Here is a 223,541-nt window from a genome sequence, read left to right on the forward strand (position 1 = left end):
CCGCGACCGCGATGGCGCGCAGCAGCGAGGTCTTGCCGGAACCGTTGCGCCCGGCCAGGACCACCCAGCCGGGGCCGGGCAGCCGGAGGTCGACGGCACGGGCGCCGCTGAAGCCGCGGATGTTCTCCAGCCGGACCCGCTCGATGTACATGGAGAAAGCTTAATGCCTGTTGGCGGAGCTGAGATGTGTCCGGAAAGGGACCATATGCGTGAACCCACCCGGCCGAAGGCCCGCTATCGCGGTGGCAGGGCGCCCTGTCGACGTCGATCGCGGTCGCGGGTTCGCGCGGGCGTCACCTCGGCCCCCGAAAGTGGGTCGCCATCACGAGCTCCATCACGGCGTGCGCCTTGGCGACCTCCACCGCCGGGAGCGCCCTGGACCGCGGCCATTCGTCGATCCCCCGCTCCCGCTGCGACGAGATCAGCAGCCGGACATGCCCGCGCGAGCCGAGATTCCCGAACGGCGAGACGTACATGAGGAAATCGCTCTCATCCTTGTTGCGAAGGGTGACTCCCGGGTTCCCGCTGAACGAGTGCCGGCGATGGTCTTTGAAGGTGCCGTTCGGGTCGGCGTGCCACTCACCGGGGGCGCCGCCGTTCGCGGTGGCCCCCGCCTCGATCTGCACCCGATGGCGTGGTTCGACGAAGTAGCAGGCGCCCGGCGTGGCGATCGGCTCGAACTCCGGCCCGAAGGTCTTCTCGACCGCTTTCCGGAACACCGCGCATTCGACGTTCGGATCGACGGCGCCGGCGGCCAGGATCGCGTCGGCACCCGCGGGGACCTGCGCCTCGACCGCCGGATCGCAGGTCTCGCCCTTGCTGGTGGAGACCCAGTTCGCGCAGGCGCCGACCCGGGCGCTGTCCTGGGCGTCCGGCGGGTAGACGAGGTCGCGGGGCAGCTTCGCGGCCCCGGCGGTGGCGAAGTCGCGGAGGAGCCCGCAGTCCTTGCTCCGGCTCTGGAGCCCCAACTCGAACTTGACCGCGCGCTGGAAGCTGACCGGGACGGTGATCGCGCAGCCGTCGACCGAGCCTTCGCGGCGGGATTCGACCTGGTAGGCCTTCACCCCGGCGAGGTCGATGACGGCTCCGTCGTTCCGGAGCGCCGCGTGGCCCGGGTCCACGTCCTGGACGTAAAGCACTTCGGTGTCACCGCGGACGAGCGCACAGCGTTTACGGCCGGCCTTGACTTCCGAACGAGTGGTCGCCAACGCGGCGTCGAGCGGCTGATGCAGCGCGTAGGTGACACGATCGATCAGGGCACAGAAGTCGGTCGTGGCGAGAGCACGGTCGACGGCCTGTTCGTCACGGTCCGCAGGCCGCGGTTGCTTCGGCTGCCATTTCGGAAACTGCGGTGGCGACGGGGCCGTATCCACGGAATCCGTACAAGCTGCGAGCAGCCCGAGGAGCACTGCGCCAAGAATCACTCTTCGAAACTTCATTACGCAGAGTGTGCGAATTCACCGGGTCGCCCACCAGGTGGAACCCGGTTTTCCAGGGCAGGTTCACACGATTGATTTTCACGGATAGTCACCATGTTCGCCGAGGCTATTCAGCAGGGAGCGGGACTTTATGCAGCCGGGTTCACCGCCCCGGGAACCCTGGTAATCTTCCCGGCGTCGGATTACGCAGGGTGCATCGGGGAGACGCGCCTTGTAGCCACGGGAGGGGCAGATGACGACGGTGACTTCGGGGCGGCTTCGGCTATTCAGCGGGGAACGGTTCGGCGCTATGGGGGTGCATGGCCGTGCCTGAGGGTTCGCCGACCTATGAGCCGGGGTTGCGCTGGAGCGAGGTCGACCGGTTCCGGCCCAGCGGGGGTTCCTACGGGACGCCTGTCGCGCAGGGCGCGGGGTTCAAGTACGACGAGGCGACCCTCCACGAGCTGGTGAAAGAGTGGTCTGACCTGGCCCAGGAATACCAAGACGACATCGAGGACGCACGCAACATCGCTGTGGCCAATCCCCCGGGACGTGAGTTCGCGAGCGGGGACAATGCCGACATAACCCGCCAGTCGGGCAGTGCGCTCCTCGAAGCCCTCGACCAGCGTGTCGCATACTGCAAGAACATGGCTGCCAAGTACGTAGCCGCTCTCGGCAAGTACGCAACTGCCGACGAACAAGCCAAAATTGCCATCAACCAGCAACCGGAGGGCATCGCCTGATGCGACGCGCCACCCTGTTCTTCAGCGCAGCCGCTCTCGCTGCTCTCTCCGCCTGCTCCACACCGACTGTCAACGGCAGCCCCACACCCACCAATAGCGGACCAGGCTCGAGCGCCTCGAACTCAGCTGGCCTGCCGCCCGGTGTCCCCAAGGTCGAGCACCCGATTGATCTGGCCCGGTTCAAGCAAGACCCCTGTACCGCCCTCACCAAAACCCAGATCACAGAACTTCTCGGGCCCAACACCGAAACCCTGCCTCGTCCGGACGGCTCGGCGGGACCGGCATGCAGGTGGTCCATTCCCTCCACCACAGAACCGCGAATTCACGTGATCTTCAGCAATTTCGGAGACAGCGGTACCGCCAAGTTTTACGCGGCCAAAGGGACGACCTACCAACTACTCGAGCCGCTCGAACCGGTTGACGGCTACCCAGTCACCGCTTACGGCGACAAAGACAAGCGCGCCGAGGGCGAGTGTTCGGTCGCCCTGGGGACGAGTGACACCCAAACTGTCAGCATCAACTTGGTGCAGTCCGCCGCGAACGTCGGCAGGAAAGACCCCTGTGAAGCCGCCCGTGAAGGCGCTGTCAGGGTGTTGGCCACCATCCGAGGGGGCAACTGATGCCGGCAGGCCCGATCACCGCTGCCCAGATCTACGAACAGATCACCAAAGGTGAAGGCACCGGTTCGCTCTCCGAGGCTCAGCGTGCCGCCTTCAACCTGACCCAGCGGCACCACGAGCGTGCGCAGAAGCTCTCCGCGCTCACCCAGAAGACCATGGCAGGCTGGCAAGGTGGCGCCAGCGACGCAGCAGCCGACGCGACAAAGCCTGTCGTGGAGGCCGCGTACGACGACGCGATGCATCTGGCCGTCGCCCAGTCGGCGATCAGCGCCCAGATGGACGCGTTCGGCACGGCCAAGAACTCGGTCAAGCCGGTTCCGCCCGAGCAGCCCGCGCCGACTGCCGAGGACGTCAAGTCCGCCATGAGCGGCGGCCTGGTCAGCTACTGGAGCAAGGTCCAGGGGTACCAGGCCGACAGCCAGCACAACATCGACACCTTCGCGAGTTACCACTCCGCCAGCACCGCCAACGGTGACGAGCTGCCCGCCCAGTACGCGCAGCTCACCGACCCCGGTGGCAGCGTCGCCTTGGCCGAAGGCGGCGGGCAGCCGCCCGTGAGGGGTTTCGGCGACGGCTCCGACGGACGCGAAGACCGTGTCGGCGAGCCCTACCGAGGTCCGAGCGGGCCCAGCGGGACCGGCGGGCCGAGTGGCCCCAACGGCCCGGGCACGGGTGTCACCGCGCCCCAGCCTGGGCAAGGGCCCCAGCCAGGTCAGCACCACCCCGGCTTCCAGCAGCCGGACGACGGAACCCGCGCGAATTCGTACACACCGCCTCAGACCACTCCGGTCGTGCCGCCGGCGGCGAACCTCGACTTCGGGCCGAACGGCAAGCCGAATCCCACGTACAACACGCCCGGCGCCTTCCCACCCGGGTACGGCCCGGGAACGAGCGGCCCCGGGGTCCCGGGGTCGGGTGTCAGGTCACCAGGTGGGCCGGGCGGCGGTGGTTTCCGCGGACCAGGCGGGACAGGTGGAGTAGGCGGGCCCGGACAGCAGCCCGGTATGGGTGGCCGAAGCGGCGCGGGGATGCCCGGTGAGGGCGTGGCCGGCCGTGGTGCGGCGGGGACGACAGGCGCCGCCGGTCGTGGCGGGGCGAACGGGATGCCGATGGCGCCCGGAGCGGCCCGCGGGAAGGGCGAGGAGGACAAGGAGAAAAAGGCTCCGGCGTACCTCCAGAACCCGGACCCCGACGAGACCTTCGGCGGCTACATCGAAAAGCCGATGCCGCCGGTGATCGGCGAGAAGAAGAAGTAGCACCACAGTCCCAGGGGAGGGAGGCACGTGGTGCTCGCGCGCCCGGTCGAGATCACGCTCGACACCTTGTTGACCGCGTTCCGTCACGCCGGCTGCGGCGATCCGCATCTGATCTTCGCGGGCGGGCTGCGCTACATCCCGCCGTCGTCGCGAAACGGCGAGGACAGGGCGGCGTTCGAGGAGCTCGGCGAGCTCGGGTTCACCGAGGGCAAGCGGCTGACCAGCGACTTCGAGGACGTCCTGCACATACTCGACCGGCCGAACACCGAGTACTACGCGACGTTGCGGACGGAGACGGAGCTGTACAACGTGCTCGTCGCCGTACGCGGCCGTGCCGCGGTGACCGCGATCTGCGAGGGGAACCGTGTGTGGCTGAAAGGCGTGCGGACCGCCGATCGCGCGGCGGCGCTCGTGATGAACCTGCCCGAGTACCCGCCCGCGCGGTTCGCCCCGTTCTCCTTGCCCCAGGACGACTTCAACGGCAGCGGCGGAGACGGTCTCTACGATGAGCCTGAGGCCCGGAGCCGCGAAGCGCGGCAGCTGGACGAGGTTTTCGAGCAGCCCTATTTCGGTGTCGGTTTCTTCGCCGCGGCCATGCGTCCCGATGGGGGGAAACGCACCGAGGCCACGGACGGTCTGTCCTATCTGGACCTCGACTCCGGACGGGTGGCCATGCACGTGAGCGGTTCTCCCCGGAACCGGTACATCACCGTCCTGCCCGGCGAACCCACGTTACTTGCTCAGAAGGTCGCCGCGTTGCGGGCGAGCCTCGATCACTGACTCGATCAGGCGCACCGACCGCGCCGGATCCAGCGCGACGGCGTCCACAGTGGACCGGAGGTAGGGCTCGACATCGCAGGGCCGGTGCAGAAACAGCCCGCATCGCCGATGTTCCAGGTGCACCACCGGCGATGCGTCGCCGAACTCCAGCAAAACGTAGGCATCGCCCGCATGTGCTCCGCCGGCGAACGGGATGACCCGGAGTTCGACGGTGGGCCGCTCGGCCATCGAGACGAGATGCCGAAGGTGATTCGCCATCACCAGTGGCCCACCGGCCTGACGGTGCAGCGCCGCTTCGTCGATATAGGCGACGAATCTCTTCTCGCCCAGCGCTGCGGTGGAAGAGTTCGCAGCCCTCGCGTAGGCAGGCGTCCGAAGCGGACCGGGCAGGAGCGTCGCCCCGATGACAACGATCTTGGTGGCCTCCTTTTCGTACTGTGCGAGCGTGTTCATTTGGAGGGAAGCGTCGGCGAACCACCACGGCCCGCTGTCGCGAGACAGCGAGAGCAGCGCCTCTCGCCGCTCCCCGGTGACCTGATACACCGCGAGCAGCGCCGACACCTCTTCCGCGGACGCCGCGCGCATGCCGGTTTCGATCCGGCTGGGACCACGCCAGTTTGTCGGCCACCTCGGTCGCGGCCAATCTGACGGCCTTCCGCGCGGCACGCAGTCCGTCGGCGAGGGCTCTCGCCTGGGGTTTGGGCTTCGGCATCCGGAGTACCCTGCCCGGTGCGGCGGAGCAAGTCATTCGCCGAGCCGGGCGACCTCGCGAACGGCTTCGGAAATGGCCGGGAAGTCCTTGCGCAGCAAGGCTCCGTGGTTGCTCTCGACCTTCGCGCTCACCTTGATGTTCGGGTTGCGCACGGTCACCGCGTCGAGCCCGGTCCGGATCTGCTCCTGCTCGTCCGCCTTGCTGCCGAAGGAGGTTCCCGAGGCGAGCACGTATCGCGTCGGCACGGTGATGCCGTCGAGCACCGGGCCCAGCTCGGCCTCCCGCGAGAGCTTGCCGAGTTCGATGTTGCTTTCCGCTTGCTGGGCCGCGGTCATCCGCGGGGCAAGGCCGGTCGGGCGCAGCAGCGGCATGATCAGGTTGAGGCGCTTGAACATCTTCCGGATCCGCTGCTCCATGGCGTCGTCGAGCCAGTCGTACGGGAAGGCGCCGTCGACCAGGACCGCGCCGATGGTGCGCTCCGGATTCCGGGCGGCCCAGTGCGCCGCGACGACCGCGCCGTAGGACCAGCCCACCACCAGCGCGCGCTCCACTCCCCTGGCGGCGAGGACGGCGTCGACGTCGCGGACGGCGGCTTCGAAGGAGTAGTCGGCCGAACGCCGCGACTTGCCGCGGGCACGCTCGTCGTAGGTGATGTGGCGGAACTCCGAGCCCAGGTCGGCGAGGACCCGCCGCCAGTAGCCCTGGGTCGCGAACTGGCCGTTCATGTAGACGACGGGGATGCCGGGGCCACCGGTGTCGGTGACGGCGAGCGCGGTGTCGTCGACCGGCACCATTCCGGTCCAGGGGGCGGTGATCGTGGCAGTGCTGTTCTTGGTCATGAGGTAACTATCGAGGTGCGGCCTGACATCGCTCTGACGTCGCACTGACACGAAAAAGCCCCCTCACGTCAGCGAGGGGGCCTTTCGCGAACCGGGACTACTTGAGGGCGAAACCGCCGGAGCCCGCCCAGTCGAGGGCGAACGCCGGGAGCAGCCCGAGCACCAGCGTGACGATGACGCCGAGCGTGATCGCCGTGGTGGTGAACGCGCCGGGCACGGTGACGGTCGGGCCGTCGGGAGCCGGCTCGGAGAAGTACATCAGCACGATCACCCGCAGGTAGAAGAACGCGGCGACGGCGCTGAAGATCAGGGCGACGACGACCAGCGGTGCCATCCCGTCGGACAGTGCCGCCGAGAACACCACGAACTTGCCGACGAAGCCACTGGTCAGCGGGATACCGGCCAGCGCGAGCAGCAGGAAGGTGAACACCCCGGCCAGCACTGGAGACCGCTTCGCCAGCCCTGCCCAGGCGGACAGGTGCGTCGCCTCGCCGTTCGCGTCACGCACCAGCGAAACGACACCGAACGCGGCGAGCGTGGTGAAGCCGTAGGCCAGCAGGTAGAACAGCGTGCTCGACAGGCCGTCCTCGGTCATCGCGATGGCGCCGACCAGCAGGAACCCTGCGTGCGCGATGGACGAGTAGGCGATCATGCGCTTCACGTCGGTCTGTGTGAGACCCAGCACCGCGCCGATCAGCATCGAGATGATCGCGACGCCCCAGAGCACGCCGCGCCATTCCCAGCTGGTCGACTCGAACGCCACCTGGAACACCCGCAGGATCCCGCCGAACGCGGCGACCTTGGTGCAGGCACCCATGAACGCGGTGACCGGGGTCGGCGCGCCCTGGTAGACGTCCGGGGTCCAGGTGTGGAACGGACCGACCGAACCCTTGAACAGCAGGCCCACCGCGAGCAGCCCGAGCCCGGCGAACAGCAGCGTGTCCGACCGGTCCGAACCGGCGGCGGCGTTGGCGATGTCCGACAGCTTCACGGAGTTCGCGTAGCCGTAGAGCAGCGCGAGACCGTAGAGGAAGAACGCCGACGAGAACGCGCCGAGCAGGAAGTACTTGACCGCGGATTCCTGCGAGAGCAGGCGGCGACGGCGGGCGAGACCGCACATCAGGTACAGCGGCAGACTCAGCACTTCGAGCGCGATGAACATGGTGAGCAGGTCGTTGGCCGCGACGAAGGCCATCATGCCGCCGAGCGCGAACAGCGTCAGCGGGAAGACCTCGGTCTGCATCCCGGTGGTGCCGACCTGCGCGCGGTCCTGGACCGTGCCCGGCCGGATACCGGCCTGCGCGACGAACGCGCCACCCGGCTCGACCGAGCGGTCCGCGATCAGCAGCAGCGCGCCCAGCGCCAGCGCCAGCAGCGTGCCCCAGAGGAACAGCGACGGCCGGTCGACGGCGATGGCGCCGCTGAAGGTCGTGATGCCGTTCTTCGGCGCGGACGAACTGGCGTACCAGACCAGGAAGACGCCCGCCGCCCCGATCCCGACCAGGGACAGGAAGACCTGCGAAGGCCACCGCATGTGCTTGGGCAGGAAGGCTTCGAACAGCACGCTGACACACGCGGCCCCGAGGATGATCAGGATCGGCGTGACGGCGAAGTAGTCGATCGACGGCAGCTGCACCGCCGGCGTCTGAGTCAAGAAGAGCACTGTTACTTGCCTCCCTGTACGGACGACATCGTCGCCTGCACCGACGGGGTGATCGTGTCGAGCACCGGCTTGGGATAGAACCCGAGCGCGATGATCAGCACGACCATCGGCGCCAGGATCGCGATCTCCTTGCCGCCGAGGTCCTTGATGGCTTTGGTCGCCCCGAGTTCGGGGGCGATGGCCGTACCGGGGCCACCACCCGCGGCCATCAGGGCGTCACCGCGGACGGGTCCCTGCATGACGCGCTGGTAGAGCCAGAGCACGTACGCCGCGGCCAGCACCATGCCGACCGTCGCGATGATCGTGTACACCGGGTAGTCCACAAAGGACCCCAGCAGCACCAGGAACTCACTGATGAAGGAGTTCGTGCCGGGCAGGGACAAAGTGGACAGACCGGCGATGAGCAGCATCCCGCCGAGCAGCGGGGTCACCTTCGCCATACCGCCGTAGTCGGAGATCCGCGTGGACCCGCCGCGCATCACGATCAGGCCGACGACCACGATCAGCATGCCGGTGGCGAGGCTGTGGTTCAGCATGTACGACACCGAGCCGACCATCGCCTGCTCGTTGAAGGTGAAGATGCCCAGCGCGATGAAGCCGAAGTGGGCGATCGACACGTAGGCGATGAAGCGCTTCATGTCACGCTGCCCGGCCGCGAGGATCGATCCATAAAGGACACCCGCGACGGCGAGCACCAGCACCCACGGCGCGAGTTCCTTGCTGGCGTCGGGGAACATCGGGAGGCAGTAACGCAGGAACCCGAACGTGCCGACCTTGTCCAGCACGCCGACCAGTAGGACCGCGACGCCGATGGGCGCCTGGCCCGCGGCGTCCGGCAGCCAGGTGTGGAACGGCACCAAAGGGGCCTTGATCGCGAACGCGAGGAAGAACCCGATGAACAGCCAGATCTGCGTGCCCAGCGGAGCGTCGCGGACGACCGTGACGAGCGTTTCCCAGTCGAAGGTGCCCTTGCCCAGTTCGTCCGACGCCAGCGAGTACGCCCCGATCGCCGAGGCCAGCATGATCAGGCCGCCGAGGAAGGAGTACAGGAAGAACTTGACCGCCGCGTACTGCCGGTTCGCGCCGCCGTAGCCGCCGATCAGGAAGTACATCGGGATCAGCATGATCTCGAACAGCACGTAGAACAGGAAGACGTCGGTCGCGGCGAACACCGCGATGGTCAGCGCCTCCTGCACCAGGATCAGCGACAGGAACCCGCCCGCCGAGCGCCCGGCCGGGAGCTTGTCGGTCAGGCCCAGCGCGCCGACCACGATCGGCACCAGCAGGCCGATGACCGCGATCATCACCAGCGCGATGCCGTCGATGCCGAACGAGATGTGGATGCCGAAGTTCGGGATCCAGTCCATCGAGGACTTCTGCTGGATCCGGTCCCCCGAAGGCGAATAGCTCGCCCACATCGGGATCACCAGCAGGAACGTCAGGAGCGACACCACGAGCGCGGTGAGCGTCGCCAGCCTGTCGTTCTTCTTCATCCCCGCGACGACCGCGGCGCCGGCGAGCGGCAGCAGGATGGATGCGAGTACCCAGGTCATCAGGAGAACCTCACCAGCAGGAGTGCCGCCAGAAGCAGGAATGTGCCGCCCAGCATGGACAGTGCGTACGAGCGGACGAAGCCGGTCTGCAGGCGGCGCAGGCGCCCGGATCCGCCACCGAGCCCGGCGGCGAGGCCGTTGACCGCGCCGTCGACCCCGCGGTTGTCCACGTAGACCAGCGCGCGGGCGAGCCAGGTGCCCGGGCGGGCGACCAGCGTCTCGTTCAGGGTGTTGCCGTACAGGTCGTTGCGCGCGGCCTTGACCACGGCGGAGACCCGCTCTGGGCGTTCCACCGGAACGTCCTTACGGCCGACGAAGAGCCACGCCGCCGCCGCGCCGAGCACGGACAGCGCCACGGTGAGGATCGGGACCAGCGCGTGCGGGATGACGCTGTGGCCGCCCTCTTCGAGCGGGCCGACCACCGGCGAAAGCCATTCGGCGAACCGGTCGCCGAGGGCGAAGAACGCGCCGGCGCCGATCGAGCCGATCGCCAGGATGATCATCGGCCACTTCATGATCGCCGGAGACTCGTGCGGGTGGAAGTCGCGGCCGTCGCTGGACTTGATCTCCTTCCAGCGTTCCTTGCCGAAGAAGGTCATCACCATCAGGCGCGTCATGTAGAACGCGGTGAGCCCGGCGCCGAGGAGTGCCGCGCCGCCCATCACCCAGCCGCGCCAGCCACCCTGGCTCAGCGCCGCCTCGATGATCGCGTCCTTGGTGAAGAAGCCCGAGAGCGGCGGGATGCCGATCAGCGCCAGGTAGCCGAGCGCGAAGGTCCAGAAGGTGACCGGCAGGTGCTTGCGCAGCCCGCCGAACTTCCGCATGTCGACCTCGTCGTTCATGGCGTGCATGACCGAACCGGCCCCGAGGAACAGCCCGGCCTTGAAGAAACCGTGCGCCACCAGGTGCATGATGCCGAGCGCGTAGGCGATCGGGCCGAGGCCGACGGCCAGCATCATGTAACCGATCTGGCTGACCGTGGAGTACGCCAGGACCTTCTTGATGTCGTCGTAGGCGCAGCCGATGATGCACCCGATCAGCAGCGTGACCGTACCGACGAGGGTGACGATCAGGCGGCCGTCCGCGGTGGCGTTGAAGATCTCGTGCGCGCGGGCGACCAGGTAGACGCCGGCGGTGACCATCGTCGCCGCGTGGATGAGGGCCGAGACCGGGGTCGGACCCTCCATCGCGTCCGGAAGCCACGCCTGGAGCGGGAACTGGCCGGACTTACCGCAGGCACCCAGCAGGAGCAGGATCGCGATGGCGGTGACCGCGCCGGTCGGGATCTGGCCGACGGCGCCGAAGACCTCGGCGTAGCCGGTGCTCCCGACGTACTTGAACATCAGGAAGATCGCCAGCGCGAGCCCGACGTCGCCGACGCGGTTCATCAGGAACGCCTTCTTCGCCGCGGTGGCCGCGGACGGGCGGTCCTGGTACCAGCCGATGAGCAGGTACGACGCGAGACCCACGCCCTCCCAGCCGAGGTACAGCGTCACGAAGCTGTTGCCCAGCACCAGGATCAGCATCGAGGCGACGAACAGGTTGAGGTACGCGAAGAACCTCGACCGGTCGCGGTCCTCGGCCATGTAGCCGATCGAGTAGAAGTGGATCAGCATGCCGACGCCGGTGATCAGCAGCACGAACGTCAGCGACAGCGCGTCGATCCGGAGCCCGAAGTCGACCTGCAGCGCCGAAACCGGGATCCACGAGAACAGCTTGACGTCCGCGGTGGCCTTCGTGTCGGCAGTGAAGAAGAGGATCAGGCCGTAGACGAAGGACAGTGAGACGGTCGCACTGCCGAGGAGGTGTCCCCAGCCCCTGGCCCGCTTGCCCGCCAGCAGGAGAATAAGGGCGCCGAGGGCCGGAAAAGCCACCAGCAGCCACGATGATGCGGTCAACTCGGTGCTCCTAGTACTTCAGCAGGTTGGTGTCGTCGACCGAGGCCGAGCGCCGGGTGCGGAAGATCGCCATGATGATCGCGAGCCCCACCACGACCTCCGCGGCGGCCACGACCATCACGAAGAACGCCATCACCTGGCCGTCCAGCGACCCGTTGATCCGGGCGAACGTGACCAGGGACAGGTTCGCCGCGTTCAGCATCAGCTCGATGCACATGAACACGACGATCGCGTTGCGGCGCACCAGCACCCCGACCGCGCCGATGGCGAACAGCAGCGCGGACAGGAGCAGGTAGTACGTCGGGGTCATTCCTCGTCCCCTTCTTTCTTACCTACGAGCGCGTGGGCGTCCGGACCGTCGGACGTTCCGGCGACCTGCTTGCGCTCGGTTTCCAGCTGCGCGGCCGAAGTCGACTCGATGATCTCCGAGAGCGACTCCCTGGCGATCGAGCCGTCGGGCAGCAGCGCCGGGGTGGCGACCGAGTTGGCCGTGGCGAAGACACCAGGGCCGGGCAGCGGCGAAGGCCGGTCGTGCTTGCCGGTGAACCGGTCGACGACGAGTTCCTTCTGGTTCTTCTTGCCGCCCTTGGCGTGCCGGTCGGTGAACGCGAGCACCATCGCGCCGAGCGCGGCGGTGATCAGCAGCGCCGAGGTGAGCTCGAACGGGAACAGGTACTTCGTGAAGATCAGCCGTCCCAGCCCGCCGGGGCCGCCGCCGTCGACGTTCGCCGGATCGGCCGGCAGGGCCGGGGTCACGTTGGCCATCGCGCGGGCGAGGCCCGCGGCGAGCAGTCCGCCGACGCCGATGCCGAGCAGGGTCGCCATGACCCGCTGTCCGCGCAGCACTTCGACGACCGAGTCGGAACTCTCCCGGCCGACCAGCATCAGCACGAACAGGAACAGCATCATGATCGCGCCGGTGTAGACGATGATCTGCGTGAAGCCGAGGAACGGCGCCTGCTGGATCATGTACAGCGCGCCGAGGCACAGCATCGTGAGCACCAGCCACAGCGCCGAGTGCACGGCGTTGCGGGAGAAGATCATGCCGAGCCCGCCGAGCAGCGCGAGCGGGCCGAGCACCCAGAACGCGATCGTCTCGCCGGTGGTGATCCCGGCCGAAACGTCCGTCTGCGCGAGGAAAGCCGTGATCACTGGACCGGCTCCTTCGGCTCAGCGGGCTTCCGTGCGAGTTCCGGGCCGTTGACGTAGTAGTCCTGCTCGTTCTCGCCGAGCCGCATCGGGTGCGGCGGCTGCTCCATACCGGGCAGCAGCGGCGCGAGGAGGTCTTCCTTGGTGTAGATCAACCGCTGCCGGTCGTCGTCGGCCAGCTCGTAGAAGTTGATCATTGTCAGGGACCGGGTCGGGCAGGCCTCGACGCACAACCCGCAGCCGATGCAGCGCAGGTAGTTGATCTGGTAGTCGGCGCCGTACCGCTCACCGGGCGAGTACCGCGCCTCTTCGGTGTTGTCGCCGCCTTCGACGAAGATCGCGTCCGCCGGGCAGGCCCACGCGCACAGCTCGCAGCCGACGCATTTCTCCAGCCCGTCCGGATGCCGGTTGAGCTGGTGCCTGCCGTGGTAGCGCGGAGCGGCGGGGGCGCCCGCCTCCGGGTACTCCTCGGTGGCGACCTTCTTGAACATCATGCCGAAGGTGACACCGAAACCCTTGATGGGATCAAACATCCCCATCGCCGGCCTCCCTTCCACTGGAAACCGCCGCGGGCTTGCGCTTGGCAGCCCGGGCTTCGGCCTTCGCGATGGCCTTCTGACGCGGGGTCTTCTCCGGGACCTGCAGGTCGAGCGGCGGCACCGGGAACCCGCCACCGGTCACCGGGACGTAGTCGTCGTCCGGGACCTTCTTGTCCGGCAGCAGCAGGCTCAGGATGACGACGACGAGGATGAGCGCGCCGCCGCCGATGAGGATCTGCGGGGTGGACAGGCCACCCGAGTTCTTGATCGCGCGGACCGTGACGATCACGACGATCCAGACCAGGTTGACCGGAACCAGGACCTTCCAGCCCAGCCGCATGAACTGGTCGTACCGCAGCCGCGGCAGCGTGCCGCGCAGCCAGATGAAGCCGAACAGCAGGATGAACAGCTTGGCGGAGAACCAGATCAGCGGGAGCCAGCCCTGGTTCAGCGCGTGGTCGGCGCCGACGAACGGGAACTTCCAGCCACCGAGGAACAACGTCGTCGCGAACGCCGAGACGATCACCATGTTGACGTACTCGGCGAGGAAGAACATCGCGAACTTCATCGAGCTGTACTCGGTGTGGAAACCGCCGACCAGCTCGGATTCGGCCTCGGGGAGGTCGAACGGCGCGCGGTTGGTCTCGCCGACCATGGAGATCAGGTAGATCACGAAGCTCGGCAGCAGCAGGTAGAAGTACCAGCCGGTCTGCTGCGACTCGACGATCTGCGAGGTCGACATCGAACCCGCGTAGAGGATGACGCCGACGATGGAGAGACCCATCGCGATCTCGTACGAGATCACCTGAGCCGCGCTTCGCAGCCCACCGAGCAGCGGATACGGCGAGCCGGAGGACCAACCCGCCAGCACCAGTCCGTACACGCCGATCGAGGAGCAGGCCAGGATCACCAGCACGCCGACCGGCAGGTCGACCAGCTGGAGCGTGGTGCGCTCACCGAAGATCGAGACCACCGGCCCGAACGGGATCGCGGCCAGCGCGATCAGCGCCGGCACCGCGGAGATCACCGGCGCGAGGAAGTACACCTTGCGGTCGGCCGTGTCCGGGATGATCTGTTCCTTGAACGGCAGCTTGATCGCGTCCGCGAGGGACTGCAGGTAGCCGCCGGGGCCGACCCGGTTGGGGCCGGGACGGTTCTGCATCCGGCCGACGGCTTTCCGCTCCCAGACGATCAGGAAGATCGTCAGGATCGGGCCGATCAGCAGGATGACGACCGTCTTGATCAGGATCAGCCACAACGGGTCGTCGGCCAGCAGCGCCGCCCGCTCGGCGGCGTCCGGCATCTGGCTGAGCAACGGAGTCACTTCTCACCTCCGGTGAGGGTGACGGCCGAACCGTGACCCGCGCCGAGAGAGGCGCGGACGGCCGAGCCGTCGGAGTTGCCCGGGAGCCACACGACGCCGTCCGGCAGGTCCGCGACCTCGATCGGCAACGTGATGGAACCGCGTTCGGTGGAGACCTTCACGGTCTTGCCCAAGCCTTCGGCGGTCTTCGCCGAGAGCTTGGCGACGACCTCGCGCTGCGTGCCCTTGAGATGCGGCTCGCCGTCCTGCAGCGAACCGTTGTCGATCAGCTGGCGCCAGGTGGCGAGGAGGACCTTGCCGTTCCCCGCGCTCGCGGCGGCGGCCGCCACCGGTTCGAAGGTCGCGGGCTCGGTCCTAACGGGCAGCTTTGCCAGATCAGCGGCGGAAGCGGCCGGGGTCTGCGTGAAGATGTCCGCGTCCATCTCGACGGCGAGCGTGTCGAGCACCCGGCAGTCCGGCAGGGCGCCGGTGCCTTCGAGGGTGACGTCGAACTCGCGGCGGCGGCCTTCCCAGTTCAGGTAGCTGCCCGCCTTCTCGACCGCCGGGGCGATCGGGAGGACGACGTTCGCGTGCTCGGTGACCGTGCTGTGCCGCAGCTCCAGGCTCACCACGAACTTCGCGTTCACGAGTGCCCGCAACGCCAGGCCCGGATCCGGCAGGTCGTCCGGGTCGACGCCGCCGACCAGCAGGCCGTCGAGTCCGTTCTCGGCGGCCGCCTTGAGGATGGCGGTGGTGTCGCGGCCTTCCGTGGCCGGAAGCGTGACGCCCCAAGCCTTTTCGACCTCGGCGCGAGCCGCGGCGTCGGTGACCGAGCGGCCACCGGGGAGCAGCGTCGGCGCCGCGCCCGCCGCCAGGGCACCGCGTTCACCCGCGCGACGCGGGATCCACGCGAGCCGGGCGCCGGTGCGCTCCACCAGCCGGTGCAGGGCCGAGAAGAGGCCGGGAACCTCGGCGGCACGCTCGCCGACGAGGATCACAGCGCCTTCCGAGGCCAGCGCCTGGTCGACGTCCTGCGCGTGCTGCGCGATGCCGTCGATCGCGGCGGCCTCGGCGCCCGGCGCGCAGGCCAGCAGCTCGCCGAAGGTCTTGCGGACCGAGGAGGTGGTCCACTGTCCCAAGTGGACGACACGGGTGCGGTTCTTGCGGGCCGCCTTGCGCAGCCGCAGGAACACGATCGGCGCCTCGTCCTCCGGCTCGATCGCGACGCACAGCACCGTGCGTGCCCGCTCGATCTCGCGGAAGGTGACGCCGCCTTCCGGCGTCGTGCCGACCACGTGCGACGCGAGGAAGCCCAGCTCCTCCGCCGAGTGCGGGCGGGCTCGGAAGTCGATGTCGTTGGTGCCCAGGGCGATCCGCGCGAACTTCGAGTACGCGTAGGCGTCCTCGACGGTCAGGCGGCCACCGGTCAGCACCGCGGCGCCCTTGCCGTCCCGCGCCTCGGCGAGCCCGGCGGCGGCCGCGCGCAGCGCGTCGGTCCAGGAGGCCTCTTCCAGCACGCCGTCGGCGTTGCGGACCAGCGGACGGCGGATGCGGTCGTCGGCCGTGGCGTAGCGGAAGGCGAACCGGCCCTTGTCGCAGATCCACTCTTCGTTGACCTCGGGGTCGTCGCCCGCGAGCTTCCGCATGACCTTGCCGCGGCGGAAGTCGGTCCGCTCGGCGCAGCCGGACGAGCAGTGCTCGCACACGCTCGGCGAGGACACCAGGTCGAACGGCCGCGAACGGAACCGGTACGCGGCCGACGTCAGCGCGCCGACCGGGCAGATCTGGATGACGTTGCCGGAGAAGTACGACTGGAACGGCTGGCCCGACGTCGTCCGCGAAGCCAGGTCCAGCACGTCCGCGGTCTCCGCGGTGCCGATCTGCTGGTGGGCACCGCGTTCGAGCAGCTCGATGAACGGGTCGCCGGCGATCTCGCGGGAGAACCGGGTGCAGCGCTGGCAGAGCACGCAACGCTCGCGGTCCAGCAGCACCTGCGAGGAGATCGGCAGCGGCTTCGGGAACGTCCGCTTCGTGTCGACGAAACGGGAGTCCGCGCGGCCGTGCGCGAGCGCCTGGTTCTGCAGCGGGCATTCGCCGCCCTTGTCGCAGATCGGGCAGTCCAGCGGGTGGTTGATGAGCAGCAGCTCCATCACACCCTGCTGGGCCTTGTCCGCGACGGCCGAGGTCAGCTGGGTCTTCACGACCATGCCGTCGGCGACCGTCATGGTGCACGAGGCCTGCGGCTTCGGCATCGGGCGGCCGCCCATTTCGACCTCGACCAGGCACTGGCGGCAGGCGCCCGCCGGGTCGAGCAGCGGGTGGTCGCAGAAGCGCGGGATGACCGTGCCGAGCCGTTCGGCGGTGCGGATCAGCAGCTCGCCCTTGGGCGCGATGACCTCTTCACCGTCGATGACCAGCTTGACGTGGCCTTCGGGGACCGGAGTGTCCTCTGTGGACGTTCCCGGCTTGTCGGGTGCGATCGTCATGCCTGCGCCCCCACCAGTTCGCGCTTGTTGGTTTCACACAGTGCGAGGAATTCCTCGCGGAAGTACTTGATCCCGCTCTGGATCGGCGAGACCGCGCCGTCGCCGAGCGCGCAGAACGAGCGGCCGAGGATGTTGTCGCAGACGTCGAGCAGGGTGTCGATGTCCTCCTCGGTGCCGTGGCCTTCGACCATGCGCTCCAGGATCTGCGCCAGCCAGTACGTGCCCTCGCGGCACGGCGTGCACTTGCCGCAGGACTCGTGCTCGTAGAACTGCGTCCACTTCATCACGGCCCACGGCACGGAAACGGTCTCGTTGAAGACCTGCACGGCCGTCGTGCCCAGCATCGACCCGGCTTCCGCCGCGCCCTCGAAGTCCAGCGGAACATCGAGGTGCTCGGCGGTGAACATCGGCGTGGACGAACCACCCGGCGTCCAGAACTTCAGCGGGATGCCGTCCTTCATGCCGCCCGCCATGTCCAGCAGCTCGCGCAGCGTGGTGCCGAGCGGGCATTCGTACTGGCCGGGCTTCTCGACGTGGCCGGAGATCGAGTAGATCTTCGGGCCGGGCGACTTCTCGCGGCCCATCTGGCGGAACCAGTCGGAACCGCCGTTGACGATGTACGGCGCGCTGGCGATGGTCTCGACGTTGTTCACCGTGGTCGGCGCGGCGTAGAGACCGGCGGCGGCCGGGAACGGCGGCTTGAGCCGCGGCTGGCCGCGGCGGCCTTCCAGCGAGTCCAGCAGCGCCGTCTCCTCGCCGCAGATGTACGCCCCGGCGCCCGCGTGCACGGTGATGTCGAGGTCGAATCCGGAGTCGAGGATGTTCTTGCCGAGGTAGCCCGCTTCGTACGCCTCGCGCACGGCCGCGTTGAGACGGCGGATGCAGTGCAGCGCCTCGCCGCGGACGTAGATGAAGCAGTGGTGCGAGCGCATCGCGTACGAGGCGATGATGCAGCCCTCGATCAGCGAGTGCGGATCCGCCATCATCAGCGGGATGTCCTTGCAGGTGCCCGGCTCACCCTCGTCGGCGTTGATGACGAGGTAGTGCGGCTTGTCCTCGTTCGGCGGCATGAAGGACCACTTGATGCCGGCCGGGAAGCCCGCGCCGCCACGGCCGCGGAGGCCGGAGTCCTTGACCAGCTGGACGATCTGCTCGGGAGTGGCCTTGAGCGCCTTGCGGATCGCGGTGTAGCCCTCGAGGGCTTCGTAGGACTGGATCGTCCAGGAGTTGGGCGAAAGCCAGCGCTTCGTGAGGACCGGAGTGATGGGATCGGCCATTACTTCTTCTCCACTTCGGGCAGCGGAACGTCCTTCATCGCGGGCGCGGTCCAGCCGCGGTCCTGCGCGACCTGCGCTCCCCGCAGGGTCTCGACGGCCTGTGAAGGACCGTCGACGTCCGTGCGGTACTGCTGCGCGTCCTCCGGGAAGAACCCGGCGAGCTGCAGTTCGGCGCCCTTGAAGTTCGTCAGCGGCGCGCCGCGCGTCGGGGCCGGCTTCTTGCCCGCCTGCAACGCGTCGACCAGCGCGACGGCCTTTTCCTCGGTCTGGTTGTCGAAGTACTCGTAGTTGACCTGGATGACCGGAGCGAGGTCACAGGCCGCGAGGCATTCGGCGTGTTCGAGGGTGATCGAGCCGGGCTCGTTCGGCGTGCCCGCGGTCTCGTTGTGCCCCAACGGCTTCTCCTCGGAACCGAGGTGCGTCTGGAGCTTCTTGTAGATCGCGTCGCCGCCCATGGCCGCGCACAGCGTGTTCGTGCAGACGCTCACCAGGTGCTCGCCGCACGGGCGGCGCTTGTACATGGTGTAGAACGTCGCGACCGCGCTGACCTCGGCGTCGGACAGGTCCAGGTTCTGCGCGCAGAAGGCGATGCCCTCCTGGCTCACGTAACCCTGCACCGACTGCACCAGGTGCAGCATCGGCAGCAGCGCCGACCGCGACTGCGGGTACCGCGCGATCAGGTTCCGCGCCTTGGCGTAGGTGTCGGCGTCGAAGATGTCTTCGAGCTTCGCGTTCTCCAGGATCCCCTCCGCCTCGGCGGGATCCGGCGCGATCGCGATCACGTCGACGTCACCACCGGCGGCGATATGGGTCTGCTCGGCCAGGCTGGTGCCGGGCTCGGGCGTCGGTGTCGTTCCGGGCTGGGTGCTCAACGGTCCACTCCCCCCATGACGGGGTCGATCGAGGCGATGGCGGCGATCACGTCCGCCACCAGGCCGCCTTCGGCCATCGCGGGCATCGACTGCAGGTTCACGAAACTCGGTTCGCGCACGTGGACCCGCAGCGGCCTGGTGCCGCCGTCGGAGACCAGGTGCACCCCGAGTTCGCCGCGCGGCGATTCCACCGACGTGTAGGTCTGGCCCGGCGGGACCTTGAAGCCCTCGGTGACCAGCTTGAAGTGATGGATCAGCGATTCCATCGACTGGCCCATGATCTTGCGGACGTGCTCGAGCGAGTTGCCCATGCCGTCGCTGCCGATCGAGAGCTGCGCCGGCCAGGCGACCTTCTTGTCCTCGACCATGACCGGGCCCGGCTCGAGCTTCTTCAGGCACTGCTTGATGATCCGCAGGCTCTGGTGCATCTCCTCGACACGCAGCAGGTAGCGCGCCCAGCAGTCCGCCTCGGTCGAGGTCGGGATGTCGAACTCGAACTCGTCGTAGCGGGAGTACGGCTCCGTCTTGCGCATGTCCCACGGAAGACCGGCGCTGCGCAGCACCGGGCCGGTGACGCCGAGCGCGAGGCAAGCGTCGACCGGCAGGTATCCGACGCCCTTGAGCCGGTTGCGCCAGATCGGCTGACCGGTGAAGAGCTTGTCGTACAGGGGAAGCCGCTCGTCCATCGTCTTGACGAACGCGCTGACCACCTCTTGGTAGTCGTCCGGCATGTCCTGCGCGAGGCCGCCGGGACGGATGAACGCGTGGTTCATCCGGAGACCGGTGAGGTGCTCCAGCAGGTGCAGGACCTCTTCGCGCTCACGGAAACCGAGCGTCATCGCCGTGGTGGCACCGAGTTCCATGCCGCCGGTGGCGATGTAGACCAGGTGCGAGCCGATGCGGTTGATCTCCAGCAGCATCACGCGCAGCAGCTCGGCGCGGCGCGGGGCCTGGATGCCGAGCAGCTTCTCGACGCCGAGGCAGTACGCCATCTCGGTCGACAGCGGGGCGAGGTAGTCCATACGCGTCACGAAGGTGACGCCCTGGGTCCACGTGCGGTATTCGCAGTTCTTCTCGATCCCGGTGTGCAGGTAGCCGATGACCGAGCGGAGCTGGGTGACGGTCTCGCCCTCCATCTCCAGCACGAGCCGGAGCACGCCGTGCGTCGACGGGTGCTGCGGGCCCATGTTGATGACCATGCGCTCGTCGTGGCGGGAGTCCTCGATGAGGTCTTCCCAGTCACCGCCGGAGACGGTGTAGACGCGGCCTTCGGTGGTGTCGCGGGAGTCGGCGTAGTTGACGTCGTCGGTGCTGTCGGCGCCTCGGGGTCCGGTGGCGGTGCCTGTCGTGACGTCGGAGAGGTTTTCGGTGCTCACGAGTACGACCTCCGCTGGTCCGGCGGCGGGATCTCCGCGCCCTTGTATTCGACCGGGATCCCGCCGAGCGGGTAGTCCTTGCGCTGGGGGTGGCCGTCCCAGTCGTCCGGCATGAGGATGCGGGTCAGCGCCGGGTGACCGTCGTAGACGATGCCGAACATGTCCCAGGCTTCCCGCTCCTGCCAGTCGGCGGTCGGGTAGACCCCGACCAGCGACGGGACGTGCGGGTCTTCGATGTCGAGCGTGACCTCCAGCCGGATGCGGCGGCGGTACGTCATCGAAGTGAAGTGGTAGACCGAGTGCAGCCGCTGCGGGACGTCGACGCCGTAGTCCACGCCCGAGACCGAGCTGAGCAGCTCGAAGCGGAGACCGGCGTCGTCGCGCAGGACCTTGGCGATCTCGACGAGGTGGTCGCGGGAGACGTAGAAGGTGATCTCGCCGCGGTCGACCGTGGTCTGCAGGATCGCGTTCGCCGGGATCTTGTTGTCCGCCAAGGCCGCGTAGAACTCGTCGGCGAACTCGTTGAACCAGCCGCCGTACGGGCGCTCCGCCGGGGGCGGGCTGTACGCGGGGAGGCGGACGCCGCCGTAGCCGGAGGTGTCACCGGTGCCGCGCACACCGAACATGCCTTGGCGCTCTTTACCGGTGACGACCGGCTCGGCCGGACGGGTGCCCTGCGGCTCGAGGCCGCCTGCGGGCCGTTCGGCGCTGGACTGCTCGCCGCCGGTTTCCGGGGTTTCGGGGGAGTTTTCTTCGGGCACGTCGCTCACTTCTTCGCGTACTTGATCGAGGAGGCGATCAGCTCGGTGCGCTCACCGCTGGCGGCGCGGATCGCGGCCCGGCGGGCGTTGATCGGCTCGTCCTGGATCTTGGCGTGCAGCTTCAGGATCGCGTCGAGCAGCATCTCGGGGCGCGGCGGGCAGCCGGGGAGGTACATGTCGACCGGGACGATGTGGTCGACGCCCTGCACCACGGCGTAGTTGTTGAACATCCCGCCGGACGAGGCGCAGACGCCCATCGCCAGCACCCACTTGGGCTCGGCCATCTGGTCGTAGATCTGGCGGAGCACCGGCGCCATCTTCTGCGTGACACGGCCGGCGACGATCATCAGATCCGCCTGGCGCGGCGTCGCGCTGAAGCGCTCCATGCCGAAACGCGCGATGTCGTAACGGGAACCGCCGACGGTCATCATCTCGATCGCGCAGCAGGCGAGACCGAAGGTGGCGGGCCACATCGAGTTCTTGCGCGCCCAGTTGACCAGGCCTTCAAGGCTGGCGAGCAGGATGCCGTTGGGGAGTTTTTCTTCGAGGCCCATGCTTCTCTAGTTCCAATCCAGGCCGCCGCGACGCCACACGTAGGCGTACGCGAAACCGACCGTCGCGATGAACAGCACGATCTCCACCAGGCCGAACATGCCCAGCGCGTCCGCGGAGACCGCGAACGGGTAGAGGAAGACCATCTCGATGTCGAACAGGATGAACAGCATCGCGGTGATGTAGTACGCGACCGGCATCCGGCCGCCGCCGACGACCGGCTGCGGCGACGGTTCGATACCGCATTCGTAGGCCGCGAGCTTCGCCTTGTTGGCGCGGCTCGGGCCGACGAGCGGGCCGAGCAGCACCGACAGCACCGCGAACGCGAGAGCGAGGACGAACAAGAGGACCAGGGGGAGGTACATGTCGAGATTGGGCACTGTCGGCACCGGAGGGGTGTCGGCCTGGGCCAGCACGGGCAACATCAGCACGGGGTTTTCGCCATCCTTTCCGCGCCGCTGCGGTTTTCGAGTCGGGGTTCACCGCTTCCCTCGGTCGGCACCCTAAGTCACCTGGGTCACACCGCCGGGGGTAAGGCAACCCTTACGGGCCGTGCATGACGGCCCCCTTGCTTGTGAAATAGTTCACAAGCCTCCCGTCGAGGATGTGAAGCGATTCACAAAGCATGGGGCGAGTGTAGGACGTGACTCACATTCTTGTCCCTAGGCCCCGTGCTATAAGGCTGCCCTAACTTGACCGCACGGCCAGTACGGTTACTTCCGGCGTGCGGTACCGATGACCTGCGACGTCGTTCCCAAGATCGGCTTCCGCGGTCCGTTTGACCACATTTGTCCTGTGACCGATACCACTGCCCGGAGTACCCGTGACTGGTCCAGACGTGTGGTGGCGAGCCATGGCGCACAGCATTTCGTCCTCTGAATGCGGTGGTTCGGAGGGCGAACTACCGCATTCAGAGGACGAAATGCGTGGCGGCAGCGTGGGGTCAGCGCGGAGAGGGGGTGGCGCGCGCCAGAGCGGCGATCAGACGGTCGACGCCGTCCCCGCCCTTGGCGTCGTAGCAGCCCGAAAGTCCCTTGTACACCAACGGAAGGATCGAGTTGACGCGCAGCCCGTACTTCGTCGCGGCGTGCATGATCTTCGGCTTCCCGATCAGCTTCGCGAACACGTTGCCGAGCCGGTAGTAGCCGCCCATGAGCTCCGCGACGGCGCGCGGGTAGCCCTCAAGCGCACGCTCACGCGAAGGGCCTTCGCGACGCGCCAGCGCCTGCACGACGAACTCCGACGCCAGCTGCGCGGACTCCATCGCGGCCGAGATGCCCTCGCCGTTGAACGGGCTGACCATGCCGCCCGCGTCGCCGAGCAGCAGCAGGCCGTCGCGGTAGTGCGGGGTGCGGTTGAAGCCCATCGGGAGACCGGCGCCGCCGACCTTGCCGATGGCGTTCTCCTCGCGGTAGCCCCATTCCTCGGGCGTCCCGTCGAGCCACTGGCGCAGCAGCGCGCGGTAGTCGGTGCTGCGGAACGCGGCCGACGTCGACAGCATGCCGAGGCCGACGTTCACCGTGCCGTCGCCCAGCGGGAACGCCCAGCCGTAGCCGGGCAGCAGCTTCGGGTCGCGCGGGTCCGAGCGGTCCCACAGCTCCAGGTGGCCCTCGATGAACGGGTCGTCGTGGCGCGGGCTCTTGTAGTACTGCCGCACCGCGACGCCCATCGGGCGCTTCTCGTTCTTCTGGATGCCGACGCTCAGCGCGAGCCGCGCGGAGACGCCGTCGCAGGCCAGTACCAGCGGAGCGCGGTAGCTCACCGGCGTCTTCTCCGGGCCGACCTTCGCCTCGACGCCGATCACGCGGCCGGTGGGGCTGGTGATGGCGCCGGTGACGGTGGTGCGCTCGTAGAGCCGCGCGCCCGCCTTGACCGCGGTCTTCGCGAGCAGGTCGTCGAAGTCCTGACGGGTCCGCGAAACGCCGTACGGCGGGTAACTGGTCAGGTCCGGCCAGTCGAGCTCCAGCGTGAGCTCGCCGGTGAGGATCCGCAGGCCGCGGCTGTGCACCCAGCCCGCGTCCTCGCTGGTGTCGATCCCCAGGTCGATGAGCTGCTTGACGCCGCGCGGGGTCAGACCGTCGCCGCACACCTTCTCGCGCGGGAACTCGGTCTTCTCCAGCAGCAGCACGTCGACGCCCGCGCGGGCGAGGTACGTGGCGGCGGTGGAGCCGGCCGGTCCGGCACCGACGACGATGACTTCGGCGTCGTGGTCTGCGTTGCGACGGGTCATGCTTACGAATCTACAGTCGAGCGACGCTCGTCCGTTGAGGGTGGCGGCGGGGAGGAAGGCGGAGCTACAGAGGGCTTCTTCGCGCGGTGGATGGCGACGACGCCGAACGTGAGGTTCAGCCACTCCACCTCGGTCCACCCGGCGCTCGCGATGATCTCGCCCAGGGTCCGCTGATCCGGCCACGCCAGCATGGATTCGGCCAGGTAGGAGTAGGCCTCGGGGTTCGACGAGGTCCTGGCGCCGACCCAGGTGAGCAACTTCGCGATGAACTTCCGGTGCAGGAAGCGGATCGGCGGGAATGTGGGCGTCGACACCTCGCAGATCACCAGACGGCCGCCCGGTTTGACCACGCGCGCGATCTCGGTGAGCGCGGCCTTGGTGTCGACGAAGTTCCGCAGCGCGAGCGAGATGGTCACCGCGTCGAAGCTCTCGTCGGCGAACGGCAGCTTCATCGCGTCCGCGGCGACCATCGGGACGCCGCGGTGCTTGCCCGCCTTGAGCATGCCGACCGAGAAGTCCGCCGCGAGGCACCACGCGCCGTTGCGCGCGTACTCGACCGTGGACACGCCGGTGCCCGCCGCGAGGTCCAGCACCTTCTCGCCGCGTTTGGCGTCCAGCACCCGGCCGGTGATGGTGCGCCAGCGGCGGTCGAAGCCGAAGGTCATGAACGAATTCGCGCGGTCGTAGCCGTCCGCGACGTCGTCGAACATGGCGGCGACTTCGTGCGGATCCTTGTCAAGACTCGCTCGGGACATACCTCGAACCCTAACCCCGGAGTTCTGAGACAGGTCACCCAAGCGGGAGCAAAGCGACGCGCCGTAGGTTCACCTGGCCCGGTGAAGCAACGCCGGGGCACGGTGCGCACCGGCCCCCGCGACCTCGCCGGCGAGGATCCTCCGCTCCAGCAACCGCAGTTCCGGCCCGGGTTCGAGGCCGAGCTGATCGACCGAGACCCGGCGTGCACGCCGGTACGCCGCCAGCGCGTCGGACGTGCGCCCGGCTCGCCAAAGAGCGTCCATCAGGAGGTACTGGGCACGCTGCCGCAACGGGTTCCGCCGCACCAGATCCGCCAGCTCGACGGCCGCGCTCGCGTGCCGCCCGAGGTCCAGTTCGGCCTGGTAGAGCTCTTCCAGCAGGACCAGCCGGTGTTCCGAGAGACGCATCGTCTCGTCCGAAAGCAGCGGGACGTCGAGGCCTTCGTAGGGCGCGCCGTGCCAGTGCGTGAGGGCCTGCCGGATCAGCGAAGCGCGCTGCGCGGGGTCGGCGGCCTTCAACGCTTGGCCCGCCAGCGTCTCGAAGGTCTCGACGTCGAGTTCGCCGGGGTGGACCTCCAGCCGGTAGCCGCCGTTGTCGAAGGTGAGCCGGTCGCCTTCGGGCAGGGCCTGCCGCAGCTTGTGGACGTGCCAGTGCAGCTTCGGCACCGCCCGCGGCTCCCATTTGCTGTCCCACAGCGCCTCGGTGAGCACGTTCACCGGGACGAAGGTGTTCGCGCGGACCAGCAGCACGCCGAGGAGCGTTCTCCTCATCCGGCCGTGCAGCGGGACCGACCGCGATCCGGAAGAGATGCTGAACGTGCCCAGTACTTCGAACCTCACGTGCCGTCCTCTCGCTCGATGGCGTGAGGGGACGATGAATGCCGGTTGTACAAAATGGATACAAAGTGATCAAGCGAGTGCGGAGAGCATTCCCTGTACCGATCTCGGCCAGGCGAATTCCTCCGCTCGCGCCCGCGCCGCCGCCCGCCGCGCGTCCTCGGGGCTCTCCAGGAGGCCGGTGACGGCGCCCGCGAAGGCGGGGGCCAGATCGTCGACGGCCTCGCCGCAGCCGGGCCGCACGATCTCCCGCAGCGCCGACGACGCCGAGACCACCACCGGAGTGCCGGAAGCGAGCGCCTCCAGCGCGGCCAGCCCGAACGTCTCGTGTGGACCGGGGGCGAGGGAGACGTCGGCGCTGGCCAGCAGCCGCGCGACGTCGCCGCGTCCGGAGAGGAAGCCGAGGAAGGTCACCGGAAGCCCGCGCGCCCGCCGTTCCAGCGCACGCCGCCGGGGGCCGTCACCGGCGATCGCCAGCCGCACGCGGTGCCCTGATTCGGTCAGCGCGGCGACGGTGTCCACGCTGCGCTCGACGTGCTTTTCCGGCGACAGACGTCCACAGTGGACGATCAGCGCGTCGGCGTCCCCGGTCAGCGTGTGCCGCCAGCCGTCGTCGCGCCGGGCCGGGGCGAACGTCGTGAGGTCGACGCCGAGCGGCACACGGCGCACGTTCGGCGCGGCGATCCGGTCGAATTCGGCGCGGGCGAACGCCGTCGTGCAGACGACCGTGTCGTAACGCCGCGCCATCCGCCGGTTCGCGACGTCGGCGACGCGCCGCGCGACGGGTTCCGGCATGAGGAACTGCTCCAGGAGCCGGTCCAGCCGCTCGTGCGAGATCACCATGCTGGGCACGCCGTTGCGCCGCGCCCACACGCCCATGCCGCGCAGGGTCAGCCTGTCGGACACTTCCAGTCTGTCCGGCTCCAGACGTTCCAGCACCGCGCGCACGCGATGCGGATCGACCGCGCGATAGCCGCCGGTGCCCGGGATCTGCGGTGCGGGAAGGGAAAACCGGCGGACGCCCGAGGGCAGCGTCTCGTCCGCGTAGCGCCGCCCTGGCACCACGAGGGTCACCTGATGGCCGCTCGCCACGTACCCGGCGCCGAGGTGGTGCAGGGCCGTGCGGAGCCCGCCCGAGCGTGGTCCGTAGAAGTTGGCCAGCTGGACGATATGCATTCCAGTCCACCTCGTGCCCGATCTCTTCCCGGCCGGTCCATTTCAGGCCGCGCGCGCGACTTTGCCCTGGACGGCCTCGTAGTGGCCGACCAGTTCGTGGCAGACGGCGGGCCAGGTCCGGCCCAGCACGACCTTGCGTGCCTTCTCCCCTAGCCGGGCCCGGAGTGCTTCGTCGCGCAGGTCGTTGACCTTGTCCACCAGCGCCGTCGCGAACCCGCCCCGGTCGGCGGGCAACAGGTACCCGGTGCGGCCGGGCAGGACCAGATCCTTCGGGCCGCCCGCGTTCGGCGCCAGCACCGGCAGCCCGGACGCCATCGCCTCCTGGATGGCCTGGCAGAACGTCTCGTGCGGTCCTGTGTGGACGAACACGTCGAGGCTCGCGTACGCGGCGGAGAGCTCTTCGCCGTAGCGGGCGCCGAGGAACGCCGCACCCGGGATCCGTTCGCGCAGCATCGGCAGTTCCGGCCCGTCACCGACGACGACCACGCGGATCCCGTCGACCCCGGCGAGCGCGGTCAGCCGCTCGACCTCCTTCTCGGGCGCGAGCCTGCCGACGAAACCGACCAGCAGTTCGCCGTTCGGCGCCAGCCCGGCCCGCAACGCGGGATCGGCGTGGACGGGGGAGAACCGCTCGATGTCGACGCCGCGCGCCCAGCGGTGCACCCGCGGGATCCCGTGCAGTTTCAGCTGATCCACCGAGTCCGTCGACGGAGCGAGCGTGCGGTCGGCCCGCGAGTGCAGGCGGCGCACCCAGCGCCAGGCCGCGCGGGCGGCGATACCGAAGCCGTACGCGGCGGCGAAACCGGCGATGTCGGTCTGGTACACCGCGACACACGGCACCCGCAGCCGCCGGGCCGCGGCGAGCCCGCGGGCGCCGACCACGAACGGCGACGCCAGATGCACCACGTCCGGACCGAAATCGGCCAGTGCGGTGAGCACCGTCCTGGTCGGCACGCCGACCGGGAGGGAGTTCACGCCGGGGAAATCGAGGGCGGGAATGCGCACGACCGGGGCGCCGAGGTACTCCACGGGACCCGGTCCGGGGGCGATGATCAGCACGTCGTGCGCGCGGGCGCGGAGGTGTTCCACGACGCGGAGCACGGAGTTGGTCACGCCGTTCACCTGGGGCAGGAAACTTTCGGTGACTATCGCGACTCGCACGCGATCACTGTCGCATCCGGTTGTGACACCCACGCCAACAAAAACGGAACAGACGACATGTCATCTCAAGGTCGTGTTCCGTAAACCAGGCTCGGCCACACTAGTCAGGCATGACCCTCCTGTCGTCTAGGCCGCCTCAGCCCGTCGAGCCCGGGCTGGTGTCGAGGGCCCTCGAAGTGGCCGGGCGGCTGGCCAACGACGCGACCGACGTGATCACCGCGACCGCGGGCCGGGGCGCCCAGCCCGATCCGAAGGACTCACCCTTCGACTGGGTCACCGACACCGACCGCATCCTCGAACGCCACACCCGCCGGGTGCTGACGGCGGAATTCCCCGGCATCCCCGTCGTCGGCGGTGAATTCGGTGCCGACCACGGTGCCGACGTCGCGGAATACCGCTGGGTGGTCGACCCGGTCGACGGCACCGCGAACTACGTCGCCGGTGTCCCCTGGTGCGCGTACAGCCTCGCCCTGATCGACGCTTCGGGCCCGGTGGTCGGCGTGGTCGCGGACCCGTACCGCGCCCAGATCTACGCCGCCGCGCGCGGCCGCGGCGCCCGGGCGAACGGCAAGCCGATCACGCTCACCGACCGGTGCGGGACCGCCGGCGCGATCGTCTGCACGGAACTCACGCGCAAGGGCGTCTGGCCGGGGATGGGCCAGTTCATCGAACGGGCCGCCGCCGCGCACGCCGGCGTCCGGGTGCTCGGCTCGGCGGCGCTGGCGATCGCGCAGGTCGCGCTGGGACACGCGGCCGCGGCGGTGCTGCACAGCTACCGCGAATGGGACGTCGCCGGATCGGTCGCGCTGGCCATCGAGGCGGGTGCCGTGGTCCTGGACCGGCACGGGGAAGGCGCGGCCCTGCCGGTCGACGCGCTCCTGGTCGCGGCCCCCGGTGTGGCCGACGAGGTCCTGGGCTGGTGGCAGGAGTCGGTGGGCTGAGTTCGCCCCCCGATCACGCGAGTTACGCCCCCAAGCACGCGAGTTGCGCCTTTGATCACGCGAGTTGCGCCTTTGATCACGCGTGTCGTCCGTCTGATCACGTGAGTGCGCCGGTTCCGCACGGCAAGCTCGCGCGACTGAGCACGGGACTCGCGTGATTGGAGGCGTAACTCGCGTGATTGAGCGCGAGATTCGCGTGATTGGAGGCGTAACTCGCGTGATCAGCGGGACGACACGCGTGATTGAGCGGACGACACGCGTGATCAGGCGGACGACTCGGCGAGCGAGCGCCGGTAGGCCAGCCGTTGCCGCCGGATCCACCACAGCAGCGGGCCGGCGATCAGCCAGGTGAAGAAGATCATGCTGCCCAGCGGCAGCAGCGTGTTCGCCGCCGAGCGCCCGGCCACCCGCGCGAGTTCCGGGTCGCCGACGTCGTACTCGATGTTCACCAGCTGCCCGGCGGCCAGCCCGGAGGGGTAGAGCACGCCGTTGGCCGGGCTGTGCATGATCCCGTCGGGGGTCGCGTAGTTGATGATCGTGCGGTCGAAGGCCACCGACTCGACCTGCGCGGTCGCCTGCCCGAGCTCCGCTTCGATCGCGCTGTCGTTCCGGATGGCGGCGAACAGCAGCGAGACGCCGAGCACGGTGACGAGTGAGGCGACAACGAGGGCGGCATACCACCCGATGCGCCTCACCCGCTCCGCTTTGGCCGTCACGCCGCGAGCGTATCGCTACCCGTCAGTGGGCGTGTCGCTCGGCGAGGAATTCATGGGTCGCCTTGATCTGCGGGTACGACTTCGGTGCGACCGGGGCCACAGCGGCCCGCGATGCCGCCTGCGCACCGTTCGGGCCCACGGCGGGCTTGCCCTTGGTGTACAGCCACGTCTGGAACAGGTCGTACAGCGGCTTGCCCGAGATCCGCTCCGCGAGCGCGATGAACTCCGGGATCACCGCCGACTTGGCCTTCTTCACCTGCTGCCAGGTCTGCAGGATCCGGAAGAACGTGTCGTCACCCACGGCCTTGCGCAACGCGTGCACCGCGAGCGCGCCGCGGTCGTAGACGGCCGCGTCGAACTGGTTGTCCGCACCCGGGTCGGCGGGCAGTACTTGCCAGAACGGGTCCTCGGCCGGAATCGAGTCGTAGATGTACTGGGCGAGTTCGTCGGCCGTGCCCTCGCCGCTCTCCTCCGACCACAGGAACTCGCCGTAGGAGGCGAAGCCCTCGTTCAGCCAGATCTCGCTCCACTTGCCGAGCGTGACGCTGTCGCCGAACCACTGGTGCGCCTGCTCGTGCGCCACGATCGAGGTGTTGGAGCCGCTCCGGAAGGCCCGGGCGCCATACACCGGCCGCGTCTGGTTCTCCAGCGCGAAGGTGATGCCGGTGGTGACGACGCCGCCCTGCGCCTCGAACGGGTAGGGCCCGAACTTCGAGGCGAGGAATTCGGTGATCTCCGGCGTCCGCTCGATGCTGGCCTTGGCCGCGCCGAGCGATTCGCCGAGGTCGGCGCCGTAGGCGGTGATGAACGGCTTGCCGTCCGGCGTGGTCTGCTCGTTCACCTCGAACTTGCCGACCTCCAGCGACGTGAGATACGTCGCCTGCGGTTTGGTGCTGCGCCAGTTCCAGCGCGTCCAGCCGGGCCGCTGCACCGTCTTGCGGACGAGCGTGCCGTTCGACAGCGCGGCGACGTCGTTCGGGACCTCGACCGAAACGTCGTAGGTGGCCAGGTCGGTGGGGTGGTCGTTGGACGGGAACCACCAGGCCGCGCTCTGCGGCTCGTCGACGGCCAGCGCGCCGTCCGGGGTCTTCTTCCAGGCGGTGAAGCCGTCGATCTTCACCTTCGACGGCGTGTCCGCGTAGGCGACGACAACGGTCGCCGTCTGCCCTTTCTTCAGCGGCGAGGCCGGCGTGACGGTGAGTTCGCCGGTGCCGTCGGTCGACGTCGCGAACTTCGCGGGCCGGTTGTTGACGCGGACGCTCGAAACCTTCAGCCCGAAGTCGAGGTTGAACGCCGAGAGGTCCTGCGTCGCGGTGAGCAGGATCGTCGTGGCGCCGGACAGCAGGTCGGTCGCTGGCTGGTAGGTGAGCCGGAGGTCGTAGTGACCGACGTCGTAGCCGCCGTTCCCGGCGTGCGGGTAGTACGGGTCGCCGATGCCGATCGAGCCGGGCGCGGGTGCGGCGGCCGCGCTGCCGGCGAGCAGCACCGAGACGACGCCCGCGGTCAATCCGGCGAAGCCGGCGCGAGTCTTCAAGCGCATTGCGAATCCTCCCAGGATTTGTCAGCGCGCTCGAACGTAGCCAGACGATCGACGCGGAGACACGTCCGAAGGAGGGGTTCCTACCCTCTGGAATACGGTTAGACAGCACGCACGGCGGAGGACACCGCCGTACGGAGGCGCGCGTGCAGTTCGCGGTGGCGCGTTCGGTCCACGCGGACCTCCACCACGCGCAGCCCCGGTGCGGGCTTGAGCGCCGCACGGAATTCGGTGAGCGTCTCGGCGACGACGTGCGGCACGCGGTATCCGGCGCACAGGGCACCGAGGTCGGCGCCGTGCGGCGTGCCGAAGACCCGCTCGAAGCTGGCGTTGTGCTCGGGCGCGCCCTGCTCCAGCAGAGAGAAGATGCCGCCGCCGTCGTCGTTGAGCACCACGATCGTCAGGTCGGGGCGCTGTTCGGCGGGCCCGGTCAGCAGGCCGCTCGCGTCGTGCAGGAACGTCAGGTCGCCGAGCAGGGCGTACGAATGTCCCCTGTGGACGGTCGCGGCGCCGATCGCGGTCGACACCATGCCGTCGATGCCGGCGACGCCGCGGTTGCGGTGCACGAGGACGTCGGGCCGCAGCCGTCCGGCGAGGGCGACGTCGCGGGTCGGGTTGGACGAGCCGACGACCAGCAGCGACCCCTCCGGGACCGCGTCGACCAGCTCGGTCGCCAGGCGCAGCCCGCTCGGCCACGGCTCGTCGGCCAGCGCTTCGGTGACCGCCCCCGCCGCCGCCTTGTCCGCGCGCTGCCAGCTCGCGAGCCACTCCGGATCGGCCGGTTTGGTCGGCTCGTCGAACCACTGGCCGACCTGGCGGACGTTGTGCGCGGGCGCGGGCCAGTCCGAATCGGGCCGGACCAGCAGCACCTCGACGTCCGGATCGGACAGCACCCGCTGGACCTGCCGGAACACCGTCGGACGCCCGATGCAGAGGACCTGTTCGGGTTTATGCCGCGAGATGAACTCCTCGACACCGAGCAGCCACGCGCCGGACGAGATCGCCGTCGCGCCAGCCATCCCGATCCCGCCGGTCTCGGAGACGACCGGCCAGCCGTGCAGCTCGGCCCACTCGCTGGCCGCCTGCACGCCGGTGTCGCACGCGATGACCAGGCCGTGACGGGCCGAGGGCACCACGAAAGAGGGAAGCGCGCCGAAGTCCGGGAGCTCTGTCCAGCGAGCGCCGTCGGGACGCCCTTCGAGTGACTCGTACCACTCTCCGTCATCATCGATATCGGGCACGAGCGGCTCCCGGAACGGGATGTTCAGGTGCACCGGCCCGCAGCGCCATTCGCCGTACGCGGCGTTCCAAGCGCGGCAGATCTGGCCGCGCCAGTACGAGTTCTGCCCGGCGCGGCGTTCTGCGACGGCGAGCTCGTCGAAGTAGCGGATGGCGTTGCCGTAGAGCTGGTGCTGGTCGATGACCTGGCTCGCGCCGGCGGCCCGCATCTCGGGCGGCCGGTCGGCGGTCAGCACGATCAGCGGGACCCCGGCGCGGTCGGCCTCCAGCACGGCGGGGTGGAAGTTCGCGGCCGCGGTGCCCGAGGTGCACAGCACCGCCACGGGGCGGCCGGTGCGCGCGGCGATGCCGAGGGCGAGGAAGCCGGCGCCGCGTTCGTCGATGCGGACGTGCAGCTGGAGGCGTCCGGCGGCCGCCGCGTCGTACAGCGCGATCGACAGCGGGGCGTTGCGTGAGCCCGGGCAGAGGACGACGTGCGAGACGGTGTTGCGGACGAGTTCGTCGACGATGACCCTGGCCTGCGCGGTGGAAGGATTCACCGGCAGACCTCGGGTTTCACACTACGACTCACGGCCACACGTCCTATTCTCCCAAACGTGGATGACGCCCAGGTTTCCGAGCTGTTCGACCCCGCCTTGTGGACCGAGGTCGAAGGTTTCGACTTCACCGACATCACCTATCACCGCTCCTCTGAGAGCCGCTCAGGCAAACGTGTCGTACGTGTCGCGTTCGACCGTCCCGAGGTCCGCAACGCCTTCCGCCCGCACACCGTCGACGAGCTCTACCGCGCGCTCGACCACGCGCGGATGAGCTCGGACGTCGGGTGCGTCCTGCTCACCGGCAACGGCCCTTCGCCGAAGGACGGCGGCTGGGCGTTTTGTTCCGGTGGTGACCAGCGTATTCGCGGACGCTCCGGGTATCAGTACGCGGAAGGGGAGACCTCCGACACGATCGATCCCGCCAGGGCCGGACGGCTGCACATCCTCGAGGTCCAGCGGCTGATCAGGTTCATGCCGAAGGTGGTCATCGCCGTGGTCCCCGGCTGGGCGGCGGGCGGCGGGCACTCGCTGCACGTGGTGTGCGACCTCACGCTCGCCTCGGCCGAGCACGCGCGCTTCAAGCAGACCGACGCCGACGTCGGCTCCTTCGACGGCGGCTACGGCTCGGCGTACCTGGCCAAGCAGGTCGGGCAGAAGTTCGCCCGGGAGATCTTCTTCCTCGGCCGCGAGTACACCGCCGAGCAGATGCAGGCGATGGGCGCGGTCAACTCCGCCGTCCCGCACGCGAAGCTCGAGGCCGAGGCGCTGGACTGGGCGTGGGCGATCAACGGCAAGTCGCCGACGGCGCAGCGGATGCTCAAGTACGCGTTCAACCTCACCGACGACGGTCTGGTCGGCCAGCAGCTCTTCGCCGGCGAAACCACCCGGTTGGCGTACATGCAGGACGAAGCCGTCGAAGGCCGCGACTCCTTCCTGGAGAAGCGCTCCCCCGACTGGTCGGCCTTCCCGTACTACTACTGACCTGCGTTTAGCGGGCTGAACGCGATCCGCGGGCGGACGTAGGGTGGAGCGATGCGCGCGGTAGGGGTGGACGGAAGTCCGGAGTCGATCGTCGAGCTGACCGCGGCACTGGCCGAGGCGCTCGACTGCGGCCCCGCCGTCCTCCCCTACTCGTCGGAGCCCCTGCGCGACGCGATGGAGCCGACCCGCCCGGCCGAACCCGGGACGGCGGTGATCATCGCCACCTCCGGCTCCACCGGTGAGCCGAAGGGGGTCCTGCTGTCGGCCTCGGCGCTCACCGCGTCGGCTCACGCGACCCACAAGAGGCTCGGCGGGCCGGGCCACTGGCTGCTCGCGACCCCGGCGCACTACATCGGCGGGCTCCAGGTGCTGGTGCGCTCGCTGCTGGCCGGGACGACGCCGTCCGTGCTGCACGCCTCCGGTTTCCGGCCGGACGACTTCGCCGAGGCCGCCGCACCGCTGCTGTCCCTGGACGGGCCGCGCTACACCGCGCTCGTGCCGACCCAGCTCGGGCGGCTGCTCGACGCGGGCGGCCCCGGCCTGGCGGCGGCGCGCGCGTTCGACGCGATCATCGTCGGCGCCGCGGCGACGACAGCGGATCTCCGCGAGCGCGCCGCCGAAGCGGGCGTGAAGATCGTGCCCGCGTACGGCATGAGCGAGACCGCGAGCGGCTGCGTCTACGACGGCGTACCGCTGGACGGAGTACGCGTCGAACTCGAGGACGAGCGGGTCTATATCACGGGTAACGTCCTCACGCACGGCTACCGGCTGCGACCCGATCTGACCGCGGAGGCCTTCGAGGACGGCCGGTTCCGCACTTCCGACCGTGGCCGGTGGACGGCCGACGGGCGGCTGGAGATCCTGGGGCGGATCGACGACATGATCAACACTGGCGGGGTGAAGGTGGCCGCCGCGACCGTCGAGCGGATCTTGTCCGCACAGCCCGGAATCCGGGACGCGTGCGTGGTCGGGGTGCCCGACCCGGAGTGGGGCGAAGCCGTCGTCGCGCTCGTCGTCGGCGCTGGTTGCGACGCCGATTCGCTGCGTGCCGCGTGCCGCGAAGAGGCCGGCGCGGCCGCCGCTCCGAAGCGGGTCGAATTCGCCGAAGAGCTCCCTCTGCGGGGCCCCGGGAAGGTCGACAGGGCGGCCGTCAGGAATCTCCTACGAAGGTCGTGAATTCCCCACCGATTACCGGGACGTTGTTGACACAGTCATTACCCGCGGGTTTACGTCTACATATGACGCGCTGGACACGCACAGTATTGGCCTGCACCGCCGTCACGATGGGACTGGTCGCTTTGGCCGGGCCCGCGCTGGCGGACGAACCGGAGACCGCCGTTCCGAACAGCGGCACGCTCACCTGGACCCTGGAAGACACGATCGACGACCTCAAGTAGCGCGACTCGTCACCTGCTCGCGAGGGCGCGGGCAGGTGACGAGCCCCGCATACCGGCCGGTAGTGGCCAGGGCCAGAATGGCGGCATGGCGACTGCTGGTGAATGGATCGAAGGGGCGCGCCCGCGGACGCTGCCCAACGCGGTGGCGCCGGTGGTCGCCGGAGTCGGCGCGGCGATCGCGCTCGACGGCTTCTCCTGGATCCGCTCGATTCTCGCGCTGCTCGTCTCGCTGGCGCTGATCGTCGGCGTCAACTACGCCAACGACTACTCCGACGGCATCCGCGGCACCGACGAGAACCGCGTCGGCCCGCTGCGGCTGGTCGGCTCCGGAGTCGCGAAGCCGAAGGCCGTCCTGGCGGCCGCACTCGTGGCCCTCGGGCTCGCCGGAGTCCTCGGGCTCGTGCTCGTCGCGATCAGCGGGCTGTGGTGGCTGCTGGCGATGGGCGCGGTCTGCATCCTCGGCGCCTGGTTCTATACCGGCGGCAAAAAGCCTTACGGCTACTACGGTTTCGGCGAGATCGCGGTCTTCGTCTTCTTCGGGCTGGCCGGCGTGCTCGGCACCGTGTATGTCCAAGCAGGACAGGTCAGCTGGACCGCGCTCGGCTGCGCGGTCGCCGTCGGCTCGTTCTCGACCGGGGTGCTGACCGCCAACAACCTCCGCGACATCCCGACCGACATCGAGTCCGGCAAGCGCACGCTCGCCACCCGGCTCGGTGATGGCGGGACCCGCCGGCTTTACCTGGTGCTGGTCGCGGTGCCGTACGTCGTGAGCGTGCTGCTCGCCTTCGTGACGCCGTGGGCGCTGCTGGGCCTGCTGACCGCGCCGCTGCTGCTGAAGTCGGTCAAGGCCGTCGGCGGCGGGGCGCAGGGGCGGGCGCTGATCCCGGCGCTGCGGGACACCGGGTTCGCGATGCTGGGGTGGGCGGTCCTGACCGCGGTCGCGCTGGCGCTGTGAGCCTGGCGCTGTGAGGCGTCACCGGACCTTTGATGCTGGACTGTGTGGATTTCGGGGCGTTGGATGACCCGAAATCCACACAGTGCGGCGCGAAAGGTCCGGTCACGCGTCTTCCGTGCTTGCACGGGCACCACCTGGTGTCGCGAAAGCCACTTTCGGGACACCAGACGTCGCGAAAGTGGCTTTCGCGACGCCACCCGAAGCCCTCAGGCCTCCGGGGCCAGCTTCCCGCTCACCAAGAACTCCCGGTACTTCTCCAGGTAAGGCGCGATGTCGATGTTCTTCTGTGCGAGCCAAGCGTCGTCGTAGTACGTGTTGGCGTACCGCTCCCCGCCGTCGCACAGCAGCGTGACGACACTGCCCGCCTGACCTTCCGAGACCATCCGCGAGATCAGCGTGAAAGCGCCGAAGAGGTTCGTCCCGGTCGAGCCGCCGGCCCAGTGCCCGGTCCGCTCGCGCAGCACGCGGATGGCCGCCAGCGAAGCGGCGTCGGGGACCTGGAACATCTCGTCGATCACGCCGGGCACGAACGACGGCTCGACGCGTGGCCGCCCGATTCCTTCGATCCGCGAAGGCATGCCGGTGCTGTAGTCGAGTGCCCCGGTCTGCCAGGCGCCGAAGAACGAAGAGTTCTCCGGGTCGACGACGGCGATCTTCGTGGTGTGCCGCTTGTAGCGCACGTAGCGGCCGAAGGTCGCGCTCGTGCCGCCGGTCCCGGCGCCGACGACGATCCACGCCGGCACGGGGTGCCGCTCGGACTGCATCTGCGCGTACACCGATTCGGCGATGTTGTTGTTCCCGCGCCAGTCCGTCGCGCGCTCCGCGTAGGTGAACTGGTCGAGGTAGTGGCCGTTGCACTCCGAAGCGAGCCGCTCGGCCTCGGGGTACATGTCCGGCGCGCGGTCGACGTAGTGGCATTCGCCGCCGTAGAACTCGATGAGCGCGATCTTCTCCGGCGAAGTACTGCGCGGCACCACGGTGATGAAGCGCAGCCCGAGCATCCGCGCGAAGTACGCCTCCGAAACCGCCGTCGAGCCGCTGGACGCCTCGACCAGCACGGTGTCCGGCCCGATCTGGCCGTTCACCAGACCGTAAAGGAACAGCGAACGCGCGAGCCGGTGCTTGAGCGAGCCGGTCGGATGGACGGACTCGTCCTTCAGGTACAGGTCCACGCCCCATTCCGGGGGCAGCGGGAAGACGTGGAGGTGCGTGTCGGCGCTGCGGTTCGCGTCGGCCTCGATGATGCGGACGGCTTCGCGGACCCAGCTGCGGCTGTGCAGGAGGCTCACGCGGCACCGTCCACCCGGTCGCCGCGCAGCTGCGAGCGCAGCTCGGCACGGGCGCGGGCGCGTTTTTCGTTACGGCGGGCGAGCCCGGCGGTCACGCGCGCGTTCAGCGGGCGGAACAGCAGCAGGCCCAGCGGCAGCCCCACGACCAGGCCGATCACCAACGCGACCAGCAGCGGGACGTTGGCCAGCAGTAACCCGCCTGCGATGACCCCGACCAGGACGAACCTGGCCAGCACGTACAGCGTCAGGTCACGGGGCAGGTGATTATCGCTCACACCAACGCAGGCTACGCGTTGCCGTCGCGGCCGTCGTCCAGGCCCGCGTTGTTGGGCCGTCCTTCGAAGCGGGTGGAGAGGACGACGGTCGTGTTCGTGCGGCCGACGCCGGGGATCCGCCGCAGCCTGCCGAGGGTCCGCTCCAGATCGTCGACGGTCGCCACCCGCACCTTGACGACGAAGGCCTCGTCGCCCGCGACGGCATAGCAGCTTTCGACCTCGTCCAGCGCCCCGAGCGCCTCCGCGACGTCGTCCTCGGTCGCGGTGTCGGTGGGGTGGATGCCGACCAGCGCCGTCACCCCGAGTCCGACCGTGCTCGGGTCGACCATGGCGTGGTAGCCGGTGATCACGCCGGCGGCCTCGAGTTTGCCGACCCGCTCGTGCACTGATGAAGCCGAGAGCCCGACAGACCGGCCGAGGTCGGCGTAGGTAGCCCGGCCGTTCTCCCGTAATGCCGCGATGATCTTCCGATCCACCTGGTCCACCGCTACACCTTAGGTGCCACGGCCCGATTCGCGTGATCAGGGCGCGTTTTCATACATCCGTGACAAGACCGAGGGGCCGGAACGCGTATGTCGCGGTTGTCGGTTTTGACCTTTAAGGGCTCTTTACCTATGGACAACCGTTCGAGTACCTGACGGGTGAGATGCAACGATTGCCGTGTTGGCTACCCGGCACGACGGGCACAGGGCCCGCCTCCGGTTTAGCACTGGAACCGTGAAGGAGGCGGAAAATGACCGCGACCATGGGCGGCAGGTTGCTCACCCCCGGCGAAGTGGCGGCTCTGTTCCGGGTCGACCCCAAGACCGTGACCCGCTGGGCGACCGCGGGCCGGATCGGCTCGATCCGCACTCCCGGCGGGCACCGCCGGTTCCGCGAGGCCGAGGTGAACGAACTCCTGGCCGAGCTCACCACCGACGCCAGCGAGCCCGCCCGCAAGCTCTGAGCAGGCATTTCCCTCAAATAGGACTCCAGTGACGAAGGGCTCGTAACCGCCCTTCGTCACATTGGGGTATCCATGAGTCCCCCCACGCGCGGCAAAGAGGCTAGCCTCGTGGGACTGAGGAACGTCCTCCACGCGGAAGGGACCGAGCATGATCTATCTGCTCGCGGCCATCGGAGCGCTCACCGTCGCCGTTGTCTTGTGGCGCGCCTTCGGGATCGAGCGTGTCGGGGTGCCCTCGTCGCGACCGACACTGGCCCCGGACGACGACCCCGACTTCCTGCGCAAGCTCGGTGAGCAACAGCGCAAAGGTAAAGACGAGGACAAGGACTAGGCCTGGATCGGCTGGTACGGCTGGCCACCGAAGCCGTCGGCGACGGTGGCCGCCAGTTCCAGCAGCGCCAGCCTGGTGTCCGCGTCGAGCCGGTCCAGCTCGATCTCCGCGCCCTCTTCCAGGTGCGGGTCGAACGGGATCCGGCACACCGAACGGACACGCGCGCCGAAGTGCGCGGACAGCTTGTCGAGATCGACGGAGCCGCCCTTCGGCCGCACCGAGTTGATCACCGCGACGGACCGTTTGACCAGGTCACCGTAGCCGTGTGCTTCCAGCCAGTCGAGCGTGGCCGACGCACTGCGCGCCCCGTCGACGGAGCCGGAGGAGACCACCACCAGCGCGTCCGCGACGTCCAAGACACCCTTCATCGCCGAGTGCATCAAACCGGTCCCGCAGTCGGTGAGCACGATGTTGTAGAAGTGCTCCAGCAGGTTGACCGTGCGCCGGTAGTCGTCCTCGGAGAAGGCCTCCGAAACCGCCGGGTCCTGCTCGCTGGCGAGGATCTCCAGGCGGCTTCCGCCCTGTGAGGTGTACGAACGGACGTCGCTGTACCTGGTGATCTTGTCCGCGTCCCGCAGCAGGTGCCGCACGGTCGCGGTGGTCTCGATGGGGATCTTCTGCGACAGCGTCCCGCGGTCCGGGTTCGCGTCGACGGCGACGACGCGGTCACCGCGCAGCGACGCGAACGTCGAGCCCAGGGTGGTCGTCGTGGTGGTCTTGCCGACGCCGCCCTTGAGGCTCAGCATCGCGATCTTGTAGCACCCGCGCAGCGGCTGGTTGATCTGCGCGATCAGCTCCCGCTTACGCGTGTCCTTGGGGCTCTCGCCCGGGTTGACCAGCTTGCCGGTGCCCACGTAAAGCGCCTTGCGCCAGCCCGACTGCGGCTTGCGCTTCTGCGGCTTCACCAGGCTCGCGGTGGCGAGTTCGTCCGGGAGCGCGTGCCTGCCCTGCGGCTGCGGAAGCCCCGGCACCGCCTGCTGCGGCTGCGCGTACTGCTGCTGGGGCGGGTACGGGGCGGCCTGCTGTGGCGGCGCCTGCTGGGGCTGCTGAGGCTGCAGCGGCGGCAGGTTCTGGTCGTAGGGCTGCTGATACTGCCCTTGCGACGGCTGCGGCAGCGGCTGCTGCTGCTGGGGAGCGGGCTGCTGTTGCGGATACTGGGCCTGCTGCGGCGGATACTGCGGCTGCACGACCTGGGTCGGCTCGGCCTCGAAACCGCCCGCGGTCGGATGCGGCGCCGAATCCGTCCGGTCCTCGAAGAACAACTCCGAGGGCTGGACGCTCTCGGTCGGTTCGGGGTGGCCAGGAGCCGATTCTTCGCTGGGTCCGGTCACCGCTGAATTCCTCCTCCGCGCACGTCTACCCCCATACCTCAGTATTGACGGTAGTCGTCGCGCGCGCAGAGGCGGCGGTCAGCCCCCGGCGTAGGAGTGCAGACCCGACGTCACCAGGTTCACGAAGAACATGTTGAAGATCGTCGCGGAGAACCCGACGATGTTGATGATCGCGGCCCGCTTCCCGCGCCAGCCCGCGGTGGCACGGGAGTGGAGATACGCCGCGTAGACGACCCACGCCACGAAGGCGACGGTCTCCTTGGGGTCCCAGCCCCAGAACCGGCCCCACGCCGCCTCCGCCCACACCGCGCCGCAGAGCACGCCGAAGGTGAAGATCGGGAAGGCGAAGATGGTGGTGCGGTAGGCGATGCGGTCGAGCACGTCCGCGGCGGGCAGCTTCGGGCCGAACTTGGCGAACTTCGCCGGGTTGTCGTCGTGGGCGGCGCGGAACAGGTAAAGGACGCTCGCGACACCCGGCACCAGGAAGACACCCGAGCCGATGATCGCCGCGGAAACGTGGATGATCAGCCAGTACGACTGGAGCGCGGGCTGCACCGGCGCGGCCGTCGTGTACAGCATCGTGCCGTTGACGAACATCAGGATCACGACCGGCAGCAGCAGGAAGCCGGTGAGGTGGCGGACCGGGAACTTCCGCATGATGACGAGCCAGGTCACGACGGCGATGAAGGTCGTGGCCATGCCGTATTCGTAGAGGTTGCCCCACGGCGCGCGGTGCACGGCGAGCCCGCGCAGCACGATCGCGGCCAGGTGCAGCAGCGCGGCCAGCACCAGCAGCGCGGCGCCCATGCGGCCGATGCGCTCGGGGCGGCCGACCTCGCGCGGGGACTCGACCGGCGTCCCGTAAGCCGGTGGGCCACCCGCGCCGACCAGTTCGCGGGAGCGCTGCATGCTGCGTTCCGCCGCGAGCCTGCCCTTCGCGCCGAAGCCCTGCTCGATGAGGGCGAACATCAGCGCGAGGACGTAGATCGCCGCCGCGGTGGTGTAGGAGTAGTCGCTGTACTGGGACAGCGTCTCGTTGATCGGCATGACCTCTAGTTGCCTCTCTGCCCCTGGACCAGCTTGCCGCTGATCCGCTGGAACTCTTCGCCGTAGCCCGCCTGATCGGTGCGCGCCAGCCCGGCGACCTCGATCACGGTACCCGGCTCACCTTCGCGCGCCGGGGTCACCCGGACCCACACCCGGCGCCGTTTGACCAGCAGCGATCCCGCCAGCCCGATCAGCATCGCGACCGCGCAGACCAGCACCCAGCCCTGCACCGGATCGTGCGAGACCTGGATGGCGACCCATTCCTGGACGCCGTCGAAGCGGACCTTCGTGCCGTCGTCCAGCACGGTCTCCTGACCCTGGTCCAGGTTCTGCCGCGTGAGCTTCTTGAGCCTGCCGTCCGCGACGAGCGACTGGTCGATCTGGAAGATCGACTGCCCCCGGCCGGCGTCGAGGCCGAGGTCGCCGCGGTAGATGTCGACGGCCACGGCCGGTTTGTTCGCCTCGGGCCGCGACGACGTCAGCACGTTGCCGTGCATGAACGCGGTCGGCGCGAGCAGGCCGGTGATCGCGAGCTGGCGGGTGCGGCGTTCGATCGGGTCGGTGATGCCGGGCTGGTCGATCTTCGTCGCGCCTTCGGAGAGCTTCGTCGGCTCGTCGGCGGGACGCCACGGAGTGATGTTGGTCCGCACGGTGCCGTCGGGGAAGGTCACCGTGAACTTCGGGGAGTAGCCGAAGTTCAGCAGGTAGACGCGGTCGCCCGCGGTGCGCAGCGGCGAGTTGACCTCGAGTCCGTACGGCTTCCACGCGCCGGTCTGCAGGTCCTCGCCGGACTGGTACTCCATGTTGGAGTGGTAGTAGTTCGCCTGGCCGGACTCGGTGTAGCGAGCCTCGAAGTCCTTGAGGCGGATGCAGAACGCGTTGAGGTCGGTGCCGTCGACGCGCAGCCCGGCGTTGAAGGTGTCGTAGCCGAGGATCCCGGAGTTGCACCACGGGCTGCCGTCGGCCTGGACGATGACCTGGCCTTCGTAACCGAACAGCTTGCCCAGCGCGAAGAAGATGATCAGGCCGAGCATGCCGAAGTGGAAGACGAGGTTGCCGGTCTCGCGGAGGTACCCGCGTTCGGCGGAGATGCTCCGGCTTCCGTCGGCCTCTTCGCGCTCGACACGGCGCCAGCCCTTGAGCAGCGTGTGCGTGTCCTTCAGGACTGTCTCGGGAGTCCGGTCGGTCGTGCTGAGCACAGTGGACACGTGATGCGGCATCCGCGAGAGCTTGCGCGGCGTGAGCACCGGCTTCGCGCGCATCGCCTTCGCGTACTCGAAGCTGCGCGGCGCGAGGCAGCCGATGAGCGAGACCATCAGCAGGATGTAGATCGCCGAGAACCAGACGCTGCCGTAGACCTCGAAGAACTGCAGGCGGTCGAGCAGTTCGCCCCACCAGCCGTGCGCGGCGATGTACTCGTCGGTCTTGGCGACGTTGAGGTTCCGCTGCGGCAGCAGGGCGCCGGGCATCGCGGCGAGCGCGAGCAGGAACAGCAGCACCAGCGCGGTGCGCATCGACGTCAGTCCGCGCCAGGTGTTGCGCAGGAAGGCGAAGGCGCGCTTGAGCGGCGTCGGGCGGTATCGAGTGGTCACAAGGGCAGCCTGATGTCGTTCACGAGGGTGTTCCGGATCCAGCCGGTCAGGTCGCCCCACAGTCCGGTCACCAGCAGGACGCCGACGACCAGCAGCAGGACACCGCCGAAGACCTGCACCTGGCGGCCGTGGCGGCGCAGCCAGTCGGTGGCGCGGACGGCCCAGCGGGCGCCGAACGCGATGATGAGGAACGGCAGACCGAGGCCGAGGCAATAGACCAGGATCAGCACGTATCCGCGCGCCGCCGCCCCGCCGGTGGCGCTGGCCATCGACATGACCGCGGACAGCGTCGGGCCGATGCACGGCGTCCAGCCGAGCCCGAAGACCGCGCCGAGCACCGGCGCGCCCCAGAGCCCGCCGCGCGGAACGTGGTGTGAGCGGAACTCGCGCTGCAGGCCCGGTATCCAGCCGAGAAAGACCAGTGCCATCGCGATGGTCAGCACGCCGCCGAGGCGCTGGAGGAGATCCATGTTGAGCTGGACGACGTCGGCGATCCACACCAGCGTCCCCAGCGTCACCACGAAGACGACGGTGAACCCGAGCACGAACAACGCGGCCGCGCCGACGACGGCGTAGCGGCCCTTCTTGCGCCCCTCGCCGGGGCTGACCGCGGGGGCGTCCGCGCCGACCAGCGCCGCCAGGTACGCGAGATACCCGGGCACCAGCGGCACGACGCACGGCGACGCGAAGGAGATCGTCCCGGCCAGCAGCGCCACGCCCGCCGCGAGCAGCAGCGGCCCTGAGAGCGCCAGCTCGGTAACACCGTTCACGCAAAGGAGCGTAGGCAGTGTGGTCCAGGTGAAAACGCCGGGGCTGGCCCAACGGGACCTACGTCGCACCCGGTCAGGACCTTGGTCCCGGTCGGCGGATCGCGTTCAGCGGGCTAAACGCGATCCGGGCGTGGGTCAGGCGGGTTCGGCGGCCAGGCGCTGGACGACGGGCAGCAGGTCCGACGCCAGCAGTTCCCGCAGGAACACCGCCGCGACGCGGTGCTGTTTGTCCAGCACGATCGTCGACGGGATGATGTTGCGCGGGTAGCCCGAAAGCTGCAGCAGCGTCCGCCCCGACGGGTCGTAGATCGACGGGTACGTCAGCTTCCGGTCCCGCATGAAGTCCTGCGGCGGCTTCCGGTCGTTGTCACGCAGATCGATGCCGATCACCTCGACGCCGGACGCCTTGGTCTGGTCGTAGACCTTCTGCATCTCCGGCGCCTCGACGCGGCACGGCCCGCACCACTGGCCCCACAGGTTCAGCACGATGACCTTGCCGGGGAAGTCCGCGATCGAAAGCTGCTTGCCCTCGTTCATCAGGTCGTCACCGGAAAGCGTCGGCGACGGCTGGCGGTCCGCGACGTCGTAGGTGATGTCGACCTTCCCGCCCGGCGAAACGAAGTTGAACGAACCGCCGGTGACGACGGCGTCCTTGCCGGTGGTGCAACCGGTGACGACGAGCGCCAGCCCGATGACGGCCGCCACGAGTCGCTTCATGCGCCGGTCACCTTCGGGTCGGTCGTGCCGGCGGGCTCGCTGTAGACGATCCGCATGAGCTCTTCGCCCTCGAAGATCAGGCTGGTCAGCGACGCGAGCGAGCACTGCCGGTTGCGCGGGTCGTGCCAGAGCCGCTTCGCCTCCAGGAAGCGCCGCACGGTCCAGATCGGCAGCTGGTGCGAGACGCACAGCGCCTCGTGGCCCTCGGCCGCTCGCCGCGCGCGATGGATGGCGCCGAGCATGCGGTGCGCGATCTCGACGTACGGCTCACCCCAGGACGGCCGGAACGGGTTGACCAGCTTCGGCCAGTGCTTCGGCTGGCGAAGGGCGCCATCACCGACGGCGACCCGCTCGCCTTCGAACTGGTTGTCCGCCTCGATGAGCCGATCGTCGGTGTCGACGTCGAGGCGGTGCGCGGCCGCGATCGGCGCCGCGGTCTCCTGCGCGCGCTGAAGCGGCGAAGCGACCACGTGCGTGATGTCGTGCGTCGCGACGGCTTCGGCGACCGTCAGCGCCTGACGCTGTCCGCGGTCGGAGAGCTTGAAGCCGGGCAGGCGGCCGTACAGGATCCCGTCCGGGTTGTGCACCTCGCCGTGGCGGAGCAGGTGCACGATCGTCGTCGCGCTCACGCCTGGACCGCCTCGGCGGCGGCGCGGGCGGCGACGCGCAACGCGGACTCGATGATCTCGAACTCCGCGTCGCCCATGGCCGCGTTGACGAACCACGCCTCGTACGCGCTCGGCGGCGCGTACACGCCGTTGTCCAGCAGCGCGTGGAAGAACGCCGGGAACCGCCAGGTCTCCGAGGCCTGCGCGCCCGGGTAGTTCGTCACCGGGTTCTCGCTGAAGAACACGCTGACCAGGTTGCCCGCGTACTGCACGGTGTGCGTGACGCCCGCCTCGGCGAGCGACCGGCCGAACAGGTCGCCGAGCCGCTTCGCGTTGGCGTCGAGGGCCGCGTACACGGCGTCGTCGGCCGCGCGCAGCGTCGCGAGCCCGGCGGCGACGGCGACGGGGTTCCCCGACAGCGTCCCCGCCTGGTACACCGGCCCACCAGGGGCCAGCTTCGCCATCACGTCGGCGCGTCCGCCGAAGGCCGCCGCGGGCAGCCCACCCGACATCACCTTGCCGAACGTGTACAGGTCACCGGCGACGCCTTCGAGGCCGAACCAGCCCGCCTTCGAGACGCGGAACCCGGTCATCACCTCGTCCATGATCAGCAGCGCGCCGTGCTCGCGCGCGATCTCCTTGAGGCCGGCGTTGAACCCGTCGACCGGGGCGACGGCGCCCATGTTGCCGGCGGCGGCTTCGGTGATGATCGCGGCGATCGCGCCCGGGTTGTCCACAAAGGACTTCCGGACCGCGTCGAGATCGTTGTAGGGCAAGACGATCGTGTCGGCCGCCTGCGCGCCGGTGACCCCGGGCGACGTCGGGAGGCCGAGGGTCGCGACGCCGGAGCCCGCTTCGGCGAGCAACGCGTCGACGTGACCGTGGTAGCAGCCCGCGAACTTGATGATCTTCGCCCGGCCGGTGAACCCCCTGGCCAGCCGGATCGCGCTCATCGTCGCCTCGGTGCCGGAGTTGACCAGGCGCACCTGCTCCACCGGCTCGACGCGGCCGATGATCTCCTCGGCGAGCTCGACCTCACCGCGCGTCGGCGTGCCGAACGACAGGCCGTCGACAGCGGCTTCGCGGGCGGCGGAGACGACGTCCGGATGCGCGTGCCCGAGGATCATCGGGCCCCACGAGGAGACCAGATCGACGTAACGGTTGCCGTCGGCGTCCCAGAGGTACGGACCCTCACCGCGCACCATGAACCGCGGGGTGCCGCCGACGGAGTTGAAGGCCCGCACCGGGGAGTTCACCCCGCCCGGGACCACGGCCTTCGCTCGTTCGAACCATGCCTTGGACTGATCGACTCCGGTAGTCACGTCCCCAGTCTCGCAAATCGCCGGGGACACCCGCCGCCGAGTCCTCGCCGTTCCGGGCATGGCGTGACCAGGCCCACTAGGGTGGGAGCACTCCCGCCGAAACCCTCGCGGAGGAATTCACGTGTCCACGGTGCCGTCACCACCGACCCACCACCGTCGCCTGCGCTGGCAGGCCTTGGCGGGATTCATCGCCATGGCGGCGATCGTGGGGATCGTGGCCGGGCTGGCGGTCGCCAGCCGCACCGAGACGCACAACGCGCTGGCCCGTCCGTCGTGGGCGCCGCCGGGCTGGCTCTACGGCCCGATGTGGTCGGTCCTGCTGCTCCTGGTCGCCTTCGCGGGCTGGTTCTACTGGCGCACTGACGGTGAAACGCGCGGCTTCGCCCTCTACGGCGTCTGCCTGCTGCTGACCCTGCTGTGGACGCCGCTGTTCTTCGCCGGCGGCGCGCACGTCCTCGCGCTGGCCGACGTCCTCGTGCTGGACTTCGTCGTGCCCATCACGATGGCGGAGTTCGGCCGCCGGTCGAAACTCGCGGCCTGGCTGCTCGCGCCGTATCTGCTGTGGCTGCTGTTCTCGACCGCGGTCAACGCCGCGGTCGTGTGGCTCAACTGAGCTTCGGTTCCTTGGGCTTGCGGCCCTTGGCCCGGACGGCGAGCAGGAACTGGCGGATCGCGTCCACCACCAGGATCGCGGCCAGCACGCCCAGCCCGATGGCGCCGGCGAGCGGGCCACCGAAGTAGCGCTGCGATTCGAGCGTCGTTTCGTCGTAGGAGATCACGACCGGGACGACACCGGCCTTCCAGCACGCGAAGGAACCCCACACGGCGAGCGCGGCGAGGATCAGTTCGACCGCCCCCACCACGGCGCGCAGGGGTTTGTGCAGCCGGGCGTCGCGCCGGGAGTCCTCCGGTGGCCACAGATCGGCGCCGGTCGGCTGGGGAAGGTCGATCACGGTGAGCAGTTTCTCATGACTCTGTGGTGCGGGCACGCACCAAATCCCCGAGAGCCGCACGGAGGGCGTCCGGATCCTTGGCCCAGGCGCGCACGAAAACGCCGTCTTCGAGTTTCAACCCGACTTCGCCGTGCTTCTTGGGGATCGTCCAGCCTCCGCCGAGGACCCGCGAGCCGACCGGGGCCTCGTCTTCGAGCACCTCGGCGATCCGGGCCGCCTCGAGCGTTTCCCGGCCTTGGCGGTAGCCGTCCGCGGTGACTTCGAGCGAGAGATACCGGCGGCGCGCGTACACCCAGGGCACGGTGATCGCCACCAGCCCGGCCGCGACCAGTATCCAGGCGAGCCAGTGGACCGGGCCGCCCGTCGCCAGTTCCGCGAGCAGCCCGGCGAGGGCGAACAACGGCGCCCAGAGCAAAGCCGTCCAGCCCACGCCGGGTTCGTCGTAGAGGGACGGCTCGGCGGTCATGGCAGCGTGCGCCCGACCTTCGGGAAATGGTCCGCGACGCTGGGCAGGTACATGAGCACCAGCGCGATCGCCACCAGCAGGGTGGACACCAGCAGGAACACGTTGAGCGAACCGCGCAGGATCAGCAGTTCCACCAGGACCAGGAAGACCGCGCCCACGGTGAGGACCGTCCTGGCCGACCGCGTTCCCTCACGGGCCTTGTACGCGAACAGCGCGAACAGCACCGCGAAGGTGAGCGCGCCGCCGAACAGCATCCAGAGGAGCGTGTTAACGCCGGAGGCGACCTGCGCCGGATCGGCGGGCTGGCCGGGAACCGGGTTCTCCCTGATCTGCTTGAGGATGCCCTCGGTCAGCTCGTCCTTCAGCACCAGCAGGGCGATCTGCCCGGCCACGAGGACGACGCCGGCGAGGATCCACAGCCAGAACGAGATCGCGACCGGCTTCGGCACCGTGATCTTCGGCGGCTTCTGGCCGGGCAGGATCGGGTCCGGTGACATCCCCCGCTTGCGGCGCTCGTCGTCCGTTTCGTCGGCTCTGCTGTCGCTCACGCGAGGCAGCCTAGTCCAGCCAAGCAGCGGCTTCGGCGGCCCAGTAGGTCAGGATCATGTCCGCGCCGGCGCGGCGGATCGAGGTCAGCACCTCGAGGATCGTGCGTTCGCGGTCGAGCCAGCCGTTCGCCGCGGCGGCCTCGACCATCGCGTACTCCCCCGAGATGTTGTACGCCGCGACGGGAACCGTCGACGTCTCGGCGGCGGCCCTGATGACGTCCAGATAGGACAGCGCGGGCTTGACCATGACCATGTCGGCGCCCTCGGCGATGTCCAGTTCGATCTCGCGCAGTGCCTCACGCACGTTGCCCGGATCCTGCTGGTACGTCTTCCGGTCGCCCTTCAGCTGCGAATCGACGGCCTCGCGGAAGGGGCCGTAGAACGCGCTGGCGAACTTCGCCGAGTACGCGAGGATGCCGGTGTCCGTGCGGCCGGCGCGGTCGAGCGCGGCGCGGATGACGCCGACCTGGCCGTCCATCATTCCGCTGGGGCCTAGCAGGTGCGCGCCTGCTTCCGCCTGCGCCAGACCCATCTCCGCGTACACGCGCAGGGTCGCGTCGTTGTCGACACCGCCGTCGGCGTCGAGGACGCCGCAGTGGCCGTGGTCGGTGAACTCGTCGAGGCACGTGTCCGCCATCAGGACCGTCGCGTCGCCGAGCTCGGACCTCAGGTCGCGCAGGGCGACGTTGAGGATGCCGTCCGGGTCGATCGCGCCGGAACCCTCGGCGTCACGCGTCTTCGGGATGCCGAACAGCATCAGGCCGCCGACCCCGGCGTTGACCGCGTCGACGGCGGCTTTGCGCAGCGTGTCGCGGGTGTGCTGGACGACGCCGGGCATGCTGGAGATCGGGCGGGGCGCGTCGGCGCCCTCGGCCACGAACATCGGGAGGATCAGCTGGCGTGGGCGCAGCGTCGTCTCACCGACCAGCCTGCGCATCGCCGGAGTGGTACGGAGCCTGCGGGGACGATGTTCGGGGAACACCCCTACGACGGTACTCCCGCCCGCTTGAGAGGCGGTGAACGGCCGAACCTTTCCTAAGGAACGGTAAAGAGTCGCCTTTGTCCGATTCCCGTGCGGTGTGACGTGGGTTACCTTCCCCTGCATGTCGAGCTCAACGGTGACCGACCAACTGGAAGAACCGCCCGTCGGCTGGCGCGCACGGCTGCGCCAGGTCGGGCCAGGGATCATGGCCGCGGCGACCGGGGTCGGCGCGGGCGACCTCGTCGCGACGATGGTGGCCGGATCGCGCTTCGGGTACACGCTGCTGTGGGCGGTGCTCGTCGGCACGATCTTCAAACTCGCGCTGGCCGAAGCCGTCGGCCGCTGGCATCTGACCTCGGGCCGGACGATCCTGTCCGGCTGGCGGACGCTGGGGATCTGGGCGCTGATCTACTTCGGGATCTACGCGGTGATCTGGGGCTTCGTCTACGGCGCGACCGCGATGTCCGCGTCGGGCCTGCCGCTGAACGCGCTCTTCCCCGCTCTTTCGGTGCGGTACTGGGCGATGATCTGCGGCCTGCTCGGCTTCGCGCTGGTGTGGTTCGGGCGCTACGCGATCATCGAAAAACTGATGACCGTCCTGGTCGGCGTCATGTTCGTGACCGTGGTCGGCACCGCGATCCTCGTCGTGCCGAACTTCGCCGAACTGTTCAAGGGCGCCGTCCCGACCCTGCCCGACGGCTCGCTCGTCTACGTCCTCGGCCTGGTCGGTGGCGTCGGCGGCACGATCACCATGGCGGCGTACGGCTACTGGACGCTCGCGAAGGGCTGGCGCTCGTCGAAGTGGCTCCCGATGATGCGCACCGACAACGCCGTCGGATACGTCATGACCGGGATCTTCGTGATCGCCATGCTGATCGTCGGCGCGGAACTGCTGATGGGCCAGAAGATCATCTCGGGCGACAAGGGCCTGCTGTTCCTCGGCGACACCCTCGCCGCGGACTACGGGCAATGGGCGCGGATCCCGTTCCTCATCGGCTTCTTCGCCGTTTCGTTCACGTCGGTGATCGGCGTCTGGCACGGCGTGAGCCTGCTCTTCGCGGACTGGTGGCGCATCCTGCGGCTGCCCAAGGACGCGACGGAAAGCGTTGAGACGTATGAGAAGAAGGCCGGCGAGCGCAGTGCCGCGTACCGGGGATACGTGCTGTGGCTGACGTTCCCGCCGATGGCGTTGCTGTTCCTGGACCAGCCCTTCCAGCTCACCGTGATCTACGGCGTGCTGGGCGCGTTGTTCATGCCGTTCCTGGCGGCGACCCTGCTGGTGCTGCTGAACACTTCGCGGGTGCCGCGGGAAGGACGCTCGCGGTGGCTTTCGAACGGGCTGCTGGGCGTGTGCCTCGCGATGTTCGCGTACCTGGCGTACACGGAGGTCGTGAAGTTCTTCTCGTGAGTGGCGATCACCGAAGTCCGTGAAGGCCTCCTTGCCTACCCTGAAGGTAGGGAAGGAGGCCTTCACGGACCGGGCCTTACAGCGGAATGGACTTGCTGTCGCAGCCTCCGGCACCGCAGGCCTTCACGCCGTCGTCGACGACGACGCGCACCTCACACCCTGCGGGGACACGGCGAACCTGGCGATGAGCGCCGAGACCGGGGAACGATCGGCACCCGGCCGGAGTGCAGACCTCGAAGGGGGAGGCGGCGCCCGCCGTACCCGGAAATCCGAGGCCACGGCACCCATGGCGGCGACGGCGAGAACGAGAGATTTCATGATCGCTCCCCAGCGAGTGCCGGAATCACCGACGCTATGACCGGCCGCTACCCACCCGGCGAAGTTCCACTAAGTACGTGAAGGCCCCCTTCGCTGCGTCTAGCGCAGTGAAGGGGGCCTTCACGTACTTCAAGCGACCGTCAGGAGCGGCGGGCCCGCTTCGCCTTGCGCGGCGGCGGAAGCGCGCCTTCGGCACGGAGCCGGGCGGCGTGCTCGGCGAGCGCGTCGACCAGGTGCGGGACGTCGGCCTTCTCGGGCTGGACGTCGACCCGCAGCCCGAACTCCACGGCGGTCTCCGCGGTCTTCGGGCCGATGCACGCGACCAGCGTGCGGGTGTGCGGCTTGCCGGCGATGCCGACGAGGTTCCGCACGGTCGAGGACGAGGTGAAGCAGACCGCGTCGAAACCGCCGGTCTTGATCATCTCGCGGGTCTCGGCGGGCGGCGGCGCGGCCCGGACGGTGCGGTACGCGGTCACGTCGTCGATCTCCCAGCCGCGTTCGCGCAGGCCGGCCGAAAGGGTCTCGGTGGCGATGTCCGCCCGCGGCAGCAGCACGCGGTCGACCGGGTCGAGGACGTCGTCGTACGGCGGGAACTCGGCGAGGAGGCCCTCCGAGGACTGCTCGCCCTCCGGGATCAGCTCGGGGATGATGCCGAAGGAGCGCACCTTCGCGGCGGTCGATTCGCCGACGCAGGCGATCTTCACGCCGGAGAACGCGCGGGCGTCGAGACCGAACTCCTCGAACTTCTCCCACACCGCGCGGACGGCGTTGGTCGAGGTGAAGACGATCCACTGGTAGCGGCCGTCGACGAGACCCTTGACCGAACGCTCCATCTGCGCGGGGCTGCGCGGCGGCTCGACCGAGATGGTCGGGACCTCGTGCGAGGTGGCGCCGTGGCCGCGAAGCCGCTCCGCCATCTCACCGGCCTGCTCCTTGGTGCGCGGCACCAGGACCTTCCAGCCGTACAGCGCGCGCGACTCCCACCACGACAGCTTCGAGCGCTGGCCGACGGCCTGGCCGATGGTCACGATGAGCGGCCCGACGAGCTCGCCCGCCTCGTTCGCGACGGTGGCCAGCGTGGTGTCCAGGGTGCGCTGGGTGTTGATGGTGCCGTTGGACGTCACCGCGACCGGGGTGGTCGGCGCCAGTCCGTGCTCGGTCAGCGCGGACGCGGCCTCGGCCAGGTGCGCCGACGTCGCGTGCAGCACGATCGGGCCGGGGGTGGCGGCCAGGGCGGCCCATTCGACGTCGCCGCGGACGTCGACCTCGGTGTGCGTGCCACCGAGAGCGACACCGGCGTACGCCGGGACGGCCGCGCCGGGCGAGACGCCCGGGATGATGTCGAACACGGCGCTGGTCCGGGAAACGGCCTGCACCTCGGCGACGACGGCGGGCTGGGTCAGCGGGTCACCGGCGATGAGCCGGAGCACCAGCCGTCCGGCCTTGGCCTCGTTCACCAGGTCCTTGGCGACCTCGGTGGCCTCGCCGACGGCGGGGCGCACTTCGGCGCCTTCGGCGGCGAAGGCCAGGACGCCGGCAGGGACGTCCGGATCGGTCACCACGACCTCGGCCTTGGCGAGCAGCTCCTGAGCGCGGACGGTCAGCAGACCGGCGTCACCGGGGCCCGAGCCCACGAAGGCGACACGCCCGGTGGTCTTACGCGCGGGGGTCATCTGTGCGTTCTCCTCTTGAGCGGCCGCAGTCGAGCGCGGCCCTACCTTCAACGTTCTGACTCACTGGGCGGGGCCGGACAGCGCGCCGGCCCCCAGGTCGAGCAGCTCGGCGGCCAGTGTCCGGCCGAGTTGTTCGGCTTCATGCTTGTCGGCGAGCGCGGAAGCGCGCACCATGTCGACCGCGTCCCCGTCCCCTTCGACGGCGGCGGTGCCCCGCAACGAGATCCGCTCGACGACCCGCCCTTCGGCGTCCAGGTCCTCGACGATCTCCGCCAGCGCTCCGACCGGTGCGCTGCACCCGGCTTCCAGCGCCGCGAGCAACGCCCGTTCGGCGGTCGCCACGGCACGGGTGCCTTCATCGTCCACTGTGGACCCGAGCAGGTGCTCGATGTCCACGTCACCGGTCCGGCACTCCACCGCCAGCGCGCCCTGTGCGGGCGCGGGCAGCATCTGGATCGGGTCGAGGGTCTCGGTGATCTCCTCCGCCCGGCCGATCCTGGCCAGTCCGGCACGCGCCAGGACGACGGCGTCCAGCTCTCCGTCGCTCACCTTGCGCATGCGGGTGTCGATATTGCCTCGGATCGGCACGATTTCCAAACCGAGACCGAGCGCGCGCAGCTGGGCGGTCCGCCGCGGCGAGCCGGTGCCGACGGTCGAACCGGGCGGGAGCTCGCCGAGGGTCAGCCCGTCACGGGCGATCAGCGCGTCGCGCGGGTCCTCGCGAGGCGGCACGGCGGCGAGCGTGATGCCCGGCTCCGGCTTCGTCGGCAGGTCCTTGTACGAGTGCACGATGACGTCCACTTCCTCGCGCAGCAAGGCTTCGCGCAGCGCGGAAGTGAAGACGCCGACCCCGATCGTCGGGATCGGCGCGGACGATTTGTCGCCAGGGGTCGTCACGGTGACGAGCTCGACCTCGGCCCCGGTGGCGCGCAGGGCGTCGGCGACGGTGCCGGTCTGCGCGAGGGCGAGTTTGCTGCCGCGCGTCCCGATGCGGATGACTCTGCTCACTGATGATCACTGTCCTTTTTCGCGGTGCGGCGCGCGACCGCGATCGCGCCGCCAGGGCGCCCGTGCACTTGGAACTCGCTTGTCATTACTCGGCGCCCCGCCGTCGCGATAGCGGGGCCTCCGGCCGGAGCGCGCGCGACGGGTCGTTTCCCGAGGCCGGGATCGGGCCGCGCTCACCGCCGGCACCCTTCGGCGCGGTGGGACTCGCCACCGCGGCGGGCGCCTGCGGGTCGAGACAGAAGAGCTCGCGCAGCGCGTTGGCGTAATCGGTGTCGGCCGTCTCGGCGGCCAGCTGCTTGACCCGCACCGTCGGCGCGTGGAGCAGCTTGTCGACCACGCGGCGGACCGTGCGGCCGACCTCCTCGCGGACCCCGGGTTCGAGGTCCGGCAGGCGGTTGTCCAGCCGCAGCAGCTCGGCGTCGACCACCTCGGCCGCCCGGCGCCGCAGCGCCGTCACCGTCGGGGTGACCTCGGCGCTGCGCTGGCCGGCGAGGTACTCGCGCACCTCGTCGAGCACGATGCCGGTGGCCTTCGCGGTCTGCCGTTCGGTGGTCGGGGTGCCCGCATCCCGCATGCGGCGCTGGATGGTCTCGAGATCGACCACGGTGACGTCGGCCAGCTCGGCGACGTCGTGGTCGACGTCGCGCGGGAGGCCCAGATCGCAGACGACCAGCGGGCGCCCGGCGCGGGCCGGGACGTGCGCGGCGGTGAAGACCGCGGCCTGCGCGCCGGTGCAGCAGACGACGACGTCCGCCTCGGCGACCGCGTCCGCGATCCCGCTCATCTGGACGGCCTTGGCTGGCACTCCCTGCTCGACGCTCGCGGCGGCGAGGCGGGCGGCCCTCGCCTCGGTGCGGTTGGCGATGGTGATCTCGCCGATCCCGGATTTCCGCAGCTGGGACGCGGTCAGCGCGCCCATCGACCCGGCGCCGACGATCAGCGCGTGCTTGCCGGCGATGTCGCCCGCGGCGGCCAGCGCCTCGGAGACCACCGACGCGCCCAGCTGGTCGAGGCCGGTCTCGGTGTGGACGCGTTTGCCGACGCGCAGCGTGGTCTGGATCAGCTCGTGCAGCGTGCGGCCGACGGTGCCCGCCTCACGCGCGGTGGCGTACGAGGACCGGATCTGGCCGAGGATCTGCGTCTCGCCGACGACCATCGAGTCCAGCCCGGAGGTGACCGAGAACAGGTGCTCGATCGCGGCGCCCGCGTAGTGCACGTACAGCGAGTCGTAAAGGTCCGCGGGCTGCATCCCGGCCTGGCGGGCGAGCACGTCGGAGACGTCGTTCAGACCGCCGTGGAAGGTCTCGACGACGGCGTAGACCTCGATGCGGTTGCAGGTCGAGACGAGGATCGCCTCGCTGACGTGCTCGGCCTGCTGCAGTTCGTGGAGCACCTTGGTCACGTCGGTCGCGGGGACCGCGACGCGTTCCAGGGTGCTCAGCTCGGCACTGCGGTGCGAGAGCCCGACCGCCAACACGCTCATTTCAGCGCACCACCATTCCGTTGCCGTGGCCGTTCACGCTGCCATTGTCGGCGCCCCCGGGGCCACTGTCTGCTCCGCCGTTGCCGTTAGCGGCCAGATCGGCGCGGCGAGCGACGTGGAACGACAGGATCTGCAGCTCGACCGCGAGATCGACCTTGCGCACCTCGATATGTGCCGGAACCTGCAGCACCACCGGGGCGAAATTCAGGATGCACTGCACGCCACCTGCGACGAGCCGGTCGCAGACCGACTGCGCGGCGGTGGGCGGCGTGGCGATGACGCCGATGGAGATCTGCCGTTCGGCGCAGACTTTGGGGATCTCGTCGAGATGCGAGACCGGGAGGCCGCCGACCGGGACGCCGACCAGGTCGGGGTCGAGGTCGAACAGCGCCTCGACCGGGAACCCGCGGCCGGGGAACCCGCCGTAGTTGGCCAGCGCGTGCCCGAGGTTACCGATACCGACCACGGCGACCTTGTGCTTGCGGGTCAGGCCGAGGATCCGCTCGATCTGGCTGACCAGGACCTGGACGTCGTAGCCGACGCCACGGGTGCCGTAGGAGCCGAGGTAGGACAAATCCTTGCGCAGTTTCGCGGAGTTGACGCCCGCGGCCTGGGAAAGCTCCTCGCTGGAGATCGTCGTCGCGCCCTGCTCGGCGAGCCCGGAGAGGACACGGAGGTACACGGCGAGGCGGGCGACGGCGGCTTCGGGGATCGACTTCGCGCGGACCGCTTCCGGTTCGGCGGTGGCCTCGACGGCCGGCATCTCCGCGGTGGGCGCGTTGTCGGCGTCCGGTGTCACCCGGGTGCGCCGGCCTCGTTGCGACACCACGCTTGTCCGCTCCCTCTGGTCCCTGCTGACGACATGAATCGCCCGAACCTGGAAATCGGCTCTTGACCCGCGGCGCTGAGTCCGGTTCGATGCCGGGCGCTTTCGGAGGCGACGTATCTACGGTAGCCACTTGTGAACGCAGGCACAAAGTCACAGGTGAGCGCTGTGGTCAGTCTCTCTAGCGCGCGTTGACCGTCACCTTGTGCCAGCCCGTGGCGCCGTCGGGGACGGTACCGGCGATCTCTTGCGTCTGCGTGTAACCCGACTTGTCCGTCGCCCGGACGGCGATCTCGTGCTGACCAGGGGCGATCTGGACTTCGGTCCACCACATCCGCCAGGTGTCCTTCGACGTCTCCGCCGACAGCACGGCTTCCTGCCACGGCCCCTGATCGACCCGGACCTCGACCTTCGCGACGCCGGTGTGCTGCGCCCACGCGGTCCCGGACACCACGACCTTGCCCGCGTTCACCGCCGAGCCGGGCGCGTCGATCCGCGACTGCGTCTTCACCGGCGCTTCCCTGGCCCAGCCGCGGCCGAGCCAGTACGCCTGGCGCTCCTCCCAGGTGGTGATCTCCAGTTCGGTGACCCATTTCGTGGCGGACACGTAGCCGTAGAGCCCAGGGATCACGATCCGCGCGGGGAAGCCGTGCTCGATCGGGAGCGGTTCGCCGTCCATGCCGAGGGCGAGCATCGCGCCGCGACGCGGGTCCAGGGCGGCTTCGACCGGGGTTCCGCAGGTCCAGCCGTCGACGCTGGTGGCGAACATCTGCTCGGCGCCCGGTTTCACGCCCGCCTCGTTCAGCAGGTCGCGCAGGTCGATGCCGATCCAGCGGGCGTTGGAGATGTACGGGCCGCCGACCTCGTTGGACACGCAGCACAGGGTGACGTCGCGTTCGATCAGCGGCCGCGAACGCAGATCTTCATACCGATAGGTGACCTCGCGGTCGACCATCCCGCGGATCTGCAGGCTCCAGTCCTCGGTGCGGACCTGCGGGACCACCAGCGCCGTGTCGATCCGATAGAAATCCTTCGAAGGAGTGAGGTACGGCGGGGTGCCGAGCTTCGCGAAGTCCGCGTCGGGCGGGATGGGCGGCGCGGTCCTCGTCGCGACGAGCCTGCCCACGGCGGCCCGCGACTCCTCGGCGTTCTTCCTGGTTCCGACGATCTGGCCGGTCAGCGCGGCGACGCCGGCCCCCGCCGCGACGGAAGCGCCGGTGATCAGCACCTTCCGCCGGTCCGGCCCTTCACCTTCGCGGTCGTCGAAGAACACCTTCGGGCGGAAGAACGAATGCAGCCGGGTGAACACGACGAGCGCGACGACGGTGGCGATCACCGGTGCCAGCAGCGCGATCTGCCCGAGGTCGGTGCGCACGAAGACGGCGGCGACGCCCGCCGCGCCGAGCAAGCCGACGATCACCTGGCCCGGCAGCGGATTGCGGCGCGAGAGCTGCCCGGCGAGCAGCGCGAACAGCACCAGCACGACGGCGAGGCCGATCTTGAGGACGAACTTGTCCCAGGTCTCCAGCGTCTGCTCGGCCCACGCGACCACCGCGTGCGGGCTGTGGTCGATGACGAAGTTCGCGACGGCGACGAACGGCGAGGCCGTGTACCCCACGAAGCCCGCGACGAGGTGCCCCACGCCGAGGGCGGCCACCAGGGACAGGAGCCCGGTCAGCGCGGCTTGGGGAGAGGTGAGCCTGCGATCGTCCACGACTCCATCTTCGGAGCGAATGGGCCTTCAGGTCGCCCGATCGCCCCTTACGAGTGTGTTACGCCAGCGCCTTCCGGAGCCTGTCCTCTTCCACACGCCAATAACCGTGCTCGGCGTCGTCGACGAGGATCACCGGCACGCGGTCGCCGTATTCGGCACGCCATTCGGGGTCGCTGTCGACGTCCTCCGCCGACCAGGCGACGCCCAGTTCGCCGCAGATCCGCTCGATGTCCTGTTCCGCGACCTCGCACAGATGGCAGCCCGTGCGGGTCATGACGGTCACGTGGTGCGCCATGCGTTCAATCCTTACCTGAGGCGCATTCTGCGCAGCTTCCCGGTGGCCGAATGCGGGAGCGACTCGGCGAACTCGACGGTGTGCGGCACCTTGTACCCGGCCAGGTGTTCCGCGCAGTGCTCGACGACCTGCTGCTCCGAAAGCGAAGCGCCCGGCGCGGGGACGACCACGGCCTTCACCGCTTCGCCGGTCCGCTCGTCGACGACGCCGACGACGCCCGCCTCGACGACCTCGTCCAGCATCGAGATCACGTTCTCGACCTCGTGCGGGAAGACGTTGAAACCGTTGACGATGATCAGGTCGTTGGCGCGGTCCACCAGGTGCAGGTCGCCGTCGGTGTCGAGGTAGCCGACGTCGCCGGTGCGGAACCAGCCGTCCTCGTCGGGCCCGTGCGAGCCGTCGGGCCAGTAGCCGGAGAACAGGTTCGCGCCGCGGATCGACACCAGGCCGGTGCCGCCGTCCTCGTCGAAGGCGTCGCCGAGGTCGTCCGGGTCCAGCGGGACGGGTTCGGCGTCGCCGTCGCTGTCGACCAGCCGGAGCTCGACGCCGGGCAGCGGCCGCCCGACCGAACCCGGCTTCGGGTAGCCGGTGACCAGCGTCGTGGTGACCACCGGCGCGCATTCGGTGAGGCCGTAGCCCTCGTAGACGTCGAGGCCGGTGGCGCCGCGGAGCGCGGTGAGGATCTTGGGGTGCAGCGGCGCCGCGCCCGAGGTCATCCGCCGGACGGTGGACAGGCCCCGGCCGAGTTCTTCGGGATCCATCGCGGCGAATTCGGCGTACATCGCGGGCACGCCGGCGATCGACGTCACGCGGTACTCGGCGCAGTCGGCGAGCGTGCGCTCGGCGCGGAACCGTTCGGAGAGGATCGCCGTCGCGCCGACCGCCGTGGTCTGCAGCAGGCCCGGGCCCAGGCCGTAGACGTGGAACAACGGGATGGTGATGAGCACGCGGTCGCCGTGCACGAGCGGTGTGGGGACGATCCGGCTCAGCTGGTCGAGGTTCGCCAGCAGCGCCCGGTGCGACAGCATCACGCCGCGCGGTGGGCCGGTCGTGCCGGAGGTGTACGAGATGACCGCTATGTCCTCGCCTGCGCCGGACGCGTCGACCGGCTCGACTGCTCCATCAGAGGTAACCGGCGGTGAGAGGCTTGTCACTCCTTCGGGGAGATCCTCGGTGACTTCGCGTTCGAGGACGAGCCGTGTGCCGCTGTGCTCCAGCAGCCCGTTCAGCTCCGCCGCCGGGCCCTGCGGCGAGATCGGCACGACCACCGCGCCCGCCCGGAGCGCCCCGAACAGCGAGACGGCGAACGCGGCCGACGTCGGCAGCCGCAACGCCACCCGGTCGCCCCGCTCGATTCCCGCGTCGAGCAGGGCGCGGGCAAGGGCGTGGGCGGCGTTGTCGAGCTCCGACCAGGTCAGCGCGACCCCGCCGCCGGTCTCCTGGACGGCCGCCTTGCCGGGCCACTGACGGGCGGCCTCGGCGAGCAAGGTGGGCACGCTTCCTTCGGCAACCTGCTCCGCGCTCAACTGCGAACCTCTTCCCTAGGTGAAACGGCGTTGTCAGTTTGTCATCTCGGCCACCGTCATGGGTGTCACTCGCTTTCGTCGCAGTTCCGTAACCCCGGCACCGCTACCTACTTCGCGGTAACTACACGTATGCTGCTGATCGTCGTCGAGTGGTGTTGATCACTCGATGGTGAGAAAGGGAGTCCGGACGTGCAGATCTTGCAGGCCCACGCGGCGGTGGGACATGCGGGCCGGTCCTCCCTGTCCGGAACGGGAGGTGGACCGTGACTCTTCCCGCACCGAACCCCGTCTCGATGCTGGCGGGCCACATCCTCCGCCGCGGCGGTTTCCCCGCGGCGCCCGCGGCCCGGCCCAAGGTGGAAGAAGGCTCAGACGCCGCAGAAGCCGCGAAGGCCGAAGCGTGGGAACTGGTCAGCGCCGCGCAGGGCGGCGACACCTCCGCCTTCGGACGGCTCTACGACCGCTACGTCGACGTCGTCTACCGCTACGTCCTGTTCCGCCTCGGCGACCGGGATCTCGCCGAGGACGTCACCAGCGAGACGTTCCTCCGCGCGCTTCGCCGCATCACGTCGGTGAGCTACCAGGGCCGTGACGTCGGCGCCTGGTTCGTCACCATCGCGCGCAACATCATCCTCGACCACGTGAAGTCGAGCCGGTTCCGCCTCGAAGTGGTCACCGACGAGGTCGCCGAGCCCAACGGCGCGCCGATCGGGAACGTCGGCGTGCAGGCGGTCGCGGGGCCCGAACAGCAGGCCATCAGCCGCGCCACCCGGGCCGAACTGCTGCGTTGCGTCGCCGAACTCGGCGAGGATCAGCGCGAGTGCATCGTGCTGCGGTTCATGCAGGGGCTCTCGGTCGCCGAGACCGCGGCGATCATGAAGCGCAACGAAGGCGCCATCAAGGCCCTTCAGCACCGCGCGGTACGCCGTTTGGCACAACTTCTGCCCACCGGATTGCGTTAAGGTCCCATATTTATGCCTCACCCGGCCTTGCCGTAACCCTTGGGCGTCCCCGCTCGTTTTCACAGCCAGACCGGTGTCAGGACCGGGCTGAGCAGATGGAGACTTCGCCGTGGGCGTGCCGGGATGGTTCGCGCGGGAGCGGGCGGACGGTGACCGCTTCGCCGACCTTGTCGACGGCACCGAATCCCCGGACGACGACGAGTTCGCGCTCGAACTCGCGCTCGTCGGCGGCCTGCGCGAACTGGGCGCCGGCGGCGCCCCCGACGCGGAAACACGGCAACGCATCCGTGACGAGATCGCCGGACGGCTCGCCGAAGCCGAAGCCGCGCCCAAGCGCCGCGGTCACCTTGTCGCCAACCTCGCCGCGGCGGCCGTCGCGCTCGTGCTGGCGCTGGGCGGCATCACCCTGCTGCTGTCCAAGGACGCGCTGCCGGGCGATCCGCTGTACGGCATCAAACGAGCGGGTGAGTCGGCCGCGCTCGGGCTCACCTTCGACGAGCAGGACAAGGCACAGAAGCATCTGGAGTTCGCCGCGAGCCGGGTCGGCGAGCTCGACGAACTGACGCGGCAGGGCGCGCCCACCGACGCTTACTTCACCGGCCTCACCGATTTCGAGACGGATCTGCGCGCCGGTGTCTCGCGGCTGACCGCGCTCGTCACCGATCAGGGTGGCCAGACCCGGCTCGCCGAACTCCGCACCTGGGCGCGGAACCAGTCCGACCGGCTCGGTCTCCAGGTCGAGCACGCGCCCGCCGAGGCGCGCGACAAGTTCTCCGCGGCCCGTGCCCTGCTCGACAAGGTCCAGGAGCGCACGACGGATCTCGGCTCGCGGCTGGTCTGCTACACGATCACCACGGGCTCTTCCGACGAACTGGGCGCGGTCCCGGCCGCCGGTGACTGCGTCCGCGACCCCGATTCCCCTCAAGCGGTCCTGCCGCCGGTGACGTCTTCCCCGCCGTCGTCGGCACCGACCGGGTCGCCGGCGCCGGTGTCCTCCGCGCCGCCGTCGTCCGCCGTGGACACCGCGGCCCCGACCGGACCGATCGCGCCGCCGACCGGAGGCACGCCGCCGCCCGTGGTACCCGTCCCCGGCCCCACGAACCTGCCGCCGCTGCCGACGGCCACCACCACGCCGAAGCCGCCGCTGATTTCGATTCCGCCGCTGATTCCGGGATTACCGCCGATAACCATCGGCTGACTCGGTGTCACGTGAGGCAGGCACCACACCCGGGACACCGTGCTCGGCCGCTCGCTACGCTGTGCACAGGCACCTGGGATTCCGGAGGCGGTGTGCGTGTCAGTTTGGCGGGGCAAGGATAAGAGTCAAGAGCTCGAACGGCTGGCCGAGCTGGCGGGCGAGGCGTCGGCCGAGGCCGCCATGGCGACCGCGTCCGCCGAAGCACTCGAACCGCCCGCGCCGCCCGCTCCGCCGGACCTGACCGCGGCCGCGTTCTTCGACGTCGACAACACCATGATGATGGGCGCGTCGATCTTCTACTTCGCCCGCGGCCTGGCCGCGCGCAAGTTCTTCACCTCCGCCGATCTGGCCGGATTCGTCTGGCAGCAGGTGAAATTCCGGCTCGGCGGCCGGGAGAACAAAGAGGACATCAAGACCCACCGCGAGCGCGCACTGTCCTTTGTGGCCGGCCGCACCGTGCAGGAACTGACCGACATCAGCGAAGAGATCTACGACGAGCTGATGGCGGACAAGATCTGGTCCGGCACCAGGGCGCTCGCGCAGATGCACCTCGACGCCGGCCAGCGTGTCTGGCTCGTCACCGCCACCCCGATCGAGCTCGCGGCCATCATCTCGCGGCGCCTCGGCCTCACCGGCGCGCTGGGCACCGTCGCGGAGACCAAGGACGGCGTCTACACCGGCCGTCTCGTCGGCGACCTGCTGCACGGCCGGGCGAAGGCCCACGCCGTCCGGGCGCTGGCGTCACGCGAAGGGCTGAATCTCAAGCGCTGCACGGCGTATTCGGACTCGCAGAACGACGTCCCGATGCTGTCGGTGGTCGGGACCGCGGTCGCGGTGAACCCGGACGGCGGCCTTCGCGACGTCGCACGCGCGCGCGGCTGGGAGATCCGCGACTTCCGGACCGGGCGCAAGGCGGCGAAGATCGGCGTGCCCTCGGTGCTCGGCGTCGGTGCCGTGGCCGGCGCCGTCGCGGCCGGGATGGCGTACCGGAAGCGCTGAGCCCACGCATTCAGTCCTCTGGATGCGATCCGGGCCTTCGGCGACGTTGCGAAAGTGGCTTTCGCAACCCGTAACTCGCGTGCTCAAGACCGAAACTCGCGTGTCTGAAGCCGTCATTCGCGTGATTGGGGCCGTAACTCGTGAGTTACGGCCCCAATCACGCGAGTTACGGGTCTGATCACGCGAGTGACGCGGTTCTAGCCCTTGAACACGCTCTTCCGCTGCGAAAGGCGTTTGTACAGCGACTGCTGGATCGACTCCCGCACCTGGTCGGTCAGCGTGAAGACCAGCATCGGGTCGTCGACGGCGTCCGCGTCGTAGGTGTCCGTGCGGATCGGCTCGCCGAACTCGATGCTCCACTTCGTCGGCAGCGGGATCGCGCCGAGCGGGCCGAGCAGCGGGAAGAACGGCGTCACCGGGAAGTACGGCAGGCCGAGCACGCGCGCGAGGAGCTTGATGTCCCCGATCTTCGGGTAGATCTCCTCCGCGCCGATGACCGACACGGGGATGATCGGCACGCCCGTCCGCAGCGCGGCCGAAACGAAACCACCGCGGCCGAACCGCTGCAGTTTGTACCGCGACGAGAACGGTTTCCCGATCCCCTTGAACCCCTCCGGCCAGACGCCGACGAGTTCTCCCTTGCGCAGCAAGCGTTCCGCGTCGGCGTTGCAGGCGAGGGTCTGCCCGGACTTACGGGCGAAGGAGCCCACCAGCGGCACCTGGAACACCAGATCCGCGCCGAGACCGCGCAGATGCCTGCCGCCGGGGACGTGGTCGTGCACGGCGACGGCGGTCATCAGCGCGTCGAGCGGCAACGTGCCGGAGTGGTTCGACACCAGCAGCGCGCCGCCGTCGGCCGGCAGGTTCTCGACGCCGAAGGTGTCGACGCGGAACCACTTCTCGTACAGCGCGCGCAGCGGCGGCAACAGCAGGGTCTCGGTGAGCTCGGCGTCGAAGCCGAACTCGTCGACGGTGTAGTCACCGGTCAACCGGTCGCGCAGGAAGCCCAGCGCCGTCCTGAGGGAGGCCGGGAGGAGATCCGCGTCGGACGGACGAGTCCTGGCCGGGGCGACGCGCGCAGCCCCGGGGAAGTCGACGACGGGCGCGTCCGCCCGGCGCTCCCGCTCCAGATGTTCTTGCGCTTCTTCCGACTCGCGAAGATCCCGTTCCGCCTGGACGGCCGGGTCCGGCTTCTCTCTGCCGGGGCCGTGCAACGGGATGACCTGCGCTTCAGCGCCGCTCACGTTTTCCGCCTCGCCTTCGTGAGAGTTCTCGTGCGGTCTGCTCATCGGTGGGTCGCCTGTCCGGTCGCCGCGGCCACCAGCACCTTGCCCGCGAAACCGGCCAGCCTGCCGCCGTCCACCACGGGCCGGAGCCCGCGGCCGGTGATGTAGTCGTCGAACGCTTCCCGCGTCGTCCAGCGCGGGGTGTAGCCGAAGTCGTTCTTGAGCTTCGTGATGTCCACGACGCGGCCGAAGTTCAGGAGCCGCACCTGATCGGCGGAGAAGTCGACGACCCTCGCTCCGCGCAGCACCTTGCCGACCGACGGCACGACACCGCTGGGCATCGGCAGTCCGACGCGGCCTGCCCGCCGGATCGCCTGAGAAAGGGTGAGTACCCCTTCCGAGCCGACGTTGAACACGCCGGGCTTGTCGTTCAACGTCGCCTGCTCGAACACGGACAGCGCGTCCGAAGCGTGCAGCAGCTGGATCCGCGCGTCGTAGCCGAAGACGGTGGGGACGACCGGCAGCGCGAAGTAGCGCGAGAGCACGGTGTCGATCTCCGGGCTGATGATGTTGGCGAAGCGGAACAGGGTCGTCGTGATATCGGGACGGCGGCGCAGGAGACCGCGGACGTATCCCTCCATCTCGACGGCGTCCTTCACGTAACCGCTGGTCGAGGTGGGGATGAGTTCGGAATCCTCGGTGAAGACGGCCTGGGAGCGCGCTCCGGCGCCGTACACCGCGGCCGTCGACTTCACCACGAGCTTGCGCACGAGCGGCGAGCGCTGGCAGGCCGCCAGCAGCCGCATCGTGCCGATGACGTTGACCTCTTTGATCGCCGTGCGGCGAGCGGGGCCCGCCGGATGCGCGGTGCACGACGCGTGCACGACGGTGTCGACCTTGGCCGTGCTGATCACCTTGGCGATCAGCGGGTTGCGGATGTCGGCACGGACGTACTCGGCGTGCCCCATCCGCTGCAGGACCGCCTTGCGCGGGGGCGTGGTGTCCACGCCGATCACCCGCTCGAACTCCGGATTGTTGCCGAGTCTGGCGAGCAGCTTCCCGCCAAGGTCTCCCCCGACCCCGGTCACGAGCACGATGTTCGACGGCATAGGACTCCCTGCGGCTTTTTGGGCGGTTCTCGGACGTCGATCACGGGGTCCTGATGACCTTGAGCGCTGGTCCGTCGACCGTGTGTGCGCGTACCTGCACTCACTGGAAGCATCGCGCGGCTGCCCTTGAGATGTTACCGCTCATTAGGGGTAGTCGAGCCAGCGCTTACATGCTATTAACCCGCTGCTCGCAGAGGGGATGCACGTCTCACTCGAATGGGCGGAAACCGCCCACGAAATGGGAGTGGCCCGTCCAGAAACTGGACGGGCCACTCACCGGCTGTGTCTTACTTGCCGGCCTTCCTACGCTGAACGCGCGTCCGGCGCAGCAACTTGCGGTGCTTCTTCTTCGACATGCGCTTACGGCGCTTCTTGATCACAGAGCCCATCGTGAGCGCTCCTTCCTTCGTCGTCGGTCACGCTGCCCGGCGCAGCGTCCAACGGGTGGAGCGCACAGGCACGAGCGGTCTTCCAGGGTACTCGCGCCCCGGAAGACGCCCTCGGGCGGGCACGTCGTACTCCGCGAAACGGGCCTCAGCCCACGTCGAAGTACGCGCCCTGCAGATATTCGTGAACGGCCTTTTCGGGCACTCTGAACGACTTCCCGACGCGCACCGCGGGCAACTCGCCCGAGTGAACGAGGCGGTAGACGGTCATCTTGGAGACCCGCATCAGCGTGGCCACCTCGGCGACCGTCAGGAACTGGACCTGGCCCACTGAAGGCAGGTCATCCTTCTTGTTCGGCGGCATGATTCACCGTGTCCTTCGACACGTGTCGCGCCACGAGGCTTCCCCACCTGTGGTATCGACACGCACGTGCTCTCCTGAGAGTAGCGGGACACGTGTGGCTAAAGCGACGCGAGTCACCGAGATGGGCCCGTCCGACTACGCATTTCGTCCTCTGGATGCGGTGATTCGCCGTCGAACCACCGCATCCAGAGGACTAAGTGCGAGGGTCGTGGGCGGCGCCCAGCTCGGTCGAGCGATCCTTCGCGGCCTCGATGGCGGCCAGCAGCGCCGCGCGGACGCCGTGCTTCTCCAGCTCGCGGATGGCGTTGATGGTCGTCCCGGCGGGCGAGGTGACGGCTTCGCGCAGCAGCACCGGGTGCTCGTCGGACTCGGCGAGCATCTTCGCCGCCCCGACCGCCGACTGGATGATCAGCTGCCCCGCGAGCGCGCGCGGCAGGCCGAGCAGAATGCCGGCGTCGATCATGGCCTCGACCAGGTAGAAGAAGTACGCGGGCCCGGAGCCGGACAGCGCCGTGACGGCGTCCTGCTGCGACTCGGGCACCTCGACGACCTGTCCGACATGCGACAGCAGGTCCTTCACCACCGCGATGTGCTCGGCGGTCGCGTGCGCCCCCGCGGAGACCGCGCTCATCGCCTCTCCGACGAGCATCGGCGTGTTCGGCATGACCCGCACCACCGGGACGCCCTCGGCCAGCCTGCGCTCGTACAGGGCGGTCGGCAGGCCCGCGCACAGCGAGACCACCAGCGACTCCTTGCCGAGCAGCGGCGCGAGCTCGTCCAGCACCGGTTCGATGTCCTGCGGTTTGACCGCGACGACCAGCACGTCGGCCCGGCGGGCGGCGTCGGCGACGCTGACCCCGTGCACGCCGTAGCGCTCGGTCAGCTCGGCCGCGCGCGCCGGGTACCGCTCGGTGAACAGCAGGTCGCCGGGGCTGTGCCCGCCGTGCAGCAGGCCCGAGAGCAGGGCCTCCCCGATCTTCCCGGCACCCAGAACCGCGATCACACTCATGTCATTCAGCGTGCCAAACAGCCGTCAGCCACCGGGCGCCGGGGCAAGCGCCAGCTGCCGCGCCTGGCAGACGAGCCTGCCCTGTGAGTCGACCACGAGCGCGTCCGAGTCGAACCACGCCTCGTGCACCGACTGGCTCTGGACGAGCACCCGGAGCCAGCCCGGCGCCGGGCGCGTGCGCAGCAACGCGGTCAGCTGCACGGTCGGCGCCCAGCCGACCCGCCCGAGGTTGTAGACCACCGGCGGGTTCACGTCACTCGCGAGAAGGGCGAAGAACGGATCCGCGAGCCCGTGCCTCGGCCGGACCCACAGCCGGATCCTCGGCGGGTCGCCGATCCGGCCGTGCAGGTAGCCGACGCTCGCGGGATCGAGCCGGACCTCGCAGCCCTTCGCGAGGTTGAACAGGCCTTCGGAGGTCTCACCGGTCATGGGTACCGCGCCGGGCGGCGGCTCCGCGGGCATGGCGGGGACGTCGGTCCACTCCGGACGCCGCATCGGCAGCCGCCCGGTGGTCACCCTGGCCTCGACGCAACTGCGGCCCCGCTGCTCCAGCGTGACCGCGACGACCGAGGCGCGCCTTCCGACCTTCCGGACGTCCATGCGCAGCAGCACCGGCCCCACCGCCGGCGGATGCAGGAACTCCGCGCTGATCGCCAGCGGCTCGGACGGCGGCTCGCCGCGTTCGTGGAGGAAGGTCAGGGCGGCCCGTGCCATCAGTGCCATCAGGAAGCCGCCGTGGGGGTGTCCACCGATCGACCATTCGGTCCGCAGGACCGCCGTGAAAGTGCCGTCACCCAGCGATCTCGTCGCGCACGCCGCGTCGAAGGAGGTGCTCGTGTCGTCGGCCGCGCTCACCGAGCACTGACCCAGGCCACGAGCCGATCCATCGGGGTGCGGGAGATCAACAAGCGCAGCTGGTTCACGGTCGGAACTTTACGTGTACCAGCGCCTCGGGCGCAGTGAGGAATGAATCTCCGCACCCGGAGACGATCTTTGTCACTGACCGAGGTGAAGCCTCGCGAACAGGAGTGACTCCGCGAGGTCCCGCGACCGCCGCGCCGCGCTCGGCGAGCGCCGGGTGTTGATCTCCAGCACGACCTGTCCGGAGAAGTCGCTGTTCACGAGCTTTTCGAGCAGTTCGGCGCAGGGTTCGATCCCGCGTCCGGGCACCAGGTGCTCGTCCTTCGGCAGGCCCGTGCCGTCGGCCAGATGGACGTGCGCGAGCCCGGACCCCATCCGTTCGGCGAGCGCGAGGGCGTCCATCCCGGCTGCCGCTGTATGGGACAGGTCGAGCGTGTAGTGGCGAAACCCTACGTCCGTAGGGTCGATCGATGGCCGGAACGCCGACACGCGGGACGTCCGCGAGCCGCCGGGCGGGCGGACCTTGAACATGTTCTCGACCGCGATCTCGATCCCGCTCGCCTCTTCGAGCTCGTCGACGAGGTCACCGAACGCGTCGCCGTAGCGGCGCTGCCACCGGAACGGCGGATGCACCACGACCGTGCGCGCGCCGAGCTCCTGCGCCGCGTCCACGGACATCCGCAGACGGACCTCGGGATCCGGCGACCACACGCGCTGGGTGATCAGCAGCGAGGGCGAGTGGATCGACAGCACCGGCACACCGGTGCGGCGCGACCAGCGGCGCAGCGCGGAGACGTCCTGGCTGACCGGGTCCGCCCAGACCATCACCTCGACACCGTCATAGCCGAGGTCGGCGGCCAGCTCGAACGCCGTGCCCGCCCGCAACGGCCAGACGGACGCCGTCGAGAGACCTACCGGAATCTGCTGAACCATTCCGGCATCCTTCCCGAGGCCGCTAACGCGCGACCAGCAGGAGTGCGGCCGGTGAGACCGTCACCACCAGTCCGACCAGTACCGCGAGCACCAGGGTCTGGAGATCCTCCGCCTTGCGGATCTTCCGGACGATCCACACCAGCGCGACGATCACCAGCAACGCGGCGACCAGCGCGGCGGCGGGGATGTTCACCCACAGCCAGTTGAAGCCCAGCCAGACCCCGGCGCCGCCGACGACGCCGAGGGCGAGCTGTCCGGCCAGCGCCAGCCACTGCTTGCCCGGCGAAACCTTCTCGGCGGGCGCCGCGGGCTCGTCGTCCTCGACGACATCGTCGACGTTGTCGTCGTAGTCGTCCTCGTAGTCGTCGGCGCGGTAGCCGTAGTCGTCGCGGCCGAAGTCCGGGCCGCCGTCCGGGTACGCCGGGCCGGCGAACTCGCGCTCGTACTCGTCGAGGTTGTCCTGCCGGTCGCGGTCGTCGAGCGAATGCGGCGGCACGAAGGGCATCGGCGCGGGATGCCCCATGGTCGGAGGACCGGCGTCGAACGGATCCGGCTCGGGGTCGGCATCCGGTTCGACGGGCGCGACCGGGGGCGGCACCGGCGGGATCCCGCCGATCTCGGTGTCCTCGGACTGCACCTTCTGCCTGCGCTTGCGCCAACCGGCGAGACCGGCGGGCGGCGCCGGAGGTTCCACCGGTGCGGGTGCCTCGGGTTCGGCCGGAGCTTCGTCGCCGACCGCGGCGAACTGTTCGGTGTTCGGCTCGGCCTTCGGCTGAGGCGGACGCGCCGCGGGACGGCGGCGCCGCGCCGGCTGGGCGGGCGGCGTCGCGAACGCGCCGCTGGCCATCGGACCCGGCTGGTCCTGCACGTCTTCGGCCGAGGTGTCGAGGCCGCCGTCGAGCCTCGCCGACAGCCCGGAGGATGGAGGTCCGGCGGGCGGCTCGGGGCGGCGGCGGACCGGCGGCACCGCGCCACGGGTCTCCTCCGGGCGGGGACGGCCACGCGGCGGCAGCCCCTCGGAGTCCGGCGGACGCTGCTGGTAGCCGGACTGTTCCTGCGGCGGCGTCGGCCGCGCGAACTGACCGGATTGCTGAGGCGGCTGCGGCGGACGCTGCTGGTAACCGCTCTGCTCCTGCGGCGGCGCCGGCCGCGCGAACTGACCCGACTGCTGCGGCGGACGCTGCTGATAGCCGCTCTGCTCCTGCGGCGGGCGCACCGGCGGCGTCTGCCGGGTCGGGGTGGACGCGACGTCCGGCGGCACCGGCAGCGGCGCGGAATCCTGCTGCGGAAGCGGACGCGGACCGGAGTCCTGCTGCGGCTGCGGAAGCGGACGCGGTGCGGAGTCCTGCGGGCGCGCGCGGCGCGGCGGACGGTTGAGCGGCGGCGGGGTGTCGCCGGACACCCTGTCGATGATCGCCTGGGGCGCGGTGTCGCTCGGGGACGGCGCGCGCCGTCCGCGGGCGGGCTCGGGAGCCTCGTCGTCGTCGGCCGCGCGGCGTCGCCTGCGGCGCCCGCCCTCGGGCTGGGCTCCGTGCTGCGCGAGCAGCTCCGCCACGGTCTTCTGTGGCTGGCCGCTCTCTGTCTCGTCCGTCATACCGTGCAGTCCAATGCGCGCTCCGGCCGTTGCGAACCGGCACGCGACGGGGCATGGGCGGCGTCGCGCGCGCTATCCACCGTCATCCGCATTTCCGTCACCTCTTCACCGTGCCCGTTCTCCGTCGACTAAGTCCAGTCGGGCGCTGCCGCCCACAGTCTCGTCCGCACCGTTCGAATGGTCCAGCCGTCGAAGGATGACACCTTCTCGCAGCGCCCACGGACAGATCTCCAGTTCTTCCAGGGAAAGCGCCCGCATGGTGGCTTGTGCGACGAGCGCTCCCGCCACCAGCTGATGCGCCCTGCTCGCGCTGACCCCCTCGAGTTGTGCCAGGTCATGGGCGGTCATCCGGGAGATGAACGCGATGAGCTGGCGCAACGCGGTGTCGGTCAGGGTACGGCGCACATGCGGCCCGCTGGCCGACGGCGCCGCTCCGGTCAGCCGGGCGAGCGACCGGAACGTCTTCGACGTCGCCACGACACGATCGGGTTCACCCAATTTGGCGACCTTCTTCGCGAGCGGGGCGAGTTGTTCTTCGAGCCACGCCGAAGTCGCGATGAGCTCCGACCGGGTGGGCGGGTCGTGCTGGAACCGCGTCCGGGTGGTCCGGCCCGCACCCAAGGGCAGCGATTCGGCCAGGTCCGGCTCCTCGTCGCGGCCCATCGCGACCTCCAGTGAGCCGCCGCCGATGTCGAGCACCAGCAGTTTCCCCGCCGACCAGCCGAACCAGCGGCGGACGGCGAGGAAGGTGAGCCGGGATTCGTCGATCCCGGAAAGCACCCGGAGCTCGACGCCTGTCTGTTCCTGGACCTTCGCCAGCACCTTCGGGGCGTTCTTGGCTTCGCGGACCGCGGAGGTGGCGAACGCCATGACCTCTTCGCAGCCGAGCCGGGCCGCGGCCGCCTTCGCCGATTCGACCGCGCGCACGAGGCTGTCCGCGCCCGCGCGGCTCAGGTCGCCGTTGCGGGTGATCTGCTCCGCGAGGCGGAGGACGGCCTTTTCGGAATGCATCGGGGTCGGGTGGGCGCCACGGTGGGCGTCGACCACGAGCAGGTGGACGGTGTTGGAACCGACGTCGAGTACCCCTAGGCGCACGAGCGTCTACGGTACCCGCCCCCACGTCAGGTCACGAAACCGTAACCGTGATCTGTATCGCAGGGGGCGGGTACCGACCTGTCACGTCTCGAACTTGTAGCCAAGGCCACGGACGGTGACCAGGTGCCGGGGCGAGCCCGGGTCCGGTTCGATCTTCGACCGCAGCCGCTTCACGTGGACGTCCAGCGTCTTGGTGTCGCCGACGTAGTCCGCGCCCCACACCCGGTCGATCAGCTGCCCGCGGGTCAGCACGCGGCCCACGTTGCGCAGCAGGTACTCGAGCAGGTCGAACTCCTTCAGCGGCAAGGAGACCTCCTGGCCGTCGACGGTCACCACGTGCCGCTCGACGTCCATCCGCACCGGCCCGGCGGCCAGCACCAGCGGCGCCAGATCACCTTCGGAGCCCGGCTCACCACCGCGGCGCAGCACCGCCCGCACCCGCGCGATGAGCTCGCGGGCCGAATACGGCTTGGTGACGTAGTCGTCGGCGCCGAGTTCCAGGCCGACGACCTTGTCGATCTCGCTGTCGCGCGCGGTCACCATGATCACCGGCACGGCGGAACGCTGCCTGAGCTGCTTGCAGACGTCGGTGCCGCTCATCCCGGGGAGCATGAGATCGAGCAGGACGATGTCGGCGCCGTTGCGGTCGAACTCCTCGAGTGCCTGCTGCCCCGTCACGGCGACGGCGGCGGTGAAGCCCTCTTTGCGGAGCAAGAACGCGAGCGGGTCGGCGAACGACTCTTCGTCCTCGACGATGAGAACCCTCGTCACAGGTTTCCTCCATGGTCGGGGCTTTCTTGCCCTGTTGCCACGAGACGGGGTGTCCGCTCGGGGGTCTTCTCCGGCCGGGACGCCGGCGGAGCCTGTTTCGCGGGCGCGGCCGGTTCGGCGGGGATGTGCGCGGGGATCCGCAGGGTGAAGGTCGACCCGGTGCCGGGGCGGCTCCACAGGCCGACCGAACCGCCGTGGTTGGCGGCCACGTGCTTGACGATCGCCAGCCCCAGGCCGGTGCCGCCGGTCGCCCGCGACCGTGCCTTGTCCGCGCGGTAGAACCGCTCGAAGACACGCTGCTGCTCGTCCTCGGCGATACCGATACCGCGGTCGGTCACCGCGATCTCGACCTTCCCGTCGACCAGCCGCCTGCTGATCGACACCGGGCTGCCGGGCTGCGAGTACGCGACGGCGTTCTCCAGCAGGTTCGACAGCGCGGTGACCATCAGCGTCCGGTCGCCCTCGATGAGGAGCCCGCTGGCCGCGTCGGTGGTGATGGTGATCTCGGCGGATTCCGCCGAAAGCGTCGTCCTGCCGAGCGCCTCGCGGACGACGGCGTCGACCTCGACGACGTTCAGATCGGGCAGCCGCTCGGCGCCCTGGAGCCGCGACAGCGCGATCAGTTCGGTGACGAGCTGGCCGAGCCGCGTCGATTCGCGGAGGATCTTGCCGCCGAAGCGGCGGACCTCCTCGGTGTCCTCCGCGGCGTCGAGGACGGCCTCGGTGAGCAGCGCGATCGCGCCCACCGGCGTCTTCAGTTCGTGGCTGACGTTCGCGACGAAGTCACGCCGGACGGCTTCGAGGCGGATCGCCTCGGAGTGGTCGACGGCCTCGACCACGGTGAACCCGTCGCCGAGCGGGCGGACCTCGCCGAGGACGGCCTCGGGCTGGCGTCCCCTCGCCTCCAGCGGGGAGAGGTCGATCTCCATCGGTTCGTCGGTCTCGACCACCTGCTCGGCGGCCTTGCGGGCCCGGGGATCGGCCTGGTTGACCTTCACCAGCCCGAGTTCGTAGGCACGCGGGTTGTGCAGGACCATGTCGCCGAACTTGTTGAGGACGACGACGCCGTTGTTGCTGGACCGCACGAGGCGTTCGAGCAGTTCGGCCACGGTGGGACCGGTCGGCCGCCGCTCCTCGCGGCGGGTGCGGCCCCTCGCGATCAGGAAGCCGAAAACCACACCGACGATCAGTCCGCCGACGGCCAGGGCGAGTGCAACAGGCGTGGTCACAGGGGAATCGTAAGCGTGCGGGTAGCCTTTTGGCCTAGTCCCGGCCGCGTACTCGTGATGCCTATGACACCTGGGGACACCCTGTTCGCCTGCAGGTCAGGCCTCGTTCACGTGGCCGAGACCTCCTGGGTGAGGCGGGTCACCCGAAACGGGGACACCGGTACCGTCTCGTGCCCGGATTCCGACTTTCGTCGTGACCTTCCGAACCCGCTCACCGGTGAATAGCGATGTTCCCGTCACGGGTGCCGGGGAATGTTGGAAGACTGTCGCCGTGGAACTCGTCAGTGACATCTCCCTGATTCGCGGAGAAGAAGAGCTGTTCGACCGGACGGCTCATCTGTTCGTCGCGGCGACCGACATCGCGTGCGCGGCCGACGACCTCTACACCTGGGCGCTTTCCCGCCCGTCGCTCACGCGGCAGGGTGAACGGCTGGTCCGCGACAAGCGGATCCGCAAGCTGTACCGCCCCGGTGTCCTGCTGAACGAGCAGACCGCCGAGCACCTGCACCACCTGTCCGGCCTCGGCGCGCAGATCCGGATCGGCACCGAGGAGATCAACGAGACGATCCTGCTCGACGAGCGGGTCGCGATCATGGCGGGCGACGAGGGCAAGGCGGTGCGCTCCTACAGCGTCATCTCGCGCCCAGAGCTGGTGCAGGGCATCCTGTCGCTGTTCGAAACCGCCTGGCTGGCGTCCACCACCCTGGAGACGTTCGACGCGCGGTTCGCCGACATCCGGATGGAGGCACCGCAGATCCTCGAGTTCCTGACCACCGGCTGCAAGGACGAGAAGGCCGCGAAGAGTCTCGGCATGGGCGTACGCACTTATCAGCGTCGTGTCTCCGAGCTACTGGTCGCGCTCGGCGTGACGTCGCGGCTCCAGGTCGACGCGCGGGCGCGGGAACTCGGGCTGCTGTGAAACGCTGGACGGGACTCGCCTTGCTGCTCGCGCTCGCGGGCTGCACCACCGCGGTCTCCGGGACCGCCCGGCCCGAGCCGGAAACCCCGCCGTCGAACCTCGCGCTGGTCGACCCGGCGCGGACGGCCTCGGTGCTCACGGCGGTGAAAACGGCCGCCGAAGCGGTGTTCTCCTACGACAGCACCGCCGTGCCCGCCTACGAGAAGGCGCTCGCCGACAACTCGACGCCGAGCGCGCGCGACGAGCTGGCGAAGCTGTTCGCCGAGGTCCGGAAATCGGTCGAACCGATCAAACTCGTGACGAGGGTGATCGTCTCGGCCGCGGCCGAGGAGACGCCGGACAAGGCGCGGGTGCTGACGGTGCTCGACCAGAGCAGCACCAGGGCGGGTGCGACCAGCAAGGGCATCGCGTCGGTGCTGCTCGCGACCGTTCGCGAAGGCGACCGCTGGCGGATCGACAAGGTCGAGGTGAATCCGGCGCCGCCGCCGCCCGCGGCGGAGAAACCGGGCGCCGGCGACCGGGTGTTCGCGAGGGTGCGGGATTCCGCCCGCGACGGCGCGCTCCGCGTCGCGGAAGCCCTGCTGAACGTGGACCCGGCCGACCCCGAAGGCACGTACGCCCGCTACGAATCCGTGTCGACGGGGCAGTTGCTGACCCAGTTCCGGCAGGACAAGGCGGCGCGGCTGGACCAGATCCGGTCCGGGAACGCGAAGGCGTCGCTGGCGCCGAATCCGGCCGCCGCGGTCATGGAGGTCGTGGACGACAAGGCGAGCGTGCTGCTCTTCGCGACGACGGACGTCAAGGACGCGGCCGGGCAGACGACGAAGCGATACCTGCCGATCGTCCTGCGCCTCCAGCGGCTGCCCGAGGGCTGGAAGGCCGCGGGGGTCGAATCGGTCCAGCCCCTCCCCTGACGCAATTCGTCCTCTGAATGCGGTGGTTCGAGAGCGAACTACCGCATCCAGAGGACGAAATGCGTGGGTTCAGCGGCCCTGGTTGGCGACGGCGGCCGCGGCTTCCTTGGCGGCCTCCGGGTCCAGGTAGGTCCCGCCGGCGGTGACCGGCTTGAGGTCCTCGGTGAGGTCGTAGCGCAGCGGGATGCCAGTCGGGATGTTGAGCCCGGCGATCGCGTCGTCGGAGATGCCGTCGAGGTGCTTCACCAGCGCGCGCAGCGAGTTGCCGTGCGCGGCGACCAGCACGGTCTTCCCCGCGCGCAGATCCGGCACGATCGCGGACTCCCAGTACGGCAGCAGGCGCGCGACGACGTCCTTGAGGCATTCGGTCAGCGGGGCGGCGTCACCGAGGTCTGCGTAGCGCGCGTCGCCGACCTGGCTGAACTCGTCGGCCGGGTCGATCGGGGGCGGCGGGGTGTCGTAGGAGCGGCGCCAGAGCATGAACTGCTCCTCGCCGAACTCGTCGAGGGTCTGCTTCTTGTTCTTGCCCTGCAGCGCGCCGTAGTGCCGCTCGTTGAGGCGCCAGTCGCGCTTCACCGGGATCCAGTGCCGGTCGGCGGCGTCGAGCGCCAGGTTGGCGGTCGAGATCGCCCGGCGCATCAGCGACGTGTGCACGACGTCCGGCAGCAGACCGGACTCCGCGAGGAGCTGCCCGCCCTTGCGGGCCTCCTGCTCGCCCTGCTCGGACAGCGGCACGTCCACCCAGCCGGTGAACAGGTTTTCGGCGTTCCACGTGCTCTGCCCGTGACGCAGCAGCACCAGAGTCCCAAGCTCAGCCATGGGGTTCAGCCTGCCAGAGCGAGCGGAAGCGCCGGTCAGAGGGCCGCGCTTCGCTTTGTTTCTACGGAGAGTGCGTTACCCGCGAGTAACACCTTCACCCGTCCAGAAGACGGGTTGCCAACAAGTCCAGTTCCCCGGAAATCAGGCTGCACTCCGTTATCCCCATTTCCCAAGTTCACTCGAACGGAGTAACCGGTAGTCTTGTGATTACAGGTGGAGATCTGACAGGTTGACTACGTCCCGCGCGGCCGGATTCCACGCACTCCCCGGTTCGACGCGGGTGACGACCGCGACTCGTCTCCCCCCTGCCGAGTCGCGGCGCCCGCCGGCCCCGTTGGCATCCCCCTCGTCACCGGGTCCACCTTGGCGGGAACTTCAGCGGGGCGGCTCGAGATCGCGACTCCCCCCTCCCTCGAGCCGTCCCGCCTGTTCTCTTCTCGGGCCGCAGCCCCGAACACGCGTGCTTGAAGCCGTAACTCACGTGCTTGAAGGCGTAACTCACGCACCTCGAGACTTCCGCCCCGAGACACGCGAGTTACGGCCCCGATCACGCGAGTTACGGCTTCAAGCACGCGTGTTACGGCTCTCAGTCCAGTGGGGGCGCGGACGGCAGATCCGAAGCGGTCGCCATCGCGGGCTCCGCCGGACGGCGCCGCTTGCGCAGCCACCACACCAGCGCGGCCACGGGGACACCGAAGACCAGCAGGAACGGCACCATCGCGCCGAGCACGGTCAGCAGGCCGCCGCCGAAGGTCAGGAACGCGTCCCAGCCGTCGCCCAGCCCGCCGAGGAACCCGCTGCGGGATTCCTCCGCCGCCGCGACGGTCTCCGCCTTCACCTGCAGGGAGATGGTCGACATGGCGACACTTCCCGCCAGGCTTTCCCGCCGCTTCTGCAGCGACTCGAGCTCGGCCTCCCGGCTCGTCAGCTCACTCTCGACCGAGGCGATCTCCGAGACCGACGTCGCCCTCGCGAGCAGCGCGCGGATGCGCTCGACGCTCGCCCGCTGGGTGGCCAGCCGCGAATCGACGTCGACCATCTGCTCGGTCACGTCCGTCGCGGTGACCTCGCGTCTGATCTGCTTCCCGAGCTTCCCCAGCTGGTCCAGCACGCCGTCGAGACGCTCGGCGGGCACGATGACGTTGACCGACGCCCGCTTCTCCTGAGTGCTCTCCTGCCCCGTGTAGCCGGCGGCGCCCTGGGTGATGACGCGCACCTGCGAAATCACGTCGGCGACGTTCGGCGCGGTGAGCTCCAGGCTCGCCGTGCGCACCAGCTTGCGGTCGGCGATACCCGGCTGTCCCGCCGGCACCGGGGCCTTGCCCGGACCCGCCTTGCTGTCGGGCGCCTCCTTGTTGGCCGGCCCTTGGTTCGGCACGGCCTGCTTGGTGTCGGCCGACATCGGCATCCCGGCGGATTCACTGCTGCCGCCGGAATCGTTCGCCGAACAGCCCGCCAGTGCCAGCACGATGCCGGCGACGGCGACCCATCTCATTCGCTTGCGCATCAAGACCGTCTCCCTCCAGTGTCGCGGAAAGAGACGGAGCCGGGCTCAAACCCGTTGCACCATTCGGGTCACGAGTCGGTCAAGGCTCCGGGTTCGTGTCCGTTCGATGGCTCGACGAGATGTTTGAACGCCTGAAGGTTCGCGAGCGACTCGCCACGGGAAACGCGCCAATCCCATTCGCGTTTGATCGATTCCGCGAAACCGAGCTCCAGCAACGTGTTGAAATCGCCGTCGGCGGCTTCCAGCACCTGCCCGAGGATCTTGTCCAGCTCGGACTCGGTGACGGTGTCCAGGCCGAACCGGCCGACCAGGTAGATGTCGCCCATCGCGTCCACGGTGTAGTGCACGCCGTACAGCTTCGCGTTGCGGCGCAACAGGAACCGGTAAACGTCCTCATGGGACTCATCGGGACGGCGGCAGACGAAGGCTTCGACGGCGAAGGCGTGGTCCCCGGCGACCAGCCAGCAGTTGGTCTGCAGCTTCTTCGTACCGGGCAAGGTGACGAAGTACTTCCCCTCGCCACGCCTTTCGTATTCCAGGCCCGCATTGTCCAAAGAGGACCGCAAGGTTTCGTCGAGCGTCAAACCGCCACCTCCGCGCGCTGTTCGAGGGCACGCCGGAACGCGCCGGTCGCCTGAGCGTACGTGTCCAGCAGCCGGTCCGTCGTACGGCGCCACGAGAAGCGCCGCGCGTGGACGATGGCGTTGGCCGAAAGCTCGGCACGCCAGCCGGGCCGCAGCGCGACGTTCGCGAGCGCGCCCGCCCAGTCCTTCGGGTCGTGCGAAGGCACGAGCAGCCCGGAAACCCCGTGCGGCACCGCGACCGGCAGCCCGCCGACCTCGGCCGCGATCACCGGCGTCCCGCAGGCCTGCGCTTCGAGCGCGACCAGCCCGAACGACTCGTTGTAGCTCGGCACGGCGACGATGTCGGCCGCGCGATAGACGTCGACCAGTGACTGGCCGGGCTGCGGCGGCATGAACCGGGTCTGCTCCCCGATTCCGAGGGTGACGGCCAGTTCGCGCAGGGCCTGCGGCTGCTCCAGCCCGGTCCCGGAGGGGCCGCCGACGATCAGCACCACCAGCCGCGACGCCAGCTCCGGCCGCTCGCGCAGCATTTCGGCCGCGGCGAGCAGGAGGACGTCCGGCGCCTTCAATGGCTGGATGCGGCCCGCGAAGGCCAGCACGATCGCGTCCTGCGGCAGCCCGAGCGCCCGGCGCGCGGCGGGCCGGGATCCGGGGGTGAACCGGTCGAGGTCGACGCCTGGCGGGATGGCGTGCACGGAATGCGGGTCGGCGTCGTACAGCTCGATCAGCTCGCGGGCCTCGACGCGGGTGTTCGCGACCAGGCAGTCCGCCTCCTCGACGACCTGCTCCTCGCCGATCACGCGGGTGCGCGGCTCCGGGGTGTCGCCGTCGGCGAGCGCGGCGTTCTTGACCTTGGCCAGGGTGTGCGCGGTGTGCACCAGCGGCACGCCCCAGCGGTCGCGGGCGAGCCAGCCCGCCTGGCCGGAAAGCCAGTAGTGCGAATGGATGAGGTCGTAGTAGCCCGGCTCGTGGAACGCCTCGGCCCGCAGCATCCCGGCGGTGAACGCGCACAGCTGCGCGGGCAGCTCGTCGCGTCCCAGCGGCTCGAACGGCCCGGCCGGGATGTGCCGGACCAGCACGCCGGGCGCCAGTTCGGCGATCGGGGGCTGATCCGAGGACGTCGCCCGCGTGAACACCTCGACCTCGACGCCCCGGCGGGCCATCTCGGTGGCCGTCTGGCTCACGTAGACGTTCATGCCGCCGGCGTCGCCGGTGCCCGGCTGCTCCAGCGGAGAGGTGTGCAACGACAGCACCGCGACGCGCCTGGGCGCGGCGTCGAACCCGTGCAGGGGGATCGTCACCTGGTCAACACTCCCGAAGTCCTACTGATCGGCGAACCGGCGCAGTAGATCACCGAACTCGTCCGCCGCTTCGGCGAACGGCAGATGCCCCACCTCAGGTAGCCAACGCACGACAGCCCCCTGAATCTTCCCCGCCGCGTATTCCGCCGACGTCGGATCGATCACAGCGTCCGCGAGACCATGGATGATAAGTGCCGGTTTGTCCAGATCGCGAAGTACGTCCTCGCTCCCGATGTCGCGCCGGAACAGCGCGGAGCGCACCGCGGGCGGGGTCGAAAGACAGGCTCCGAGCAACGACTGGGCGAGCGTGCCGGACACCGGGGCGGCCGTCATCCGCTCGCTGAACTGCACCAACGCGGGAATCGCGACCGACGGATCGTCCGAAAGCACCGCCGGGATGGCGTCGCGCATGGCGGGCCCGACCTTGCCGCCGGGCCGGTTCTTGCCGATTTCTGTGATGGCGCCCACAAAAACGACACCGCCGAGCCTCGACGAGCCGTGCACGCGGAGGTAGTCGGTGATCACCAGACCGCCATAGGACCAGCCGACGACGATCGCGTCCTCACCGGCGAAGTCGAGGACCGAGGCGAGGTCTTCGGCCCAGACGCGCGGATCGTCGTATCCGGCGGAGGGCACCTCGGAGTCGCCGTGACCTCGCAGATCCATCGCCACCAGGCGGAATCGCTCGCTGAGCGCGGGATCCGCCAGCTGCGGTGCCCAGGCCTTGGCGGACTGGGCCCAGCCGTGCACGAACACGATCGGACGGGTGTTCTCGGCGCCCTCGACCCACAAGCCGATGCGGGTCCCGCCGTAGCCGACTACCTCGGTCTTCATGCCCGCACTTTATGAGGTCGGCCGGGGTGGTCGTGAGCGCGATTCGGGTTCGCTCGGCCTGCCGGTGTCGCGAAAGCCACTTTCAGGACGTCTGATGTCCCGAAAGTGGCTTTCGCGACATGCGGATGCCGATCGGCCTCAGTGGCACGGCCCGCGCGCAAAGGGCCTACTTGATCGCGGACAGGGCCTTCCAGGACTTCCAGTCGTAGAACCAGTCCTTGACGTCCGATTTGGTCGGGCTGCCCAGTTTCGAGCCGGTGATCTCGACCGGGTCGCCGATCATCGCCGTGTCGAAGTACTTCTTCGCGTCCGCGTCGAGCAGGTTCACGCAGCCGTGCGAGGTGTTGGCCTTGCCGATGTTCGCCGCGTTGTCCTGGTTCTCGTGGATGTACTCGCCGTTGTTCGAGATCCGGCAGGCCCACTTCTTGTTGACGTTGGTGTAGCCGTAGCGCGCGTTGTCGAACCGCGCCGTCGGCTCCTTCGTCATCACGATGAACGTGCCGTTCGGGGTGTTGCGCTGGACGTCGGAGTCGAGGCCGTTCGAGCACGGGTAGCTCGCCGATTCCGCGCCGCCCCGGTAGACCTTCATCACGTGGTCCGGGGTGTTGATCTTGACCACCTGATTGCGGCCGATCTTGAACTCGGTGGTCACGTCGGCCTTGCCGTACGCGCCGCCGCCGAGCGCGACGCCGTAGAGCTTCGCCTCGACGCTGACCTTGATGTTCGCGGGCCAGTACTCCTTGGGCCGCCAGTCGACCTGCGTGTCCGACAGCCAGCCCCAGGAGCCCTCGACGTTCTTGTCGGTCTTCACCGTGAGCGCCTTTTCGGCGGCCGCCTTGTCCTTGACCGGGGACGCGAACTTCACGCTGATCGGCATCGCGACGCCGACCTCGGCGTCGTCGGTCGGGTTCAGCGTGGCGCGAACCTCCTTGGCGGGTTTGACCGTGCTGAACGAGCCCTTGAACTCGGCGGGCTTGTTGTCGCTGCCGGTGGCCTTCGCGGCGTACGTGTACGTCTTGCCGTAGCCGAGGACCTCGGTGCTGGTCCAGGTGAGCCCGTCGGGGGATAGCTCGCCCTTGACGTCCTTGCCGCCCTCCCCGGTGACCTTGACCTCGGTGAGCTTGCCGTCGGCGACCTTCACCACGACCGGCGTCACCACGGAGGCGTCCTTGGCGTCGGCGGCGGGTTCGGCGGTGATCTTGGCGACCGGGGCGGCGTTCTGCTCCCCGCCGCTGCCTTCCGGCTTGGCGTTCCCGTCTTCTCCGCTGGAGCAGGCAGCGGCCAGCATGGCCGCCCCCGCGGCGAGCGCGGCCTTGAACACCGTGCGCCGTTCGATCACCTTGTACCTCCCATGAAGATCCCCGTTTCCCCGCGAGCCCCTACCCGCTCAGCGCCGGGAACCTCTCCGACGTTACCCGCGGCGACGGAAGTCACCCGCGCCCCTCACGGGGATAGACGCACAGGACCGGCACGGGGTTGTTCACCCTCCCGCATTTCGTCCTCTGAATGCGATCTTTGCGCGTGCAAGTACCGCATTCAGAGGACGAAATGCGGGCGGAGGCTAAAGCGCGCAGTTGATCAAAAGGGGTTCAGGATGCAGCGAAACGCCGAAGCGAGCTTCGACGCCGTCGCGCACTTCGCGCGCCAAAGCGAGAAGGTCCTCTGTCGAGGCCTTGCCCCGGTTCGTGAGCGCGAGCGTGTGCTTCGTCGACAGCGAGACCCTGCCGCCGGGCCCTTCGTGCCCCTTCGCGAACCCGGCCCGCTCGATCAGCCACGCGGCGGACAGCTTCGTGCCGCCGGGCGCCGGGTACCGCGGCACGCGCACGTCCTCGCCGACGACCTCCACGATCCCCGCCAGCACCTTCGCCAGCCGCGCTTCGCCGATGATCGGGTTGGTGAAGAACGAGCCCGCGCTCCACGTGTCGTGGTCGTCGGCGTCCAAGACCATGCCCTTGCCGCGACGCAGCCCGAGGACGGCTTCGCGTGCTTCGGCCGCAGGGACCCGGTCACCGATCTCGACACCGAGCGTGCGAGCGAGTTCGGCGTAGCGGATCGGGGCGGAGAGGCCGTCTTCGGTGACCTTGAAACGCACGGTGAGCACGACGCCCGCGTCGGTCCCCTTCAGGATCGACGTGCGGTAGCCGAAGCCGAGCTCTTCGGCGCTCAGCGTGCGGATCTCGCGGGTGGCGCGGTCGTAGAGGTCGACCGAGACCAGCGACTCGGCCACCTCGCAGCCGTACGCGCCGACGTTCTGGATCGGTGTCGCACCGACCGAACCGGGGATCCCGGACAGGCATTCGAGACCGCCGACGCCCTTCGCGACCAGATCCTCGACGAAACCGTCCCAGTTCTCCCCCGCCGCGACCTCGACGAGATCCCCGTCACGTGTCCAGCCGGTGGTGCCGACCTTCAGCACTGTGCCGTCGAAGCCGTCGTCGGCGACGACGAGGTTCGAGCCGCCGCCGAGCAGCAGCACGGGCTCACCGGCGTCGTCGGCCTCGCGGACCGCGTCGACCAGGGCCTCCACGGTCTTCGCCTCGGCATAACGCCGTGCCGGACCGCCGAGGCGCAACGTGGTGTGGTCGGCGAGGGTGGGAGTTTCGGCAGTGCTCACGCCCGTGAACGGTACTGTCTGGCGCCATGGCCTCCCGTATCGAGCACCGATCGACGTTCTCCGCAGACCTCGCGACCACGTTCGACGCGGTCGCCGGCGAGGCGGCGCTGCGGGCGAGGCTGGAGCAGATCGGCGGCGACGACGCGGAACTGCTGGAGTACGCCCCGGCCGGGGACGGCGTGCGGTACAAGCTGCGCCAGGGAATCAGCTCGGACAAGCTCCCGTCGGCCGTGCGGACGCTGCACCGGGGCGATCTGATCGTCGAGCGGGAGCAGACCTGGAAGGCCGCCGGATCCGGCTACACCGGCACCGCGACGGCGTCGGTCTCGGGCGTGCCGGGCGAGATCACCGCCAAGACGTCGCTGACCGGCGAAGGCGAGCGGACGACGCTGGTCAACAGCGGCGAGGTCAAGGTGCGGATCCCGTTCGTCGGCGGGAAGCTGGAAGGCGTGATCGCCGAGCAGGTCACCAAGCTGCTGGAACGCGAGGCCGAATTCGTCGCGAAGTGGCTGGCCGAGCGCTGAAACCGGTCGGGGCACCGACACGGGGCACGACCAACCCCAACCGGCTCCGCCGCGTCGACCGCTGGCTGGCGAGCGACCCTGGCGTGACCGGGCTGCTGCATCGCGCGGACGAACCGCTCGTGGTGGACCTCGGCTACGGCGCCTCGCCCGTGACCACGGTCGAGATGGCGCGCCGGCTGCGCACCGTCCGGCGCGACGTCCGGGTCCTTGGCCTGGAGCTGGACGCCGAACGGGTCGCCGTCGCGCAAACCGCCGTCGACCGGCCGTGGCTGGACTTCCGGCGCGGCGGCTTCGAACTCGCCGGGACGCGGCCGGTGCTGGTGCGCGCGTTCAACGTGCTGCGCCAGTACGACGAGGCCGAGGTCCCGGGCGCCTGGTCGCTGATGCTGGACGCGATGGCGCCGGGCGGACTGCTCGTCGAAGGCACCTGCGACGAGATCGGCCGGCTCAGCACCTGGGTCGCGGTCGGCTCCGGCGGGCCACGCAGCCTGACCCTGTCCGTCCATCTCGCCAGCCTGGAACGTCCGTCCACAGTGGCCGAACGACTGCCCAAGATCCTCATCCACCGCAACGTTCCCGGCGAACGAGTCCACGAACTACTGTCCATTTTGGACATCTGCTGGGCGACGGCGGCGCCGCACCAGAACTTCGGCGTCCGCGCCCGCTGGGCGCATACCGTCCATCTGCTCACCGCCCGGGGCTGGCCGGTGCTGAACCGGCCGTCGCGGTGGCGGCTGGGTGAACTCACCGTGCCGTGGTCGTCGGTGGCCCCGGACTAGGAATTCACCGGTCGAACCCCGCTCCGTCACCCCAAAGCGACCTGCGGTGATCACCATGGAACCGTGGAACTGCTGGAGTACGTCACCGGGCTGCTCGAGGGCACGCTCGGATCGCCCTGGCTGTGGGTGATCGTGTTCCTCGTGTCCGGGTTGGACGCGCTCCTGCCGTTCATGCCGAGCGAGACCACCGTCATCACCGTCGCCGTCCTGATCGGCACGGACTTCCCCCAGCTGGCGCTGCTCGCGCTGATCGCCGCGCTCGGGGCCTGGCTGGGCGACTGCCTCGGCTACACCGTCGGCGCGGCCGCGGGGCCGCGAGCGCTCGCCCGCCTGCAGCGCGGCCCGGACGGGGTCCGGCGCTACGAATGGGCGAAGATCCAGGTGCGGCGCAACGCCGTCCTGCTGATCCTCGCCGCCCGCTACCTGCCCGGCGGCCGGGTCGCGAGCGGGCTCGCCAACGGCAGCCTCGGCTACCCGCCGCGCAAGTTCGTCCCGCTCGACGCCCTCGGCGCGAGCATCTGGGCGGTGTACAGCGTCCTCATCGGCCTCGTCGGCGGAGCGGCCTTCGCGGACGAGCCGGAGAAGGGCCTTCTGCTGTCCTTCGCGCTCGGCCTGCTGCTGGTCGCGGCGATCGAGGTCGGGCGGCGGGTCCGCGTCCGGATACTGACCCGGCGCCGCGCGGCGGCCGAGACCAGCGACAATGGAGTCCGTGTCGAACCCTGAACGTCGCTATGTGATCTCCTTCGGCTGCCCTGACCGCACCGGCATCATCGCCCGTATCTCGGGTTTCCTCGCCGAACACGGCGGTTGGATCGTCGAGGCGGCGTATCACACGGACCCCGACACCGGCTGGTTCTTCACGCGCCAGGTCGTGCGCGCCGACTCGCTCCCGTTCGACGCCGCCGGACTGCGCACCCGCTTCGCCGACGTCGCGAAGTCGCTTTCGGCCGAGTCGAGCTGGCAGGTCAGCGACACCGGTGAGCGGCGTCGTGCCGTGATCCTCGTCTCCAAGGCCGGGCACTGCCTCTACGACCTCCTCGGCCGCGTCGCCTCGGGCGAACTGGACGTCGACGTCGCCGCCGTCATCGGCAACCACGCTTCGCTGGGCGACATCACGCGCGCCCACGGCATCCCGTTCCATCACGTCCCGTTCCCCGCCGGTGACGCCGAGGCCAAGGCGTCCGCCTTCGCCGAAGTGCGGAAACTGGTCGACGAGCACGACCCGCACGCCGTCGTCCTCGCCCGGTTCATGCAGGTCCTGCCGCCGGAACTGTGCGAAGCCTGGGCCGGGCGGGCGCTCAACATCCACCACAGCTTCCTGCCGTCGTTCGTCGGCGCGCGGCCGTACCACCAGGCCCACGCGCGCGGGGTGAAGCTCATCGGCGCGACCTGCCACTACGTCACCGCGGACCTCGACGCGGGCCCGATCGTCGACCAGGACGTCATCCGGGTCGACCACGGCGACTCCGTCGAGGACATGGTCCGCAAGGGTCGCGACATCGAGAAGGTGACGCTCGCGCGCGGGCTGCGGTGGCACCTCGAAGGCCGCGTACTGGTGCACGGGAACCGGACTGTCGTGTTCTAGGCGCTGTCCCGTGGGTCTGTTCGATGGGCTTCGTGTTCCAGGTGGTTCCTGGCGGTGCGGGCGGGTCGGCCTCGTACCGGGTCGTACTCGGCCGCGCCCGCCCGTGCCGTCAGGGAGCACCTGGGCGCGAAGACCGCGGACAGACCCACAGGACAGCGCCTAGTGGTTCACTGGGGTCATGGGGACCTCAGAGATCAAGGTGATCGAGACGCGCGAAGCGCTGCGTGAGCACCTCGGCCACCCGGCCGAGCGCACCAAGGGGAAGATCATCCCCTTCCTCGATCCGCACGCGCGCACGCTGATCGAGCACTCGCCGTTCTACCTGCTGGCGACGGCGTCGTCGGACGGGACCTGTGACGTCTCGCCGCGGGGCGACCCGGCCGGTTCGGTGAAGGTGCTCGACGACAAGACGCTGGTGCTGGCGGACCGCCCGGGCAACAAGCTGCTCGACAGCCAGACCAACATCCTCGAGAACCCGCACGCCGGGCTGCTGTTCGTGATCCCGGGGATGAACGAGACGCTGCGGATCAACGGCCGCGCGAAACTGGTCGCGGACGCGCCGTTCTTCGACGACCTCGTGGTCAAGGGGAAGCGGCCCGCGCTGGCGATCATGGTCGAGGTCGAAGAGCTGTACATGCACTGCGCCAAGGCTTTCCTGCGGTCGTCGCTGTGGAAGCCGGAAACCTGGCCGGAGCGGTCCAGCCTGCCGACCGCCGGCCAGATCTTCCGCGACCAGATGAAGCTGGACATGTCGGCGGAGGCGCTGGACGCCGCGCTGACGGAAGGCGCGCTCACGACGCAGTACTGAGCCGAAGGACGCCTTCCTCGCATGAGATGCGGGGAAAGCGTCCTTCGCTTCAGGGTCAGACGCGGACCAGCATCTTGCCGGTGTTCGCCCCGCCCAGCAGGTCCAGGAAGGCCTGCGGCGCGTTGCGGATACCGTCCACAATGGTCTCCGAGTACTTGAGCTCACCGGAGGCGACCAGCGGCGCGACCTCCTTGACGAACTGCGGCTGCAGCGCGAAGTGGTCGCCGACCAGCATGCCGCGCATGGTGAACCGCTTCGCGATGATCGACGCGAGGTTGCGCGGCGCCGCGGCCGGTTCGGTGTTGTTGTAGACCGAGATCATCCCGCAGATCGCCATCCGGCCGTGCAGGTTGATCGAGTCGATCGCGGCTTCGAGGTGCTCGCCGCCGACGTTGTCGAAGTACACGTCGATACCTTCGGGCGCCGCCGCGCGCAGCTGCTCGACGACCGGGGCGTCCTTGTAGTTGAACGCCGCGTCGAAGCCCAGTTCGTCGGTCAGCCACTTGACCTTTTCGTCGGTGCCCGCGCTGCCGATGACCCGCTTCGCGCCCTTCAGCTTCGCGAGCTGGCCGACGACGGACCCGACGGCGCCCGCCGCGCCGGACACGAAGACGGTGTCGCCCTCCTTGAACTCCGCGACGTCGAGCAGTCCGGCGTACGCGGTGAGCCCGGTCATGCCGAGGACACCGAGGTACGCGGTGACCGGCGCGGCTTCGGGGTCGACCTTCACCGCGTGCTTCGCGGCGACGACGGCGTGCGAACGCCAGCCGAGGCCGTGCAACACGATGTCGCCGGGCTTGAAATCGTCCACGGTGGACTCGAGCACTTCACCGACGGCGCCGCCGTGCATGACCTTGCCGACCTCGTACGGTTCGGCGTAGGACTTCGCGCTGCTCATCCGGCCGCGCATGTACGGGTCGACGCTCAGCACCTGGTTGCGGACCAGGATCTCCCCTTCGCCCGGCACCGGGATCTCGACGTCGGCGATCTCGAAGTTCTCGAGCGTGGGGACGCCGTGCGGACGGGAGGCGAGCCGGATCTCGGTTGCGTTCACGAGGTAACTCCAAGTCTGTCGCTCAAGCGGGGCGATCGCCCCGTATTCACGCCGGGTACAACGAGCGAACCGGGGCGACCATTCCGGTTGTGGCGAGCACTACACGACCTCGGCGAGTTTGCCGAGCACTCCCTCGTAGATCCGCTTGAGCCCGCCGGGCGCGAAGGTCTTCTCGAAGAAGCCGCCGATGCCGCCCGCGCCGTCCCAGGTCGTCTCGATGCGGACGACGCTGCCGTCCGGCACCTCGCGGACGGTCCAGGTGGTGACCATGCTGGAGTTCGCGTCGGTCTCGACGATCGTGCCTTCGGACGGCTCGGTCACCGTCGCCGCGACGTCACGCACGCGCTTCGACGTGGCCTGCAGCTTCCAGCGCGCCTTCGTGCCCGCGCCGGCCCCGCCTTCGGTGACCTCGTAGTCGCGGTAGTGCTCGGTGAGCAGCTTCGGCCGGGTTTCGGCGTAGTCCGCGACGAGCGCCCTGACCTTGTCCGCCGGCGCCTCGATGGTGCGCTCCGCGATGGCCGTGACCTTTCCCATCCCACTCCCTTTCACCCGTGTTGCAACGACAGCGTCCACGATTCCACCGGTGCTCGCAGCCGGAGCGGGCGCCCCCTCGGCGCAAGTACGTGAAGGCCCCCTTCACTGCGTCTAGCGCAGTGAAGGGGGCCTTCACGTACTTCATCCCTAGATGAGGGACTTCTCCTTCAGCCAGTCCTTCGCGACGTCGGCCGGCTTCTCACCGTCCGAGTCGACGCGCTTGTTCAGCTCACGCAGCTGCACGGTGTCGAGGGCCTTGCTCACCGCGTTGACCGCGGCCACGAAGTCGGCGCCGCGCTCGTCGAGGACCTTCTTGCTCACGGCGGGCACGACGTTCTCGGTCGGCACGATGCCGAGGTCGTCCTCCAGCGCCACGAACTGCGGGTCGCCGACGAGCGGGCTCACCGAGTCGACCGGGATGACGGTGACCTTGCCGGACCGCAGCTGCTCGACGCGCGGGCCCGCCTCCTGCACGGTCTGGAACGTGGCCTTCAGCTTGTAGACGTCCGTGAAGCCCTTGAAGCACGGAAGCCGCTCCGCGCACTCCGGCCCGCCCGCGACGATGACGTTGTCGACCTTGGACAGGTCGCTGATCTTCGTGAGGCCCTTCTCCTTGGCCAGGTCGGCCTTCACGATGTAGGTGTTCTTGTTCTCCGCCGGCGAGTAGTCCAGCAGACCGATGCCGTCGGGCTCGAACAGCTTCTTGAGCTGCTCGTGTTCGGCCTGCGCGTCCTTCGCGGCCTCCTTGCCGTATCCGGTGCTGATGGCGGCGCCCTGGTATTCCGGGATGAACTGGAGTTCGCCGGATTTCAGCGCCGGGTAGATCAGCTCGCGCGTAGCGAGGTTCAGCTTGCGGGTGATCGGGAAACCCTCGGCCTCCAACGCGTTCGCGTACAGCTCGGCGAGGATCACGCTGTCGGTGAAGTTGAAGGAAGCCACCACGATCGGTGCCCCGCCCTTGGTCGGCGCGGCCGGGGCCGGCGCGTCGTCTCCGCCCCCACAGGCGGTCATACCGAGGATCGCGGCGGCGAGCACCGCGCCCACTCGAACATTCCGTGTCCAGCGCACGTGCACACACTCCTATGACTCGTTCAGAGGAATGAACCGTATCCCCGGGTCACGACAGAATCCACATTTTGAGAGTTGCGCCCCCTCCGCTCCCAGACAGCGGAATCGGGCCGCCCGATCGGGGTAAGGTCGGCCGGTGCGAGCATCCTCCGTGTTCCCCGTTCCCACCCAAGGCGGACGGCCGCTCTTCGAGTGGCGGTGGGTGGACCGCAACCTCGACGAGATCTTCGAGCGGCTCGGCGAGCACATCACGCTGACCGCGGCGGCGCTCGCCATCGGGCTGGTGGTGTCGATCGGTGTTTCCGTGGTTTCGCTGCGTCGCAAGTGGTTCTACGTCATCGCGCTGGGCACGGCGGGTTCGCTGTACGTCATCCCGAGCCTCGGCGCCTTCGCCGTGCTGGTGCCCTTCACCGGGCTGACGTCCTTCACCACCGCGGTGATCCCCTTGGCCACGTACACGTTGCTGATCCTCATCCGCAACATCGTCACCGGTGTCGAACAGGTGCCCAAGGAAGTCCGCGAAGCCGCGATAGGCATGGGTTTCACGCGTGCGCGGCTGCTGTGGCAGGTCGAACTCCCGCTCGCGCTGCCGGTGGTGATGGCGGGCCTGCGGGTCGCGGCGGTGACCACGATCGGGCTCGTGACGGTGACCTCCATGCTCGGCAAGGGCGGCCTGGGGTACTTCATCCGCAACGGCATCCAGACCGCGACGCCGAATCCGACGTCGATCATCGTCGGTGTCGGGCTTTCCGTGGCCCTGGCCGTGGTGGTCGATCTGCTGCTGTGGCTCGGTGGGCGCGCGCTGGCGCCGTGGTCGCGGAAGGCGGCGTCGCGATGAGCATCATCGACCAGACCATCGAGTGGTTCGGCGAACCGAACCGCTGGAGCTGGACCGATCCGGCGGGCGTGCCGTACCGGACGGTCGAGCATCTGCAGTTCTCCTTGCTGGCGCTGGCGATCTCGGCCGTGCTGACGATCCCGCCCGCGCTGTGGCTGGCGCACTACCGCCGCGCGCAGTTCCTCGCCACGAGCGCGGTGAACATCGGCCGCGCGATCCCCAGCTTCGGGCTGGTGATCCTGTTCTGGTTCCTGGCCGCCCGGCTCGAAGCGGACACGAGCTTCTGGCCGTTGATGCTCGCGCTGGTGGCCTTGGCGCTGCCGCCGCTGTTCACGAACACCTACGCGGGCGTCATCCAGCTGGAGCAGGAAATCGTCGACGCCGCGCGCGGAACCGGCCACCGCGAGTGGCAGATCATGCTGCGCCTGGAGTTGCCGCTGGCGTCCCCGGTCATCCTCGCGGGTGCCCGCGTCGCTTTCCTGCAACTGGTGGCGACGGTCGCGATCGGCGCGATCGTCAACGACGGCGGCGGGCTCGGACGGTACATTGTGGACGGTTTCGCCCTCGGCGAACCCGGCCACGGCGAGATCCTGGCGGGTGGCATCGCGGTCGTCGTGCTGGCTTTGGTGTGCGAAGGCGTTTTCGCGCTCGTCACGCGCTGGGTGACCCCGCGCGGGCTGGTGATCCAGTCCCGCGCGGATGCCCGCACCTGAGCGCTGCGACCAAAGCCGCCACCTCCGGCCCCAAGGCCCGATCCTCTTCGACAGGCGGCACCAGCCCACTCAGCCACTCGTAAGCGGCACGAAGCCGGGGCGAGCCGTCACCGGCGGCCAGCCACCTCGCCTGCGAACCCGTGATCAGCTCGCAGGCGGTGATGGCGAACATCCGCGCACAAGCGTCACGGAGCTGATTCCCCGCCGCCCAGGCGAACGCCTGCACGTCCTCCTGTCCGCCGGAAGTATCGACGGAGCCCAGGGTCGCGGGCGTGGCCAGCCGCCGCAGGGCATGCAGCTCCCCCACCGCGCGTTTGTGCAACGGGATCAGCCCCGCCCGCGGCCCCGGCTCCACCGCGAGCTGCGCGGGCAGGCCGCTGAACCGCTCGTCGAGCAACCGGTGCGTCCGCTGCACGCTCACCTCGCCGACATGCACCAGCGCCGCCGTCACCGCGTCCATCCGCAGCCCGAGTTCGACGGCATGGAATCCCGTCGTGGACACGAATTCGCCGTCGAGGAAGGCGGGCGAGTCCGTCGGCGCCGAACGCCGCAGGACCTCGCCCAGCTCACCGTTCACCCGCGTCAGATGGGCGATCGCCCGCGGCGCGACACGCACCGAAACCGGCGCCTGGACGACTCCCTGGCGCTCCGTGGCACCGTCGAGCAAGCCGCCGATCCCGGACAGCACCGACTCCAGCACCTGATCGTCTCCCGCCAACGCGGGGCGATAGACCGCTTGCGGCGCACCGAGAACGTCGATCGCGATCGCGGCGGCCAGTATCTGGAGATTCGCCACCTGCTGGACCTCGGTCCGCGCGAAGGCGGCGAGCGTCTCCGCCAGCGGCGAGCCCTGGATGAGGGTCGCGGCCTCCTTGAGACCCGGCTCGTACGGCTCCGCCAGGATCTCCGCCGCGGGCGTCTCGACCCCGTCCACCAGTACGGTCCCGACGCCGAGGAACGTCTGGAAGGCGTGCGCCAGCGGGATGATCTCGCCGGCGCTGCCCAGCCCCGTCCGCGGCACGGCGGGGGTGAACCCCTCGTTCAGCCGGTCGACGAGGAACGTCACCAGCTCCGGGCTCGCGCCCGCCTCCGGCGCGAGCAGATCCCGCAGGCGCACCAGCAGCAGCCACCGCACTTCGTCGGCCGAGAGCCACGGCGGACCGCCGACGGCACGGCCGATCAGCAGGTTCCGCTGGTGCGCGCTCGACGCGGGCGCGGCGATCCCAGCGAGCCGCCCCATCCCGGTGTTCACGCCGTAGACGGGGCGGTCGGTCAGCGCGGCGAGGACACGGGCACGGTTCTCGCCGAGCTTCGCCAGCAACGCGGGATCGATCTCCAGTGACCCGGCCTCGAAGGCCGAGGCCAGCGAGAAGTCCTTTGTGGACAGCCTCACTCGACGGGGCGCGCGAGCCCGTCGATCACCTCGGCACCCGGCAGGGACGCGAGGACCGGGCCAGGGATCAGCAGCTTGCCGCCGCGGATACCGCTGCCGATGACCAGTTCGGGTTCGTCGGCGACGCGCTGGTCGATCAGGATCGGCCATTCCGCGGGCAGCCCGACCGGCGTGATGCCGCCGTACTCCATTCCGGTGAGCGAGACGGCCTCGTCCATCGGGGCGAAGGACGCCTTGCGCACGTCGAGACGGCGTTTGATCACGCCGTTCACGTCGGCGCGGGTGGTGGCGAGGATCATCGCGGCGGCGAAGCGGACCTCACCGGCGCGTTTACCGGCGACGACGACGCAGTTCGCGGACGCGGAAAGCGGGGAGCCGTACGCCTCGCAGAAGGCGGCGGTGTCGGCGAGCTCGGCGTCGATCTCGACGACGCCGACGGCGTCCGGATCGGGCAGGGCGGCGAGCGCCTTGGCGACGGGTTCGGCGAGCAGGTCCGTGCGGGAGAGGGCGGGGACGACGGTGAGGCTTCCGGCGATGGTCCAGGTGGTCACAGGCCCACCCTAATCACCAGTTACGGCCGCCGCGTTGCACCTCGATGAGCTTGGGGCGGACGTCCACGAGGTAGACCAGGACCGCCACCAGCGCGGGCAGCCACAGGATCATGCCGCCGCCGTAGAACTGGAAGAAGGTCAGCACCACGGTGGATCCGCCGGTGATGAGCATCCAGATGGGCTTGGTCTTCCGATCGGCGGCCGAATACGCGTCCGCACGCTGCAACAGCGCATGCACGAAAGCGAACAGCCCCGTCAGCGCGCCGCCCCAATGGATGGCGATGAGGATCCAGGTGGCAACGAACACGGAATCAGCTTACGTCAAACCGGGCGAATGACCCGGGCCCCCGGCACCGAAGGCGGTGCCGGGGGCCCCGGAGTTCACGCGGACCTTACTTCTCGGTGGTCTTCGGCGCGGTGGCCGGCTTCTTGGCGGCCGGGCTGGTGGTGGTGCGGCGCGCGGTGGCCGTGGTCTTCGGCGCGGTCTTGTTGGCGACCTTGCGCGAAGCCGAGCGGGTCTCGTGCGCGAGGTCGTCGCCGATCTCCTCGACCTCGTCGGCGATCTCGCCGGCGACCTCGGTCACCTTGCGGGCGGTCTTCTCGCCGACGGAACGGGTGCCCTTGGTGACCTTGCCGAGCACGGTGTCGATGCGCTCGCGGGCGTCGGTGGTGGCACCCTCGACGCGGTCCTGCGCGGTGCTGATCGCGTCCTCGAGCTGCTCGATGGCCTTCTTGACCTGCGGCTGCGCGGCGATCTTGTCCCACGCCTGCTCACCGGACTCGGCCAGCTTGTTGTACAGCTTCAGCGCGGCTTCGGTGTACTCGTCGATGACCTTGCGCAGCTCGGCCGGGTCCAGCTTCTCGCGGAGACCCTCGACGTCGTGCGGGAGCTCCTCGATGTTCTTGCGGGCGCTCTCGCTGCCCTCGACGACCTTCTCCTTGGCCTTGGCGACGGCGTCGACGACGGCCTGGCCCGCCAGGTTGCCGGCGCCCAGCGCGGCCAGCAGCGGCGTGCGGACCTGGTCGAGGGCGGTGTGCTTGCGGTCGTTCTTCGTGGCGGTGGTCATGCTGACTCCTTGGATTCGGTGGCTTGTTCTGGGGTTGACGCCACCGGCTCTGGCTTCGCGGCGGCGTTCTCTCGGCGGAACGATTCGTAGACGTCGAGCAGGACCTGCTTCTGCCGTTCGGTCAGCTCGGTGTCGGCGCGGATCGCGTCGCCGACCGGGCCGCCCATCGGCAGATCGAGGATTCCCGCTTGCACGTAGAGCGCCTCGGCCGAGATACGCAGGCCCTTGGCGATCTGCTGCAGGATCTCCGCGCTGGGCTTGCGGACCCCGCGCTCGATCTGGCTCAGGTACGGATTGGACACGCCGGCGAGTTTCGACAGCTGCCGCAAGGAGATCTTCGCGTTGCTGCGCTGCTGGCGGATGTACTCACCGATGTCGGAAGCGATGTCCGCGACCTTCTCCATCGGCCCACCCGATGGGGGCTGATCCCGGTCGTTGCCTGACATCGGTCACCTCCTCGCGACGCCTTCAACGCTACGCCCGGGTGCTAGCAATTGCAAGCACTCTGCTTGCAACCATCGGGTGTGTTGGTGCTCACCCCGCTACCGTGGAGGGATGTCGAACGCGACGCGGCTGCGGCGGCGCCTCGTCGAGCATCTGCTCGCCGAGGGCGTGCTGCACGACGCGCGCTGGATGACCGCGTTCCGCTCCGTGCCCAGACACGTCTTCCTGCCGCGGTTCTTCGTCCCGGCGGCGAACGGCTGGGCCGCGGTCGAAAGCGGCGACGACGAGTGGCTCCGGCGCGTCTACTCCCCCGATGTGCTGGTCGTCCAGCTCGACGACGACTCCGGGCTCTGGGAACGGGCGCGCTATCTCGGCGCCCAGCCGGGTACGCCCACGAGTTCGTCCAGCCAGCCGTCGATCATGGCGATCATGCTCGAAGAGCTCCGGGTCGCCGACGGGCATCGCGTCCTGGAGATCGGCACGGGCACCGGCTACAACACCGCCCTGCTGTGCCATCGGCTCGGCTCCGGGCTCGTGTACACAGTGGACATCGATCCGGAACTGGTCGACGCCGCGCGCAAACGTCTGGCGGAGATCGGCTACGCGCCATCGTGCGCGGCGGCCGACGGCGCCGAGGGATTCCCGGCCGGCGTGCTCTACGACCGGGTCCTGTGCACCTGCTCGGTTTCGTCGATCCCGCCCGCTTGGCTGGAGCAGACGATGCCGGGCGGGCTGATCGTCACCACGCTGAACCGGCCGATCGGCGGCGGGCTCGTCCGGATCGTCGCGGGCGAAGGGGCGACGGGACACGGGCGGGTGCTCCCCCGCGACGGTCGCTTCATGCCGCTGCGCGCGCACCGCTTCAAGCCGTCGAAGGCGCTCGAAGGCGACGTCTCGTGGCGGCCGACCCGGCTGCCGATGGGGGTGCTCACCGAAGTCCGCAGCCGTTTCGAGTTCTTCGCCGGGCTTCACCTTCCGGGCGTGACGGCCGCACGGACCGGCCAGAGCACCACGCTGGTCCATCCGGACGGCTCATGGATGCGGCATCGGCAGCGGGGCGGCGAGTTCGAGGTGGCCGAAGGCGGCCCACGGCGGCTCTGGGAGATCGTCGAGGCGGCCCACGAGGACTGGCTCGCCCTCGGCGAGCCGGGGCGCGACCGGTTCGGGCTCAGCCTCGACGGCGAAGACCAGGTGATCTGGCTGGATTCACCCGACGGGCGCGTTTGGCCGCTGCGTCCCTGAAAGCAGGCCTCGCACCCACTTCTCGACGTGATCGACGGCGTCGTCCACCGGGATGTGGGTGGTGTCGAACAACTCGACCGGCGGATCCATCGAGGGCGCTTCCGCTTGCAGCCACTCGTTGAACTCCAGCATCTCCTCGACGCGCTCCTCGTCCCACTCGCGCCAGGCCGGCCGCGCGAGCAAACGCTTGCGCAGCGCTTCGGGCTCGCTGACGAGCGCCAGGTAGTGGATGTCGGAGAAGAAGACGCGCTCGGGCAAACGCTCGAATTCGGGCGGCGCGACGGTGCCGCAGAGCACGACCGGCCGCCCGTTCTGGTGCAGCATCGCCGCCATCCGCAGCCAGGTCGAGCGGAACGCGGGATGGCCGGGGACGTCGTCCCGCAGCGCCCCGGTCCACAACACGTCCTGTTCGACCACGAGCGCGAGATCGCCGAGGCGTTCCGCGAGCCGCGGCCCGACCGTCGACTTGCCGGCACCGCTCGGGCCGGTCAGCGCGAAGAGCGGAAGGCGCCGGAACGGCCACTGGTGCGCGCACACGGCGCACACCAGCAGCCCGCTCTCGACTCGTGGCCGTTCGGCGCGATCACCGCAGGCCGGGCAGATCTTGAGATCGAGGACCACGGTCAGTCGAAGAGGCCCTCGAGGAAGCCACCCTTGCGACGCTTGTGGCCGTAACCGTGCGGCGAGTCCGCGTAACCGCCGCGGTGCCCCCTGGGCGAGTCGGCGTAACCGCCCCGGTAGCCCTTCGGCGAGTCCGCGTAGCCGCCGCGATGCGGCCGCGGGGAGTCCGGCCGTCCGTAGTGCGGCGCCGGCGCGTGTCCACCTCCCTGGTACGGCGGGGGCGGCTGGTGCCCTCCGCCGTAGTACGAGTTCTCGGCACCGGCGATGGCTTCCAGCTCACCCCGGTCCAGGAAGATGCCGCGGCATCCCTGGCACTGGTCGATGTGGATGCCGTTCTTGTCGACGGTCTTCATGGCGTTCTGGCACTTCGGACAAATCACGTATCAGAGATTACGCATTTTTCTCGCCCGAGGTCAGCAGGCGCACAGACAAAACGGGTGCCCGGCCGGATCCGCGTAGACGCGGAAGGTCTCCGGCGAGTCGTCGAGCAGCTTCGCGCCGATGGCCAGCGCGCGTTCGTGCGCGGCCTCCAGGTCGGTGACGTCGAGGTCGACGTGGGCCTGCTGCGGGTTCTCGGCGGACGGCCACGCGGGCGGCCGGTGGTCGGGCACGCGCTGGAACGAGAACCGCGCGCCGCCCTCGGGGTTCCGCAAGGTCACCCAATGGCCGTCTTCGGCGACTTCGGCCGGCTGCCAGTCGAGCAGCTCGCGGTAGAACTCCGCCAGCGCGACCGGGTCCGGGCAGTCGAGGGCCACCGCGCCGAAGGTCGGTACCGCACCCATGGTTCAGCCTCCAGAATGATCGAGTAACCAGTGAAACGAGTATGAGGGTTATCGGAGCCGATGACAACCGGTGTCGCCCGTACACTGGGCGAGGTGAACACCGACGCGTCCCTGGTGGTCGAGTTTCTGAACACGGTGAACGTCGAACGCGGCACCGACCTCCTGGACGATCTGGAGTCCTGGCAACACTGGGCCCGGGATCATCGGCTTCGCGCGGATACCCCCGCGGCCGCGCGCGAAACCCGGGACGCGCTGCGGGCCGCGATCGGCGACCCCCGGCTGCCCCGGCTCGGCCTGCGCGCGCCGGCGGAGATCGTCCTCGGCCCGGAAGGCCCGCTGCTGGTCTCGGAAACGGTCTGCGAGGCGGTGATGGCGGCGTCGACGCGGCTGACCGTGCTCGGCGAATGGATCCGGCTCAAGATCTGCCCGGCGGACGACTGTCTTTGGGCGTTCTACGACGAGTCGCGGAACCGGTCGAGGACGTGGTGCTCGATGCGGGCCTGCGGGAACCGGGAGAAGGCGCGGGCCTGGCGGGCGCGGACGGCGGACATCTCGACCTGAGCCCACGACGACGTCGCGAAAGCCACTTTCGGGACATCAGAGGTCGCGAAAGTGGCTTTCGCGACACCGGCCGCGAGCTAGGCGGCGGCCTGCCTCAGGAGTCGAGCACCCGCCGCATACCCACGGTCCCGGGCGCCGTCTCGACGAACCCGTGCCGTTTGNGTCGCGAAAGCCACTTTCGGGACATCAGAGGTCGCGAAAGTGGCTTTCGCGACGCGACTTTGGCGAGGCGGAGGGCAGGACGGCACTCCGGGCACCAGAGAGGTTGCGAAAGCCACTTTCGCAACCCCCGGCGCCGCCCCACCCCGGGAACCCGAGGCACCCGAACGACCACAACTTCTGGTGTCACCCACCCCCGAGTTACCCCCAGGGGTTGTGCACACCGTTAGGCCAAAAACGTGAAAAGCTGTGGATAACCCTGGGGATGACTCCACTTCCTGTGGACAACTCCCGGTAAGCCCTCCGGAGTGTGGTATACGCGCGGCCACTCAGAAGAGCAGCTGCGCGACCGTGTAGATGACCAGCCCGGCGAGCGCGCCGACCACCGTGCCGTTGATCCGGATGAACTGCAGATCCCGGCCGACCTGGAGCTCGATCTTGCGCGAGGTCTCCTCGGCGTCCCAGCGCTCCACGGTGTCGGTGATGATCGTGGTGATCTCCTTGGAGTAGTGCGTGACCACGTAGGCCGCCGCGCCCTCCACCCAGGTGTCCACTTTGGACCGGATGTGATCGTCGGAGACCAGCCGCCCGCCGAGGGTCTCCAGGCCGGTGCGCACGCGGCGCCGCAGCTCGCTCGACGGGTCCTCGGCGGCGTTGAGGAGCATCTCCTTCGCCGTCGCCCAGGCCGAGCCGATCAGCTTCTGCACCTCGTCGTGCCCCAGCATCTGGGATTTGACCTGCTCGGCGCGCGCCATCACCTCGGGGTCGGTCTGCAGATCCTGGGCGAACTCGCCGAGGAACTTGTCCAGCGCCAGCCGCATGGGGTGGTTGACGTCGGTCTTCACCGCCCAGACGAACGACAGCACCTCGCCGTAGACCTTGTCCGCGAGCATCTCGTCGACGAATTTCGGCGACCAGCTCGGCGCCCGGTCCGAGACCACGCGCAGCATCGTCGTGTGGTTGTCCCGCACCCATTCGTAGGCGCGGTCGCACATCAGGTCCACCAGCTTGTGGTGCGCGCCGTCGGCGAACACGCCTTCGAGGATCTTGCCCAGCGGCGGGCCCCACGGTTTGTCCACGATCCGCTTGACCACGGCCTGTTCCATGATCGCCTGGACGTCTTCGTCGCGGAGCACCTTGACCGCCGCCCGCACGACGGTGGCCAGTTCCGACGTCACCCGCTCCGCGTTGGCGGGCTGCGCGAGCCAGCCGCCGAGTCGTTTCGAGACCTCGACCCGGCTCAGTTTCTCGCGGACGACGGTCTCGGAAAGGAAGTTCGAGCCGACGAAGTCACCGAGGCTGCTGCCCAGCGCGTCCTTCTTGTTCGGGATGATCGCGGTATGCGGGATCTTGATCCGCAGCGGATGCCGGAACAGCGCCGTCACCGCGAACCAGTCGGCGAGCGCGCCGACCATCCCGGCTTCGGCGGCGGCACGGACGTAGCCCACCCAGGCCGGCCAGCCGGCGGCTTCGGCCCAACTGGTCAGCAGGAAGATCACCGTCGCGCCGAGCAGGAACGACAGCGCGACCATCTTCATCTTGCGCAGGCCGCGGCGCTTCTCCTCGTCGGCGGCGCTTCCACCGGGCGGATCGGCTGGGGTCACCTTGGCGGGCGTCAGTTGCTCCACACGGCCATTGTCCGTGAGGATGGCTGATCGTGCGCGAACCTGTCCTCGTACCCCGCCTCCAGCCCTTCACGTCGACCATCTTCGCGGAGATGACGGCACTGGCCGTCCGCCACGAAGCCGTCAACCTCGGCCAGGGCTTCCCCGACACCGACGGGCCCGCCGGAATGCTCGACGCCGCCAAGAACGCGCTGTTCGGGGGCGCGAACCAGTATCCGCCGGGTCCGGGGCGGCCGGAGCTGCGCGCGGCGATCGCGCGGCACCGGCTCCGTTACGGCGTCGAGTACGACCCCGGCACCGAGATCCTGGTCACCGCCGGCGCCACCGAGGCCATCGCGGCGTCGCTGATCGCGCTGACCCAGGCGGGCGACGAGGTGATCGTCATCGAGCCGTACTACGACTCGTACGCGGCCGCGGTCGCCATGGCGGGCGCGGAGCGGCGTGTCGTCGGCCTGGTCGAACGCGACGGCCGGTTCGCGCTGGACGTCGCGGGCCTGCGCGCCGCGGTGACCGAGCGGACCAGGGCGATCCTGATCAACTCGCCGCACAACCCGACCGGCACGGTGTTCACGCGCGCCGAACTGGAAGCCGTCGCCGCGCTCTGCGTGGAGCACGACCTGATCGCGATCACCGACGAGGTGTACGAGCACCTGGTCTTCGACGACGCCGAGCATCTGCCGCTCGCGACCTTTCCCGGCATGCGTGACCGGACCGTCTCGATCTCCAGCGCGGGCAAGACGTTCAACTGCACCGGCTGGAAGATCGGCTGGGTCTGCGCGAGCCCAGAGCTGGTCGCGGCGGTGAAGGCGGCGAAGCAGTTCATCACCTTCGTCTCGGGCGGCCCGTTCCAGCCCGCCGTCGCCCACGCGCTGGACCACGAACTGCCGTGGGCCGAAAACCTGCGCACGAGCCTTCAGGGCAAACGGGACCGCCTCGCGGCGGGTCTCGCGGAGGCCGGGTTCGCGGTCCGGCCGACCGCCGGGACGTACTTCGTCTGCGTCGACGTCCGGCCGCTCGGTTTCGACGACGCCGCGGAACTGGCCTGGGAACTCCCCGAACGGGTGGGCGTGGCGGCCGTGCCCGTAAAGGTGTTCACCGATCACCCGGAAGAGTGGAAACACCTCCTGCGCTTCGCTTTCTGCAAACGCAACGAGGTCATCGATGAAGCGGTCACCCGATTGCGCAAACTTCGGTGACTCGTCCGATGTTCACGGCACTGTTCATGCCCAGCCGCCTCTTTCGAGTGTTCGCCTGAGCCGGTCCAGACACCGTCTTCGCAGCCTGCCCACGCTGGCCGGACTGATGCCCAGCTCTCCCGCGAGCTGGGCGTAGGACAGCTCCGGCCGGTACGCGAGGAGCCGCATCATCCGCCGATGCGAGTCCGGCAGGCGATCGACCGCCGCCCAGAGCGCGCGGTCGCGTTCGGCGCGGACGACCTCGGCCTCCGGGGTCGGCTCCGCGCCGGGCAGCGGACGCGGAGTTTCGCGCCTGTTCCTGGTGATCATCCGGAGCGCGCGGCGCCGCGCGGTGGTCGTCAGCCAAGCAGCGAGCTTCGCTTCGTCGCGTAGTGCGCCGGGCGCGCGAAGGAGTTCCAGCCACGCGTCCTGACAGACGTCCCTGGCGTCGGCTTCGCTCAGCCGGTACGCCTTCAGCGTCTTGAGTACCGCCGCCGACAGCGCGTTCACGTCCCACATCCCGGACCTTCCCTCCCCGGCGGCTCGCGTCCGCCGCGCCGATCACCGAACGCGACTTCGACGGCACACACCGCAGCGAGGATCCGGAAAAGGTCAGGTCACCGAGGATTTGAGTAGTTCCACCTCTCCCCGGATGGCCGCCGGGCACATACCGAGAGTGATCAACTTCGGTACTCCAGGCACCGGAGCCGGTTGCGTCGTTCCGCCTAACGGGCTGGATCGGCGGCGGCTGAAGTGAAACACTCCCCTCCGGTGCTAAAACTGGTGCAGCCCCGGGGGAACTGCGACCTGGCCGGAAGAGACCCCAAGCAAGATCGAACTCACGCGGGAAACGTGGGTTTCAGGCGCGGACGGTGGTGATTGCTGTGAGTGGTACGGCAGTCGTGCGCCGTGGCGGCCTCACCGCCCCGAAGCGAATTCTTTTCGCGGGCGGACTCGTGCTCACCGGCTGGCTCCTCGGCGCCGTGCTGAGCACGACGGCTTCGGCCGACGAAGAGCCACCCGCGACGCCGGAGACCTCCGTCGTGCAGCCCGCGGACGAAACCGGATCCGGGAAAACGACTACTCCCGAGAAGCCCGCTGAGTCCAATTCGGACTCCAACGCGACCGAAACCGCGAAACCCGTTGAGCCCACCGAATCCGCCGCAGAAGAGCCCGCTCCCGTTGCGCACGAGGAGCCTGAGGCCACTGTGGAGGAAGCGGCGGTTTCGAGCGCGAGTTCCGTCGAGAAGACTTCTGCTCCGGAACCGGCCACGAAGACCGCGACGCCCCAAGCGTCCAACGGCTTGCTGGGCGGCCTCATCGGCGGCGTGCTGAATGTCGTCACGACCACGGTCGGCGGTGTCGTCCAGACCGTCGGCGGGGTCGTAGACGGAATCGGCGACCAGGTCGTCACGCCGATCCTCATGCCGGATCCGTGCTGCGGCGCGGGTGCCCCGGTGATCCTGCCGGGCACCGGCGACATGCTCGACCCCGTCTTCGGCGGCGGCTCCGGCGAGTCGGCGGGCGGCTCGGTCACCATCACCGTCCCGGCCAAGGCCGTCACGGAGTACGCCCCCGCGCCTGCCGCTCCGGCCCCGCGTCCTGCCGTCCCCGCCGAGAGCCCCGCTCCGGTGACGGCGAGCCAGCACCACCGCGTCACGCTGCCCGTCCGGGTCAAGACCGACGCCCAGCCCGCTCCGGCCGCGCCCGCCGAATCCGACACGCACGCGTCCCCGGACGGCGGCGGCTCGGGCGGCGGCGGTGGCCTGCCGAGCACCCCGGTGGCCCCGATCGCGCCAACGACGACCGCCCAGCCGGGCCACGACAACACCGGCGGCGGCCGTGGGCCGCTCGCCGTGCTCGACGCCGGAATGCCCGCCACGCAGCTGAAACTCATCGGAACCGGCTGCGACCACGAAGGCGAGCGCACCGGCAGGGAAGCCGCGCTTCCCGCCACCTCCCCCGACTGACCTGACCGGGTCGCCGGGGAGAACCACGTCCAAACCAAGATCAACTTCGGGTTTCGACGTCTGCTGATCCCACGGCACAAGCCGCTTTCGCCTGCCCCTCTGTCAGGCATCCCCTTTGTCTTTCCGAACGGCCGACCGCGCCCGGCCGGTTCGGATCCCGGCCCCGGCGCCGCGCTGCCCCTGCGGCGCCGGGACCAGCACCGGGTGGACTTCGGGGGCTTCTGCTCACCGCGCCGAGCAGGAGCCGGCCAAGCTCGAAGCCCGCCTGAACCGCGGGCGGTTCCCGGCACGTCGAGGGGCTGTGCCGGGTAACCGCCGCGGTGCCCGTCCCGAGATTCCGGTCTCGGGGCGGGCCGGATAGCCGGTGCGCTGGTCGCGCGGCGCCGATGCCCTCCCTGGAGCATCGAGCGCCCCGCCGGCGCACCGGCTATTTCCGTTTCCAGCTCCCGCGTTTCGTCCTCTGGATGCGGTAGTTGCGCGTGCAAGTACCGCATCCAGAGGACTAAATGCGGGTCAGGTGACCTGGACGGTGGCCGGGGCGGCCACGGCGGGGGTCCCCGCCATCGAAGCCGCGGCCGCGCCAAGCCTCCGCACGGCCTCGAAAAGCCGGTCGGCCGGAAGCGCGTACGGCAGCCGCAGCCAGCGCTCCAGTCCACCGTGGACACCGAACCGCGAACCCGGCGCCACCTGCACGCCGTGTCCAGCCGCCGCGATGGCCAGCCGCGTGCTCATCGGCTCCGGCAGACGGCACCACACCGAAAGCCCGCCGGACGGCACGGTGAACGTCCACTCCGGGCAGTACCAGTTCAGCGCCCCGGTCAGCGCGTCACGCAGCGCCAGCGTCTCCTGACGGCGGTGCGCCAACGCGACCCCGCCGTCGTCGAGCAGTTCGGCGAGGACGAGCTGCTCGAAGACCGGCGATCCCAGGTCGACGGCGAACCGGGCCGCGATCAGCCTGCCGATGACGTCCTCGGAAGCGCGGATCCAGCCGAGCCGCAGGCCCGCCCAATGCGATTTGGCCGACGAGCCGATCGTGATGCCGAGGTCGCCCAGGTACGCGCCCAGCGGCGGCGGCCCGTCGGCTGGATCGCCTTCGTGGTCCAGTTCGACCAGCGTCTCGTCGACGATCGCAGGGGTGCGAGCACGGCTCAGCGCGGCCCCGAGGCGCTGACGGCTGTCGGCGTCCATGCGCAGGCCGGTCGGGTTCTGGAAGTCCGCGACGAAATACGCGAGCTTCGGCGCGGATTGCCGCAGCGCGGCCTCGATCCCGACGATGTCCCAGCCGGCGGCCGGATCGAGCGGTACCGGCACCGGGATGGCGTGCGCGGCGCCGACCGCCTCCAGCGAGTTCGGGTACGTCGGCTGCTCGACCAGCACCCGGTCGCCCGGACCGGCCAGCATCCGCAGGGCCAGCACGAACGCGTGATGCGCGCCGTTGGTGACCATCACCTGATCGGCGTTGGTCGGCAGCCCTCGTTCGGTGTAGCGGCGGGCGATCCGCTCACGCAGGATCCGCAGGCCGCGTACCTGGTAGGCGTTCTCACCGAGATGGTCGACCAGCGCCTTGCGCGCGGCGTCCACGGCCGGGACCAGGCCCGCGACGGCGGGCGGGGAAGCCTGGGCGAGGTCGATGAGGTCCTCGCCGGTCGGCAGGACCGTCTCCCGGCCCCGGCCACCGGGCGACGCGATCCACGAACCCGCCCCGCGGCGGCTGGCGACCAGCCCGTCGGCCCGCAGCTTGTCCAGCGCGGCACCGATCAGCGTGCGGCTGACCTCCAGCGCGTCGGCGAGCTCGCGTTCGGCCGGGAGTTTCGTGCCGAGCGGGAGCCTGCCGTCGAGGACCAGCAGCTCGACGGCGGCCGCCAGGTCCGCGGCACCGTGTCGAGAACCACTCTTCCGCCAGTTCCCCAGCAAAATGGCCAATTTCGAGCCCGAAACGCGTCCAGTCAGCGGGATCAGCGGTTCCATAAGGCCAATTGTTCCAGATTGGTCATGGTCAAGGTAGCCACTTACCCCTGATGGTGGACACGTGGCACTAAAACTCGACCTCCGACCCGTCGGCATCTCCCAGGACACCGCCCGCCGGTCGGTCCAGCTCGTCGCCGGGCTCGTCCTCTACGGCGGCAGCATGGCCATGCTGACCAGGTCCGGGCTCGGCCTCGACCCGTGGGACGTGTTCCACGAAGGGCTGATGAAGATCACCGGGCTCTCGTTCGGCACGGTCACCGCGATCGCGTCGGTGCTGGTGCTCCTGCTGTGGATCCCGCTACGGCAACGACCGGGGATCGGCACCGTCGCCAACATCGTGGTCATCTCGCTCACCGTCGACTTCGTGCGGATCTTCCTGCCCGACCAGCACGTGCTCGGCTGGCAGATCCTCAACCTGGTCGCCGGCGTGGTGCTCAACGGTCTCGGCGCCGCGATCTACGTCGGCGCGCGGCTCGGCCCCGGTCCGCGCGACGGGCTGATGACCGGCCTTTCGGCGCGGACGGGCAAGTCGATCCGTCTCGTCCGGACGCTCATCGAGCTCACCGTCCTGGCCGCCGGCTGGCTGCTCGGCGGCACCGTCGGTGTCGGCACGGTCCTCTACGCGCTCGCGATCGGACCGCTGACGCAGGCTTTCCTGCCGTACGTCATCTGGCGGGAGCGCGCCCGCCCGTGATCGGAGGCGTAACTCGCGTGATTGGAGACGTAACTCGCGTGATCAGAGGCGTAACTCGCGTGTGCGGCGTCCAAGCACGCGAGTTACGCCTTCGATCACGTGAGTTACGCGTCTGATCACGTGAGTTTCGCGAAGCGGGATGTCAGCTCGCCTCCCGCTGTTCGAGCAGGCGCCGGACGGCGAGGTAATCGATGCCCCGCTGCGCGAGCACGTCGGCCGCGGCACCGGGGACGGCGGTCATCGCGAGCAGCAGGTGCTCGCCTTCGATGCGCTTGCTGCCGACGTCGATGGCTTCGCGAAGGCTCTTCTCCAGCACCTTCTTCGCCTCCGGCGTGAACGGCCGATGACCGCGCCCCGCACGACGGCCGCCGGTCAGCGCGCCGGGGCCGTGGGTCTGCTCGACCCGCTCGACGATGTGCTCGACGTCGATGCCGAACCCGCTCAGGGCTTCGACGTCGGCGTCGCTCATCCCGCCGCGCCGCCGGACGCGCCGGAGGTCGTCGGCCAGTTCGTCCGCCGGGCAGCCCAGCGCGGCGAGCACGCCGGTGTGCCGGGCGAGGGACGTCAGCAAGTGCAGCGCGTCGACGTTCCCGGATCCCTCGTCCGACGCGACGCGCTGAGCCCCGACGACGACATCGCGGGCTTCGGTGGTGAAGCGTTCGAACATCAGTGCCTCCCGTACTTCTTGTGCACCGCTTGCCTGCTGACCCCCAGCTCGGCCGCGATCTCCTGCCAGGACCAGCCGTGCACCCGCGCGCTGCGGACCTGCACGGCCTCGAGTTGTTCCAACAGCCGGCGCAAGGCGGCGACGGCGCGCAATCCCACCCGGGGATCACGGTCGCCGGCTCGCGCGGCCAGATCTGTCGCTTCGGTCATGACGTCAACCTACGTTGACATCTCGCCCGCGTCAACCTCGGTTGACAGTTAGGGTCGGGTCATGGTCGAAATCGCAGTGGCGGAAAGGGACGGAGTAGGCGCGGACGGAGCGACGCGCCCGACCGAAGACCACGTCGCCGTACTCGGCAACGCCGTGGTGGTGCTCGACGGGGCGACCGCGCCGCGGCCGGATCTGCCGTCCGGCGGCTGGTACGCGAGCTTGCTCGTGCACAGCCTGTCGCGGGCGTTGAGCGCGGAACCCCAAGCGGATCTCGGGGTGCTGCTGGCCGAGTCGATCGCCGACGTCGCCCGCCGCGAAGGCCTCGAACCGGGACGATCGCCGTCGAGCACGGTCGCGATCGCGCGCTGGACGGACGACACCGTCGACGGGCTGGTGCTCGCCGACAGCCCGATCGTCGCCTTCGGCCCGTCCGGCGCCGATCCGCTCACCGACGACAGGCTGGTCTCGCTGCGCGAAGGCGGCCAGCTCCGCACCGGCGCCGACGTCCGCGCGAAACGCAACGCGCCGGACGGCTTCTGGGTCGCCGAGGCGGAACCGAGGGCCGCCGCCGAGGCCGTCCGCCGCAGTTGGCCGCGTTCGGAGGTCGACGCCCTGCTGCTGGCGACCGACGGCGTCTCGATCGGTGTCGACGAGTACGACCTGTTCGACTGGCCGGAGGTGCTCGCGATCAGCCGGGAGCGTGGTCCGGACGCCGTCCTCGACGCGGTCCGCACGGCGGAGAAACAGGACCCGGACGGCGAGCGCTGGCCCCGCGCGAAAAGGCACGATGACCAGCTACTGGTACTGGTCGACTTCGGGGTAGCCCCAGGGTAAAACCGGGGGCTTCCCGGATCGGAAATCCCCGCCCGCGCGAGCACGCTGGACGCATGACGTTCACTGGGGAGAGATCGCGGGCCAAGCCCTGGCTGATCGCGTCGGCCGCGGCCATCGGCTGGGCACTGTTCACCATGGTCGTGCTCCACCTGATCAGCTCACGCGATCCGGTGTTCGACACGCTGTCCAGCTACGCCTACGTCGACCGCGGCACGGGCATGCTCGGCGCCAGCGTGCTCTCCCTGTCCATCGGCTCGCTCACCGCGCTCGGCGCGCTGGCGGCGGCCGGAGTCCCGCTCAGCCGCACCACGAAACTGCTGTTCGTGCTGTGGTCGCTCGGGCTGGCGGCGGCCGCGATCTTCCCGGCGAGCTACCCCGAGTTCCCGGATCCGGTCAGCGGCGAGATCCACCTGTACGCCTGCCTCATCGCGTTCCTCAGCCTGCCCGCCGCCGGTTTCACCCTGCGCGACAACCTGCGCGGCACGCCGGCGGCCAAGCTGGTCGGCCGCCTGGCGTGGGGCAGCACGGCCGGCTTGATCGTCTTCGGGCTCAGCTTCATCTTCGTGCGCCTGTCCGACATCCCGTTCTTCATGACGCTGACCGACATCGCGCCGGTCGGCGTCATGCAGCGGATTTCGCTGGTGGCGCACGTGATCCTGATCGCCGGGATGCTGAAGGTCGCGTCAGCGGCGCACCGCGTCGGCGAATTCGGGGGCGTAGCCGTAGAGGCCGGGCAGCCCGCCCGTGTGCAGGAAGACAACGTGCTCGTCGGCCGCGAAATGGCCTTCGGCGGCCCACTCGATCAGCGCGGCGCCCACTTTGCCGGTGTACACGGGGTCGAGCGCGATCCCTTCCGTACGGCCGAAAAGCCGCACCGCGTCCCACGTCCCGGCGGTCGGGATCCCGTAGCCGGGGCCGATCGTGCGGTCGTCGATGTGCAGACCTTCGAGTGACGGCGGTTCGCTCCCCAGCAGTACCGAGGCCGCGATCGTGAGGTCGGCCAGGTTGTCGAGGGCCTCGTCGACCGGATGGCTGACGCAGGCGATGTCCAGCGTCAGCCAGTCGAGGTCCGCGGTCCCGACGACGAGCCCCGCGGACGTCCCGCCGCTGGCGTGCGGGGCGACCAGCCGCGCCTTGGTGATGCCCAGCTCGCCGAGCTGCCCGGCGAGCTCCCGCGCGGCCGCGACGTACCCGAGCGCGCCGACGCCGTCGGAACCGCCGACCGGGAACGTGGCCACCTCGCGGCCCTCGGCCGCGGCCTCGGTGATCAGCCGCTCGTAGGTCCTGCCGGTCTCCTCGCCGTCGCGGCAGATGTGCACGTTCGCCCCGAAGAGGTGATCGAGGGAGACGTTGCCGGACCGTTCGTACGCGTCACCTTCGCGGGGGACCTTCGCCGTCAGCACGAGCTCGCACCGCAATCCGAGCTTCGCGCAGGCCGCGGCGGTCTGGCGGCCGTGGTTGGTCTGCAGCGCGCCGAAGGTGATCACCGTGTCGGCGCCGTTTTCGATCGCCGCGCCGAGCAGGAACTCGAGTTTGCGCAGTTTGTTCCCGCCGACGCCGAGTGGATGGACGTCGTCCCGTTTGAGCAGCAGGTTCGGCAGGCCGAGGGCCTCACCCAGCCGGGGTGCCGGATGCAGCGGCGTGGGATAGCCGCCGAGGTCGACGCGGGGGAAGCGATCGAGGTTCATGCGCGTCACGCTACCCGGTGGTATCGTTCGTTTGAACGAACGAGACGTGCAGGGGGATCCCATGACCACCTCGAAGGCGGACCTCGCGTTCACCGGCCTTGCCGAACAGGCCTCGATGCTCGCCACCGGAGCCACGACGTCGGTCGAGCTCACGCGCTTGGCGCTCGAAAAGGCCGAGGCCAGCCAGCCCGTTCTCAACGCCTTCAAATGCCTTCGTGCCGAAGAGGCCCTTCGCGAGGCGGAGGAGGCCGACCGGAGGCTCGCCGCCGGCGAGACCGCTCCCCTGCTCGGCGTCCCCACCGCTATCAAGGACGACCTCGACGTCACCGGGCTGCCGACGGCGTTCGGCTGCGAAGGCGACTTCTCCGTCGCGACCGCGGACTCCCCGCCCGTCGCCGCGCTTCGCCGGGCGGGCGCGGTGCTCATCGGCAAGACCAACACCCCCGAACTCGGCCAGTGGCCGTTCACCGAAGGCCCGGCGTTCGGCGCGACCCGCAATCCGTGGGACACCGAGCGCACCCCGGGCGGTTCCTCCGGCGGCGCGGCGGCGGCCATCGCGTCGGGGGTGATCGCCGCCGCGCTGGGTTCCGACGGGGCCGGGTCGATCCGGATCCCCGCCGCGTGGACCGATCTGGTCGGGATCAAACCGCAGCGCGGCCGCGTCCCGACCGAACGCGAACTCTTCCACGGCCTGACCGTGGTCGGCCCGCTCGCGCGCACGGTCGCCGACGCGGCCCTGTTGCTCGACGTCGCCGCCGGCACCGGCACCGCGTTCCAGGCGGCCGCCCGCCGCGAACCGGGCCGGATGCGGATCGGGCTGTCCACCAGGATCCCTTTCACCGCGACGAAAACGCGGCTCGATCCGCAGGCGCACGCGGCCGTCGTCCGGCTCGCGGAGCGGTTCGCCGAACTCGGCCACGAGATCGTCGAGATCGAACCCGACTACCGGCTGATCGGTCTCACCTTCCTGCCGCGTTCGCTCGTCGGCGTGCGCGACTGGTCCCGCCGCGTCCCGGACCAGGCGCGGCTCGACCCGCGCACGCGCGCCAACGCCCGGCAGGGTTCGGCCTTGGCCGGGCCGGCGCTGCGGCTCGCCCGCGCCACGGAACCGTTGCTGCAACGCCAGATCGGCTCGGTGTTCGGCCGGGTGGACGTCGTCCTCACGCCGACCACGGCCACGCCGCCACCCCGGATCGGCACTTTCGACAAGCTCACCGGCTGGCAGACCGACCAGGCCATGATCGCCGCGTGCCCCTACGCTTGGCCGTGGAACGTGCTGGGCTGGCCGGGGGTCAACGTCCCCGCCGGGCTGAGCCCGGACGGCCTGCCGCTCGGCGGGCAGCTGCTCGGCCCCTCGCACGCCGAGGAACGGCTGATCTCGCTGGCCGCGCAACTGGAAGAGGTCGAACGGTGGCAGGACCGCAAACCCGAGACCGCTTGGTGAACACCCGCGAAGCCATTCTCCACGCCGCGCTCAAGGTGGTCGGGGAACAGGGCGTCGGCGGGCTGACCAACCGCCGGATCGCGGGTCAGGCCGGAGTCTCGCTCGGCACGCTGACCTACCACTTCCCCAGCCAGACCGCGTTGCTGCGCGAGGCGATGCTGCTGTTCGTCGAGGAAGAGACCACGAAGCTGACCGGCTTCGTCGACGCGTACCGCGAGCAGGGCTTGAGCGTCGAGGAGGCCGCGTCGGTGGTCGAGCAGGTCATCGCGCAGCTGCCCTTCGGCACCGACGAACTCGGCGCGCACGAGCTGTACCTGCAAGCCGCGCGCGACCCCGGGCTCCAGGACGCGGCCGCCCGCTGTTTCGCCGCCTACGACGAACTCGCGCTGGTGATCCTGAAAACGCTCGGTGTGCCTTCCCCGGAACGGCTGACCGGCCCCGTCGTCGCGCTGATCGCCGGGCTCCAGTTGCGCAGGCTGGCCACGGGTGACGACGGCGTCGGGGTGGCGCAGTCGTTGATGATGCTCGTCCGCGGCGCGTCATGAGCGGTCCGCCGATCGTCAAGGGGACGGCGGCGTGGAAGTACTTCGGCGACTTCCGGGCCGGGCTGCTGGCGGGCCAGGTGCTGGTGCTGCAGGTCGCGCATCCGGTGGTCGCGGCCGGGGTGCGGGATCATTCCGACTACGTCGAAGATCCGTGGACCCGGCTCATGCGCACGGCCGCGTCGCTGTCCATCTACATCTACGGCGGCCCGGAGGGCGCGCGCTACGAAGCGGACCGGCTGCGCGCGCTGCACCGCTCGTTCACCGGCGTCGACGACGGCCGCCGGTACAGCGCGCTGAACCCGCACGCCTACGCTTGGGTGCACGCGACGCTAGTCATGGTTCCCGTTGACACACAACGGTTCTACGGAACGCCGATGACACCGTCCGAATTGGACGAGTACTACGCGCAGATGTGCGACGTCGGACATCTTCTCGGCCTCCGCGAACAGGACATGCCGCCGACGTGGCCGGAATTCGAGCGGTACTACGCGGAGATGATCGACGGCTTCGGCCCGAACGAGACGATCTCGACGTTGTTCGAAACGATCCGCACGGTGAAGAAGCCGTGGCGATGGCTGCCCGACGAACGGTGGGTGCGGCTCCAGCGGTGGCAGCATCGGGGCCAGATGTTCGTCATCCGCGCCACGCTGCCGCCCGCGTTCCGTGACCGCCTCGGTCTACAGTGGACAGATCGGGACCAGCGGCGGTTCGACCGGTTCCGCGCGGCGGTGCGGCTGGTCGGCGGGCTCGTGCCGGTGACGTTGCGATCCGCGCTCGTACGCCGGATCGGCAGGCTCAACGTCTGGTTCCGGGCGCATCCGCGCGCGTATCGCTTCCTCGGCGGAACCACCGGCCCCGGAAGTGCCCGCCTTTAGTGCGGGGCGGACAAAGGTGGCGGGTCGCGAAAGCCACTTTCGCGACGTCTGATGTCCCGAAAGTGGCTTTCGCAACGTCAGCGGGGGCGAGAGATCGGCCCAGTCGGTAGTGAAGGCCTCCTTCCTTACCCTGAAGGTAGGGAAGGAGGCCTTCACTACGCGTTAACTGCCCACCGCACCCGACACCTTTGCTCTACCCCTCGGTTAGTCCGCTAATCGCGCTTCCGGGTGCGGGCGTAGTGGGCGCGGGCCTTCGCCCGGTTGCCACAGCGCGCCATCGAACACCACTGGCGGGACCGCCTCGGCGAGGCGTCGCAGAACCGCAGGCCACAGTCGTCGGCGGCGCAGATCCGGACCGCGACGTCCTCGGTCGCGAGGTCGATCGCGTCGGCCGCGACCGCGCCGAGCGCGGCGACGACCGACACCGGCCTCAGTTCCTTCACCGGCTTGCCGTCGTCGTAACGAAGCCACGGCGAAGGCGCGCCGGACGCCATCTCGTTGACCAGAAGGACGTCCGCGCTCCGCGGCTCACCCAATAGCACTTTGTCGACGGCTTCCCGCAGCGCCCGCGCGGCCGACAGTTCGCCCGCGCTCGCCTCAGTGATGGCGAAACCCATGAGCCGCAGCCATTCCGCGAGGGCGGCGGGGTCGGTGAGCAGCTCCCGGCCGTCCTCGTGCCGCTCGCGCACGGTGTTCACGAGGTCGAGACACGGTCGCCCGCCGTCGAAGACCCACTCCATCCGCGGATTCTAACCCTTGCCATCGGTTAGGACGTCGGTCTACCTTCTAACCCCATGAACCGGTTAGAAAGCGAGACCGCTTCGGTCAACGGCATCCGCCTGCACTACCTGCGTGCCGGAACGGGCCCCGCGCTCTTCCTCCTGCACGGTTGGCCGCAGACGTCCTTCTGCTGGCACGAGATCATCGGCGAACTGGCCGAAACCCATACCGTCATCGCCCCTGACCTGCGCGGTTACGGCAAATCGGACAAGCCCCGCGACGGCTACGACAAACGCACGATGGCGGCGGACGTCGCCGCCCTCGCCACCCACCTGGGTTTCGAGCGGGTGTCCGTCGTCGGGCACGACCGCGGCGGCCGGGTCGCCCACCGCTGGGCATTGGACCGGCCCGAACAGGTCGACCGGCTCGCCGTCCTCGACATCATCCCCACCAGGGAACTCTGGAAACGCCTCGATACCGAGATCGGCCGCGCCTACTGGCACTGGCTGTTCCATCTTCAGCCGGATCTGCCGGAACTGCTCGCCGGCCGGGACATCGCCGCCTACCTCGGCTACTTCTTCGAACGCTGGACGCATCAGCGGCAGGGGCTGAGCCGGGAGGCCGTCGACGAATACGTCCGCGCGTTCTCGGCGCCGGGCGCCCTGCGGGCCGGCTTCGACGACTACCGCGCCTCGTTCCCGCACGACGCGGAAGCCGACGACGCCGATTTCGACGCGGGTCGCCGCCTCGAACTCCCCGTGCTGGCGCTGTGGGGAGCGAGCGGTCTCCTGGGAAAGCTGCCGACACTGGAGATCTGGAAGGACTACGCGAACGACGTCTCCGGTACGGCGATCGAAGAATGCGGCCATTTCCTCGCCGAAGAACGTCCTCGCGCCTTGCTGGAAACCCTGAAACCGTTTCTTCTCCGCTGAGACCCCCACCCGCGTTAAGGGCCGCCGTCCCCTTTACGGGGGACCCCGGTTCACCCCGCGCCGTGACGCTTTCGGAGACCATCGTCGTTAACTTCGGCCGGGATGGGGAATTCACCGAGGGGGCGGCGCACGACGCCGTTGGTCATCGCCCGCGTACTCGTGCTCTGCGCGCTGGCGTCCGTTCTGCTGTCCGGCACCGCTCAGGCGGACGGCGTGTCGAGCGGGGCGGACGTCCAAGTCGCGCAGACGCTCGGCACCCGGGACCTCACGGTCATCCTGCGCCGGATGGACACCGCGCCCGGGCCGCTGCACGTCGACGTCGTCACGCACACCGGAAGCCCGCCGGGGACGCTGAAACTGCGCGCGTCGACCGCCGGGACGACGTTTTCCGAGACCACCGTGCCGCTGGACGGCAAACCCGGCGCGCATTCCGCGCGGCTCCAGGTCGACCAGCCGGGACCGTGGGAGCTCGGCCTCGACGACGGGACGGACACCGCTTCGATCCCGTTCATCGTCCCGGCCAGGGTCATCCCGCCGTGGGAGAAGGCCACCTTCGGCGGCTTCGTCGCCGCCGGGGTGTTCCTGGTGCTAGGTCTCGTCATCGCGATGCGCGTGCGCCGTCCGCAGTTCGCGCTGATCCCCGCCGGCGGGATGGTCGCCGCGCTCGCGGTCGCGATCACCGGCGCGATGCTCTCCGCGTCCACCCCGCCGCCGCCCGCGCCCGGGGCGGAGCTGGACCCGACGATCGACAACATCCGCGACCCGTACGCGAACGCGCAGATGTCCACTGTGGACTTCTCCCGGCCGCCGGTGAATCTGGCCGTGCACTCGCCGAACGCGCGATCGGGCGGCCTCGCCGAGGTCCGGATCGCCATCGCCGACGGTGCGACCGGCCGCCCCGTCGACGACCTTTTGGTGCACGACAACGCCTTGATCCACCTGGTCGTCATCTCACCGACCGGCAGGCTGTGGCATCTGCATCCGGTGCGGGTCGGCCCCGGTGACTACCGGGTGAAGTTCACGCCACCCGAGGCCGGGACCTACGCCGTCGCCGCGGAACTCGCCCGGCGGGGCGGCGGCGTGCAGCTGGCCCGCACCACGCTGAGCGTCGCGACCGGAACGGACGCCCCCGCCGAACCCGTTCCCGCCGGAGCGGGAAAGCGAGTCGTGCAAGGGAACCCGGTCGATGTCGAGATCCGGCAGGGGAAGCCCACCACGATCACCGCGCGGTTCGGGAAGGCGGATCTCCAACCCTGGCTGGGCATGCTCGGCCATCTGATCGTCGTCGGCCCGATCACCGGCGACAGCCGGGTCGGCGCGGATGCCGCTGCCGCGCCGACCTGGGCCCATGTGCACTCGATGATCCCGCAATCGCCTGGGATGCCGGGAAAACCGGATGAGACCGTCGCCGCGTACGGCCCCGACGTCCCGTTCACCTACACCTTCTCCGCACCCGGCAAGTACCGGATCTGGTTGCAGGCCGAACGCGATTACACGGTGCTGACCGTGCCCATGCAGATCGAGGTCCCGGCGGAAGGGGCACCGCAATGAGCTCCACAGTGGACAGACGTAAGCCCGTCCTGCTGATCTCCGTGGTCGCGGTGCTCGCGGCGGCGATCGTGGCCTGGCTGGTGTGGCCGAGCAGTGGCGGGGAGCAGGTGCAGCGCTCGACGCAGGGCCCGTACACGGTGCAGCTGTCGGTCGAAGACCCGCACCAGGGCGGGAACGTCTTCGCCCTGACCGTCACGGGCGCCACGCCGGACGTCGTCACCCTCGAACCCGTGATGCCGCAGATGGGGCACGCGCTCGCGCCGTCGCCCGCGATCGCGGAAGGGCCGGGGAAGTTCCGCACCGGCGACGTCCTGCTGCCCATGTCGGGGCAATGGGAGATCACCGTTTCACTGCGCGGGCCGTCCGGCGCCACGCAGCACGTTTTTCCTTTGCTGGTCAAGTAAAGAGAGGGAGGTCGGGGGGTATGGATCTCACCGCGGGAGGAGCGAGGGCCGTCTCGGTGGCACGAAGTGAACGCACCGGTCTCGTACCGGCGGGCACGGTGCTGGCCGGATCGGTGATCTCGCTGATCGGGCTGACCTGGGACATCCAGTGGCACGGCGACGTCGGCCCGGACACGTTCTTCACGATGCCGCACCTGTTCCTGTATTCGGGCAGCGCGATCTCCGGGCTCGCGAGCCTCGTGGTCGTGCTGATGACCACGGCCGCGCGCCGGGCGGGCCGCCCGATCGACGCGCGCGTCGGCGGCCGGGCGATCAACGTCTTCGGCAAGGTCTTCGCCGCACCGGCCGGCTATCTGGTGACCGGCACGGGCGCGGCGATGTTCCTGCTGTACGGCCTGTGGGACCAGTGGTGGCACGGTCTTTACGGCTTCGACGCGGTGATCGACTCGCCGCCGCATATCGGGCTGCTGCTGTCGATCACGCTGAGCATCATCGGCACGGTCATGGTCTTCGCGGCCGCGCGGGAACACCGGTGGGGCACCGTCGGCGTGGTCGGCAGCCTCGGTGTGCTGATCGCGTTCAGCACGGTGACCGTGCTGGGGCTGCAGCAGATCGACGTCGACGGGCTCGACGTCGTCTCCGTCGGCATCGCACTGCTTTCGGTGCTACTGGTGTCGGCGGGCGCGGGATTCTGGGCGCGGCCCGGCGGAGCGGTCCGGGTCGCCGCGGCGCTGGCGGTCATCCAGGCGATCACCTGGTGGTTCTCGCCGTGGGCCGCCGAGGCGTACGCGGGCGCCGTCGGCCTGCCGATGCGCGACTACATCGACGGCGTTCCCGCGATGCCCTCGATGATGCCGATGGCGCTGCTGCCCATCGCGGCCGTACTCGAAGCGGTCTACCTGCTTTCCCGGCGCGGCTGGTCCGCGGGCCGCGTTTCGGTGCTGGCAGGCGGGATCGGCGGGCTCCTGGTCGGCGCGAGCATGCCGATCCAGAACGCGATCGTCTACGGCGCGGACCGGATGCCGTGGGCGGTCGTGTTCGCGACGGGCGCCGCCGGCGCGGTGATCGGGCTGCTCGGCGGGTTCGCCGGCTGGCGTTTCGGCGGGATGCTGGGGCTGCTGGCCCCGGCGAAGGGGGACAACGCGCATGCGTAAGACACTGCTGGCACTGGCGGCGGCGATCGGTCTGCTGTTCGCGACCACGCCCGCGGCGAACGCCTACGAACCGGTGAACATCGTCCACACCGAACGGGTCCAGGTCGGTCCGTACGGGATGACGGTCGGCTTCAGCACCTGGCCGTTGCGCGCCATGCAATCGCTGGACTTCACGTTCATCCCGGACGACGGGATCGCCGGGAAGTCGGGGACGCTCGCGTTCCTCAATCCGGAGACCGGGCGGCTGGGCCGTCCCCAGCCGCTGGCGAAGCATCCGCGGAAGCTGGAGGTGTGGGGACTGGACATCCGCGCCCTGCAGACAGAGGGCTCGTGGACGTTCCGGTTCGAGATCGAGGGACCCGCGGGCAAGGGCACGGGTGAACTGCGGGATCTGGCGGTGCTCGAACAGCCGGGACCGCCGATGGCGGTGAGCTGGTCGATCAGCCTGATCCCGCTGATCGTCCTCGCCGTGCTGATCGCCGTCGCCTGGCGCAGGACGAAATCCAGGCTGCGCGGGAACGGGCTCCCCGCCACGGTGTGACTCGAAGTGACCGAAGATCGGATGGCTCGCGTGTCCCGATGGGCACGCGAGCCGTTCGTCATGGGCTCAAATCGAACTGACCGGCCTTGACCGCCACGAGGAAGGCGTTCCACTCACCGGCATCGAAGACGAAGACGGGACTTTGGGCCAGCTTGGTGTCACGGACCCCCACCAGGCCTTCTTTGCCGAGGTTGACCTCGACGCAGTTCCCCCCGTTGGGCTCACTCGCGAAGGACTTCTCCCACGCGGAGTCGTCGAACAGCGACACGGCCGTGGTCGGATCGTAATCCGCCGCCGATGGATAATCGGCCATTGGTCGTACCTCCGAACGTCGGTCGGGGGTGCGGGCCGCGACCTGCGCGAACCGTCACCGTCCCGGCTTCTCCCTGCCTCAACGGGACTATCCCGCACGGCCAAGTGGGTGATCAACTCCGCCCACCCTCGACATGAAGATTATTCCAGGAGTAGGATTAATCGCAGCGGCCGGGGCTCGGTTGTTGGTGATTCGCTCGCAGCACGCGGACACCCCGGCGACGGCGTCACCGGGTGCGTCAGCAGGGAGTTTCGCCGTTCCGGCAGGACACCGACGGCAGGTGACCGGCAGGAACACCCACCCCGCGGCGCATGACCACCCACCGCCGACCTCGTGGGGGAGGATCAGCGTGATCATTCAGGACACCATGCCGTCGACGGTACTGGCCGTCGGCAGGCTCATGGCCGGGACGGCGGGCGAAAGCCGCCGCTCCGCACATCTCTTCGACTTGCACACCGGGGGTTCGCACCCCGAGTTCCTGCACGCCCGCTGCGGCGCGGCGATGCCGTACGACCACCTGGAATGGGTCCCCGTCGGTTCGGGGATGCCCTGTGAACGTTGCCTCGGCCTCGCCGGTTCGGCCGACCAGGCGCGGTTGCCGCGTCCGAGCCGGGGGGTGTGACCGCCATGGCCGTCCGTCTCACCACGCTGCTGTTCCGCCGTGAGGACGAACGCCTGGCCTCGGCGAAGCATCACCACCGCACCATCGGGCTCGAACTGCGTCAGCGGTTCGGGTTCAGCCTCATCCAGGCGCCGCTGCGCAAACAGCCGCCGTGGAACTCGGAGATCGACGCGCCCGGCGCGCACCGGGACCCGATCAGGACCGGCCGGCCGCTCGAAGGTCGGTTCGACCTGACACCCATGGTCGGGCATCTGACCGGCCGGGCCTGATCGCTCAGGGCTTGCGGCCCAGCCCGCCGAGCCCGCCGGTGAAGGTCGGGTCGTCCGCGAACCGGTCGCTAGCCCGGGAATCCGCTTCGTCGAGATGCCAGGTGGCCATCCAGTCGATACCCGGCTCCACCATCTCCAGGCCGTCGAAGAACGCGGCGAACTCCGCGCGGGACCGCAGATGGAACGGCGCGCTCGTCTTCTTGTACAGCTCCTGGACGTTCTCCCGGTTGTCGCCTTCCTTGCGGGTGACGCCGTCCTCGGTCAGATGCGAGGACAGGAAGTACGAACCCGACGGCAGGAAATCGAGATATCGCTGGACCATCTCGTGCACGGGCTCCTCCGGGCCGAGGAAGTACAGCAGGCCGACCAGGACCAGCCCGATCGGCTGCCGCGGGTCGAGCACTCCGGTCTCGAGGGCGCGTTTCCAGATGTCGTCGGGATCCCGTACGTCGCCCTGCAGGACCGCGTGCCGCCCGAGCAGTCCCTCCCTTTCCAGCAGCAGCTGGGAATGCGCGACGGCGACCGGCTCGATGTCGACGTACACGACCCGGCTGTCGGGATTGATCGCGCTCGCGACCTGGTGGACGTTGCCGACGGTGGGCACGCCGGAGCCGATGTCGAGGAACTGCGTGATCCCCTGGCGGGCAAGGTAACCCACGCCGCGGCCGAGGAAGTCGCGGCCGACGCGGGCGAACGTCTTGACCTCCGGGAACTGCTTCAGCACCTGCGAGCCGAACTCGCGGTCGATGGCCCAGTTGGCCGAACCGCCGAGGAACCAGTCGTACACCCTGGCCACGTTGGGTCGCTCGAGATCGACACCCTCGGGGGCCACCGGGTCGCTGGGATCCTGCTGCGTAGTCATACCGTCACACCTCGTCAGAAACCGGGTTTGCGGGCGACCCCGCCGATGGCGCAGTTAAGCGCAGGCGAGTGGGGGTCGTCCAGCCGCCATGCGCCGACCGGGACGAGACCCGGTGCCACGAGCTCGAAATCGCCGAAGAAACCGAGGATCTCTTCCTTGTCGCGGAAGGACACGGGCGTGCTCGACTGTTCGTACTGCTTCACGACGCGCTGCACCTGTCCCAGCTCCTCACCCTCCACGTCGGACATCGTGACGTGGGACAGGACGTAGAAGGAACCCTCGGGCAGCAGCCTCCGGTAGCGCGCGACGACGGCGGCGAGCTCGGGGCCCGGCACGAAATGCAGGACCGCGACGGTGAGCAGGGCGACCGGTTTCGCCGGATCGAGGACGCCGGTGTCGATGGCCCGTTCCCAGATGTCGTCCGCGTCGCGCAGGTCGCCGCCGAGCACCGCGTGCCTGGCGGGATCCCCGTTCCTCTCCAGCAGGATCCTGGCGTGCGCCACGGCGACCGGTTCGTTGTCGACGTACACGCACCGGCTGTCGCCGTCGGCGTCGTCGGCGATCTCGTGGACGTTGCCGACCGTCGGCACGCCGGAACCGAGGTCGAGGAACTGGTTCACGCCGTGCTCGGCGCAGTACCGCACCGAACGGCCGAGGAAGGCCCGGTTGGCCCTGGCGAGGGCGCGGACGAGCGGGAACGCCTTGACCAGCTGTTCGCCGAATTCCCGGTCCACCGCCCAGTTCGCGGTTCCGCCGAGCGCCCAGTCGTAGATCCGGGCGGCGTTGGGCCGCTCGAGATCCACGCCGTCGGGCAGGAACCGCGGGTCCATCTCAGGATTGCATCTGGGTTCTGTACAGCTCGGCGAGTTCCTTGAGGAACTGCCGGGTCTCCTGGCGTTCCAGCGCGGCACCGCGCAGCCTGTCCCAGGAGTCGACGAAGATGTTGAAGTCCTTGACGTCGTCGAGGTACAACCCGCCCGCGGAATGTTCGATGTAGACGAAATCCCTGGTGCGATCGGGAAACCGCATGATGGTGAAGTCGTTGGGCACCGCGGCGAGGCGCGCGCCGAACGGCAGCACGTGCACGTACACGCGCGGATGCTTGTCCAGCGCCAGCAGATGCTCGACCTGGTCCAGCATCACCGCCGGGGCGGAGCCGCCCGGAGCGCGGCGCAAGGCGCCTTCGCTGATGATGAACCGGTAGTAGGGCGGCTGCTGCTGTTCGAAGACGGCCTTGCGGTCCAGCCGGTTGCGGACCAGCGAGGTGACGTCCGTGGCGCCCGCTTCGGTGAACTGCTTGAGCATGTAGTGCTCGGACTGCAACGGGCCGGGGATGCGCTCGCCGTGCCAGGTGAGGATCTCCGCGGCCGCGGGTTCGAGGTCGGTGAAGGTGCGAAACCAGTGCGGCACCACGGATCGGTAGCCGGACCAGTGGCCGCGCTGCCCGGCCGCGGCGCGGGCCAGGTTCATCAACGTGTCGGCCTCGTCGCCGTTGATCCCGAACGCGTTCAGCATGGATCGCACATCCCCGAGCTTGACCCCGACGGCACCGGACTCGATCTTGTTGACCTTGCCCTGGGTGCAGCCGAGAACCTCGGCGACCTGCTGCTGTGTCATCCGCGCGGCGTTGCGGGCATGCCGGAGCTCGTTCCCGAGCTGCTTCCGGCGCGAGGTGACGGTGCTGGCCATCGCCTTGCTCTCCCGGACCACATAACCAGGACCGCGGCTGCCCGCGGTCCTGCGCGCGAATACTCGAACCCACCCAGGGTACTTCACCTTGAGGGGTTCGATGATGACATTGCGCAGCGTTCCAGGAAACGGCCGAAAACACCAGTCACCTGGTACGTCACCCTGGTGGCGGAGCGATCTCGTCACATTTCGGGCACGCCGCTCGGGCATAGTGACCGAGTGGACCAATCCCCCTTCGCCAGCCAGGTCACCGATGGTGTCTTCGGCTACGTTCAGCCGGACGGCTCGTGGTGGATCAACAATTGCAGCTTCGTCGCCGCGGGCGATCACACGGTGCTGATCGACACTTGTTCGACCGAACGGCGTACCAGGGCACTGCTGGCGACGGCGGAGTCGGCAGGCGGGGCGCCGGTGACCACCGTGGTCAACACGCATCACCACGGCGACCACACGAACGGCAACTACCTGGCGGCGGGCGCGACGATCATCGGGCACCGGAAGACGCGCGAGGTGATGGTCGCGACCGGGATCAACACCTACGAGAACTCGTTCACCGGCAACGACTGGGGCCATCTGGAACTGCGGCCGCCCGAGGTGCTGTTCGACGACCGGCTGACCGTGCACGCCGGCGACGTCCGGCTGGAGCTGATCCACCCCGGACACGCGGCGCACACCACCAACGACGTACTGGTCTGGCTGCCGGAACGGCGGGTGCTGTTCGTCGGCGACCTGATCTTCAACGGCGGCAGCCCCTTCGCGCTGATGGGCTCGCCCGCCGGCTGGCGGAAGGCGCTGGACCTGGTCCGCGAACTGGAGCCGGAGACGATCGTGCCGGGCCACGGGCCGGTTTGCGGCCCCGAAGCGATCGACGTCGTCGACGGATATCTGGGTTTCCTGCAGAAACTCGCTTCACACGGGCAGGCCGCCGGGCTGACGCCGCTTCAGGCCGCTCGCGAAGCGGATCTCGGGCCCTACGCGGCACTGTCCGAACAGGAACGGCTTCCGGCGAACCTGCACCGGGCCTACGCCGAACTGGACGGACTGGCGTGGGGTGCGCCGATCGATCTGGGGGCCGCGCTGGCGGACATGGTCACCTTCAACGGCGCGCCGATCCGCTGCTTCTCCTGACGGCCTCGCACCTCCGCGCCCGCCGCGTGTTGCGAAAGCCACTTTCGCGACGTTGAAGGTTGCGAAAGTGGCTTTCGCAACCCACCCCAGGCCNCACACGTACCGCCGCGTCGACCGCGAGGGTTCGTTCCACACCGCTTGGGCGGCCGACGGGCGTCCCGAGTCCTCCGCCTGACAGGGCTGACAGGGCTGACAGGCCGCGTGATGGCCCCCGCTTACCAGGGGGCCATCACGCGGCCAACAGGACAAGGGCGACGAACACGAGGACGGTGAGCGCGACCCGCGTCATGTCCCGCGCGCCGCGACGATCTCCGTCAGCGCCTGCAGGATCAGCTTCTCGGTCTTCTCCTTCGTGAGCCCGAGCCCGGTCAGGAGGTCGTCGCCGAGCTCGAACAGGGCCAGCAGGATGTGCTCGGTGCCGATGTAGTTGTGCCCGAGCCGCAGCGACTCCCGCATGGTCAGTTCCAGCGCCTTCTTGGCTTGCGCGCCGAACGCCATCTTCGCCGCCTCCACCGGTTCGCCGGCGGGGTCCGGCAGCCTCGCCTCAGCGGCCTCGCGGACGGCTTCGAGAGTCACCTGCTGCGCCACGATCGCCCCGGCGGCGAGCGCGGCCGGTTCCGAGAGCAGGCCGAGGACCAGGTGCACGGGTTCGATCTGCGGGCTCTTCGCCGTGACAGCCGCGTCCCGTGACGCGACGACGACGTGCCGCGCGCGATCGGTGTAGCGGCTGAACACCTTCACCAGATCTTCGAGCGAAGAGCCACTGGAGTCGACAAAGCGCTTCTGGGCGGCCTGTTTGGACACCCCCATGTTCTTGCCGATTTCGGTCCAGGACGCGCCGGATCGGCGCGCCTGGTCGACGAAGTGACCGATCAGATGGTCGGCCACTTCGCCGAGGTGCTCACCGAGGAAGACCGCGTCGGACAGCTGGCCGAGCACGTCACCGTCGGGATGCTGCTGCTTGATGTGCGAGATGAGGTCGTCTAGTCGGACTGGATTCGTCATGCCGTCAACTTTAGGTTGACGGAGCCGCGATCGTCAACCTCGGGTTGACGCCAAGGTGGCCTTGAGGTCGAAGCCGTTGGCCTCCAGCGTCTCGAACCGTGGTTCCGGATCCGCGGCGAACAGGCGGCGCGCGGCGATGTGGTCCGGCGGCCGGTTCACCGACTCCACTCCGACGAGCACGCCTTCGCGGAACGACAGCACCGAGAACTTCCCGCCCTCCCGGTCCCCGGTCACGACGGTCTTGTCCGCCCCGGTCAGCAGCCCGGCGATCTGCAGTTTCGCGCCGAGCTGGTCGGTCCAGAACCACGGCAGGCTCTCGTAGGGCGCGGGTTCACCGGCGATGACGGCCGCGACGGCCCGCGCCTGGTCGACGGCGTTCTGCACCGACTCCAGCCGGGTCGCCGTACCCGCTTGGACACACGGGAAGTTCGCGCAGTCCCCCACCGCCGAGATCTTCGGGTCGCTCGTGCGCAGATGCTCGTCGACGACGACACCGTTCGCCACGGCGAGCCCCGCCTCTTCGGCGAGCCGTGTCCGCGGCACCACCCCGACCCCGACCAGCACCAGGTCGGCGAGCAGCCGGCTGCCGTCGCTCAGTTCCACCTCGGACACCCGGCCGTCACCGTGCAACGCGGCGACGCCGGTGCCGAGCAGGATCGTGTGCCCGGCCCCCTCATGCAGAGCCGCGAAGTACGCCGAGACCTCGGGAGTCGCGACACGGGCCATCAGCCTGTCCTGCGCCTCCACGATCGTCACGGGCCGCCCGGCGTGCGCGGCGAATTCGAGCCCGATGAACCCGCCCCCGATCACCACCACGTTCGCCGCGCTTTCCAGCGCGGCACGCAAAACGTCGGCGTCGTCCTTGGTGCGCAGGGTGAACACGCCGTCCAAAGTGGACCCAGGAACCGGCAGGACACGGTTGTCCGAGCCCGTCGCGAGGACGAGGTGGTCGTACTGGTGGGCGCTTCCGTCCTCGAGTACGACCTGCGAGGCGTCGCGATCCACCGTCGCGACACGGCCGGGGATCAGCTCGATGTCCTTCTCCGCGAAGAAGTCCTCGGGCCGCAGACGCAACTGGGCGTCGCCCGCGGTCCCGGCGAGGTAGCCCTTCGAAAGCGGCGGCCGCTGATACGGCAGGCCGGGTTCGTCACCGATCAGCACCACCCGGCCGTCGAACCCCTTGTCCCGCAGCGAGGTCGCCACTCCGAACCCGCTCTGCCCGGCCCCTACGACGAGGACGGTCTCCATCGGCGCTCCTTCCGTTGTACCCCGATGTCCATTCAACACCGCCCCGTCGCACCATGATCCTCACGCGGCGACGCGCTACGGTCGGTTCCATGAGCAGGCCCGAGGTCCACCCGGTCGACGCCCGGCCGCCGCTGCCGAAGCTGACCTTGCTCGGCCTGCAGCACATGACGATCATGTACGCGGGCTCGGTTGCGGTCCCGCTCGTCGTGGGCAGCGCGCTGAAGCTGGACGCCGCGACGATCGCACTGCTGGTCAACGCGGATCTGCTGGTCGCGGGCATCGCGACGCTGATACAGGCGGTCGGGATCGGGAAGATCTTCGGTATCCGGCTGCCGGTGGTGGCCGGTGCGACGTTCACCGTGGTCAACCCGATGATCATGATCGCGTCCCAGTACGGCATGCAGGCCGTCTACGGCGCGATGATCGCGTCGGGTGTCTTCGGCCTGCTCATCGCGAAGCCGTTCGCGAAGATGATCCGGTTCTTCCCGCCGCTGGTTTCGGGCACGCTGCTCATGGTCATCGGCATTTCGCTCATCGGCCCGGGCGTCGGCCTCATCGCCGGACACGACACCGGATCACCGGATTACGCGAGGCCGGCCAACATCGCGCTCGCGTTCGGCGTGATCGCGGTGATCGTGCTGTTCACCCGGGTCCTGCGCGGGTTCGCGAGCCAGATCGGCCCGCTGCTGGCGCTGCTGATCGGGCTGGTCGCGGCCATCCCGATGGGTCTGGTGAGCTTCAAGGGCATCGCCGACGCCGGCTGGTTCGGCCTCGCGTCACCGTTCCACTTCGGACCGCCGACCTTCCCGATCGCGGCCGTGCTTTCGATGTGCGTCGTGATGCTGGTGACCTACACCGAATCCACCGCGGACCTGGTCGCCGTCGGTGAGATCACCGGACGGCCCGCGACGGATTCCGACCTCGCGCGCGGTCTCGCCACCGACGGCCTTTCGGCCATCCTCGGCGGTGCGATGAACTCGTTCCCGGACACGGCTTTCGCGCAGAACGTCGGCCTCGTGCAGATGACCGGGGTACGCAGCCGATGGGTGGTCGCGATGGCGGGCGGCCTGCTCGTGTTGATGGGCCTGGTGCCGAAGGTCGGCGCGTTCGTCGCGGCCGTACCCGAGCCGGTGATCGGCGCGGTCGCGGTGGTCATGTTCGCGATGGTCGCCGCGGTCGGCGTGCAGAACCTGAAGAAGGTGGAGTTCTCCGGCAACCACAACACCTTCATCGTCGCGGTGTCGGTGGGGGTCGGACTGTTGCCCGCGTTCGCCACGAACCGGTTCGGGAATTCGATCTTCTTCCAGCATTTCCCGGCGTGGCTACAGACCATCTGCGGCAGCCCGATCACGGTCGCCGCGATCGTCGCCTTCACCCTCAACCTGCTGTTCAACCACCTCGGCAAACGCCGGGACGCGGATCTACTGCAGGCGCCCTAACAGAAGAGCCACTTCGGCCACAGCTTGCACTCTTCGGTCGGCGTCGTCGAAGGCGGCGGCGGAGTCGGGTTGGGCGGCTGCGGAACGACGGTCGACCCGGTCGTCCGCGGGGGATCGGCGGGGGCGTTCGACGACGTCGGCGCGGTGGTGGGGTCCGGGGAGTCGGACGTCTGTACAGCCGAACTCGACGTGCGACGGCTGGACGTCGTGCGGCTGGTTCGCGACGAAGGCTCCCCCTCGCCGGTTACGACGGTCTCGGTGGACGGGATCGGCGACGTCGCGCCCGCTCCCCCGTTGTCCGAAGGCCGCTTCGGCATCTCGATGACGCTCATCTGGTTCGGCGCCGCATTCGGTTCGGGCTCCGAATCGAATCCGACGAGGACAGCGGCCGCACCGCAGGCGACGACCACGGCGATCACCACCGCGATAACTCTCCAGCGTGACTTCGCCCGTGACTCCTCGTGGTCGTCCCAGCCCTCGCGAATAAGCAGGTCGGCGACCGAAACGTCGTCGTCATCCACCAGCTGAAACCTTTCGCACCGGGAACGAGCGAAGAGTAGTTTTACCGCAACTCACCGCCGAATGGGTGAAGTTAACCAAAAATTATTCACCCGATGGAACACGCCAGCGTAGGCCAGTCACACAGCGTGTATTCATCCGCTCCCGCGCATATCGGCGGTGACCGACCTTCGGTTCGCGTATACAGCGCCCCCGGCGGGTGGTGTAATCGACGGTGCCAGCACCGGAAGAGGGGGTTCGGACGGATCATGGAGGCTGACGCCCTCGCCGTGCCCGGAGCCGGTAATTCCCGTCGCCCGGCAGAAGCCCCGTTCGGTAACGGGCAGGTCGGCGATCTCGGCCTCGCGGGCGACCACGCCGCCATCTGGTCGTACGACTTCGAGCACGAGACCCTGTCCTGGCTGCCCGGACTGGAGAACCTGCTGGGTGGAGGCGTCCTCACCGAAGCCGAGATCGAGTCGAGGCTCGCCGATCTGGTGGCCCCGCTGACCTCCGGCACCCGCACTTCCCCGCCGTGGCGCGAGTTCGAACTCGAGCAGTCGTTCCGGAACCCGGCGGGCGAGGTCCGCTGGATCCGGCTGCGCGCCCGCACCATCGGCGACGACAACGGCTCGACGGGACTGCTCGGCATCGCCACCGACGTCACCGACGTCCGCGAGAACCGGCAAGCCCTCGAAGATCTCACTGACCGTTACCGGCTTTTGGTGGAACTCAGTCCCGACGCGGTCTGTGTCCACGAAGCCGGCGTTGTCACCTACGTCAACCGAGCGGCCGTCACCGCGCTCGGTGCTTCTTCGACCGCCGAGCTGATCGGGCGGCCGATCATGGATTTCGTCGCCGACGAATCACTCCCGGCCCTGCTGGACAGGATCGCGTCGCTCCACCGCCAAGGCGCGTCGACCGACCCCGCCGACACCGTCATGCTCCGGCTCGACGGCACGAAGTACCTGGTCCAGAGCATTTCGGTGCGTACGACCTGGGAAGGAAGGCCCGCGTTCCAGGTCATCATGCGCGACATCAGCGCGCAGAAGGCCGCCGAAGCGACCCTGCGCTACCAGGCCGCGCTGATCAGCCACGTCAGCGACGCGATCATCGCGACCAGCGGCACCGGCGTGGTGACCAGCTGGAACCCCGCCGCCGAGAACGTCTACGGCTGGACGGCGGGCGAGGCGATCGGCCGCACGGTCAGCGACCTCGTCGGCGCCGCGCTCGATCCGGAAACGGTGCTGCGCCGGGGCGGCGTCATGCAGACGACGCACCGCCATCGCAACGGTTCGACCCTGGCCATCCGCGTCTCGGCCGCGGAGATGAACGACGGCTTCGTCCTGGTCTGCGCCGACGAAACGGCCCGGCGCCGCGCCGAACAGCACTACAGCACGGTGGTCGCGTCCCTCGACGAAGGCGTGGTCGTGATCGGCCCCGGCGGGCTCATCGAATCGGCCAATCCCGCGGCGTGCCGGATCATCGGCGTCGGCCATGACGACATCATCGGCGTCCCGTGCGTGACGCTGGAGCTGTACGACGAACAGGGCCGGATCCCGCCGGGCCGGATGCCGTCGGTGATCACCCGCCGCACCGGTGTCACACTGACCGGTCTCGTACTGCGGTTGCGCAGGCCCGCCGGCGACGACGTCTGGATCTCGCTGACCTCGCGATTGCTGACCCCGGAAGACCCGTCGGCCCTGGCGGTGGTCGCCTCGTTCACCGACATCACCGAACGTCGCGCCATCGGCGAACGGCTCGCCCACGAGGCCACGCACGACCCGCTCACCGAACTCGCGAACCGGACGCTCGTGCTGGACAGCCTCGCCGAGGCGCTTTCCGGCGCCGGCCGCGCCGAGCTGACCACGCTGCTGTTCATCGATCTCGACAAGTTCAAGGTGATCAACGATTCCCTCGGGCATTCGGTCGGTGACAAGGTGCTCCGCATCGCGGCCGAACGGCTGCGCCGTGGAATCGGCGAGAACGATCTCGTCGGCAGGCTGGGCGGCGACGAATTCGTCGTCGTGACCGCGGAGATCACCGAGCCGCACGAGATCAAGGCGCTGGCCGAACATCTGCGCGAAGCGCTGACCGAGCCGATCACCGTCAACGGCAGGCAGCTGCACATCGACGCCAGCATCGGCATCGTCACCGCGGCCAACGACGACACCCGGACCGCCGAAGACCTGTTGCGCGACGCGGATGTCGCTATGTACCAAGCGAAAACGCTCGGCCGGGCGCGCTACGAGTTCTTCGACGTCGAGCTGCGCGAGCGGATGCAGCGGCGCCTCCGGATGGAACAGGACCTCCGCGACGCGCTGCAGAACGAGGAGCTCTGGACGGCGTACCAGCCGGTCGTGGACATCGAATCCGGCGAGATGGTCGCCGTGGAGGCGTTGCTGCGCTGGAAACATCCGGCGCACGGCACGATCTCGCCCGCCGAGTTCATCCCGCTGGCCGAGGAAAGCGACCTGATCAACCTGATCGGCAAGTACGTCCTGCGCACCACCACCCGCGAGATCGCCAGGCGGCGCGAGCAGCTCGGCATCGACCTCAACCTCAAGGTGAACCTCTCGGCCCGGCAGCTGGACGATCCGCATCTGGTCGCCGGGGTGCAGGACGCGCTGAAGACCACCGGGCTCCCGCCGCACGCGCTGACCCTGGAGGTCACCGAGAGCGCGCTGATGCGGGACCAGGCCGCGGCCGCCGAAGTCTTGACGTCGTTGCGCGATCTCGGTGTCTCACTGGCGATCGACGACTTCGGCACCGGCTACTCGTCGCTCGCCCAGCTGCAACGGCTCCCCTTGGATACGCTCAAGATCGACCGCACCTTCGTCACCGGCATCGCGGAATCACGCGACGCGGCGGCGATCGTCAAGAGCATCATCGCGATGGCGCACGCGGTCGACCTGATCGTCGTCGCCGAAGGCGTCGAAGACGAACAGCAGCTCGCGATCCTGCGCGAGCTGCGTTGTGACCAGGCGCAGGGCTTCCATCTCGGTCGCCCCGCGCCGCCGGACGAACTTTTCGGAGCCTTGGGATGAGTGTCGAGATCAAAGCCGGAAAAGACCGCTACGACATCGTGGTGGACGGGAAAGTCGCCGGGTTCCTGGATACCCGCACCCGCCCGGACGCGATCCTGTTCCTGCACACCGAGATCTCGGACGATTTCGCGGGACAGGGCCTGGCGGGCAAGCTCGTGACCGCGGCGCTCGACGACGTCCGGGCGCAGGGCAGGTCCGTCCTGCCCTACTGCCCGTACGTGCGCTCGTTCATCGCGAAGCACCGCGAGTACGAGGATCTCGTCCCCGAGGACAAGCGCGCCGAATTCGAACTCTGAGCGCTCAGCCCGGATAGATCGCCAGCAGCTTCGCGAGCTCGTCCTCGGTGAGGACGACGTCCAGCTCGCGCAGTGTCGCGTCGAGCCGCTCGGGCGTGATCGTGGTGGTCTCCTTGGTCCCGTCCGGGCGTTCGACGATGAACTCTTCGCCGACCAGTTTGCGGCTGAGCCCTTCCTCCAGCCGCATGACCACCAGCTGCCCGGTGAACGGCGACCGCGGATGCGTCGACGTGTAGTGGTGGTAGACCTCGTAGTCGATCAGGTGCATCGGCGTGAGCGTGAAGGCGTGCAGGTCGGTCCAGCCGTCGCCTTCCTGTTTCTGCAGACGCCACCAGTCGCCGTCGGCGACCAGCCGGTGCGGCCAGCCCGCCTGGTCCACGACGGCGCCGTCGACCAGCGGCATCGGCACCAGCATCCCGGCGCCGAAGCCGACGTCGACCAGGTGCGGGACGCCGTCCGCCTCGACCACGAGCGTCATATGCGTGTACGGCCCGTTCTTCTGCGGCTGCACCCGCGCGACCAGGCGGCGCACGGGGTAGCCGAGTTGCTCGGCGGCCGCGGCGAAAAGGCTTCCGTGCTCGTAACAGTAGCCGCCGCGATGACGGCGGACGAGTTTGCCGATCACGTCTTCGAGCGCGATTCCCTTGTGTTGCCCCAAAACGACGTCGACGTTCTCGAACGGGACGGCGAGGACGTGAGCCTTCGCCAGCTCACGCAGCGCGGCGGCGGAAGGTTTCGCGCGGTCCTGCCCGATCCGGCCGAGGTACTCGTCGAGGTCGAGGGTGCCGACGGTCCATTCGTCGACCTGCTCAGGTGCGATTGTCATACTGCGAGATTGACACCTCCACCTAACTGGAGGTCAAGGTTCGCCAACTGGTAACTGGCAACGGCCACCGACTTTCGTCACTTCCACGGACGAGTGACGATTGGCCACCCTTCCGGAGTGAGCCGGTGAAACACACCGGTGTGGAAGGAGAAAGCAGATGAGGACTCGTTCCCTCGTCGCCGGTCTGCTGACCGGAGCGGCCGCCGTACTCGGGTTGGCGATGCCGGCTTCCGCCGCCGAACCGCCCTCGGGCGTTCAGCCGCTGATCGTGGGTGGTGTGGACGCGACCGAGACCTACACCTTCATGGCGTCCATGCAGACCAAGAGCGGCGACCACAACTGCGGCGCGTCGCTGATCGCGCCGGAGTGGCTGGTGACCGCCGCGCACTGCGTCGAGGGCGAGCAGCCGTCGAACTGGCAGTACCGCCTCAACACCACCGACCACACCAAGGGCGGCGAGGTCGCCGAAGTGGACAAGTTCGTGGTCCACGAGAAGTACGACGGCTCCGGCCCGTACGACATCGCCCTGGTGCACCTGAGCAAGCCAGCGGAGGCGGCGCCGATCGAGATCGGCCAGTCGCCGGCGGCGGGCACCGACGTGCGCGAGATCGGCTGGGGGCTGACCTGTCCGACGCGCGGCTGCGGTGAAGCACCGGTGGTTCTCCAGCAGCTCGACACCAAGGTCGCCGAAGACTCCGGATGTTCCGGCTCCGGGGCCTACGACGCGCAGACCGAGCTGTGCATGGACAACCAGGGCGGCAAGGCGAGCGCCTGCTACGGCGACTCGGGCGGCCCCGCCGTGGTGAAGTCGGGCGACAAGTGGACGCTGGTCGGCGCCACGAGCCGCGGGCAGACCGCCAGCTGCCCGGAGATGCCGGGCATCTACACCGACGTGACCGCGTTCGGCGACTGGATCAAGCAGCAGACCGGTAAGTAGACGCCAGGTCCCGCTCCGCGCGGTGGCGCCCGATGCACCTGCGACATCGGCCGCCACCGCGCTTTGGCGTGAACCTTTCCCAGGCATGAAAAAACCGCCTCGATGTCCATCGAGGCGGTTCGTCGAGCGGTGGCCAGGGCCGGGGTCGAACCGGCGACCTTCCGCTTTTCAGGCACAGACGTTTCCGCTGGTCACGAGGGTTGCGGGTCGGCTGCGTGCGTCACACGTGCAACATCGTGCTTGTCTGGCCCTTCGACAACCGGCCGTGCCTTGGATTCATCCTCAAGCTCCGTCTTGAACCCTCCCCACCGGTCCTGTACTCGGAGCTTCAACCGCTGAGCCGACCATCCGGGATGCCGGACCCACCCGCAGAGCGGATACACCCACCCGCGATGCTCGCCATCTAAGTCGCTCTTCATCCGCTTCAAGACGACAGCGGCCATGTCGGACAGATCCGTCTCTAGCGCCTTCACTTCCGCGTCAGAGAGGGCCTGATCAGATGTCAGCGACCCCGCCTTAACAGCAAGCTTCGCAGCGGCCCAATCCACAGATCGCGAGGCCACGATGCTGAGGGGGAAGTACTTGCGCACGACGGCCTGCCCAGATGCACCAAACTTGTCTCGGCGCGCGTGCTCGACGTTGTCGACCAACTTGACGACAGACTGGTAAAACTCGGCGTAGGTCTCCGTCCTAGCTAGCTTCCGCTGCTCTCGACGGCCGAGGGCGTCCCGGCGGGACGTCAACCACTGGCCCGCCAGGACGCCCAGGAAGCCGACAGCAGGAACCAGCAGAGCTACCCACAACGGCACGTCCGACTTCATGCCTTCCAAGTCGGCCCGACTATTGAACCTGTTTGCAAAGTCGCCAAAACGACACCGGGAATTGATCTTCAAGAGACTGTTCGCCCTCAGTGCTTCACGATGATTGTCTTGGGCAGCTTGGCAGCGTTCCCGTGTGCGGCGAGCTTGCTCAACTGGTCGGCTACCTCCTTGTCCCGCCCTTCGACCGCGTGGAGATACCGGAGGGACGCAGCCGCCGACGCGTGCCCGAGCCGCTTCTTAAGATCAGCCAGCGTCGCACCCGCACTCGCCGCGAGCGTCTGCCCCGTGTGCCGCAGGTCGTGATAGCTCACCTCGACGCCGACCTTCACCCGCGCCCGGACGAACGCCTGATAGACCGCGTTCCCTCGCATCGGCTGCCCGTCCCTGCCGACGAAGAACCGATCCCGCCCCGCCCACTCCTTCATGTGATCCCGCAGGTACGGCATGACGTGCGGAGGGACCGACACCGGCCGACGCCCCGCGTCCGTCTTGGGGTCCTTGTCGTACTTCTTCGGACTCTCCAGAAGCTCCACCCGGTTCTTCCGGACCCACACGACACCGTCCACCAGGTCCACGTCAGCCGTCCGCAGGCCGCAGACCTCACCGCGACGAAGGCCGCACCAGGCCGCCAGCAGCACAGCCGCCCGGTAGCGAGGAGTGATCGCCTCGACGAGGTCGACGATCTGCCCAGGGGTGGCGATGCCCCGCTCTTTGGCCTTGTCCGAGCCCGCGCCGGGAATCTGGCAGGGGTTGATCACGATCGCCCCGTCCCTCTTGGCCGAGTTCATCACGGCACGGAGGAAGCGGTACGACTGCCCGATCGACGTCTTCCCGCCCTCTCCGAGCAGGGCCTTCGCGTACCAGCTCCGCACCACCGGCGGGGTGATCGCGATCAGCGGGAGGTCCAGCAGCTCAGTCATGTGAAGGCGCATGTTCCGCCGACACGTCTCCTCCCACCTGTCACCGATGTTCGGACTGTCGCGAAGGTAAGCACCCGCGTAGTTGCCGAACGTTTCTCGTCCTAGCTTGTCGTCCAGCCAAGCACCCTTGTTGATATCCGCCTCTACGCCGACCAGCCATCGATCAGCGTCGGTCCTGGTCCGGAACGTGTCCGGCGCGTACTGGCGCACTCCGTTCGGACCGAGGAACGACGCCTGAAACCGGCCGGAGGGCAGCTTCCGAACCGATCCGAACCGCCTCCGCTTCTTCGCCATCACGCCACCGCCCGACCAGCGGACCAGCTCACCCGTACCGGCTCGACGCGCCCCGCCATCACGAACGCGTCCAGATCAGCGACCGCCAGCCGAACGTGAACGCCGACCTTGTGGAAGGCAATCCGCCGTTCCGCGATCAGCCGCCGCACGAACCGGACACCCGTGTTCAGGTACTCAGCCGCTTCATCGACTGTCAGATAGTTCTTCTCCACGTCTCCCCCTTCCTAGGCCGCTTGCCGAGTTGCCGAAGTTTCCGGACGTTCACCGGGTGGCCCCTGTGCGGCGAGTAGTGCTCGGTCGTACTCGGCCTTCCAGGTGATCCGTTCGGAGATGGCGCGCATCACCAGGTGGTCCCGTGGTGGGCAGTGGGTGTCGCCGGGTTCGACCTTGCGCCAGACGAACCGGTCCGGTTCGGGTTGTTCCTTGGTGATGCCGACAGCGGCCAGCGCGTCCAGGACGAAGCCCTTCCGGTCCGCCTTGTGGTCAGCCACGGTCTTGCCCGACCACTTCCGGGACACCAGCACCCGCCGCCCAGGAAGTCCGAGTGTCGTTCGACGGTGAGCGCGTCCCTTGCAGTGTCCGGGAACAGTCTTTCCGTTGGCTCCCTTGGGGTTGATGCCGTACAGCAGCCACACAGCGCACCGAGGCGAACACGGGGTCACCGCCAGCTCAGCGTGAAGACGGTCGTGGTGATCCCGCTGCGCGACGGTGTCCGCGTCGACCACCTCACCTGTGGATTTCGTCAGGTACTTGGTGAGGTAGCCGATGTGACGCCCGGATTCCTCGGTACCACCCAAGATCCCCTTGGAGTGCACCTGACGGCCGAACGTGACCACATGCGCCGGTTCCTCCACCGCCTCCACGGCCTCATCCCACGACGGCAGCGGCTTCCGAGTGTCCGGATCCACAAACGTCCGGGAACGCATGTCCCACAACGGTTCCCGGTCCGTGTAGATGATCTCGTCATGGTTGGGCCACCACACCTGGTGATAGGTGGCCTCCGTGACCATCCGGATGACCTCGTGCGAGATGGAGCCACGTAGGGCGGTGTGCAGGTGCGGAGCCGCCCGCCGTTGGGGTTCCACGGTGGCGAAGTACTGCACGTCCCAGCCGACCACCCGCCGCAGGTTCTGCCACCACCTGTCCACCAGCGCCGAGAAGTGCACCGCGTCCCGGGCAGCCCGCCGGTAGTCATACGTCGACGGGTTCACCGGCGAACCATCGGAGCGGACCGGGCCGTAGGTGTCGCAGGTGAGCGTGACGAACATCGACGGCCGGAACTTCCCCGCGAACTCACGGCCCACGGTGGTCTTGGCGACCTTGCGGCGTGGCAAGTTCGGCGCGTCCTGCCGCCGTTTGGTCGACCGCTTCACTGGACGCTTCTCCGGGACGTCGAGAGCGGGCAGGCGACCCGTCATCCCCGACGCCCGTAGCTCCTCGTCCACCGTCGCGAACTCTGCCCGCAGTTCCTCCGCTTCGACCTCCTCCCCGGCTTCGATCGCGTCCCGGTAGTGCGCCGCCAGATCAGCCCGGAACGTCAGCAGCTCCGTTTGGGTCTCCGAGGGGGTTTCCCGTTCGATGACGGGTTCCTCGGTCATGTGCCAGCCCTCACGACACTGCGCCTGACGAAGCGCCTTTGCCTTGCGAGCACACGGAAGGCACACCGATTCGACCGTCGACCCGCACGGCACGGGCACGTACCGGATCTCGCCGGTTTCGGTGTCCCCGACCTCCATCGTGAAGGGCCGGACGCACACGCCGTGCTTTTCCGCGGTGGCCTTCACGACCTCTGTCGACAAGGCACCGCGGATTCGTCCATTCGTGGCCGGCGGGCTTGCCGCAGTGTCCTCGATCTGGGGATCTGTGGTTGTGCTGGTCATGCCGTCCCCCTCTCGCCGCGCCGGTCTGACAGGTGGATGACCGAGGCACCGCCGTTGGTGACGTAGTGCTCCAGGTGCTTGATGGTCTGGTCCGGAACCCACCCGGCCCGCACGCGCAGCGGTTCGCGGATGCCTTCGCCCCAGACGTAGCCGACACCGGCCGCCGACTCCGGAATCCGGTTCGCCCACGCCCCACGCTCATAGGCGCCGTCCCCGAGGACCATCGGGACCTGACTCTTCGCGGTCACCCGCAGGCAGATACGACGGGTGAACAGCTCCCGCACCGGAACGGTTTCCTTGGTCGGCTCCTGGACATAGCCCCGGACCGCGAACCCGAGCGCCCGCCCCTGAGTGGTCAGGATCGCGACCCGTTCCACGATCGCGTCACGGGTCTTGCGGTCGGTGTAGCGAGTCAGAGCGCCGACCTCGTCGAACTCCAGCAGCTCCACCGGATACTCCGTCGAGACCGGGACCTGACGAGTGTTCCCGGCGAAGACGCGCTTCCGGTTCTCCAGCTCCTCCATCAGCGCGTCGAGGACATCCAGCGCTTCCTTGCCGGACACCCCGTAGCGAGCGAAGATCCCGCGACCGTAAGCAAGTTCGACCGCCTTCGGGTCGATCCCGGACACACGGACGAGACCGGCGCGGATCGGTGCCGCAGCCGACACCAGCGGAGCCCACAGGACCGAGCCCTTCCCCGACCCCGACGCACCAGCCACGAGCGTGTGCGCGCCACCACCGACCAGCGGCAGCGTCCACGGCGTGCCGTACTCGGTCGAACCCGCGTACACCGCCCGCAGGTCTACGCCCGAGCCGTCCACGGAGACCATCTCCGGGACCGGCAAGCACGTCACCGCCGAGTCCAACAGGTCGCGGCGCATGAAGTCGATGGACACCACATCCGGCTCAAGCTCCCGCACCTGACACCGCGCGACCTTGCGCGCCACCGCCAGCTCTCGCGCGACCTCATCGAAGTCTTCCGGCTTCTGCCCAGGGACCAGCCGGACCCGGACCTCATCCCACGACGGACCGGAGCGGACCGACAGCAGTTTCGGCACCGCCACCCCGGACGCCTGACGCGCCTTCGCGACCGCCTCACGCTTGCGCCGACGGGACACCAGATTCACCGTCACATCAACGGGAATCGCGTCATCCCGGACAGTCAGCCCGCAGGCGTGCAACCATCCGGCGAGCTTGCGACCGTAGAGCGCCCAGCGCAGCCAGCACGCCCGCAGCCACCGCCCGCACCACAGGTCGTAGCCCACCTCGTCCAACCGCCACCACATCAGCAGCACCGCCGCCAACACGCCGACCGTGACAACGAGGGACACCCAGCCCAGCACCGTGCACCAGGCCCACAACCCCAGCAGCGCCAGGCAGGTACGCCAGTGCCCGACGAGTTGCCGAACAACCCAGCCGACCGCCCGCAGCAGACCCCACAACGCCACGCCGAGCACCGCCAACGCGGCCAGCGCCTCGAACACACTCGCCAGCACACGGCCGACCTTGGCCAGCACCCACAACACGACCGCCAGGCCCCCGCCGACCGCAAGGGTGGTCATGATCTCCTGCGTGTTCATCACCGACCACCCCGCAGACCAGCAGCGGGAACCACGATCGGCAGCGGCAGCATCCCCAGGCACGGGGAGCACTTCTCCTCACCCGGCAGCAGCCGAGCGAACTTCTTACATTCCGGACAGCGCGTTCGGGTGACCCCCGTTGACTCGCACTGTGTGCCGTCATTTATCTTCGTCATTGTTCACTGCTCCAGTGGACAGGCGCAGAACCGGAACAGGTTGGTAGCCAAGGGCCGGTTCTGCGTTTTAAGGGACACTTTTAGCCACGTGAGGACGCGTTTATCCGTCACACGTCCCCACGTGCGAAAATTTCGATATTCAATTCTTGCCTATCTGGTCAGTCCTGTGACCGTGCACGCTCCTTACGTTCGAACTCCCGAAGCGCGACCAACCACACGTGCTCCCGCGCGATATCCAGGCCGTCCGCCAGGCGGACCGCTGTAGTCACCGTGGTCAAAGGCCGTTCGCCCCGCTCCAGTTAGCCGAGGTGCCGAGGGCTGACACCGGATCGCTCGGCCAGTTGAGCTTGAGTCAGCCGCCGAAACCGACGTGCCCGCCGCAACCACTGCGCCGCCGTCTTGCCGTCCAGCATCGAACCGTCGCCGTTGCCTCCCCATTCCTGCACGCGTCTAACTGGCATCCGATTTCTCCGCCCGAATCCTCGCGGCCAGTTCTTCTGCCTTGCCGTCCTCGTGCGCGACCCAGTACCGAATCTCGTGGTGATGAAAACGGTCCACATCGGACACCGCGCGATACATTTTGGCGTTGGCCTGCCGCCACTTCAGCCACGTCGACAGGCTTGCCCCTGGCAGCGGGCGAGTCGCTGCCGCGACGTCGTGCGCATCCTTGAGTGTTTGCGGCTCATTCCTGCCCGGAGTCGTCATCACAGGCCCCGGTCCGTGCGCGGCTTTCGAGCAGTGCCGCCAGTTCGTCCGCGCAATCGCGGAGTCGGCGAAGGAAGACGGCCCGGCTCAGCCAGTCGCCCCGATGTTCGGGAGGACGGATCGTCAGCGATCCCGCTGTGCCCGACAGCACCAGCGCCGGGGGCGACCCCGGACCCGAACCAGTTTCCTCCACCGTCACCTCGTCCCACGGGCTGATCACCCACGTTGGGCCGAACCCCTCCCGCATACTCGTCACCTCCCGCCTTGCGTTCCCACTGCCGTGCCTGGTCCTCGAAGGCTTGCGCGGCGGACCCCACGGCGGCGACCACCCACCACGGCAGGTCGGGATCACTACCCAGCGCTCGCCATGCCTGAGCGACCAACCGCGACGCCGCCGCCATCTCTCGCGCAACATCCGGATTCGCGCCCCGCGACCGTGCATCCACGTCCGCCGCGTCCCGATAGACGCGGTACGCCGACTCCCACGCGGACACCTGCTTTTTCGACGTCACGACACCACTTCCCTCTAGAAGTCAGTGCCGTCACGCGGCCTTGGCCGAGGACTCACCCGCCGTCGACCGTGATGCCTTCCCGCCCGCGCCACTTCCCGCCGCCTTGAATCCGGTAGCGCGGAACACGTAGGACAGGTACTTGTACTCACCCTGCCCGGTCACCTTGGGTTCAGCGGTCAGCCCGTCCAGCTCCACCGGGCGCATTCCCGGCATCACCTCGGCCGTCGTCGGCACCGGCTGCACATCGGCCAGCAGCGTGATCTCGAACGAAGCCCGCTTCGCCTTCGTCTCACCGGGGTCGGTCGCCATGAACTTCCACTGCCGCTTCCCCGTCACCTCGTCCACCCGCTGCCTCGTCGGCCGCCCCTGCGCCCTCTCCTCACGCGACTGATATTCGTTGTCCGGCGACACTTCGCCCACCATCACAAGACCCTGCGGAAACGCGTCATCGTGGTCAACGCTGAATCGGATACCCTTTTCGATCGCCATGTCGTAGTGAACCTTCCCGCTTGTCGGATACGCCTTTACCGGCGTACCTACAACAATCGGCCAACTGAGTGTCCCGTCACGACACCGTCTCGGTCTCGCCTCACAGCGTCTCGCACTCACCTTGTCTCGTCTTGTCTCGTCTCCCGTGCTACGTTGGTCTCATGAGCCCCGACACCACAGCTCAGGAAGCCCGGCCGATCGTCCTCAAAGTCCTGCTCAGAGGACGACACTTGCAGAGCTACCGCGCGTTCTGCCGCGAGTACGACAAGGTGGCCGAGAAGGTCGACAAGAGCCTGAGGGGCAGCTTTCCCAGCAAAGCGCAGTTCTACCGATGGCTATCCGGCGAACTCGTCGGCCTGCCCTACGCCGACCACTGCCGAATCCTTGAAGCAATGCTTCCCGGCTGGCAAGCCGAACAACTCTTCGAGTTTCACGACGGTGGAATCGAGTTCGTCCCCGAACCGACTGCGTCGCCGACGAGCCAGGCCATTAATCCGCCAAGCTCCGCGATGGAACCGCGCGGCAACCCGGAAGTCGTCGAAGTCTTCTCGCACCGGAGCGCGATCCCTGCCGACCTGTGGACTCGGCTGCTGGATGACAGCGGGGAACGCATCGACATTCTTTGCCTGGCCGCCCTGTTCCTCGTTGAACGACCGACGTTTGCGAAGCAGATCAAGCAGAAAGCCAGCAATGGGGCCAAAATTCGACTTCTGTTCGGCGATCCCGACGCGGACGAGGCCACCAAGCGCAGCGAAGAGGAACAGCTCGACGCACGCACCGTTTCCGCTCGCATCCGCAACGCACTAGCGTTCCTGCGCCCGCTCAATGGCGTACCCGGCGTAGAGGCACGGCTGCACACCACCACGCTGTACAACTCGGTGTTCCGGTTCGACGACGAGATGGTCATCAACACCCATGTGTACGGCCTTCCGGGAGCACACGCCCCCGCTCTGCACCTCCGGCAGACGCCGAAGGGCGACATGTTCGAGACGTACATGGAGAGCTTCGAGACCGTCTGGACTGCCACCAAGCCGCTGACCTGGTAGGCAAGGAGCTATGGCACGCCGAGACCACTACCACGAACCGAACGCGCCGGAGGCGAACTCACTGCGGGTCGCCGTCAGCGCGTTCATCCTGGACGAGGCTGGCCGGCTGCTGATGATCCGGCGCACCGACAACGACCGGTACGCCATCCCTGGCGGCGGCCAGGAGTTCGGCGAGTCAGTGGCACAGGCCGTGGTCCGCGAGGTCGAGGAAGAGACAGGCCTGACCGTCGACGTCACAGGCTTCATCGGGATCTTCTCCGACCCCGACTACGTCATCGAGTACGACGACGGCGAGGTTCGCCAGGAGTTCTCGCTCTGCTTCCGCGCCCGCCCTCTGTCCGGTGACCTGCGCACGAGCAGCGAGAGCAAAGAGGTTCTGTGGGTCGAACCAGCCAGGCTGGACGGCCTCAATATCCATCCCGCCATCCGGCTCAGGATCGCCCGCGGCTTCGAGGATGCTGACCAGCCGTTCTACACATAGTTGATGCCAGCCGCCCGCAACCGGGCTTCCGTCCGCTCGACAGCACCCGCCAACTCCGGCCGCGCTACCTGGATGAACGTCGACACGACGTCGTCCGGTCCGTACCGCTCCTGAATCTCCTTCGCGCGCTCCTCGAAGGTCACGACGTCGCCATCCGGCGAGGTGGTCATGTCGGCCCACCACAGAGCATCCCTCAGCGGCGTCCGCTCGTCAGCCCACTCGGCGAGTTCATCGGCCAGACCCCGTAGCTCTGCCTCCAGGTGTGCCGCCGAATGATGCGCCACCAACGCGCACAACCGCTCCGGAGCCTCAACCTCCCGGAGGTGCCGCGCGCCGTCCAATGCGTGCAGCCCTGTGGCTACCAACTCCGGTGCATACCCGATGTCGTGCACAAGGCCAGCCGCAGCAAGTAAGTCCGCGTCGTCCACGGAAAACAGCGGTGCAACCAGACCCAGGCGCTTGAAGACTCCACGGACATGAATCAATCGACGCGACGACCCCTGCCCAGTCCACTTGTCCGCCAGCTCCCCGGCCCATGCCGTCAACTTCACTCATTCACGGTATCGACGGCATCAAACCCAGCCAACCAGCAGTACAGCAGTCGCTAGCTGCCTTCGCTAAGAGCAACCACTACCTGAGCTGACTCCACGTCAACGGGATTCGTTGCAAAAGCAGCGTGCCATGAAGGGTCGCTTTGGCCATCGACACTGACACTCCACCGATACTTCCTGTCACCGTCTAGCGGTAGCGGGCCAGTCTGAATCACAATCGGCGCAACAATCGGTCCGTCCGCAGCAGCTCCATCTGGCTTGCGATCGATCGCTACCTTGAATCCGACCGGCGGAACTCCGAACTGCGACAGATCCACCCGCTCGCCTTGCTCATCAACTAGGACGATGGTTGCAGAGTGCGATCGATTCACCTCTTGGGCGTCACCAAGCTCCAAGAGGACTACAACAGCCATTGGCCCAGTCGGTGCGGTAGTGCGGGTCCAGCCCAGGCCCAACACATGCACCTTGCCGCCAGCATCGACCTGAGCGGCATCGCCAAGGAGAACGTTGACCTTCAACGCACCGCCACCTCGAAGGGAGGCGCGATGTAGTGCCTGGGAACGAAGGCTTGCACCGGGCGCGCCGTGACGTGGCCTGGGGGTTTCCGCTCGCCCGATATCACGATCGAGACTCGGACCTCAGCGCCAATGGCTTCTGCGTAGCGGAGGACCGTCGAGACCTTTGGGTCGCCCCCGGCACGCTCGAAGTTGGACACAGATGACTGCGTCGTGTCCATCTTGCCCGCAACGTCCTTCTGAGTCAGATTGAGCTTGTCGCGGAGGTGAACCAGCGTCTCGATCAGCCGAGCAATGAACGCACCATGCCTCCTACCTGCTAAAACCTGCGGATCGTCCGCGTCGTAGCCGAGCACATCAAGCAGTTCGTTCGCCATGTCTTCACTCCCTCCCGGATGCCCAGTATCGCTTGCAGACGATATCCATGCTAGTTCCGATCGAGTTACGGTGGCATACGCCGTCTGTTACCGACGCCACTCCCGGAGCCGCTGGACCGCCAGATCAACCGCTTGACGATCGTTCTGCTTCTTCTTGCTGATGAAGTGCAGCGCCAGTAGTACGAGACCACCCTCGACCTCGGCGTACATCAGCCGAAATGTCCGGTTGTGCCCGTCTACGAGTACCTCTGACACACCATCGCGGAGCGGCTTGAAGTCGAGTTTCGGGCGAGCTGTTCCCGCAGCAACCCGATCCATCATCTCCTGGACCCGACCAGCTTCCCACTTAGTGAGTCCAGCCTTGCGAAGATCCTTTCGGACTGGGTCACCACCGCCGGGCGCGGTGTAGAAATCCCACCTGCGCTCCAAACTGCCTCCCCTCATGCGACCCCGATTGGCAGATCGTGTCTCGCGCAAGGTCGGTTACAGCACATGCTGCACCTGAGCCGATTCCGTTACTAACAGGACACGCTGGACAGGCTCGCGGTGTCGGCTGCTGATTGCCGAATTTGGCTCTATGGGATCAAGGCGCCGCCGTTGGCGGCGCGCGGGTCACCACCCGTCCGGCGGGCTACGCCCAAGAGGCGACGCCGGCCTCCCGCTCCGCTCCGGCAGGCGCCGCCGGGCGAGCCCGCCGCAGGGCAGCACCCCGCAGCGCGCCGCCAACGACGACGGAGATTCAGGAGCCACACGGCGAGATCACCCGACCCACCCAGCCGACGCGGAGTGGTCACCAGGTGATCCCTCGCTTCTCAGCGTCTAACACCGGCCCGCCCGCATCAAGGCGGGAAAGCGTGCCTTGACGCGACCGAACCGACGCTAGAGATGGCAGGGGCGAGGGAAGGGAAGAACAGAGGCAGTAGGGGAGTGCCGTCCCGCGCTACTTCTGGCGACGTTGCCTCAGCCGAGCCGTAAGTCGATACCGCACGCTTCCGATCGCTCGTCGGCCCGACTCCCGCAACGTCCGTAGCGAACGCCTGAACTTCGGGGCACGATCGATCTGTAGTTCCTTACGCACGGCGTCGACTAGCTCCGTCCGAAGCTGCTCAAGTCCAGCATCGTGCTGCCAGTAGTAGTCCGTTCGCTGTTCTGCTCCACCAGCAGGCCTGAGGAGGTGTTGCAAGCCCTCGAACCGCATGTCAAACGCTTTCGCACATTCGACGACCTTGCTGCCAGCCACTAGTTCGACCTCGGCCACAGCTAGGCGAAACGCCTTCTCAGCCTTACCAACTTCGATACGGGCGTTGCGCACCTCGCGTTCGACAAATGGGTCCAACTCACCAGCTCTCTCTGCGTCGGCGTTAGGTCCAATGATGTTCCACAGGCCCCGGACGACATGGAGCTGAGTCAAGATGCGGGCGATCATCTCCCGCTCGTCCTGTCTCCGCCACCGCCGCAGCTCAGTCCTGCTTGCGGATCTGGCGGCAATCACGACGCTCACCAAGGACGCTGCTGCTGCGACTACCGCCGCAAGCAGTGTGAGTTGCGCGTTCGTCACGGTCACCCCGCTTTTGTAGGAACAGTGACGAGCGCCACCGGAGGCATCAGCATGCGCGTGTCCAAAACAAGGCCGCGTCAGACACCGACACCACGATCAGAGGTCGCTGCGATGAGCTTGACCGTTAACCCACTCACGCCAGAGGAGATGAGCCAGAAGGGCCGAGCACCGTGCAACCCACGTGCAACAAGCGGCGGCCAAAGCGGGTCAACCACGGTCAACAGTGGACAGACTCAAGATCGACCCCAGGCATGAAAAAACCGCCTTGACCTGGATCAAGGCGGTTCTGAGAGCGGTGGCCAGGGCCGGGGTCGAACCGGCGACCTTCCGCTTTTCAGGCGGACGCTCGTACCAACTGAGCTACCTGGCCGGGAACGCCGGCGAGGAGCCGAACGATCTTGCGACCCTGACGGGACTCGAACCCGCGACCTTCGCCGTGACAGGGCGACGCGCTAACCAACTGCGCCACAGGGCCTTGCATACTGCTTTGTAACTGTACTGCGTACTCCCAACGGGATTCGAACCCGCGTTGCCGCCTTGAAAGGGCGGAGTCCTAGGCCGCTGGACGATGGGAGCCCGGTTCGGTTTCGGCGAACCGACCGACCCGCGCTCTCCGGTGTCCCCGGGAGCGAACATAACTATAGGACACACCCGTTTTCGACTTCGCACAGGGGGTCCCCTAGTTGTTCACAGGGCTGGGACCTGCGAGAACGCGGTGACTTCAGGATATCAGGCCCCAGCGGCCGCCCGGGCCTAGAACGGAGCCCGGGCGCGCGGCACACCCCGCGCGACCGGGCTCCGTGAACGAACTCAGCGCTGAACGGGCGCCTGCCCGTCCTCGTCCAGCGTCAACCCCAGCATGTCCAGCAACTGGACACAGTCATCGACACCCAACGCCCCGTTGGCCACCGCCAGCCGGGCACGGCGCACCTGGTCGTCGGAAACGCGTTGCGCGTCCCCCTGACCCGTGCGCTGCGCCGGCAGACCACCGGCCAACGTCGTCGAGCTTCCCCCATCGGCACCTTCGTACCGAAGGAGGAACTGTCGAACTTCCACAGACCCACCCATGGTTCCTCCAGACGGCCAACGAACAGCTTGGCCGCGAGGCTAACCAGAGCCGGCCGCGGCACACAGCCCCCCGGAGAGTGAACCTGTCGCCACGCTCCGCACAACGCAGAGCGATCACGCGTACGCCCGCGCCACATGAACCCCAGGCGAACCAGAGGTGGCGCCCTGACCGGAATTCTGCCCGCGCCCACTCGCCCTTCTCAGCAAACCGTGCAACAATCGATTTGCTGACACACCCCCGGTCAGCGCCTGTGGAGATCCCCTCCGACCCCCGCGTTCCTCCCCCTGGCGCGGGGGTCGCTCCGTTTTCTGGGGGCCACCCCCAGACTCCAGGTTCCCGGCGGCGGCGGTTGGCAGCCCCGGGTCGGTCCCGTTGCTTTTTCCTCTTCCGGTCGCGGTTCGTGATCACGGGAAAAGGTTTTCCTGTCGGGATTGGGCCATTCGAGACAAAAGAATCGGTGTGTCGTGGCTCACTGTGGTTGGTTTGCCGAGACCGAACCGTTATCGTGGCCCGGTGCCCCTTCCTTCCCTGAGCCGTCGTAGCGGCAGCCGCACGAACCTGAAGCCGGTCAACCCCGGTCGTCACCGCAACTCCGCCTCCAAGGAGGCCGAAGCGGTCGTCGAAGACACGGAGCTCACCAGCTACCTTCGTGCCCTCGCCCCCGAGAACGACCCGGAGAGCACCGGCACCGGCAAGCGCTTCGGTGAAGCGCAGGTGTTCCAGCTGCGGATGAACCTCATCGCCTGCGAACAGCTCAAAGACGCCGCCGCCGAGCGCAACCTGTCGCCGCAGGCGCTGGCGCAGGAATGGATCCTCGAGCGCCTCTCGTGGGAATCGCAGGCCAACTCGGCCCAGCAGCGCCGCCACGAAGAAGCCCACACCGACGAATTCCACTTCGACGCCAACGCGTGGGAGCAGCCCGTCCCCCGCTGATCCCCGTCACCCGGAACGGAACAGCACAACAGAAGAAGTTTCACGGCAAGAGAAAAGCCCCCGGCGAGATCGCCGGGGGCTTTTCTGATCAGTCTGAGCAACGCCTGAAGGGCGGACTCAGATCGCGCGGACCTTCTGGGCCTGCGGGCCCTTCTGGCCCTGACCGACCTCGAACTCCACTCGCTGGTTCTCCTCGAGCGTGCGGAACCCGCGACCCTCGATCTCCGAGTAGTGAACGAAGACGTCGCCCTCGCCGCCATCCTGCGCGATGAAGCCGAAGCCCTTCTCCGCGTTGAACCACTTCACAGTGCCTTGCGCCACCGCTGTACTCCTCGTTGCACATCCGCTTCGAGTGCCTCCGAAGCGACACCCAGACCGTCCCGGGCGGTTCCAACGAGTCGAGCGAAGAGCGCGTCACCGGCTCATGGCTCGCGTCAGAAGTTCCGCGAGTGTGAAGCCACGAACACGCAAAACGACGGCCTGATGGCAGAGTACCGGGATCTGGCCATATTTGAAGCCCGTGATCGGACTCTGGGCACCCCCAAGTACCAAGGTCACCGGAACGTCGTACGCCGATCCGGGTTCTGTCGGACCCCGTCGCTACCCTGTCGCCGCACGCCGACCTCAGGTCATCGCCGGACACGGACCGAAGTCGGTCGTGCCCCGATCGTGAACCACGGCCCACCCGATTGTGACTCGCATCACTCTCCGTGGGGTCAACTTAAGGGGCGGTCCGGACGTCATGGTCGGTGTACAGGGGAGCAAAGGGGAAGCTTTGAGGTTTTCGGAAACCGCGCGCCGCCGGGCGGCGTTCGCGGCACTGGGGTTGGTGGCCGTTCTGACGCTGGGGGCGTGCAGCAGCGAGCCGACCGTGTCGGCCAGCGGGCCGGACGGCGGCGGACCGGTCAGCAGTGACACCGGCGGGAAGGCGCCCGCGCCCGCCAAACTGACGTACGAGCCCGCGGCGGGCGCGCAGGACGTCGCGCCGGGGCAGCCCATCAAGGTCACCGTCGCCGACGGCACGCTCGACCAGGTCGTGCTGACCAACCCGGACGGCAAGCAGGTCGCCGGCCAGCCGTCCGAGGACAAGAAGAGCTGGTCCACCACCGAACAGCTCGGCTATGGCAAGTCCTACACGTGGTCCGGCAAGGCCACCGGCACCGACGGCAAGCCCGTCGAGATCGGCGGGAACTTCACCACCGTCAAGCCGCGCAAGCAGGTGGGCGCGAACATCAACGTCTTCGACGGGCAGACGTACGGCGTCGCCATGCCGATCACCCTGACGTTCCCGAGCAAGGTCACCGACAAGGCGTCGGTCGAGAAGGCGCTGTCGGTCGAGACCACGCCGAAGACCGAGGGATCGTGGGCCTGGGTCCACGACGACACCTCGGTGCACTGGCGGCCGAAGGCCTACTGGCAGCCCGGCACCACGGTGAAGTTCAACGCCAAGATCTACGGCGTCAAGATCGGCGAAGGTGTGTACGGCAAGGAAGACCGCTCGGCGAGCTTCACGATCGGCCGCTCGCAGATCGTCAAGGGCAACACCCAGACCCACCGGCTCGTGGTGATCCGCGACGGGCAGCAGATCGCGGACTACCCGGCCAGCTACGGCCTCGACGCCGACCCGGGCCGCGTCACGCCGAGCGGCACGCACGTGGTGATGTCCAAGCACGACACGTACTCGATGACCAACGAGCGCTACGACTACGAGAACATCGTCGTCCCGTCCGCGGTGCGGTTCTCGACCAACGGCGAGTTCATCCACGGCTACGCGCCCTCGATCTGGGCGCAGGGCAAGAAGAACATCTCGCACGGCTGTGTGAACCTGGCGCCGGCGAACGCCAAGGCGTACATGGACGGCGCCCTGGTCGGCGACCCCGTCGAGATCGAGGGCAGCACGGTGAAGATCAACCGGGCGCGCGACTACAGCGACTGGACCTACTCCTGGGACGAGTGGACCAAGCTGTCCGCTCTCGCGAGCTGAACGACTTCCATGGAACCGGGCGGCCGGAGACCTTCGTGGTCTCCGGCCGTTCGTGTCGGTGGCCGTGCGCTGACTCATGTCGCGAAACTTTCGAAAAGTCACTGCAACCATCCGCGGGGCGGGACGCATGTCTAACGACGTAAGGCGCCGCGGCCAATGAGCGGCGCCCGGATCGAGGAGACACTCTTGCGTACTCGTATCGCTCTTTCCCTCGGCGCGCTGCTGCTGGCGGGCGGCGCCGCCTTCGCGACCACGTCGCTGGCGTCGGCCGACCAGAGCGCGCCGTCGCCGACGGCCACTCAGGCGCCCACCGCGGCACCGGGCGAGCCGACCCGCGCCACCACCGCCCCGGCGCGTCCGGAGCCCGCCCCGCAGACGACCCGCCCCGGCGTCGTGAAGCCGGGCGAGCACCGCGTGCCCAAGGCCGTTCCCGCCGGGCCGACCGGGGATCTGCACCTCCCCGCCATCGTCGAAGGAGCCGGTAACTAGGTGTCGCCGAGCCGCTCGTCGAAGACCGGGACGGGCTCGCCGTGGGACGGCGAGTTCGCCCGGTACTTCGACGAGCGCGCGCACAGCCTGCGTGCCACCGCGTACCTCCTGTGCGGCGACTGGCACCAGGCCGAGGACATCACCCAGGCCGCGCTGCTGAAGCTGTACCTGGCTTGGCCGAGGCTCTCCCGGCACGACGCGCTCGACGGCTACGCGCGCAAGATCGTGCTGCGGACCTTCCTCTCCGAGCATCGGCGCGTGTGGCGCAAACGGGAGAAGCTCACCGACGCCCTTCCCGACGTCCCGGGCGAGTCGGGTGGCACGGAACAGGAGATGCTGGTCAGGCACGCCCTGTCCGGTATCGCCCCGAAGCAGCGGGCCGTGCTGGTGCTGCGCTACTTCGAAGATCTCGGCGTCGAAGAGACGGCCGCGGCACTGGGCTGCAGCACCGGGAACGTGAAGAGCCAGGCCGCGCGGGGTCTGGCGACCCTGCGCAAGCGGCTCGGACCGCATTTCAGCGAACTGGCCTTGAGCGGAGCGCACGACGATGGGAGGTGAGGAGATGGACGAGGACATCAAAGGCGTGCTGTCGCACGGGGCGAGCGGTCCCCCGCTGGGTATCCGGGCGGCGGACATCATCGAGCGGGGTGGCCGGATCCGGCGTCGCCGCAAACGGCTGGCGGTGGCGGGGAGTTCGCTGGCGACGGTCGCGGTGATCGTGTTCGGCGCGTTCGCCGTCGGCGGTCGCGGCGGTGAGGGGTCCGCACCGGTTCAGCCCGCGGGTCCCGGCCTGTCGACCATCGCCCCGGCACCGGTCTCGCCCGCGCCTTCCGAGACTCCCCGGCCGGAGGTCGCTCCGCAGGAACCGCCCGCTTCGGAGACGGCGCCGAAACCCGGGCAGACCCGTTCGGTTCCCCGGACGGTCCAGCCGGGCCGTACGACGACGGCCGTCCCACCTGGGCCCACTCCGACGAAGCAGCCGAGCGAACCGCCGTCGGCGGTCACGACCCGCTGACCTCCTGCCCGGAACGTTCCGATTCGCAGGATGTGACCCAAAGTAATCGGAAATTCTCCGACATCTGGTTTACCTGGTGCTTCGTCACCGATTCGGGGGAACGGCGTTCGATCGACCGATCCAAAGCGCTGAACCCGGACGTTTGAACGCCTACGGTCGGGGGAACAAACCCTCGACGATGGGTAAGTAAACGGGTGGGTCGGGAGGTCAAACCCATGGCCGAAGAGGCGCTGAGCGCGTCACATCAGGAAAAAGGGGAACCGGCGGAGGCCCCACCTGAGCAGATCAGAAAGGCCGTCGCCGGGGCGGCGATGGGTAACTGCATCGAGTGGTACGACTTCGGTGTTTTCGGCTTCATGCCCGCCATCCTGGGGCAGGTCTTCTTCAACGCTTCGAGCACTTCGGAAGGTGCGCTGGCGACCTTCGCGGTCCTCGCGATCACCTTCATCGTGCGGCCGTTCGGCAGCTTCGTCTTCGGTCCGCTGGGGGACAAGATCGGGCGCCAGAAGGTGCTCGCGCTGACGATCATCCTGATGTCCGGGTCGACGTTCATCATCGGCCTGTTGCCGTCCTACGCCACGATCGGCCCGGCCGCCGCGGTCCTGCTGATCCTGTTGCGCACCATCCAAGGCTTCTCGGCGGGCGGTGAGTACGGCGGCGCGGCGACGTTCATCGCGGAGTACGCGCCCGCCCGGCGCCGGGGATTCTGGGGCAGCTGGCTGGAGTTCGGCACACTCGTCGGGTTCGCGATGGGCGCCGGCTTCGTCACCATCTTCACCGTCGTCCTCGGCGACGAGGCCATGCGCGAATGGGGCTGGCGCCTGCCGTTCCTGATCGCGGGCCCGCTCGGCATCATCGGTCTCTACCTGCGGAACAAGCTGGAGGACACTCCGCTTTTCCAGGAGATCGAGAAGAAGAACCAGGTCGAGAAGTCGCCGCTGAAGGCGCTGCTCAAGAAGCACTGGACGTCGATCCTGCACCTGATCGGCATCGTGGTGATGCTGAACGTCGCCGACTACATCGTGATCACGTACCTGGAGACCTATCTCAAGGACGTGGTCGGGTTCAGCGGGCACGCGCCGTTGCTGATCATCCTGGCGACCATCGCGCTGATGCTGATCTTGATCGTGCCGGTCGGCATCCTGTCCGACAAGATCGGGCGAAAACCCATCCTGATCGCGAGTTGTGCGAGCTTCCTGGTGTTCCCGATCCCGGCGTTCTCGCTGATGGGCGCGGCCGCGGACGACCAGAACGCCTGGCAGCTCATGCTCGGCCTGGTGATGATCGCGGTACCGCTCGTGCTGATCCTTGCCGTGCTGGCGGCGACGCTGCCGGCGATGTTCCCGACTCAGGAGCGCTACGGCGGTTTCTCCATCGGGTACAGCGTTTCCACCGCCGCGTTCGGCGGCACGGCGTCGTACATCATCGGCAGCCTGGTGAAGTCCACCGGCGACAACCTGTGGCCCGCGTACTACCTGATGGGCGCGGCGGCCATCGCGGCCATCCCGATCCTGCTGCTGCCGGAAACGGCGGGGGTGTCGCTGCGCCGCATCGTGAGTTCGCGGATCATCCGGCGCCGGAAGCCGGAACCGGCCACTCCCGGCGGCGCCTCGGAGCTACCGGCGAGTTAACGTCTTTCCATGAGCCGTATCTCGCAGCCGTGGCCGCCGGTCGAAGTCGAACCGGCGACCGTCCACCCGAAAGCCCCGCAGCCGGGCAGTCACCTCGGCATCCACTTCGGTGAGTGTTTCGGGTGCGGCGACGAGATCGAGGCCGGGCTCCACCTGCATTCGACGGTGGGCGAAGGGACGACGGTGTACTCCAAGTTCACCGTCACCTCCGCCCACCAAGGTGCGCCCGGCCTCGCCCATGGCGGCCTGCTCGCTTGCGCCTTCGACGAGGCGCTCGGCGCGACCGTCGGCAATCTGCTGCGCCGCCCCGCCGTCACCGGGAAGCTGGAGACGGATTTCCTCCGGCCGGTTCCTGTCGGCTCGACCCTGTACATCGCCACGAAACTGGACGGCGTCGCCGGCCGGAAGATCTACGTGAGCGCCGACGGACGGCTCGACGCCGAAGACGGCCCCGTCGCGGTGCGCGCGCGGGCGCTGTTCGTGCGGGTCGAATTCGAGCACTTCAGCACCCACGGGGACCCCGAGGCGCTGCAGAAGCTCGCCGCCGCGCACGAGAAGGCCAAGCGCGAACGCGAGTGGGACATCAACCCCTGAGCATTTCGTCCTCTGGATGCGGTGGTTCGTAGCCCGAACTACCGCATCCAGAGGACGAAACGCGCGCTAGGTGAGGGTCCTCGGCCGGATCGCGTTCGCCTTGTCGACCAGTTCGACCCGCTGGTCGACCGATCCGGCCAACCTGGCCAACGTCCGATAGCAGCGCTCGAGCCCGAACCTCAGGTCTCGTTCTTCCAGGGCACAGCCCAGCACCTTCGCCCCCGGCGTCGGCCGGTTCTGCGAGTTGAGCCAGCCGTACGCCGCTTCGAGGACCTCCGCCGACAAACGCGTGCGACGTTCGGCGTCGAGCTGCAGCCGCTCCAGCCTGGTCGAGGCGTCGACGAGATCCCGCTCGGACACCATCACCGGGTCCTTGCCGCCGCCGTTGATCCTGGTCTTGATCTTGATCGCGGCCACCTGCGCGGCGACGTGGTGCGACGACGACGCGGGGACGGCTTCGAGCACCTCGATGGCGCTCGCCCTGGCACCCTGCGCGAGGTACACGCGAGCGAGACCGAAGGCGGCGCTGACGTACGACCGGTCCGTTCGCCACACCAGCTCGTAGTAGCGCGCGGCGCCGAAGTAGTCGCCGACCCCCTCCGCGCTGACGGCCAAGGCCAGCTTGGGCGCGATCTCGCCGGGCAGGTCGTCGTACACCGCTCCGAACGCGACGTGCGCGACCCGGGACCGGCCGCCCGCGAGCTCGATTAGCCCGCGGTACCAGTCGATCCGCCAGTCGTGCGGGAAACCGGCCTTGATCGCGAGGTACTGCGCGGCCTGCAACTGCCGCTGGGCCTCGACCAGCTCACCGAGCTCGATCCGGGCGCGGACGATGCGCAGCCGGACCTCGATCGACTCGCGCGGCGCCCCGGCCAGCGACTCGATCGCGCCCTTGGGATCGAGCGCGACCGTCGACGCGAGCACACCCGCCGCCGGGTCGTCCGTGTCCACCTGCGGGATCGGCAGACCCGCGACCACCTCGCCGGCATCCGGCAGCGGCACGCTCCCGCCGTGCTCCGGGACGACCATGTCCACGCCGAACGTGCGGGTCTCCGGGCCGAACACGGTCGAAGCGCCGGGACGCGGCTTCCCGGTACCCAGCGCCATGATCTCGCGGAGCACACCGGTCAGCTGGTCGGCCATCTCCTCGGCCGCGATGAACCGGCGATCCGGGTCCGTATGCGTCGCACGCTTCAGGAACCGGTAGTACGAACCGAAGAGCGCGAACAGCGGGACGACGTCCGGGCCGGGCAGGGTCGTCTTGTACTTGGTGGTGTAGCCGGAGAATTCGAAACTGAGGACGGCGAGCGTGCGGCCGACCGTGTAGAGATCCGACGCCACCGAAGCGCCGTGTGTCGCCAATTCGGGCGCGCTGTAGCCGGTGGTGAAGAACAGCGGGCTCTCGTAGTCGTCGATGCGGCGGACCGCGCCGAGGTCGATCAGCTTGAGCTGTTCGTGCGTCTGGATGACGTTGTCGGGCTTGAGATCGCAGTACAGCAGGTTCTGGCCGTGCAGGTAGCCCAAGGCGGGCAGGATCTCGAGCCCGTAGGCGATCACCTGGCCGATCGGCAGCGGCTCCGGGCGCTTCGTCTCGCGGTGGTGCGCGAGCGCGAGCTGGCGCAGCGACTGGCCGCCGACGTACTCCATGACGATGTAGCCGACCGAGTTGCCGGTGTCGCCGTCCGGATGCTGCACGAAGTTGTGGATCTTGACGATGTTGGGATGCTCGACCTCGGCGAGGAACCGCTGCTCGTTGGCGGCGGCCGCCATCGCGGTGGCGTCACCGGTGTCGATCAAGCCCTTGAGGACGACCCAGCGGTCGCTGACGTTGTGGTCCTGCGCGAGATAGATCCAGCCGAGGCCGCCGTACGCGAGCGCGCCGAGGACCTCGTACTGGCCGCCGACGATCTCGTTCGGCCGCAGCTTCGGGACGAAGGAGAACGGGTTCCCGCACTTCTCGCAGTTGCCCTCGGGCGGACCCGGCTTGCCGTCCTTCCCACGGCCGACCTTGGCGCTGCAACTACCGCAGAAGCGCTTCTCCTCCGACACCATCGGGTTCTCGAGGACCGCTGACGCCGGGTCGCGGTACGGCACCTGCGGCACGTCGACGAGCCCGGCGCCGAGACGGCCACGGCGCGACGTGCGGGAAGACGTCCGGCGCGCGGTGCCGGGGAACGAGCCGGTTCCGGTGCCGGTACCGGTGCCCCGGCTGCCCGAGCCGGTGCCCGTCCCGGTTCCGCGGCTCTCGCTGGAGCGTTCGGGAAGGACGCTTTCCGTGCCCGGGTCCGGAAGCGGCCCGGGTCCGCTGTCGACGCGCGGCGTCGGCGGCATGATGCTCTGCGTCTCCGGCGCCGGCGAGGCGAGGACGCTGGTCGGCTGCGGCGCGTCGGCGGGGGCCTGCCAGTCGGGGCGGACGACCTGCGTCTTCGGGCTCACCGGGGCCATGTCGCCCGGCGGGCGCGTCGGGTCCTCGGCGCCGGGGATCGGCCGCTGCTGACCGCGCGGCGGAGTCCCCGGACGCTGGACGGGCGCGTGAATGGCCGTGCGCTCGGCGTCCTTCTCCGGCTGCGGCTCCTGCTTGGGCCGCGACGGCTCGGACAGGTCGAGCCTGCCGGAAATGGACGGCTCGGGCGTTTCCCAGCGGACCGGCGCCGGCGGCGTCCAGGAGGCGGATTCCGCCTCACGATCCGGCGTGGCGTCGTCCGGCGCTGCGTGCCGAGGACGGCGCGGCTCTTCCGACACTGGTACCTCCCGAAATCCCCGCGACGGCGTCGTCCCCGATCCTAGTGGTGAGCAGGCAGGTCGTGCCCGCGCCGGGTCGAACCCGCTACGGTGCGGTGGAGAACCGATTCAGCAGGTGATGAGGGGGAGGGACCGGTGCCTGCGTCATTTTCGATGTCGATGGCCCAGCTCGACGTCGTACTCGAAGATCTCGGGCTCGGCAGATTCGTGCTGCCCTTCGAGATCCCGACCGTCGGAACCACCCTCTCCGAACGCGAGCGGCACTGCGCGGAGATCTGGGCCGGACTGGCCGATCGAGGCTTCGCGCGCGACCGCGAGCTGCTGCGCGACTACGAACAGACCCTCCGGCTCTGGGCCACCGGGGACTTCGTCGTCACCATGGAGGCGCACGAGGTCGAGCAGGACGCCGAGTACCTCTACCGGGGCGCTTGGAACAGCGGACTGGGCGTCGTGAGCCAGCAACGCGGGTTCGACATCCTCTTCGAACCGGTCTACCCCGAACAGGTGGTCGCGACCTTGCTCGGTTATCTGCCGTCACTGCAGCCGTTCCCCGGACGGGTGACGACGTCCAGCACACTCCCCCCGTCCAAACGACCGGACGACCCGTTCGACGAAGACCCGGACAACCTGCGCCTGGGCGCCGCCGCCCACTTCTTCGAACACCCGCTCGCGCGACTGGGCACGGTCAGCGTCACCCTGCGCGACGACAGGGGCAAACCGCAGCAGAAGAGCGTCCAGTGGTTCGACAGCCTCAAAGGCCGCTTCATGCTCGCCACGGACCGCTTCCCCGACGGCGAAGTCCGCCGCACGTTCACCCCGACGAGTGGCTCTCACCTGGCACGATGGGTCCACGACCTGGTCGAAGCCGCCCGCGTCGGCAGCGCGTGATCCTCGCCGGAAGGCGGGCTTCGAGGCCGTTTCCGCTGATATCGTGACCTGACGAGCGCAACGAGTAACCGGGACTTGGTGCAGGGGAGAGACCATGACTGACGGCGCCGGCGGACCACCGGGCAACTTCTCGAACATCCTGGGCGACTTCTCGGCGCAGGCCGATCGGATGGTGACGGCGGCGAAGGAAGGACAGTTCGCGGTCAGCGAGGAAGCAGGGGAGGCGCTGAAGCAGGCGATCAACGACTATGTCTACGACTGGAACAGCAACAAGCGCTGGTTCCAACGCCTTGCGGAAAAGCCGAAACTGGGCACCAGTCCGTACGCGCAGCAAGTTGGCGACCATGCGGTTCTCGTCGCAGATGGTGATGATTTGTCCGCGAAGAAGCAGTTAGACATGTTGAGAGACATCGTACTCCGAGCCCATGAAGCCATTGACTTGGCAAAGACCAAGTACAAGCAGCAAGACGAACATGGCGCTGACGCATTCAAGAATCTGAAACAGGGCTGACTACCTTCTTATGAAACTTTATCTCCGCCACCGCTTCGTACCGGCCCTGATGGTCGTGTTGCTCACCGCAACGGCTTGTTCGTCGGAGAAACCTGGAACAGCGACGCCAGCACCGACGTCACCCAATCCTTCCAGCGCGCCCACTTCCGGCACTGATCCTGCAGATATCTTCGGTACTCTGAAAGCTTGCGACCTGTTGGAGCCGACGACCGCGGCGAAGGGCTTCGAGTCTCCAAAGGTTGAGACCTATGAAAGCGACAACGGATGCGGTACCGCGAAACGTGGCTACGCCTCCGTCAGCATCTACCTCGTCCCGGAGGCCGGGATCGACAAGCTGTCGCCTGGGCAAGGCACCAAAGTTCCCTCGAACGTGAACGGCCGAGAGGCGGTCGAGATCCCCGGTGACGCGGGAACCGACGCGTGCACAGTCGCAGTCGCCGTCGGTCCCAACGCACGAATGACGGCGTCGACCACTCTGGAACGGACAGCAACCAACGAGGAAGCCTGTGCACTCTCCAGGGAAATCGCGACGGCCGCGGAACCGAAACTGCCCAAGGGAAGCTGATGGTCTCTCGTCGACGCCTTGGTTCACTGACCGCGGCACTGGCGATGGCAGTGAGTGGTTGCTCGTCCGAGCTTCCAGGGAGCGCCGTCGCATCCGTGTCAAACGCGGCACCGGTGCAATCGACCAGCCGGCCAGGCGATGTGTTCGGGAGCCTGAAGGCCTGCGATCTTCTGGAGCCGACGAACTCCCCAAAGGGCTTCGACCCTCCAGCAGTGGAGCAAGCCGAGAGCGACAATGGTTGCGCAACGCGTAAGAAGCGCTACGGCTCCGCACGGCTCTATCTCATCGCGGAGGCGGGAATAGATCAGTTGTCCGCAGGGCAGGGGACAAAGAACCCGACGAAGATCGGCACGCGGGACGCTGTCGAGATCCCCGGTGACGCGGGCACTCAATCCTGCACTGTGGCTATCGCGGTTACTCAGAGCTCCCGATTGACGGCTTCCACCGGACTGACCGAGGGTACGAACGAAGAGGCGTGTGCGCTTTCCCGGGAAATCGCCACGGCTGCTGAACCGAAACTGCCCAGAGGCAACTGACTACGGAACGGGAGGGGCCATGGTCAACGTCGGCCAAGACGACTTCGACAGCAAGTTCTCGGCGATGGGCAACACCGGCCGGACGTACGAGGCCAAGCGGTACTCCGACACGTACGAAGAGGTCAATGCCGGTCCCGGAGGCAACTCTGTCACGGCGAGACTGACGGCTGAAGCGAAGGCGGGGCAGTACTCGGCCGACCAGGCCGCCGCGCTCGCACAAGGCCAGCAGTTCCGCGCCGGCCTCAACCCGTCGGAACAGCGCTACGAAGCCGTCTCGCACGGCGAGCTGAAGAACATGGTCACACAGGATCTCGATCCGAAAGACATCGACGAAAAGGGCGAGCTCTGGAACAACCAGGGCAACTCCCTGAACACCTTCAGTAACGCCGTCCGCGACGCGATCAGCAAAGAAGGCGAGCACTGGCAGGGCGACGGTGCCAAGTCGGTCACCGATTTCTTCGCCAACATCAGCAAGTGGGCCGACACCGCGGGCGACGGCGCGTATCTCGCGTCCAACCGGTTCTCCCAGTCCGCCGCCGCGGCCACCACCGCGAAGAACTCCATGCCCGAAGAGGTCCCCTTCGATCGCAACGCCGAGTACAAGAACGCCCTCAACCAGCTCGCGACGGGGAATTTCGCGGGTGCGGTGGACACGGTCGGCAACATTTCGGCCAAGCAGGAGCAGTCGTTCCAGGCGCATCAGCAGGCCGCGCAGGTGATGCACACCTACGACCAGTCGCTCTTCGACGTCAACTCCAAGCAGCCCACCTTCGCCCCACCGCCGGAAATGGGCGAGTCGACGACGGCGTCCGGGTTCTCCGGGGGTACGGAGGCCAGGGGCTTCAGCGGCGGGCCGGGTCCCCACAGCGGGCCTGGGCCGGGGATGCCCGGAACGGGTGGTCCGAACGCGCCGGCGCCGGGGATCACCACGGGTGGCGGGCATACCGGGGTGCCGGCGCCGGGTCAGCCGGTCGGCGGGCAGCCGTCGACGTTCCGGCCTGGGCCGACGCCGGGGTTGGCGGCGCTCAACACGCCTGGTCCCAGCGGTCTCGGACGGCTGGGTAGCGAGCAGTATCGCGGCAAGCCGGGCCGGACGACGAGCGGACCGGGCGGTAGCGCGGCGAGCCGGTTGACCAGTGGTGGTGGAGGCGGCGGGTTCGGGCGCAACGGCGGCTCGGGCAACGTGGCCGAGCGGCTCGCGGGCGGCAAGGTTTCCGCCGGTGAAGCCGAGAAGCTCGCGGGCAAGGGCGGCGGGTCCGGGGCGGGCAAGTTGCCGGAGGAGCGGATCACCCGGGGTGGCGCGGCCGCCGCGGGCAAGACCGGCGGGCCTGGTGCGATGGGGGCCGGTGGCGCTCCCGGTGGCCGCGGCCAGAAGGAAGAGGACAAGGAAAAGAAGGCCCCGAACTACCTGCAGGAGGAAGACGCCGACGTGTTGTTCGGCGGCTACGACGGCGAAACGAAGCCGGTGCCGCCGGTGATCGGCGAGAAGTCCCCCTGAGCCGAAGCGAGCCGTTCGGGAGCGAATCCCGAACGGCCCGTTCTCACTTGTACACGGGTGCGGGCGGCGTCCCGCCCTCGAGTTTGCTCCCGATCCATTTCGCGTAGCTCGTCTGCCACGCGCCACCGCGCACGTTCTCCAGCACGGCGTTCACGAACCGCACCATGTCCTCGTTCTCCTTCGGGACACCGATGCCGTAGTTCTCCTGGGTGAACCGTTCTCCCACGATCTTCAGCGTCGGGTCCTGCGCGAGCATCCCGGCGAGGATGACGTCGTCCGTCGACACGGCTTCGACCTGCTTCTGCTGCAGCATCACCAGGCAGTCCGACCAGTTGTCCACCGAGACCGGCACCGGCTTCGACGGATCCGCCGCGATCTTCGTCAGCGAGGTCGACGTCTTGGTCGCGCACACGCGCCGCCCGCCGAGGTCCGACAGGTTCGCGACCTTCGAGCCGGATTCGACCAGGATCCGTTGCCCCGCCTGGTAATACGCGGTGGAGAAGTTGACCTTCTTCAGCCGGCTGCAGGTGATGCTGTAGGTCCGCACCACGATGTCGACCTGCTTCTTCTCGAGCACTTCTTCCCGCAGCTTCGACGGGATCGCGCGGAACTGCACGCGTCCTTCCGCGCTGCCGAAGATCGCCTTCGCGATCTCGTTGACCATGTCGATGTCGAAGCCTTCGAGCTGGCCCGAGGTCGGATTCCGGAAGCCGAACAGGAACGTCGTCTGGTCGACGCCCGCGACGAGTTTGCCCTTCTCCTTGATCTTCGCCATCGTCGAACCACTGGTGATCGACGTGCCGCTGGTCGGCCGCAGGCTGGCCAGCGGGTTGCAGCTCGTGTCGGTCGTTCCGCCGCCGCCGGCGTTGTCGGCGCCGCCGACGTTCGCGGGAAGCGGCGGCGCGACCTCGCCGACGGGGGCCGGATCGACCGGCGTCCCCGCGCTGCCACAAGCCGTCGCCAGCACCAAGACCGCGCCGAGCACGGCCGTTCGCAGACCGTTCCGCATCACCGGTACTCCCTCAGCCGTTCACGGATTCCCAACGCGGCCCCTGCCGCCGCGACCAGCGCCAGTACCGCGATACCCGGCGCGAGCAGGGTCAGCGCGCGGTCGGCGCCGCGGGTGTCGTCGAGGAATTCCTGTCGTCCCACGTTGATCGCGGCCACCAGGTTCTCGTCGAGCCGCAGGAACGCCACGGCGGCGCCGTCCTTCAGGTCGTCACGGATGGCGGTGTCGACGGCGTCCTGATAGGAGCCGTCGTCGTCCTGCTTCCGCACCTGACCGTGTGCCTTGAACCAGGCCGAGGCCGCTTGGATGGCCGCGTCCACCTTGTCCGCGGCCGCGCCACCCGCGGCGAGACCGCGGGCCTCACCCAGCAGGCCGCCCTGGCCGTCCGTCCCGCCGAGTTGCCCGGCGAGATCGATGAAGTCCTTTTCGTACGCCGCGCCGTCACCCCGGGCGACGAGGGTCAGTGTTTCGTTGGCCCGGGCCTGCAATGCCGCGATCCGGGCGCGGACGAGGACGTCCACCTGGTGCGAGCCGTCGTCCTCGCCGCTGCCGACGAGGGAGCTCTGCACGATCAGCGCGGCCGCGCCCCACAGCAGGGCCACCACCACCGACACGGTCGCGACGACCAGCCCGACGTTCAGCAGCCGGTTGGTCTTCCGGGTCAGGTGCACCTGGGTGACGATCAGCGCGGCGAGCAGGGCGAGCACCAAAGCCGTTGCCAGCCAAGGGAATCCGGTCGCGTCGTCCTGCTCGGCGGCGAGCCGGTCGGTGTCGGTCCGGTAGAGCTCCTGTGCTGCGGGAAGGATTTTCGACCGCATCAGCTCCGACGCCTCACGGAGATACGAGGCGCCGACGGGGAAACCCTGCCGGTTGTAGGTGCGCGCGGTCTCGATCAGTCCTGTGTAGACGGGGATCTCGCGGCCGAGGATGTTGATCTGCTCGGCGGCCTCACCGACGCCGGAGGAGTCCGATGCCGCCTTCGCCAGCGCCGCCCCGGCCTCCGCGATGTCGCGTTCGTACCGCTGGCGCATCGGGAGCGGCTCGGTGCCGATGGAGAGGAACGAACTGGCCGCTGTCGCGTCGGCGTCCGAAAGCGCGCGGTAGACCTGCTGCGCGGCGGCGGCGAGCGGTTCGCGGTGGTCGATCAGGCCGTTGATCGTGTCCTTCTTGTCCTGCGCGGCCAGCGTGCCGAACAGGCCGGCGACCAGCGACAGCAGGACGAGCCCGATCGCGATCACCGACAGCCTGCCCGGTGTGGTCGCCGCGGACCGGACGATCGCGCGGATCCCGTTGCCCGGCAGTTCGAGCAGCCCGGCGATCCCTCCGCGACCTCCCGGCGCAGGGGGTGGCTCGGGGCTCCCCGGCGGCCCCGGCCGGGTCACTGTGCTCGTCATCGCCGATCCTCCCCATTGGCTCTACCCGCACAGAAGGTATCCGAGTCGGGATCGGCGCAGCCAGCGACACCGGTGTGTGTCATCGGCACGTGATCTCCGCACTCAGGCGCGGACGGCGGGCGCGACCGAATGCGGGAGCACCTCACCGTCGGACGGCCGTTCGACCACGACCTCGACGTCGTCGCCGAACCGGTACGGCCTGGCCAGCAGGAACCCGCCGAAATGCCGCCTCATCCTGGACATCTCCGCGCGGACGGTGACGGTGCGGCCGGCGTCGCCGAAGAGGTCGCGCGACAGTTCCGACGCAGACCTGCCTTCGCGATGCCGCGCGAGGACGTACAGCATCTCCGCGTGCCGTGGGCTCAGCCGATGCGACCAGGTTCCCGCCGCGCCCGAGACGCGCAGCGTGCTTTCCCGCGAAGACCTCAGATCGAGCACGACCCGCGTCGGCGGCGCGTCCTCCCCCTCGGTGAACCGGACGAGCCAGCCGCCAGGCAGCGGCTCCAGCAGGCATTCGCCGTAGGCAGGCAGCCAGGTGCGGCCGGGAGCGGCGTCGTTCGGCAGCGCGATCCGGCCGACCGGGACGAGACCGGCCGAGGCCGCGATCCAGCCGTGCGGGTCGGCGATGACCGCGCGGCCCTTCACCTTGGCGAGCAGCGGTGTGGCCAGGCCGCGCAACCGTTCGAGCTCGGAGAGATGAGTGGTCCGCAGATTCGCTTCGGCGAGCCTCGCGACCGTATCGACCAGTGCGAGGGTCGTCGGGTGCACGGTGGAGGCCGGTCCGGAGAGGTCGACGACGCCGAGCAGCCTGCCGTCCCTCGGATCGTGCAGCGGCGCCGCGGCGCAGGTCCAATCGTGCTGGTTGCTGACGTAATGCTCGGCCGAGTAGACCTGGACCGGATGCCTGGCGACCAGTGCCGTGCCGATCGCGTTGGTGCCCGCGGCGCGCTCATGCCAGTCGACGCCTTCGACGAAGCCGAGCCCGTCTGCGCGGCGGCGGACCGCGGTGCTGCCGTCGCGCCAGAGGACACGGCCGTCGGCGTCGACGACGGCCATGATGTGCGCGGCCTGCTCGGCGAGGCTGATCAGGCCGCCGCGCAGAACGGGGAGGACGGCCGCGAGACAGCTTTCGCGGCGGCGGGCTTCCAGCTGGTCCGGAGTGAGCGCGGACGACGGCGAGCCGCGATCCGGGTCGAGGCCGAGACGCCGCATCCGCTGCCACGACGCGCCGATGACCGCTCGCGGAGCACTCGGAAGCGTGGTCCCGGCGAGCACCGCCTCGCGCACCTCGGCGAGGGCGCGTGCGTGCCGCCGGGGGTCCGCACCGACCGGCAGCGCCGCCTCCAGCTGCACCTGGCCCACTCCTTTGCTCTGTTCAGGCCAGTGTGCCCGGCCGTCCCGGGGAGCGGAAGGTCTCTGTGACCTGGGCGCGGCTTACCCGGGGAAGGGTGCGTCCACGAGGCGGGGCCTTGGCAGGACCTCCGCGGGCTTCCGGCCCAGCAGCAGCCCGGTCCGGGTGGCCTCGGCCATCACGGCGCGGACGTCGACGCACCAGGGACCATCGGGCTTCAACTCCACGAAAGCGCTCTCTCCCGGCTTGAGCACGAAATGCGGTTGGCCGTCGAGTGCGATGGAGCCGCCGGCGGCGGCGAGGTCGACACGGACGCCCGCGTGCAGCACGCTCCAGCCGCGGACACCCACCGCCCGGACCTCGCCGGGCGCGATCGGCGCCTGGACGACGTACGGCGTCTCGTCGACCGGCCCGAGCGAGACCGCGACACCGTCCACAGTGGACTTCGGGCTGGGGCACAGCCGCCCGGGGATACTCGACAGCCCGACTCCGTCCGGGACGGCGAACGTGCAGTACAGCTCGGTCAGCGACGCGGGATCCCACCGGCTCTCCGAGCACACGCTGACGTCGGTCAGCGCGATCTCGCGGCGGGCCTTCGTGACGACCTCGAGCACGGTCGCGCGGTTCGTGACCAGGTCCGTGTCCACCTGATGGGTGGCCACCAGCCCGGCGGCGAGCCCGGCGACGGCGGACTCGTCGGCGCCTCCGGCAGGCAGCATCAGCAGCGGCACGTCACCACAGGCGGCCGCGGCCGCGCGCAGCATGGTCGCGTTGCCGAGACAGATGATCACGCTCGCGCCCGCGTCCACCATCCGGCGGACGGTGCCGATGATCTTCCCCGCGTCGGTCCACACCATCACGCGGCCGACGCCGGCCACCCTCAGTGCCGAACGCAGGCTCTGGATGTCACGCTCCGAAGCAGGGTTCGCCACGATCCCCGCAACCGCTTCGCCCACATGTCCTCCGCTGCCGCGCCAAGTCACTACAAGGAAACGTCGTCCGGGCCGCGAAAGAAAGAGTTGCACGAGGTTGCATCGCAAAGCCACCACGGCGGGTGAGGGCGACCAGCAGCGCGAGTTCGAGGATCAGCAGGACCCGTTCGGCCAATCCGCTCACCGCGCGGGCGTCGACCAGGAACGTCGCGACGAAGACCACCAGGGCGGCCAAGGTGGCGTAGGACAGCCGCTTGGCCGTCCCGAGGACCAGTCCTGCCAGCGGTAACGCGGCGAAAGCGACGAGCGCGGCGTGCCGGTGGATCGCGCCGTGCCAGGTCAGCGGCTGGTCCATCGGCTCCTGCGGGAACACCGCGAGCACGCACAGCGCGACACCGGACAAGGCGACGAGCCTGGCCGCCCACACCGTGCCGGACAGGCGGACGCCGCCCGCGATGGTCAGCGCGCCGAAGCCGACGGCCAGCATGGCGACCCCGACGAGCCGCGTGCCCTGGCCGACGTGGACGTACTCGCTGAAGGTGGCGGCGAGCGGATCGACCGCGCCGGCGTTGACGATCTCGACGTAGACCGCGATGACCAACCCCGCCGCCAGCCAGGCGTACGCGGACAGCCTGATCAGCACTCTGATGTCGTTCATGGACCGAGCCTGACCGCGGGGCGCCGTCCGGCACATCCCGCCCGGGCGAGCAGTGCGCGTCACCTCGTGGGGGACTCCCGGTGTCCCCCACGAGGGGATGTGCCCGGTCCGCGGCGTCGTTAGCGTCGAGCCATGGATTCGTACGGCGGTTCACTGGGGTGGGCGCTCCTCACCGGACGCGACGCCGATCTGGAACCGCCGTCGGCCTGGTGGCGCGGCCCGGTCTGGGTGAAGACGCTCTTCGCCGGATCCGCGCTCGTGGTGCTGGTGGGCCTGACCTACGGCACCTGGGCGCGTTACCTCGGCGGTAACAGCGCGCCGCTGGTCTTCTTCCTGCTGGCCCTGCAGATCGTGCCGCCGTTGCTGGTCGTCAAACGCCCGCTGACCGCCGTCCGGGTGGCGGCGGCGGGGATGGTCTGCGCGATCATCGCGGTCCTCTTCCCCGCCGGTCCCACGCTGTTCGGCCCGAGCCTGTCGGACTGGCCGTTGCAGGTCCACGTCCTGCCGTATCTCCCGGTGCTCGCGATGACGCTCGCCCGCACGAAACCCGGACAGGGCAAAGGGATCTCGATCATCGCCGTGACGCTGGCCGTCGGGGTCGGCGTCGCGCAGCTACCGCGCGCGGGCACGAAGACCCTGGTGTGGTCGTTGATCGTGGTCGCCGCGACCATCGCGGCCGGATACGGGATGCAGCAACGCCGCCGCGCGCTGGAGCAGGTCGACGCGGCCGAGCGCACGACGGTCGAGGAGCGGGCGAAACGGGCTTCGCTGCAGGAACGCGCGTTGATCGCCAGGGAACTGCACGACATCATCGGCCATCACCTCTCCCTGATCGCGCTGCGGACCGACAGTGCGCGCTACCGCGTCCCGGACGTGTCCGAGGCCGCGGAGGAGGAGTTCCGTGCCATCGGGGTCGCGGCGCGGGAAGCGCTCGACGAGGCCCGGCGGCTGGTCGGCGTACTGCGTGACACGGAGGCCGAGCCCGAGCACGAACCGCAGCCGGGGCTCGCGGAGGTGCCGTCGCTGATCGACGGCTGCCGGGCCTCCGGGATCGGCATCCGCGCGGAGATCTCCGCTTGCGATGACGTTCCCGCCCTGATCGAACTCGCCGCGTACCGGATTCTCCAGGAGGCGCTGAGCAACGCGGCACGGCACAGCCCGGGGGCGGAAGTGGACGTCGAGGTGCGGCGAGGACCCGACGGGCTCGAAATCCTCGTCGAGAACGGGCCGCCCACGAGGCCTGCCGCACCTTCGGCCGGTGACGGCACCGGCCTCGCCGGGATCGCCGAACGCGTTACCCTGATCGGCGGTTCCCACGAGGCGGGACCGCGGACCGACGGCGGTTTCCGCGTGGCCGTCAAGCTGGATCTCCCGGGGGTGGGCGACGCGTGACGACCGTTTTCATCGTCGACGACCAGGCCCTGGTGCGGGAGAGCTTCGCCGGCCTGCTGAACGCGCAACCGGGTCTGGACGTGGTGGGCCAGGCAGGCGACGGGGTCGCGGCGCTCGCGAACCTCGCCGCGCTGGCCACGCCACCGGACGTCGTCCTGATGGACATCCGGATGCCGGTGATGGACGGGCTCGAAGCGACCAGGCGGCTGCTCGAAGGTGACGGCGAGAAGCCGAAAGTGCTCGTCCTGACGACGTTCCATCTGGACGATTACGTCTACGAGGCACTGCGGGCGGGCGCGAGCGGATTCCTGCTGAAGGACGCGCCGTCGGCCGAACTGATCAACGCCATCGAAGTGGTCGCCGCCGGTGACGCGTTGCTCTCCCCCGCCGTCACGAAGCGGCTCATCGCGAACTTCGTGGCGAGCGCACCGGCTCCGCGGCCGTCCCCGGCCAGGTTCGACGTGCTCACCGAACGCGAACGGGAAGTGCTGCGGTTGATCGCCAAAGGACGGTCCAATCCGGAGATCGCCGCGGATCTGGTGCTCTCGGCACAGACCATCAAGACGTATGTCGGCCGGATACTGGCGAAACTCGGGTTACGGGACCGGGCACAGGCGATCGTGCTCGCCTACGAGGCGGGGCTCGTCTCCCCCGCCTGACGGTCGGCGGGCCTCGTCAGGACGCGGACGCCGAGCGGGACTAGCGCCAGGCCGAGGGCGACCGCGGTGAAGACGCTCAGGAGCTCGCTTTCCTTCAGTACTCCCATCCAGAGCGTGCACGGCCAGAGGAACAGCAGCGCCCGCACGATGCCGAAGGTGCCCGCCCGGAACGCCCCGATGGCCAGCAGCAGCCCGCCGGCGTATTGGCCGACCGACGCGGTGACCGGGATCCGCCACAACCCGTAGGACAGGTCGACGTAGTCGTCCATCACCAGCTTCGTCGCGTGGTCCAGACCGAGCTTGTCGACGAGCTCGAACGCCGTCAGCTCGACGCCGGCGAAGTAGACCCGTGCGAACAAACCGAACGCGAGCAGCAGGAATCCCCACGCGGCCAACGCCGGCGCCTTCGCCGCGACGATTTTCGCCAGCATCAGGAAAGCCGGCAGCAGGAGGACCGCTCCGAGCAGGAAGAGCGAGTACGCGGCCGTCACGAAGCCCGGGTTCGCGGCGTAGGCGGCCAGCTGTCCAGGCGCGGCGAAGGGCTGCTGGTCGAACCACGCGACTTGCTCCGGCGTGAAGTCCTTGAGCACCAGATGCCGCAGCAACAGGCCCGCGCACCACACGAGCGGGGCGAGAATCAGTGCCACTCCGCCGATCCATCGGCCGGTTTTCCCGTTCATGGCGAAAGCGTCGCCGATGGGAACGGCACGGGGCAGCGGGCGAAGGTCAGGCGGAAGCCTCGACTTTCGTCAGGATCAGACCACGAGGACGGTCAGGGCCGACCGTGAGTACATGATGGCCTCCTTCCTTGCGCCTGGCGCAAGGAAGGAGGCCATCATGTACTGCCCGTGGTCGTGCTGGTGCTGGGCCGGGGTCCGCGAAAGGCCTGGTGACCGTGTCGCGAAAGCCACTTTCGGGACACCAGATGTCTCGAGAGTGGCTTTCGCGACCCCCGGCCAGAACCCAGGACCCGAGATCAACGGCGGCCGGGAGCCAGTGGGTACCCAAGACACCCTTGGCTGGAACCGTCACGAGCCCGGAAAAGCAGCAGGGCCGCCTCCCCGAGGGGAGGCGGCCCTGCTTGGAAAGCTTGGATCAGATCACGGTGACCGAGGTGGCCTGCGGACCCTTCGCGCCCTGCCCGATCTCGAACTCCACGCGGGCGTTCTCCTCGAGGGTACGGAAGCCGTTGCCCTTGATCTCGCTGTAGTGCACGAAGACGTCGCCGCCGCCGTTGTCGGGAGTGATGAAGCCGAACCCCTTCTCGGAGTTGAACCACTTCACAGTGCCCTGAGTCATAAAATCTCCATATGCAACACAAACAAACAGGAAGCCACGTCGGCAGCCCGGGTCTTGACCAGACGGTTTGCTTCCCCGGAAACACGAGGAGACACTACGCCCGCTGAGTTCTGCGAGCGTGAACCAACACGAACACAAAAAACGAGACCTGAATCAGTAAAGCACACCTCACGCAGGCCGACAAGCGTCTTCACCCTGGTGTGCGCAGCCGCACTGTACCTCTCCCGGCGAGGCCTCCGCCGACCGGGCTATTCGCCGCTGGCGGCGCGCAGGGGCACCTCGGTGCCGAACGGCGAACGGCGCAACGCCTCCCGGTTCGTGGCCACGACGGCGATGTCGTGGGTCTCGGCGTCCGCGCTGAACTGCACCGGCACCACGCCGGAAACGGACTTGTCCTGTGGCTTCGTTTCGTCAGCCATGTTTTCTCCCAGTGTCAACACAACGCTCTAAGTACTGCGTGCCAACAACTTCACCGGTGATCGCTCCGGTCCATATCGGACCCTCGGTGTTGCGGCGATTGTGCCACGGCCGACCGACAAAATCCGGTCTCCGCGACCGAAAGTCGGCCGAGTCGTCACCGGTTTCCCACCCTTTGGAGCAGGTGAAGGCGGCTCCACAAGGGTTTCTGTGTATCCCCTGAGAAAAAGTACCGCCCGGGCGTCCGGCGCGGCGGCCCCTACTGGCCGCCTTGCTGCGGCCTCGCGGCGCCCAGCAGGCTCGTCAGGCGGATGTCCGGGGTCACCACGTCCGGATCCGTCCTGATGTCGATCACGCACGGCCGTTGCCGCACCAGCGCGCTCGCGATGATCGGCTCCAGCTCTTCCCGGTCGTCGACGGTGTACCCGGCGGCGCCGAGCCCGCGTGCCCACGACGCGAAGTCGGTGATGGGGACGGTGACGCCCGAAAGCCGCCCGTGCTTACGCGCCTGATGCACGGCGAGCGGGCCGTGCACTCCGTTCTGGAACACCAGGACGGTCACCGGAACGCGGTAGCGGACGGCGGTCTCGATCTCCTGCCCGGTCATGAGCGCGCCGCCGTCGCCCGCCATCGCGATCACCGTCCGGCGTGGTTCGGCGAGTTTCGCCGCGACCGCCGCGGGGACCGCGTACCCCATGGCCGCGTTGCTCGGGCCGAGCTGGCTGCGCGGCGCGGTGAAACACCAGTAGCGGTGCATGAACTGGGCGAAGTTGCCCGCGTCGCTGGTCACGATCGCGTCCTCGGGCGCGAGTTTGCGCACCGCCCGGATGACGTCGGCGGGGTGGACACGGGTGGCGCCGCTCGTGTCGGGCGGTGTCATGAAGGTGTGCACGGCGGCGTTCGCTGCCGACGCGCGCCGCTGCCGTGGCGAGGCGACATTGCGCAGTTCACGCAGGAAAGGCTCGACCTCGGAGTCGACCCGGAACGTCAGCCCACCGCGGCGGGCGGGCTCGATCCCCGTGCCGACCAGCACCAGCGTCTGCGACGGCGTCGGGTAGCGGAAGGACTGGGTGGTGACCTCGTCGAGCTGCGTGCCCAGCGCGAGCACGAGGTCCGCGCGCTCCAGCGCGTCGAGCTGCCGCGCGGGGATGCCGATGCCGAGGTGGCCGGCGTAGCGCGCGTGGTTCTCGGGGAAGGCGTCCTGGCGGCGGAACGCGTTGTACACCGGCAACGCGAGCTCGTCGGCGACGGCGATCAGCTCGTCCCGCGCGGCGCGGGCCCGGCCGCCGACGATCACCACCGGGTAGCGGGCCTCGTCGACCAGCTGCGCGACCGCCTCGGCGGTCCGGCCGAGCGCGCCGGTGGCGGGCGGGCGCACGGCGGCCACCGGTTTGGCCGAATCGAACGGGACCCCCCAGAAGTCGGCGGGGACGGCGACGACGGTGGGCCCCGGCCGCCCTTCCCGGCAGCGGGTCAGCGCCTCGACCAGCAGGCCGGGGACCTCGTCCGGCGATTCCGCGCGGCCCGTCCACTTCGAGATCGGCTCGAACATCGCGGTGAGGTCGGCGGTGGGCAGCTCGCTCGTCGGCCCGGGATCCTGCGGCGGGTTCTCCAGGAGGACGACCATCGGGCTCTCGTCCTGGTACGCCGTGGAGACGCCGATCGCGAGGTTCGCCGCGCTCGGGCCGCGGCCGGCCAGCAGCACCGCGGGGTGCTCGGTCAGCTTGCCTTCGGCCTCGGCCATGAAGGCCGCGCCGGAGTCGTGCCTCGCCGAGACGAAGGTGATCGAACGCTCGCGTTGCAGCGCGTCGAGCAGATCCAGGAAGGACTCACCCACCACCGCGTACACGCGGTGGATCTGCGCCTCGGTCAGGATCCGCACGGCCGTCTGGGCGACGGACGCTCCCGGTTGGTATCTAATGAGAAGAGCTTAGGCGGGCGGTGATCGGTGCCGTCAAGCGATCTTCCGATTCCGGCAACCCCGGAGCGGCGGAATGTCCGATATTCGGAACGTGTTCGAGCAAGGGAGCACGAAAACGTGACCTCAGCCACCGCCGGACGTGAAACTGTTTTCACTTACGGGGCGCCGGCCTTGAAGTACGGCACCGGGTCGAGCGACGAGATCGGCTACGACCTCACCCAGTACGGCGCGCGCCGCGTGCTCGTCCTGACCGACGCGGGCGTCGCCGCGACGGGCTGGCCACAACGGATCGCCGAAGGTATCGGGACCTATGGCATCGAAGCCGTCGTCTTCGACGGCGTGCACGTCGAGCCGACCGACGTCAGCATGCGGAAGGCCGTCGACTTCGCCCGCGGGCAGGGCGAGTGGGACGCCTTCGTCGCCGTGGGTGGCGGGTCGGCCATCGACACCGCCAAGGCGGTGAACCTGTTGACCAGCAACGACGGCGACCTGATGGACTACGTCAACGCGCCGGTCGGCGGCGGCCGCGCGCCGAGCGCGCCGCTGAAACCGCTGGTCGCGGTGCCGACCACCACCGGGACGGGTTCGGAGAGCACCACGGTCTGCGTGCTGGACGTGTTGTCACTGCGCGTGAAGAGCGGCATCAGCCATCTCCGGATGCGGCCGAGCCTCGCCGTGGTCGACCCGCGGCTGACGGTCTCGCAGCCGCCGGAGGTGACCGCCGCGAGCGGGATGGACATCCTCTGCCACGCCGCGGAGAGCTACACGGCCAAGCCGTACACCGAGTTCGACCGGAAGCGCCCGGAGGACCGGGTCCCTTACTGTGGCTCGAATCCGCTGGCCGACATGTTCGCCGAGCAGTCGCTGCGGCTGCTGTCGTGGGCGCTGCCCGCCGCCGTGCGGGACGGCTCCGACATGAAGGCGCGCGAGGCGATGGCGCTCGCGGCGACGTTCGCCGGGCTCGGCTTCGGCAACGCCGGCGTGCATATCCCGCACGCCAACGCGTATCCGATCGCCGGGCAGGTCCGGGACTTCCATCCGTCCGGGTATCCGGGCGACGAAGCGATGGTGCCGCACGGGATGGCCGTCTCGCTGACGGCGCCGGCGGCGTTCCGGTTCACCTTCGACGCCGCGCCGGACCGGCACATCCGGGTGGCCCGGCTGCTCGCGCCGGACTACGAATGGCCGGGCGATCTGCGGGAGCACCTGCCCGCGGTGCTGGGGCAGATCATGCGGGAGATCGGGATCCCCAACGGGATCGGCGCCGTCGGATACAGCGAGTCCGATGTGGACTCACTGGTTTCCGGCACGGTGAAACAACAACGGCTGCTGGCGACGGCGCCGCGCGAGGCGTCCGAAGCGGATCTCGCCGTCATCCTGCGGGAATCGGTGACGCTGTGGTGAACGCCGAGTACCCGCACTGGCAGACGGTTCCGTTGCGGTGGAAGGACAACGACGTCTACGGGCACGTCAACAACGTCGTCCACTACTCGGTGATGGACACCGTGATCAACACGTGGCTGATCGAACGCGGCGGCCTGGACATCGAGACCGGTGAGGTCATCGGGTTGTGCGTGGAATCGCAGTGCAAGTACCACGCTTCGGTGTCGTTCCCGGGGGAACTCGAGGTCGGCCTGCGGGTCGGCCACCTCGGCCGGTCCAGCGTCCGCTACGAGGTCGGGATGTACTCGAAGGAGACGGTGATCGCGGAAGGCCATTTCGTGCACGTCTTCGTCGATCGCGAGTCCAGGCGGCCGGTTCCCGTCGAAGGTCTACTCCGGAGCGCGCTGGAAGAACTGCGCACTGGGCTGGGGTAGCCGCGGCGACCACGCGTGCATGAGCTGGGCGTAGCGCGTGGACCGGTCCATGAGTTCGAGATGGGTGCCGAGGGCGGTCTCCTTGCCGTCCATCACCAGGACCCGGTCCGCGCGCAACGCCGACGACAGCCGGTGCGCGATCACCACCAGCACCCCGCCCCGCTCGGCGAACGCCCGTTCCGCGCGGGCTTCGGCGGGCGGGTCGAGGTGCGACGTCGCCTCGTCGAGGATGACGACGCCCGCTTCGCTCGCGTAGACGCGCGCGAGCGCGATCAGCTGCGCCTCTCCGGCGGACAGCGTGCCGTGCCCGATCTCGCCGTCGAGCCCGCCCAGCCGCGTGACCAGCGGTTCCGCCCCGACGGCCGCCACCGCCGCCAGGAGTTCGCGGTCCATCGCGGTCTGCGCGAACAGGCCGACGTTGTCCCGCACCGACCCCGCGAAGACGTAGGCCTCCTGCGGGATCAGCGCGATCATCCGGTGCCGCAGCGCCGACGGCACCTCCCGGACCGGCACGCCGCCGAGCAGCACCCGGCCACCCTGCGGTTCGAGCATGCCGGTCAGGAGACCGGCCAAGGTCGACTTGCCGATACCGCTCGGCCCCACGACCGCGAGCCGTTCGCCGGGCCGCAGGTGCAGGTCGAGCCCACGCACCACCGGCTGCGCCGCCGCGCCCCAGCTGAAGGTCAGGTCGCGCACGTAGATCGCGGTCCCGTCGGGTTCGGCCGTGCCGTCGGGTTCCGGTTCGGCCTGCGCGGTCTCCGCCAGCCGCCGCAGCGCGACGATCAACCGCAGCACCACGGTGCTCGCGGTCGCGGCCAGCCCGCGCAACGCCGGCTGCATCGTCGTCGCGAGGTAGACGAGCGCGCCGAGCGCGGCGCCGGCGGTGAGCACCCCGTCCCTGACCATGCCCGGCGCCACCAGCAACGCCAGGAGCAGCGGCACGAACCCGCCGGTCGCGATCACCACCGTCCTGGCCGCCCCGGACCGCGCCACCCGCACGGCCGCCGCGGCCTGCGTGTCGATGGCGTCGTAGAGCTCCAGTGCGGCAAGCGGTTCCGCGCCGCAGGCGACGACGTCGCGCATCCCGGACAGCGACGCGCCCGCGACCTCGGCGGTCCGCTCGTCGGCCAGCGCCAGCGCGCGCTGACGGCGAGCGAGTGACGGGAGCAGGCAGGCGAACACCGCGACCGCGACCACCACCGGGATCGCGACGATCAGCGCGAGCGAACCGGCGACGGTGAACAGCCCGGCCAGCGCCGCCACCGTCGTCACGATCATCCCGCGCGCTTGCACCAGCAGCCCTGCCGTGGCGTCGCGGACGACTTCGACGTGCTGGGTGATGCGGGCGACGCCGCTGGCGTCCGGCTGGTTCCGCGGCGGCGCGGGGTCGTGCAGGACCCCGCGGACGACGGCCGTCACCAGCGCGTCGCGCAGCGGCTCGACGACCTTGCCGAGCTGATGCCACACCAGCCGTGAACCGAACGCGCCGATCACGGCGACCAGCCCGAAGATCGCGAGCCAACGCAGTCCGGTGCCTGGCCGACCCGCGGCAAACCCCTCGTCAACCGCGAGTTCGACCAGGCGACCGGACAAGAACGCGGGCGCGCTTTCCAATACGGAGCAGGCCAGCAGGACCAGCCCGCCGCGCCACTGCCCGGCCAGCGCCGAGCGGTAGAGCCCCCAGACGCTCATTGCGCGCCCTCGGTGAAAACCGCCTGATAAGCCGGATCCCGCCACAGCTCGTCGTGCGCGCCGACCGCGCGGACGCGGCCGTCTTCCAGCCACACCACCGTGTCCGCCCGCGACGCGGTGGCCGCGCGATGCGTCACCACCACCCGGGTCCGGCCGGGGAGCGTGCGTTCGATCGCCTCTTCGACCGCGGCTTCGGTGACCGTGTCGAGGCTGGCGGTGGCGTCGTCGAGGATGAGCACCCGCGGCGCGTGCGCGATCGCGCGCGCCAGCCCGATCCGCTGCGCCTCCCCGCCGGACAGCGGTGTCTCCGAAAGCGGCGTCCGGTAGCCGTCCGCCAGCCGGACGATCAGGTCGTCGACCTGGGCGGACCGGCAGGCGGCGCGCACGGCGGCCTCGCCTGCCCACGAGCCGTAGCCGACGGCGTCACCGATGGTCGCCCCGAGCAGCGCGGGCCGTTCGAAGGCGAACCCGACCACCGCGCGGAGCTCGTTCGGCCGCAGCCGCTCCAGCGGGCGGCCGTCGAGCAACGCCGCTCCTTCGTCCGGGCTGAGCAGTCCGCCGAGGACGTTGACCAGCGCGGACTTCCCCGCCCCGGAGCGCCCGACGACCGCGGTGAACCGGCCGCCCGGCACGAGCAGGTCGACGTCGGCCAACGCGCCTTCGACGGTGACGCCGCGCAGTTCGAGCGTGCCCCGGCCGGGGACGACACCGAGGTCGCCCGGTTCGGGGACCGGCGAGTCCAGCACCTCGTTGATCCGCCGCGCGCACGACCGCGCGCGGGAAAGTGTGGTGAGCAACGGTATCTGGGTGATCAGCCCCATGCCAAGCGCGACGTAGCCGAGCGCCGCGAGGACCTGGCCGACGGTCAGCCTGCCTTCCAGCACACCGAAACCGGCGGCGGCGAGCACCGCGATTTCCACCGCGGGCAACAGCAGCCCGGAGCGCCACACCATCCTGGCCTGCGTCCGCCACATCCCGCGGCCGGCGAGGCTCATTTTCGGCAGGGGCCGCAGCACCCGTTCGGCCTCGCGGTCGGCGGTGCCCGACGCGGCGATCGTGCGGAGGCCGGCGACCGCGTCGACCATCCTGGCCGCGAGTTCGCCGGACACCTCTTGATAGGTCAGGACGTCGTCGGCGGTGTTCCTCAGATGGGTGCGCGCGAGCATCAGGGCGAACGGGATGCTGCCGAGGAAGACGAGCGCGAGCCGCCAGTCCATCAGCGCGAGCAGGACGACCGCTCCGCCGGAGATCAGGGTGGTCGACCCGAGCTGGACGACGACCGAGGCGACCATGCCCGCTCCGGTGCAGTCACCGGTGAGCCTGCTGATCGCGTCGCCGTCGGCGAAGGCCGATCGGGTGCCGAGTGCGAGATAACGGTCGGCGAGTTTCCGGCGCAGCCAGGCGGTCGCGGCCGCGGTCATCCGGGCGGTGAGGATGCCGCCGATCAGGCCGACGGCGATTTCGGTGACACCGAGGACGATCAGCCAGGAGACCTCGGGAAGGCTGGGCCGCCCGGCCACCACGGCGTCCACCGCGGCGGCGAGCGCGCCGGGCAGCAGCAGTCCCGCCGCCGTCCCGGCGAGCGCGCTGAGGATCAGCCCGATCAGGCGGGGGCGATCGAGCAGGGTCACGGTGACCAGCAGACGATCGGCGGAACCCGCCATCCCACTCCTTACAACGTGATCCCAACGAGACGAACCGGAAGGCAGAATAAAGGCGCGGGAGCGGCGCACTTGGCCTGTGCCGCTCCCGCGCCGTCAGTGCTCAGCCGTGACTCAGTGGCAGGTCAGCAGGCTGACGGTGCTGTTGGCGCAGGAGGCCAGCAGGCTGAGGTTGCTCGCGCCGCCGTGGCTGCCACCGCCGCCGCCTTCGAGGACCTCGGGGGTTTCCAGAGCCTGCAGGTCGAGAACCAGTTCCATGGTGTTCCCTTTCACTAGTTATCTCTTGGTCCGCCGTCCTCACTGGACAGCAGTTCGGGAGGACAGGAAGGGCAGCGCGGCCTTCCCGTCCAGGGTGGCGGCCAGTGCGAGCAGGACGCCCGCGCCGCCGGTGACGACGTCCATCGACAGCCGCAGCAGCTGGTTGCCGGGGAACGCCAGGCCGCCCTTGTACGGCACCGCGTACCAGGCGAGCCGGGAAAGATGCAGGTCGATGGCGTCGCGGACCCGCTGGTCCGGTTCGGCGCCCATGGCCAGCGCGGTCATCAGCCCACCTCGGCCGAACAGCAGACCCGGATGGATGACGAACTCGCCGCGGCACGCTTCACGCAGGCCGGGAAGGCTCTTCAACGCCTTCGCGTCGGGACGGTGCTTCGCCAGTTCCTCGGCGACCATGAGGATCCCGGCGCTGCCGACACCCACGTAGGGCAACGTCCGGGTCTCGCCGTCGCGGACCTGCAGCGAGCCGTCGTCGGACTCGACGCACTCCTCGATGTCCCGCTCCAGCGCCTGGTCGGCGAAGGACAACCAGCCCTCTTCGCGGGTGCGCTCGAACAGCCGCACGAACAGCAGCGCCGGACCGGACCAGCCGTTGAGCAGCCCGGCCCTGCCGAAGTCGCCGGGCGGGGCGGCGGTTTCGAGCGCTTCGGCGAGCCGGACGGCGGTGGCGAGCGCCTGCCTGCCGAACTCGTTGTCCTTGCGGGCCACCGCGAAGTGCAGCTGGGTGAGCCCGATACCGGACAGGCCGCCTTCCAGGCCGTGGTCGGTGGTCTGCTCGACCAGCGTCGCCGACGCCGACAGCAGTTTGGTGGCCTCGTCCCGGTACCCGAGTTCTTCGAGGACGTACGCGATCCCGTACGAGCCGTCGTAGAACCCCGGACGTCCCGGGGGTTCGCGGCGGATCGAGTCCAGCAGCCAGCGCTCGTGCTCCCGGTGACGCTCGCCGCTGGTCGTTTTCAGTGCGTAGAGGACGCCGGCCGCGCCGTAGCCGAAGCACGCTCCGCCGACGCGGAACTGCTCGATGTCGCCGGGGAAGAGCCGGTCGGTGCGCTCGGGGGTCGCGCTGGCGAGGATCGCCTCGGTGATCTGCTTGCGCACCAGCGCCCAGTCCGGCTTGTCCTGGTCCAGCTCGGTCGCGCTCGCCAGCGGCGGCACGTCCCGGGGCGCGAGCTCGGCGACGATCGAGTCGGCGTAGCCCTCCGGCACGTCGAAACGCTGCTGGACGAAGTCCGCGAGCCCGCGCAGCTTCGCCGGGGCGAGTTCGAGGAGCGTGGTGAGCGGCAGGAAGATCCACAGTTTCAGGACGGCGAGCGCGTACTCGTCGACCTCGAAGCCGTTCCGGTCCCGCGGGGCGCGGAAACCGGGCGCGCCGAGGGCGGGCCGTTTGCCGCTTTCGACGTCGGCCGCCATCTCGAAGTCGATCAGGGAGACCGTGTCTTCGGTGCCTTCGGTGCCTTCGTCGACCAGGATGTTCAGCGAGTGCAGGTCGCCGAAGACGATCCCGCGGCCGTGCACCTCGCCGACCATCGCCTCCACCCGCCGGACCAGCGCCAGCGCGCGTTCGGTGTACGCGGCGATGTCGGCCTCGGTGGTATCGCGCCTGGTGAGCGGGTAGTTGCGGGCGAGCCAGTTGCCCAGCGAGACGCCGGGCATGAACTCCATCGCCAGGAAGTGGTGCTCCCAGACGGTGAAGCGGTCGTAGGTGGCGGGGATGCCGTCGATGCCCTTCAACCGCTCCAGCACCTCGTGCTCACGGCGGAGGCGTTCGACGGCGTCGACCTCGTCGCGGTCGAGGCCGGCGAACGGCCGCGCCTCCTTGAGGACCACCCGTTCGCCGTCGGTCTTCCGGTCGGCGAGGTACACGCCGCCGCCGTTGGAGAAGTGCAGCGAGCTCTTCACCTGATAGGGGAACTGATCCGCGCCGCCGCTCTTGCGAGCTGCGAGATGAGGCGCGAGGAACTCCGGAATCGTCACCCAGTCGGGGACGGAGAAGGTCGGCTCGCGTTTGTCCGGGACCAGCGTCCCGTCCGGTTTGCGCACCGCGAGGACCCGCTTGCCGTCGAGTTCGACCCATTGCTCGGCGAATCCGCCGTAGCGGACGTAGAGCGGCCCGGCACCATACCGAAGATCACTGAGAATGTAAGCCCCCGGCTCACCGTCGAGCTTCGCCGACAACTCGGTGAGAACGCGCTCGAGCTCGTTGTTGTCAGCTGGATAAAGAGTCAGTAACTTACCGCTCCCATCACGCGGAGCGTATTTCGAATTCCTCGCGAGGAGGGTGCTCCGCGAGCGGAGATGCTTGTAGGACACGTCGTGCTCGACACAATGCTCGTGCACCTTCACGAGCACCCGCTCGGCGTTGCCCAAAACTGCCGAAACGTGGATTTTCCAGCCCTGCAAGGGAAGGTTTCGAGCAACAGGGTGCAACAGCCGCCACACTCCGCGCACTCCGGTGCGCCAGCCCGCTTCGGGAGCGGGAAGCAGGGAGGCGAAATCGTCGGCGGCGTCCCCGGTTTCCCGCTGCTCATCGAAGAACAGTGGATCGGCGAAGCAATACGCTTCGTACCGGACGTCCATCGAGCGCCCCCTCCTTGGCACCAATCGGATGGGCCATGTGCACCATCGCGATGGAGAATATTCCACCCGCCGGACCCCCTATGGCCAATCCGCCATATCGGGGGTTCGGATGGGCTGTTCAGGGACGTGAATTCGAAATCTACCGAATGGTAGGGGTACCCAGCGTGAGATCAACTCGTATTTCAACCACCCGGTCGGTGTGTAACAGGAACGAACCGGCGAGGTAATCCCTGGTCCAGGTGGCCAACGCAAAAACGCGCGACCGAATTGGCGGTGCGCCAACCGGGCGCGCTTCGTGATCTATTCACCCGAGGTCTGGACCAGTGCGCTGCCGTGGCGCCCGCCACGCACCCTGCCGGTCGCCCGTCGGCGGTGATCCGCCCGGAGGTACGTTGTCGCCGGTGGAGCAGGTAAGGAGGCCGACGTGATCACAGGCTTCGCGGTGACCGTCGCGATCTGCGCGACGCTGGTCGCGGCGTGGAGTTTCGTCCAGGCCGCACGCAAGAAACTGCCCGACAACGCCCTGCTCGCCGGCCTCGCCGTGGTCGAACTCCTGCTGGTGGCCCAGCTCGTGATCGGGGTCGTGCTGCTGATCGGCGGCGGCAACCCCGGCAGCATGGCCACCTATCTCGCCTACCTGATCGGCTGCCTCGTCGTGCTCCCGCTCGGGACGGTCTGGGCACTGGCCGAGCGCACCCGGTCGAGCACCGTGATCCTCGGCATCGCCTGTCTCGCGATCCCGGTGATGGTCCTGCGGCTGCACGAGGTCTGGGCGGGCGCCAGTGCGTGAGGAAACCGAGGAGAAGACGGTGGACAAGGCCTCCGGCCCGGGACGGATCCTGGTCGCCGTGTACGCGATCTTCGCACTGGCGGCGACCTCACGCGCCGCCGTGCAGATCAGCACCAAGTTCCACGAAGCGCCGCTGGCCTACGCCCTCTCCGCGTTCGCGGCCGTCGTCTATCTCCTGGCCACCGTCGCGCTGGCCCGCCGCGGCGCGGGCTGGTGGCGGATCGCGCTGGTCGCCTGCGCCGTCGAACTGCTCGGCGTGCTGATCATCGGCACCTTCAGCCTCTTCGACCGCGAGGCCTTCCCGCACGCCACCGTGTGGTCGGTCTACGGGCAGGGATACCTCTTCATCCCGCTGGTGCTCCCGGTGATCGGGTTGTACTGGTTGCGGCGGACGAAGCCCTGACACGGAACTCGCGTGATCAGAGGCGTATCTCGCGTGATTGAAGGCGTAACTCGTGTGTTCCGCCTCTGATCACGCGAGTTACGGCTCCAATCACGCGAGATACGCCTTCCATCACGAGTCGAAACAGCCCTTTTCGTTCAGCGGCCCGAACGTGGGCAGGACCAGCCCGCACAGGTAGCCGTCGATCCAGCGCCCGTTGCCCGCGACGTTGGTGAGCACCCGGATCGCCGGTGCGAACGCCGCGATCCCCTTGGCCAGCGAATCCTGATTGCGCTGGAGCATCGACGTCAGCCGGTCGAGTTGTTCGAGCACTGGGCCGAGCTGGCCGTCGTTGTCGGCGATGATGCCGTCGAGCGCGGTCGCGAGCCGTTTCGATCCGTCGAGCAGATCCTTGATCGCCTGCTGCCGGGTGGAGATCGCGCGCAGCAGCGCGTCGCCGTCCTGGATCAGCCGCTGGACCTCGGTGTCGCGGTCGACGAGGGTCTGCGACACCTGCCGGGTGTTCGCGAGCAGCGTCCGGAGCTGCCGGTCGCGGGAGGCGATGGTGCCGGAGAGCTTTGAGATCCCGTCCAGCGCCGAGCGGACGTCGGCGGGCGTATCGGCGAAGGTCGCCGAAATCGTGTCGAAGCTTTTCGCGAGCTGGCCGACATCGATGGCGTCGACGGTTTTCGACAAATCCCGAAACGCTTCAAGAACGTCATACGGCGCGGTGGTCCGACGCAGCGGAATGGGATCTCCGGGATCGAGGACCGCTTCGCCGTGCGGATCGAGCGCCAAGTACTTCTGCCCCAGCACGTTCTTGATCCGAATGGACGCGCTCGTGGCGTCACCGACCCAGGCGTCCTTCACCCGGAAGGACACGAGCACGCGGTCGCCTTCGAGGTCGATCTCGGACACCTTGCCGACCTTGACCCCGGCGATCCGGACGTCGTTGTCCGCGCGCAGCCCGCCCGCGTCGGAGAATTCGGCGGAATAGGTGGTGCCGCCGCCGATCACCGGCAGCGCGTCGGCGTTGAGCGCCGCCGCCATCCCGAGGGCCATCGTGGTGAGCCCGGCGAGCGCGAGCTTGATCGGATCCACCGCGCCGAAGGACCTCATCGTCTCACCTCGCAGGTCACAAGCGGCAAAGCTTAAGGGCCGCTCACGCCCATCGCCAGGCGAAACGTTGCACCGATCGGGTGGCAACGTCTGTCCATTGTGGACTTTAATCGAGCCGGACCTCGTAATGGAGCGTTTTGTACTTCTTCAGCCGGTGTACAAGCGGAACGAAGAACCCGTGCAGGAGCCGATGCTTCCCGGCCAGGAGGGCGGCCGCGTGCCGAGCCTCCTCACCTTCGAGCAGACGGGCCCGCCCGCGCACCGGCTCTCCGGTCGGAGTGCCGCGAAACGTCGACGGGGCGATTTCGATCCGCGGATCGTTTCCCAAGCGCTTGGCCTTCCACGCCGCGTCATACGTACGGATGTACGCGTGATCCCCTTCGACGGCGATGTTGACCGGCGTCCCGATGGGCGTCCCGTCCCGCTTGAAAGTCTTCAGCAGGATCGTCTTCTGGTCCGTGAACCTGGCGAGTTTCGTGGTCATAGTCCTGTGACGAGACCGCCGCGCGAAACGTGACGGCTAGCGCCAGAGCCCGTCCGCCGTCCCGCGCGCGACATGCTCCTCGTAGATCTCGACCTTCCGGCTGATCAACTCCAGGCAATCGGCCAGTTCGGCGATCCGGTTCCGGACGGTCTTCTGATGGTCCCGCAGCAGCTCCAGCCGCTTTTCCTCGTTTCCCGGCCCCTGCCGGACGAGGCCGGCGAATTCGCGGATGGTGGCGAGCGGCATCCCGGACGCCCGGAACTTCGTGCAGTTCACCAGCCAATCGACGTCCTGCTCGGTGTACACGCGGCGGCCGCCCGCGTCCCGTTTCACCGGCGCCGCGAGCAGCCCTTCCTTCTCGTAGAAGCGAAGCGCGTGCACGCTGAGGCCCGTCCGGGCGGTGACCTGGCCGATCGCGAGTTCCGTCACCACACCGACGATAGCGGTGTTGACCTAGAGCGCCCTCTAGCTCCTAGCGTCCGCCCCATGACCAACGCACAACACAAGATCGGCTCCGGTTTCGGCGCGCGCAGCACCGCCGCGGAAGTACTGGACGGGATCGACCTCTCCGGCAAGCTCGCCGTCGTCACCGGCGGCTATTCGGGGCTGGGCCTGGAAACCACGCGCGCGCTGGCGGACGCGGGCGCGCACGTGGTCGTCCCCGCGCGCCGCCCGGCCGACGCCGAGACGGCGCTCGCCGGGATCTCCGGCACCGAGGTCGGCGAGCTCGACCTCGCCGATCTGGCGAGCGTCGAGGGCTTCGCTCGCCGGTTCCTCGCCACCGACCGGCCGGTCGACCTGCTGATCGCGAACGCCGGGATCATGGCCGCGCCCGAGCGGCGGGCCGGTCCCGGCTGGGAGTCGCATTTCGCGATCTGCCACCTCGGCCACCACGCCCTGGTGAGCCGGCTCTGGCCCGCGCTGAAGGCGGCAGGCGGTGCCCGCGTCGTCTCGGTGTCCTCCGCCGGTCACCATTCCTCGCCGATGCGCTGGGACGACGTCCAGTTCGAGCGCGGCTACGACCGCTGGCTCGCGTACGGTCAGGCCAAGACCGCCAACGCGCTGTTCGCGGTGTGGCTGGACACGCTCGGCGCCGAACACGGGATCCGCGCGTTCAGCCTGCATCCGGGCGCCATCCTCACTCCCCTGCAGCGGCATCTGCGGCCGGAGGAGATGGTCGAGCGCGGCTGGATCGACGAGCACGGGAACCAGGCCGACCCGGACTTCAAAACGCCGGAGCAGGGCGCGGCCACCCAGGTCTGGGCGGCGACGTCACCGATGCTCGACGGGATGGGCGGGCTCTACTGCGAGGATTGCGACGTCGCCGAGCTCGCCCCCGAAGAGGGCGAGTGGGTCGGCGTGCGCCCGTACGCGATCGATCCCGGCGAGGCCGCGCGACTCTGGAAGCTCTCCGAGAACCTCACCGGGACCGTCCTCGCCTAGTTCCAGAACTTGATCTCGGGGTTGCCCGGCACCGGCCCGTCCAGCAGCGGCTGATGCCCGCCGCGCAGGTTCTTGTCGAAGAACGCGGACACGTACGCCCTGGTCAGCGCCATTCCTCGCTCGCCGCCGAGCAGCTCGGGCTTGCCGAGCCCGAGCTGTTCACCGAGGACGCCGACGTCGGTGAAGGACGCGTGCCCGGCCGCCGCGACGCTGATCCAGCGCTTCCAGCCGGTGAGGTTCGGCCAGCTGCCCGCCCACGTCGTGTCCGGGCCGGCCGGGGTGTACTCGCTTTCGCGGCCGAGCAACAGGAACGGCCGGTCGATCCCGGACGCGGGGATCGGCGACCACAGCCTGCCGTCCAGGTCGGCACCCGCGCGGATCCGGGGGTCGTCGACCATCGCGGCCGGTGTGCTGTATCCGCCGATGGAATGCCCCGCCATCCCGATACGCGTCCGGTCGATCAGCCGGGACCAGGGCGACGAAGGCCTGGTCAGCGTGTCGAGGACGAACGAGACGTCCGCGGAACGGACCGGCGGAATGAGTGTCGAGTCGGATCCGCACGCGGCGCATTCGGTGACGCGCCCGTCGGGGAAGGCGGTGCCGTGGGACTCGTGGTTGTGGCCGATCAGCGCGACGACGAACCCCTTGCTCGCCAGCTCTTCCGCGAGCCCGGTGAGCGTCGTGCGCGGTTTGCCGAATCCCGGCGACAGGACGACGAGCGCGCGCTTCCCCGGCAGGCGCGGGGCGTCGACCCTGGCGCCGGTCCGGAGCCCGGCGAGCAGGCCGGGGTCGACGTCGGGGAGGCCCGATTCGGTCAGGAACACCTTGGCCTCGGCCAAGGTGAGGTACGGCCGTTTCGGGCCGATCGGCGCCGGCGCGGGGTAGAACATCGACACCATCAGCTCGCGCGGCCCGGACGGCACCCAAGGGTCCTGGCGCGAGCTGTCGACGAGGTGGAGGTCGGTGGAGCCGACGGGATACGAGCCGGTCGGCGGCGGCAGCGTCAGGCGCGGGGCCGCGGTGGTGGGGCTCGCCAACGACACCATGCCGGCGAGGGCGGCCAGCGCGACGAGAAGCCTTCTCATGAGGTTTCCGTTTCTGTCGAGGATCTTCCTGCGACCAGGCTGGAGCCCGGCGGCGTGTTCGCGCGTCTGCCGCAGGTCGTATCCCGAGGTCTGCCGCGAGAGGGATTCGCGCCGCCCGGCCCGGGATTACGCTCGGCTGGTGCTGTCCATCCTCAGAAGTCACCCGAAGGCCGTGGACCTCGGGCTGACCGTGTTCGTCGGACTGTCCACTGTGGTCTCGGCCGACGACCCGGAGGGCTTCGAGTGGTGGCTGACCTCCTTGGTGGCCTTGGCTTCCCTACTCGTCCGGCACCGGAATCCCACGATCACTTTCGCGGCCGGGGGCACCGTCTCGCTGCTGCATCTGGTCATGGGCAACGACCTCAGGCCCGTCGACGTCGTGGCGTTGATCGGCCTCTTCTCCGTCGCGGCCTGGGGGTCGCGACGACGTTCCGTCGCTTTGCTGGCGGCCGGCCTGGTGATCGCCGGGGCGTGGTCGTTCCATGCCGCCGAATCGAATTCGCGGCAGCCTGCTCCGGCGCTGCCGCGCATCATCGTCATCGATCCGCTGGCGCCTCCCGCACCCGACGACGACGATCAGGTACAGGACTGGGGCGGTTTCCCCGCCATCGGCCTCTCGCTCGCGGTGGCGTGGCTCGCCGGGCTGAACACGCGGCAGCGCCGGATCCGCCTGTCGGTGCTGGAACAGCGGGCCGCCGACCTCGAACGCGAGCGCGACACCCAGGCCGCGCTGGCCGTGGCCGCCGAACGCGGCCGCATCAGCCGCGAACTGCACGACGTCGTCGCGCACGCGCTTTCCGTGGTGGTCTTGCAGGCGCAGGGCGCGCAAGCGGAGCTGGAACGGCGACCCGAGCGGTCGCGGGAGGCACTGGACGCCATCGTCGACACCGGGCGCACCGCGTTGAGCGAGATCCGGCGGCTGCTCGGCGCGCTCGGCCAGGACGAGCCGGACTGGGAGCCCCGGCCCGGTGCGGAACGCCTGCCGCGGCTGGCCGCCGACATCCGGTCGGCGGGCACGCCGGTCGAGTTCCGTGTCGAAGGGGAACCCCGGCCCCTTCCGTCCACAGTGGACCTGGCGGCCTACCGGATCGTGCAGGAGGCGCTGACGAACGTGCTGAAACACGCCGGTCCGGACGCGTCGGTGACTATCGTGATGCGCTATGGCCCCGGCACGCTGGAGATCGAGGTGACGGACGACGGCGTCGCGGCCGAACCGCCGTCCGGCACCGGGCACGGCCTCGAAGGGATGCGGGAACGGGTGAACGTACTGGGCGGCACCTTCGACGCGGGACCGCGGCCGGAGCGCGGCTTCGCCGTCCGCGCGACCCTGCCGTCATGACGATCCGGGTGGTCATCGCCGACGACCAGGCGCTCGTGCGCACCGGACTGCGGATGATCCTGGACAACGCGGACGACATCGACGTCGTCGGCGAGGCGGGCGACGGCGCGGAGGCCGTCGCCCTGGTGGCGGACCTCGATCCCGACGTCGTGCTCATGGACATCCGGATGCCGGAGATGGACGGCGTCGAGGCCACCGCCGCGATCGCCGCGGCCCATCGCGCCCGCGTCCTGGTGCTGACCACGTTCGACCTGGACGAATACGTCTACGCCGCGCTTCATGCGGGGGCCAGCGGCTTCCTGCTCAAGGACGCGCTGGCGCCGGATCTGCTCGCCGGTGTCCGGGTGGTCGCCTCCGGCGAGGCGACCCTCGCGCCCACCGTCACCCGGCGGCTGCTCGACCGGGTCGTCACCGGCCTGCCCGCGTCGCCGCCGGACGACCGGCTCGCCCTGCTCACCGGCCGCGAACACGAGGTGCTCCAGCAGCTGGCCCGAGGCCTGTCCAACGCCGAGATCGCCGAGCTGCTGTTCCTCTCGCCTGGCACGGTGAAGACCCACGTCGGCCGCATCCTCACGAAGCTCGGCCTTCGCGACCGCGTCCAGGCCGTCGTCTTCGCCTACGAATCCGGGATGATCAGCCGCTGATCGCGGCGGGCGTGCGCCAGTGCTTGCCGCGCCGGGGCCGCCGGTGCTGGCCACGCCTGCCGAGGTCGGCGAGGCTGTCCACGGGACGCGCGGCGAACTCTTCGGCGGTGATGCCCATCCGCACGAGGTACTTGATCTCGCCGCGCACCACCTCGGTGTCGCGCAGCCTGCCTTCCTCGCGGAAGCCGAGACCGCCGTGCAGCGAAAGCGACGCCAGGTTGCCGCCGTACACGGTGACCTCGCATTTGCGGAAGCCGCGTTGCCCGAACATATGCGCCAGGAGCACGGTGATGGCGTCCGTGGCGTACCCGCAGCGCTGGTGGCGCGGGGCGATCCCGATGCCGTAGCCGAACCGGCCGGTCACCGGGTCGGCGCCGATGGTGCAGACCGACCCGACCAGCATCCGGCCGCGGACCGTCTCGATGCCGAAGTGGATGTCGTCGCCGGAGGACCCCGAGCGGTGCGAGGCCCAGTGCCGGTGCCCGCCGCCGATCAGCGGCGTCGCCTCGCGGGCCATGTCACGGTCGAAGCCCATCAGGACCCGGCGATCCCCCAGCCCGACCTCGCGCAACCGCACCTTCCGCCCGACCTGCTCCGGCTCCAGGGCGGAGCGGCTCACCGCGTCCGGCCGCACGGGTGCTCACGAACGATCACAAGCATGCATCGACGATATCGGGTCCCGAAACGCCCGAAGGCCCCCACCCGGTACGGATGGAGGCCTTCGGCGTGAAGAAAGTCAGATGGCGACGACGCGCTGGGCCTGCGGGCCCTTCTGACCTTGGCCGATCTCGAACTCGACGCGCTGCCCTTCGTCCAGGGACTTGAAACCGCTGCCCTGGATCTCCGAGTAGTGCACGAAAACGTCCGGTCCGCCGTCGTCCTGAGCGATGAAGCCGAAGCCCTTTTCGCCGTTGAACCACTTAACGCTGCCCTGAGCCATACTTTTTCTACCTGCTCTTCATAGCGAGTCTGAGCTCATTCGATGCCCCGATCTCGTGGACCATTCTCGCAGGTCTTGCCCGGTAACACACGTCGCCGTCTCAAATTCGTGCAGATCGCCAGGTCAAGGCCACCCTCGGCGGGTCACCCGGAGGGGGTGGAGCGCCGATTTCCGGGGTCCTGGAACCCCCCGTGGCGAGCCTGGCCGACGCCGAGCGGCCGGGACCCGATGAGGCTTCGGGTCGGGTGTCCCGAATGTGCCCTCGGGGACGTTGAGCGTCGCGAAGGGCACCTTCGGGACACCCGATCGAGCGATCGACGCAGGTGCCCCCGCCGCGTCAGTGCTCTTCCGGCTCGGAACCGATCCGGTAGGGCACCGGCCTGCCGTCCCCGTCGCGCACCTGGACCGGCTTGCCCTCGGCGTCCACGATCTTGCCGTCGACGATCCTGTCGCCGTCCTTGAGCCGCGAGAAGGCCTTGAGGTCGGAGTAGTCGATCACCCTGGTCGCGGTCGCGAACACCGACGGGTCACTGCCCGCCTTGGCCGGTTTCAGGTGGTTGAACAGCAGGTTCAGCACGACGGCCATGAGCGCGGCCGAGCTGATCCCCGAGTGGAAGATCGTGCCGACCCACGCCGGGAAGTGGTGGTAGAACTCCGGCGCCGCGATCGGGACCATGCCCAGCCCGACCGACGCCGCGACGATCACCAGGTTCATGTTCCCGTTGTAGTCCACTTTGGACAGGGTCTTGATACCGGACGCCGCCACCGTGCCGAACAGCACGAGCCCGGCGCCGCCCAGCACCGGGTACGGGATCGCGGCGACCACCCGGCCGAGCACCGGGAGCATGCCCAGTACCAGCAGGATCACGCCGCCGGCGGTCACCACGAACCGGCTCCGGACCCCGGTGATCGCGACCAGCCCGACGTTCTGGGCGAACGCGCTCTGCATGAACCCGTTAAAGACCGGCGCGACCGCCGAGGACGCCATGTCGGCGCGCAGCCCGTCGCCGATCCGGCGTTTGCCGACCCGCGTGCCGACGATCTCCCCCACCGCGAGCATGTCGGCCGTGGTCTCGGTGAGGGTCACCAGCACGACGATGAACATCGACACGATCGCGGCGACGTCGAAGGTCGGCGCGCCGAAGCCGAACGGGGTCGGTACCGCGAAGATCGGGCCGTCCCAGACCTGCGAGAAGTCGGCCTTGCCGAGCACGGCGGCCAGTACGGTGCCGACCACGATCGACAGGAGGATCGAGAGCCGGGAGATGGCCGGGACGGCGACCTTGCTGAGCAGCAGCACGATCGCCAGCGTCATCGCGGCAAGGCCGATGTTGGAGACCGAGCCGAATTCCGGCGACTTGGTGTTGTTGCCCATCGCCCACTGGGCCGCGACCGGCATCAGGCTGAGCCCGATCACCGTGATCACCGTCCCGGTGACCACCGGCGGGAAGTACTTCACCAGCCGGGAGAACACCGGCGTGATGAGCAAGCCGAGCACCGCGGACGCGATCACCGAGCCGAACACGGCGGGCAGCCCACCGTCGGCCACGATCGCGGTCATCGTCGCCACGCCCGCGAACGAGGTGCCCTGGACCAGCGGCAGCCGGGAGCCGAAGAAGGGGATGCCGAACGACTGCAGGATCGTCGCCAGACCGCCGATGAACAGGCACGACGCGACGAGCAGCCCGATCTCGGCCGTCGAGACGCCCGCGGCGCCGCCGATGATCAGGGGCGGCGCGATGATCCCGCCGTACATCGTCAGGACGTGCTGGACGCCGTAAGTGAAACTCTTGCCGATCCCGAGCCGTTCGTCCTCGGGCCTGCCGCTCGCGGCCGCTTCGGCCCGCGTCCTCTTCACCTTGGATCCGCCTCTCGATAGAAGCGAGCGATGCCGGGCAATTTCAATCTGCGGAGGTTAACTTCCACATAGCAGAACTTGCAAGACCCTGCCCGTAGGGGTCGTCCTTGCGGCGGCCGGACAAAGATCCGTTCCGCACGGGGAGGCCCCGGCGCGGCGATGGTAGAAATCGGCTGCCCAGTCGGTGAGGATCCCGAGGCAGGAAAGACGGCATACATGGCGAATCCGCTGGTCGCTGAGCGCCAGGACTCCACGAAGGCGCACTCCGGTGTCCCGTTGCTGGAATCCGCGATCGACCTCAAGGAAGGCATCGAGAAGGGCGACTGGGCCGCGGTCGCGATGGGTGCCGTCGGGACGGCTCTCGACGCGCTGTCGATGGCCATGGACCCCTTCGGTTCGATCCTCGCCGCGGGCGTCGGCTGGCTGCTCGAACACGTCGGCCCGCTCTCCGACGCGCTCGACGCCCTTACCGGCGACGCCGATCAGATCAAGGCGCAGACCGAGACCTGGTCCAACATCGCGAAGGAACTCGGTGCCATCGGCACGGATCTGACCGACCTGGTCAAGGCCGACCTGCAGACGTGGGCGGGCGACGCCGCGGACCGCTACCGCGAACGGTCAAAGGACACGGTCACCGTGCTCACCGCCGCGCAGAAGGGCTGCGAGGGCGCGTCCAGCGGGGTCAAGACCGCGGGCGAGGTCGTCGCCGCCGTCCGCACCCTGGTCCGCGACATCATCGCCGAACTCGTCGGTCACCTGATCAGCTGGGCGCTGCAGGTGCTGTTCACCCTCGGCATCGGCCTGACCTGGGTGGTGCCGCAGGTGGTGACCGCGGTCGCCAAGACCGCCGCGAAGATCGCCGACCTCACCACCAAGCTCGTCAAGGCGCTCAAGGGCCTGATGCCGCTGCTCAAGAAGGCCGACACGCTCTTCGACGACGCCGCCAAGGCGCTGCGCAAGCTGCAGAGCGGCAAGGTGGACGCGCCGCCACCGCCCAAGACCAAGGGCGGGAACGACCGCGGGATCGACGAAGGCACCAGCAGCTCCAGCGCCGACGGCAACGGCAAACCGGGCGGCGGCAACGACGGCCCCGCCAACGACAAGAGCACCAACACCAAGACCGACAACGACCAGACGAACACCAGCGGCACCGGTGGCGGCGGTGGCACCCGCGACCGGGGCGGCAACACCGACACCACCAAGAAGGACGGCAACGGCGACCGCTCGACGTCGTCGGATTCCAAGAACTACTGCGGTGACCCCGTCGACGTCGCGACGGGTGAGGTCGTCATGAAACAGGTCGACGTGACGCTGCCGGGTGACGCGGCCGAACTCGAACTCTCCCGGACGCATCTGTCGTCCTACACCGCCGGCCGCTGGTTCGGTCCATCTTGGACGTCCACAATGGACCAGCGGTTGGCGATACAGCGCGACCGGATCCTGTTCTACGCCGAAGACGGCATGGTGCTGACCTATCCGGTCCCGGCGGGTGTCCCCGTCCTGCCGGTGCAGGGTCCACGGCACCGGCTGCGCCGCGCGGCGGACGGCTACCGGCTGTCGATGGGCGATCGTGAACTGCTCTTCGCCGGCGCGGGCCGGGTCCTTCCGCTCACGGCCATCGAACAGAACGGCGCCCGCACCGAATTCGCCTACGCGCCCGACGGAACGCCCGCGCGGCTCCGCCGTGACGACGGCGTCGAACTCGCGATCGGCACCGCGAACGGGCGGATCGTCACCATCGGCGCGCCGGGACAGCCGCCGCTGGTGCGCTTCTCGTACAACCGGCTCGGCCAGCTGAGTGTCGTCTCGGACTACGCCGGCCGCCCGATGACCCTCGACTACGACTTCAGTCACCGGCTCGTCGGCTGGAAGGACCGCACGGGCACTTGGTACCGCTACGTCTACGACGACGCCGGCCGCTGCGTCCGCGCGGTCGGGGCGAGCGGCTACTACAACGCGACGTTCGTCTACGAACCCGGCACGACGCGGCACACCGACGCCGCGGGCCATACGTGGACGTACCGCCTCAACGACGCCAGGCAGCTGGTCGAACGCGTCGATCCGCTGGGCAACTCCCAGCACTACGCCTGGAACCGGCGCGACGAACTCTTGTCCACAGTGGACGAACTCGGCCGGGAGACCGGCTACGAGTACGACAAGGACGGCGAGCTGGTCGCCGTCCACCGCCCCGGCGGATCGACGGTGCTGGTGACGCACGCCGACGGCGAGGTCCGGCTGTCGGCGGGCGACGTCCGGCGGACGGTCCCCGCGTTCGACCCGGCCACCACCCTGGTCGGCACCGGGATGCCGGTGGAGATCCCGGACGCGCCCGACCCGCTGACCGACGCCCCTGTGACGGACCGTCCCGGCGACCGCGACCTGTTCGGCCGCCCCCGCCTCGCGTACACGGCCTCCGGCGGCGCGGCACGGCTCGGCTGGACGGCCGACGGGCGCCGTGCCTGGCGCCTCGGTCCGGACGGCGGCCGCGAGACGTGGGTGCACGATGCCGAAGGCCACGTCGTCGAGCACCGCGACGCGGCGGGTGCCGCGCGGCGCCGCAAGTACGGCCCGTTCGGCCTCGTCCTGGAAGAGACCGACGCCGCGGGCGCGCGCACGCTGTTCACCTACGACGGCGAGCTGCGGCTCACCTCGGTGACCAACCCGAACGGCCACACGTGGCGCTATGTCCGCGACGCCGCGGGCAGGCTCGTCGAGGAGATCGACTACGAGGGCCGCCGGACCGGCTACGCCTACGACGCGGCGGGGCAACTGCTGCGCATGACCAGCAGTACGGGTGACGCGACCGAGTACGACTACGACCTCCAGGGCAACGTCGTGGCGCGGCGTACCCCGGACGACGTCACGCGCTACGAATACGACGCGCTCGGCAGGATGACCGTCGCCGAGAACACCGAATCGCGGGTCGAGATGGTCCATGACGACGGGGACCGGGTCGTCGTCGACACGATCAACGGGCTCGGGGTGTGCTGGCGCCACGACGGCGACGTGCTCGTCCGCCGCACGTCGTCCGGTGTGGACAGTGAGTGGCGGTTCACCGGTGAGGGGCTGCCGCGGTCGCTGCGGATCGCCGGCCACGAAGTCGAGTTCGGCTACGACGACGCCGGGCGGGAGATCACGCGCAGCGTCGATGGCACCGTCGTGCTCCGGCGTCGGTTCGACACCGAAGACCGGCTCGCCGAAGAGCACATCGCGGGCGTCGGGCAGCGCGTCTACGGCTACCGGCCGGACGGCAGGCTCGCCGCCGTCGACGACGCGATCCGGCCCTGGCGGCTCACCTTCGACACCGCGGGCCGCGTCAGCGAGGCGCGCGGACCGGCCGGGGTCGAACGGTTCACCCACGACGCCGCGGGGACCATCGTCATCGGCGAGGACGTCTACAGCGGCGACGAGCGGGGCCGGGTCGTCGCGGACCAGTCCTGCGCCTACGAGTGGGACCACCTCGACCGGCTGCGCTCCGTGCGCACCCCCGACGGCGCGTTCTGGACCTACCACTACGACCCGCTCGGGCGGCGGTTCGCGAAACGCCGCTGGCTGATCGGCCCGGAAGGGGAAGCCGAGCTCACACACGACGTCCGGTTCCTGTGGAGCGGGATGACCGTGGTCGAGCGGATGGACTACGACCCCGCCGACGAGTCCTACCGGCTCTTGACCTGGGAACGCTACGACGACGACCGCCCCGTCGTGCAGATCGAGCGCACCGGCGCCCTCGAAGACGCCGTGTTCCGTGCCGTGATCACGTCGCCCGCGGGAACGCCGACCGAACTGCTCGACGAACACGGCACGCTGGTCTGGCAGGACCGCAGCAGTTTCTGGGGTGTGCCGCTGCCCGGCGCCGACACCGCGTCGATGCCGCTGGCGTTCCCCGGCCAGCACCGCGACGAGGAGACCGGGCTGCACTACAACGTCTTCCGGTACTACGACCCCAGGACGTCGCGTTATCTCAGCCAGGACCCGCTCGGCCTCGCCGCCGCGCCGAATCCCGTCGGCTACGTCGACCAGCCGCTGCTCATCGGGGACCCGCTCGGCCTCGTGCCGCCATGCGGGCGCAGCGGTCCGGGCAGCCAGCAGCGACCTCAGCCGGTCGGGCCCAGCGGGCAACCCCAGCCCTTGCGGAGGAGCCCGCGGAAGCCTCCCATCGACGTCGACAAGATGTCGAAGGAGGAGTTCGAGAAGTTCAAGCCGAAACTCGACCAGATCCTGAAGGCGGACAAGCACTTCTTCTGGTCCGGTGGCACCAAGAAGCGCAAACGCGGTGAAGAGGACGAGTACCTCGGCTCGGTCGAGGAGAAGGCGACCAAGATCGCGAAGCAGAACGGCGGCAACACCCTCGAGGGAACCCTCAAGGACAACAACATCAAGATGCCCGGCTGGATCAACGATCCCAACGACCCGAGGAAACCGCTCGTCCAGGAGAAATGGGACTACGTCTCCGAAACCTTCGCCAAGAACTCCAACAAGGACACGCACGTGGTCTTCCCCTACTGGCCGGGCAAGGGACACGACGTCTACCCGCATCGCCGCGAGGACAACGTGTTCGACGTGACCGAGTACCCGCGGCTCGAAAAGATGGGGATCGACCACATCACCAAGCACAACGCGGAAACCGGGCACACGCGCCCGTACCGGCACACCAAGTGACGTTGCCGCCGTTCACCGGATTTGGTATACCAAAGAGAGTCCGGCGAGAAAGGTGTCCCCGTGTTGATCCGTGACGTCCGCCCCTGGGGTGGACAGCGCAGCGACGTCGAGGTGGCCGACGGCCGGATCACCGCGGTGCGGCCGCACGATCCCGCCGCCGCGCCGTCGCCGGACACGGTCGAAGGGCGCGGGCGGCTGCTGTTCCCGTCGTTCAGCGACGTGCACGTCCACCTGGACTCGACGCGGATCGGGCTGCCGTTCCGGCCGCACACCGGCGCGCCGGGTGTCTGGGCGATGATGCTGAACGACCGCGAGAACTGGCGGAACGCCGAGGTCCCGCTGCCCGAACGCGTCGCCGGGACGCTGGAGCGCATGATCGCGAACGGCACCACCCGCGTCCGCACGTACGCGCAGGTGGACGTCGACTGCCGGCTCGAAAAGCTCGACGCCGTCCTCGCCGCGAAGGAGCGCTTCGCCAAGCACGCGGACGTCGAGATCATGGCGTTCCCGCAGGCCGGGATCCTGCGCGAGCCCGGCACCGTGGACGTGCTGGAGGCTTCGCTGCGCTCGGGCGCCACGGTCGTCGGCGGGATCGACCCGTGCTCGCTGGACAAGGACCCGAAGGGACATCTCGACGTCGTGTTCGGGCTCGCCGAGAAGTACGGCGTCGAGGTCGACATCCACCTGCACGAGCCCGGCCACCTCGGTGTGTTCTCGACCGACCTGGTGATCGAGCGGGTTCGCGTGCTGGACATGCGCGGCAAGGTGACCATGTCGCACGCGTACGAACTGGGCTCGATCTCGGAATCGGTGAGCCGCCGCCTGATCGACACGTTCGCCGAACTGGACATCGCGATGGCGACCGTCGCGCCGTCCACCGACGGGCAGCTGTCGCTCGCGGACCTCACGACCGCGGGCGTGCGCGTCGGCCTCGGCGAGGACGGCCAGCGGGACTACTGGAGCCCGTACGGCAACTGCGACCTGCTCGACCGCACCTGGCAGCTGGCCTTCACCAACGGTTTCCGCCGCGACGACCTGATCGAGATGGCGCTGGCCGTCGCGACGATGGGCGGCGCGTCGATCATGAGTCACGACGTCCCGCGGCTGGCGGGTATCGCCGACCGGCCGGGAGTGGCCGTCGGCGACCGCGCCGACCTGGTGCTGGTGGACGGCGAGACCCCGACGAGCGCGGTGATGGACCGCGGCAAGGACCGCACGGTGCTGCACGACGGCGTCGTCGTGGCGGACGGGCTTTCGGTCATCGGGTAAAGCGCTGGCGCGCGATCGCGGCCGCTGCTACCTTGCCGGAGGCCGTGCGAACGAACGAGGAGGTGGTACCCGTGGACATTCCGACCAGGGTGCTCCCCTCAGGGGTCACGGCCGGGCGATAGGTCGTCCGGGAGCGCCGTTTCACGAGCACTCCCGAAAGGCACGACCATGCAGTTCACTTCCGAACGACGCCTCGAAGGCGCCCTCGAGCGCGAGTTCACCCTCGGCGACATCCCCGGAATCCTGTGGACGCCCGAATCGGCGGCACCGGCCCGGCTGATCCTGATGGGGCACCCCGGCGGACTCGGCAGGATGTATCCCCGGCTCGCGGCCAGGGCCCTGGCCTGCACGGCGACGGGCTACGCCGCGGCCACCATCGAACTCCCGGGAGCCGGCGACCGGCCCCGTTTCCCCGCCGTCGACGAAGCCCGTGGCGACCTGCTGAGCGCACTGAAGGCCGGGGAGCCGGTCAGCGACGACATCGTCGACCGGCTCGTCCTCCCGCTGGTCGACGCGGCGGTCCCGGAATGGCGGGCCACTCTGGACGCCCTTCTCACGCTGCCCGGGATCGGCGGTCCGGTCGGGTTCTCGGGCGGGGTGATCGCCATCGCGACCCGGCTGGCGAGGGTCGAACCCCGGATCGCGGCCGCCGTCCTGTTCGCCGGGAGCTATGTGCCGCGAAGCATCCTCGAAGAGGCGCGGCAGGTCACCATCCCGCTGCTGGTCCTGCTGCAGTGGGACGACGAGGGGAACGACCGGCAGCAGGCGCTGGATCTGTTCGACGCCTTCGGTTCGCGGGAGAAGACGCTGCACGCCAACATGGGCGGGCACACCGGCGTCCCGCACTTCGAGGGAGACTCGGCGGGCCGGTTCATCGCCCGGCACCTGAAATAGGTCGCGGAGCCGATGTCGATTTCCGGGTGCGGCGTTCGTGGGGTAGTCGAGCGGTCGCCACGAGGGCGCCGCCACGACCACAGGAGACCCGATGTCGCACCCGGAACCCGTCGCCCGCCGCATGTACGACCTGGTCGAGCCCATCGGCCTGATCCCCTACTTCGCCGACGAGTCGGACGAGGCCCTGATCGCGCTCGGCCTGCGTAACCAGTGGGACGCCTACTTCGCCGGACGGGCCGCGCCGTTCGGCCGTTCGGTGCCCGCCGAGGTGATCCACGCGATCTTCTACAACTTCGCCCCGGGTGAGGTGGCACGTCACCTCCCGAAGGTCTGGGAGCTGACCACGCCCGAGGCGGCGCTGGCCGCCCGCGAACGGGGATGCGTCGCGGGGATGCGGCGGATCCTCGGCGACCTCGGCGACCTCGCCGACGACCCCGGCGTCACGCGCGCCGGCGAACTCCTGCTGAAAGCGGCGACCAGCGCACCCGTCGAGGGACGGGCCCTGTTCGCCGCCGTCCGGACGCTCCCGGTCCCGGAGGAACCCGTGGCGCGGCTGTGGCACGCGGCCACCCTGTTGCGTGAGCACCGCGGCGACGGCCACACCGTCGCGCTGGTGGCCGAGGGTGTCGGCGGGACCGAATGCCACGTGCTCCACGCCCTGTCCGCCGGCATCCCCGCGAACGAGTTCGGCCGGGTCTGGCATCTCCCCGCCGCGCAGCTGGCCGCGGTCGTGGACGGGATGCGCGACCGCGGCCTGATCGGGTCCGACGATCGGCTCACCGACTCGGGCCGGGCCACGAAGGAGCGCGTCGAGGCGATGACCGACCGGCTCGCGGAGGCGCCTTACAACGCCCTGAGCCCCAGCGAACTCGAGAACCTTGTCGCCGACCTCGAACCGATCTCGGCCGCCATCCGGGCCACCATCCCGTGGTAGTCACCGGACGCGATAACGCAGGTGGGTGGCGGCGCCCGCGACAGGTTCACCCAGGGGGACGAGCTCGCCAAGACACCCGCCGAACACTGAGGTCCCCCGGCCCAGCACCACGGGGGCGAGGTGGAGGTGGACCTCGTCGAGCAGGCCCGCGGCCAGCAGTTGCCCGGCCACGTCGGCCCCGAGCACGAGGACGTCCTTCTCCCCTGCCGCGTCCTTGGCACGCCGGACCGAGGCCTCCAGCCCGTCGAAGGCGAACGTGCCACCGTTGTCGCCGAGGAGGTCTTCCCTGGTCCGGTGGGTGATCACGAAGCTGGGGACACCGGGCCACGGCGTCCCGCCCCACGGCCGAAGACCGAGGTCGAAGGTGCGCCTGCCGATGACGGCCGCCCCGGCCCTCGCGTTCACCTCCTCGAAAACGCGGGCGTCGGGGCCCTCCCCGGCCATCCACTCGTGCAGCCGTTCCCCGCCGTCACCCATGGGCTCTTCGGCCCGGACGTCCGGCCCGGCGGTGAAGCCGTCCAGCGACATCGACACATCCAGCACCACCTTGCTCATCACAAGGCCTCCTTCGCTCCCGTCCGGCGCTTTCGGGAGGGGGTCGGAGCGGGCTCGGCCGTCTCGACATCCACGCACGAACGCCCTTGCCCGATCCGGACAAGGGCGTTCACAGGGCGCGGTTTTCAGTCGTCGGCGCGGAGTTCGGCGTTGACGCGCTGGGCTTCGTGGAGCTGGTCTTCGAGAGTGACGATGCGGCAGGCGGCCTCGACGGCGGTGCCCTGATCGACCAGTTCCCGCACCCGGGCGGCCAGGCGGAGCTGGTGCCGGGAGTAGCGGCGATGGCCGCCGGCGGAACGCTGCGGGGTGATCAGACCGGCCTCGTCGAGGCTGCGAAGGAAGCCTTGGGTGGCGCCGAGCATGTCGGCGGCCCGGCCCATCGTGTAGGCGGGGTAGTGCTCGTCATCGAATTTGTCGGCACCGTCGGCCGGTCCGTTCTGGGCAGGGATCATTCCACCTCCACATCACAAAGGACCCCGGGTGCCAGCACGGCACCCGGGGTCCTCAGGGTTGGGTTTCACCATTGTCAACCGACGTGACCGCCGGCCTCTTGCACCCGCGTCCGCTGGGAAGCCGGACCTCGCGGGGATCGCTCACTCGTGACCGCGAACCACCTCCGAACTCGATGGAACTACGGCACCCGCGCGGTGCTACCTTGCCGCTGCGGGCGATCCAATGATGTTGCCGTTCCCTTCTTTCCTGTGTTTTCCACTTACTGGGTACTGCTAATTCACCTGCTACGGACGACACCGGCGGGAACCCTTCCACTGATCGGTCCCAGCACGCTGACGCCGCTGGTCACTGCCCGGAGCCCCGTCACTGATCGGCTCCGGCCACCTGACCGGTCCTGCAACTGCATTGACTGACTACAACTGCTTGTTCTTCACGGGCGCACGTGCTCCGCCCGCTTCCTGCACTTCCGCCAGGGCCGGCACTACCTGGTCGAACCTTCTTCACAACCCGGCCCTGAGATCTTGCTCCCGGCCAAGCGTCCGGGGCCTGTCGCTCGCCCCGGCACCGCCCGGCCGGCTCATCTCACATCTCGCGGGTAGTTACGTCATCTCCCGCGCCTGCTTGACGTTGTCTTTCTCGGTACAAGGAGAACATTACACACACCCGCCGTTGAATGTCTACCCCGGCCACCATAGATTTTCTGCAGCGTGCCGTTGGACGACAGCAGAAGGAGCACCCAGGGCCATGAGTGACGACCTCGCGGGAGATTCGCTCGACGAGCGGTACGGCCTGGCCGAGGTGCGTGACCTGGACGAGTACGCCGAAGCTCTCACCCGCCTGGCCGAGCAGGGGCTGCGAGACGAGCGCACGACGTTGCTCTCGGAAGCCGAGGCCTACGCGGTGGCGGAGCTGCTCGGCCGGTTCGCGCTCAGCGAGCCCTGGAGCCCGTTGAACCAGCTGGCCGCTTCCCTGGCCAGCCGGATCTACAACCGCCTGGGCGCCTGAACGCGGAAACCCAGTGGCCTGTGTCACAAGGCCGTTCTGTCACGGGAATCGGGTCGCCGGGATCTCTTGGGCACGACGCCAAGAGAAAGGAAACCCATCCCCATGTCGACGACGGCGGGCCCGCGATCGCGCATGCCCAACCCGATCCCTTTCGTCCCCGAGATGGCCGAGGTCGCGGGCGGTCTGCACAAGGTCCTCAAGAACGGCGTGATCCCCTCGACGACCATCGCGCTGCTGCAGTTGCGCGCCGGGCAACTGCTCGGAAGCACGTACTTCACGATCCGCGAAACCGGCGCTCTCCGGCAGGCCGGGGAGCCTGAAGAACGCATCACCGCGGTGGCGACCTGGCAGGACGCCACCTGCTTCACCGACCCCGAACGGATCGCGCTGGAACTCGTCGAGGCGGTCCTCACTCCGAATCCGTCCGGCGAACGGGTGCCCGATTCGTTGTACGCCAAGGCATCCGCTTGCTACGACGCCAAGGCGCTCTGGACGCTCGTCATGGCGATCGCGCATATCGGCTTCTTCGCTCCCGCCGCGCTCATCGCCAAGCCGATTCCCGGCATGCCGCCCGGCCAGAACTACACCGACTGACTTTTCCCGAAAGGTTCGAAACATGAGCAAGTTCGCAGTGGCCGGAGCGACCGGCAGGCTGGGACGGCACGTCGTCGACGTCCTCACCGAACGAGGCCACCACGTCGTGCCGATGTCCCGGGCCACCGGCGTGGACATCGTCACCGGCGAAGGACTCGCCGAAGCACTCGCCGGAGCCGAAGGCATCATCGACGTCGCCTCGTGGCACGGCTCCGAACAGGAGGCGGCGACGGAATTCTTCCGTGTATCGGCCCGCAATCTGCACGAAGCCGGCCGTCAGGGGGGCGTCGCCCGGATCACCGCGGCGTCGATCATCGGCGCCGACAAGGCCACCGCCGGTTTCCTCGCCGCCAAGAAGGTGCACGAGGAACTCCTCCTGGCGGGCCCTCTCCCCGTTCGCCTCCTGCGGGCCGCGCAGTTCCACGAGTTCGTCGGCCAGCTCCTGGACTGGCAGCAGGGTGACGTCGTCCACCTGCCCGCCCTGCCCACTCAGCTCGTGGCCTGCCGCACCGTCGCGGAGGAACTGGTCGACCTCGCCGTCGCCCAGGAAGACCCGGGGCCGCCGATCCCCGAAATCGCGGGGCCCCGCAAGGAGAACATGGCGGACGCGGCCCGTCTCCTCGCTGCCCGCCGAGGCATCGAGGTCGTCGGCGTCGACGGCGCCGGCATGCCAGACGCCGAAATCGCGGCGGCCGGCGCTTTCCTGCCGGGTCCGCACGCCAAGCTCGCGGGTCCCACGTTCGCCGAGTGGCTCGACGCCCAGAAAGGCTGAAAATGACCGAAGCAATGCCGCTTCATATGCGAAGGAACGGTCTCAACCCGGTCGCGGAGTTGGCGAGGGCCCGTGACGGCGAGGGCGTCGTGCGAGTCGAGACGCCGTTCGGCCTGCCCGCGTATCTGGTCAGCCGCAAGGAAGACGTCCGCGAAGTGCTGGCGGATCCGGCCCGGTTCAGCAGTGCGTTGACGCCGCTGCCGGGGGGCGGCCCCACGGCGGGGCAGCTGATCCGGCTCGACCCGCCCGACCACACGCGTTTGCGACGGCTGCTCACGCCCGAATTCACCGTCCGGCGGATGAGCAGGCTCGAGCCGCGGATCACCGAGATCGTCCAAGCGGCCCTGGACGATCTGGAGCGAGCCGGCAGGCCGGCCGATCTGGTGACGCACTTCGCGTTGCCGGTGCCGTCGCTGGTGATCTGCGAGCTGCTGGGTGTCCCGTACGCCCACCGCGGCGAGTTCCACCAGCGTGCCGTGCGGATTCTCGACACCTCGCTGCCGATGGACCAGCGGGTCGCGGCGCAACGGGAGGACCACGACTACATGGCGGACCTGGTGGCCCGCGCCCGGGCGGATCCCGGTGAAGATTTGCTGGGCATGCTCGTGCGGGAACACGGCGGTGAGCTCGGTTCGGACGAGTTGACCGGCATCGCGGGCCTTCTGCTGCTCGCCGGGCACGACACGACGGCGAACATGCTCGGCCTCGGCACACTGGCCCTGCTGTGGCACCCGGACCAGCTGGCGATGCTCCGCGAGGATCCCGGGCTGATCGAACCCGCCGTCGAGGAACTGTTGCGCTGGTTGTCCGTCGTCCAGTCGCTGCCACCGCGGACGACCACGGCGGACGTGGAGATCGGCGGGCACCGCATCCCCGCGGGATCGCTCGTGATCTGCTCGATACCGGCCGCCAACCGCGATCCCGCCCTGATCGACGATCCCGAGACGTTCGACATCACGCGCGGAACCACCGGCCACGTCGCCTTCGGGCATGGTCCGCACCACTGTCTCGGGGCGCCACTGGCGAGGATGGAACTGCGCATCGCCCTGCCCGCACTGCTTCGGCGCTTCCCCGATCTCGCCTTGGCCGACCCGGAAGAACCGCTGGACTTCCGGGTCTTCAGCCTCGTTTACGGCGTGCGCACGTTGCGGGTGACGTGGTGAACGGGCGGTTCTTCGGCCTGCTGAAGGCGAGCACGGTGTTCCTGGCGGCCACGCTGCTGGTGCAGGCATTCACCGCCGGCCTGCTCCTTTCCGGCGAAGGCGGTAGCTCGGTGCACCACGCCACCGGCCCCTTCGTCACGGTCGCGATGGTCGTGCAGTTCGTCGCCGCGCTCCTGGTGTGGCGGGTGGGCCGCGGCTCGGCGCGATACCCGGCCGTCAGCGCGATCCTTCTGATGCTGATCGGCGTCCAGTTCGTGGTCGGCGGCAGCGGCGATCTCGCCGTCCATGTCCCGCGGGGGGTGGCGTTGTTCGGGGTGAGCACCGTGCTGGTGGCGCAGGTTTGGACGCCTCGCGCTAGCGGGTGACCTGGCGTGCCGGATGGGGTGACGTGCGAGGCGCCAGACCTACCGTCGGGATTCACCGATCGTGGTTTCGCCCAGTCCACCTTCGGATTCCCAGCGGGACAGGGCGCTCTCGGAGGCGAGCGGCACACCGAACCCGTGGAGGAGGGTCTCCGGGCAGGTCACGTCGTTCTGCCCGGAGGCCGCCGCCAGAACCCGCCCGGCGGCCACCGGATCCGCCTCCGGCGGTATCACGACGAGGGTGACGCGCCGCATGTTCCCTCCGGTCACGTGCACGACATGGACGTTCTGCGAGTCGATTCCCTCGAGTTTGATCAGCCGCCCATGGCAGATCAGCTCACGGACCGTGACCGCCCAGGCCGACGGCGGGAACGCCACCCGCCACACCGGGCCGATCGGGCCAGTGAGCGCGGTGGCGAGTTCGGGCACCTCGGCCGTCAGGTCACGGGAACGGGGCCACCAGGCGCCGTCGACGAAACCGCTCTCCGAGTTGCGGGGTTTGAGGCTGAGCCGTTCACCGGTGTCGCGGGCGAGGGAGTCGACACGCATATTCGAGTCCGGTCTCCGGCCGGGAAGCCGGCGTAATGAAGAGCCGAAAATGACATCGGTCGTGCTCCGACGCGCGAAATACTCTCGGTATTTCCAGGATACACGGAAAATGTGGTGCCACGCGAAAGGCTGTAGAGTCGAGCGTATCCCGCAATCATTTGCGGGCAACGGGAAGCAGGCGACATGACCGCCGATCGGAAAGACCTCGGACTGATCATCGAACGGCTCCACCTCGGTACCGGATTCTCCGCCTCCGAACACGAGTGGGTCGCCGAACGGCTGGCCGCGCTCGGTTCCAGGCTGCGGTCCTTCAGCGAAGGCCAGGTCGACCTCGAAATCAGCGTCAAGGACCGGCGCGGGGCGGGGCAGCGACTCACTCTCGAATGCCGTCTCCACCGCTTTCCCGGCCTGCACCTGGTGGCCGGTTCTTCGGCACCGGACCTGCCGGTCGCGCTCAACGAGGTCCGCACCGACATGATCCGCCAGGTCGACCACGCCAAGACCCGCACCGAACCACGGCACAATCGCGCGCTGCGGCACCCTCCCGGCCCGCCCGTGTCAGCGATGTGATCGCGCAGCGTAAGCGAGGATGGCGTCGATGTCGGCGGTGCCGTCGGCGACCTCACGGGCCAGGTCCGCCAAGCGCAGGTGGTGGCCGCGGGCGTAGCCACGCAGGGCGGTGAAGGCGTTTTCCATGTCCGGGTCATGACTGCGTGCGGACAGGACCCCCTTCGCCTGTTCGATGATCACCCGGCTGTTCAGCGCGGTCTGCAGCTGCTCGGTGAGGAGTTCGCCGCGGACGATGGCGCGTTGTTGCAGCAGCCCGATGGTGGCGACGTCGGCGAGAGCCTGGCTGAGGGCGGTGCGATCGGCGTCTTCCCGCACCGGTTCGGTGTGGAGCAGGGTGAGGCTGCCGATGACCATCCGGCGCAACCGCATCGGGACGGCTTCCGCGGCGCGGAATCCGGCCGTGGCCGCCGCCTCCGTGAACCGGGGCCACCTGGCGGCGTCCTCACGAAGGTCGGTGCTGCGCACCGGGCGGGCGTCGCGGAGGCAGTCGATGCACGGCCCGTCTTCGGTCCGTGCCGCCAGGGTTTCCAGCAGCCCGGCCCGTTCGGAGGAGGCGGCGGCCATCCGGAGCCTGCCTTGGGAATCGACCAGTACGACACCGGCGGCGGAGACCTCCATCAGCCGCACGCACTGCTCGACGAGTGTGCGCAGAAAGTCCGCCACGTCGAATTCGGTCACCAGGGTGTCGGCGAGTTCGACGAAGGTGCGCGCGAGCAGCCTTTCCCGTCCCACGGCCGCCGAGGTGTCACCGGCCGCGATTTCCTGCGGTTCTCTTGTCATGCTTTCATTCTCCTGTCTCGAGCATCAGTTCGCGCCGCACGATTCGCCCGCCGACCTCGTTCAGCGACAGGTGATGGGTGTAGGCGTAGGCACGGATCCTGATGAGGGCTTCTTGCAGACTCACGTCGAGTTGAACGGTCACGATGCCGGTGGCCTGATGCACCACGCTGTGCGGTTCGCCCCGTCCCAGAAGCCGCGCGCCCTGTGCCGCCTCGGCGTCGTCCAGCAACGCCACCGTCCCCGCCTCCGCCAGGGCCAACGCGCCGGAAAGGCCTCGCACGCTGAGCGGGCCCGGTGTGTCGCGGTACAGGTCCAGCACGCCCAGGCGCGCGGCGCCGACCTGCAGCGGGAACGAGAACACCGCCGCCACGCCGAGTCCCGCCGCTCCCGGCGCGTAGGCGGGCCACCGGTCGTACTCGGCGTCGAGATCCGGGACCAGTACCGCCCCGCCCGAAACGAACGCGTCCACGCTCGGTCCCTCACCCACGGTCAGCTGCAGATCTTCCAGCCGCTCCGCCGCCGCTCCGGTGGAGTGCACCAGCACCTGGGTGCCGTCGGCCAAGGAACCCGCCATCACGCTCATCCCGGCCCCGGAGACGGCCAGTTCGGTGACGCACAGTTCGCAGATGCGCCGCACCAGGTCGAAACCGCCGTCGGCGTCACCGAGAAGCGCGAGAAGCCGGTCGGTCATGGCAAAGCGAGGCGGAAGATCTTGCGGACGACCGAGCCGAGCTGTTTCGACAGGGAACCGGTGTTGTACGGCAGATCGTGCTTCTCGCAGATCTCCCGCACGTCGGCGGCCATCCGCGGATAACGGCGGGAGGGGATGTCCGGGAACAGGTGGTGCTCGATCTGGTGGCTGAGGTTCCCGGACAGCAGGTGGAAGAGCGGGCCGCCGGTGATGTTCGCGGAACCGAGCATCTGGCGCAGGTACCACTGCCCCTTGCTCTCGTTTTCGCTCTCCTCTTCGGTGAAGACCTGGGCGCCGTCGGGGAAATGACCACAGAAGATGATCGAAAACGCCCACAGGTTGCGGATCAGGTTCGCGCCGGCGTTCGCCGCGAGGGTCACCGGGAACAGCGGACCGGTCAACGCCGGGAAGAGCAGATAGTCCTTGCCCGCTTGCCGCCCCGTTTTGCGCAACATCGGGCCGAGCAGCGGGCGCACGTCCGCCCAGGACCGGCGGCCCTGCACGATCCGGTCGACTTCGAGGTCGTGCAGCATGATCCCGTACTCGAAGAACAGCGCCTGCGCCGCCGCGTAAAGCGGATTGCCGAGGTAGTACGGATTCCATTTCTGGTCCTCGGTGATCCGGATGATGCCGTAACCGACGTCGCGGTCCCTGTCGAGGATGTTGGTGTAGGTGTGGTGCATGAAGTTGTGCGAGCGGCGCCACTGCCCGCTCGGGCAGACCATGTCCCATTCGAAGGTCCGCGAATTCAGCGTCGGATCCTTCATCCAGTCGTACTGACCGTGCAGGACGTTGTGCCCGATCTCCATGTTGTCCAAGATCTTCGACAACGACAGCGCGCCCACGCCGGCGATCCACGCCGGCGGGAACCAGCCCGCGAAAAGCAGCACCCTGCCCGACACCTCGCTGAGCCGCTGCACCGCGACGACCCGGCGGATGTAGTCGGCGTCCTCCGCGCCGAGATCCGCCACCACCCGCTGTCGCAGCGCGTCCAGTTCCGCACCGATCAGCTCAACCTGGCTCCGGTCGAGGTTCCGGGTCATCGTGGTCATGGGGCGACTCCTTTTCAGGTTCTGGTGGGCCGGGCTCCGCGGGTCTGCTCGCGTGGACGTCGGCCGGGTCGACGTGTTCGTCGGCCTCACTGCGCAAGGACCGGATCGCGGAATCGAGCACCGCCAGCAGGGGCACGGCGAGCAACGCGCCGGCGATACCGCCGACGAGCAGCCCGCTCGCGATGGCGAGCACCACCGCGAGCGGATGGAGCTTCACCGCCCTGCCGAGCAGGAACGGTTGCAGCAGGTGGCTTTCCAGCTGCTGGACGACGAGCACGACGCCGAGCAGGATCAGCGCCGGGACGAACCCGTTGGCGACCAGCGCGATCAGCACCGCGACCGTACCCGCCACGATCGAGCCGATGATCGGCACGAACGCCCCGAGGAACACCAGCGCCGACAAGGGAACGGCCAGCGGCACGCCCAGGACGGCCATGCCGATACCGATGCCGACCGCGTCCACCGTGGCCACCGCGATCGTCGCTCGCACGTAACTGACGAGCGCCGCCAGGCTCCGCCTCCCGGCGACGTCGGCACGGGTCCGCGTCGCGGCGGGCACCGCGCGCAGCAGGAAGGCCCAGATACGAGGTCCGTCCGCCAGCAGGAAGATCAGGACGAACAACACGAGCAACGCCTGCGCCAGCACCGCGCCGACGGTCGCCGCCGTGCTCAGCGCGCCGGAGGTCAAGCCGGTCCGGGAGTTGGTCAGCGTCGCCACCAGGTCGTCGACCGAATCCCGCAGCTGCGCGGCGCTGAGGTGGAACGGGCCGGTGGTGAGCCAGTTCGCGACGGCGTCGACGCTCTTCGCGAGCTGGACCCGCAAGGCGGGAAGCCCGTTGACGAACGTGAGCACCACGAAGGTCAGCAGGCCGCCCAGCACCGCGAGCCCGCCGACCAGGACCATCACGACGGCGAGTCCTCGCGGGACCCGATGTCGGGCGAGGAAGGTCACCGCGGGAGCGAGCATCGCGGCCAGCAGCAGGGCGATCGACACCGGCACGACCACCGCGGCCAGATACCCGACGACCAGACCGAGCACGTAGAGGGTCGCGCCGATGACGAGCAGCCGCCACCCGAGCTCCGCGGCCACCCGCACCAGGCGCGGCACCACCGGCCGGGGGGCGTCGGAACCTTTCGGGCTCGTGCCGGGATCGACCATGAACAGGTCCTCTCATCCGCTGCGGGCCACCCGGTGTCAGCAGGACTCGTCCGGCCGTGGCAGGGCGAAACGGCGGATCAGCATCGTGGCCAGTGCCCCGAGCCCCAGCCACACGATCGCGGCGAGCCCGCTGTCGATCAGCACCCCGGCCTTCGTGTCGGCAGGCGCGAAAAGGCCGTCGAACCCCAGCGAAACGCCGTCGGCGAAACCGAGGACGAACCCGGCCACCCCGTTCGCGGGATCGGCCGCACCGAAGACCAGGAAGATTCCCGCCACCAGCACCGTCGCGAACAGTCCACAAAGCACTCTCACCACGGCGCAGGACACCGAGACCGTTCGCCGCCGCCGCTCGCGAACCGTGTCGCCGTCGAAGGGCTCCCGCTCGACACGGTGCCATCCCGCCGTCACGCCGGTCATCGGCCCGGCACCGGTTCGGCGGTGACGAGACCGAGCACGATCCAGGTGAGAAAACCCATGACGACTCCTAGGCAGAACAAACGGTTCGAGCCTGCGACGCCAGGGTCCGGGGCGAAACCCGATACACCACGATCCGTTCCGCCGGTTCCGGACGGCCGATCGGGTGACACCTGTCATCCTAGACCTCGATCCCGGTGCCCGCCGATCGATGCGAGACCGGTATCTCCGGCCGAGAAACCGGTCTCTTTTCCGCTCACCACGCGGTAGACTGCCAAGACAGCGCCGGAGTGCCCAGACGCCGCCCTCACGACGATCGCCCGTCAACCGGTCGCATCTTCCGCGGTGGTCGGCCAGTCTGGAGCCGGATCGTGAAACTCATAACGCTCGATCTTCGCCTTACCCGTCGTCCCCGGACGGATGGCGCGCCCCCTCGTGACAAGACGGAACTCGGCGTCGTCCGCGCGGGCGTCACCGGTGGACACGGACCTCCCGCGCACCATTCCCCACCGTTGGCCGTGACGGCGGAGCGGCTCGGCCGGACGCTGGTGCTCATCGTGGACGGCGACCTGGACCTGCACACCGCACCCGCGGTCCGCCAAGCGATCGAGTCGGCGTTGAGCCATCGGCCGCGGCGGTTGATCGTGGACCTGAGCCTCGTCCAGTTCCTGAACTCCGCCGGGTTGGAGGTCCTGATGACCGCACACCGGCAAGCCACCCCGCACACCGACCTCCGGCTGGTCGCCTCCACGCGCGCCGTCTGGCGGCCTCTGCAGATCACCCGGCTGCACGAACACCTCGTCATCCACGACTCACGCTCGGCGGCCATCGCCTCACCCGCCAGAACCGGCGACGAGGACCGCTCACCCCCTGGAACACCCCTGCCCGCCCCCACGTCCGAATCGACACGGTCATGACCACCGCCGAACGAACCTCACCGCTCTTCCCCGCCGGGCCGAAACCCCTGCTGTCAGGCGAACATTCCCGCGGAGAACTCGTCACCATCAGGATCTTCCTGCTCGCGCCGTTCCTCGCGCTCGTCGCCGCGGTGGTCCTCCTCTGGGGCTGGGGACTGAGCTGGCTCGACGTCGGCCTCGCCGCCGGCTTCTACCTCGTCACCACCCTCGGGGTCACCGTCGGCTACCACCGGTACTTCACCCACGGCGCGTTCGCCGCCAACCGTCCGCTCCGTATCACCCTCGCGATCGCCGGCGGTATGGCCGCCCAAGGCCCGGTCATCACCTGGGTCGCCGATCACCGGCGGCACCACGCCTTCTCCGACCGCGAGGGGGATCCGCATTCCCCCTGGCTCCACGGAACCTCACCGCTCGCGCTGGCCAAGGGCTTCTGGCACGCCCACCTCGGCTGGCTGTTCGGCCGGGACAAGACCAACGTCGCCCGGTTCGCCCCGGACCTCGCCGCCGACCCCGACATCCGCGTCGTCGACCGGCTGTTCCCGCTCTGGGTCGCCGCCACCGTCGTCCTGCCCGCCGTACTCGGCGGGCTGATCAGCTGGTCCTGGTGGGGCGCGCTGACCGCGTTCCTCTGGGCGGGCCTGGCGAGGATTTCCCTGCAGCACCACGTGACCTGGTCGGTGAACTCGATCTGCCACATGGTCGGTTCCCGGCCCTTCAGCAGCCGCGACCGCTCGGCCAATTTCTGGCCGCTCGCCATCCTGTCCCTCGGCGAATCGTGGCACAACTCCCACCACGCGGACCCGACCTGCGCCCGCCACGGCGTGCTACGCGGCCAAATCGACATCTCCGCACGCGTCATCCGGGGGCTGGAGAAACTCGGCTGGGCGACCCACGTCCGCTGGCCGACACCCCGGCGGCTCGCCCACATGTCCGCGGCGCCGCGGACCGGTCCTCCCGCGACCACCGCCGACAGAAAGAAGAACTGACCATGTTCACCATGACCGAGTCCGCGGCCGAAGCGATCGACCAGCTGACCGCGGCACAGAATGTCCAGGCCGAAGGCGGCCTGCGCCTCACCCTCACCGACCGCCCCGAGAACGACTCCCCGTTCGATGTCGAAGTCACCGCGCGTCCCGGTGCGGGGGACGACGTCATCGCGACCAGGAGCACCCAGGTGTTCCTCGCCCGAGAGACCCGGATTCGCCTTGCCGACAAGATCCTCGATGTGCGCAAGGGCATCGACGGCCACTACACATTCGTGATCACGACCCCGGCATGACCGCTTCGAGGTAGCCGGGCTTCGCCGCACCACGGGGACGAAAGTCCCCGTGTACCTGGTGATTGGTGGGCCGCCTGGGGCTCGAACCCAGAACCTACGGAATCTTGGGCGGGGTCTGCGGGCGCCTGCCGTTAGCTGCCGATAGTCGCTCTCACCTACGCGAACGCCGAACGCGAACGATCATGGTCTGTGATCGTTTGGCGTCGTCTGCGGTCGTTTCCCGGGGATAAACCGGGGAGATGATCATGCTTCTCTACCTGGCCCTACGCACGTTCGCGTGACGCCATTCTACTGCCCACACCTCCCCCTTCATCCCGATACGAAGCCAGCACGCGGCCGGTGGCGTCGGGTCAAGGCACGCTTTCCAGCCTTGACGCGGCGTTACCGGCCGTTGTCACGATCCGGCGTCGGGGTGGAGGAGATCGACGACAGCGCGTAACAGGTGGCGATACATCGCCGACCGGTATGTCACGACGTTCGTTGAGGAGGGCCGACGTTGGCTATGGGGACATGTGCGCTGCCGCTGGGTCGCGCTGCGCAAGGTGACCCGCTGGCGGCCGCGTCGCCCGGCCGGTGGGCGGAGCGGAGCGGCAGCCCGCCGTGTCGGGAACCGGCGCGGCCGCCCAGGCGAGGGGCTACTCACGCGCCTGGCGCGCCGCCCGGCGGCGGCGCGCCCTTGATCCCATAGAGCCAAGTTCGGCACTGAGTACCAGTGGGCCTTCACTGTAGGAGGAGCAACGGTTGACAGGGAATGTTCAGGTCTCGGGAACGGTCTGCATAAGACCAGTTCGACTCGGAATATTTTTTGATGAGAACGAGGAGAATTTTCGCAAGGCTTGCTCTGTGGCATCTGGATGCTGGGGCGGCGCTATGCATCTGTTGATTTCACAGAGCACTCCGATAGAACAGGCTACCCGCTTGGCAGACTTGCACAGCCTCGACGCTATTGTTCCATTAGATACACGGGACGAGAAGCACCCGTTGGCGTTGCTTCCGGGACTAACCTGGCATGGCCTCGCAAGAAACGGCCCCCTCTTCGAGCCAAGCAACTCCAGAGATTTGATATATAGCGAAAAGATTCTAGACGTGCAATGGATTCTGGGTTCACACTCGACACCTCACGCATACGACTATGATGCCCGTGACCCACTTCGCAATCTACTGCTCGCCACGTATGGAGGATTCTACAACAAAGACGAATCGGCACCCCCTCCCGGACTACAGAACTCTTACTATCAGTACAAACCGAAGTTAAGTGAACAGATTAACACCAACATCCCCGGACCATCGGCACTTGATATTACTTGTGTCAATGTTGATCTGCTAGAAGACGACGAACCCCACTATATTGTGATGCTAGATCATTACAATATAGAACACCTCATGCATTTCTGGAACATGCGCGCCACGGGAGGCAAGGTATTTCCTTGGCCACACTCAAACGGCACACGCAAAACTAAGGCGCTCACAAGCTGGTTCTCAAAGCACTCGAATCACCTCGAACAGGAAGATCCAGGAGAACACGACGCCATCGAGATATTTGACCTCGTCGAGAGGGGGCCAGACCCGCTCCTAGTTGAAACTTTAAAGTCCGCCAACCTTCGTGGGATTTTTGCCGGAAACGTCGGCACAGAAAAGTATCAACACCTAGGACTGGCCGAAACGCCTTTCAGGCGAGATTTTACATTATACAATCCTAACCGGTACGGGGAGTTCTCAGCACGCCTACCCAGGCTCAGTGACGCCCGTCATGGCATCAAGTCCAACGGCGTAGTCGCAGTTGACGTCAAGCTATACACCGACGAAAACCTTCCTGCGGGTGCTACGTTCAATATCCCCAATGTTCGGAGACTGTCATCCTTACTGCTTGAAACGTCGGAAGGCTCAGAGTTCTACCGGCGGCCGATCGGCGAGGGCGTGTCCATAGGGACATCCATTCGATCAAACGAGGTTAGCTTCGCCGCTTTTAATTCCATCGAGCTAGTGAGATCACTTCTTCACGATAGCAAGTGGCGCGTATCGCAGAGTGAAAGCGGAATTTTTGCTGCACACGTCATTAAGAAGCTTGGCGGAGAAAGTTCCACTTTGGCAAACCAGCCAGCGTATCGCGCAGCATTGCAATGTGCCTCAAATTCTCCGCGCGGGGCTCCATTGCCTCGCTTGATAGCAGAAGCAAAGAACCGAAGAGGGATGTGGTCGAGTAATGACATAGATGAAGCAAAGTACCCTGAGCACGTCGTCTACAGCCTGCTCAGGCTCGGCATACTCCGACCCTACCTGGCGATTAAGTGCCCACAATGCGCAAACGAGTTGACCATAAGGCCCCCAGACCTCGATTTCGATTTTAATTGCGAATTCTGCGGTACGAACACCGCTCTTGGCCTGGCACTCGGCTTACATAGACAAGCCGAGTGGGTCTACCGACTGGCTGGAAGTATCACCCCAAGCAAGCTCGCCGAAACACTGCCCATAATGGCAAGCCTTAATGTTCTCCATCAGTTTTCAGAAAGCTCTTTTTACGATTCTACCGATGCGACAATCGTCGGCATGAAGATCGAGGCCGAGGGCCTGAAGTGCGAAATCGACGTTGCAACCTTTGTGACGGATGCCCTGAACCCCGTACTTGTTATCGGTGAAGTGAAGAGCTACAGGGACTCCTTGACGCAACAAGATGTGGCCAACCTTCGGCGAGTGCAACGCAAGTTCCGATCTCTTGGTATTCGATGTGTGATTATGCTCTGCACACTTCGCTCGAAATTAGAAGGCGACGAGCTACAAGAAATTAGGGCAGCATTTGCTGACGTTCCGACGGTTCGAAACCTGTCAACCAGAGTATATCCGGACCTACCGCTGGTACTTGTCTCAGACGACTTATCGAGCGCAAGGTTCTCTGACGAACATCCCGCACGTCGGCTAACTGGCAATATGACCTTCTTGGAGGACCACGCGCTCGATTCATGTAAAAGAAACCTGGGCTTGCTGGAGTTAACGAGTACGGACGAGGGTCTTAAACCCACGTGGACTGACTGTTGAGATGCGAGCCCACCGTTTTGGAGGTTTCCTGTTAGCCTGAGCGCATGCGTGGTGCGGGTGATCAGCTCAGCATCGGGGAGCGTATTGCCTTCTACCGGCGGCGGCGTGGTCTGTCGCAGGCGGTTCTTGCTGACTTGGTGGGCCGTACTGAGGACTGGTTGAGCAAGATCGAGCGCGGGGAACGCGAGATCCGGCGCTTGGATGTGCTGGCCGACGTCGCGCGGGGTCTGCGGGTGACGCTGGGAGATCTTCTCGGCGAACCGGTGCTGATGGAGGACGAGGACAAGAACGACGACGTCCCGGCCATCCGAGACGCCCTGATGGCTCCCCGGCGGCTGTCCCGCACTCTGTTCTCTTCGGCCATGTCGCCCGAGTACATCGACCCGGCACCGGTGGCTCACCTCGTGGAAGGTGCCTGGTCCAGCTATCAGAAGGGCGACCTCGGCCGCGTCGTCGCCGCGCTGCCGGGCCTGATCAAGACCAGCCAGGGCATGGAGTCCGCCTCGGCTGACGATGCCGCCTACCGACGGGCCTGCGCAGCGGTGTCCGCNGCGGGTGACCTCGAAGACGCATGTCGGGATGGTCCTCGGCGACGGCGCGTACGAACGGGGCGCGTGGGCGAACCGGATCGGCGATTCCGAAGCCGGTGTCGGCTACGTCTGGGGCGAAGGCGTCCGCGAACCCCTGCATGTCCGGGCCGGATGGGTCGCCGACGAGGAGATCAAGGCACTGGAGACCTACGTGACCAACGGCGGCGCTCACATCGTCTCCGAGGGGAGGGCGGCATGAACCGGCTGATGGTCTTCCTCGACGCGATCCGCGATCACCTGGACTCGTTCGCGCTGCCTCCGGCCGCGTCCGTGCGCGTCGGAGTGGGGCCTGATCCGATCACGGTGCAACTCGACTCCGACCGGCTTGAGGACGTCGCCAGCGGACTGCTCACCTGGGCTACCTCGCTCGACGACGTGACGGCATCGCTGTGGCGTCCTGCGGGCGGCGGGTCGGTGCACCTGGAACTCAGCGGCCGGACTCCCTGCGGCATCCCCGTGGTCGTCTACGGCGGCGTCTGGTTCGACGAGGTGACCTTCCCGGACTTGCCTGCGGGGATGCGGCAGGAGATGCCGGTATTCGTGCTGCGGCAGTGGAGTACGCCTGGGGAGGTGGCCGCCTGATGAGCGCCCAGGAATCCGCGGTGACCATGCCGGCCAAAACTCGGGCCGCTCGGATGCGGGAACCCCTGGCCTCCGATGTGGTCAAGGCGACCGCTGAGAAGCACGGCGTGTGCGTCCGGCCCTTCACGATGGAAGTCGGCGACACCGACACCGGAGAACTCCGCTACGTCCCCGTCCCGTGCGGCTCGACCGTCGAATCGGTCTGCCTGCCGTGCGCTCGCAAGGCCAAGGCGCTCAGGCAAGTCCAGTGCCGCGAAGGCTGGCACATGGAGACCGAACCAGACTTCACCCCGGAGCCGCCGAGCGAAGTCCAGACGGAGCTACTGGCGTTCCGGGCTGACCTCGTCGCCGCTTACCGGCAAGAGACCGACCAGGCCGAAGCCGAGGAACTGCGGGAGGAGATCCAAAGCGTCGATGAGGAACTTCGGCAACTCGGGATGCGGGGCCGTCTCCCGTCGATCGACCTGCCCACGAAGAGGGCGGTGAAGCGGTCGACGAAGCGGCGGCAGGACGCGCCGAACCTCCCTCGACGGAAGGTCGCCAAGACCACCGTGGGCCGTGAGTACGCGGGGCGGTTTCGGCCGTCGATGTTCGTCACGCTCACCTGCGACACCTACGGCCCGGTCCGCTCCGACGGCGCACCGGTCGACCCGGCGACTTACGACTACCGGCGGGCGGCTCGGGACGCGGTGCACTTCTCCGCCCTGGTGGACCGGTGGTGGCAGAACCTGCGGCGCGTGGTCGGCTGGGACGCACAGTACTTCGCGACCGTCGAACCCCAACGGCGCGCGGCGCCCCATCTGCACGCGGCGATTCGGGGATCGGTCCCGCATGACGTGATCCGACAGGTCACCGAAGCCACCTATCACCAGGTCTGGTGGCCCAACCATGACCAGGTCGTCTACGTCGACCGGATGCCGCTCTGGGATGGCGACCGCCGAGTGTTCGTCGACCCGAACACCCGCGAACCGCTGACCGACTGGGACGAGGCGATAGAAGCCGTGGAGCACCCGGCGCACGTGGTCACCTTCGGGCGACAGGTGCACTCCAAGGGCATCCTCGGCGGCTCCGAAGAAGCCGGGCGACACATCGGCTACCTAACCAAGTACCTCACCAAGTCGACAGGCGAAGTCGTGGAAGCCGACACGGCGCGACAGAAGGACCACCACGACCGATTGCACGTGGAACTGTCGGTGACACCCTGCTCGCCTCGCTGCGCCGTATGGCTGCTCTACGGCATCAGCCCCAAGGGCGCCAACGGAAAGACCACACCGGGGCATTGCAAGGGACGGGCGCATCGGCGGACCACCCTCGGCCTTCCGGGGCGTCGAGTTCTGGTGTCGCGCAAGTGGTCCGGCAAGACGCTCGTCGACCACAAGGCGGACCGGAAGGCGTTCGTCCTGGAAGCGTTGGCGGCGGTCGGGATCGAGAAACCCGCACCTGACCCGGCCCGGCTGGTCTGGCGCAAGGTCGACTCCGGCGACCCATCCGTGCCACCTCGGGACCACCTGGTGATGCACGCCATCTCCGAACGCATCACCTGGAAAGCCGAGTACGACAAAGCACTACTAGCCGCACAGAGTCCACCGAGTCTTTCGGCAACTCCACTCGCGGCCTAAGGGGGATCACATGAACAACGTGCACGACATCGATCCTCTCTGGACAGTGGAAGACGTCTCGGCCTACCTCGGTGTCCCTGTCGGGACGCTGTACCAGTGGCGCAGCAAGGGTTACGGCCCTGCTGGCCGCCGCATGGGCCGATACGTGCGGTACCGCCCTGAGGACGTCCGGGCGTGGGTTGATCAGCTGGCCGTCGAGGTGGCCTGATGCCTCGGCCTCAACTGGAGATCGGAACGTACGGGGAGATCCGGTATTCGCCTGTTCCGGGCGGGTACCGGGCTCGTGCGCTGTTCCGCGACTTCGACGGCAACACGCGGGAGGTCGAGCGGACCGGGAAGACGAAGGGCAAGGCTGCGCAGCGGCTCAAGGACGTGTTCCGCGAGTGGACCGGGTCCACGAATGGCGAGATCACCCGAGAGACGCACCTGAAGGTCCTGGCTGAAGTCTGGATGGACCAGGTGCGGCAGGACGTCGAGGACGGCAAGAAGTCGCCGACCACCGAGACCGCGTACGAATCGGTCTTGAACGCTCACGTCGTGCCCGGCCTCGGTGAGCTGCGCGTGCGGGAAGCAACCGTGATGCGGCTCGATCGCTTCCTAGGGGCTCTTCAGCGCAACATCGGGGCGTCGACGGCGAAGACCGCGCGGACCGTCCTTTCGGGAATGCTCGGGCTGGCGGCTCGGTACGACGCGATCGACGGCAACCCGACTCGGGACACTCGGCGCATCCCGACGGCGAAGAAGAAGCCGCGTGCCCTGGACGCGGACGAGCGCGCCGCATGGCTGGCACGGCTGGAGGCGGATGAGAAGGCGGTGCGCTGGGACCTGCCCGACTTGTCCCGGTTCATGATGGCGACCGGGGTCCGGGTCGGCGAAGCGCTCGCGACGTACTGGGAGGACGTCGACCTGGTGGAGGGCACGGTCGACATCACGCACACCGTGGTCCGGATCAAAGGGCAAGGGCTGCTCCGCAAGCCGCGTCCGAAGAGCGAGTCGAGCAAACGCGCGCTTCCGCTCCCCTCCTGGGCGGTGGAGCTGCTGACGAAGCGGGCGGCGGCCTCTGGCCCCATCTTCCCCAGCTCGACCGGCGGGATGCGGGACCCGAACAACGTCCTGCGGGTCATCCGGGAGATTCGCGGCGGGGAGGACTTCCTGTGGGTCACCTCGCACACCTTCCGGAAGACGACGGCGACCGCCCTGGACGACGCGGGGGTGCCGACGCGGCTGATCGCGGACCAGCTCGGCCACTCGCGGGTGTCGATGACGCAGGACAACTACCTGGAACGGAAGACGGTCGACCCGGCCACGGCGAAGGCCCTGGAAGGGCTCTTGGATAAACCCGTTCGACCCAAAACCGGGGATAAACCGGGGAGATGATCTTGGTCTTGGGTGGCCACAACGCGTGGACCAGGCGAAAGAGTGGGCCGCCTGGGGCTCGAACCCAGAACCTACGGATTAAAAGTCCGCAGCTCTACCAATTGAGCTAACGGCCCGTGCGGCCGAGTCTAGTAGACCGCCGTCGACCACCAGGATGGCGGGGCGGCCGCCGGAGCGCGACCGAATTGTCGGGGGTCTCTGCCAAGGTCGGGGGCATGGACACGATCCCCGACGAGAACTATGCGCCGAACTGGGAAGGCGACCGTCCGGAGCCTCCGCGTGTGGCGAGCGAGCGCGAGATCCTGACGTCGACCCTCGACTGGCATCGCCGCACCTTCGAGCTCAAGTGCCAGGGGCTGACGCCGGAGCAGATGGCCCTGCGGTCGGTGGAGCCGTCGAGCATGTCGCTGCACGGGCTGCTCAGGCACCTCACGGGCGTCGAGCGCTGGTGGTTCCGCCTGCAGTTCGCGGGTGAGGACGTGCCGCTGCTCTACTACTCCGACGAGTGGCCCGAGCAGGACTTCGAGGACATCGGCGGTGACGTCGAGGTCGCGTGGGCGGCGTGGCACGAGGAGTGTGCGCGGTCGCGCGAGATCGTGGCGGCCGCGTCGCTCGACGACACCGGCAAGTCTCGCCGCGACGGCGAGCCGTTCTCGCTGCGGTGGCTGCTGACCCATCACATCGCCGAGTACGCGCGCCACGCCGGGCACGCCGACCTGCTGCGCGAGCGCACCGACGGGAGGACAGGCCACTGAAACCTTGAAGTGCGATGCTGGGCCGATGAACGCCGATCCCGATTCCGGCCTCCTGTCCCCGGTCCGCGCCGGCACGCCCGCCGAGGCGGCGACGGGCGATCTCGCCTGGGTACGGGCGCTGTTGGACACGGAGGCGGCGCTCGCCAGGGCGCAGGCGGCCACCGGGCTGATCCCGCAGGAAGCCGCGGAGGCGATCACCGAGGCCGCCGCGTCGGTCGAGATCGACGTGGTCGCGTTGGCGCGTGCGGCTCGCGAGACGGCGAACCCGGTCGTGGGGCTGATCAAGGAGCTGACCGAGGCCGCCGGAACGGAGTACGTCCATCGTGGCTCCACCAGCCAGGACATCTTCGACACCGCGATGATGTTGGTCGCCGCGCGGACCCGGGCGCTCCTCGTCGCCGACCTCGAGGCGACGGCGGATGCGCTGGCGAACCTCGCCCGCGCGCATCGCGACACGCTCATGGCCGGGCGCACCCTCACCGCCCACGCGGTCCCGACCACGTTCGGGCTCAAGGCGGCGGGCTGGCGTCAGTTGACGCTCGACGCGCTCGACCGGCTGAACCGTGTCGTCCTCCCGGTCTCGCTCGGTGGCGCGGCGGGCACGAGGGCCGCGTACGCCGAGTACGCGCGCCTCGCGGCCTTGCCCGATGGTTATCCGCAGCGGCTCCAGACGGCCTTCGCCGAGGAGACCGGTCTCGCCGAGACCACGCTCCCCTGGCACACCCTCCGCACCCCGACGGCGGACCTCGCGGCCGCCCTCGCGTTCACGGCCGCCGCGCTCGGGAAGATCGCGGTCGACGTCCAGTTCCTGACGCGCACCGAGGTCGGGGAGGTCGCCGAGCCGGCGGGTGAGGGCCGTGGCGGTTCTTCGGCGATGCCGCACAAGCGCAATCCGGTGCTCGCGACGCTGATCCGGTCGGCCGCGCTCCAGGTCCCGGTGCTGGCCACGGGCGTCACCCAGGCCGTGCTCTCCGAGGACGAACGGCCCGCGGGCGCGTGGCACGCCGAGTGGCAGCTGCTGCGCGAATGCCTGCGCCTGACCGGCGGCGCCGCCCATACGGCGGCCGAGCTCGCCCGCGGCCTGGTGGTGCACGACGAGCGCATGCGCGAGAACCTCGGCCTCACGCACGGCCAGATCGTCTCCGAGCGCCTGTCGGCCGTGCTCGCCCCGCTGCTCGGCAAGACACGGGCCAAGGAGGCGCTGGGACGCGCGGCCAAGCTCGCGCTGGAGCAGGACAAGCCGCTCGGCGAGGTGCTTTCCGGGCTGCCGGAGATAACCGGAGTCCTCCCCGCGGATTCCCTCGCCGAGCTGCTGGATCCGGCGAACTACACCGGGTCGGCCGGGGTGCTCGTCGACGCCGCGCTGGATGCCCGAGAAGAAAATCCGAAAACTCCTTGAACCGGTCCCGCACCGGCTCCGTGTAGGGGGTACAAGCTCACCGCGCCAAGCCGCGGAACCCCTACGAACAAGGAGAAATCCCATGCTTCGCAAGCGTTTCGTCGTCGCAGCGGCGTCCGCGGCCGTGGGCCTGGTTGCGTTGTCGGCCTGCTCGGGCGGCACCGAGACGGCGGCGCCCGCCGTCGCTCCCGCCGCCGCGGTGGCCGGGGCGGGAGGGAACGCCCCCGCGGCCAAGGGCGAGACCAAGGTGGCCGTCGCCGACGCCGGCGACCTCGGCCAGGTGCTCGTCGACAAGGACGGGTTCACGTTGTACCGCTTCGACAAGGACAGCGCGAAGCCGCCGAAGTCCAATTGCGACGGTGACTGCGCGAAGACCTGGCCGCCCGTGCTGGCCGAGGGCGACGTCCAGATCGAAGGCGTGGATCAGGCGCTGATCGGCGAAGTGACCCGCGCCGACGGTCGCAAGCAGGTCACCGTCGGCGGCTGGGCGCTTTACCGCTACGCCAAGGACGCCAAGGCGGGCGAGACCAAGGGCCAGGGCATCGGCGGCACTTGGTACGCCGCGAACGCCAAGGGCGGCAAGGCGGGCCAGGCCGCGAAGGAGGAGGCTCCGGCCGAACAGAAGGACGGCGCCACGAAGCTGGTCGCGAGCAACGTCGACGGCATCGGACCGGCCATTGTGGACCAGGAGGGTTTCACCCTCTACATGTTCACCAAGGACAAGAAGAACAAGCAGCCGACCTGCAACGGTGACTGCGCGAAGACCTGGCCGCCGGTGCTCGCCGAGGGCGACGTCCAGCTCGAAGGGATCGACCCGAAGCTGCTCGGCACGGTGAAGCGCGCGGACGGCACCACGCAGGTCACTGTCGGCGGATGGGCCGTCTACCGCTACGCCAAGGACGCGAACGCCGGCGAGGCGAACGGGCACGGCGTCGGCGGCACCTGGTTCGTCATCGAGCCCGCGGGCTGCAAGAGCACCGCGCCGGTCAAGAACAAGGCCGCCCAGAGCGGGAACGCCGCCCCCAAGAAGGAGGAAGGCGCTCCCGCCCAGGACTACGGCTACTGAGACCTAGTGGGCCAGGCCCGGCGGTCGCTCGTCACGAGCGACGGTCGGGCCTTTCTCATGCTTCGGCCGTCGCGAGGCGTCCGGAAGGGGCTCGACGACGGTGGCGCTGTCGGCCCGGTCCGTCACCACGGTCTCGTCTTCGTCCTCCGGCAGCAGCACCTTGTGCCGCGCGGGCAGGAACGCGATCAGCAGCCCGAGAGCGGCGAGGCCGAGGTGCAGCCAGTTGTCGGTGGAGTTCAGGTTGAACGGGTTCCCCGCCTCTGACACCGGATTCGTCGAAACGGTGCCGGCGATCATCAGACCCCAGACGAACAGCGCCCCGAAGGCGACGAACGTCAGGAGACCGAAGACCCGGGACCGCCCCGAGCCGAAGGTCAGCAGCAGACCGATCGCGCCCAGCAGGACGAACCCGAGGTTGTAAAGGGGATTCACCGAGAATCCGAGCACCGTCGCGTCGCTGCGGCCTGCGAAATCGGCGAACCCGGTCCTGGTGAAGCCCACTATCCCGAACACCAGGAAGGCCAGGCTCGACAGCCCGGCGAGAACCTGCGCGGGCTGGACGCCCGCGGTCCGGATTCGAGCGCGTTGTGCACGTGCCATTGCTCCGCCTCCCAGAGTTGGCGACCTGAATTCAGGCTTGGCAGCCGGATACCCAGGGGCCCTCGCGGGCAAACCGAGGCGGCCGAACGGCCTAGCCGTGAACACGATCGGGTGATCCGGTCAACAGGTCGTGTGGGCAAGGTGAGCGGAGTCTTTCTCCTGGTGGGGTTGTGCCTGGGAGCCATCCTCGCGATGGCGCTGATTCCGCGGTCGCGTCCCGGCCCGGCGGCGGTCGCGGCCGCGGCCTCGAACGACGCGGTGATCTCCCTCGAAGCCGAACCGGAACCGGTGGAATCCCCGCCCCCGTCCTCCTCCTCGGCGGCGCCCGGGCCACCACCGAAGTCCGTGGACACCGAGGCGCTCGCGAGCCTCGTCCCAGGTGGACAGGTGAGCGTGGTCGTCTACGACCGCGTCGCCAAGAAGACCACGGTCTCCCTCAAGTCGGAGCGCGCTTACACCTCGGCTTCGCTGGTGAAGCTCCTCATCGCGCTGGAAGCGCTTCAAGCGGGCACACCGGCGAGCACCGTGCAGCGGATGCTCTCGGCCAGCGACGACGACATCGCCAGCAGGCTGTGGACGACCCTCGGCGGACCGGCCATCGTCACCCGATGGGCCGCCAAGATCGGCCTCGGCGGCACGCGTCCGCCCGAGGACTCCGGCCGCTGGGGCGATACCCGGATCACCGCCGCGGACGTCGCGAAGATCTACCGCTATCTGCTGGACAGGGCGGGCGCGGGGACACGGACGACGATCATGCGGGCGTTGAGCGGCGCGACGGAGAGCGGTTCCGACGGTGTCCGGCAGTACTTCGGCATCCCCGACGCCGTCGGTTCCCTTCGCTGGTCGATCAAGCAGGGCTGGGCGTGCTGCCGCGGCTCCCTGATCCTGCACAGCTCCGGCACCGTCGGCGAAAACGATCGCCACATCGTCGTCGTCCTGACCTCCCAACCGGTGTCGACCACCTACACCGGCGCCGGCGAACACGTGTCCGAGGTGGTGAGAGGGCTCCTCCCAGCTATTGACGGCCTGTAAACAAGGTGGGACAGTGGCCGCACGCCGCTCTTCCGGGAGGTCGTCATGAGCACCGAAGCCCGCCTGCCCGCCGTGACCCCGCTCGGCCCGGATTCCGTCGCCTGGCGAGTGGTCGGCGACCGGAGACTGCTGCTCGGCGCGGGGACGGCGTTGCTGCTGCAGGTCGCGCATCCGGTGGTCGGCGCCGGTGTCCACGACCATTCGAACTACACCGAAGATCCGTGGGGCCGGCTCGACCGGACCATCGATTCCTTGCTGTGCCAGGTTTTCGGCGGCCGCGAGGCGGTCGCCGAGGCCGAGCGGCTCCGTGAGCTGCACAAGGCGATCAAGGGCGTCGACCATCACGGCGAGCGCTATCACGCGCTGAACCCCGAGGCCTACCGGTGGGTGCACGGATCGACGTTCTGGACGACGGTCCGCATGCGGGAAGTGTTCATACATCCCTTGTCCCACGCCGAAAAGCGCCGCTTCTACGCGGAATGGCGGCGCCTCGGCCTGCTGCTCGGCCTTCGCGAGCACCACATGCCCGAGGACCTCGACGGATTCGAGGCCTACTTCGACGACGTCGTCGCGAACCGGCTCGAGGACAACCACACCGTCCGAGAACTGCTCCACTCGATCACCATGCGGGACACGCCACCACCGCCGTGGTGGTTCCTGCCGGAGGCCTTGTGGCGTCCCGTCCGGCCGGCGGGCGGGAACGTGCTGACCCTGTGCGCGATCGGCCTGCTCCCCGCGGCGCTGCGCGACCGCTTGAGTCTCAAGTGGACAGACGCGGACGAGCGCCGGCTCCGGCGCCTCGGCGCGGTCACGAGAGCGGCCGGGAAGCGTGTTCCCGACCGGCTTCGGTTGTACCCCAAGGCTTATCGCGCCAAGCGCGGGTAGCTACTCGACGACGTCGACCAGCGCGCCCTTGGCACCGGTGTTCGGCAGCGGCCACGGTTTGACCCCGCCGTTGGTGACGATCTTCTTGTCCTGCGGCGGGGACGGCGGCAAGGTCCGCGCGCCGATCCACGCCAGCACGTCGGGGATCTGTGTCTTGAAGGTGTTCATGTTGTGGCCGGCGTCCGGGATCCGCCACGATGAGAGCGTCGCCGGCGCGCGGACGGCCGCCTGGATCTGATCGAGCGAGGAACTCTCGAAACCTTCCTTGTCCCCCGCGATCGCGAGGATGTCCACCGGCGACGGATGCTTCTGCAGGTTCAGGGTGACCTTGTTGGCATCGATGATGTCCTGCCTGCCCTTGAACAGGTTCTCCGTCTCCGCGTCCACCGAAGCCTCCGCGTAGCCGCTGACACTCGCGGCCTGGCCGTACCACTGCGGGTGCCGGGTCACGAGGTTCATCGCGCAGTACCCGCCCGAGGACCAGCCCGCCATCGTCCACGCCTTCCGTTGCGGGTTGGCGCCGAGTTTCTCGATCGCCCAGTCGCGGATGTCGGCGGTCAGGTAGGTGTCGTTGGCCGACCCGTCGACCTCGTCGACACACTGGGTGTCGTGGCCGATCTTCGGTTTCCCGGTCGGATCCGGGATGATCACCACCGACGGCGGGAGCACGTTCTTCGCGATGGCCGCGTCGAGTTGCGCGGGCAGGCCGTACGGACCGGTGACCACTTCGGGCCCGGACGGATAGTTCGGGATCCATTCGATGACAGGGAACTTGTAGCCCTGGTACGCGGAACCGTAGTACTGGGGCGGGAAATACACCGAGACGTCACGCGTCAGGCCGGTGCGCTTGCCGGTCACCGTCATGTACACGACGGAACCCTTGCCCTCCTTGGCGCGCATCGCCCCGCCGGCGCCCAGTTTGTCCAGGTCCGCGCCGTTCTGCCCGCCGACGGCGTCGACTCCCTGCCCCGAGTACACACCGGTGCCGAACAGGGCGCCGACCGTCGGGAAGAACCCGCCGATCATGTTCCCGCCCATCCCGGTACTGACCACGATCAGCACCACCGCGACGAGGATCGTGCCGCTGCGGCCGAAAAGCTTGCGGCGCCAGCGTTCCCAGAAGAACGGCACGGCGATGATCGCGAGCAGCGTCAGCACCACGACGATGACGAGGTTCAGGGTCGAATCCAGCCGGATGGCGCTCAGGCCCAGTCCCATGGCGATCGTCCCTCCCGGCGGCGGCACGCCCCCGCGCCGCACTTCCCACATCCGGATCAAGAGACGTGCGGCCACCGGAAAGTGTTGTCCGGGGTGACACGGGTCACCCCGGACGGACCTCAGTCTTCGAGTGCCGTGCGCAGCACGCCGATCGCCTGCGAAATCGCGGCTTCCGCGGCGTGCGTTCCGCGCAACGTGTTGAGCATGACGAAGTCGTGCACAATGCCCTGGTACCGCACGGCGGTCACCGGAACCCCGGCCTGACGCAGTTTGGCGGCGTACGCCTCGCCTTCGTCACGCAGGACGTCGGCCTCGGCGGTGATCACCAGCGCGGGCGGCAGGCCCGCGAGCTCGTCGAGGCTCGCGCGCAGCGGCGACGCGGTGATTTCCGCGCGCTGCGCCGGATCGGTCGTGTACTGGCCCCAGAACCACTTCATGCCGTCGAGGGCGAGGAAGTAGCCCTCGGCGAACCGCCGGTAGGACTCGGTGTCGAAGTTCGCGTCGGTGACCGGGTAGAAGAGCACCTGCTGACGGAAAGTGACGTCGCCGCGCTGCTTCGCGAGCAGGGTGAGCGCGGCGGTCATGTTCCCGCCGACGGAGTCTCCGGCGATCGCGATCTTCGTGCCGTCGAGACCGTTTTCGGCGCCGTGCTCGGCGACCCACTTCGCCACGGCGTAGTTCTGCTCGATGGCGACCGGGTAGCGCGCCTCGGGCGAGCGGTCGTATTCGGGGAAGACGACGGCCGCGCCCGCGCCGACCGCGAGCTCGCGGACCAGGCGCTCGTGGGTGTGGAAGTTCCCGAAGACCCAGCCGGCGCCGTGGATGTAGACGATCACGGGCAGCGGCCCGGTCACGCCCTGGGGCCGGACGATGCGGACCTCGACGCCGTCCACATGCGTGCTCTCGACGTCGGCGGCGGGCAGTTCGACGTCGCCGCCCTGGACCTCGTCGACGGCCTTGCGTCCTTCCGCCGGCGGCAGCTGGAAGAGGAACGGCGGGGTGGCGGTGGCCTCGACGAAGGCCTGCGCGGCCGGTTCGAGGGCCAGGTTGTGCGGGTTGGCGGTCATTTCTGCCTCCTGGGTTCCGAAGTCGATGCGACAAAGGTAGCTCGCAACTCAGTTGTGCACAACTAAAATGCACCCAAGGAGATTTGGCTCACTCGAGTGGCGGTCCGCGGCATGATCGACGCACCATGGGGAACGAGGAGGACCGATGCCGACGGACAACACCGGATCGCTGTGCCTGGACGATCAGCTGTGCTTCGGGCTCTACGCGGCATCGCGGGCCGTGACCGCGCTCTATCGCGTGGTGCTCGACGATCTGGGCCTGACCTATCCGCAGTACCTGGTGATGCTCGCGCTCTGGGAAGAGGACGAGCGGCTGGTCAAGGAGCTCGGCACCGTGCTGAACCTCGACTCCGGCACGCTGTCGCCGCTGCTCAAGCGGCTGGAGAAGTCCGGGCTGGTCGAGCGTGTCCGGCAGGCCGACGACGAGCGGTCCGTCCGGATCAGCCTGACCGGGGACGGCGCCCGGCTCCGGGAACGCGCGAGCGGGATCCCGAAGATCATCGGCGACGCGATGGGCCTCGACGCGGCCGGGCTCGCCCGCACCCGCGCGGAGCTCGATCGCTTGACCGAATCCGTGAACGCCTACCGCGAGGCCTACGTCCCGGCCGGTTAGCATGGGATTTCCGGCGCGGACAAAGGGATGACGATGATCGATCACGACGCGGCGCTCAAGGCCGTCGAGAACAGCTTGGACCGGCCGTCCGCGGCCCGCGTCTACGACTACTTCATCGGCGGCGACACCCACTACGCCATCGATCGCGAATTCGCCGAGAAGGTGCGCGAGCGCCTGCCGCTGCTGGGCGACTACTGCAAGACCAGCAGGCAGTTCCTCGGCCGGGCCGTGCGGCACTGCGCGGAACTGGGCATCAAGCAGTTCGTCGACATCGGTTCCGGCCTGCCCACCGCGGGCAACGTGCACGAGGTCGCCGACGAGGCGCGGCCGCAGGAGGACACGCACGTCCTCTACATCGACAACGAGCCGATCGCGCTCGCGCATTCGACGCTGCTGCTCGCCGACACCGCCGACCCGGATCGCCACCACGCGATCGCCGCGGATCTGTTCGACCCCCAGGACCTCTGGGACCGGGTGATGGACTCCGGCATCATCGACGTCCGGGAGCCGGTCGCGCTGGTGGTCAACGCGGTCATGCACTTCATCAAGGACGAGCAGGACCCCGACGGGCTGCTGGACTTCTACCGCGACCGGCTCGCCCCGGGTTCGCTGCTGGTGCTTTCGCAGATGACCAACGAGAACCCGGCCAACGAGGACGAGAAGCAGGCGCTTCTGGACCTCCTCGACTACTACGAGACCACGACGAACCCCGGTTTCCTGCGCACGATGGACGAGTTCCGGCGGTTCTTCGGCGGCTGGCCGCTGCTGGAGCCGGGCCTGGTCTACGCGCCGGCGTGGCACCCGGACGAGAAGACGATCTTCGCCGCCGCCCCTTCGGAGTCCCGCGTCATCGGGGGTATCGCCCGCAAGCCGTAGCTCTTCCCGCGAAGCGCTTGTGACGCGCGTCGCCTTGCCGTGCAACTAGGTGCATATGAAACTAGGTGCATGGCACTGGAGCACGCGATCCTGGTTTCGCTGTCCGAGCGGTCCGGCTCGGGCTACGAGCTGACGCGGCGCTTCGAGAAGTCCATCGGGCTGTGGTGGAACGCCACCCACCAGCAGATCTACCGCGTCCTCAAGCGGATGGAGGACGCGGGCTGGGTCGCCGTCGACCACGTCGCGCAGTCCGGGAAACCCGACAAGAAGGTCTACACCGTCGGCGACGCGGGGCGGACCGAACTCGTCCGCTGGCTCGCCGAACCCGACCCGTCGGCCACCGCCAGGGAGCTGGCCGTGAAGATCCGCGGCGCCACCCTCGGTGATCCGGCCGCCGTCGCCGCCGAGGTCGCCCGGCATCGCGACGCGCACGCGGCACGCCT

The 223,541-nt window shown here is 68.8% G+C and carries 232 protein-coding genes, 4 tRNA genes and 3 pseudogenes (2 of these 239 running past the window's edge); 98 read left to right on the top strand and 141 right to left on the bottom strand.

Features of this window, described 5'->3' with window-relative positions:
- Positions 1–151 carry the start of an AAA family ATPase gene (locus tag ACXIZN_RS30610; RefSeq protein WP_126733260.1) on the bottom strand. The gene continues 1,037 nt to the left of window position 1, outside the view, so the window shows 151 of its 1,188 coding nt (coding positions 1–151); its start codon is at positions 149–151; the stop codon falls past the left edge of the window.
- Between the two features lie 142 nt (positions 152–293).
- Positions 294–1,373: a hypothetical protein gene (locus ACXIZN_RS30615; protein ID WP_457958510.1), complete on the bottom strand. Its 1,080-nt coding sequence runs from the start codon at positions 1,371–1,373 to the stop codon at positions 294–296.
- Positions 1,374–1,738: 365 nt separating this feature from the next.
- Here ACXIZN_RS30615 and ACXIZN_RS30620 point away from each other — a divergent pair, with 365 nt between their 5' ends.
- From ACXIZN_RS30620 to ACXIZN_RS30635, 4 genes are read left to right on the top strand one after another with little or no spacing between them, the layout of a single operon-like run.
- The gene (locus tag ACXIZN_RS30620) at positions 1,739–2,161 is read left to right on the top strand and encodes a hypothetical protein (RefSeq protein WP_457958511.1); all 423 of its coding nucleotides are present in this window, start codon (positions 1,739–1,741) and stop codon (positions 2,159–2,161) included.
- A complete protein-coding gene (locus ACXIZN_RS30625) occupies positions 2,161–2,781 on the top strand; it encodes a DUF3558 domain-containing protein (protein WP_457958513.1) in 621 nt (206 codons plus the stop codon). Before ACXIZN_RS30620 ends, ACXIZN_RS30625 begins: the two co-directional genes overlap by 1 nt.
- Entirely contained in the window at positions 2,781–4,037 is a 1,257-nt protein-coding gene (locus ACXIZN_RS30630; RefSeq protein ID WP_457958514.1) for a PPE domain-containing protein, read from the top strand. The genes ACXIZN_RS30625 and ACXIZN_RS30630 overlap by 1 nt, the downstream gene beginning before the upstream one ends.
- A gap of 27 nt (positions 4,038–4,064) precedes the next feature.
- Entirely contained in the window at positions 4,065–4,817 is a 753-nt protein-coding gene (locus ACXIZN_RS30635) for an ESX secretion-associated protein EspG (RefSeq protein WP_457958516.1), read from the top strand.
- Here the strand turns inward: ACXIZN_RS30635 and ACXIZN_RS30640 are convergent.
- The 21 genes from ACXIZN_RS30640 to ACXIZN_RS30740 all read right to left on the bottom strand — a co-directional run bounded on the left by ACXIZN_RS30640 (position 4,770) and on the right by ACXIZN_RS30740 (position 27,956).
- Entirely contained in the window at positions 4,770–5,402 is a 633-nt protein-coding gene (locus ACXIZN_RS30640) for a DUF5753 domain-containing protein (protein ID WP_457958518.1), read from the bottom strand. The genes ACXIZN_RS30635 and ACXIZN_RS30640 overlap by 48 nt on opposite strands.
- A 159-nt stretch (positions 5,403–5,561) precedes the next feature.
- Complete coding sequence (locus ACXIZN_RS30645) at positions 5,562–6,368, bottom strand: alpha/beta fold hydrolase (protein ID WP_457958520.1); 807 nt, start codon at positions 6,366–6,368, stop codon at positions 5,562–5,564.
- Between the two features lie 97 nt (positions 6,369–6,465).
- Positions 6,466–8,031: an NADH-quinone oxidoreductase subunit NuoN gene (nuoN, locus tag ACXIZN_RS30650; protein ID WP_457958522.1), complete on the bottom strand. Its 1,566-nt coding sequence runs from the start codon at positions 8,029–8,031 to the stop codon at positions 6,466–6,468.
- A gap of 2 nt (positions 8,032–8,033) precedes the next feature.
- A complete protein-coding gene (locus ACXIZN_RS30655; protein WP_457958524.1) occupies positions 8,034–9,584 on the bottom strand; it encodes an NADH-quinone oxidoreductase subunit M in 1,551 nt (516 codons plus the stop codon).
- Complete coding sequence (gene nuoL, locus ACXIZN_RS30660) at positions 9,584–11,482, bottom strand: NADH-quinone oxidoreductase subunit L (RefSeq protein ID WP_257489346.1); 1,899 nt, start codon at positions 11,480–11,482, stop codon at positions 9,584–9,586. The genes ACXIZN_RS30655 and nuoL overlap by 1 nt, the downstream gene beginning before the upstream one ends.
- Positions 11,483–11,492: 10 nt before the next feature.
- Positions 11,493–11,792, bottom strand: coding sequence for an NADH-quinone oxidoreductase subunit NuoK (gene nuoK / locus ACXIZN_RS30665; protein ID WP_005151882.1), 300 nt, complete (start codon positions 11,790–11,792; stop codon positions 11,493–11,495).
- Complete coding sequence (locus ACXIZN_RS30670) at positions 11,789–12,634, bottom strand: NADH-quinone oxidoreductase subunit J (RefSeq protein ID WP_457958526.1); 846 nt, start codon at positions 12,632–12,634, stop codon at positions 11,789–11,791. Before ACXIZN_RS30670 ends, nuoK begins: the two co-directional genes overlap by 4 nt.
- Positions 12,631–13,170, bottom strand: coding sequence for an NADH-quinone oxidoreductase subunit NuoI (nuoI, locus tag ACXIZN_RS30675; RefSeq protein ID WP_400935880.1), 540 nt, complete (start codon positions 13,168–13,170; stop codon positions 12,631–12,633). Before nuoI ends, ACXIZN_RS30670 begins: the two co-directional genes overlap by 4 nt.
- Positions 13,157–14,494, bottom strand: coding sequence for an NADH-quinone oxidoreductase subunit NuoH (gene nuoH / locus ACXIZN_RS30680; protein ID WP_257489347.1), 1,338 nt, complete (start codon positions 14,492–14,494; stop codon positions 13,157–13,159). Before nuoH ends, nuoI begins: the two co-directional genes overlap by 14 nt.
- On the bottom strand, positions 14,491–16,959 hold the full coding sequence (locus tag ACXIZN_RS30685) for an NADH-quinone oxidoreductase subunit G (RefSeq protein WP_457958528.1): 2,469 nt from the start codon (positions 16,957–16,959) through the stop codon (positions 14,491–14,493). Before ACXIZN_RS30685 ends, nuoH begins: the two co-directional genes overlap by 4 nt.
- Positions 16,956–18,236, bottom strand: a complete 1,281-nt coding sequence (gene nuoF / locus ACXIZN_RS30690) for an NADH-quinone oxidoreductase subunit NuoF (protein ID WP_126733248.1) — start codon at positions 18,234–18,236, stop codon at positions 16,956–16,958. The genes ACXIZN_RS30685 and nuoF overlap by 4 nt, the downstream gene beginning before the upstream one ends.
- Positions 18,236–19,108, bottom strand: coding sequence for an NADH-quinone oxidoreductase subunit NuoE (nuoE, locus tag ACXIZN_RS30695; RefSeq protein ID WP_457958530.1), 873 nt, complete (start codon positions 19,106–19,108; stop codon positions 18,236–18,238). Before nuoE ends, nuoF begins: the two co-directional genes overlap by 1 nt.
- Positions 19,105–20,484, bottom strand: coding sequence for an NADH-quinone oxidoreductase subunit D (locus ACXIZN_RS30700; RefSeq protein WP_257489351.1), 1,380 nt, complete (start codon positions 20,482–20,484; stop codon positions 19,105–19,107). Before ACXIZN_RS30700 ends, nuoE begins: the two co-directional genes overlap by 4 nt.
- Positions 20,481–21,245: an NADH-quinone oxidoreductase subunit C gene (locus ACXIZN_RS30705; RefSeq protein ID WP_457958532.1), complete on the bottom strand. Its 765-nt coding sequence runs from the start codon at positions 21,243–21,245 to the stop codon at positions 20,481–20,483. Before ACXIZN_RS30705 ends, ACXIZN_RS30700 begins: the two co-directional genes overlap by 4 nt.
- A 5-nt stretch (positions 21,246–21,250) precedes the next feature.
- Positions 21,251–21,799: a NuoB/complex I 20 kDa subunit family protein gene (locus ACXIZN_RS30710; protein WP_005151847.1), complete on the bottom strand. Its 549-nt coding sequence runs from the start codon at positions 21,797–21,799 to the stop codon at positions 21,251–21,253.
- Positions 21,800–21,805: 6 nt separating this feature from the next.
- Positions 21,806–22,222, bottom strand: coding sequence for an NADH-quinone oxidoreductase subunit A (locus ACXIZN_RS30715; protein ID WP_126733374.1), 417 nt, complete (start codon positions 22,220–22,222; stop codon positions 21,806–21,808).
- 518 nt (positions 22,223–22,740) lie between these two features.
- Complete coding sequence (locus ACXIZN_RS30720; RefSeq protein WP_457958534.1) at positions 22,741–24,027, bottom strand: geranylgeranyl reductase family protein; 1,287 nt, start codon at positions 24,025–24,027, stop codon at positions 22,741–22,743.
- Positions 24,028–24,029: 2 nt separating this feature from the next.
- Positions 24,030–24,782: a demethylmenaquinone methyltransferase gene (locus ACXIZN_RS30725; RefSeq protein WP_321183381.1), complete on the bottom strand. Its 753-nt coding sequence runs from the start codon at positions 24,780–24,782 to the stop codon at positions 24,030–24,032.
- A gap of 69 nt (positions 24,783–24,851) precedes the next feature.
- The gene (locus ACXIZN_RS30730) at positions 24,852–25,622 is read right to left on the bottom strand and encodes an AfsR/SARP family transcriptional regulator (RefSeq protein ID WP_457958536.1); all 771 of its coding nucleotides are present in this window, start codon (positions 25,620–25,622) and stop codon (positions 24,852–24,854) included.
- Positions 25,623–25,691: 69 nt separating this feature from the next.
- The gene (locus ACXIZN_RS30735; protein ID WP_457958537.1) at positions 25,692–26,795 is read right to left on the bottom strand and encodes a glycosyltransferase family 4 protein; all 1,104 of its coding nucleotides are present in this window, start codon (positions 26,793–26,795) and stop codon (positions 25,692–25,694) included.
- A 42-nt stretch (positions 26,796–26,837) separates the two neighbouring features.
- Positions 26,838–27,956: a glycosyltransferase family 4 protein gene (locus tag ACXIZN_RS30740; protein WP_457958539.1), complete on the bottom strand. Its 1,119-nt coding sequence runs from the start codon at positions 27,954–27,956 to the stop codon at positions 26,838–26,840.
- A 110-nt stretch (positions 27,957–28,066) separates the two neighbouring features.
- On the opposite strand from ACXIZN_RS30740, the gene ACXIZN_RS30745 reads away from it, so the two are divergent.
- Positions 28,067–28,897 (top strand): inositol monophosphatase family protein, encoded by an 831-nt coding sequence (locus ACXIZN_RS30745; RefSeq protein WP_457958541.1) that lies wholly within the window; start codon positions 28,067–28,069, stop codon positions 28,895–28,897.
- A 263-nt stretch (positions 28,898–29,160) separates the two neighbouring features.
- Here ACXIZN_RS30745 and ACXIZN_RS30750 read toward each other — a convergent pair whose 3' ends face one another.
- The 3 genes from ACXIZN_RS30750 to menD form a co-directional block, all read right to left on the bottom strand.
- Entirely contained in the window at positions 29,161–29,613 is a 453-nt protein-coding gene (locus ACXIZN_RS30750; RefSeq protein ID WP_192747732.1) for a DUF3592 domain-containing protein, read from the bottom strand.
- A gap of 22 nt (positions 29,614–29,635) precedes the next feature.
- Positions 29,636–31,153 (bottom strand): M1 family metallopeptidase, encoded by a 1,518-nt coding sequence (locus ACXIZN_RS30755; RefSeq protein WP_126733239.1) that lies wholly within the window; start codon positions 31,151–31,153, stop codon positions 29,636–29,638.
- Between the two features lie 98 nt (positions 31,154–31,251).
- Positions 31,252–32,928, bottom strand: coding sequence for a 2-succinyl-5-enolpyruvyl-6-hydroxy-3-cyclohexene-1-carboxylic-acid synthase (gene menD / locus ACXIZN_RS30760; protein WP_185927121.1), 1,677 nt, complete (start codon positions 32,926–32,928; stop codon positions 31,252–31,254).
- A 57-nt stretch (positions 32,929–32,985) separates the two neighbouring features.
- On the opposite strand from menD, the gene ACXIZN_RS30765 reads away from it, so the two are divergent.
- The 4 genes from ACXIZN_RS30765 (at position 32,986) to ACXIZN_RS30780 (ending at position 36,261) form a co-directional block, all read left to right on the top strand.
- On the top strand, positions 32,986–33,909 hold the full coding sequence (locus tag ACXIZN_RS30765) for a 1,4-dihydroxy-2-naphthoyl-CoA synthase (protein WP_192747729.1): 924 nt from the start codon (positions 32,986–32,988) through the stop codon (positions 33,907–33,909).
- Positions 33,910–33,960: 51 nt separating this feature from the next.
- Positions 33,961–35,085 carry an o-succinylbenzoate--CoA ligase gene (menE, locus tag ACXIZN_RS30770; protein ID WP_457958543.1) on the top strand — a complete coding sequence of 375 codons (1,125 nt, stop codon included), beginning with the start codon at positions 33,961–33,963 and terminating at the stop codon, positions 35,083–35,085.
- A gap of 62 nt (positions 35,086–35,147) precedes the next feature.
- Positions 35,148–35,306 (top strand): hypothetical protein, encoded by a 159-nt coding sequence (locus ACXIZN_RS30775; RefSeq protein WP_162836880.1) that lies wholly within the window; start codon positions 35,148–35,150, stop codon positions 35,304–35,306.
- An 85-nt stretch (positions 35,307–35,391) separates the two neighbouring features.
- Positions 35,392–36,261: a 1,4-dihydroxy-2-naphthoate polyprenyltransferase gene (locus ACXIZN_RS30780; RefSeq protein WP_457958545.1), complete on the top strand. Its 870-nt coding sequence runs from the start codon at positions 35,392–35,394 to the stop codon at positions 36,259–36,261.
- A 206-nt stretch (positions 36,262–36,467) separates the two neighbouring features.
- Here ACXIZN_RS30780 and cds1 read toward each other — a convergent pair whose 3' ends face one another.
- Genes cds1 through ACXIZN_RS30795 form a run of 3 tightly spaced genes read right to left on the bottom strand, consistent with a single transcriptional unit; the run spans position 36,468 to position 38,310 of the window.
- The gene (gene cds1, locus ACXIZN_RS30785) at positions 36,468–37,550 is read right to left on the bottom strand and encodes an L-cysteine desulfhydrase Cds1 (protein ID WP_126733235.1); all 1,083 of its coding nucleotides are present in this window, start codon (positions 37,548–37,550) and stop codon (positions 36,468–36,470) included.
- Entirely contained in the window at positions 37,547–37,825 is a 279-nt protein-coding gene (locus ACXIZN_RS30790) for a DUF4229 domain-containing protein (protein WP_126733234.1), read from the bottom strand. Before ACXIZN_RS30790 ends, cds1 begins: the two co-directional genes overlap by 4 nt.
- Positions 37,826–37,836: 11 nt before the next feature.
- The gene (locus ACXIZN_RS30795) at positions 37,837–38,310 is read right to left on the bottom strand and encodes an Lrp/AsnC family transcriptional regulator (protein ID WP_185927119.1); all 474 of its coding nucleotides are present in this window, start codon (positions 38,308–38,310) and stop codon (positions 37,837–37,839) included.
- 248 nt (positions 38,311–38,558) lie between these two features.
- On the opposite strand from ACXIZN_RS30795, the gene ACXIZN_RS30800 reads away from it, so the two are divergent.
- Together ACXIZN_RS30800 and ACXIZN_RS30805 are read left to right on the top strand one after the other, a co-directional pair.
- Positions 38,559–38,771, top strand: coding sequence for a BldC family transcriptional regulator (locus ACXIZN_RS30800; RefSeq protein WP_340684881.1), 213 nt, complete (start codon positions 38,559–38,561; stop codon positions 38,769–38,771).
- 148 nt (positions 38,772–38,919) lie between these two features.
- The gene (locus tag ACXIZN_RS30805) at positions 38,920–39,102 is read left to right on the top strand and encodes a hypothetical protein (RefSeq protein WP_016330943.1); all 183 of its coding nucleotides are present in this window, start codon (positions 38,920–38,922) and stop codon (positions 39,100–39,102) included.
- Here the strand turns inward: ACXIZN_RS30805 and ACXIZN_RS30810 are convergent.
- From ACXIZN_RS30810 to hemL, 7 genes are all read right to left on the bottom strand, one after another.
- Complete coding sequence (locus ACXIZN_RS30810) at positions 39,099–40,433, bottom strand: MinD/ParA family ATP-binding protein (protein ID WP_457958547.1); 1,335 nt, start codon at positions 40,431–40,433, stop codon at positions 39,099–39,101. The genes ACXIZN_RS30805 and ACXIZN_RS30810 overlap by 4 nt on opposite strands.
- Positions 40,434–40,511: 78 nt before the next feature.
- Positions 40,512–41,480, bottom strand: a complete 969-nt coding sequence (ccsB, locus tag ACXIZN_RS30815; RefSeq protein WP_219146240.1) for a c-type cytochrome biogenesis protein CcsB — start codon at positions 41,478–41,480, stop codon at positions 40,512–40,514.
- A gap of 5 nt (positions 41,481–41,485) precedes the next feature.
- Entirely contained in the window at positions 41,486–42,994 is a 1,509-nt protein-coding gene (gene resB, locus ACXIZN_RS30820) for a cytochrome c biogenesis protein ResB (RefSeq protein ID WP_457960639.1), read from the bottom strand.
- A gap of 74 nt (positions 42,995–43,068) precedes the next feature.
- Positions 43,069–43,842 carry a cytochrome c biogenesis CcdA family protein gene (locus tag ACXIZN_RS30825; RefSeq protein ID WP_457958549.1) on the bottom strand — a complete coding sequence of 258 codons (774 nt, stop codon included), beginning with the start codon at positions 43,840–43,842 and terminating at the stop codon, positions 43,069–43,071.
- Between the two features lie 135 nt (positions 43,843–43,977).
- Entirely contained in the window at positions 43,978–44,559 is a 582-nt protein-coding gene (locus ACXIZN_RS30830) for a TlpA family protein disulfide reductase (RefSeq protein WP_457958551.1), read from the bottom strand.
- Complete coding sequence (locus ACXIZN_RS30835) at positions 44,556–45,188, bottom strand: histidine phosphatase family protein (RefSeq protein WP_457958553.1); 633 nt, start codon at positions 45,186–45,188, stop codon at positions 44,556–44,558. The genes ACXIZN_RS30830 and ACXIZN_RS30835 overlap by 4 nt, the downstream gene beginning before the upstream one ends.
- On the bottom strand, positions 45,185–46,489 hold the full coding sequence (gene hemL, locus ACXIZN_RS30840; RefSeq protein WP_457958554.1) for a glutamate-1-semialdehyde 2,1-aminomutase: 1,305 nt from the start codon (positions 46,487–46,489) through the stop codon (positions 45,185–45,187). The genes ACXIZN_RS30835 and hemL overlap by 4 nt, the downstream gene beginning before the upstream one ends.
- A gap of 121 nt (positions 46,490–46,610) precedes the next feature.
- Between hemL and ACXIZN_RS30845 the strand changes: the two genes are divergently transcribed.
- Positions 46,611–47,102, top strand: a complete 492-nt coding sequence (locus ACXIZN_RS30845) for a TspO/MBR family protein (RefSeq protein ID WP_457958556.1) — start codon at positions 46,611–46,613, stop codon at positions 47,100–47,102.
- Here the strand turns inward: ACXIZN_RS30845 and ACXIZN_RS30850 are convergent.
- The 4 genes from ACXIZN_RS30850 to hemB are packed head-to-tail and all read right to left on the bottom strand — an operon-like array spanning position 47,095 to position 49,438.
- Positions 47,095–47,478 (bottom strand): hypothetical protein, encoded by a 384-nt coding sequence (locus tag ACXIZN_RS30850; RefSeq protein WP_457958557.1) that lies wholly within the window; start codon positions 47,476–47,478, stop codon positions 47,095–47,097. The genes ACXIZN_RS30845 and ACXIZN_RS30850 overlap by 8 nt on opposite strands.
- A complete protein-coding gene (locus ACXIZN_RS30855) occupies positions 47,456–47,908 on the bottom strand; it encodes a hypothetical protein (RefSeq protein ID WP_457958559.1) in 453 nt (150 codons plus the stop codon). Before ACXIZN_RS30855 ends, ACXIZN_RS30850 begins: the two co-directional genes overlap by 23 nt.
- Complete coding sequence (locus ACXIZN_RS30860; protein WP_126733224.1) at positions 47,905–48,456, bottom strand: hypothetical protein; 552 nt, start codon at positions 48,454–48,456, stop codon at positions 47,905–47,907. Before ACXIZN_RS30860 ends, ACXIZN_RS30855 begins: the two co-directional genes overlap by 4 nt.
- Before the next feature lie 10 nt (positions 48,457–48,466).
- Positions 48,467–49,438, bottom strand: a complete 972-nt coding sequence (gene hemB, locus ACXIZN_RS30865) for a porphobilinogen synthase (RefSeq protein ID WP_457958560.1) — start codon at positions 49,436–49,438, stop codon at positions 48,467–48,469.
- Positions 49,439–49,559: 121 nt separating this feature from the next.
- Between hemB and ACXIZN_RS30870 the strand changes: the two genes are divergently transcribed.
- Complete coding sequence (locus tag ACXIZN_RS30870) at positions 49,560–50,846, top strand: Nramp family divalent metal transporter (protein WP_457958562.1); 1,287 nt, start codon at positions 49,560–49,562, stop codon at positions 50,844–50,846.
- A gap of 458 nt (positions 50,847–51,304) precedes the next feature.
- On the opposite strand, the gene ACXIZN_RS30875 is transcribed toward ACXIZN_RS30870, so the two are convergent.
- The 7 genes from ACXIZN_RS30875 to ACXIZN_RS30905 form a co-directional block, all read right to left on the bottom strand.
- Entirely contained in the window at positions 51,305–52,837 is a 1,533-nt protein-coding gene (locus ACXIZN_RS30875; protein WP_034310603.1) for a bifunctional uroporphyrinogen-III C-methyltransferase/uroporphyrinogen-III synthase, read from the bottom strand.
- Between the two features lie 60 nt (positions 52,838–52,897).
- Positions 52,898–53,845: a hydroxymethylbilane synthase gene (gene hemC, locus ACXIZN_RS30880; RefSeq protein WP_457958564.1), complete on the bottom strand. Its 948-nt coding sequence runs from the start codon at positions 53,843–53,845 to the stop codon at positions 52,898–52,900.
- An 85-nt stretch (positions 53,846–53,930) separates the two neighbouring features.
- Positions 53,931–55,328, bottom strand: a complete 1,398-nt coding sequence (locus ACXIZN_RS30885) for a glutamyl-tRNA reductase (RefSeq protein WP_457958566.1) — start codon at positions 55,326–55,328, stop codon at positions 53,931–53,933.
- A 1-nt stretch (position 55,329) separates the two neighbouring features.
- Positions 55,330–56,157, bottom strand: coding sequence for a redox-sensing transcriptional repressor Rex (locus ACXIZN_RS30890; RefSeq protein WP_457958567.1), 828 nt, complete (start codon positions 56,155–56,157; stop codon positions 55,330–55,332).
- 178 nt (positions 56,158–56,335) lie between these two features.
- Positions 56,336–57,868, bottom strand: coding sequence for a molybdopterin-dependent oxidoreductase (locus ACXIZN_RS30895; RefSeq protein ID WP_457958568.1), 1,533 nt, complete (start codon positions 57,866–57,868; stop codon positions 56,336–56,338).
- 58 nt (positions 57,869–57,926) lie between these two features.
- Positions 57,927–58,163, bottom strand: a complete 237-nt coding sequence (locus tag ACXIZN_RS30900; protein WP_037332991.1) for a glutaredoxin family protein — start codon at positions 58,161–58,163, stop codon at positions 57,927–57,929.
- A gap of 11 nt (positions 58,164–58,174) precedes the next feature.
- The gene (locus ACXIZN_RS30905; RefSeq protein WP_457958570.1) at positions 58,175–59,659 is read right to left on the bottom strand and encodes an AMP-binding protein; all 1,485 of its coding nucleotides are present in this window, start codon (positions 59,657–59,659) and stop codon (positions 58,175–58,177) included.
- A 293-nt stretch (positions 59,660–59,952) separates the two neighbouring features.
- Between ACXIZN_RS30905 and ACXIZN_RS30910 the strand changes: the two genes are divergently transcribed.
- The 3 genes from ACXIZN_RS30910 to ACXIZN_RS30920 all read left to right on the top strand — a co-directional run bounded on the left by ACXIZN_RS30910 (position 59,953) and on the right by ACXIZN_RS30920 (position 62,848).
- The gene (locus ACXIZN_RS30910; protein WP_457958571.1) at positions 59,953–60,651 is read left to right on the top strand and encodes a sigma-70 family RNA polymerase sigma factor; all 699 of its coding nucleotides are present in this window, start codon (positions 59,953–59,955) and stop codon (positions 60,649–60,651) included.
- A gap of 109 nt (positions 60,652–60,760) precedes the next feature.
- Positions 60,761–61,849 carry a DUF5667 domain-containing protein gene (locus ACXIZN_RS30915; RefSeq protein WP_457958572.1) on the top strand — a complete coding sequence of 363 codons (1,089 nt, stop codon included), beginning with the start codon at positions 60,761–60,763 and terminating at the stop codon, positions 61,847–61,849.
- A 96-nt stretch (positions 61,850–61,945) separates the two neighbouring features.
- Positions 61,946–62,848, top strand: a complete 903-nt coding sequence (locus tag ACXIZN_RS30920) for an HAD family hydrolase (RefSeq protein ID WP_192747707.1) — start codon at positions 61,946–61,948, stop codon at positions 62,846–62,848.
- A 197-nt stretch (positions 62,849–63,045) separates the two neighbouring features.
- On the opposite strand, the gene ACXIZN_RS30925 is transcribed toward ACXIZN_RS30920, so the two are convergent.
- From ACXIZN_RS30925 to ACXIZN_RS30975, 11 genes are all read right to left on the bottom strand, one after another.
- Positions 63,046–64,137 (bottom strand): lysophospholipid acyltransferase family protein, encoded by a 1,092-nt coding sequence (locus tag ACXIZN_RS30925; protein WP_457958574.1) that lies wholly within the window; start codon positions 64,135–64,137, stop codon positions 63,046–63,048.
- Positions 64,134–65,183 carry an NAD-dependent epimerase/dehydratase family protein gene (locus tag ACXIZN_RS30930; protein ID WP_457958575.1) on the bottom strand — a complete coding sequence of 350 codons (1,050 nt, stop codon included), beginning with the start codon at positions 65,181–65,183 and terminating at the stop codon, positions 64,134–64,136. Before ACXIZN_RS30930 ends, ACXIZN_RS30925 begins: the two co-directional genes overlap by 4 nt.
- 287 nt (positions 65,184–65,470) lie before the next feature.
- Positions 65,471–65,572, bottom strand: a complete 102-nt coding sequence (locus ACXIZN_RS30935; RefSeq protein WP_007030867.1) for a 30S ribosomal protein bS22 — start codon at positions 65,570–65,572, stop codon at positions 65,471–65,473.
- 145 nt (positions 65,573–65,717) lie between these two features.
- Complete coding sequence (locus tag ACXIZN_RS30940; RefSeq protein WP_016330918.1) at positions 65,718–65,933, bottom strand: helix-turn-helix domain-containing protein; 216 nt, start codon at positions 65,931–65,933, stop codon at positions 65,718–65,720.
- A 193-nt stretch (positions 65,934–66,126) separates the two neighbouring features.
- A complete protein-coding gene (proC, locus tag ACXIZN_RS30945; RefSeq protein WP_457958578.1) occupies positions 66,127–66,942 on the bottom strand; it encodes a pyrroline-5-carboxylate reductase in 816 nt (271 codons plus the stop codon).
- Between the two features lie 24 nt (positions 66,943–66,966).
- Complete coding sequence (locus ACXIZN_RS30950; RefSeq protein ID WP_457958579.1) at positions 66,967–67,797, bottom strand: thioesterase family protein; 831 nt, start codon at positions 67,795–67,797, stop codon at positions 66,967–66,969.
- Between the two features lie 141 nt (positions 67,798–67,938).
- Complete coding sequence (locus ACXIZN_RS30955) at positions 67,939–68,736, bottom strand: sugar phosphate isomerase/epimerase family protein (RefSeq protein ID WP_457958581.1); 798 nt, start codon at positions 68,734–68,736, stop codon at positions 67,939–67,941.
- Between the two features lie 22 nt (positions 68,737–68,758).
- Positions 68,759–70,330: a hypothetical protein gene (locus ACXIZN_RS30960; RefSeq protein ID WP_457958582.1), complete on the bottom strand. Its 1,572-nt coding sequence runs from the start codon at positions 70,328–70,330 to the stop codon at positions 68,759–68,761.
- A gap of 105 nt (positions 70,331–70,435) precedes the next feature.
- Positions 70,436–71,425, bottom strand: a complete 990-nt coding sequence (locus ACXIZN_RS30965; RefSeq protein ID WP_126733210.1) for a Ppx/GppA family phosphatase — start codon at positions 71,423–71,425, stop codon at positions 70,436–70,438.
- An 81-nt stretch (positions 71,426–71,506) separates the two neighbouring features.
- A complete protein-coding gene (locus ACXIZN_RS30970) occupies positions 71,507–72,196 on the bottom strand; it encodes a response regulator transcription factor (protein WP_034310560.1) in 690 nt (229 codons plus the stop codon).
- Entirely contained in the window at positions 72,193–73,425 is a 1,233-nt protein-coding gene (locus ACXIZN_RS30975; protein WP_185927116.1) for a sensor histidine kinase, read from the bottom strand. The genes ACXIZN_RS30970 and ACXIZN_RS30975 overlap by 4 nt, the downstream gene beginning before the upstream one ends.
- A 271-nt stretch (positions 73,426–73,696) precedes the next feature.
- Here ACXIZN_RS30975 and ACXIZN_RS30980 point away from each other — a divergent pair, with 271 nt between their 5' ends.
- Together ACXIZN_RS30980 and ACXIZN_RS30985 are read left to right on the top strand one after the other, a co-directional pair.
- On the top strand, positions 73,697–74,344 hold the full coding sequence (locus ACXIZN_RS30980) for a hypothetical protein (RefSeq protein WP_034310555.1): 648 nt from the start codon (positions 73,697–73,699) through the stop codon (positions 74,342–74,344).
- Positions 74,341–75,258: a hypothetical protein gene (locus ACXIZN_RS30985; protein ID WP_457958585.1), complete on the top strand. Its 918-nt coding sequence runs from the start codon at positions 74,341–74,343 to the stop codon at positions 75,256–75,258. The genes ACXIZN_RS30980 and ACXIZN_RS30985 overlap by 4 nt, the downstream gene beginning before the upstream one ends.
- Positions 75,259–75,327: 69 nt before the next feature.
- On the opposite strand, the gene ACXIZN_RS30990 is transcribed toward ACXIZN_RS30985, so the two are convergent.
- From ACXIZN_RS30990 to ACXIZN_RS31020, 7 genes are all read right to left on the bottom strand, one after another.
- Positions 75,328–76,077, bottom strand: a complete 750-nt coding sequence (locus ACXIZN_RS30990) for a phosphoglyceromutase (protein WP_034310552.1) — start codon at positions 76,075–76,077, stop codon at positions 75,328–75,330.
- A 586-nt stretch (positions 76,078–76,663) separates the two neighbouring features.
- A complete protein-coding gene (locus ACXIZN_RS30995; protein WP_457958587.1) occupies positions 76,664–77,584 on the bottom strand; it encodes a DUF4349 domain-containing protein in 921 nt (306 codons plus the stop codon).
- A gap of 68 nt (positions 77,585–77,652) precedes the next feature.
- On the bottom strand, positions 77,653–78,168 hold the full coding sequence (locus ACXIZN_RS31000; protein WP_034310547.1) for a type III secretion system chaperone family protein: 516 nt from the start codon (positions 78,166–78,168) through the stop codon (positions 77,653–77,655).
- Positions 78,165–79,469: a D-inositol-3-phosphate glycosyltransferase gene (gene mshA, locus ACXIZN_RS31005; protein WP_457958589.1), complete on the bottom strand. Its 1,305-nt coding sequence runs from the start codon at positions 79,467–79,469 to the stop codon at positions 78,165–78,167. Before mshA ends, ACXIZN_RS31000 begins: the two co-directional genes overlap by 4 nt.
- Positions 79,470–79,490: 21 nt before the next feature.
- Positions 79,491–80,303, bottom strand: a complete 813-nt coding sequence (locus ACXIZN_RS31010; protein ID WP_457958590.1) for an alpha/beta fold hydrolase — start codon at positions 80,301–80,303, stop codon at positions 79,491–79,493.
- Positions 80,304–80,469: 166 nt separating this feature from the next.
- Positions 80,470–81,642 (bottom strand): L,D-transpeptidase, encoded by a 1,173-nt coding sequence (locus ACXIZN_RS31015; protein ID WP_457958591.1) that lies wholly within the window; start codon positions 81,640–81,642, stop codon positions 80,470–80,472.
- Between the two features lie 222 nt (positions 81,643–81,864).
- Positions 81,865–82,917, bottom strand: coding sequence for a UDP-N-acetylmuramate dehydrogenase (locus tag ACXIZN_RS31020; protein WP_457958593.1), 1,053 nt, complete (start codon positions 82,915–82,917; stop codon positions 81,865–81,867).
- A gap of 26 nt (positions 82,918–82,943) precedes the next feature.
- Here ACXIZN_RS31020 and ACXIZN_RS31025 point away from each other — a divergent pair, with 26 nt between their 5' ends.
- From ACXIZN_RS31025 to ACXIZN_RS31045, 5 genes are all read left to right on the top strand, one after another.
- Entirely contained in the window at positions 82,944–83,441 is a 498-nt protein-coding gene (locus ACXIZN_RS31025; protein WP_192747693.1) for a DUF2505 domain-containing protein, read from the top strand.
- The gene (locus ACXIZN_RS31030; protein WP_457958595.1) at positions 83,423–84,220 is read left to right on the top strand and encodes a class I SAM-dependent methyltransferase; all 798 of its coding nucleotides are present in this window, start codon (positions 83,423–83,425) and stop codon (positions 84,218–84,220) included. Before ACXIZN_RS31025 ends, ACXIZN_RS31030 begins: the two co-directional genes overlap by 19 nt.
- Before the next feature lie 63 nt (positions 84,221–84,283).
- On the top strand, positions 84,284–84,943 hold the full coding sequence (locus ACXIZN_RS31035; protein WP_257489390.1) for a DedA family protein: 660 nt from the start codon (positions 84,284–84,286) through the stop codon (positions 84,941–84,943).
- Positions 84,921–85,805 carry a formyltetrahydrofolate deformylase gene (gene purU / locus ACXIZN_RS31040; RefSeq protein WP_457958598.1) on the top strand — a complete coding sequence of 295 codons (885 nt, stop codon included), beginning with the start codon at positions 84,921–84,923 and terminating at the stop codon, positions 85,803–85,805. Before ACXIZN_RS31035 ends, purU begins: the two co-directional genes overlap by 23 nt.
- A gap of 178 nt (positions 85,806–85,983) precedes the next feature.
- A complete protein-coding gene (locus ACXIZN_RS31045) occupies positions 85,984–86,613 on the top strand; it encodes a pyridoxamine 5'-phosphate oxidase family protein (RefSeq protein WP_457958599.1) in 630 nt (209 codons plus the stop codon).
- A 55-nt stretch (positions 86,614–86,668) separates the two neighbouring features.
- Here ACXIZN_RS31045 and ACXIZN_RS31050 read toward each other — a convergent pair whose 3' ends face one another.
- The 3 genes from ACXIZN_RS31050 to ACXIZN_RS31060 form a co-directional block, all read right to left on the bottom strand.
- Positions 86,669–87,667, bottom strand: coding sequence for an NADP-dependent oxidoreductase (locus ACXIZN_RS31050; protein ID WP_457958601.1), 999 nt, complete (start codon positions 87,665–87,667; stop codon positions 86,669–86,671).
- 99 nt (positions 87,668–87,766) lie between these two features.
- A complete protein-coding gene (locus ACXIZN_RS31055) occupies positions 87,767–88,201 on the bottom strand; it encodes an SRPBCC family protein (protein WP_457958603.1) in 435 nt (144 codons plus the stop codon).
- Positions 88,202–88,348: 147 nt separating this feature from the next.
- Complete coding sequence (locus ACXIZN_RS31060; protein ID WP_457958605.1) at positions 88,349–89,245, bottom strand: ABC transporter substrate-binding protein; 897 nt, start codon at positions 89,243–89,245, stop codon at positions 88,349–88,351.
- A gap of 175 nt (positions 89,246–89,420) precedes the next feature.
- Here ACXIZN_RS31060 and ACXIZN_RS31065 point away from each other — a divergent pair, with 175 nt between their 5' ends.
- Positions 89,421–90,107 (top strand): ABC transporter permease, encoded by a 687-nt coding sequence (locus tag ACXIZN_RS31065; RefSeq protein ID WP_457960640.1) that lies wholly within the window; start codon positions 89,421–89,423, stop codon positions 90,105–90,107.
- Positions 90,104–90,820, top strand: a complete 717-nt coding sequence (locus ACXIZN_RS31070; protein WP_457958607.1) for an ABC transporter permease — start codon at positions 90,104–90,106, stop codon at positions 90,818–90,820. The genes ACXIZN_RS31065 and ACXIZN_RS31070 overlap by 4 nt, the downstream gene beginning before the upstream one ends.
- Here the strand turns inward: ACXIZN_RS31070 and ACXIZN_RS31075 are convergent.
- The 5 genes from ACXIZN_RS31075 to ACXIZN_RS31095 all read right to left on the bottom strand — a co-directional run bounded on the left by ACXIZN_RS31075 (position 90,759) and on the right by ACXIZN_RS31095 (position 94,235).
- Positions 90,759–92,213: an aromatic amino acid lyase gene (locus ACXIZN_RS31075; protein WP_457958609.1), complete on the bottom strand. Its 1,455-nt coding sequence runs from the start codon at positions 92,211–92,213 to the stop codon at positions 90,759–90,761. The genes ACXIZN_RS31070 and ACXIZN_RS31075 overlap by 62 nt on opposite strands.
- Entirely contained in the window at positions 92,210–92,764 is a 555-nt protein-coding gene (locus ACXIZN_RS31080) for a YbaK/EbsC family protein (RefSeq protein ID WP_126733191.1), read from the bottom strand. Before ACXIZN_RS31080 ends, ACXIZN_RS31075 begins: the two co-directional genes overlap by 4 nt.
- Before the next feature lie 13 nt (positions 92,765–92,777).
- On the bottom strand, positions 92,778–93,071 hold the full coding sequence (locus ACXIZN_RS31085; protein WP_034310520.1) for a DUF2516 family protein: 294 nt from the start codon (positions 93,069–93,071) through the stop codon (positions 92,778–92,780).
- 85 nt (positions 93,072–93,156) lie between these two features.
- Positions 93,157–93,831 carry a hypothetical protein gene (locus tag ACXIZN_RS31090; RefSeq protein ID WP_457958611.1) on the bottom strand — a complete coding sequence of 225 codons (675 nt, stop codon included), beginning with the start codon at positions 93,829–93,831 and terminating at the stop codon, positions 93,157–93,159.
- Positions 93,828–94,235: a helix-turn-helix domain-containing protein gene (locus ACXIZN_RS31095; protein ID WP_457960641.1), complete on the bottom strand. Its 408-nt coding sequence runs from the start codon at positions 94,233–94,235 to the stop codon at positions 93,828–93,830. The genes ACXIZN_RS31090 and ACXIZN_RS31095 overlap by 4 nt, the downstream gene beginning before the upstream one ends.
- A 151-nt stretch (positions 94,236–94,386) precedes the next feature.
- Between ACXIZN_RS31095 and ACXIZN_RS31100 the strand changes: the two genes are divergently transcribed.
- Positions 94,387–95,517 carry a methyltransferase domain-containing protein gene (locus ACXIZN_RS31100; protein ID WP_457958613.1) on the top strand — a complete coding sequence of 377 codons (1,131 nt, stop codon included), beginning with the start codon at positions 94,387–94,389 and terminating at the stop codon, positions 95,515–95,517.
- Here the strand turns inward: ACXIZN_RS31100 and ACXIZN_RS31105 are convergent.
- The 3 genes from ACXIZN_RS31105 to ACXIZN_RS31115 are packed head-to-tail and all read right to left on the bottom strand — an operon-like array spanning position 95,482 to position 96,920.
- Positions 95,482–96,138, bottom strand: coding sequence for an AAA family ATPase (locus ACXIZN_RS31105; RefSeq protein ID WP_457958615.1), 657 nt, complete (start codon positions 96,136–96,138; stop codon positions 95,482–95,484). The genes ACXIZN_RS31100 and ACXIZN_RS31105 overlap by 36 nt on opposite strands.
- A 2-nt stretch (positions 96,139–96,140) precedes the next feature.
- A complete protein-coding gene (locus tag ACXIZN_RS31110) occupies positions 96,141–96,518 on the bottom strand; it encodes a zf-TFIIB domain-containing protein (protein ID WP_091598040.1) in 378 nt (125 codons plus the stop codon).
- Positions 96,519–96,551: 33 nt separating this feature from the next.
- Positions 96,552–96,920 (bottom strand): VOC family protein, encoded by a 369-nt coding sequence (locus tag ACXIZN_RS31115; RefSeq protein WP_457958616.1) that lies wholly within the window; start codon positions 96,918–96,920, stop codon positions 96,552–96,554.
- Positions 96,921–97,013: 93 nt separating this feature from the next.
- Between ACXIZN_RS31115 and ACXIZN_RS31120 the strand changes: the two genes are divergently transcribed.
- Positions 97,014–97,481 carry a CGNR zinc finger domain-containing protein gene (locus tag ACXIZN_RS31120; RefSeq protein ID WP_371878878.1) on the top strand — a complete coding sequence of 156 codons (468 nt, stop codon included), beginning with the start codon at positions 97,014–97,016 and terminating at the stop codon, positions 97,479–97,481.
- 488 nt (positions 97,482–97,969) lie between these two features.
- Here the strand turns inward: ACXIZN_RS31120 and ACXIZN_RS31125 are convergent, their stop codons facing one another.
- The gene (locus tag ACXIZN_RS31125; RefSeq protein WP_457958618.1) at positions 97,970–99,268 is read right to left on the bottom strand and encodes a DUF445 domain-containing protein; all 1,299 of its coding nucleotides are present in this window, start codon (positions 99,266–99,268) and stop codon (positions 97,970–97,972) included.
- A 29-nt stretch (positions 99,269–99,297) separates the two neighbouring features.
- On the opposite strand from ACXIZN_RS31125, the gene ACXIZN_RS31130 reads away from it, so the two are divergent.
- Positions 99,298–100,461 (top strand): pyridoxal phosphate-dependent aminotransferase, encoded by a 1,164-nt coding sequence (locus ACXIZN_RS31130; protein WP_457958620.1) that lies wholly within the window; start codon positions 99,298–99,300, stop codon positions 100,459–100,461.
- Between the two features lie 24 nt (positions 100,462–100,485).
- On the opposite strand, the gene ACXIZN_RS31135 is transcribed toward ACXIZN_RS31130, so the two are convergent.
- On the bottom strand, positions 100,486–100,959 hold the full coding sequence (locus ACXIZN_RS31135; RefSeq protein ID WP_457958621.1) for a sigma-70 family RNA polymerase sigma factor: 474 nt from the start codon (positions 100,957–100,959) through the stop codon (positions 100,486–100,488).
- 365 nt (positions 100,960–101,324) lie between these two features.
- On the opposite strand from ACXIZN_RS31135, the gene ACXIZN_RS31140 reads away from it, so the two are divergent.
- Positions 101,325–102,410, top strand: a complete 1,086-nt coding sequence (locus ACXIZN_RS31140; protein ID WP_457958623.1) for a hypothetical protein — start codon at positions 101,325–101,327, stop codon at positions 102,408–102,410.
- A 513-nt stretch (positions 102,411–102,923) separates the two neighbouring features.
- Here ACXIZN_RS31140 and yczR read toward each other — a convergent pair.
- On the bottom strand, positions 102,924–104,378 hold the full coding sequence (gene yczR / locus ACXIZN_RS31145; protein WP_457958625.1) for a MocR-like transcription factor YczR: 1,455 nt from the start codon (positions 104,376–104,378) through the stop codon (positions 102,924–102,926).
- Between the two features lie 61 nt (positions 104,379–104,439).
- Here yczR and yczE point away from each other — a divergent pair, with 61 nt between their 5' ends.
- Positions 104,440–105,072: a membrane protein YczE gene (gene yczE / locus ACXIZN_RS31150; RefSeq protein WP_457958627.1), complete on the top strand. Its 633-nt coding sequence runs from the start codon at positions 104,440–104,442 to the stop codon at positions 105,070–105,072.
- A gap of 142 nt (positions 105,073–105,214) precedes the next feature.
- On the opposite strand, the gene ACXIZN_RS31155 is transcribed toward yczE, so the two are convergent.
- Together ACXIZN_RS31155 and ACXIZN_RS31160 are read right to left on the bottom strand one after the other, a co-directional pair.
- The gene (locus ACXIZN_RS31155) at positions 105,215–105,739 is read right to left on the bottom strand and encodes a Clp protease N-terminal domain-containing protein (protein ID WP_457958629.1); all 525 of its coding nucleotides are present in this window, start codon (positions 105,737–105,739) and stop codon (positions 105,215–105,217) included.
- Positions 105,739–105,948 carry a sigma factor-like helix-turn-helix DNA-binding protein gene (locus ACXIZN_RS31160; RefSeq protein WP_004559389.1) on the bottom strand — a complete coding sequence of 70 codons (210 nt, stop codon included), beginning with the start codon at positions 105,946–105,948 and terminating at the stop codon, positions 105,739–105,741. Before ACXIZN_RS31160 ends, ACXIZN_RS31155 begins: the two co-directional genes overlap by 1 nt.
- 61 nt (positions 105,949–106,009) lie before the next feature.
- Between ACXIZN_RS31160 and ACXIZN_RS31165 the strand changes: the two genes are divergently transcribed.
- On the top strand, positions 106,010–106,783 hold the full coding sequence (locus tag ACXIZN_RS31165) for a hypothetical protein (RefSeq protein ID WP_457958631.1): 774 nt from the start codon (positions 106,010–106,012) through the stop codon (positions 106,781–106,783).
- A 134-nt stretch (positions 106,784–106,917) separates the two neighbouring features.
- A pseudogene (locus tag ACXIZN_RS31170) lies at positions 106,918–107,388 on the top strand (DUF998 domain-containing protein); the annotation flags it as partial.
- Positions 107,389–107,466: 78 nt separating this feature from the next.
- Here ACXIZN_RS31170 and ACXIZN_RS31175 read toward each other — a convergent pair.
- Positions 107,467–108,471: a D-cysteine desulfhydrase family protein gene (locus ACXIZN_RS31175; protein ID WP_457958633.1), complete on the bottom strand. Its 1,005-nt coding sequence runs from the start codon at positions 108,469–108,471 to the stop codon at positions 107,467–107,469.
- 61 nt (positions 108,472–108,532) lie between these two features.
- On the opposite strand from ACXIZN_RS31175, the gene ACXIZN_RS31180 reads away from it, so the two are divergent.
- The 3 genes from ACXIZN_RS31180 to ACXIZN_RS31190 are packed head-to-tail and all read left to right on the top strand — an operon-like array spanning position 108,533 to position 111,335.
- Positions 108,533–109,915 (top strand): amidase, encoded by a 1,383-nt coding sequence (locus ACXIZN_RS31180; RefSeq protein WP_457958635.1) that lies wholly within the window; start codon positions 108,533–108,535, stop codon positions 109,913–109,915.
- Complete coding sequence (locus ACXIZN_RS31185; RefSeq protein WP_457960642.1) at positions 109,912–110,460, top strand: TetR/AcrR family transcriptional regulator; 549 nt, start codon at positions 109,912–109,914, stop codon at positions 110,458–110,460. Before ACXIZN_RS31180 ends, ACXIZN_RS31185 begins: the two co-directional genes overlap by 4 nt.
- Complete coding sequence (locus ACXIZN_RS31190) at positions 110,457–111,335, top strand: oxygenase MpaB family protein (protein WP_457958637.1); 879 nt, start codon at positions 110,457–110,459, stop codon at positions 111,333–111,335. The genes ACXIZN_RS31185 and ACXIZN_RS31190 overlap by 4 nt, the downstream gene beginning before the upstream one ends.
- Before the next feature lie 212 nt (positions 111,336–111,547).
- Here ACXIZN_RS31190 and ACXIZN_RS31195 read toward each other — a convergent pair whose 3' ends face one another.
- Positions 111,548–112,075, bottom strand: coding sequence for a CGNR zinc finger domain-containing protein (locus ACXIZN_RS31195; RefSeq protein ID WP_457958639.1), 528 nt, complete (start codon positions 112,073–112,075; stop codon positions 111,548–111,550).
- A 54-nt stretch (positions 112,076–112,129) separates the two neighbouring features.
- Here ACXIZN_RS31195 and ACXIZN_RS31200 point away from each other — a divergent pair, with 54 nt between their 5' ends.
- From ACXIZN_RS31200 to ACXIZN_RS31220, 5 genes are all read left to right on the top strand, one after another.
- On the top strand, positions 112,130–112,987 hold the full coding sequence (locus ACXIZN_RS31200) for an alpha/beta fold hydrolase (protein ID WP_457958640.1): 858 nt from the start codon (positions 112,130–112,132) through the stop codon (positions 112,985–112,987).
- Between the two features lie 102 nt (positions 112,988–113,089).
- On the top strand, positions 113,090–114,538 hold the full coding sequence (locus tag ACXIZN_RS31205) for a hypothetical protein (protein ID WP_457958642.1): 1,449 nt from the start codon (positions 113,090–113,092) through the stop codon (positions 114,536–114,538).
- Positions 114,535–114,942 carry a FixH family protein gene (locus ACXIZN_RS31210; RefSeq protein WP_457958644.1) on the top strand — a complete coding sequence of 136 codons (408 nt, stop codon included), beginning with the start codon at positions 114,535–114,537 and terminating at the stop codon, positions 114,940–114,942. The genes ACXIZN_RS31205 and ACXIZN_RS31210 overlap by 4 nt, the downstream gene beginning before the upstream one ends.
- A gap of 20 nt (positions 114,943–114,962) precedes the next feature.
- Entirely contained in the window at positions 114,963–116,096 is a 1,134-nt protein-coding gene (locus ACXIZN_RS31215) for a hypothetical protein (protein WP_192747664.1), read from the top strand.
- A complete protein-coding gene (locus ACXIZN_RS31220; protein ID WP_126733170.1) occupies positions 116,089–116,637 on the top strand; it encodes a hypothetical protein in 549 nt (182 codons plus the stop codon). The genes ACXIZN_RS31215 and ACXIZN_RS31220 overlap by 8 nt, the downstream gene beginning before the upstream one ends.
- Positions 116,638–116,695: 58 nt before the next feature.
- Here the strand turns inward: ACXIZN_RS31220 and ACXIZN_RS31225 are convergent, their stop codons facing one another.
- Positions 116,696–116,950 carry a DUF397 domain-containing protein gene (locus ACXIZN_RS31225; RefSeq protein WP_034310466.1) on the bottom strand — a complete coding sequence of 85 codons (255 nt, stop codon included), beginning with the start codon at positions 116,948–116,950 and terminating at the stop codon, positions 116,696–116,698.
- A 349-nt stretch (positions 116,951–117,299) separates the two neighbouring features.
- On the opposite strand from ACXIZN_RS31225, the gene ACXIZN_RS31230 reads away from it, so the two are divergent.
- Together ACXIZN_RS31230 and ACXIZN_RS31235 are read left to right on the top strand one after the other, a co-directional pair.
- Positions 117,300–117,572, top strand: a complete 273-nt coding sequence (locus ACXIZN_RS31230) for a hypothetical protein (RefSeq protein WP_192747663.1) — start codon at positions 117,300–117,302, stop codon at positions 117,570–117,572.
- Between the two features lie 5 nt (positions 117,573–117,577).
- Positions 117,578–117,841, top strand: a complete 264-nt coding sequence (locus tag ACXIZN_RS31235; protein WP_185927113.1) for a hypothetical protein — start codon at positions 117,578–117,580, stop codon at positions 117,839–117,841.
- Positions 117,842–117,845: 4 nt separating this feature from the next.
- Here ACXIZN_RS31235 and ACXIZN_RS31240 read toward each other — a convergent pair whose 3' ends face one another.
- Genes ACXIZN_RS31240 through ACXIZN_RS31250 form a run of 3 tightly spaced genes read right to left on the bottom strand, consistent with a single transcriptional unit; the run spans position 117,846 to position 120,392 of the window.
- A complete protein-coding gene (locus ACXIZN_RS31240) occupies positions 117,846–118,703 on the bottom strand; it encodes an SAM-dependent methyltransferase (RefSeq protein ID WP_192747662.1) in 858 nt (285 codons plus the stop codon).
- A gap of 14 nt (positions 118,704–118,717) precedes the next feature.
- Entirely contained in the window at positions 118,718–119,533 is an 816-nt protein-coding gene (locus ACXIZN_RS31245; protein WP_457958647.1) for an SAM-dependent methyltransferase, read from the bottom strand.
- A 1-nt stretch (position 119,534) separates the two neighbouring features.
- Complete coding sequence (locus tag ACXIZN_RS31250) at positions 119,535–120,392, bottom strand: helix-turn-helix domain-containing protein (RefSeq protein WP_126733165.1); 858 nt, start codon at positions 120,390–120,392, stop codon at positions 119,535–119,537.
- A gap of 219 nt (positions 120,393–120,611) precedes the next feature.
- Here ACXIZN_RS31250 and ACXIZN_RS31255 point away from each other — a divergent pair, with 219 nt between their 5' ends.
- The gene (locus tag ACXIZN_RS31255; RefSeq protein WP_457958649.1) at positions 120,612–121,520 is read left to right on the top strand and encodes an MBL fold metallo-hydrolase; all 909 of its coding nucleotides are present in this window, start codon (positions 120,612–120,614) and stop codon (positions 121,518–121,520) included.
- A gap of 285 nt (positions 121,521–121,805) precedes the next feature.
- Here the strand turns inward: ACXIZN_RS31255 and ACXIZN_RS31260 are convergent, their stop codons facing one another.
- Both ACXIZN_RS31260 and ACXIZN_RS31265 read right to left on the bottom strand, forming a co-directional pair.
- Positions 121,806–122,525: a Clp protease N-terminal domain-containing protein gene (locus tag ACXIZN_RS31260; RefSeq protein ID WP_457958651.1), complete on the bottom strand. Its 720-nt coding sequence runs from the start codon at positions 122,523–122,525 to the stop codon at positions 121,806–121,808.
- A gap of 33 nt (positions 122,526–122,558) precedes the next feature.
- Positions 122,559–123,773 carry an NAD(P)/FAD-dependent oxidoreductase gene (locus tag ACXIZN_RS31265; RefSeq protein ID WP_457958653.1) on the bottom strand — a complete coding sequence of 405 codons (1,215 nt, stop codon included), beginning with the start codon at positions 123,771–123,773 and terminating at the stop codon, positions 122,559–122,561.
- Between the two features lie 89 nt (positions 123,774–123,862).
- Here ACXIZN_RS31265 and ACXIZN_RS31270 point away from each other — a divergent pair, with 89 nt between their 5' ends.
- Complete coding sequence (locus tag ACXIZN_RS31270; protein ID WP_457958654.1) at positions 123,863–125,212, top strand: nucleobase:cation symporter-2 family protein; 1,350 nt, start codon at positions 123,863–123,865, stop codon at positions 125,210–125,212.
- Here ACXIZN_RS31270 and ACXIZN_RS31275 read toward each other — a convergent pair.
- Complete coding sequence (locus ACXIZN_RS31275; protein ID WP_457958656.1) at positions 125,209–125,733, bottom strand: serine/threonine protein kinase; 525 nt, start codon at positions 125,731–125,733, stop codon at positions 125,209–125,211. The two genes, ACXIZN_RS31270 and ACXIZN_RS31275, sit on opposite strands and share 4 nt — an antisense overlap.
- A 246-nt stretch (positions 125,734–125,979) precedes the next feature.
- Here ACXIZN_RS31275 and ACXIZN_RS31280 point away from each other — a divergent pair, with 246 nt between their 5' ends.
- Both ACXIZN_RS31280 and ACXIZN_RS31285 read left to right on the top strand, forming a co-directional pair.
- Positions 125,980–128,757: an EAL domain-containing protein gene (locus ACXIZN_RS31280; protein ID WP_457958658.1), complete on the top strand. Its 2,778-nt coding sequence runs from the start codon at positions 125,980–125,982 to the stop codon at positions 128,755–128,757.
- Positions 128,754–129,053 carry a GNAT family N-acetyltransferase gene (locus tag ACXIZN_RS31285; protein WP_034310435.1) on the top strand — a complete coding sequence of 100 codons (300 nt, stop codon included), beginning with the start codon at positions 128,754–128,756 and terminating at the stop codon, positions 129,051–129,053. Before ACXIZN_RS31280 ends, ACXIZN_RS31285 begins: the two co-directional genes overlap by 4 nt.
- Positions 129,054–129,057: 4 nt before the next feature.
- Here the strand turns inward: ACXIZN_RS31285 and ACXIZN_RS31290 are convergent, their stop codons facing one another.
- Complete coding sequence (locus ACXIZN_RS31290) at positions 129,058–129,879, bottom strand: arylamine N-acetyltransferase family protein (protein WP_457958659.1); 822 nt, start codon at positions 129,877–129,879, stop codon at positions 129,058–129,060.
- Between the two features lie 157 nt (positions 129,880–130,036).
- Between ACXIZN_RS31290 and ACXIZN_RS31295 the strand changes: the two genes are divergently transcribed.
- Positions 130,037–130,816, top strand: coding sequence for a S1 family peptidase (locus ACXIZN_RS31295; protein WP_457958661.1), 780 nt, complete (start codon positions 130,037–130,039; stop codon positions 130,814–130,816).
- Between the two features lie 191 nt (positions 130,817–131,007).
- Here the strand turns inward: ACXIZN_RS31295 and ACXIZN_RS31300 are convergent, their stop codons facing one another.
- From ACXIZN_RS31300 to ACXIZN_RS31330, 7 genes are all read right to left on the bottom strand, one after another.
- On the bottom strand, positions 131,008–131,637 hold the full coding sequence (locus ACXIZN_RS31300) for a hypothetical protein (RefSeq protein ID WP_457958662.1): 630 nt from the start codon (positions 131,635–131,637) through the stop codon (positions 131,008–131,010).
- An 86-nt stretch (positions 131,638–131,723) separates the two neighbouring features.
- The gene (locus tag ACXIZN_RS31305) at positions 131,724–132,557 is read right to left on the bottom strand and encodes a tyrosine-type recombinase/integrase (protein WP_457958664.1); all 834 of its coding nucleotides are present in this window, start codon (positions 132,555–132,557) and stop codon (positions 131,724–131,726) included.
- A gap of 293 nt (positions 132,558–132,850) precedes the next feature.
- Positions 132,851–133,063 (bottom strand): helix-turn-helix domain-containing protein, encoded by a 213-nt coding sequence (locus ACXIZN_RS31310; RefSeq protein WP_037333131.1) that lies wholly within the window; start codon positions 133,061–133,063, stop codon positions 132,851–132,853.
- A 12-nt stretch (positions 133,064–133,075) separates the two neighbouring features.
- Positions 133,076–134,731 carry a replication initiator gene (locus ACXIZN_RS31315; RefSeq protein ID WP_457958666.1) on the bottom strand — a complete coding sequence of 552 codons (1,656 nt, stop codon included), beginning with the start codon at positions 134,729–134,731 and terminating at the stop codon, positions 133,076–133,078.
- On the bottom strand, positions 134,728–136,311 hold the full coding sequence (locus ACXIZN_RS31320) for an FtsK/SpoIIIE domain-containing protein (protein WP_457958668.1): 1,584 nt from the start codon (positions 136,309–136,311) through the stop codon (positions 134,728–134,730). Before ACXIZN_RS31320 ends, ACXIZN_RS31315 begins: the two co-directional genes overlap by 4 nt.
- 626 nt (positions 136,312–136,937) lie before the next feature.
- Positions 136,938–137,192: an AMED_5909 family protein gene (locus ACXIZN_RS31325; RefSeq protein ID WP_457958670.1), complete on the bottom strand. Its 255-nt coding sequence runs from the start codon at positions 137,190–137,192 to the stop codon at positions 136,938–136,940.
- A 542-nt stretch (positions 137,193–137,734) separates the two neighbouring features.
- On the bottom strand, positions 137,735–138,193 hold the full coding sequence (locus ACXIZN_RS31330) for a hypothetical protein (protein WP_457958672.1): 459 nt from the start codon (positions 138,191–138,193) through the stop codon (positions 137,735–137,737).
- 161 nt (positions 138,194–138,354) lie between these two features.
- On the opposite strand from ACXIZN_RS31330, the gene ACXIZN_RS31335 reads away from it, so the two are divergent.
- Together ACXIZN_RS31335 and ACXIZN_RS31340 are read left to right on the top strand one after the other, a co-directional pair.
- A complete protein-coding gene (locus ACXIZN_RS31335) occupies positions 138,355–139,239 on the top strand; it encodes a hypothetical protein (RefSeq protein ID WP_457958674.1) in 885 nt (294 codons plus the stop codon).
- A 10-nt stretch (positions 139,240–139,249) separates the two neighbouring features.
- Positions 139,250–139,720, top strand: coding sequence for an NUDIX hydrolase (locus ACXIZN_RS31340; RefSeq protein ID WP_457958676.1), 471 nt, complete (start codon positions 139,250–139,252; stop codon positions 139,718–139,720).
- Here the strand turns inward: ACXIZN_RS31340 and ACXIZN_RS31345 are convergent.
- From ACXIZN_RS31345 to ACXIZN_RS31385, 9 genes are all read right to left on the bottom strand, one after another.
- Entirely contained in the window at positions 139,711–140,271 is a 561-nt protein-coding gene (locus ACXIZN_RS31345) for an HD domain-containing protein (RefSeq protein ID WP_457958678.1), read from the bottom strand. The genes ACXIZN_RS31340 and ACXIZN_RS31345 overlap by 10 nt on opposite strands.
- Positions 140,272–140,324: 53 nt before the next feature.
- Positions 140,325–140,789, bottom strand: a complete 465-nt coding sequence (locus ACXIZN_RS31350) for a DUF6941 family protein (protein ID WP_457958680.1) — start codon at positions 140,787–140,789, stop codon at positions 140,325–140,327.
- Positions 140,786–141,163 carry a helix-turn-helix domain-containing protein gene (locus tag ACXIZN_RS31355; protein ID WP_452070046.1) on the bottom strand — a complete coding sequence of 126 codons (378 nt, stop codon included), beginning with the start codon at positions 141,161–141,163 and terminating at the stop codon, positions 140,786–140,788. Before ACXIZN_RS31355 ends, ACXIZN_RS31350 begins: the two co-directional genes overlap by 4 nt.
- Positions 141,164–141,250: 87 nt before the next feature.
- Positions 141,251–141,607, bottom strand: a complete 357-nt coding sequence (locus tag ACXIZN_RS31360) for a type II toxin-antitoxin system RelE/ParE family toxin (protein ID WP_452070047.1) — start codon at positions 141,605–141,607, stop codon at positions 141,251–141,253.
- A 496-nt stretch (positions 141,608–142,103) separates the two neighbouring features.
- Positions 142,104–142,727, bottom strand: coding sequence for a hypothetical protein (locus tag ACXIZN_RS31365; protein WP_457958681.1), 624 nt, complete (start codon positions 142,725–142,727; stop codon positions 142,104–142,106).
- A gap of 290 nt (positions 142,728–143,017) precedes the next feature.
- Positions 143,018–143,091, bottom strand: a tRNA-Phe gene (locus ACXIZN_RS31370).
- 31 nt (positions 143,092–143,122) lie between these two features.
- A tRNA-Asp gene (locus tag ACXIZN_RS31375) sits at positions 143,123–143,196 on the bottom strand.
- Positions 143,197–143,224: 28 nt separating this feature from the next.
- Positions 143,225–143,297, bottom strand: a tRNA-Glu gene (locus ACXIZN_RS31380).
- 234 nt (positions 143,298–143,531) lie between these two features.
- A complete protein-coding gene (locus ACXIZN_RS31385; protein WP_020633070.1) occupies positions 143,532–143,789 on the bottom strand; it encodes a hypothetical protein in 258 nt (85 codons plus the stop codon).
- 514 nt (positions 143,790–144,303) lie between these two features.
- On the opposite strand from ACXIZN_RS31385, the gene ACXIZN_RS31390 reads away from it, so the two are divergent.
- Complete coding sequence (locus tag ACXIZN_RS31390) at positions 144,304–144,723, top strand: hypothetical protein (RefSeq protein WP_126732294.1); 420 nt, start codon at positions 144,304–144,306, stop codon at positions 144,721–144,723.
- 117 nt (positions 144,724–144,840) lie between these two features.
- On the opposite strand, the gene ACXIZN_RS31395 is transcribed toward ACXIZN_RS31390, so the two are convergent.
- Positions 144,841–145,044, bottom strand: a complete 204-nt coding sequence (locus ACXIZN_RS31395; RefSeq protein WP_003097368.1) for a cold-shock protein — start codon at positions 145,042–145,044, stop codon at positions 144,841–144,843.
- Positions 145,045–145,465: 421 nt separating this feature from the next.
- Between ACXIZN_RS31395 and ACXIZN_RS31400 the strand changes: the two genes are divergently transcribed.
- The 6 genes from ACXIZN_RS31400 to ACXIZN_RS31425 all read left to right on the top strand — a co-directional run bounded on the left by ACXIZN_RS31400 (position 145,466) and on the right by ACXIZN_RS31425 (position 150,436).
- Positions 145,466–146,707 carry a L,D-transpeptidase gene (locus ACXIZN_RS31400; protein ID WP_457958684.1) on the top strand — a complete coding sequence of 414 codons (1,242 nt, stop codon included), beginning with the start codon at positions 145,466–145,468 and terminating at the stop codon, positions 146,705–146,707.
- Between the two features lie 156 nt (positions 146,708–146,863).
- Positions 146,864–147,196 (top strand): hypothetical protein, encoded by a 333-nt coding sequence (locus tag ACXIZN_RS31405; protein WP_457958686.1) that lies wholly within the window; start codon positions 146,864–146,866, stop codon positions 147,194–147,196.
- Entirely contained in the window at positions 147,197–147,754 is a 558-nt protein-coding gene (locus tag ACXIZN_RS31410) for a SigE family RNA polymerase sigma factor (protein ID WP_457958688.1), read from the top strand.
- A gap of 4 nt (positions 147,755–147,758) precedes the next feature.
- A complete protein-coding gene (locus ACXIZN_RS31415) occupies positions 147,759–148,211 on the top strand; it encodes a hypothetical protein (RefSeq protein ID WP_457958690.1) in 453 nt (150 codons plus the stop codon).
- A 215-nt stretch (positions 148,212–148,426) separates the two neighbouring features.
- Positions 148,427–149,842 (top strand): MFS transporter, encoded by a 1,416-nt coding sequence (locus ACXIZN_RS31420; protein WP_219146317.1) that lies wholly within the window; start codon positions 148,427–148,429, stop codon positions 149,840–149,842.
- A 9-nt stretch (positions 149,843–149,851) separates the two neighbouring features.
- Complete coding sequence (locus tag ACXIZN_RS31425) at positions 149,852–150,436, top strand: PaaI family thioesterase (protein WP_020633063.1); 585 nt, start codon at positions 149,852–149,854, stop codon at positions 150,434–150,436.
- A gap of 66 nt (positions 150,437–150,502) precedes the next feature.
- Here the strand turns inward: ACXIZN_RS31425 and ACXIZN_RS31430 are convergent, their stop codons facing one another.
- Complete coding sequence (locus ACXIZN_RS31430; protein WP_457958692.1) at positions 150,503–153,178, bottom strand: tetratricopeptide repeat protein; 2,676 nt, start codon at positions 153,176–153,178, stop codon at positions 150,503–150,505.
- Positions 153,179–153,313: 135 nt separating this feature from the next.
- On the opposite strand from ACXIZN_RS31430, the gene ACXIZN_RS31435 reads away from it, so the two are divergent.
- From ACXIZN_RS31435 to ACXIZN_RS31455, 5 genes are all read left to right on the top strand, one after another.
- Positions 153,314–154,066, top strand: coding sequence for an ESX secretion-associated protein EspG (locus ACXIZN_RS31435; RefSeq protein WP_457958694.1), 753 nt, complete (start codon positions 153,314–153,316; stop codon positions 154,064–154,066).
- 94 nt (positions 154,067–154,160) lie between these two features.
- Positions 154,161–154,577 (top strand): hypothetical protein, encoded by a 417-nt coding sequence (locus ACXIZN_RS31440; protein WP_457958695.1) that lies wholly within the window; start codon positions 154,161–154,163, stop codon positions 154,575–154,577.
- A 10-nt stretch (positions 154,578–154,587) separates the two neighbouring features.
- Positions 154,588–155,142, top strand: a complete 555-nt coding sequence (locus tag ACXIZN_RS31445; protein WP_457958697.1) for a DUF3558 family protein — start codon at positions 154,588–154,590, stop codon at positions 155,140–155,142.
- Positions 155,143–155,237: 95 nt separating this feature from the next.
- Positions 155,238–155,678, top strand: coding sequence for a hypothetical protein (locus ACXIZN_RS31450; RefSeq protein ID WP_457958699.1), 441 nt, complete (start codon positions 155,238–155,240; stop codon positions 155,676–155,678).
- A 19-nt stretch (positions 155,679–155,697) separates the two neighbouring features.
- Positions 155,698–157,176: a PPE domain-containing protein gene (locus ACXIZN_RS31455; RefSeq protein ID WP_457958700.1), complete on the top strand. Its 1,479-nt coding sequence runs from the start codon at positions 155,698–155,700 to the stop codon at positions 157,174–157,176.
- Between the two features lie 43 nt (positions 157,177–157,219).
- Here the strand turns inward: ACXIZN_RS31455 and ACXIZN_RS31460 are convergent, their stop codons facing one another.
- From ACXIZN_RS31460 to ACXIZN_RS31480, 5 genes are all read right to left on the bottom strand, one after another.
- Positions 157,220–158,185, bottom strand: a complete 966-nt coding sequence (locus ACXIZN_RS31460) for a glutamate ABC transporter substrate-binding protein (RefSeq protein ID WP_457958702.1) — start codon at positions 158,183–158,185, stop codon at positions 157,220–157,222.
- Positions 158,185–159,579: a hypothetical protein gene (locus tag ACXIZN_RS31465; protein WP_457958704.1), complete on the bottom strand. Its 1,395-nt coding sequence runs from the start codon at positions 159,577–159,579 to the stop codon at positions 158,185–158,187. The genes ACXIZN_RS31460 and ACXIZN_RS31465 overlap by 1 nt, the downstream gene beginning before the upstream one ends.
- 102 nt (positions 159,580–159,681) lie before the next feature.
- On the bottom strand, positions 159,682–160,941 hold the full coding sequence (locus ACXIZN_RS31470; protein ID WP_457958706.1) for a GAF domain-containing protein: 1,260 nt from the start codon (positions 160,939–160,941) through the stop codon (positions 159,682–159,684).
- Positions 160,942–161,013: 72 nt separating this feature from the next.
- The gene (locus ACXIZN_RS31475) at positions 161,014–161,886 is read right to left on the bottom strand and encodes an ATP-NAD kinase (RefSeq protein ID WP_457958707.1); all 873 of its coding nucleotides are present in this window, start codon (positions 161,884–161,886) and stop codon (positions 161,014–161,016) included.
- Positions 161,837–162,520, bottom strand: a complete 684-nt coding sequence (locus ACXIZN_RS31480) for a DUF998 domain-containing protein (RefSeq protein WP_457958708.1) — start codon at positions 162,518–162,520, stop codon at positions 161,837–161,839. Before ACXIZN_RS31480 ends, ACXIZN_RS31475 begins: the two co-directional genes overlap by 50 nt.
- A 132-nt stretch (positions 162,521–162,652) precedes the next feature.
- Between ACXIZN_RS31480 and ACXIZN_RS31485 the strand changes: the two genes are divergently transcribed.
- Positions 162,653–163,912, top strand: a complete 1,260-nt coding sequence (locus tag ACXIZN_RS31485) for a sensor histidine kinase (protein ID WP_457958709.1) — start codon at positions 162,653–162,655, stop codon at positions 163,910–163,912.
- Positions 163,909–164,571 carry a response regulator gene (locus ACXIZN_RS31490; RefSeq protein ID WP_457958710.1) on the top strand — a complete coding sequence of 221 codons (663 nt, stop codon included), beginning with the start codon at positions 163,909–163,911 and terminating at the stop codon, positions 164,569–164,571. The genes ACXIZN_RS31485 and ACXIZN_RS31490 overlap by 4 nt, the downstream gene beginning before the upstream one ends.
- Here ACXIZN_RS31490 and ACXIZN_RS31495 read toward each other — a convergent pair.
- The 4 genes from ACXIZN_RS31495 to ACXIZN_RS31510 all read right to left on the bottom strand — a co-directional run bounded on the left by ACXIZN_RS31495 (position 164,541) and on the right by ACXIZN_RS31510 (position 168,208).
- Complete coding sequence (locus tag ACXIZN_RS31495; RefSeq protein ID WP_257489448.1) at positions 164,541–165,251, bottom strand: hypothetical protein; 711 nt, start codon at positions 165,249–165,251, stop codon at positions 164,541–164,543. The two genes, ACXIZN_RS31490 and ACXIZN_RS31495, sit on opposite strands and share 31 nt — an antisense overlap.
- A gap of 415 nt (positions 165,252–165,666) precedes the next feature.
- On the bottom strand, positions 165,667–165,870 hold the full coding sequence (locus ACXIZN_RS31500) for a cold-shock protein (protein WP_005163378.1): 204 nt from the start codon (positions 165,868–165,870) through the stop codon (positions 165,667–165,669).
- A 248-nt stretch (positions 165,871–166,118) separates the two neighbouring features.
- Entirely contained in the window at positions 166,119–166,289 is a 171-nt protein-coding gene (locus ACXIZN_RS31505; protein WP_185927051.1) for a hypothetical protein, read from the bottom strand.
- A 257-nt stretch (positions 166,290–166,546) separates the two neighbouring features.
- The gene (locus tag ACXIZN_RS31510) at positions 166,547–168,208 is read right to left on the bottom strand and encodes a thiamine pyrophosphate-binding protein (protein WP_267284133.1); all 1,662 of its coding nucleotides are present in this window, start codon (positions 168,206–168,208) and stop codon (positions 166,547–166,549) included.
- Positions 168,209–168,379: 171 nt separating this feature from the next.
- Here ACXIZN_RS31510 and ACXIZN_RS31515 point away from each other — a divergent pair, with 171 nt between their 5' ends.
- Both ACXIZN_RS31515 and ACXIZN_RS31520 read left to right on the top strand, forming a co-directional pair.
- Positions 168,380–169,612, top strand: a complete 1,233-nt coding sequence (locus tag ACXIZN_RS31515; protein WP_457958711.1) for a hydroxyacid-oxoacid transhydrogenase — start codon at positions 168,380–168,382, stop codon at positions 169,610–169,612.
- Positions 169,606–170,025, top strand: a complete 420-nt coding sequence (locus tag ACXIZN_RS31520) for an acyl-CoA thioesterase (protein ID WP_081975695.1) — start codon at positions 169,606–169,608, stop codon at positions 170,023–170,025. The genes ACXIZN_RS31515 and ACXIZN_RS31520 overlap by 7 nt, the downstream gene beginning before the upstream one ends.
- Here ACXIZN_RS31520 and ACXIZN_RS31525 read toward each other — a convergent pair.
- The 4 genes from ACXIZN_RS31525 to lanKC all read right to left on the bottom strand — a co-directional run bounded on the left by ACXIZN_RS31525 (position 169,981) and on the right by lanKC (position 176,231).
- Positions 169,981–171,717 (bottom strand): ATP-binding cassette domain-containing protein, encoded by a 1,737-nt coding sequence (locus ACXIZN_RS31525; RefSeq protein WP_457958712.1) that lies wholly within the window; start codon positions 171,715–171,717, stop codon positions 169,981–169,983. The two genes, ACXIZN_RS31520 and ACXIZN_RS31525, sit on opposite strands and share 45 nt — an antisense overlap.
- Positions 171,714–173,381: an ABC transporter ATP-binding protein gene (locus tag ACXIZN_RS31530; RefSeq protein ID WP_457958713.1), complete on the bottom strand. Its 1,668-nt coding sequence runs from the start codon at positions 173,379–173,381 to the stop codon at positions 171,714–171,716. The genes ACXIZN_RS31525 and ACXIZN_RS31530 overlap by 4 nt, the downstream gene beginning before the upstream one ends.
- A 111-nt stretch (positions 173,382–173,492) precedes the next feature.
- Complete coding sequence (locus ACXIZN_RS31535) at positions 173,493–173,636, bottom strand: SapB/AmfS family lanthipeptide (RefSeq protein WP_091598068.1); 144 nt, start codon at positions 173,634–173,636, stop codon at positions 173,493–173,495.
- Positions 173,637–173,675: 39 nt separating this feature from the next.
- A complete protein-coding gene (gene lanKC, locus ACXIZN_RS31540; RefSeq protein ID WP_457958714.1) occupies positions 173,676–176,231 on the bottom strand; it encodes a class III lanthionine synthetase LanKC in 2,556 nt (851 codons plus the stop codon).
- Between the two features lie 424 nt (positions 176,232–176,655).
- Here lanKC and ACXIZN_RS31545 point away from each other — a divergent pair, with 424 nt between their 5' ends.
- Both ACXIZN_RS31545 and ACXIZN_RS31550 read left to right on the top strand, forming a co-directional pair.
- Positions 176,656–177,021: a hypothetical protein gene (locus ACXIZN_RS31545; RefSeq protein ID WP_457958715.1), complete on the top strand. Its 366-nt coding sequence runs from the start codon at positions 176,656–176,658 to the stop codon at positions 177,019–177,021.
- Positions 177,014–177,424, top strand: a complete 411-nt coding sequence (locus ACXIZN_RS31550) for a hypothetical protein (protein ID WP_457958716.1) — start codon at positions 177,014–177,016, stop codon at positions 177,422–177,424. The genes ACXIZN_RS31545 and ACXIZN_RS31550 overlap by 8 nt, the downstream gene beginning before the upstream one ends.
- Before the next feature lie 111 nt (positions 177,425–177,535).
- Here ACXIZN_RS31550 and ACXIZN_RS31555 read toward each other — a convergent pair whose 3' ends face one another.
- The 3 genes from ACXIZN_RS31555 to ACXIZN_RS31565 all read right to left on the bottom strand — a co-directional run bounded on the left by ACXIZN_RS31555 (position 177,536) and on the right by ACXIZN_RS31565 (position 179,435).
- Positions 177,536–178,522 (bottom strand): MCE family protein, encoded by a 987-nt coding sequence (locus tag ACXIZN_RS31555; protein ID WP_457958717.1) that lies wholly within the window; start codon positions 178,520–178,522, stop codon positions 177,536–177,538.
- Positions 178,523–178,628: 106 nt separating this feature from the next.
- Positions 178,629–179,006, bottom strand: coding sequence for a PPOX class F420-dependent oxidoreductase (locus tag ACXIZN_RS31560; RefSeq protein ID WP_457958718.1), 378 nt, complete (start codon positions 179,004–179,006; stop codon positions 178,629–178,631).
- Positions 179,007–179,042: 36 nt separating this feature from the next.
- Positions 179,043–179,435 carry a MerR family transcriptional regulator gene (locus ACXIZN_RS31565; protein ID WP_457958719.1) on the bottom strand — a complete coding sequence of 131 codons (393 nt, stop codon included), beginning with the start codon at positions 179,433–179,435 and terminating at the stop codon, positions 179,043–179,045.
- Positions 179,436–179,492: 57 nt separating this feature from the next.
- Between ACXIZN_RS31565 and ACXIZN_RS31570 the strand changes: the two genes are divergently transcribed.
- Complete coding sequence (locus ACXIZN_RS31570; protein WP_457958720.1) at positions 179,493–180,449, top strand: SDR family NAD(P)-dependent oxidoreductase; 957 nt, start codon at positions 179,493–179,495, stop codon at positions 180,447–180,449.
- Here ACXIZN_RS31570 and ACXIZN_RS31575 read toward each other — a convergent pair.
- Positions 180,446–181,534, bottom strand: coding sequence for an alpha/beta hydrolase family protein (locus tag ACXIZN_RS31575; protein ID WP_457958721.1), 1,089 nt, complete (start codon positions 181,532–181,534; stop codon positions 180,446–180,448). The genes ACXIZN_RS31570 and ACXIZN_RS31575 overlap by 4 nt on opposite strands.
- Positions 181,535–181,673: 139 nt before the next feature.
- Between ACXIZN_RS31575 and ACXIZN_RS31580 the strand changes: the two genes are divergently transcribed.
- A complete protein-coding gene (locus ACXIZN_RS31580; RefSeq protein ID WP_457958722.1) occupies positions 181,674–182,873 on the top strand; it encodes a sensor histidine kinase in 1,200 nt (399 codons plus the stop codon).
- On the top strand, positions 182,870–183,517 hold the full coding sequence (locus ACXIZN_RS31585) for a response regulator (protein ID WP_457958723.1): 648 nt from the start codon (positions 182,870–182,872) through the stop codon (positions 183,515–183,517). The genes ACXIZN_RS31580 and ACXIZN_RS31585 overlap by 4 nt, the downstream gene beginning before the upstream one ends.
- On the opposite strand, the gene ACXIZN_RS31590 is transcribed toward ACXIZN_RS31585, so the two are convergent.
- The 3 genes from ACXIZN_RS31590 to ACXIZN_RS31600 form a co-directional block, all read right to left on the bottom strand.
- Positions 183,507–184,151 carry a GNAT family N-acetyltransferase gene (locus ACXIZN_RS31590; RefSeq protein WP_126732325.1) on the bottom strand — a complete coding sequence of 215 codons (645 nt, stop codon included), beginning with the start codon at positions 184,149–184,151 and terminating at the stop codon, positions 183,507–183,509. The genes ACXIZN_RS31585 and ACXIZN_RS31590 overlap by 11 nt on opposite strands.
- Positions 184,152–184,253: 102 nt before the next feature.
- Complete coding sequence (locus ACXIZN_RS31595) at positions 184,254–184,457, bottom strand: cold-shock protein (RefSeq protein WP_005149851.1); 204 nt, start codon at positions 184,455–184,457, stop codon at positions 184,254–184,256.
- 337 nt (positions 184,458–184,794) lie between these two features.
- A complete protein-coding gene (locus ACXIZN_RS31600) occupies positions 184,795–186,315 on the bottom strand; it encodes a nucleobase:cation symporter-2 family protein (protein WP_457958724.1) in 1,521 nt (506 codons plus the stop codon).
- A 216-nt stretch (positions 186,316–186,531) separates the two neighbouring features.
- On the opposite strand from ACXIZN_RS31600, the gene ACXIZN_RS31605 reads away from it, so the two are divergent.
- From ACXIZN_RS31605 to ACXIZN_RS31620, 4 genes are all read left to right on the top strand, one after another.
- The gene (locus tag ACXIZN_RS31605; RefSeq protein ID WP_457958725.1) at positions 186,532–190,974 is read left to right on the top strand and encodes a DUF6531 domain-containing protein; all 4,443 of its coding nucleotides are present in this window, start codon (positions 186,532–186,534) and stop codon (positions 190,972–190,974) included.
- A gap of 60 nt (positions 190,975–191,034) precedes the next feature.
- The gene (locus ACXIZN_RS31610; RefSeq protein ID WP_457958726.1) at positions 191,035–192,243 is read left to right on the top strand and encodes an amidohydrolase family protein; all 1,209 of its coding nucleotides are present in this window, start codon (positions 191,035–191,037) and stop codon (positions 192,241–192,243) included.
- A 168-nt stretch (positions 192,244–192,411) separates the two neighbouring features.
- On the top strand, positions 192,412–193,137 hold the full coding sequence (locus tag ACXIZN_RS31615) for a dienelactone hydrolase family protein (RefSeq protein WP_457958727.1): 726 nt from the start codon (positions 192,412–192,414) through the stop codon (positions 193,135–193,137).
- A 91-nt stretch (positions 193,138–193,228) separates the two neighbouring features.
- Positions 193,229–194,071 carry an SCO6745 family protein gene (locus ACXIZN_RS31620; RefSeq protein ID WP_457958728.1) on the top strand — a complete coding sequence of 281 codons (843 nt, stop codon included), beginning with the start codon at positions 193,229–193,231 and terminating at the stop codon, positions 194,069–194,071.
- Here the strand turns inward: ACXIZN_RS31620 and ACXIZN_RS31625 are convergent, their stop codons facing one another.
- The gene (locus ACXIZN_RS31625) at positions 194,072–194,626 is read right to left on the bottom strand and encodes a dihydrofolate reductase family protein (protein ID WP_457958729.1); all 555 of its coding nucleotides are present in this window, start codon (positions 194,624–194,626) and stop codon (positions 194,072–194,074) included. It lies immediately after the preceding gene.
- A gap of 125 nt (positions 194,627–194,751) precedes the next feature.
- Positions 194,752–195,078 (bottom strand): MerR family transcriptional regulator, encoded by a 327-nt coding sequence (locus ACXIZN_RS31630; protein ID WP_457958730.1) that lies wholly within the window; start codon positions 195,076–195,078, stop codon positions 194,752–194,754.
- A gap of 745 nt (positions 195,079–195,823) precedes the next feature.
- Between ACXIZN_RS31630 and ACXIZN_RS31635 the strand changes: the two genes are divergently transcribed.
- The 5 genes from ACXIZN_RS31635 to ACXIZN_RS31655 all read left to right on the top strand — a co-directional run bounded on the left by ACXIZN_RS31635 (position 195,824) and on the right by ACXIZN_RS31655 (position 198,978).
- Positions 195,824–196,084 (top strand): hypothetical protein, encoded by a 261-nt coding sequence (locus ACXIZN_RS31635; RefSeq protein WP_457958731.1) that lies wholly within the window; start codon positions 195,824–195,826, stop codon positions 196,082–196,084.
- Positions 196,085–196,186: 102 nt separating this feature from the next.
- The gene (locus tag ACXIZN_RS31640; protein ID WP_457958732.1) at positions 196,187–196,678 is read left to right on the top strand and encodes a carboxymuconolactone decarboxylase family protein; all 492 of its coding nucleotides are present in this window, start codon (positions 196,187–196,189) and stop codon (positions 196,676–196,678) included.
- A 22-nt stretch (positions 196,679–196,700) separates the two neighbouring features.
- Positions 196,701–197,450: an SDR family oxidoreductase gene (locus ACXIZN_RS31645; protein ID WP_457958733.1), complete on the top strand. Its 750-nt coding sequence runs from the start codon at positions 196,701–196,703 to the stop codon at positions 197,448–197,450.
- Between the two features lie 26 nt (positions 197,451–197,476).
- On the top strand, positions 197,477–198,613 hold the full coding sequence (locus tag ACXIZN_RS31650) for a cytochrome P450 (RefSeq protein ID WP_457958734.1): 1,137 nt from the start codon (positions 197,477–197,479) through the stop codon (positions 198,611–198,613).
- Positions 198,610–198,978 carry a hypothetical protein gene (locus ACXIZN_RS31655; RefSeq protein WP_457958735.1) on the top strand — a complete coding sequence of 123 codons (369 nt, stop codon included), beginning with the start codon at positions 198,610–198,612 and terminating at the stop codon, positions 198,976–198,978. Before ACXIZN_RS31650 ends, ACXIZN_RS31655 begins: the two co-directional genes overlap by 4 nt.
- 39 nt (positions 198,979–199,017) lie before the next feature.
- On the opposite strand, the gene ACXIZN_RS31660 is transcribed toward ACXIZN_RS31655, so the two are convergent.
- A complete protein-coding gene (locus tag ACXIZN_RS31660; RefSeq protein ID WP_457958736.1) occupies positions 199,018–199,524 on the bottom strand; it encodes a DUF5994 family protein in 507 nt (168 codons plus the stop codon).
- 183 nt (positions 199,525–199,707) lie between these two features.
- Between ACXIZN_RS31660 and ACXIZN_RS31665 the strand changes: the two genes are divergently transcribed.
- Positions 199,708–200,094: an HPF/RaiA family ribosome-associated protein gene (locus ACXIZN_RS31665; protein ID WP_457958737.1), complete on the top strand. Its 387-nt coding sequence runs from the start codon at positions 199,708–199,710 to the stop codon at positions 200,092–200,094.
- Here ACXIZN_RS31665 and ACXIZN_RS31670 read toward each other — a convergent pair.
- The 5 genes from ACXIZN_RS31670 to ACXIZN_RS31690 are packed head-to-tail and all read right to left on the bottom strand — an operon-like array spanning position 200,083 to position 204,193.
- Entirely contained in the window at positions 200,083–200,874 is a 792-nt protein-coding gene (locus ACXIZN_RS31670) for a GAF and ANTAR domain-containing protein (RefSeq protein ID WP_378344825.1), read from the bottom strand. The two genes, ACXIZN_RS31665 and ACXIZN_RS31670, sit on opposite strands and share 12 nt — an antisense overlap.
- A 4-nt stretch (positions 200,875–200,878) precedes the next feature.
- Entirely contained in the window at positions 200,879–201,565 is a 687-nt protein-coding gene (locus ACXIZN_RS31675) for a GAF and ANTAR domain-containing protein (RefSeq protein WP_457958738.1), read from the bottom strand.
- The gene (locus ACXIZN_RS31680; RefSeq protein WP_378344823.1) at positions 201,562–202,617 is read right to left on the bottom strand and encodes a fatty acid desaturase family protein; all 1,056 of its coding nucleotides are present in this window, start codon (positions 202,615–202,617) and stop codon (positions 201,562–201,564) included. Before ACXIZN_RS31680 ends, ACXIZN_RS31675 begins: the two co-directional genes overlap by 4 nt.
- Positions 202,577–203,776, bottom strand: a complete 1,200-nt coding sequence (locus ACXIZN_RS31685; RefSeq protein ID WP_457958739.1) for an AI-2E family transporter — start codon at positions 203,774–203,776, stop codon at positions 202,577–202,579. The genes ACXIZN_RS31680 and ACXIZN_RS31685 overlap by 41 nt, the downstream gene beginning before the upstream one ends.
- A 36-nt stretch (positions 203,777–203,812) precedes the next feature.
- Positions 203,813–204,193: a hypothetical protein gene (locus ACXIZN_RS31690; RefSeq protein ID WP_457958740.1), complete on the bottom strand. Its 381-nt coding sequence runs from the start codon at positions 204,191–204,193 to the stop codon at positions 203,813–203,815.
- Between the two features lie 368 nt (positions 204,194–204,561).
- On the opposite strand from ACXIZN_RS31690, the gene ACXIZN_RS31695 reads away from it, so the two are divergent.
- From ACXIZN_RS31695 to ACXIZN_RS31740, 10 genes and pseudogenes are all read left to right on the top strand, one after another.
- A complete protein-coding gene (locus ACXIZN_RS31695; RefSeq protein ID WP_457958741.1) occupies positions 204,562–205,107 on the top strand; it encodes an STAS domain-containing protein in 546 nt (181 codons plus the stop codon).
- A complete protein-coding gene (locus ACXIZN_RS31700) occupies positions 205,104–206,093 on the top strand; it encodes an acyl-CoA desaturase (protein ID WP_457958742.1) in 990 nt (329 codons plus the stop codon). Before ACXIZN_RS31695 ends, ACXIZN_RS31700 begins: the two co-directional genes overlap by 4 nt.
- Before the next feature lie 11 nt (positions 206,094–206,104).
- Complete coding sequence (locus ACXIZN_RS31705; RefSeq protein ID WP_378344818.1) at positions 206,105–206,386, top strand: iron-sulfur cluster biosynthesis protein; 282 nt, start codon at positions 206,105–206,107, stop codon at positions 206,384–206,386.
- A gap of 741 nt (positions 206,387–207,127) precedes the next feature.
- The gene (locus tag ACXIZN_RS31710; RefSeq protein ID WP_457958743.1) at positions 207,128–209,419 is read left to right on the top strand and encodes a hypothetical protein; all 2,292 of its coding nucleotides are present in this window, start codon (positions 207,128–207,130) and stop codon (positions 209,417–209,419) included.
- A gap of 44 nt (positions 209,420–209,463) precedes the next feature.
- A pseudogene (locus ACXIZN_RS31715) lies at positions 209,464–209,967 on the top strand (helix-turn-helix domain-containing protein); the annotation flags it as partial.
- Positions 209,966–210,208 (top strand): annotated as a pseudogene (locus ACXIZN_RS31720) (cell division protein FtsK); the annotation flags it as partial. The pseudogenes ACXIZN_RS31715 and ACXIZN_RS31720, both read left to right, overlap by 2 nt.
- On the top strand, positions 210,205–210,591 hold the full coding sequence (locus tag ACXIZN_RS31725; RefSeq protein ID WP_457960643.1) for a hypothetical protein: 387 nt from the start codon (positions 210,205–210,207) through the stop codon (positions 210,589–210,591). The pseudogene ACXIZN_RS31720 and the gene ACXIZN_RS31725, both read left to right, overlap by 4 nt.
- Positions 210,591–212,210 (top strand): replication initiator, encoded by a 1,620-nt coding sequence (locus ACXIZN_RS31730; protein ID WP_457958744.1) that lies wholly within the window; start codon positions 210,591–210,593, stop codon positions 212,208–212,210. Before ACXIZN_RS31725 ends, ACXIZN_RS31730 begins: the two co-directional genes overlap by 1 nt.
- A gap of 10 nt (positions 212,211–212,220) precedes the next feature.
- Positions 212,221–212,418 carry a helix-turn-helix transcriptional regulator gene (locus ACXIZN_RS31735; protein ID WP_034319955.1) on the top strand — a complete coding sequence of 66 codons (198 nt, stop codon included), beginning with the start codon at positions 212,221–212,223 and terminating at the stop codon, positions 212,416–212,418.
- Positions 212,418–213,587 (top strand): tyrosine-type recombinase/integrase, encoded by a 1,170-nt coding sequence (locus ACXIZN_RS31740; protein ID WP_457958745.1) that lies wholly within the window; start codon positions 212,418–212,420, stop codon positions 213,585–213,587. Before ACXIZN_RS31735 ends, ACXIZN_RS31740 begins: the two co-directional genes overlap by 1 nt.
- A 43-nt stretch (positions 213,588–213,630) precedes the next feature.
- On the opposite strand, the gene ACXIZN_RS31745 is transcribed toward ACXIZN_RS31740, so the two are convergent.
- Positions 213,631–213,703 (bottom strand) — tRNA-Lys (locus ACXIZN_RS31745).
- A gap of 99 nt (positions 213,704–213,802) precedes the next feature.
- Here ACXIZN_RS31745 and ACXIZN_RS31750 point away from each other — a divergent pair.
- The 3 genes from ACXIZN_RS31750 (at position 213,803) to ACXIZN_RS31760 (ending at position 216,807) form a co-directional block, all read left to right on the top strand.
- Positions 213,803–214,342: a DinB family protein gene (locus tag ACXIZN_RS31750; protein WP_457958746.1), complete on the top strand. Its 540-nt coding sequence runs from the start codon at positions 213,803–213,805 to the stop codon at positions 214,340–214,342.
- A gap of 25 nt (positions 214,343–214,367) precedes the next feature.
- Entirely contained in the window at positions 214,368–215,741 is a 1,374-nt protein-coding gene (locus ACXIZN_RS31755; RefSeq protein ID WP_457958747.1) for a class-II fumarase/aspartase family protein, read from the top strand.
- Positions 215,742–215,823: 82 nt separating this feature from the next.
- Positions 215,824–216,807 (top strand): SCO0930 family lipoprotein, encoded by a 984-nt coding sequence (locus ACXIZN_RS31760; protein WP_457958748.1) that lies wholly within the window; start codon positions 215,824–215,826, stop codon positions 216,805–216,807.
- 3 nt (positions 216,808–216,810) lie between these two features.
- Here ACXIZN_RS31760 and ACXIZN_RS31765 read toward each other — a convergent pair whose 3' ends face one another.
- Entirely contained in the window at positions 216,811–217,407 is a 597-nt protein-coding gene (locus ACXIZN_RS31765) for a DUF4383 domain-containing protein (protein ID WP_257483784.1), read from the bottom strand.
- Between the two features lie 132 nt (positions 217,408–217,539).
- On the opposite strand from ACXIZN_RS31765, the gene ACXIZN_RS31770 reads away from it, so the two are divergent.
- Both ACXIZN_RS31770 and ACXIZN_RS31775 read left to right on the top strand, forming a co-directional pair.
- On the top strand, positions 217,540–218,439 hold the full coding sequence (locus tag ACXIZN_RS31770; protein WP_457958749.1) for a hypothetical protein: 900 nt from the start codon (positions 217,540–217,542) through the stop codon (positions 218,437–218,439).
- 45 nt (positions 218,440–218,484) lie between these two features.
- On the top strand, positions 218,485–219,324 hold the full coding sequence (locus ACXIZN_RS31775) for an oxygenase MpaB family protein (protein WP_457958750.1): 840 nt from the start codon (positions 218,485–218,487) through the stop codon (positions 219,322–219,324).
- On the opposite strand, the gene ACXIZN_RS31780 is transcribed toward ACXIZN_RS31775, so the two are convergent.
- Positions 219,325–220,542, bottom strand: a complete 1,218-nt coding sequence (locus ACXIZN_RS31780; RefSeq protein WP_457958751.1) for an alpha/beta hydrolase — start codon at positions 220,540–220,542, stop codon at positions 219,325–219,327.
- 119 nt (positions 220,543–220,661) lie between these two features.
- Positions 220,662–221,609, bottom strand: coding sequence for an alpha/beta hydrolase (locus tag ACXIZN_RS31785; protein WP_457958752.1), 948 nt, complete (start codon positions 221,607–221,609; stop codon positions 220,662–220,664).
- Between the two features lie 145 nt (positions 221,610–221,754).
- Here ACXIZN_RS31785 and ACXIZN_RS31790 point away from each other — a divergent pair, with 145 nt between their 5' ends.
- The 3 genes from ACXIZN_RS31790 to ACXIZN_RS31800 all read left to right on the top strand — a co-directional run.
- Positions 221,755–222,222 (top strand): MarR family winged helix-turn-helix transcriptional regulator, encoded by a 468-nt coding sequence (locus tag ACXIZN_RS31790; protein WP_125679026.1) that lies wholly within the window; start codon positions 221,755–221,757, stop codon positions 222,220–222,222.
- A gap of 27 nt (positions 222,223–222,249) precedes the next feature.
- On the top strand, positions 222,250–223,098 hold the full coding sequence (locus tag ACXIZN_RS31795) for an SAM-dependent methyltransferase (RefSeq protein ID WP_457958753.1): 849 nt from the start codon (positions 222,250–222,252) through the stop codon (positions 223,096–223,098).
- 69 nt (positions 223,099–223,167) lie between these two features.
- On the top strand, positions 223,168–223,541 hold the 5' portion of the coding sequence (locus ACXIZN_RS31800) for a PadR family transcriptional regulator (protein ID WP_457958754.1). The gene runs 163 nt beyond the window's last position; the window shows 374 of its 537 coding nt (coding positions 1–374); the start codon lies at positions 223,168–223,170; its stop codon lies beyond the right edge, outside the window.

Source organism: Amycolatopsis sp. TRM77291, from assembly GCF_054166285.1.

Bases quoted from the DNA above. Each gene is read 5' to 3' on its own strand.
- menE (WP_457958543.1), top strand. From the start codon at position 33,961: ATGCGCGCGGTAGGGGTGGACGGAAGTCCGGAGTCGATCGTCGAGCTG.
- ACXIZN_RS30720 (WP_457958534.1), bottom strand. From the start codon at position 24,027: ATGACCCGTCGCAACGCAGACCACGACGCCGAAGTCATCGTCGTCGGT.
- ACXIZN_RS30655 (WP_457958524.1), bottom strand. From the start codon at position 9,584: ATGACCTGGGTACTCGCATCCATCCTGCTGCCGCTCGCCGGCGCCGCG.
- ACXIZN_RS31335 (WP_457958674.1), top strand. From the start codon at position 138,355: ATGAGCCCCGACACCACAGCTCAGGAAGCCCGGCCGATCGTCCTCAAA.
- ACXIZN_RS31700 (WP_457958742.1), top strand. From the start codon at position 205,104: ATGACCACCGCCGAACGAACCTCACCGCTCTTCCCCGCCGGGCCGAAA.
- ACXIZN_RS31530 (WP_457958713.1), bottom strand. From the start codon at position 173,381: ATGGCGGGTTCCGCCGATCGTCTGCTGGTCACCGTGACCCTGCTCGAT.
- ACXIZN_RS31795 (WP_457958753.1), top strand. From the start codon at position 222,250: ATGACGATGATCGATCACGACGCGGCGCTCAAGGCCGTCGAGAACAGC.
- ACXIZN_RS30710 (WP_005151847.1), bottom strand. From the start codon at position 21,799: ATGGGCCTCGAAGAAAAACTCCCCAACGGCATCCTGCTCGCCAGCCTT.
- ACXIZN_RS31670 (WP_378344825.1), bottom strand. From the start codon at position 200,874: ATGACAAGAGAACCGCAGGAAATCGCGGCCGGTGACACCTCGGCGGCC.
- ACXIZN_RS31290 (WP_457958659.1), bottom strand. From the start codon at position 129,879: ATGACAATCGCACCTGAGCAGGTCGACGAATGGACCGTCGGCACCCTC.
- ACXIZN_RS30780 (WP_457958545.1), top strand. From the start codon at position 35,392: ATGGCGACTGCTGGTGAATGGATCGAAGGGGCGCGCCCGCGGACGCTG.
- ACXIZN_RS31740 (WP_457958745.1), top strand. From the start codon at position 212,418: ATGCCTCGGCCTCAACTGGAGATCGGAACGTACGGGGAGATCCGGTAT.
- ACXIZN_RS31200 (WP_457958640.1), top strand. From the start codon at position 112,130: ATGAACCGGTTAGAAAGCGAGACCGCTTCGGTCAACGGCATCCGCCTG.
- ACXIZN_RS31400 (WP_457958684.1), top strand. From the start codon at position 145,466: ATGGTCGGTGTACAGGGGAGCAAAGGGGAAGCTTTGAGGTTTTCGGAA.
- ACXIZN_RS31585 (WP_457958723.1), top strand. From the start codon at position 182,870: ATGACGATCCGGGTGGTCATCGCCGACGACCAGGCGCTCGTGCGCACC.
- nuoF (WP_126733248.1), bottom strand. From the start codon at position 18,236: ATGGCCGATCCCATCACTCCGGTCCTCACGAAGCGCTGGCTTTCGCCC.
- ACXIZN_RS31645 (WP_457958733.1), top strand. From the start codon at position 196,701: ATGAGCAAGTTCGCAGTGGCCGGAGCGACCGGCAGGCTGGGACGGCAC.
- proC (WP_457958578.1), bottom strand. From the start codon at position 66,942: ATGAGTGTGATCGCGGTTCTGGGTGCCGGGAAGATCGGGGAGGCCCTG.
- ACXIZN_RS31675 (WP_457958738.1), bottom strand. From the start codon at position 201,565: ATGACCGACCGGCTTCTCGCGCTTCTCGGTGACGCCGACGGCGGTTTC.
- ACXIZN_RS31650 (WP_457958734.1), top strand. From the start codon at position 197,477: ATGCGAAGGAACGGTCTCAACCCGGTCGCGGAGTTGGCGAGGGCCCGT.
- nuoI (WP_400935880.1), bottom strand. From the start codon at position 13,170: ATGGGGATGTTTGATCCCATCAAGGGTTTCGGTGTCACCTTCGGCATG.
- ACXIZN_RS31660 (WP_457958736.1), bottom strand. From the start codon at position 199,524: ATGCGTGTCGACTCCCTCGCCCGCGACACCGGTGAACGGCTCAGCCTC.
- ACXIZN_RS30755 (WP_126733239.1), bottom strand. From the start codon at position 31,153: ATGCGCTTGAAGACTCGCGCCGGCTTCGCCGGATTGACCGCGGGCGTC.
- ACXIZN_RS31705 (WP_378344818.1), top strand. From the start codon at position 206,105: ATGACCGAGTCCGCGGCCGAAGCGATCGACCAGCTGACCGCGGCACAG.
- ACXIZN_RS31100 (WP_457958613.1), top strand. From the start codon at position 94,387: ATGTCGAACGCGACGCGGCTGCGGCGGCGCCTCGTCGAGCATCTGCTC.
- ACXIZN_RS31045 (WP_457958599.1), top strand. From the start codon at position 85,984: ATGGGGACCTCAGAGATCAAGGTGATCGAGACGCGCGAAGCGCTGCGT.
- ACXIZN_RS31750 (WP_457958746.1), top strand. From the start codon at position 213,803: ATGGACACGATCCCCGACGAGAACTATGCGCCGAACTGGGAAGGCGAC.
- ACXIZN_RS31355 (WP_452070046.1), bottom strand. From the start codon at position 141,163: ATGGCGAACGAACTGCTTGATGTGCTCGGCTACGACGCGGACGATCCG.
- ACXIZN_RS31735 (WP_034319955.1), top strand. From the start codon at position 212,221: ATGAACAACGTGCACGACATCGATCCTCTCTGGACAGTGGAAGACGTC.
- ACXIZN_RS31285 (WP_034310435.1), top strand. From the start codon at position 128,754: ATGAGTGTCGAGATCAAAGCCGGAAAAGACCGCTACGACATCGTGGTG.
- ACXIZN_RS31460 (WP_457958702.1), bottom strand. From the start codon at position 158,185: ATGCGGAACGGTCTGCGAACGGCCGTGCTCGGCGCGGTCTTGGTGCTG.
- ACXIZN_RS30715 (WP_126733374.1), bottom strand. From the start codon at position 22,222: ATGTTGCCCGTGCTGGCCCAGGCCGACACCCCTCCGGTGCCGACAGTG.
- nuoK (WP_005151882.1), bottom strand. From the start codon at position 11,792: ATGACCCCGACGTACTACCTGCTCCTGTCCGCGCTGCTGTTCGCCATC.
- ACXIZN_RS31620 (WP_457958728.1), top strand. From the start codon at position 193,229: ATGTCGCACCCGGAACCCGTCGCCCGCCGCATGTACGACCTGGTCGAG.
- ACXIZN_RS31425 (WP_020633063.1), top strand. From the start codon at position 149,852: ATGAGCCGTATCTCGCAGCCGTGGCCGCCGGTCGAAGTCGAACCGGCG.
- ACXIZN_RS31340 (WP_457958676.1), top strand. From the start codon at position 139,250: ATGGCACGCCGAGACCACTACCACGAACCGAACGCGCCGGAGGCGAAC.
- ACXIZN_RS31295 (WP_457958661.1), top strand. From the start codon at position 130,037: ATGAGGACTCGTTCCCTCGTCGCCGGTCTGCTGACCGGAGCGGCCGCC.
- ACXIZN_RS31210 (WP_457958644.1), top strand. From the start codon at position 114,535: ATGAGCTCCACAGTGGACAGACGTAAGCCCGTCCTGCTGATCTCCGTG.
- ACXIZN_RS31755 (WP_457958747.1), top strand. From the start codon at position 214,368: ATGAACGCCGATCCCGATTCCGGCCTCCTGTCCCCGGTCCGCGCCGGC.
- ACXIZN_RS31790 (WP_125679026.1), top strand. From the start codon at position 221,755: ATGCCGACGGACAACACCGGATCGCTGTGCCTGGACGATCAGCTGTGC.
- ACXIZN_RS30940 (WP_016330918.1), bottom strand. From the start codon at position 65,933: ATGCCGCCGAACAAGAAGGATGACCTGCCTTCAGTGGGCCAGGTCCAG.
- ACXIZN_RS30990 (WP_034310552.1), bottom strand. From the start codon at position 76,077: ATGGCTGAGCTTGGGACTCTGGTGCTGCTGCGTCACGGGCAGAGCACG.
- ACXIZN_RS31305 (WP_457958664.1), bottom strand. From the start codon at position 132,557: ATGACTGAGCTGCTGGACCTCCCGCTGATCGCGATCACCCCGCCGGTG.
- lanKC (WP_457958714.1), bottom strand. From the start codon at position 176,231: ATGGACGTCCGGTACGAAGCGTATTGCTTCGCCGATCCACTGTTCTTC.
- ACXIZN_RS30875 (WP_034310603.1), bottom strand. From the start codon at position 52,837: ATGACCCCCGCGCGTAAGACCACCGGGCGTGTCGCCTTCGTGGGCTCG.
- ACXIZN_RS31250 (WP_126733165.1), bottom strand. From the start codon at position 120,392: ATGGCCAGCACCGTCACCTCGCGCCGGAAGCAGCTCGGGAACGAGCTC.
- ACXIZN_RS30805 (WP_016330943.1), top strand. From the start codon at position 38,920: ATGATCTATCTGCTCGCGGCCATCGGAGCGCTCACCGTCGCCGTTGTC.
- ACXIZN_RS31055 (WP_457958603.1), bottom strand. From the start codon at position 88,201: ATGGGAAAGGTCACGGCCATCGCGGAGCGCACCATCGAGGCGCCGGCG.
- ACXIZN_RS30830 (WP_457958551.1), bottom strand. From the start codon at position 44,559: ATGAAGCGACTCGTGGCGGCCGTCATCGGGCTGGCGCTCGTCGTCACC.
- ACXIZN_RS30885 (WP_457958566.1), bottom strand. From the start codon at position 55,328: ATGAGCGTGTTGGCGGTCGGGCTCTCGCACCGCAGTGCCGAGCTGAGC.
- ACXIZN_RS31730 (WP_457958744.1), top strand. From the start codon at position 210,591: ATGAGCGCCCAGGAATCCGCGGTGACCATGCCGGCCAAAACTCGGGCC.
- ACXIZN_RS31555 (WP_457958717.1), bottom strand. From the start codon at position 178,522: ATGAGGTCCTTCGGCGCGGTGGATCCGATCAAGCTCGCGCTCGCCGGG.
- ACXIZN_RS30960 (WP_457958582.1), bottom strand. From the start codon at position 70,330: ATGACGGACGAGACAGAGAGCGGCCAGCCACAGAAGACCGTGGCGGAG.
- ACXIZN_RS30925 (WP_457958574.1), bottom strand. From the start codon at position 64,137: ATGAGCAGACCGCACGAGAACTCTCACGAAGGCGAGGCGGAAAACGTG.
- ACXIZN_RS31725 (WP_457960643.1), top strand. From the start codon at position 210,205: ATGAACCGGCTGATGGTCTTCCTCGACGCGATCCGCGATCACCTGGAC.
- yczR (WP_457958625.1), bottom strand. From the start codon at position 104,378: ATGGAACCGCTGATCCCGCTGACTGGACGCGTTTCGGGCTCGAAATTG.
- ACXIZN_RS31480 (WP_457958708.1), bottom strand. From the start codon at position 162,520: ATGAACGACATCAGAGTGCTGATCAGGCTGTCCGCGTACGCCTGGCTG.
- ACXIZN_RS31525 (WP_457958712.1), bottom strand. From the start codon at position 171,717: ATGAGCGTCTGGGGGCTCTACCGCTCGGCGCTGGCCGGGCAGTGGCGC.
- ACXIZN_RS31300 (WP_457958662.1), bottom strand. From the start codon at position 131,637: ATGAAGTCGGACGTGCCGTTGTGGGTAGCTCTGCTGGTTCCTGCTGTC.
- ACXIZN_RS31220 (WP_126733170.1), top strand. From the start codon at position 116,089: ATGCGTAAGACACTGCTGGCACTGGCGGCGGCGATCGGTCTGCTGTTC.
- ACXIZN_RS30775 (WP_162836880.1), top strand. From the start codon at position 35,148: ATGACGCGCTGGACACGCACAGTATTGGCCTGCACCGCCGTCACGATG.
- ACXIZN_RS30870 (WP_457958562.1), top strand. From the start codon at position 49,560: ATGTCGAGCTCAACGGTGACCGACCAACTGGAAGAACCGCCCGTCGGC.
- ACXIZN_RS31485 (WP_457958709.1), top strand. From the start codon at position 162,653: ATGGATTCGTACGGCGGTTCACTGGGGTGGGCGCTCCTCACCGGACGC.
- ACXIZN_RS31420 (WP_219146317.1), top strand. From the start codon at position 148,427: ATGGCCGAAGAGGCGCTGAGCGCGTCACATCAGGAAAAAGGGGAACCG.
- ACXIZN_RS31160 (WP_004559389.1), bottom strand. From the start codon at position 105,948: ATGACCGAAGCGACAGATCTGGCCGCGCGAGCCGGCGACCGTGATCCC.
- ACXIZN_RS31785 (WP_457958752.1), bottom strand. From the start codon at position 221,609: ATGACCGCCAACCCGCACAACCTGGCCCTCGAACCGGCCGCGCAGGCC.
- ACXIZN_RS31455 (WP_457958700.1), top strand. From the start codon at position 155,698: ATGGTCAACGTCGGCCAAGACGACTTCGACAGCAAGTTCTCGGCGATG.
- ACXIZN_RS30620 (WP_457958511.1), top strand. From the start codon at position 1,739: ATGGCCGTGCCTGAGGGTTCGCCGACCTATGAGCCGGGGTTGCGCTGG.
- ccsB (WP_219146240.1), bottom strand. From the start codon at position 41,480: ATGCCGATCAACGAGACGCTGTCCCAGTACAGCGACTACTCCTACACC.
- ACXIZN_RS31090 (WP_457958611.1), bottom strand. From the start codon at position 93,831: ATGACCACCGCCACGAAGAACGACCGCAAGCACACCGCCCTCGACCAG.
- ACXIZN_RS31605 (WP_457958725.1), top strand. From the start codon at position 186,532: ATGGCGAATCCGCTGGTCGCTGAGCGCCAGGACTCCACGAAGGCGCAC.
- ACXIZN_RS31560 (WP_457958718.1), bottom strand. From the start codon at position 179,006: ATGACCACGAAACTCGCCAGGTTCACGGACCAGAAGACGATCCTGCTG.
- ACXIZN_RS31535 (WP_091598068.1), bottom strand. From the start codon at position 173,636: ATGGAACTGGTTCTCGACCTGCAGGCTCTGGAAACCCCCGAGGTCCTC.
- ACXIZN_RS31165 (WP_457958631.1), top strand. From the start codon at position 106,010: ATGGTCGAAATCGCAGTGGCGGAAAGGGACGGAGTAGGCGCGGACGGA.
- ACXIZN_RS31680 (WP_378344823.1), bottom strand. From the start codon at position 202,617: ATGACCACGATGACCCGGAACCTCGACCGGAGCCAGGTTGAGCTGATC.
- ACXIZN_RS31135 (WP_457958621.1), bottom strand. From the start codon at position 100,959: ATGTGGGACGTGAACGCGCTGTCGGCGGCGGTACTCAAGACGCTGAAG.
- ACXIZN_RS31330 (WP_457958672.1), bottom strand. From the start codon at position 138,193: ATGGCGATCGAAAAGGGTATCCGATTCAGCGTTGACCACGATGACGCG.
- ACXIZN_RS31615 (WP_457958727.1), top strand. From the start codon at position 192,412: ATGCAGTTCACTTCCGAACGACGCCTCGAAGGCGCCCTCGAGCGCGAG.
- ACXIZN_RS31360 (WP_452070047.1), bottom strand. From the start codon at position 141,607: ATGAGGGGAGGCAGTTTGGAGCGCAGGTGGGATTTCTACACCGCGCCC.
- ACXIZN_RS31265 (WP_457958653.1), bottom strand. From the start codon at position 123,773: ATGGAGACCGTCCTCGTCGTAGGGGCCGGGCAGAGCGGGTTCGGAGTG.
- ACXIZN_RS31320 (WP_457958668.1), bottom strand. From the start codon at position 136,311: ATGAACACGCAGGAGATCATGACCACCCTTGCGGTCGGCGGGGGCCTG.
- ACXIZN_RS31775 (WP_457958750.1), top strand. From the start codon at position 218,485: ATGAGCACCGAAGCCCGCCTGCCCGCCGTGACCCCGCTCGGCCCGGAT.
- ACXIZN_RS31280 (WP_457958658.1), top strand. From the start codon at position 125,980: ATGGAGGCTGACGCCCTCGCCGTGCCCGGAGCCGGTAATTCCCGTCGC.
- ACXIZN_RS30645 (WP_457958520.1), bottom strand. From the start codon at position 6,368: ATGACCAAGAACAGCACTGCCACGATCACCGCCCCCTGGACCGGAATG.
- ACXIZN_RS30930 (WP_457958575.1), bottom strand. From the start codon at position 65,183: ATGCCGTCGAACATCGTGCTCGTGACCGGGGTCGGGGGAGACCTTGGC.
- ACXIZN_RS31415 (WP_457958690.1), top strand. From the start codon at position 147,759: ATGGACGAGGACATCAAAGGCGTGCTGTCGCACGGGGCGAGCGGTCCC.
- ACXIZN_RS31205 (WP_457958642.1), top strand. From the start codon at position 113,090: ATGGGGAATTCACCGAGGGGGCGGCGCACGACGCCGTTGGTCATCGCC.
- ACXIZN_RS30800 (WP_340684881.1), top strand. From the start codon at position 38,559: ATGACCGCGACCATGGGCGGCAGGTTGCTCACCCCCGGCGAAGTGGCG.
- ACXIZN_RS31095 (WP_457960641.1), bottom strand. From the start codon at position 94,235: ATGGAGAAGGTCGCGGACATCGCTTCCGACATCGGTGAGTACATCCGC.
- ACXIZN_RS31760 (WP_457958748.1), top strand. From the start codon at position 215,824: ATGCTTCGCAAGCGTTTCGTCGTCGCAGCGGCGTCCGCGGCCGTGGGC.
- ACXIZN_RS31665 (WP_457958737.1), top strand. From the start codon at position 199,708: ATGACCGCCGATCGGAAAGACCTCGGACTGATCATCGAACGGCTCCAC.
- ACXIZN_RS31690 (WP_457958740.1), bottom strand. From the start codon at position 204,193: ATGACCGGCGTGACGGCGGGATGGCACCGTGTCGAGCGGGAGCCCTTC.
- ACXIZN_RS31115 (WP_457958616.1), bottom strand. From the start codon at position 96,920: ATGGGTGCGGTACCGACCTTCGGCGCGGTGGCCCTCGACTGCCCGGAC.
- ACXIZN_RS31215 (WP_192747664.1), top strand. From the start codon at position 114,963: ATGGATCTCACCGCGGGAGGAGCGAGGGCCGTCTCGGTGGCACGAAGT.
- ACXIZN_RS30735 (WP_457958537.1), bottom strand. From the start codon at position 26,795: ATGCATATCGTCCAGCTGGCCAACTTCTACGGACCACGCTCGGGCGGG.
- ACXIZN_RS30955 (WP_457958581.1), bottom strand. From the start codon at position 68,736: ATGGTTCAGCAGATTCCGGTAGGTCTCTCGACGGCGTCCGTCTGGCCG.
- ACXIZN_RS31235 (WP_185927113.1), top strand. From the start codon at position 117,578: ATGGCCGTCCGTCTCACCACGCTGCTGTTCCGCCGTGAGGACGAACGC.
- ACXIZN_RS30640 (WP_457958518.1), bottom strand. From the start codon at position 5,402: ATGCGCGCGGCGTCCGCGGAAGAGGTGTCGGCGCTGCTCGCGGTGTAT.
- ACXIZN_RS31175 (WP_457958633.1), bottom strand. From the start codon at position 108,471: ATGAACCTCGATCGCTTCCCCCGCGTCGACCTCGGCGGCTATCCCACG.
- ACXIZN_RS31630 (WP_457958730.1), bottom strand. From the start codon at position 195,078: ATGATCCCTGCCCAGAACGGACCGGCCGACGGTGCCGACAAATTCGAT.
- ACXIZN_RS31070 (WP_457958607.1), top strand. From the start codon at position 90,104: ATGAGCATCATCGACCAGACCATCGAGTGGTTCGGCGAACCGAACCGC.
- ACXIZN_RS31465 (WP_457958704.1), bottom strand. From the start codon at position 159,579: ATGACGAGCACAGTGACCCGGCCGGGGCCGCCGGGGAGCCCCGAGCCA.
- ACXIZN_RS31010 (WP_457958590.1), bottom strand. From the start codon at position 80,303: ATGAAGACCGAGGTAGTCGGCTACGGCGGGACCCGCATCGGCTTGTGG.
- ACXIZN_RS31570 (WP_457958720.1), top strand. From the start codon at position 179,493: ATGACCAACGCACAACACAAGATCGGCTCCGGTTTCGGCGCGCGCAGC.
- ACXIZN_RS31640 (WP_457958732.1), top strand. From the start codon at position 196,187: ATGTCGACGACGGCGGGCCCGCGATCGCGCATGCCCAACCCGATCCCT.
- ACXIZN_RS31440 (WP_457958695.1), top strand. From the start codon at position 154,161: ATGACTGACGGCGCCGGCGGACCACCGGGCAACTTCTCGAACATCCTG.
- ACXIZN_RS30855 (WP_457958559.1), bottom strand. From the start codon at position 47,908: ATGACCGCCGAGCCGTCCCTCTACGACGAACCCGGCGTGGGCTGGACG.
- ACXIZN_RS31500 (WP_005163378.1), bottom strand. From the start codon at position 165,870: ATGACTCAGGGCACTGTGAAGTGGTTCAACTCCGAGAAGGGGTTCGGC.
- ACXIZN_RS31240 (WP_192747662.1), bottom strand. From the start codon at position 118,703: ATGACTACGCAGCAGGATCCCAGCGACCCGGTGGCCCCCGAGGGTGTC.
- ACXIZN_RS31385 (WP_020633070.1), bottom strand. From the start codon at position 143,789: ATGGGTGGGTCTGTGGAAGTTCGACAGTTCCTCCTTCGGTACGAAGGT.
- resB (WP_457960639.1), bottom strand. From the start codon at position 42,994: ATGCGCACCGCGCTGGTGCTGCTGTTCCTGCTCGCGCTCGCCGCGATG.
- ACXIZN_RS31025 (WP_192747693.1), top strand. From the start codon at position 82,944: ATGGCCTCCCGTATCGAGCACCGATCGACGTTCTCCGCAGACCTCGCG.
- purU (WP_457958598.1), top strand. From the start codon at position 84,921: ATGGAGTCCGTGTCGAACCCTGAACGTCGCTATGTGATCTCCTTCGGC.
- ACXIZN_RS31780 (WP_457958751.1), bottom strand. From the start codon at position 220,542: ATGGGACTGGGCCTGAGCGCCATCCGGCTGGATTCGACCCTGAACCTC.
- ACXIZN_RS31765 (WP_257483784.1), bottom strand. From the start codon at position 217,407: ATGGCACGTGCACAACGCGCTCGAATCCGGACCGCGGGCGTCCAGCCC.
- ACXIZN_RS31270 (WP_457958654.1), top strand. From the start codon at position 123,863: ATGAGCAGGCCCGAGGTCCACCCGGTCGACGCCCGGCCGCCGCTGCCG.
- ACXIZN_RS30935 (WP_007030867.1), bottom strand. From the start codon at position 65,572: ATGGGCTCTGTGATCAAGAAGCGCCGTAAGCGCATGTCGAAGAAGAAG.
- ACXIZN_RS31325 (WP_457958670.1), bottom strand. From the start codon at position 137,192: ATGACGACTCCGGGCAGGAATGAGCCGCAAACACTCAAGGATGCGCAC.
- ACXIZN_RS30685 (WP_457958528.1), bottom strand. From the start codon at position 16,959: ATGACGATCGCACCCGACAAGCCGGGAACGTCCACAGAGGACACTCCG.
- ACXIZN_RS31190 (WP_457958637.1), top strand. From the start codon at position 110,457: ATGAGCGGTCCGCCGATCGTCAAGGGGACGGCGGCGTGGAAGTACTTC.
- ACXIZN_RS31625 (WP_457958729.1), bottom strand. From the start codon at position 194,626: ATGAGCAAGGTGGTGCTGGATGTGTCGATGTCGCTGGACGGCTTCACC.
- ACXIZN_RS31195 (WP_457958639.1), bottom strand. From the start codon at position 112,075: ATGGAGTGGGTCTTCGACGGCGGGCGACCGTGTCTCGACCTCGTGAAC.
- ACXIZN_RS31575 (WP_457958721.1), bottom strand. From the start codon at position 181,534: ATGAGAAGGCTTCTCGTCGCGCTGGCCGCCCTCGCCGGCATGGTGTCG.
- ACXIZN_RS30725 (WP_321183381.1), bottom strand. From the start codon at position 24,782: ATGTCCCGAGCGAGTCTTGACAAGGATCCGCACGAAGTCGCCGCCATG.
- ACXIZN_RS31225 (WP_034310466.1), bottom strand. From the start codon at position 116,950: ATGGCCGATTATCCATCGGCGGCGGATTACGATCCGACCACGGCCGTG.
- ACXIZN_RS31635 (WP_457958731.1), top strand. From the start codon at position 195,824: ATGAGTGACGACCTCGCGGGAGATTCGCTCGACGAGCGGTACGGCCTG.
- ACXIZN_RS31445 (WP_457958697.1), top strand. From the start codon at position 154,588: ATGAAACTTTATCTCCGCCACCGCTTCGTACCGGCCCTGATGGTCGTG.
- ACXIZN_RS30745 (WP_457958541.1), top strand. From the start codon at position 28,067: ATGACCCTCCTGTCGTCTAGGCCGCCTCAGCCCGTCGAGCCCGGGCTG.
- ACXIZN_RS30630 (WP_457958514.1), top strand. From the start codon at position 2,781: ATGCCGGCAGGCCCGATCACCGCTGCCCAGATCTACGAACAGATCACC.
- ACXIZN_RS31495 (WP_257489448.1), bottom strand. From the start codon at position 165,251: ATGAACGGGAAAACCGGCCGATGGATCGGCGGAGTGGCACTGATTCTC.
- ACXIZN_RS30900 (WP_037332991.1), bottom strand. From the start codon at position 58,163: ATGGCGCACCACGTGACCGTCATGACCCGCACGGGCTGCCATCTGTGC.
- ACXIZN_RS31685 (WP_457958739.1), bottom strand. From the start codon at position 203,776: ATGGTCGATCCCGGCACGAGCCCGAAAGGTTCCGACGCCCCCCGGCCG.
- ACXIZN_RS31315 (WP_457958666.1), bottom strand. From the start codon at position 134,731: ATGACCAGCACAACCACAGATCCCCAGATCGAGGACACTGCGGCAAGC.
- ACXIZN_RS31505 (WP_185927051.1), bottom strand. From the start codon at position 166,289: ATGGCTGACGAAACGAAGCCACAGGACAAGTCCGTTTCCGGCGTGGTG.
- ACXIZN_RS31595 (WP_005149851.1), bottom strand. From the start codon at position 184,457: ATGGCTCAGGGCAGCGTTAAGTGGTTCAACGGCGAAAAGGGCTTCGGC.
- ACXIZN_RS31260 (WP_457958651.1), bottom strand. From the start codon at position 122,525: ATGACGAATCCAGTCCGACTAGACGACCTCATCTCGCACATCAAGCAG.
- ACXIZN_RS30625 (WP_457958513.1), top strand. From the start codon at position 2,161: ATGCGACGCGCCACCCTGTTCTTCAGCGCAGCCGCTCTCGCTGCTCTC.
- ACXIZN_RS30995 (WP_457958587.1), bottom strand. From the start codon at position 77,584: ATGCGCAAGCGAATGAGATGGGTCGCCGTCGCCGGCATCGTGCTGGCA.
- ACXIZN_RS31405 (WP_457958686.1), top strand. From the start codon at position 146,864: ATGAGCGGCGCCCGGATCGAGGAGACACTCTTGCGTACTCGTATCGCT.
- ACXIZN_RS31245 (WP_457958647.1), bottom strand. From the start codon at position 119,533: ATGGACCCGCGGTTCCTGCCCGACGGCGTGGATCTCGAGCGGCCCAAC.
- ACXIZN_RS31155 (WP_457958629.1), bottom strand. From the start codon at position 105,739: ATGTTCGAACGCTTCACCACCGAAGCCCGCGATGTCGTCGTCGGGGCT.
- ACXIZN_RS31180 (WP_457958635.1), top strand. From the start codon at position 108,533: ATGACCACCTCGAAGGCGGACCTCGCGTTCACCGGCCTTGCCGAACAG.